The organism is Mesorhizobium sp. B2-8-1 (assembly GCF_006440955.1).
Classification (GTDB): Bacteria; Pseudomonadota; Alphaproteobacteria; order Rhizobiales; family Rhizobiaceae; genus Mesorhizobium.
On the sequence record NZ_VFTX01000013.1, the window covers coordinates 57,672 to 219,542 of the forward strand.

Annotated in this window: 133 protein-coding genes, 5 tRNA genes and 3 pseudogenes (1 of these 141 cut by a window edge); 56 read left to right on the plus strand and 85 right to left on the minus strand. The window is 61.2% G+C overall.

The features are described from left to right. Nucleotides 1–75, plus strand: partial view of an FUSC family protein gene (locus FJ428_RS27205; RefSeq protein ID WP_140880525.1) — the end only. The gene continues 1,992 nt to the left of window position 1, outside the view; only the last 75 of its 2,067 coding nucleotides appear in the window; its start codon lies beyond the left edge, outside the window; its stop codon occupies nucleotides 73–75. Nucleotide 76: 1 nt separating this feature from the next. On the opposite strand, the gene FJ428_RS27210 is transcribed toward FJ428_RS27205, so the two are convergent. Then, entirely contained in the window at nucleotides 77–1,201 is a 1,125-nt protein-coding gene (locus FJ428_RS27210; RefSeq protein WP_140880526.1) for a DUF2336 domain-containing protein, read from the minus strand. Between the two features lie 152 nt (nucleotides 1,202–1,353). Between FJ428_RS27210 and FJ428_RS27215 the strand changes: the two genes are divergently transcribed. Continuing rightward, nucleotides 1,354–1,806 carry a MaoC family dehydratase gene (locus FJ428_RS27215; protein WP_140517043.1) on the plus strand — a complete coding sequence of 151 codons (453 nt, stop codon included), beginning with the start codon at nucleotides 1,354–1,356 and terminating at the stop codon, nucleotides 1,804–1,806. Further along, nucleotides 1,806–2,687 (plus strand): CoA ester lyase, encoded by an 882-nt coding sequence (locus FJ428_RS27220; protein ID WP_140880527.1) that lies wholly within the window; start codon nucleotides 1,806–1,808, stop codon nucleotides 2,685–2,687. The genes FJ428_RS27215 and FJ428_RS27220 overlap by 1 nt, the downstream gene beginning before the upstream one ends. 3 nt (nucleotides 2,688–2,690) lie before the next feature. Here FJ428_RS27220 and FJ428_RS27225 read toward each other — a convergent pair whose 3' ends face one another. The 3 genes from FJ428_RS27225 to FJ428_RS27235 form a co-directional block, all read right to left on the minus strand. Further along, nucleotides 2,691–3,365 carry an isoprenylcysteine carboxylmethyltransferase family protein gene (locus FJ428_RS27225; RefSeq protein ID WP_140880528.1) on the minus strand — a complete coding sequence of 225 codons (675 nt, stop codon included), beginning with the start codon at nucleotides 3,363–3,365 and terminating at the stop codon, nucleotides 2,691–2,693. A 202-nt stretch (nucleotides 3,366–3,567) separates the two neighbouring features. Beyond that, nucleotides 3,568–4,176 carry a flavin reductase family protein gene (locus FJ428_RS27230; RefSeq protein ID WP_140880529.1) on the minus strand — a complete coding sequence of 203 codons (609 nt, stop codon included), beginning with the start codon at nucleotides 4,174–4,176 and terminating at the stop codon, nucleotides 3,568–3,570. Next, nucleotides 4,177–4,761 carry a nitroreductase gene (locus FJ428_RS27235; protein ID WP_140880530.1) on the minus strand — a complete coding sequence of 195 codons (585 nt, stop codon included), beginning with the start codon at nucleotides 4,759–4,761 and terminating at the stop codon, nucleotides 4,177–4,179. Between the two features lie 154 nt (nucleotides 4,762–4,915). On the opposite strand from FJ428_RS27235, the gene FJ428_RS27240 reads away from it, so the two are divergent. Further along, entirely contained in the window at nucleotides 4,916–5,878 is a 963-nt protein-coding gene (locus tag FJ428_RS27240) for a hypothetical protein (RefSeq protein ID WP_140880531.1), read from the plus strand. A 52-nt stretch (nucleotides 5,879–5,930) separates the two neighbouring features. On the opposite strand, the gene FJ428_RS27245 is transcribed toward FJ428_RS27240, so the two are convergent. From FJ428_RS27245 to FJ428_RS30435, 5 genes are all read right to left on the minus strand, one after another. Next, on the minus strand, nucleotides 5,931–6,869 hold the full coding sequence (locus tag FJ428_RS27245) for a GNAT family N-acetyltransferase (RefSeq protein ID WP_140880532.1): 939 nt from the start codon (nucleotides 6,867–6,869) through the stop codon (nucleotides 5,931–5,933). Nucleotides 6,870–6,987: 118 nt separating this feature from the next. Next, entirely contained in the window at nucleotides 6,988–8,964 is a 1,977-nt protein-coding gene (gene thrS, locus FJ428_RS27250; RefSeq protein ID WP_140520999.1) for a threonine--tRNA ligase, read from the minus strand. A 147-nt stretch (nucleotides 8,965–9,111) separates the two neighbouring features. Further along, nucleotides 9,112–9,930 carry a class D beta-lactamase gene (blaOXA, locus tag FJ428_RS27255; RefSeq protein ID WP_140495830.1) on the minus strand — a complete coding sequence of 273 codons (819 nt, stop codon included), beginning with the start codon at nucleotides 9,928–9,930 and terminating at the stop codon, nucleotides 9,112–9,114. A gap of 143 nt (nucleotides 9,931–10,073) precedes the next feature. Next, the gene (yidD, locus tag FJ428_RS27260; RefSeq protein WP_140555348.1) at nucleotides 10,074–10,448 is read right to left on the minus strand and encodes a membrane protein insertion efficiency factor YidD; all 375 of its coding nucleotides are present in this window, start codon (nucleotides 10,446–10,448) and stop codon (nucleotides 10,074–10,076) included. Between the two features lie 76 nt (nucleotides 10,449–10,524). Then, nucleotides 10,525–10,683, minus strand: a complete 159-nt coding sequence (locus tag FJ428_RS30435) for a hypothetical protein (protein WP_181167410.1) — start codon at nucleotides 10,681–10,683, stop codon at nucleotides 10,525–10,527. A 91-nt stretch (nucleotides 10,684–10,774) separates the two neighbouring features. Between FJ428_RS30435 and FJ428_RS27265 the strand changes: the two genes are divergently transcribed. Then, complete coding sequence (locus FJ428_RS27265) at nucleotides 10,775–11,680, plus strand: LysR substrate-binding domain-containing protein (RefSeq protein WP_140761890.1); 906 nt, start codon at nucleotides 10,775–10,777, stop codon at nucleotides 11,678–11,680. Between the two features lie 16 nt (nucleotides 11,681–11,696). Here FJ428_RS27265 and FJ428_RS27270 read toward each other — a convergent pair whose 3' ends face one another. Then, nucleotides 11,697–12,143 carry an iron-sulfur cluster assembly scaffold protein gene (locus FJ428_RS27270; protein WP_140880533.1) on the minus strand — a complete coding sequence of 149 codons (447 nt, stop codon included), beginning with the start codon at nucleotides 12,141–12,143 and terminating at the stop codon, nucleotides 11,697–11,699. Between the two features lie 242 nt (nucleotides 12,144–12,385). On the opposite strand from FJ428_RS27270, the gene folE reads away from it, so the two are divergent. The 3 genes from folE (at nucleotide 12,386) to FJ428_RS27285 (ending at nucleotide 14,638) form a co-directional block, all read left to right on the plus strand. Beyond that, the gene (folE, locus tag FJ428_RS27275; protein ID WP_140517057.1) at nucleotides 12,386–13,021 is read left to right on the plus strand and encodes a GTP cyclohydrolase I FolE; all 636 of its coding nucleotides are present in this window, start codon (nucleotides 12,386–12,388) and stop codon (nucleotides 13,019–13,021) included. A gap of 89 nt (nucleotides 13,022–13,110) precedes the next feature. Beyond that, nucleotides 13,111–13,569 (plus strand): phosphoribosyl-AMP cyclohydrolase, encoded by a 459-nt coding sequence (gene hisI, locus FJ428_RS27280; RefSeq protein WP_140633616.1) that lies wholly within the window; start codon nucleotides 13,111–13,113, stop codon nucleotides 13,567–13,569. Between the two features lie 97 nt (nucleotides 13,570–13,666). Beyond that, on the plus strand, nucleotides 13,667–14,638 hold the full coding sequence (locus FJ428_RS27285) for a patatin family protein (protein WP_140517059.1): 972 nt from the start codon (nucleotides 13,667–13,669) through the stop codon (nucleotides 14,636–14,638). Between the two features lie 11 nt (nucleotides 14,639–14,649). Here FJ428_RS27285 and recJ read toward each other — a convergent pair whose 3' ends face one another. From recJ to FJ428_RS27320, 7 genes are all read right to left on the minus strand, one after another. Further along, the gene (gene recJ / locus FJ428_RS27290; RefSeq protein ID WP_140633545.1) at nucleotides 14,650–16,434 is read right to left on the minus strand and encodes a single-stranded-DNA-specific exonuclease RecJ; all 1,785 of its coding nucleotides are present in this window, start codon (nucleotides 16,432–16,434) and stop codon (nucleotides 14,650–14,652) included. A 60-nt stretch (nucleotides 16,435–16,494) separates the two neighbouring features. Then, a complete protein-coding gene (gene glpX, locus FJ428_RS27295; protein ID WP_140495884.1) occupies nucleotides 16,495–17,478 on the minus strand; it encodes a class II fructose-bisphosphatase in 984 nt (327 codons plus the stop codon). A 179-nt stretch (nucleotides 17,479–17,657) separates the two neighbouring features. Then, complete coding sequence (locus FJ428_RS27300; protein ID WP_140495823.1) at nucleotides 17,658–17,825, minus strand: Thivi_2564 family membrane protein; 168 nt, start codon at nucleotides 17,823–17,825, stop codon at nucleotides 17,658–17,660. A gap of 65 nt (nucleotides 17,826–17,890) precedes the next feature. Further along, a complete protein-coding gene (locus FJ428_RS27305) occupies nucleotides 17,891–18,247 on the minus strand; it encodes a hypothetical protein (RefSeq protein WP_140880534.1) in 357 nt (118 codons plus the stop codon). A gap of 128 nt (nucleotides 18,248–18,375) precedes the next feature. Further along, on the minus strand, nucleotides 18,376–19,689 hold the full coding sequence (locus tag FJ428_RS27310; protein WP_140738570.1) for a homoserine dehydrogenase: 1,314 nt from the start codon (nucleotides 19,687–19,689) through the stop codon (nucleotides 18,376–18,378). Between the two features lie 48 nt (nucleotides 19,690–19,737). Next, nucleotides 19,738–20,955: an LL-diaminopimelate aminotransferase gene (locus tag FJ428_RS27315; RefSeq protein ID WP_140495820.1), complete on the minus strand. Its 1,218-nt coding sequence runs from the start codon at nucleotides 20,953–20,955 to the stop codon at nucleotides 19,738–19,740. 74 nt (nucleotides 20,956–21,029) lie between these two features. Continuing rightward, nucleotides 21,030–21,422 carry a hypothetical protein gene (locus tag FJ428_RS27320; RefSeq protein ID WP_140495819.1) on the minus strand — a complete coding sequence of 131 codons (393 nt, stop codon included), beginning with the start codon at nucleotides 21,420–21,422 and terminating at the stop codon, nucleotides 21,030–21,032. A gap of 98 nt (nucleotides 21,423–21,520) precedes the next feature. Between FJ428_RS27320 and phaC the strand changes: the two genes are divergently transcribed. The 5 genes from phaC (at nucleotide 21,521) to FJ428_RS27345 (ending at nucleotide 29,459) form a co-directional block, all read left to right on the plus strand. Next, nucleotides 21,521–23,356: a class I poly(R)-hydroxyalkanoic acid synthase gene (gene phaC, locus FJ428_RS27325; RefSeq protein WP_140880535.1), complete on the plus strand. Its 1,836-nt coding sequence runs from the start codon at nucleotides 21,521–21,523 to the stop codon at nucleotides 23,354–23,356. A gap of 216 nt (nucleotides 23,357–23,572) precedes the next feature. Beyond that, nucleotides 23,573–24,820: a YcbK family protein gene (locus FJ428_RS27330; RefSeq protein WP_140495817.1), complete on the plus strand. Its 1,248-nt coding sequence runs from the start codon at nucleotides 23,573–23,575 to the stop codon at nucleotides 24,818–24,820. Between the two features lie 293 nt (nucleotides 24,821–25,113). Then, on the plus strand, nucleotides 25,114–27,846 hold the full coding sequence (locus FJ428_RS27335) for an SUMF1/EgtB/PvdO family nonheme iron enzyme (RefSeq protein ID WP_140880536.1): 2,733 nt from the start codon (nucleotides 25,114–25,116) through the stop codon (nucleotides 27,844–27,846). A gap of 228 nt (nucleotides 27,847–28,074) precedes the next feature. Beyond that, nucleotides 28,075–28,149: transfer RNA gene (locus tag FJ428_RS27340), tRNA-Glu, on the plus strand. A 167-nt stretch (nucleotides 28,150–28,316) separates the two neighbouring features. Next, the gene (locus FJ428_RS27345; protein ID WP_140555339.1) at nucleotides 28,317–29,459 is read left to right on the plus strand and encodes a hypothetical protein; all 1,143 of its coding nucleotides are present in this window, start codon (nucleotides 28,317–28,319) and stop codon (nucleotides 29,457–29,459) included. A gap of 42 nt (nucleotides 29,460–29,501) precedes the next feature. On the opposite strand, the gene FJ428_RS27350 is transcribed toward FJ428_RS27345, so the two are convergent. The 4 genes from FJ428_RS27350 to FJ428_RS27365 form a co-directional block, all read right to left on the minus strand. Then, nucleotides 29,502–29,765, minus strand: a complete 264-nt coding sequence (locus FJ428_RS27350) for a DUF6074 family protein (RefSeq protein ID WP_140880537.1) — start codon at nucleotides 29,763–29,765, stop codon at nucleotides 29,502–29,504. A 139-nt stretch (nucleotides 29,766–29,904) separates the two neighbouring features. Next, entirely contained in the window at nucleotides 29,905–30,201 is a 297-nt protein-coding gene (locus FJ428_RS27355; RefSeq protein ID WP_140517077.1) for a DUF982 domain-containing protein, read from the minus strand. 178 nt (nucleotides 30,202–30,379) lie between these two features. Then, the gene (locus FJ428_RS27360) at nucleotides 30,380–30,616 is read right to left on the minus strand and encodes a hypothetical protein (RefSeq protein ID WP_140547213.1); all 237 of its coding nucleotides are present in this window, start codon (nucleotides 30,614–30,616) and stop codon (nucleotides 30,380–30,382) included. 108 nt (nucleotides 30,617–30,724) lie between these two features. Next, nucleotides 30,725–31,123 carry a hypothetical protein gene (locus FJ428_RS27365; protein WP_140880538.1) on the minus strand — a complete coding sequence of 133 codons (399 nt, stop codon included), beginning with the start codon at nucleotides 31,121–31,123 and terminating at the stop codon, nucleotides 30,725–30,727. A 209-nt stretch (nucleotides 31,124–31,332) separates the two neighbouring features. On the opposite strand from FJ428_RS27365, the gene map reads away from it, so the two are divergent. The 3 genes from map to FJ428_RS27380 all read left to right on the plus strand — a co-directional run bounded on the left by map (nucleotide 31,333) and on the right by FJ428_RS27380 (nucleotide 34,313). Further along, nucleotides 31,333–32,160 carry a type I methionyl aminopeptidase gene (gene map / locus FJ428_RS27370; RefSeq protein WP_140517079.1) on the plus strand — a complete coding sequence of 276 codons (828 nt, stop codon included), beginning with the start codon at nucleotides 31,333–31,335 and terminating at the stop codon, nucleotides 32,158–32,160. Nucleotides 32,161–32,272: 112 nt separating this feature from the next. Next, nucleotides 32,273–32,896 carry a DNA repair protein RadC gene (radC, locus tag FJ428_RS27375; protein WP_318012469.1) on the plus strand — a complete coding sequence of 208 codons (624 nt, stop codon included), beginning with the start codon at nucleotides 32,273–32,275 and terminating at the stop codon, nucleotides 32,894–32,896. A gap of 175 nt (nucleotides 32,897–33,071) precedes the next feature. Then, nucleotides 33,072–34,313 carry a site-specific integrase gene (locus tag FJ428_RS27380; RefSeq protein ID WP_140880540.1) on the plus strand — a complete coding sequence of 414 codons (1,242 nt, stop codon included), beginning with the start codon at nucleotides 33,072–33,074 and terminating at the stop codon, nucleotides 34,311–34,313. On the opposite strand, the gene FJ428_RS27385 is transcribed toward FJ428_RS27380, so the two are convergent. Beyond that, a complete protein-coding gene (locus tag FJ428_RS27385) occupies nucleotides 34,310–35,896 on the minus strand; it encodes a hypothetical protein (protein ID WP_140880541.1) in 1,587 nt (528 codons plus the stop codon). The two genes, FJ428_RS27380 and FJ428_RS27385, sit on opposite strands and share 4 nt — an antisense overlap. A gap of 398 nt (nucleotides 35,897–36,294) precedes the next feature. On the opposite strand from FJ428_RS27385, the pseudogene FJ428_RS27390 reads away from it, so the two are divergent. From FJ428_RS27390 to FJ428_RS27405, 4 genes and pseudogenes are all read left to right on the plus strand, one after another. After that, nucleotides 36,295–36,546 (plus strand): annotated as a pseudogene (locus tag FJ428_RS27390) (ABC transporter permease subunit); the annotation flags it as partial. A 7-nt stretch (nucleotides 36,547–36,553) separates the two neighbouring features. Next, entirely contained in the window at nucleotides 36,554–37,381 is an 828-nt protein-coding gene (locus tag FJ428_RS27395; protein WP_140880542.1) for an ABC transporter permease, read from the plus strand. After that, entirely contained in the window at nucleotides 37,381–39,036 is a 1,656-nt protein-coding gene (locus FJ428_RS27400) for an ABC transporter ATP-binding protein (protein WP_140880543.1), read from the plus strand. Before FJ428_RS27395 ends, FJ428_RS27400 begins: the two co-directional genes overlap by 1 nt. A gap of 137 nt (nucleotides 39,037–39,173) precedes the next feature. Further along, a pseudogene (locus FJ428_RS27405) lies at nucleotides 39,174–40,514 on the plus strand (ISNCY family transposase). Nucleotides 40,515–40,765: 251 nt separating this feature from the next. Here FJ428_RS27405 and FJ428_RS27410 read toward each other — a convergent pair. Together FJ428_RS27410 and FJ428_RS27415 are read right to left on the minus strand one after the other, a co-directional pair. After that, nucleotides 40,766–42,175: an amidase gene (locus FJ428_RS27410; protein ID WP_263486675.1), complete on the minus strand. Its 1,410-nt coding sequence runs from the start codon at nucleotides 42,173–42,175 to the stop codon at nucleotides 40,766–40,768. Nucleotides 42,176–42,469: 294 nt separating this feature from the next. Further along, a complete protein-coding gene (locus tag FJ428_RS27415; protein ID WP_140880545.1) occupies nucleotides 42,470–44,029 on the minus strand; it encodes an ABC transporter substrate-binding protein in 1,560 nt (519 codons plus the stop codon). A gap of 298 nt (nucleotides 44,030–44,327) precedes the next feature. Between FJ428_RS27415 and FJ428_RS27420 the strand changes: the two genes are divergently transcribed. The 3 genes from FJ428_RS27420 to FJ428_RS27430 all read left to right on the plus strand — a co-directional run bounded on the left by FJ428_RS27420 (nucleotide 44,328) and on the right by FJ428_RS27430 (nucleotide 48,671). Further along, nucleotides 44,328–45,314, plus strand: a complete 987-nt coding sequence (locus FJ428_RS27420; RefSeq protein ID WP_140880546.1) for a GlxA family transcriptional regulator — start codon at nucleotides 44,328–44,330, stop codon at nucleotides 45,312–45,314. A 919-nt stretch (nucleotides 45,315–46,233) separates the two neighbouring features. Beyond that, nucleotides 46,234–47,703 (plus strand): hypothetical protein, encoded by a 1,470-nt coding sequence (locus FJ428_RS27425; protein WP_140880547.1) that lies wholly within the window; start codon nucleotides 46,234–46,236, stop codon nucleotides 47,701–47,703. Continuing rightward, entirely contained in the window at nucleotides 47,700–48,671 is a 972-nt protein-coding gene (locus tag FJ428_RS27430; RefSeq protein WP_140880548.1) for a hypothetical protein, read from the plus strand. The genes FJ428_RS27425 and FJ428_RS27430 overlap by 4 nt, the downstream gene beginning before the upstream one ends. Nucleotides 48,672–49,913: 1,242 nt before the next feature. On the opposite strand, the gene FJ428_RS27440 is transcribed toward FJ428_RS27430, so the two are convergent. The 6 genes from FJ428_RS27440 to FJ428_RS27465 form a co-directional block, all read right to left on the minus strand. Further along, the gene (locus tag FJ428_RS27440; protein ID WP_140880549.1) at nucleotides 49,914–50,681 is read right to left on the minus strand and encodes an SDR family oxidoreductase; all 768 of its coding nucleotides are present in this window, start codon (nucleotides 50,679–50,681) and stop codon (nucleotides 49,914–49,916) included. Next, nucleotides 50,681–51,874 (minus strand): carboxymuconolactone decarboxylase family protein, encoded by a 1,194-nt coding sequence (locus tag FJ428_RS27445; RefSeq protein WP_140880550.1) that lies wholly within the window; start codon nucleotides 51,872–51,874, stop codon nucleotides 50,681–50,683. The genes FJ428_RS27440 and FJ428_RS27445 overlap by 1 nt, the downstream gene beginning before the upstream one ends. A 77-nt stretch (nucleotides 51,875–51,951) precedes the next feature. Further along, nucleotides 51,952–52,944, minus strand: coding sequence for an aldo/keto reductase (locus FJ428_RS27450; protein ID WP_140880551.1), 993 nt, complete (start codon nucleotides 52,942–52,944; stop codon nucleotides 51,952–51,954). A 31-nt stretch (nucleotides 52,945–52,975) separates the two neighbouring features. Further along, nucleotides 52,976–53,533: a flavodoxin gene (locus FJ428_RS27455; protein WP_140880552.1), complete on the minus strand. Its 558-nt coding sequence runs from the start codon at nucleotides 53,531–53,533 to the stop codon at nucleotides 52,976–52,978. 59 nt (nucleotides 53,534–53,592) lie between these two features. Further along, the gene (locus FJ428_RS27460) at nucleotides 53,593–54,582 is read right to left on the minus strand and encodes an aldo/keto reductase (protein ID WP_140880553.1); all 990 of its coding nucleotides are present in this window, start codon (nucleotides 54,580–54,582) and stop codon (nucleotides 53,593–53,595) included. 77 nt (nucleotides 54,583–54,659) lie between these two features. Next, a complete protein-coding gene (locus tag FJ428_RS27465) occupies nucleotides 54,660–55,835 on the minus strand; it encodes an aldo/keto reductase (protein ID WP_140880554.1) in 1,176 nt (391 codons plus the stop codon). Between the two features lie 100 nt (nucleotides 55,836–55,935). Between FJ428_RS27465 and FJ428_RS27470 the strand changes: the two genes are divergently transcribed. Then, a complete protein-coding gene (locus tag FJ428_RS27470; RefSeq protein ID WP_140880555.1) occupies nucleotides 55,936–56,829 on the plus strand; it encodes a LysR family transcriptional regulator in 894 nt (297 codons plus the stop codon). A 541-nt stretch (nucleotides 56,830–57,370) separates the two neighbouring features. Here the strand turns inward: FJ428_RS27470 and FJ428_RS27475 are convergent. Continuing rightward, nucleotides 57,371–60,763: a TM0106 family RecB-like putative nuclease gene (locus FJ428_RS27475; RefSeq protein WP_140880556.1), complete on the minus strand. Its 3,393-nt coding sequence runs from the start codon at nucleotides 60,761–60,763 to the stop codon at nucleotides 57,371–57,373. Between the two features lie 105 nt (nucleotides 60,764–60,868). Here FJ428_RS27475 and FJ428_RS27480 point away from each other — a divergent pair, with 105 nt between their 5' ends. Continuing rightward, nucleotides 60,869–63,223, plus strand: a complete 2,355-nt coding sequence (locus FJ428_RS27480; RefSeq protein WP_140880557.1) for a UvrD-helicase domain-containing protein — start codon at nucleotides 60,869–60,871, stop codon at nucleotides 63,221–63,223. Nucleotides 63,224–63,493: 270 nt separating this feature from the next. After that, nucleotides 63,494–63,949: a MucR family transcriptional regulator gene (locus FJ428_RS27485; RefSeq protein ID WP_140880591.1), complete on the plus strand. Its 456-nt coding sequence runs from the start codon at nucleotides 63,494–63,496 to the stop codon at nucleotides 63,947–63,949. Between the two features lie 442 nt (nucleotides 63,950–64,391). Here FJ428_RS27485 and FJ428_RS27490 read toward each other — a convergent pair whose 3' ends face one another. From FJ428_RS27490 to FJ428_RS27525, 8 genes are all read right to left on the minus strand, one after another. Then, on the minus strand, nucleotides 64,392–70,121 hold the full coding sequence (locus FJ428_RS27490) for a caspase family protein (protein ID WP_181167411.1): 5,730 nt from the start codon (nucleotides 70,119–70,121) through the stop codon (nucleotides 64,392–64,394). Nucleotides 70,122–70,177: 56 nt separating this feature from the next. After that, nucleotides 70,178–72,214: a caspase family protein gene (locus tag FJ428_RS27495; RefSeq protein ID WP_224518950.1), complete on the minus strand. Its 2,037-nt coding sequence runs from the start codon at nucleotides 72,212–72,214 to the stop codon at nucleotides 70,178–70,180. Between the two features lie 909 nt (nucleotides 72,215–73,123). Then, a complete protein-coding gene (locus tag FJ428_RS27500; RefSeq protein ID WP_140880560.1) occupies nucleotides 73,124–76,801 on the minus strand; it encodes a caspase family protein in 3,678 nt (1,225 codons plus the stop codon). Between the two features lie 272 nt (nucleotides 76,802–77,073). Next, nucleotides 77,074–80,664, minus strand: coding sequence for a caspase family protein (locus FJ428_RS27505; RefSeq protein ID WP_181167412.1), 3,591 nt, complete (start codon nucleotides 80,662–80,664; stop codon nucleotides 77,074–77,076). Between the two features lie 200 nt (nucleotides 80,665–80,864). Then, a complete protein-coding gene (locus tag FJ428_RS27510) occupies nucleotides 80,865–81,638 on the minus strand; it encodes a lysozyme (RefSeq protein WP_140880562.1) in 774 nt (257 codons plus the stop codon). Nucleotides 81,639–81,663: 25 nt separating this feature from the next. Further along, nucleotides 81,664–83,721 (minus strand): caspase family protein, encoded by a 2,058-nt coding sequence (locus tag FJ428_RS27515; RefSeq protein WP_140880563.1) that lies wholly within the window; start codon nucleotides 83,719–83,721, stop codon nucleotides 81,664–81,666. A 38-nt stretch (nucleotides 83,722–83,759) separates the two neighbouring features. Then, nucleotides 83,760–84,902, minus strand: coding sequence for a hypothetical protein (locus tag FJ428_RS27520; RefSeq protein WP_140880564.1), 1,143 nt, complete (start codon nucleotides 84,900–84,902; stop codon nucleotides 83,760–83,762). A gap of 571 nt (nucleotides 84,903–85,473) precedes the next feature. After that, a tRNA-OTHER gene (locus FJ428_RS27525) sits at nucleotides 85,474–85,550 on the minus strand. An 847-nt stretch (nucleotides 85,551–86,397) separates the two neighbouring features. Here FJ428_RS27525 and FJ428_RS27530 point away from each other — a divergent pair. From FJ428_RS27530 to FJ428_RS27570, 9 genes and pseudogenes are all read left to right on the plus strand, one after another. Continuing rightward, complete coding sequence (locus FJ428_RS27530; RefSeq protein ID WP_140880565.1) at nucleotides 86,398–86,628, plus strand: helix-turn-helix domain-containing protein; 231 nt, start codon at nucleotides 86,398–86,400, stop codon at nucleotides 86,626–86,628. A 106-nt stretch (nucleotides 86,629–86,734) separates the two neighbouring features. Continuing rightward, nucleotides 86,735–86,896, plus strand: a pseudogene (locus FJ428_RS27535) (JAB domain-containing protein); the annotation flags it as partial. A 232-nt stretch (nucleotides 86,897–87,128) separates the two neighbouring features. Continuing rightward, the gene (locus tag FJ428_RS27540) at nucleotides 87,129–88,310 is read left to right on the plus strand and encodes a PfkB family carbohydrate kinase (protein WP_140880567.1); all 1,182 of its coding nucleotides are present in this window, start codon (nucleotides 87,129–87,131) and stop codon (nucleotides 88,308–88,310) included. 36 nt (nucleotides 88,311–88,346) lie between these two features. Continuing rightward, on the plus strand, nucleotides 88,347–89,123 hold the full coding sequence (locus FJ428_RS27545; protein ID WP_140495807.1) for a glutamine amidotransferase: 777 nt from the start codon (nucleotides 88,347–88,349) through the stop codon (nucleotides 89,121–89,123). Nucleotides 89,124–89,150: 27 nt separating this feature from the next. Then, entirely contained in the window at nucleotides 89,151–89,921 is a 771-nt protein-coding gene (locus FJ428_RS27550; RefSeq protein WP_140495806.1) for an ATP-binding cassette domain-containing protein, read from the plus strand. A 31-nt stretch (nucleotides 89,922–89,952) separates the two neighbouring features. Beyond that, nucleotides 89,953–90,939, plus strand: a complete 987-nt coding sequence (locus tag FJ428_RS27555) for an autoinducer 2 ABC transporter substrate-binding protein (RefSeq protein WP_140817540.1) — start codon at nucleotides 89,953–89,955, stop codon at nucleotides 90,937–90,939. Nucleotides 90,940–91,007: 68 nt separating this feature from the next. Further along, a complete protein-coding gene (locus FJ428_RS27560; RefSeq protein ID WP_224518945.1) occupies nucleotides 91,008–91,934 on the plus strand; it encodes an ABC transporter permease in 927 nt (308 codons plus the stop codon). Beyond that, nucleotides 91,931–92,887 carry an ABC transporter permease gene (locus tag FJ428_RS27565; RefSeq protein WP_140880568.1) on the plus strand — a complete coding sequence of 319 codons (957 nt, stop codon included), beginning with the start codon at nucleotides 91,931–91,933 and terminating at the stop codon, nucleotides 92,885–92,887. The genes FJ428_RS27560 and FJ428_RS27565 overlap by 4 nt, the downstream gene beginning before the upstream one ends. Before the next feature lie 2 nt (nucleotides 92,888–92,889). Then, nucleotides 92,890–94,206 (plus strand): ArgE/DapE family deacylase, encoded by a 1,317-nt coding sequence (locus tag FJ428_RS27570; RefSeq protein WP_140521014.1) that lies wholly within the window; start codon nucleotides 92,890–92,892, stop codon nucleotides 94,204–94,206. 195 nt (nucleotides 94,207–94,401) lie between these two features. Here the strand turns inward: FJ428_RS27570 and FJ428_RS27575 are convergent, their stop codons facing one another. The 7 genes from FJ428_RS27575 to FJ428_RS27605 form a co-directional block, all read right to left on the minus strand. Beyond that, a complete protein-coding gene (locus tag FJ428_RS27575; RefSeq protein WP_140517088.1) occupies nucleotides 94,402–95,280 on the minus strand; it encodes an SMP-30/gluconolactonase/LRE family protein in 879 nt (292 codons plus the stop codon). Nucleotides 95,281–95,321: 41 nt separating this feature from the next. Beyond that, nucleotides 95,322–96,284, minus strand: a complete 963-nt coding sequence (locus tag FJ428_RS27580; RefSeq protein ID WP_140495801.1) for a 3-keto-5-aminohexanoate cleavage protein — start codon at nucleotides 96,282–96,284, stop codon at nucleotides 95,322–95,324. Beyond that, nucleotides 96,281–97,228, minus strand: a complete 948-nt coding sequence (locus FJ428_RS27585) for a 3-hydroxyacyl-CoA dehydrogenase (RefSeq protein ID WP_140880569.1) — start codon at nucleotides 97,226–97,228, stop codon at nucleotides 96,281–96,283. The genes FJ428_RS27580 and FJ428_RS27585 overlap by 4 nt, the downstream gene beginning before the upstream one ends. A gap of 10 nt (nucleotides 97,229–97,238) precedes the next feature. Then, complete coding sequence (locus tag FJ428_RS27590; protein ID WP_140880570.1) at nucleotides 97,239–98,045, minus strand: SDR family oxidoreductase; 807 nt, start codon at nucleotides 98,043–98,045, stop codon at nucleotides 97,239–97,241. Between the two features lie 13 nt (nucleotides 98,046–98,058). After that, on the minus strand, nucleotides 98,059–100,125 hold the full coding sequence (locus tag FJ428_RS27595) for an ABC transporter permease (RefSeq protein ID WP_140880571.1): 2,067 nt from the start codon (nucleotides 100,123–100,125) through the stop codon (nucleotides 98,059–98,061). Continuing rightward, the gene (locus FJ428_RS27600; protein ID WP_140880592.1) at nucleotides 100,122–101,663 is read right to left on the minus strand and encodes a sugar ABC transporter ATP-binding protein; all 1,542 of its coding nucleotides are present in this window, start codon (nucleotides 101,661–101,663) and stop codon (nucleotides 100,122–100,124) included. Before FJ428_RS27600 ends, FJ428_RS27595 begins: the two co-directional genes overlap by 4 nt. A gap of 75 nt (nucleotides 101,664–101,738) precedes the next feature. Beyond that, nucleotides 101,739–102,866 (minus strand): sugar ABC transporter substrate-binding protein, encoded by a 1,128-nt coding sequence (locus tag FJ428_RS27605; protein ID WP_140495797.1) that lies wholly within the window; start codon nucleotides 102,864–102,866, stop codon nucleotides 101,739–101,741. Nucleotides 102,867–103,082: 216 nt separating this feature from the next. Between FJ428_RS27605 and FJ428_RS27610 the strand changes: the two genes are divergently transcribed. From FJ428_RS27610 to FJ428_RS27640, 7 genes are all read left to right on the plus strand, one after another. After that, nucleotides 103,083–103,763, plus strand: a complete 681-nt coding sequence (locus FJ428_RS27610) for a GntR family transcriptional regulator (RefSeq protein WP_140495796.1) — start codon at nucleotides 103,083–103,085, stop codon at nucleotides 103,761–103,763. A gap of 284 nt (nucleotides 103,764–104,047) precedes the next feature. Next, nucleotides 104,048–104,932, plus strand: coding sequence for a cytochrome c oxidase subunit II (gene coxB / locus FJ428_RS27615; protein ID WP_140495795.1), 885 nt, complete (start codon nucleotides 104,048–104,050; stop codon nucleotides 104,930–104,932). Between the two features lie 21 nt (nucleotides 104,933–104,953). Beyond that, entirely contained in the window at nucleotides 104,954–106,723 is a 1,770-nt protein-coding gene (gene ctaD, locus FJ428_RS27620; RefSeq protein ID WP_140564087.1) for a cytochrome c oxidase subunit I, read from the plus strand. Next, entirely contained in the window at nucleotides 106,720–107,424 is a 705-nt protein-coding gene (locus tag FJ428_RS27625; protein WP_140495793.1) for a cytochrome c oxidase subunit 3, read from the plus strand. The genes ctaD and FJ428_RS27625 overlap by 4 nt, the downstream gene beginning before the upstream one ends. 13 nt (nucleotides 107,425–107,437) lie before the next feature. Next, nucleotides 107,438–108,157, plus strand: coding sequence for a heme-copper oxidase subunit III family protein (locus FJ428_RS27630; protein WP_140880572.1), 720 nt, complete (start codon nucleotides 107,438–107,440; stop codon nucleotides 108,155–108,157). Between the two features lie 9 nt (nucleotides 108,158–108,166). After that, complete coding sequence (locus FJ428_RS27635; protein ID WP_140880573.1) at nucleotides 108,167–108,565, plus strand: cytochrome C oxidase subunit IV family protein; 399 nt, start codon at nucleotides 108,167–108,169, stop codon at nucleotides 108,563–108,565. 189 nt (nucleotides 108,566–108,754) lie between these two features. Continuing rightward, the gene (locus FJ428_RS27640) at nucleotides 108,755–109,228 is read left to right on the plus strand and encodes an aminoacyl-tRNA deacylase (RefSeq protein WP_140880574.1); all 474 of its coding nucleotides are present in this window, start codon (nucleotides 108,755–108,757) and stop codon (nucleotides 109,226–109,228) included. 61 nt (nucleotides 109,229–109,289) lie between these two features. Here the strand turns inward: FJ428_RS27640 and FJ428_RS27645 are convergent, their stop codons facing one another. From FJ428_RS27645 to tig, 5 genes are all read right to left on the minus strand, one after another. Then, complete coding sequence (locus tag FJ428_RS27645) at nucleotides 109,290–110,111, minus strand: DUF2189 domain-containing protein (RefSeq protein WP_140517100.1); 822 nt, start codon at nucleotides 110,109–110,111, stop codon at nucleotides 109,290–109,292. 312 nt (nucleotides 110,112–110,423) lie between these two features. Continuing rightward, nucleotides 110,424–111,359 (minus strand): heme o synthase, encoded by a 936-nt coding sequence (cyoE, locus tag FJ428_RS27650; RefSeq protein WP_140880575.1) that lies wholly within the window; start codon nucleotides 111,357–111,359, stop codon nucleotides 110,424–110,426. Nucleotides 111,360–111,511: 152 nt separating this feature from the next. Then, the gene (locus FJ428_RS27655) at nucleotides 111,512–111,892 is read right to left on the minus strand and encodes a cytochrome c family protein (protein WP_140880593.1); all 381 of its coding nucleotides are present in this window, start codon (nucleotides 111,890–111,892) and stop codon (nucleotides 111,512–111,514) included. Between the two features lie 192 nt (nucleotides 111,893–112,084). Next, a complete protein-coding gene (locus FJ428_RS27660) occupies nucleotides 112,085–112,603 on the minus strand; it encodes a hypothetical protein (RefSeq protein WP_140880576.1) in 519 nt (172 codons plus the stop codon). Nucleotides 112,604–112,766: 163 nt separating this feature from the next. Beyond that, entirely contained in the window at nucleotides 112,767–114,242 is a 1,476-nt protein-coding gene (gene tig, locus FJ428_RS27665; protein WP_140633592.1) for a trigger factor, read from the minus strand. 475 nt (nucleotides 114,243–114,717) lie between these two features. Here tig and FJ428_RS27670 point away from each other — a divergent pair. Then, a tRNA-Leu gene (locus tag FJ428_RS27670) sits at nucleotides 114,718–114,802 on the plus strand. 63 nt (nucleotides 114,803–114,865) lie between these two features. Here FJ428_RS27670 and FJ428_RS27675 read toward each other — a convergent pair. The 3 genes from FJ428_RS27675 to FJ428_RS27685 all read right to left on the minus strand — a co-directional run bounded on the left by FJ428_RS27675 (nucleotide 114,866) and on the right by FJ428_RS27685 (nucleotide 116,979). After that, nucleotides 114,866–115,084: a hypothetical protein gene (locus tag FJ428_RS27675; protein WP_140495784.1), complete on the minus strand. Its 219-nt coding sequence runs from the start codon at nucleotides 115,082–115,084 to the stop codon at nucleotides 114,866–114,868. Between the two features lie 195 nt (nucleotides 115,085–115,279). Then, the gene (locus tag FJ428_RS27680; RefSeq protein ID WP_140880577.1) at nucleotides 115,280–115,864 is read right to left on the minus strand and encodes a GDYXXLXY domain-containing protein; all 585 of its coding nucleotides are present in this window, start codon (nucleotides 115,862–115,864) and stop codon (nucleotides 115,280–115,282) included. Then, entirely contained in the window at nucleotides 115,861–116,979 is a 1,119-nt protein-coding gene (locus FJ428_RS27685; protein ID WP_140880578.1) for a DUF2157 domain-containing protein, read from the minus strand. The genes FJ428_RS27680 and FJ428_RS27685 overlap by 4 nt, the downstream gene beginning before the upstream one ends. Before the next feature lie 235 nt (nucleotides 116,980–117,214). Between FJ428_RS27685 and FJ428_RS27690 the strand changes: the two genes are divergently transcribed. The 5 genes from FJ428_RS27690 to FJ428_RS27710 all read left to right on the plus strand — a co-directional run bounded on the left by FJ428_RS27690 (nucleotide 117,215) and on the right by FJ428_RS27710 (nucleotide 120,179). Continuing rightward, nucleotides 117,215–117,355: a DUF1127 domain-containing protein gene (locus FJ428_RS27690; RefSeq protein ID WP_013531315.1), complete on the plus strand. Its 141-nt coding sequence runs from the start codon at nucleotides 117,215–117,217 to the stop codon at nucleotides 117,353–117,355. Between the two features lie 48 nt (nucleotides 117,356–117,403). Beyond that, complete coding sequence (locus tag FJ428_RS27695; RefSeq protein WP_013531314.1) at nucleotides 117,404–117,544, plus strand: DUF1127 domain-containing protein; 141 nt, start codon at nucleotides 117,404–117,406, stop codon at nucleotides 117,542–117,544. Between the two features lie 570 nt (nucleotides 117,545–118,114). Then, nucleotides 118,115–119,524, plus strand: coding sequence for a methylenetetrahydrofolate--tRNA-(uracil(54)-C(5))-methyltransferase (FADH(2)-oxidizing) TrmFO (gene trmFO, locus FJ428_RS27700; RefSeq protein WP_140495780.1), 1,410 nt, complete (start codon nucleotides 118,115–118,117; stop codon nucleotides 119,522–119,524). Nucleotides 119,525–119,575: 51 nt separating this feature from the next. Continuing rightward, nucleotides 119,576–119,755: a type II toxin-antitoxin system ParD family antitoxin gene (locus tag FJ428_RS30985; protein ID WP_318012468.1), complete on the plus strand. Its 180-nt coding sequence runs from the start codon at nucleotides 119,576–119,578 to the stop codon at nucleotides 119,753–119,755. Nucleotides 119,756–119,978: 223 nt separating this feature from the next. Continuing rightward, nucleotides 119,979–120,179, plus strand: a complete 201-nt coding sequence (locus FJ428_RS27710; protein ID WP_140825245.1) for a type II toxin-antitoxin system RelE/ParE family toxin — start codon at nucleotides 119,979–119,981, stop codon at nucleotides 120,177–120,179. A gap of 17 nt (nucleotides 120,180–120,196) precedes the next feature. Here FJ428_RS27710 and FJ428_RS27715 read toward each other — a convergent pair whose 3' ends face one another. From FJ428_RS27715 to yajC, 7 genes are all read right to left on the minus strand, one after another. Beyond that, nucleotides 120,197–121,147 (minus strand): sterol desaturase family protein, encoded by a 951-nt coding sequence (locus FJ428_RS27715; RefSeq protein WP_181167414.1) that lies wholly within the window; start codon nucleotides 121,145–121,147, stop codon nucleotides 120,197–120,199. After that, nucleotides 121,147–121,581 carry a type II secretion system protein gene (locus FJ428_RS27720; protein ID WP_140880579.1) on the minus strand — a complete coding sequence of 145 codons (435 nt, stop codon included), beginning with the start codon at nucleotides 121,579–121,581 and terminating at the stop codon, nucleotides 121,147–121,149. The genes FJ428_RS27715 and FJ428_RS27720 overlap by 1 nt, the downstream gene beginning before the upstream one ends. A gap of 81 nt (nucleotides 121,582–121,662) precedes the next feature. Then, a complete protein-coding gene (locus tag FJ428_RS27725) occupies nucleotides 121,663–122,502 on the minus strand; it encodes a phytoene/squalene synthase family protein (RefSeq protein WP_181167415.1) in 840 nt (279 codons plus the stop codon). Nucleotide 122,503: 1 nt separating this feature from the next. Beyond that, nucleotides 122,504–122,893, minus strand: a complete 390-nt coding sequence (locus tag FJ428_RS27730) for an Mth938-like domain-containing protein (RefSeq protein WP_140495776.1) — start codon at nucleotides 122,891–122,893, stop codon at nucleotides 122,504–122,506. Between the two features lie 29 nt (nucleotides 122,894–122,922). Then, a complete protein-coding gene (secDF, locus tag FJ428_RS27735) occupies nucleotides 122,923–125,475 on the minus strand; it encodes a protein translocase subunit SecDF (RefSeq protein ID WP_140495775.1) in 2,553 nt (850 codons plus the stop codon). Nucleotides 125,476–125,564: 89 nt separating this feature from the next. Continuing rightward, the gene (locus FJ428_RS27740) at nucleotides 125,565–126,635 is read right to left on the minus strand and encodes a hypothetical protein (RefSeq protein ID WP_140670382.1); all 1,071 of its coding nucleotides are present in this window, start codon (nucleotides 126,633–126,635) and stop codon (nucleotides 125,565–125,567) included. Between the two features lie 52 nt (nucleotides 126,636–126,687). Next, nucleotides 126,688–127,026 (minus strand): preprotein translocase subunit YajC, encoded by a 339-nt coding sequence (gene yajC / locus FJ428_RS27745; protein WP_140880580.1) that lies wholly within the window; start codon nucleotides 127,024–127,026, stop codon nucleotides 126,688–126,690. Nucleotides 127,027–127,313: 287 nt separating this feature from the next. Here yajC and FJ428_RS27750 point away from each other — a divergent pair, with 287 nt between their 5' ends. Continuing rightward, entirely contained in the window at nucleotides 127,314–128,189 is an 876-nt protein-coding gene (locus FJ428_RS27750) for an ATP-binding protein (RefSeq protein WP_140880581.1), read from the plus strand. A gap of 83 nt (nucleotides 128,190–128,272) precedes the next feature. Here FJ428_RS27750 and FJ428_RS27755 read toward each other — a convergent pair whose 3' ends face one another. From FJ428_RS27755 to FJ428_RS27820, 14 genes are all read right to left on the minus strand, one after another. Continuing rightward, nucleotides 128,273–128,578, minus strand: coding sequence for a hypothetical protein (locus FJ428_RS27755; protein ID WP_140880582.1), 306 nt, complete (start codon nucleotides 128,576–128,578; stop codon nucleotides 128,273–128,275). Nucleotides 128,579–129,014: 436 nt separating this feature from the next. Continuing rightward, complete coding sequence (locus tag FJ428_RS27760; protein WP_140880583.1) at nucleotides 129,015–130,544, minus strand: LysM peptidoglycan-binding domain-containing M23 family metallopeptidase; 1,530 nt, start codon at nucleotides 130,542–130,544, stop codon at nucleotides 129,015–129,017. A gap of 177 nt (nucleotides 130,545–130,721) precedes the next feature. Continuing rightward, nucleotides 130,722–131,375: a protein-L-isoaspartate(D-aspartate) O-methyltransferase gene (locus FJ428_RS27765; RefSeq protein ID WP_140495769.1), complete on the minus strand. Its 654-nt coding sequence runs from the start codon at nucleotides 131,373–131,375 to the stop codon at nucleotides 130,722–130,724. Next, a complete protein-coding gene (gene surE / locus FJ428_RS27770; RefSeq protein ID WP_140495768.1) occupies nucleotides 131,372–132,130 on the minus strand; it encodes a 5'/3'-nucleotidase SurE in 759 nt (252 codons plus the stop codon). The genes FJ428_RS27765 and surE overlap by 4 nt, the downstream gene beginning before the upstream one ends. After that, nucleotides 132,130–133,671: a serine--tRNA ligase gene (serS, locus tag FJ428_RS27775; protein WP_140880584.1), complete on the minus strand. Its 1,542-nt coding sequence runs from the start codon at nucleotides 133,669–133,671 to the stop codon at nucleotides 132,130–132,132. The genes surE and serS overlap by 1 nt, the downstream gene beginning before the upstream one ends. Before the next feature lie 374 nt (nucleotides 133,672–134,045). Next, entirely contained in the window at nucleotides 134,046–134,909 is an 864-nt protein-coding gene (tatC, locus tag FJ428_RS27780; protein WP_140495766.1) for a twin-arginine translocase subunit TatC, read from the minus strand. Then, nucleotides 134,906–135,640 carry a Sec-independent protein translocase protein TatB gene (tatB, locus tag FJ428_RS27785; protein WP_140495765.1) on the minus strand — a complete coding sequence of 245 codons (735 nt, stop codon included), beginning with the start codon at nucleotides 135,638–135,640 and terminating at the stop codon, nucleotides 134,906–134,908. Before tatB ends, tatC begins: the two co-directional genes overlap by 4 nt. Before the next feature lie 85 nt (nucleotides 135,641–135,725). Next, nucleotides 135,726–135,947, minus strand: a complete 222-nt coding sequence (locus FJ428_RS27790) for a twin-arginine translocase TatA/TatE family subunit (protein ID WP_015317533.1) — start codon at nucleotides 135,945–135,947, stop codon at nucleotides 135,726–135,728. Between the two features lie 179 nt (nucleotides 135,948–136,126). Further along, entirely contained in the window at nucleotides 136,127–136,906 is a 780-nt protein-coding gene (gene scpB / locus FJ428_RS27795; RefSeq protein ID WP_140623381.1) for an SMC-Scp complex subunit ScpB, read from the minus strand. Then, on the minus strand, nucleotides 136,903–137,706 hold the full coding sequence (locus tag FJ428_RS27800; protein WP_140623496.1) for a ScpA family protein: 804 nt from the start codon (nucleotides 137,704–137,706) through the stop codon (nucleotides 136,903–136,905). Before FJ428_RS27800 ends, scpB begins: the two co-directional genes overlap by 4 nt. Nucleotides 137,707–137,766: 60 nt before the next feature. Further along, complete coding sequence (nagZ, locus tag FJ428_RS27805) at nucleotides 137,767–138,786, minus strand: beta-N-acetylhexosaminidase (protein WP_140517130.1); 1,020 nt, start codon at nucleotides 138,784–138,786, stop codon at nucleotides 137,767–137,769. Between the two features lie 126 nt (nucleotides 138,787–138,912). Then, on the minus strand, nucleotides 138,913–142,260 hold the full coding sequence (locus tag FJ428_RS27810; protein WP_140880585.1) for an SPOR domain-containing protein: 3,348 nt from the start codon (nucleotides 142,258–142,260) through the stop codon (nucleotides 138,913–138,915). A gap of 103 nt (nucleotides 142,261–142,363) precedes the next feature. Beyond that, nucleotides 142,364–144,121 (minus strand): arginine--tRNA ligase, encoded by a 1,758-nt coding sequence (argS, locus tag FJ428_RS27815; protein ID WP_140880586.1) that lies wholly within the window; start codon nucleotides 144,119–144,121, stop codon nucleotides 142,364–142,366. Between the two features lie 62 nt (nucleotides 144,122–144,183). Further along, entirely contained in the window at nucleotides 144,184–145,398 is a 1,215-nt protein-coding gene (locus FJ428_RS27820; protein ID WP_140517136.1) for a deoxyguanosinetriphosphate triphosphohydrolase, read from the minus strand. A 113-nt stretch (nucleotides 145,399–145,511) separates the two neighbouring features. On the opposite strand from FJ428_RS27820, the gene erpA reads away from it, so the two are divergent. The 4 genes from erpA (at nucleotide 145,512) to FJ428_RS27840 (ending at nucleotide 147,443) form a co-directional block, all read left to right on the plus strand. Then, nucleotides 145,512–145,859 carry an iron-sulfur cluster insertion protein ErpA gene (gene erpA / locus FJ428_RS27825; RefSeq protein ID WP_140495759.1) on the plus strand — a complete coding sequence of 116 codons (348 nt, stop codon included), beginning with the start codon at nucleotides 145,512–145,514 and terminating at the stop codon, nucleotides 145,857–145,859. Between the two features lie 7 nt (nucleotides 145,860–145,866). Further along, nucleotides 145,867–146,259 carry a VOC family protein gene (locus tag FJ428_RS27830; protein WP_140495758.1) on the plus strand — a complete coding sequence of 131 codons (393 nt, stop codon included), beginning with the start codon at nucleotides 145,867–145,869 and terminating at the stop codon, nucleotides 146,257–146,259. Nucleotides 146,260–146,266: 7 nt separating this feature from the next. After that, nucleotides 146,267–147,061, plus strand: coding sequence for an exodeoxyribonuclease III (gene xth / locus FJ428_RS27835; protein WP_140495757.1), 795 nt, complete (start codon nucleotides 146,267–146,269; stop codon nucleotides 147,059–147,061). 64 nt (nucleotides 147,062–147,125) lie between these two features. Beyond that, complete coding sequence (locus FJ428_RS27840; RefSeq protein ID WP_140579767.1) at nucleotides 147,126–147,443, plus strand: hypothetical protein; 318 nt, start codon at nucleotides 147,126–147,128, stop codon at nucleotides 147,441–147,443. Between the two features lie 36 nt (nucleotides 147,444–147,479). On the opposite strand, the gene FJ428_RS27845 is transcribed toward FJ428_RS27840, so the two are convergent. The 5 genes from FJ428_RS27845 to FJ428_RS27865 all read right to left on the minus strand — a co-directional run bounded on the left by FJ428_RS27845 (nucleotide 147,480) and on the right by FJ428_RS27865 (nucleotide 155,448). Then, nucleotides 147,480–148,307: a tetratricopeptide repeat protein gene (locus FJ428_RS27845; protein ID WP_140517142.1), complete on the minus strand. Its 828-nt coding sequence runs from the start codon at nucleotides 148,305–148,307 to the stop codon at nucleotides 147,480–147,482. After that, nucleotides 148,294–150,018 carry a dihydroxy-acid dehydratase gene (ilvD, locus tag FJ428_RS27850; RefSeq protein WP_140495754.1) on the minus strand — a complete coding sequence of 575 codons (1,725 nt, stop codon included), beginning with the start codon at nucleotides 150,016–150,018 and terminating at the stop codon, nucleotides 148,294–148,296. Before ilvD ends, FJ428_RS27845 begins: the two co-directional genes overlap by 14 nt. 307 nt (nucleotides 150,019–150,325) lie before the next feature. Then, the gene (locus tag FJ428_RS27855; RefSeq protein WP_140880587.1) at nucleotides 150,326–151,555 is read right to left on the minus strand and encodes an OmpP1/FadL family transporter; all 1,230 of its coding nucleotides are present in this window, start codon (nucleotides 151,553–151,555) and stop codon (nucleotides 150,326–150,328) included. A 358-nt stretch (nucleotides 151,556–151,913) separates the two neighbouring features. After that, nucleotides 151,914–154,697, minus strand: a complete 2,784-nt coding sequence (locus tag FJ428_RS27860; protein ID WP_140880588.1) for a valine--tRNA ligase — start codon at nucleotides 154,695–154,697, stop codon at nucleotides 151,914–151,916. 253 nt (nucleotides 154,698–154,950) lie between these two features. Then, a complete protein-coding gene (locus FJ428_RS27865; protein ID WP_140495751.1) occupies nucleotides 154,951–155,448 on the minus strand; it encodes a MarR family winged helix-turn-helix transcriptional regulator in 498 nt (165 codons plus the stop codon). Nucleotides 155,449–155,491: 43 nt separating this feature from the next. Here FJ428_RS27865 and FJ428_RS27870 point away from each other — a divergent pair, with 43 nt between their 5' ends. Then, nucleotides 155,492–157,012: an FAD-dependent oxidoreductase gene (locus tag FJ428_RS27870; protein ID WP_140880589.1), complete on the plus strand. Its 1,521-nt coding sequence runs from the start codon at nucleotides 155,492–155,494 to the stop codon at nucleotides 157,010–157,012. Between the two features lie 218 nt (nucleotides 157,013–157,230). Here FJ428_RS27870 and FJ428_RS27875 read toward each other — a convergent pair whose 3' ends face one another. The 4 genes from FJ428_RS27875 to FJ428_RS27890 form a co-directional block, all read right to left on the minus strand. Then, nucleotides 157,231–158,052, minus strand: coding sequence for a PopZ family protein (locus tag FJ428_RS27875; RefSeq protein WP_140631312.1), 822 nt, complete (start codon nucleotides 158,050–158,052; stop codon nucleotides 157,231–157,233). A gap of 258 nt (nucleotides 158,053–158,310) precedes the next feature. Beyond that, nucleotides 158,311–159,690: a TolC family outer membrane protein gene (locus FJ428_RS27880; RefSeq protein ID WP_140495878.1), complete on the minus strand. Its 1,380-nt coding sequence runs from the start codon at nucleotides 159,688–159,690 to the stop codon at nucleotides 158,311–158,313. A 178-nt stretch (nucleotides 159,691–159,868) separates the two neighbouring features. After that, nucleotides 159,869–160,537, minus strand: coding sequence for a protein-L-isoaspartate O-methyltransferase (locus FJ428_RS27885; protein WP_140495747.1), 669 nt, complete (start codon nucleotides 160,535–160,537; stop codon nucleotides 159,869–159,871). A 90-nt stretch (nucleotides 160,538–160,627) separates the two neighbouring features. Next, nucleotides 160,628–160,701 (minus strand) — tRNA-Cys (locus tag FJ428_RS27890). A 221-nt stretch (nucleotides 160,702–160,922) separates the two neighbouring features. Here FJ428_RS27890 and FJ428_RS27895 point away from each other — a divergent pair. Beyond that, nucleotides 160,923–161,174, plus strand: a complete 252-nt coding sequence (locus FJ428_RS27895) for a hypothetical protein (protein ID WP_140495746.1) — start codon at nucleotides 160,923–160,925, stop codon at nucleotides 161,172–161,174. A 55-nt stretch (nucleotides 161,175–161,229) separates the two neighbouring features. On the opposite strand, the gene FJ428_RS27900 is transcribed toward FJ428_RS27895, so the two are convergent. After that, complete coding sequence (locus FJ428_RS27900) at nucleotides 161,230–161,490, minus strand: hypothetical protein (protein ID WP_140495745.1); 261 nt, start codon at nucleotides 161,488–161,490, stop codon at nucleotides 161,230–161,232. A gap of 220 nt (nucleotides 161,491–161,710) precedes the next feature. On the opposite strand from FJ428_RS27900, the gene FJ428_RS27905 reads away from it, so the two are divergent. Then, nucleotides 161,711–161,785, plus strand: a tRNA-Asn gene (locus FJ428_RS27905). The last annotated feature ends 86 nt before the right edge of the window (nucleotides 161,786–161,871 follow it).

The window sequence follows — 161,871 nt, forward strand, 5'->3', positions numbered from 1 at the left end:
ATTGCGGCGTCACTACGGATTATCGCGGCGGCGATGGAGGATTTCCCGGATTTTTTTGCCAGGGATAAAGGCTAAGTTAAGCGGCGGCAATCGCCAGCGCATGGCCGCGCGCATTTTCACGCAACGCAGCGAGATGGATCGACTTGATCAGCGCGGCGAGATCGCCTTCCGCGGACTGTCCGCCCAATTCCTTCAGCATCAGCCAGCTGACTTCCTGCACGCCGGCGACGCGCTTGCCGTTGGCGACCTCTCGCCAGATTTTCAGCGCGCGCAAGATGACCGCGTGCGTGGCGGCAGCCAGGCCGGCACTGCGGAACAGCGCCTGCAAGGCCACGTCGTGTCCGCCGGCCAGCAGCGCCCTCACTCTTTGGGCGGACTGCTGGCTGAGCGCGACCAGCGCCGAGCCGAAGAAGTCGACCTTGCCATGCGCGATGGTGCGGATGAGGAAGCTCGCGGTGAGATCGCCGCGTAGCCTGAGATGCTCGATCAGTGCTGCATGCTCTTCCTGGCGCGTGCTCTCGATCAGCGTCACGCAGGCCTTAACGCAGGCGTCGCGCATGACGCGGTCGGCCCGGGCGGCTCCCATCAAGGCCATGACCAGCGGCGAGGTCTTGAGCATCTCACCGAGCTTGACGAGCAGCATGTGCCGGCAGTCGGCGGGCAGGCGTGAATCCGATATAAGCGCCTCGCGCACCAGCGGCAGATGGCCGTGGCGCTCGGCCATGCGGCGAAAACTCAACGAAGCGACATCGGCCCCGCTGTTGGCCAAAAGCACGGCGCAGGCCTCCGCCTCGCCGATCTCTGCGATAGCCGCCGACAGCGCCATCGAGACCAATGGCCGATCGGCGATCAGTTTTTGCGTCGCCTTCGGACCTGAAGCCACGCGATCGATCAGGTCTGCGTCGGTAAGCAGTGGCGATCGCGTCAGCACGACGCCAGCGACTTCCGGCTGGTCGCAGGCAAGCGCGCTGATGATCTGTGGCGGTGCGTGATGGCTCATGGACAACGCCTCGGCCATCGCCAGCCGCACCTTCGACGATGCATCGTCGAGCAGCAAGGTCAGCGCCGCTTCGGCGGCGCAGCGGTCCTCGAAAGGCAATTCGGCATCGACATAGGCGCGGGCCAGCGCGCTTGCCGCCGCGGCGCGCTCCGACACCCTGGCCGTGTAGATCCATTTCAGGAAATGCGAGACAACAACCATACCGCCTGCTTACGCCCCTTGCCGGAAGGTTTCCGACCCCGTGCCGGACGTTAGGACGAATTGGTTTATGAAGCGTTCACCATGTTCGTTAACTGGCTTGCGAGCGCTGGACACAGCGCCTATCAACCGTCCAGCAGCGGAGGAGACCGAAAATGGCTGGGCTTTATCTCGAGGAGTTCGTCGTCGGCCATGTCTTCCAGCACACGCTGCGCAAGACCGTCACCGAGAGCGACAACATGATGTTCTCGGTGATGACGCTGAACCCGCAGCCGCTGCATATCGACTTCGATTTCGCCGCCAGGAGCGAATGGGGCAAGCCGCTGGTCAACTCGCTGTTCACGCTCGGCCTGATGATCGGCATTTCGGTCAACGACATCACCGTCGGTACGACTGTCGCCAATCTCGGCATGAAGGAAACGGTGTTTCCGCATCCGGTCTTCCATGGCGACACCATCCGCGTCGAGACCACTGTCGTCTCGGTGCGCGAATCCAGGTCGAAGCCCGATCGCGGCATCGTCGAGTTCGAACATCGGGCCTATAACCAGAACGGCGACCTCGTCGCCAAATGCACGAGACACGCCATGATGCTGAAGAAGATAGCCTGATGCGTTCGCTGCTGTTCGTTCCCGGCGATTCCGAGAGAAAGCTGGAGAAGGGCTTTGGCGCCGGCGCCGACGTGCTCATTGTCGATCTCGAGGATTCGGTGGCGCCCCACAACAAGGCATCGGCGCGAAAGATCGCGGCGCGATTCATCGTCAACCACCGGGCGCAAACACGATCGGCGATCTACGTCAGGGTCAACGACCTGTCGACCGGACTGACGGACGACGACCTTGCGGCGCTCATTCCGGCAACGCCCGACGGCGTCATACTGCCCAAATCGGCTGGCGGCCAGGATGTCCAGCACCTCTCGGCAAAGCTCAGGCTGCGCGAAGCGGAGAACGGCCTGGCCGACGGCGCGACAAAAATCCTGCCGATCATTACCGAAACACCGGCGGCCGTGCTGGCGGCGGCGAGCTACGCCGGGGCAAGCGCGCGGCTTGCCGGGCTGACCTGGGGCGCGGAAGACCTGTCGGCGGCGATCGGCGCGCGAACCACCCGCGACCAGCATGGCCGTTACACCGAAATATTCCGCTTCGCTCGCGCCATGACCATTCTCGCCGCCGGCGCGGCGGAAGTCGCGGCGATCGACACCGTCTTCCCGAATTTCCGCGATATGGCGGCCTTCGAGGCCGAATGCAGGGAGGCCGAACGCGACGGCTTCACCGGCAAGATGGCGATCCACCCTGATCAGGTGCCGGTCATAAACGCCGCCTTCACGCCCTCGGTGGAAGCGGTGCAACAGTCGGCGGCAATTGTCGCGGCATTCCAGGCGGCGGGAAATCCCGGCGTCGTCGGCATCGACGGCAAGATGTATGACCGGCCGCATCTGCGGCTGGCCGAGCGGCTTCTGGCACGCGCCCGGGCAGCCGGAATCTCCGCCTGACCGCTACCAGACCAACGGGATCAGGCGGTAGCGGACATGGGCCGCATAGTCGTCATAGCCGCGCAGGCCGGTGCGAAGCGTTTTTTCCTCGATGAATGTGCGGATGGCCAAGAGAACGATGAACACGACGACCAGTGCCAGCCCCCACCAGGAGCCGAGCAGGAGAGCCGTGCCGGCAAAGAAGAGGATGGCGCCGGCATACATGGGGTGGCGCACATAGCTATAGGGCCCCGTTGTGATCACTTGCTGGCCGCGCTCGGCCTGGATCTTCACGACGGGCGCCGCGAAGCTGTTCTCCAGCATCGTCAGATAGCTGATCCATAGTCCGACCAGCAGAACGAGCGCACCGATCACCTGTACCCAGACCGGAACGGCGGACCAGCCAAAGCGGTAATCGAACCCCATGAAGGCCAGCCAGGCAAAGATGCCGAGCAGGAGTATGCTCAACAGAACCTTGTCGGCCACGGTCTGGTCCTTCTGGATGGGAGAGCTCAGCCGTTCGTTCATCAGCCCGGGATCGCGCCGGGCCAGCGTCACGCCAAGGGTCAGGCTCAGCCCGGTCATCACCGCCAGATATACCCAGGCTCCCGGCCAGGTCAGCGTACCCGCTGTCAGGAAAAGCAGCGCGCCCATGGCGCCGAACCACACGAACGTCTGGAGGATCAATCTCGAGACCATGATCAACCTTCCATGATATTTGCCGTCGGCATTTACCAGCAACAGACTACCGCCGACCCTCAGCGGACTATCGCCCATCCCGCGCCTGGACGAAACGGTCCTGGTGTGCAGAAGGTTTCGTCATGCCGCGTCATCAAGCTCAGGGCGCGTCGTGATGACGGCTCGCCGTCAGGAAAGCACAGTGACTGGGCCCCCTTGCGGGCTAATCCTTGCCCCAACGCGGCCGGCGCATCGAAAACACTTCGTTGACGCTGGCATAATCCATGTAGCCGAGGCGAGCGACATTGCCGGCCTTGCTGATATCGAACAGGCCGTCTTTCAGGTAGGCATCGTCGATATGCACGCCGATCACTTCGCCGGCCACGACGACGGCGCTGGTCGGCGTTCCGTCCAGGGCCTTTGGCCGGAACACTTCGGTCACCTTGCATTCGAGTGCGGCGGGTGCGGCCGCCACGCGCGGCGGCGCGACAAGACGCGACGGTGCCATGGCGAGATCGGCATAAACGAACTCGTTGACGCCGCGCGGCGCGTCGACCGACGTCCGGTTCATCTTCTCGGCGAGATCGCGGCCGACCAGATTGGCGACGAACTCGCCAGTCTCCTGGGCGAAGGAGGCGCTGTCCTTCTCGCCCTCGGAGGAAAACCAGACGATGAAGGGCCTTGTCGAAACGGCATTGAAGAAGGAATAGGGCGCGAGGTTGATCTCGCCGGCCCCGTTCAGGGTCGAGATCCAGCCGATCGGGCGCGGCGCCACGATCGCCTTCGACGGATCGTGCGGCAGTCCGTGTCCCTTTGAGGGCTCGTAGAACACTTAGTCCGTCCAGGGCCCGACATAGTCCGCATATAGCTTTGCCGGATCGGGGCGCGGCCGCTCCGGCGCCGGGCCGCCATAAGAGCCGATATGGACGAAGCCGATGACGCGCTCTTGCGGCGCCAGCCCCAGGATCGCCCTGCCCTCCGGCACGTCCGAATACCAGTTGCTGATCATGTTGGTGCCATAGCCCAGTGCGTTGGCGGCAATCATCAGGTTCATCGCCGCCATGCCGCCGGACAGGAACATCTCCCATTGCGGGATTTTTGGATTTTCCTTCGGCACCGACACCACGCCGATGACCAGCGGCGCGCGCGAAAAGCGCGCCAGCTCCTGGTTGCGGCGGCCATCCGGTAAAGGTCCCTCCCGCTGTTCGGCCAGGGCCGCCAGCTTCCTGCCGATCTCGATGCGGGCATCACCGCGATAAAGAATGAAGCGCCAGGGCTCGAGCCGGCCATGATCGGGCACGCGCGTGGCGGCGGCGATCATCGTGTCGATCTCGGCGTCGCCGGGCGCAGGCTCCTTCAAGCCCGGTATCGGCGCTGAATTGCGGGTCAGCAGGAAGTCGATGATCGGGGACGCCATGGGCGCAAGTCTCCTAAGTTCGATTTTGAGCTGAAGCGCGCCATGGGAATGCGAGGCGGCTCGGGCATCGACGCGGGCGCGCCAGGCTGGAGAGTCGTATCCGTCGGACTCTTAAGCCTTGAAATTGCCACCGCCATGGGCTTCAACGCAAGGCATGTTTGAGGGGGCTTTGCGTCTTTTCCTGATCTGGGTCTGCACCCTGCTGCTCATGGCGCCGGTTTCCTTTGCCGTGGCGCAGAATGTGGATGGCGTCAGCGACCTGAAGCTTCCCGGAATTTCGAGCTATGCGACGCCGAAAGGCGAGACATCGCTGGCGCTGGGCGGCGCCGGCGCCATCACCTTGTCCGCGCAGTTGACCGACAAGGGAGGCGACATCACCCGCGGCATCGTCTGGCGCGTTTTCAAGCCAGAGGCCGTCAACGGCAAATTGCCGATGGTGGCTTCCGCCCATGGCGGCACGGCGGTCTTCCAGCTCGAACCCGGCAGCTATCTGGTTCACGCTTCCTACGGCCGGGCCGGTGCCACCAAGCGCATCACCGTCGGCAAGGACGCCAAGCGCGAGAGCCTCGTGCTCGATGCCGGCGGCCTGAAGCTCGATGCCGTCCTTTCGGGAGGGGCGCGCATCCCGCCAAAGAAGCTGCGCTTCTCGATCTATGAGGGCAATGCCGAACCCAATGGCGATCGCGCGCTGATCATTCCCGACGTCGAGCCCAACAGTGTCGTGCGCCTCAACGCCGGCATCTACCACGTGGTCTCGACCTATGGCGCGGTCAATGCCGTCATCCGCTCCGACATTCGCGTCGAGGCCGGCAAGCTGACCGAAGCCACCGTCGAGCATCACGCCGCGGAGATTACCTTAAAGCTCGTGCGTGAAGCGGGCGGCGAAGCGATCGCCGACACGTCGTGGTCGCTGCTCAACGAATCCGGCGATCCGATCAAGGAAACCGTCGGCGCCTTCGCCTCCATGGTGCTGGCCGAAGGCGACTACACGATCATCGCCAAGAACCGCGACCGGATCTACCAGAAGGATTTCACTGTCGTGGCCGGACAGAACCAGGAAATCGAGGTTCTCGCGACGGAAGCAGCCGCGATGGATCCGGAAGAAGGCGCGGATTAGTCAATTCCGCAAAGCCTCGAGCCGCTTCCCTTCGGATCTCCACGAAATGGACCTACGCCGCCAGCTTGGCTCGTGCCGGCAGGAATGGAATCCGGCGGCGAGGAACCGGCGGCGCCAGATCGAAGACGCCTCTATAGAGGCGCTCGAGCAGCGCCTTGCGGTCGCGCACGGGCTCCAGTTCATTCCAACTCAGCACATCGCCGACACGCACGTCGATCGACTTGCCGGAAAGCCGGGCGAACTCGTGGATAAGCAGCGAAATGCGCAGCGTCAGCGATGCCTTGCCGACGAACTTCGCCACGCGTCCATCACGCTCGGCCATGTTCATGGGACCGCTGACCAGATGGAACAGCCTGCCGTTCTGGCCGGAGAAATGCATCGGCACTACGGAAGCCTTGGCATCCTGTACCAAGCGGGCCGGAAACATCTTCCATGGCAGGTCCCGTGCCCGGCCAAAGCCTTTCGGCGCGGTGGCGACGCCGCCGGCCGGAAACACCACGATAGTGACACCTTCCTTCAAGAGCCGCACCGCCTCGTGACGCACCGCCATATTGTTCTTCAACGCGTCCTTGGTTTCGGAAAAGTCGATCGGCAGCGAATAGGGCTCCATCTCGCTGATCTTGAGCAGATCCTTGTGGATCATGACCCGGAACGGCCGCCCAAGCTGCTCGGTCAGCGACAGCACGGCAATCCCGTCGCCGATGCCAAAGGGATGATTGGCGACGATCACCAGCGGCGTGTCAGGCAGGGTCTGCGGGGGCCATTGGTCGGGGGTTCGCACCCGCACATCGATCAATTCGAGCATGCGGCTGAACACGCGCTCGCCGGACGGGACCACCTGGCGGCGCCAAAAATCATAAAGCGCTGCAAAACGGTCGCGTCCGGACAGGCCTTCGATGGAATGGATGACCCACCGCGTCAGCGCTGGCTGTCGGGGATTAGCATAGGAAAGCTCGGGAAACGGTTTTTCACGCAATTTCAGCTTGAGCATGAGGGCTTGTTACAAGACTGCCGTGACAGGGATGTGAAAATGGAGGGATGTGAAGACGGTGCGATATGGAAATGGCGGTGGACTGCTCCACCGCCATTCCGCTTGAAATGCTACCGGGTCAGGCCGCAGGTTTGCGTCGGCGATCGGGCGTGATCGCTTCTTCGGTCAGCTGCGCGACCGCTTGGGCGAGACCCAGCGACTCCTGATCGCGCGATCCGAGGCGGCGCATGTTGACCGTCTGCTCTTCCGCCTCGCGCTTGCCGCAGACGAGGATGACCGGAACCTTGGCTAGGCTGTGCTCACGGACCTTATAGTTGATCTTCTCGTTGCGCAGATCCGCCTCGGCGGACAAGCCCGCGGCTTTCAGCTTCGCCACCACTTCGTTCGCATAGCCGTCGGCGTCCGAAGTGATCGTCGCCACCACTACCTGCAGCGGCGCGAACCACAGCGGGAAATGGCCGGAATAGTTCTCGATCAGGATGCCGAGGAAGCGCTCCATCGAGCCGCAGATGGCACGGTGCACCATGACAGGCTGTTTCTTCTCGGAATCCGAGCCGATGTAGAAGGCACCGAAACGCTCCGGCAGGTTGAAGTCGACCTGCGTGGTGCCGCATTGCCATTCGCGGCCGATGGCATCCTTCAGCACATATTCGAACTTCGGCCCGTAGAAGGCGCCCTCGCCAGGATTGATCGAGGTCTTGATGCGGTTGCCCGATCGCGTCCTGATCGTCTCCAGCACGCCGCTCATGATCGCTTCGGCGTGATCCCAGGCTTCGTCGGTGCCGACGCGCTTGTCCGGCCGGGTCGACAGCTTCACGCTGATTTCGTCGAAGCCGAAATCGGCATAGGTCGACAGAATCAGATCGTTGATACGCAGGCACTCCGACGCCAGTTGCTCCTCGGTGCAGAAAATATGCGCGTCATCCTGCGTGAAACCGCGCACGCGCATCAGCCCGTGTAGCGCGCCCGACGGCTCATAGCGATGCACATTGCCGAATTCCGCAAGCTTTACCGGCAGGTCGCGATAGGATTTCAACCCGTGCTTGAATATCTGCACATGGCCAGGACAGTTCATCGGCTTCAGCGCGAACACGCGGTCGTCATCGGTGTCGTCGCCGGCAACCGTGACCTTGAACATGGCGTCGCGGTACCAGCCCCAATGGCCCGACGTCTCCCACAGGCTCTTGTCGAGCACCTGCGGTGCGTTGACCTCCTGGTAGCCCTGCTCGTCGAGGCGGCGGCGCATGTAGTTGACCAGGTTCTGGAACATCTTCCAGCCCTTGGCATGCCAGAAGACGACACCGGGCCCCTCTTCCTGGAAATGGAACAAATCCATCTCGCGGCCGAGCTTCCTGTGGTCGCGCTTTTCGGCTTCCTCCAGCATTGTCTGGTAGGCGTCGAGCTGCGCCTGATCAGCCCACGCCGTGCCGTAGATGCGCGTCAGCATCGGGTTGTTCGAATCTCCGCGCCAATAGGCGCCCGCCACCTTCATCAGCTTGAAGGCATTGCCGATCTGCCCGGTCGAGGCCATATGCGGACCGCGGCAAAGGTCGAACCAGTCGCCTTGCGCGTAGATCTTGAGATCCTGATCGTCAGGAATGGCGTCGATCAGTTCCAGCTTGTAGCGCTCGCCCTTGTCGGCAAAGACCTTTTTGGCCTTGTCGCGCGACCAGACTTCCTTCGTGAACGGCTTGTTGCGCGCAATGATCTCGCGCATCTTCTTCTCGATCACCGGGAAGTCGTCCGGAGTGAACGGCTCGTTGCGGGCGAAGTCGTAGTAGAATCCGTTCTCGATCACCGGCCCGATGGTCACCTGCGTTCCCGGCCATATCTCCTGCACGGCCTCCGCCAGCACATGTGCCGCGTCATGGCGGATGAGTTCCAGCGCGCGCGGATCGTCGCGGGTGATGATCTCGATCTTGCCGGACTTGCCGAGCGGATCGGAGAGATCGCGCACGGTACCGTCGATGGCATAGGCCACGGCCTTCTTGGCCAGCGACTTGGAGATCGATTCGGCAAGGCCTGCACCGGTCATCGCCGCATCGTAGTCGCGCACGGAGCCATCGGGAAATGTCAGGGAAACGGCATTCAGCATCAGGTATTCTCCTATCCAGTCCCGCAAACGAGCGCGGGTGGTGAAATGCAGGTCGTCAGCCGTTCGAGGCTGCGGCCTGCCAGATAGCCGGAGGCGTCCGGCGGCGGCAGTCTTTTATGGGCAGATGCCGCCGCCGTAAAGCCTCGGCTATTTAATCAGCAGCGGCAGGTCCTTCAGGAAGGCCGCGCGCGTCGCGAGCCCCTTCGGCATATCGCTCCGCTTCGTATCGACGACGAGCCGGGCAAACACGATCTGGCGGCCGTTTTTCTGCGCCCAGCCGACGAACCAGCCGAGTGAACGCCTGTCCTTGCCGCCCTCGCCGACCCTGGTGCTGCCCGTCTTGCCCTGGACGGTCCAGTCGCCGGCCTTGAAGCTGGGTAGGATGGCTTTCGTCATGTCGTGAGCCTTGGCCGAGACCGGCATCTTGCCGGCGAGGAGCTTACGCAGGAAATCGACCTGCTCGACCGGCGTGATCTTGAGCGAGGAGTTCACCCAGGAATGAGTCAGGCCGTCATTCTTGCCGGGATCGCCGGAAACGTCCGCATTGCCATAGCCGAACTTCGAGACGTAGCCGGCAAAGCTCTCCGGTCCAAGCCGGCGGGTGATCTCGCGTGAATACCACAGCACCGAGTCCCGCTCCCAGATCATCGGATCGACGGTCTTGTGGTCCCGCTTGACCGCCTTGAATTCAGGTTTGTAGTCCCAGCTCGGCGTGTGCTCGTCGCTTAGTATGCCGGCATCGTAACCGATCAGCGACAGCGGCACCTTGAACGTCGAGGCCGGGCTGAACCGCTGATCGCAGACGCCGTTTTGGTAAAGCGTCTTGCCGCTCTGCGCATCGGCGATCAGCGTGCATTGCACATCCCCGAGCGGCGCCGACTGCGCGCGCATCGGAAATCCCAGAAGCCAGGCAAGCAGGAACAGGACTCCGGCAAGGATGAAGGGAAGACGGTCGACATTGCGCATTGGATGCTCGCTCCAGAGGGGGGTTCGGCGAGCGGCTTAGCGAGGTCTCTTGTCTCGATTTTGTCTCAAATTCGCAGTTGTTGTGCAGGCTGCCGTTAACCCTACCAGATCGTAAACGGTTGCCTTGAAGAACTGACCGGCAGTCAGCTTCGCGCCTCGTCGTGGTTGCCGCCGATCCGCCAATATCGCCACGGCGTAAACCAGACATACCGATCCGCCAGAACCTCCGGAACAAGGTCGACGCCATGGGTGCCGAATGGTCCGCAGCGCAGAACCCTGAAAAATCCCATCCAGCCGCCGGCCCAAAGGCCATGGCGGGCGATCGCCTCATGCGCGTATTCCGAGCAGGTCGGCAGGTGACGGCAGGAATTGCCGATGAAGCTGGACAGCGTCAGTTGATAGAGGCGCACCAGCGACGTGCCCAACACCCGGCCGGGGGTCTTGCGCCACGGGCCGGACCAGTTGCGGCCTTGCCGCGGCGGCCCGGCTGTATGTGCATGCCCATGCTGGTCGCCCACTGCGATCTCCGTCTTTCCACACGATAGATGTGGGCTACATCGGGAGAACGCAATCCCGCCCCTGCTTGCTGAGCTTTCACGGGCGGAAGCGGCGAAGTGGCTGCCGATCAGCCGGCAGTGCCCATCGGCGGGGGCTAGACTGCTCTTCGTGGTGCTTCCGACGGGTTCTTTCGTCACGCCACTGATAGGTTGCAATCCGCATCACATCGCCAAAAATCTCCAGCAACTGGATCATGGCCGTATCTCCTTGACGACGAGTAGACCGCCGCTGGCCTTCGCCTTCAAACGAGTATAATTTCCACTTCGGATAATCCTGGGTTATGCGAATGAAGCGTGGGCGACTGCCGCTGACGGCCTTGAGGAGCTTTGAAGCAGCCGGGCGGCACCTGAGCTTCAGCAGGGCGGCCGAGGAGCTCTTCGTCTCGCAGGCGGCGATCAGCCGACAGATCCGCGAGCTCGAGATCTTTCTGCGCCGGCCCCTGTTCGAACGTCACCATCGCCGCGTCGAACTGACCGATGCGGGCCGCCGCCTGCTCAGTCAGCTGGTCAGGAGTTTCGACGCCATCGACGCGCTGCTTTCCGAGTTGGTGGCGGCGCCCGCCCAGAGAGTGGTTCGTGTCAGCGTCGAGCCGTCTCTGGCATCGGTATGGCTGGTGCCGCGGCTCAACCGTTTTCGCCAATTGCGGCCCGACATCGACGTCGCGCTCGAAGTCGATCCAAGGCTGATTGAGTTTCGCGGCGACCAGCCTGAACTTGCGTTACGCTTCAGTGCGCATGCTGTGTCGTGGCCGCGCAGCGAGGCCGAGCAGCTTGCCTCGACGGTTGATTCACCGGTTCTGTCGCCGGCGCTGCTTGCCGCGGGGCCTCCCCTCGACAAGCCGGCCGACCTTGGCCGCTATACGCTGTTGCATGAGGAAAACCGACAGGGTTGGGCGCGCTGGTTCGAGGCGGCCGGTGTGCCTGCCGACGCGGTGCCCGCGCGCGGTCCCATGCTGGCGGATGCATCGCTTTCGAAGCAGGCCGCTCTGCTCGGACACGGGGTGGCGCTGGGCGATCTCCTGCAGATCGGTGAAGAGCTCGCCTCCGGCACGTTGGTCAAGCCGTTCGACATCGACGTCGCGTCCGGCGCCTATTGGCTGGTGGCCAGAAGCCTGCGCGATCTCCCCGAGCCAGCCGCCGCCTTCGCCGACTGGGTGAGAAGCGAATTCGCCGAAAGCAGACGGCCCCGATAGGCCGCCAAAGGGGCTATCAGGCGGCTTCTTCGGCGCGCTTCTTCTCGATCTGACCGATCGCGTCGACCACCGCGTCGAAGGTCAACATGGTCGAGGCATGGCGCGCCTTGTAGTCGCGCACCGGTTCCAGATATTTGAGATCGGCGAAGCGGCCTTCCGGCGGCGCTCCGTTCTCTTTCAGCATTTTCAGCATGGTCTCGCGCACCGCGCGCAATTCGTCGGCCGTAGCGCCAACCACATGCTGCGCCATGATGGAGGACGAGGCCTGGCCGAGCGCGCAGGCCTTCACGTCATGTGCGAAATCGGTAACCACGCTGTCCGCCATATTGAGATCGACGGTAACGGTAGAGCCGCACAATTTGGAATGTGCCCTCGCGCTGGCGTCGGGATGATCGAGCCGGCCGATCCGTGTGATATTTCCGGCAAAACCGAGAATTTTCGCATTGTAGACGTCGTTGATCATTATTTTCCAGTCCGTCGCCGCCAAGCGAACAGCGTTTGCCGCTGACGCGTCTTTCTTTCGCTCGTCATGACCATATATAATGGTGGCAGTCCGGTATCGACAAGGCGACGAAAAGCCCACGTCTTTGCCGCAGTTTGCTCACGCCGCTTACGGGGCTGGAAACCGGGCGAGTTTCCGACGCCGAAAGGTCGTGGTCCGTTCAACTCGTTCCTCCTGAGAGAGGGACTACGGGAGACGCCTTTATGGATGCCGTTATCAAGAAGTTCATGCCCCAGTCGGCCTACATGGAAAAGCCCGTCACCGACCGGCCGAGCGAGGCCGAGGTCGAGGCTGCGGTACGCACGCTTTTGCGCTGGACCGGCGACAACCCCGATCGCGAAGGGCTGGTCGACACGCCCAAGCGGGTGGCCAAGGCCTATCGGGAAATGTTCGGCGGCTATGACATGTGCCCGGCCGAAGAGCTTGGCCGCACCTTCGAGGAAGTGGCAGGTTACGACGACCTTGTCATCGTCAAGGACATCCAGTTCCATTCGCATTGCGAACATCACATGGTGCCGATCATCGGCAAGGCCCATGTCGGCTATCTGCCGGACGGCAAGGTCGTCGGCCTGTCCAAGATCGCGCGCGTGGTCGATATCTTCGCCCATCGCCTGCAGACCCAGGAAGCCATGACCGCGCAGATCGCCGGCGTCATTCAGGATGTGCTCAATCCGCGCGGCGTTGCAGTGATGATCGAGGCCGAGCACATGTGCATGGCCATGCGCGGCATCCGCAAGCAGGGCTCCACCACGCTGACCTCGACCTTCACCGGCGTGTTCAAGGATACTCCCGAAGAACAGGTTCGTTTCGTCACCATGGTGCGTGGCGGTGGGGTGTAAGCCGCCTCGCCCAGCATCGCCGGACCATGATTCCGAAAGTGGATACCGGTTTTCGGATAATCATGGTCAAACAGGAAGATAGCCCGGCGATGTCGGCACTGGAATTTCCGAAGGCTCCCTCAGACAAGAAAGCGCTGGAAGAAGGCGGGGTGTTTTCACCGCGCTTCGATGCCGCCGGCCTGGTCACCGTCGTCGTCACCGATGCGGCGGACGGCATGCTTTTGATGGTCGCGCACATGAATGCGCAGGCTCTGGCGTTGACGCTTGAAACAGGTATCGCCCACTACTGGTCGCGTTCACGGAATGCGCTGTGGAAGAAGGGCGAAACGTCAGGCAATCTCCAGCATGTCATCGAGGTGCTCACGGATTGTGACCAGGACGCCATATGGTTGCGCGTCAAAGTGCTAGGCCACGACGCAACTTGTCACACAGGCCGGCGTTCCTGCTTCTATCGGACGGTGGGGCTGATCGACGGCAAGGCGATGCTTGCCGACGATGGCAGCGAGCCCTTGTTCGATGCGGAAAAAACGTATCGGAAGCTCCCGTGAATGACCAGCTTGAACCTTTTGCCCGCAGCCAACCACATAGATTCACCATTTCGATACGGCCCGCCTATATATTAGCTGTGGGACAAGGGAGATCATGATGCTCGAGTGGGCGTCATTGCGTAACAGAGCGGACGTACGAGAGGCGAATGGTCCCGCTTCGTCCGGAGGCGCGTCCGAAACAACATCACCAAAGAAAACTGGCATCTCGCTTGCACTGGGCGGCGGTTGCGCAAGAGGCTGGGCGCATATCGGCGTGCTGCGCGCGCTCGATGAAGCCGGCATCGAGGTTTCGATGATTGCCGGCACCTCGATCGGCGCGCTGGTCGGCGGCTGTTACCTCGCCGGAAAACTGGACGAGTTGGAAGAGTTCGCCCGCAGCCTGACCAGGCGGCGCATCTTCGGCCTGCTCGATCTAAACCTGCGCGGCAGCGGTCTGTTCGGCGGCATGAAGCTGGATGCTCGCCTGCGTGAGCATGTGGCCGGCATTCGCTTTGAGGATTTGTCCAAGCCGTTCGTCGCGGTCGCTTCCGAAATCCGCACCGGCCATGAGATCTGGCTGTCGAACGGCTCGCTGATAACAGCCATGCGCGCTTCCTATGCCTTGCCTGGCGTGTTCGAGCCGGTGACTTGCAATGGCCGCGTGTTGGTCGACGGAGCTTTGGTCAATCCGGTGCCGGTGTCGGTCTGCCGTGCCTATGAGCAGCCGCTGGTTGTCGCGGTCAACCTTCATTACGACCTGTTCGGCCGTGCCGCCGTCATCAAGCATAGCGCCGGCGAACTGGTCGTCGAGAACGATGCACCGCGCAGTGGCCAATTCGACCCGGAGCACCGGGCGCATCAGACGCGGCTTGGCATCACCGGCGTCATGGTCGAGGCCTTCAACATCATCCAAGACCGAATCTCGCGCGCCAGGCTTGCCGGCGATCCGCCGGACATGTCGCTGCAGCCCAAGCTCAGCCACATCGGTCTGACCGAATTCCACCGCGCCGATGAGGCGATCCAGATCGGCTATAGGGCAACGATGGCACAGATCGGCGAACTGACCCGGCTTCAGACGGTTCTCGCCTGATCAAAGACGCATCAGGCGCGTGCCGCGTCGACGATGCGGAACTGCACGCTGCGATTGCCGTTCCAGTAATTGCCCGACAATGAGCCGGCGACGTGGATCGTCTTACCGCGGTTCTTGAACAGGAAGTCGCCGAGCACCGTGTCGACGGCACGAAAGGCGATCGCCTGGATGCGACCGCCACTGCCCGACTGGAGGTCGGCGCGGATGTGGTTGGTGCCAACCAGCCGGGCGTCGGCCAGCCGATGGCGAGGCAGCGCGAAAACAGGCGCGACATGCCCTGCACCGAACGGGCCGGCCTTTTCCAGCGCATCCAGCAAGGCCAGCGTCGCACCCTCGGCGGCAAGCGCGCCGTCGATCGCCAGGCTTTCCTCGTCTTGCAATCGGAACACGTCGGCTGCTGCGCGCTCCTCGAAAAATGCCCTGAGCTCGCCGAGCCGCGTGCGCTCGACGGTAATGCCGGCTGCCATGCCATGGCCGCCGCCCTTGACGATCAGCCCGGCATCTGCGGCTTCGCGCACCAGCCGGCCGAGATCGAAGCCCGACACCGAGCGACCTGAACCGGTGCCGGTGCCGGTGGCGTTGAAGGCGATGGCGAAGGCCGGCCGTCGGGCATGGTCCTTGAGCCTGGAGGCAAGCAGGCCGACGATGCCGGGATGCCAGTTGGTGCTAGCGGTAACGACGATGGCCGGCCCGCTGCCGCCGGCAAGCTCGGCATCGGCCTCGGCACGCGCCGCGGCCAGCATCTCGTGTTCCATCAGCTGCCGCTCCTGGTTGAGCCGATCGAGCGTCTCGGCGATGGTGCGGGCCTCGACCGGATCGTCGGTCGCAAGCAGCCGGCTGCCGAGGGCGGCGTCGCCGATGCGCCCGCCGGCGTTTATGCGCGGTCCGATCAGGTAGGCCAGATGGAAGGTGCTGAGCGGCTCGCCGACGCGCGAGACCCGCGCCAGCGCAGACATTCCCTCGTTCTTCTGCTGGCGCGCCACTTGCAAGCCCTTGACGACGAAGGCACGGTTGACGCCGGTGAGCGGCACTACATCGCAGACCGTGGCCAGCGCCACGAGATCGAGCAGCGAGAGCAGGTCCGGCGGCGTGGCGTCGGCCAGCCGGCCGCGCAGGACCTTGGCCGTCTGCACCAGCGCGAGAAAAACCACTCCGGCGGCGCAGAGATGGCCCTGCCCGGAAAGGTCGTCGTCGCGGTTGGGGTTGACCACCGCGTGTGCCGCCGGCAAGGCGCCGCCGACCTGGTGATGGTCGAGCACCACGACATCGGCACCGGCGGCATTGGCCGCGTCGATGGAAGCCGCGCTGTTGGTGCCGCAATCGACGGTGACGATCAGCGTCGCGCCGCGCGAGACGAGCTCGCGCATGCCTTCGGGATTGGGACCGTAACCCTCGAAGATACGATCGGGAATGTAGATTTCCGACGATATCGAGAAATGCGCGAGGAAGCGTTTGAGCAAGGCCGACGAGGCGGCGCCATCGACATCGTAGTCGCCGAAGATCGCCACCTTCTCCCGGGCCATCACCGCGGCGGCTATTCGAATGGCCGCCTTGTCCATGTCAGTCAGCGAAGCCGGGTCCGGCAGCAGGTCGCGGATCGTCGGGTCGAGAAAGCGCTCCGCCTGTTCCGCCGTCACGCCACGTCCGGCAAGCACGCGCGCGACGATATCGGGCACGCCGTGCCCCTGTGCGATGGCAAGCGCGACCATGTCCTGCCGCTCGGTCAGCCGATGTTCCCAGGAAACACCGGTGGCCGACTGTCGGACATCGAGAAAAAGGCGTCTCTCGCCCGTCATGCGAGGCGACGTTTGCGGATGATCATTGCCCACAATATGCGACGGCCAGTCAGGAATGCATCAAAACTTTTCCAGGTCCTGATGCCGGGCCTTGATCTCGCGCACGGTGCGCGACGACGAGCGCAGCACGATCGTGTGCGTTGTGATGTAGTTGCGGCCGAACTTGACCCCTGCCAGCATGTTGCCGTCGGTGACGCCGGTGGCCGCGAACAACACATCGCCGCGCGCCATGTCCTCGGCCCGGTAGACCCGCTTCGGGTCGGCAATACCCATCTTGCCGGCGCGGGCGACCTTTTCGGGCGTATCGAGGATCAAGCGGCCCTGCATCTGGCCACCCGTGCAGCGCAGCGCCGCCGCGGCCAGCACGCCCTCCGGCGCGCCGCCAATGCCGAGATAGATGTCGATGCCGGTTTCCTCGGGATCGGTGGTGTGGATGACACCGGCGACGTCGCCATCGCCGATCAGCCGGATTGCCGCCCCGGTGGCGCGCACGGCGTCGATCAGCTTGCCATGGCGCGGACGGTCGAGGATGCAAGCGGTAACGTCGGACACCGCGACGCCCTTGGCCTTTGCCAGGCTGGCTATGTTTTCGGCCGGCGAGGCATCGATGTCGATGACGCCCTCGGCATAGCCCGGGCCGATGGCGATCTTGTCCATGTAGACGTCGGGCGCGAACAGCAGGCTGCCCTTCTCGGCGATGGCGATCACGGCCAGCGCGTTGGGCAGGTTCTTCGCGCAGATCGTGGTGCCTTCCAGCGGGTCGAGCGCAATGTCGACCGCCGGGCCTTTGCCGGTGCCGACCTCCTCTCCGATATAGAGCATCGGCGCCTCGTCCCGCTCGCCTTCGCCGATCACCACCGTGCCCTTGATGGCGAGGCGATTGAGCTCCTGGCGCATGGCGTCCACCGCGACCTGGTCGGCGGCCTTTTCGTCACCGCGTCCGCGCAGCCTGGCGGCCGCGACGGCGGCGCGCTCGGTGACGCGCACCAGTTCCATGGTGAGTATCCGGTCAAGTCCGGCGATAATGTTGTGGGCCACGTTCATCAGGTCGATCCTCGTTCGCATGCCACCTCCCGCCGGAGGCGCGCCTCTTGTGTCAAACGAGCATGACAACGGCAAGACCTCTCGAAGGTTTTCTCGAAAAGCCTGCAATATCAATCGATTAAACTATGGATAGCACGATTCCGGCGAACTTGGGCCGCTTTCAAAGTAGGTATCGAGATCTAAAACACGGCCAGATATTTCAATAGCGAAACGATGCCGATGATGATGACGATGATCTGCGCGATCTGCCGCATCCTGGCATCCAGCGGCAATCGCTGAATGAGATAAAGCACCAGAATGATCACGAGGAACGTGATCAGAATACCGATCAGGACGGAAGAAGCCATGGTGCTCCCCTGGAAATTGCTCGATGGACAGGTAAGCCGGCAAACCCGGTTCGGTCGTTACCGGATCAATACCAGCGGCGCTGGGTGTCATTCATCGATTGGCCAACGGCGAGGCCGGCCAGAAAACCCAGCAGCCCGATGACGCCGACCACAGCCGTCGTCGTGCCCGGATTTTCCCGCGCGATCTCCGAGACCGCCTGCGCCTGGCTGCGCAACTGCTGAGCCGTTCGCGACGCACGGCTCGCCGCGCTGTCGTAGACATCGGATGCCTGAGCCGAGGCCTCGTCAACCAGTTCCGCACCTCGCTCCGAAAGGCTCTTGTTGATCCTGGTGATCTCCTTGCGCAGATCGGCGATCTGCTTTTCGAGCGTCTTTTGGATGTCGTCGATCTGGGGGGTGTCGGATTTCGATGTTTCGGCCATTGGCATTCCCTCGGTTTGCACCTCGGGAGAACGGCGCTGGCCGGGATTGGTTCCGGCGAGCCAAGCAGCGGCATCGGCCGCAACAGTATCGTCGCAGCAATCCCGTGGTAGGCGACGGAAGGAAATATCTATCCTGCCCGTTCGATCCGGATGACCTGCGGCTTGTCGGTCAGGTGACCATCCTTGGTGATACCGTCCACGGCCTTGCGCACCGCAGCTTCGGTGGTCTCGTGGGTGACGAGGATCACCGTCTTTTGCGCCGCCGCTTCGCCGCTGATCGCGTGCTGGACGATCGATTCCAGCGAGATATCGTTGTCGGCCATGCGCTTGGCGATGGCCGCGAACACGCCGATGCGGTCATGCACGGTCAGCCGGATGAAGTAGCCGCCGGCATGGCTGCGCATCTGCGCCTTCTTGTAAGGCTTCAATTCCCTCGCCGGCCTGCCGAATACCGGGCCGTGCTGGAAGCCGGGACGGCTCTTTGCGATATCGGCGATGTCGCCGATGACGGCCGAGGCGGTGGCATTGCCGCCGGCGCCGGGGCCGGAGAGCAGCAGTTCGCCGAGGATGTCGGTCTCGATCGCCACCGCATTGATGACGCCGTGGACCTGCGCGATCACCGAGGCCGTCGGCACCATGGTCGGATGCACGCGCTGCTCGATGCCGCTCTCGGTGCGCTGGGCAACGCCAAGCAGCTTGATCCGGTAGCCGAGATCGCCGGCCGCACGGATATCGGCCTGGGTGATGTTCGAGATGCCTTCCATGTAGATGTCGTTGGCGGCGATCTTGGTGCCGAAGGCCAGGCTGGTCAGGATCGACAGTTTGTGCGCGGTGTCATGGCCTTCGATGTCGAAGGTCGGGTCGGCCTCGGCATAGCCCAGCCGCTGCGCGTCCTTGAGGCAGGCGTCGAACGAGATGCCTTCGGCCTCCATCCGGGTCAGGACATAGTTGCAGGTACCGTTGAGAATACCGAAGACGCGGGTGACCGAGTTGCCGGCCATCGCCTCGCGCATCGTCTTGATAACCGGAATGCCGCCCGCCACCGCGGCCTCGTAGTTGAGCAGCACGCCCTTCTTCTCGGCGATCTCGGCCAGTACGACACCATGTTTGGCCAGCAGCGCCTTGTTCGCGGTAACGACATGGCGGCCGGCTTCGAGCGCCGCCCTGACCGCCGCGAACGCCGGCCCCTCGTCGCCGCCGATCAGCTCGACGAAAACGTCGATCTCGGCGGCCTGCGCCATCTTGACCGGATCGTCGAACCATTTCGCGGCATTGAGATCGACGCCGCGGTCGCGCTTGGGATCACGCGCCGAAACCGCCGACACGACGATGTCGCGCCCACACTGCCGTGTCAGCTCCGCCGCCTTGTCGCGCAGCACGCGCGCCACCGAGGCGCCGACCGTGCCGAGGCCGGCAATTCCAACACGCAGAGCTTCAGCCATGGCCGGCGATGTCCCCCGAAAGATCAAACGAAATTGTGTGCGGAAAGCTTACCGATGGGCGGAAAGCGGCACGACATTGTTGGGTTGCTTGGCACTGGTCGCCAGGAAGCGCTTGATGTTGCGCGCCGCCTGCCGGATCCGGTGCTCGTTCTCGACCAGCGCGACACGCACGAAATCATCGCCGTGTTCGCCGAAGCCGACGCCTGGCGCCACCGCAACGTCGGCATGTTCGATGAGCAGCTTGGAGAATTCGAGCGAGCCGAGATGGCGGAACGGCTCGGGAATCGGCGCCCAGGCGAACATGGACGCAGCCGGAGCCGGAATGGTCCAGCCCGCGCGGCCGAAGGCATCCACCATCACGTCGCGCCGCTTGTGGTAGATGTCGCGCACTTCGGCGATGTCGGCGCCATCGCCGTTGAGGGCGTGTGCGGCCGCCACCTGGATCGGGGTGAACGCACCGTAATCGAGATAGGATTTCACCCGGGTCAGCGCCGAGATAAGCCGCTCGTTGCCAACCGCAAAGCCCATGCGCCAGCCGGGCATGGAGAAGGTCTTCGACATGGAGGTGAACTCGACGCAAACGTCGATCGCGCCCGGCACCTGCAGCACCGAAGGCGGCGGATTGCCGTCGAAATAGATCTCCGAATAGGCAAGGTCCGACAGGATGATGATGTCGTTCTTCTTCGCGAACGCCACCACGTCCTTGTAAAAATCGAGCGAGGCGACCAGCGCCGTCGGGTTCGACGGGTAGTTGAGGATCAGCGCCAGCGGCTTCGGAATCGAATGGCGGATGCCGCGCTCGACCGCCGGGATGAAACCGTCATCGGGTTCCACCTGCAGCGACCGGATGACGCCGCCCGACATGATGAAGCCGAAAGCATGGATCGGGTAGGTTGGATTCGGGCACAGGATCACGTCGCCAGGGGCGGTGATCGCCTGCGCCATGTTGGCGAAGCCTTCTTTCGAACCCAGCGTTGCCACCACTTGCGTATCGGGATCAAGCTTCACGCCGAAGCGGCGCTGATAGTAAGCGGCCTGGGCGCGGCGCAGGCCCGGAATGCCGCGCGAGGAGGAATAGCGATGGGTGCGCGGATCGCGCACCACTTCGCACAACTTGTCGACGATTGCCTTGGGCGTCGGCAGGTCCGGATTGCCCATGCCGAGGTCGATGATGTCGGCGCCGCGCGAGCGGGCGCTGGCCTTGAGCCGGTTGACCTGCTCGAAGACATAGGGCGGAAGCCGGCGGACCTTGTGAAACTCTTCCATGGCAGTTCCAGACATCACTTGGCGTTTGGCAAGGCGCGCCGTGTCGGCAAGTGCCTTGGGCGCGCGCTATATACTTATTTGCAGGTAGGGTCGAGGGTGGGGTCGCATTTGCCTTCGATCTGCTTCAGCGTCTGCGCGCCATGCTTGCTGGCCAGGTCCGTCAGCGCCGCCTGATTGGTGACGTTGGGGGCGCCGCCATTGGCTGCCTGCGCGCTTTCGTCCCCCTTCAATTCCGCGAGCCTGGCATTCCTCTCGGCATCGGTGAACTGTTTGGCCGCTACTTTCGGCGGGATGTTCAGGTTCGGAAAGGTGCCGGTATCCTTCGGTCCCGCTGATGTGGCGATGGGCACCGGGCCGCTGGTATTGGTGCTCGAGCAGGCCCCAAGGCACAGCAGGGCAATTGCCGCACCGATGCGGCAAAAACGACCGGCGCCGAAAAAAACAGTCTCGCCAATGTTAATCGTCATATTGTTTCCTTGGCAGCCGGGGTAGAGCGAGGTTGGACCCAGTCGGATGTCCCATGGTAATATGTCAAGAAAACGCTTCGGGAGGAACCCCGCGCACCATGTCCAAAACACCCGATTCGGGCAAAGCGGAAGATGGCGGACCTTCGACGGTCGAGCAATATCTGGTGAAGGACCCGGAACGCTTCGCCCTGAACATGGCGCGCATGATCGAGCAGGCCGGCAAGGCGGCTTCCGCCTGGGCCGAGCCGCGCGAGAAGGGCGAAGTGCGCGACCATGTCGCCGAACCGGTCGTCGACATGGTGAAGACCTTCTCCAAGCTCAGCGAATACTGGCTTGCCGACCCACAACGCGCGCTCGAAGCGCAGACGCGGCTGTTCGCCGGCTATATGACGGTTTGGGCGAACGCCATCCAGCGCGTCAGCGCCGATGCCGAGCGAACCGAGGACGCGGTCAAGCCGGAGCGCGGCGACAAGCGTTTCCAGGATCCGGAATGGGGCCGCAACGCCTTCTTCGATTTCTTGAAACAGGCCTATCTCGTCACCTCGCGCTGGGCGGCTGATCTTGTCGAGCACGCCGAAGGCCTGGATGACCACACCCGCCACAAGGCGAGCTTCTACGTCAAGCAGGTGTCCAACGCCATCTCGCCGTCGAATTTCATCCTGACCAATCCGGAACTGTTTCGCGAAACCATCGCCTCGAACGGCGAAAATCTTGTGCGCGGCATGAAGATGCTGGCCGAGGACATCGCGGCCGGCAAGGGCGACCTGAAGCTGCGTCAGGCCGACTACTCGCCCTTCGAGATCGGCCGCAACATCGCCACCACCCCCGGCAAGGTGGTCGGCCGCAGCGACGTCGCCGAGATCATTCAATACGATCCCGCCACCGAGACGGTGCTGAAACGGCCGCTGCTGATCTGCCCGCCCTGGATCAACAAGTTCTACATACTCGACCTCAACCCGCAGAAATCCTTCATCCGCTGGGCGATCGAACAGGGCCACACCGTGTTCGTCATCTCCTGGATCAACCCTGATGAACGCCACGGCATGAAGAACTGGGAGGCTTATACAAGAGAGGGGCTGCAATACGGCCTCGACACTATCGAGAAGGCCACAGGCGAGAAAGAGGTCAACGCTATCGGCTACTGCGTCGGCGGCACGTTGCTGGCGGCGGCACTTGCCCTGCTGGCGCAGGAGGGTGACGATCGCATCAAATCGGCGACCTTCTTCACCACCCAGGTCGATTTCACCTATGCCGGCGACCTCAAGGTGTTCGTCGACGAGGAACAGGTCGCGGCGGTGGAAAAGGCGATGAACGAAAATGGCTATCTCGACGGCACCAAGATGGCGACCGCCTTCAACATGCTGCGCTCGGGCGACCTGATCTGGCCCTATGTCGTCAACAACTACATGCGCGGCAAGGATCCCCTGCCCTTCGACCTGCTTTACTGGAATGCCGATTCGACACGCATGGCGGCGGCCAACCACTCCTTCTATTTGCGCAACTGCTATCTCGAGAACAACCTCTCGCGCGGCAGGATGGAACTTGCCGGACGCACCGTTTCGCTCGCCGATATCAAGATCCCCGTCTACAACCTCGCCTCCAGGGAAGACCACATCGCTCCCGCGCTGTCCGTCTTCCTCGGCTCGAAATATTTCGGTGGCGAGGTCGAATACGTGATGGCGGGCTCCGGTCATATCGCCGGCGTCGTCAACCCGCCCGCATCGGGCAAGTACCAGTACTGGACCGGCGGCAAGCCGGAGGGCGACTTCGGCGAGTGGATCGCAAGGGCCACCGACCATCCTGGCTCCTGGTGGCCGCACTGGCAGAGCTGGATAGAGGCTAAGGACAATAATCGCGTGCCTGCCCGCAAAGCAGGCAAGCATATGAAAACTTTTGGTGATGCCCCCGGCACCTATGTCAAGGTGCGTGTGTAACCGACTGTAATGTCTGGTGAGTTGACGGACCCGTAAAAGCGGGCGAAATGGTGTCGTCAACCATCTTGCCGCCTAAATTCGGCAATTGCCGCAAAAATACTTCCAGGCTTGCTGATTTGACACAGGTCTCGTTTCCGGATCGGAGACAAGGGGCACCTCGACGCAGCCGTTCGGACGCCGCGCCAAGGATATACCGATCGGATATCGAGGGGGAATTTGACTTTGAAATCAGCAGGGTGGAGCCTCGCGAAGGGAGAACGCCGCACCATTGCGGCGGCGCTCTGCTCCGTGCTCCTGGCCTCCTGCACCTCGGCCGGCGACCCCACAATGTCGGTTGGCATGCCCGGCTACAATGCCTCCGCGTCGGACATCAACGCAGCCTCGACAAACAAGCCGATCGTGGCCGGCGATTCGTCGTCGCAGACGGCGACCACGCAGACCACAGTGATGGCGGAAGGCGACACAGCGCTGCCCGAGACGGTCGCCTACGTGCCGATTACCAAGCCGCAGGCGGCCTTCCCGCTCACCGCGCCGGCTGAAGCTGAAACGATTGCCGGAAACACGCCGCAATCGCTGGAGCAGCAGCCGCAGACGGCGCAGCAGACCGATGCGGCGGCGCAGAAGATCGCCGCCGCCGACGCGGCCGTGACGGCGCCGAAGCAGGCCGCCACACCGGCGATGAACAATCCGGTCTATGTGACCGCTGGCGAGGCGCAGCAAGCGGAGGCGCCGAAGAAAAGGGGTTTCCTGGCCTCGATGTTTGGCGCCACGCCGGCTTCGGCGAAGCCCGCTCCACTGGTCAACACGCGCGCAGGCGAACAGCCGGCTGTGCAGGCCAAGCCCGCCCCGGCGGCGGCAAAGCCGATCATTACACTGGCCTCGGCCGATTCCACGGCGAAACCGGTGCAGCTGGCTTCGCTCGGCGACGACTCAGGTCACATCACCGGCAGCGATGCCCTGCCGGGCGTCCGCCAGACGGCGCTGTTCGAGATCAAGCGCAAATCCGGCCTCGACGACGAAAGCGACGTCGACCTCAACGAGGATGAAGGTTCGGGCGGCCTCTACCAGGTAGCCTCCGCCGCCGGCATGGCGCGCCTCGCGCCTAACGGCCTCTTGAAGCAGAACGAGAGCGTCGACGTGGCGTGCCTCAAGCCCTCGCTGGTGCGCGTGCTCAAGACGATCGAAGGCCACTACGGCCGCAAGATGGTCGTCACCTCCGGCTATCGCGACCCCGCCCGCAACCGCCGTGCCAACGGCGCCAAGAATTCGCTGCACATGTATTGCGCCGCCGCCGACATCCAGGTGCCGGGCGTCTCGAAATGGGAGCTGGCGAGCTACGTCAGGACGATGCCCGGCCGCGGCGGCGTCGGCACCTACTGCCACACCGAATCGGTCCATGTCGACGTCGGCCCCGAGCGCGACTGGAACTGGCGCTGCCGCCGGCGCAGCGGTGGCGAAGGCTGACCAGGGCCGGTTCGGCTGGACGCGCTAATACCGTGGTCCAAACCTCCGCGATTGCTCTCCTTCGCAAGAGCGAGGTGAGTTCTGGGTTTGGCACGGGCACATGCAATCTGTTCTTAAGGCTTAGTCATCTCCTTCTTGAGACTTAGCTTAATTATGGCGCGGTAGTTTTTGATCCCAGCAGCAAGAAGCCGGGTTTCCCACGTTCCCGCTTACCTCTTTTCTTCAGGTTGACAGTGATATCCTTGAGGGGGAGCTTTCCACTCAGGATTTGTTAATCATGCTCGGGGATTGGAATGCACAAGGTCGTCGCGGCGATAGCTGTGCTTGTGCTTGCGTTGGTGGCGGACATGGGTTCGATATCGCCATCCTTCGCTCAGCAACGCTGCACGGAAATCGGATTTCCAAACAAGGACACGGCCGTTCAGAGCGGCCTCGCGCCTGTCGATAACTGCTATGAGCTCGACGCCGAGGCTGCTGCCGCTTCATCGGACGCCCGGGCCGGAACGCCATTTCGCGATTGCGAACATTGCCCTGAAATGGTCCCGCTGCCTCCGGGCAGCTTCATGATGGGCGCAAGCCAGAAGGAGATGAAGCGGCTCAGATATGTGCAATGGGCGACGCCTCAACATGAGGTAACGATCGGCTATCCGTTCGCCATCGGTCGCTTCGAGATCACCGTTGATGAGTTTGACGCCTATGTGAAGGAAACCGGTGCTGGGGTCGGCGGCAAGTGCGGTATACGTACGATCGAAAGCGGCCCGAACAAATTCAAATATAGCGGCACTCCCGTCCCCGGCGGCGACAAGACTGAATCCGCGCCATACGCCATCTATATCAGCGACGGCTCCTACGCGCAGCCGGGATTACCTGTGACAGGACGGCAACCGGCCGTATGCGTTTCCCGCAACGACATGAAAGACTATCTCGACTGGCTCTCCATGAAGGCGAACAAACACTACCGGCTGCCGACAGAAGCGGAGTGGGAATACGCTTATCGGGCGGGAACGGATTCGTTCAATTATTGGGGCGATGACTTCAAGCAGACATGCGATTACGCGAACTTCGCAGACCGCAAGTCCGGCTATCAGGCAGGCATGGCTGCCTCCTGTTCGGAGAAAATACATCCTGACTGGACCGCCGAGGTCGGTTCCTACAAGCCCAACTCATGGGGTCTTTACGACATGGGTGGTAACGCCCAGGAAGCCGTCGAGGACTGCTTTCACAAGAGCTACCAAGGGGCGCCCGCTGACGGTTCGCCTTGGACGGAGCCGGACTGCGTTCTCTTCGCGGCGCGCAGCGGCGACTATGAGTTGACGCAGTTCTCCATGCGTGGCTCAGAGCGGTTGCTGTTCGGATACACCGACGATACCGATGACGGCATGTGGAACCGGGATGAAGGATCCGATGAACGCTTCAACGTCATGGGTTTCCGCGTGGCCTTGTCGCTCGACGATAAGAGCTGGGACAAGACGGCGCGAGCTGCTGCGTCCGAAAAACCAGCAGAAGTGAAGGTTGCGGCCGCTGCATCACCGACCACAACAGACAGTGGTCCGCAATATGACCACCTGCCCGCCGCGGTCAAAACCTACGTCGAGGATATCCGCAACAGCTGCAAGGACTATGACGCGAGCGGCATCCCTGCCAACAAGATGTCGGGCGTCCGACCGATTTCGCTTGTCGACGGCACGCCAGCCCTTCTCATCGAGAATGAAACCTTATGCTCCGGCCATTACCCGGGCGCGAATTGCAGCAATCGCGGGTGCGATGTGGTGGTCATGGTCGAAGGGAACGGCGGTTGGAAGGAAATCTTCCACGAGCATCTGTACGACGACACCTTCGACATCGGCGAGGACAAAAAGCTGAGTTCGATTTCAGCGACAATCTATGCGGGCGACCCGCATTGTGGTCCCCCTCCGAACGCCAAATTCATGTCCAGCGACAGCTGCGATGTCGTGATCCACTATGAAAACCAGGGCTGGATTTGGCGAAAGGCCCAACATGCGGCGACGTCGCGCGTCACCGGCGGCCAGATAGGGACGGACACCGCACCTTCGACCACAGAGAATTGCGGCGGCTCATATGTCTTCGTGCAATTGGTCACGTTCCTGTACGATCCTCTGCTCGGCCCGAAGGTGGATCGACAAATGCTCGAGGCAAAGGGTGACGCTGCCTCCTGGTACGACGTGGAATGCGATGCGGCTGGGAGGCCCTCGATCTTTACCCGCTACGAGTTCGGCAAGAAGACCGGTCTGACGGCCGTGGAATACGACGGTCAGTCGAACCATGTGGCGCGGCAAGTCGCCAAAGGTCCGGACGGAAATGTGCTCGATACCAGCGTGATTGCGCGCAATGCAAAGATGCAGCCCGCTAGAATCGAGGTCCTGAATGCAGATGGTGTAGCCGAAAAGGTCGGCCTCTTCAGCTATCGCGATGACTTCGTCGATCTGAACATTACGGAGGTGAAAAGCGGCGCATCACTATGGCATGCACGTGAATGGTTCGATGACAGCGGAGCCCTTGCCCGAGCATATTGGTACTATCCGAGGTTTTGGTATGACTATCACTACGATCCGAAAACGGGCCTTTATCCGGTGCACGACAAGTATGACGGTGACCTGAAATTCGAGACAACGAAGTACGAATATGACGAGTTCGGGAATACCCTGTCCCGCAGGTCTACATGCATTGTCGACACGTGCGACACGGTGACAAATTTCGGAAAATACGACCACGGCAATCTGGCACACGAAGAGGCGAAACTCAAAAGCGGAGACCAGCTTGTCTGGGAGAACGCGTACGATGCCGAGGGCCGACTGGCGGTGTCGCACCTGAATGCGAACGGGCGTTTCGTTATCAAGTTCGTTGTTGAACGAGATGGACCTTTGGTCAAACAGACGGTTGCCTATTCCCCGAAGGGCAAGAAGCTCTTCGTCTATGATCGCGCGGAGACGGTATACATAACCAGAAACGGATCCCCGGTGAATGGCGGCAAATACAAGCGCTTTACGAAACACGGTGTCTGGTGAACAAACCGATGTCACTGTTGAGCGACATGCATTTGCATCGGGCCGCTTCCGCAATCGTCTGAAAAGTGCCCGGAAATCCACGCAGCGGCTGGTGACGGCCGCCAGAAAAATTGCCGCTGGCGCTGCGTGAATCACTCGCTTCGGCAGGCAGGAAAAAAGTTGTCCAAGCCGGCACCTGACGGGTTGCCGGTTGCGCACAACGCCAGTATAAGCCGCTTTCATCTGAGCGCGCCCATCGTCTAGCGGTCAGGACACCGCCCTTTCACGGCGGTAACAGGGGTTCGATTCCCCTTGGGCGTACCAGCTTCACTCGATGTCCCCTCCGCTCCTTTCGGCGTCAAGAGCTATTGCGCCGGACAGGGTAACACCCCCTTCCGAAACGTCATTTTACGTGTTGACCATTCCGCCGCCTCGACCTTGTCGAGGGCAAGGCTCGATGGTTAAATCGGCTTTCCCAGGGGGATGCTAATATGGCAGTTCACCTTTCGGCGGATGCTCGAGCTCCTGCGGCGACGCCGCCACAAAGATATCTCTTTGGCCCGCTGGCCGACTTCCTCATGCTTGGCGGCAGCGCATTCCTGATTTTGCCGGCCCTGTACTTCGTGCCTACCAAATACGACAGCCTTGTTGCGGCGGCGATGTTTTTCCTGGCCTACTTGATAAACTATCCGCATTTCGCCCACTCTTACCAACTCTTCTATCGCAATTTTGGAAGCAAGGTGCGCGGCGAGGGATACGACAGGGGCCTCCAGATCCGCTACATTTTCGCCGGCATTGTCGTTCCCCTGCTCATGGTCGGGTTTTTTGCTTACGGCTCGATAACGGCGAACGCCCGGCTGCTCGGAAACGCAGCCAACGCGATGTTCTTTTTCGTGGGCTGGCACTACGTCAAGCAAGGCTACGGCATGTTGATGGTGGACGCCGTGTTGAAGCGCAGGTTCTTCACCAATCCGGACAAGAAAATCTTGCTGGTCAACAGCTATGCCGTATGGCTGTTCGCATGGCTTCAGACGAACACGGCGGTCAGCCAAGCAAAATATTACGGCTTGGAATATTATACGTTTGCCACGCCTGCGTGGCTCAACACGATTGCGCTGTCGGCCGCGGCCGCTTCCACGGCCGCCACCGTCGTGATGCTGATCAATCGCTGGAGTAAAAATGGCGGCAGCCTGCCGTATAACGGCGTCGTCGCTTATATCGCGTCCCTATATCTTTGGATCCTGGTCGTGAGAATAAACCCGCTGTGGCTGCTCGTGGTGCCGGCTCTCCATTCGCTACAGTACCTGGCCGTGGTCTGGCGCTATCAAAGCAATGTCGAGCGTGACGGTCCCGATGCACAAAAGGTTCCGGACTCCAGAATCCTGTCCGTTCTTGGTCCGATCTACAGGACGCGAGTCCTGGGGTTCGTCGTCGCCGGCGGGGTCCTCGGCGGTCTCGGTTTCTGGCTGATCCCGGCGGCACTGACTGCCTTGATCCCTTACGACAAGGAAGTCCTGGGTTCGTCGCTGTTCTTCTTCATAGTGCTGATCTTCATCAACGTGCACCACTACTTCCTTGACAACGTCATGTGGCGACGCGGCAACCCCGAAGTTTCAAAATATCTGTTCCGCTAGCGGTTGGCACGGACCGGATGCAGGGAGGCCTTGCGGAGCACTTCAGGCGGAAAGAATTGGCATCGGCTCAGCGGCCGCGCCGGCCGATATCTCTTGTTGCACGGCGAAGAAGAACCTGCGCACCTCGTCGCTGGCCGCCGCCCTGTCCCTGCCTGACCTGACGACGAGATCGAACAACTCCGTCGCCTTGGCCCTCCAGAACGAGGTGGCGCTGTCGCCATGCAAACTGTCGAGCCTGGCAGCCACCTCCCGAACCAGGAATGCCTGACGGTCGATCGGGAATGCACGGATTTTTTCTGGGGACATCTTCCGAACCACGAGACTGACGCAACGAATCAACCATTGCCGAACAAGCATGGCGTAGCCGCGAAAGTGGAAACGGAAGCTTAATGGCATCGGCATCGATGCGCCGTTCGGCCAGGAGAACGAAAGAGCGCAGCGCACCTCAGGCTTGCAGCCCTCTCGCCTGGCCACCGCGCTTGCGCGGCGCCATCATGTCCCGGGCCATCAGCCCGGTCACCCGGCAGAACGCCATGAACGCCCGGCAGGCATCCTCGGTCTTGACCACGTCCACGGTGGCGCCGAAGCAGGCGTTGAAGGCCTTCTGGTAAATCGGGCCTTGCCGGCGCAGCGGCCAGGCCTGGAGAAAATCAAGGGCCTGTTCGACGCTGTAGATCTCCTCGACAGGCAGGCCGGGTCCGGGCGCGATACGCACCGGCACCTCAAATTGCAGTCTGTCCATCCGCCATCTCCCGAACTGTCGTCACCAGCGGCAACGCCATCCGTCGTAAAAAGTTGCTCTGGCCGGTCGCTACCGCAGGAATGTGGCGTCTCCGCGGTCATGGACGTTTTGCCGCAGCCGCCGCAAGCAAGCGCCAAGGCGCCCGGCCTTGTCGAACGCGGGCGCCTTGGCGGTCCGGCTACTGGTTGGCGGGATCGGTCTCCGCATCGAAGGCCATGCGCACCGCCGTAAGCAGCACGAGAGCAGACGGCACAGCGAAAATCCCGCCAAGGACAAGTGCCCCTGTCGCCGAAAGGCCGAGCGTCTCCGTCAGCGCCCAGTAGACGGTTCCGATACAGATGAGCGCCTGGACGGAAAGGAAAATGGCGGCGCAGGCCGCGCGCGAAAGGCTCTTGAGTGTCTTGATACGTTGCATGGAAACAATCCGGAAATGACGCGCTACGCACCGCTGCGCGACCGAAGCCGCCGCGCGGATCGAGGCGCGAACAGGAAGTGGTTAGAGTGAGGGAGCGGTTGAAACCGCTCAGGCCGGAACCGATGGCGGCGCGCGCGGCTGATTGGCAGTCGCCCACGGTGTGCGGGCGTCCCCGTCGGCGGCGACGACCTCTGCCGGCGGAACCGAAACAAACCAGGAAAAGACGGTGTCCCGAGCCGGCAGGGCCGGATGGCCGCCGGCGAACTTAACCAGGGCCGGCCGGCCGGAACGAACTTCCAGCGCCTGCCCCTTGCCGGTGATGCGCAGCAGCGCCGCCGCTTCGCCGGACCGCTCCACGCCGGCGCTGGCGACACCGGAGGCTGCTCCGGCAAAGACGGGCACCTCCGCCCGGCCAAGCGACAGCATCGCCAGCAGCACAAGGCTCATCAGCAATGAGCAGGCCGCCTTCAACGGCGCTTCAGGCAATCTGGCGTGCTCGACGCTCATGAAATCTCCAAAAACCTCCCTCGCCCTACCGCACGGTCGACTGAAAGGGAAGGAACAAGGGCGTCAAGGACATCGGGGCGCGCCGAATATCCCTGCCGCTTGGTCGTGTCCGGGCAGTTCTTCCTTGAACCTTTTGCCCTCAAGTGCCAAATCTGGGGAGATTTTCACGCCGGCTCCCTTGCAGAGCCACACCGGCAAGACGGACACCAATGGTCACTTATCTCGACGCCGCCACGGCACCGCTCAGAAACACCGGCCAGATCCGCCTCTATGGCGAGGAAGGTTTTGCCGGCATGCGCAAGGCATGCGACCTCACGGCGCGCTGCCTCGACGAACTGGTGCCGATGGTTGCGCCCGGCGTCACCACCGACACTATAGATCGTTTCGTTTTCGAGTTCGGCATGGATCATGGCGCGCTGCCGGCGACGCTCAACTACCGCGGCTACACCAAGTCTTCCTGCACCTCGATCAATCATGTCGTCTGCCATGGCATCCCCGACAACAAGCCGCTGAAGGATGGCGACATCGTCAACATCGACGTCACCTACATCCTCGACGGCTGGCACGGCGATTCCTCGCGCATGTACCCCGTCGGCACCATAAAACGCGCGGCGGAACGCCTGCTCGAAGTCACCCACGAATGCCTGATGCGCGGCATTGCCGCGATCAGGCCTGGCGCCCGCACCGGCGCCATTGGCGCGGCCATCCAGAGCTATGCCGAGGGCGAGCGCTGCTCGGTGGTGCGCGACTTCTGCGGCCACGGCGTCGGCCAGTTGTTCCACGACGCGCCCAATATCCTGCATTATGGCAGCGCCAATGAGGGCGTCGAGATGCGGCCCGGCATGATCTTCACCGTCGAGCCGATGATCAACCTCGGCCGGCCGCATGTGAAAGTTCTGTCGGACGGCTGGACCGCGGTGACACGCGACCGCTCGCTGTCGGCGCAATACGAACACACGATCGGCGTGACTGACACCGGCTGCGAGATCTTCACGCTCTCCCCCAAAAAGCTCGACCGCCCCGGCCTGCCGGCCTAATGTTTCGTTCTCCCGGCGCTCGCGGTCGGGGAGCTGGGGGGCAGACGAGATGTCAGGTGACGACGACGAGCGCAGTTTCTTTGCAGAAAAGCCTGCGCAGCTTTCCGCGACCATGCACTCTCCTGGGACAGCCGGGCCTGCCGCGAAGACCAAGGGGATCGAGGAGAAGCCGCATTATCTCGGCCATCGCGACCGTTTGCGCGAACGCTTCGCCTCGGCAGGTCCCGACGCCCTGCCCGACTATGAGCTTCTGGAACTCCTGCTCTTCCGCCTGATCCCGCGCGCCGACACCAAGCCGGTCGCCAAGGCGCTGCTCTCCCGCTTCGGTACCCTGGCCGAGGTGCTTGGCGCGCCCGTCGGCCTCCTCCAGGAGGTCAAGGGCGTGGGCCCGGCGGTAGCGCTCGACCTGAAGGTCATTGCGGCGACGGCCCAGCGCATGGCGCGCAGCGAGGTCCATGGCCGCGAAATCCTCTCCTCTTGGCAGCAGCTTCTCGACTATTGCCGGTCAGCCATGGCCTTCGAGGCGCGCGAGCAGTTCCGCATCCTGTTCCTCGACAAGAAGAACACGCTGATTGCCGACGAGGTGCAGCAGACCGGCACCGTTGACCATACGCCCGTCTATCCGCGTGAGGTGGTCAAGCGCGCGCTCGAACTGTCGGCGACGGCGATCATCCTGGTGCACAACCATCCCAAAATGCCTATTTTGATCCCGCCGGTTCACGCTCTATCACGCTGATTCATCTGCATTTTTTGACTTGTAGTAATCCCGGTTACTGTGGCAGATTCGGGGTGGGTTTCGGGGGATCAACACCCCTACAGACCCCAGTTGCCGACCCTAGTTTTCCGGTGGGTGCAAACCCCACTTACCATCCGTCGGCAAAGCCCACTCTCAACCCAACGGGAGAACAAGCATGCCGATCATCTCCGATGGAGAAATACGCGCCGCAATCAGGCGGATCGAATATAGTGGCAAGCAAGAAACACTTGTCGATGGCGGAGGACACGGCACCGGCCGGCTCATCTTGATCCTGAAGCCGATGCCGACTCGCGTGACGGCCGATTGGATGGCGCAGCAGTGGCGCGATAAGAAGCGCGTCAAAAGGAAGATCGGTTCATACCCATCGATATCTCTCGCCAGTGCGCGCGAGATATTCGACCGCGATTTCGCCAAGATCATCCAGAAGGGCCGCAGCATCAAGATCGCGACAGATACCCGACCGGGCACCGTCGCGGATCTGTTCGCAGGCTACGTCGCCGCACTCAAGGCAGCGGGTAAGCCCTCCTGGAAGGAGACAGAAAAGGGTCTCAACAAGATCGCCAACACGCTCGGACGCCATCGGCTAGCACGCGAAATCGACCCAGAGGAAATTGTCGAGGTAATCCGGCCGATCTATGAGCGCGGCGCCCGCGCCATGGCAGACCACGTCAGAAGCTATGTCCACGCCGCCTACGGCTGGGGGATGAAATCCGAACACGACTATCGGAACACGTCGCCACGCCGGTTCTTCGTTCCGTTCAATCCCGCATCGGCGATTCCGACTGAGCCAAAGGTGCGGGGCACACGGTGGCTGGACGAGACCGAGTTCTCCCGCCTCTACTGGTGGCTCGACTGTCCCGACGTCCCGGTGCACCCCTCGTATCCCCGCGCGATCCAGCTCATCATGCTGACCGGTCAGCGAGTTGAGGAGATTGCTCGCTTCCATGTGGATCAATGGGATGCGTCCGAAAAGATAATCGACTGGTCGAAGACAAAGAACGAACAGCCGCACGCCGTGCCCGTGCCGTCACTGGCAGCGGAGCTCATCGAGTCCATCACCCCGAACTCACACGGCTGGTATTTCCCATCGGCGAAAGATCCATCAAGGCCGGTCAGCCACGGCTCGCTCTATAGTTTCGTCTGGCGGCAAAGGGACCGCGGGGTCATACCCTACGCAACCAATCGCGACCTGCGCAGGACATTCAAGACCCTCGGGGGCAAGGCCGGCATCTCCAAGGAAATCCGAGATCGCCTCCAGAACCATGCGCTACAGGATGTCAGTTCTAAGAGCTACGACCGCTGGAACTACATGCCTCAGAAGCGCACTGCGATGAAAAAGTGGGACGCCTATCTCAGAACGGTCCTTGCACGGAAGGCGTTCAAGGAGGCGGCCTAGTCGAGCGCCAGCTGTCGATAAAAGATCGGGATGGGGAAACTTTCGTTAAGCACGTCAATGTACGCCTGCGCGAGCTTATCGAGTGCGGGCTCGCCCACTACGATCAGGCGATGTGGGCGCGTGGCGCCAGGCCAAAGCGAATATTCGAGGAGCTGCCCAATCGCTTCACGCAGGCATCCGCGTACGGTGGGCGCAGTCTTTACCTCGTAAAACCAGAGTTCGTCGCCATGCTGCGCAACCCCGTCGATCGCTCGGTCGCCGATCGGCGCTTCGAGCACGAAACTTGCGGCGCCTTCGGCCGTGATTTGTTCCTTGAGGCGCCGTTGAATTTCCCGGTGGCGCAGGAATATGTCGAGTGTCCGGGCGCGACTTGTCGCCTGGATCCAGCGGCCGCCGTCGATCGTCCTGCCGCCATCGAGCCGAAGCGTGTCGAGCGCCCCTTCAGCCAGAGCGTCAGCATCGCCTTTGACGGCGCTACCTGCCTCCACCCAAGCATAGAGCGGGAGCAGGAGGTCGAACGTGCGCAGGCACTGGTGCGGATCGACCGCTTGGATGGGGAGCCTGTTGCCGAGGAAAACGAAGGTGCGATGGCGGATCAGGTTCTCCGAGATCGGCTGCGGCGCGTAATCGTCGCTGCGGATGTCATCCTGCCAGTGCCACATGCCAAGGTCGGCAAAAGCTTCTGGATTGTCGCGAAGATACGCATTGAAGCGGGCGACCTTCGGCACGAGCACATCGATATCGGGCAGAGAGCGGCTAGGCTCAAGCGAGAAGGCGACGCCGGCTCGAAAGGCGCGCGATCCGTCAGGGAAAGTGTCGAGCCCGACATTGAACTGCAGCTCGTCACGGCCGCCCCAGTGGAACGCCCAATCGTCCGACAGTTGGCGATTGCCAAAAATAGTCCGTCCAACCCGTTGCAGGCTGCGATTGCGCGCCCGCAGCGCCTGGAGACCATAGATCGCGTAGTCGGCGGCAGCCGCCTCGATGTCGGCTATGGCGTCTCGGAAAATCTCCCGATCTGTTCGGATGTCGGAAACGATGGCGGCGCGCGTCACCACCGACCGCAGCTCGGAGAAGGTTTCGACGAAGCTCGACGGCAGTTTGAAGGCATATCCTTGAAGTGGGCGGATCGGCCGATCGGACAGTTCGAACGGGAAGTAGCGCGCGCTATTGCCTTGCATAGCGTCATAAAGCTCGCCGATCTGCGCGCGCGCTTCTCGAATCGCTTCCAGGCTGAGCGGCTGAGCGAGCGGGCGATGATCAGCAAGTGGAATGCGATAGCCTGGTACTTCGGTCGGGACGGCGCCACGTTCGCGGGCATAGCTGCCGCGGGCGGCCCAAGTGATTGGCGCCTCGAACGCGTCGCCGGCGATGCGCGACACAGACGTAATTGCACGCGCGCGCTTATCGTAATGGAAAACGACGTCGTCGCGCCTGGCGAGCCGGAACAGGCTATAGCGCCAATTCTCCTTGTTATTAGTGCCTGTCAAGGGCGCGCGCAGGTCTGTGCCGATGTCCTCGCGATCTGTCGACTCGAGCCAAAACCGCTCGCTGCTTAGCTCATCCCACCAATTCGCAATCATACCCCCTCCTGGCCGGTACCTACGGTATCATCTCTGCTTGGCAGGCGCTCGCCACGGGAAGACAAGAATCGCCTAAACCGGCAGCGGTCACCGCTTCCAGTCAATGTCGACAGCGCGCTCCGCCGTCGGCAGCTTCCCTCCTTGGTCGATGTAGCGCGTGAATCGCAGTGCGAACCGGCTGGGGGCGCGATGCACAACACTATGCCGTCGCGGGTGCCTGGGATCCGACGTCTCAGGTTGTGCGCCGCGAAATGCGATCGCGCGCATCGGGAACGACGGTCGCCGAAATATAGCGCCGTCCATCAGACGTAAGGCTTCGCCCGCCGGGTCCTACCTTGATCAAGTCCAGGCGCGTTAGGTAATCTGAGATCGAAACGAAATCACCGCGGTTGGAAATACCCAATGCCATCGCGCCGATCATCAATGTCGTCATGCTCAACCTCGCCTATCTCATCGTCGGCGTCGTCGTCGTCGAGGTGATCTTCGTCTACCCCGGCATGGGGCAGTATCTGGTCGACAACGTCTCTAAGCGCGACGTGCCGGTGGTGCAGGCAGTCGGTCTCGTCTTCGCCGCTGTCTACATCAGCCTGAACATTGTCGCCGACGTGACAGCCATCATTGCCAACCCACGCGTTCGTCACCCAAAGTGAGGATAGCTTGACCGGTTTGAAACGTATCCCCATCTCCGCGCTGATCGGCATCGTTCTGACGACGCTGTTAGTCCTGGCAGCGGTCTTTGCACCGTGGATCGCACCGCATGGCAATGCCGAGATCGTCAGCGACGTCCCTTGGGAACCGATGTCGGCGGCGCATTGGCTGGGCACCGACAATCTCGGTCGCGATCTGTTGTCGCGCATGATCTATGGCGCCCGCATCACCCTGCTCATCTCGGTGCTGGCGACCGCGCTGTCCTTCTCGCTCGGCGCCATCCTCGGCTTTTCGGCAGCGGTTTTCGGCGGCTGGTTCGACACGTTTTTGTCGCGCCTGGTCGATCTGCTGATGTCGATCCCGACGCTGATCATGGCTCTTGTCGTGCTTTCGGTGCTGCCAACCAATCTGGTCACCCTGATCCTGGTGATGGGCATTCTCGATTCGACCCGCGTCTATCGCCTATCGCGAGCGATCGCCGTCGACATCAACGTCATGGATTACGTCGAGGCCGTTAAGCTGCGCGACGAAGGCAGTGGCTGGATCATCTTCCGTGAGATCCTGCCCAATGCGCTGTCGCCGCTGGTCTCGGAACTCGGCCTGCGCTTCATCTATGCCGTACTCTTCCTGTCGACGCTCTCCTTCCTTGGCCTTGGCGTACAGCCGCCGGATGCCGACTGGGGCGGCATGGTCAAGGAAAACAAGGACGGCATCGTCTTCGGCATCGCTGCCGCACTCATCCCGGCGGGGGCGATCGCCCTGCTTGCGATTTCCGTCAACCTGGTTGCCGACTGGGCGCTCAACCGGACGACAAGCCTCAAGGGAGGACGCGGGTGATGGCTGACGTCAAAGCGAAGTCCGGCCTGCTGCTCGACATCCGCAATCTGCGCATCGAGGCGACGGTGTTTCCGCCGGGCGAGCCGCCTAAGAACATCGTGCTCATCCATGACGTGTCGCTGACGCTGGAAAAGGGCAAGGTGCTCGGCCTGATCGGCGAGTCGGGCGCCGGCAAGTCGACCATCGGCCTCTCGTCAATGGGCTATGGCCGCGGCGGCGTCCGCATCACCGGCGGCGAAGTCATCCTCAACGGCCGCGACATCCTCAAGGGCGGCAAGGAAGGTTTCCGCAGGCTGCGCGGCCGCGAAGTCTGCTATGTCGCGCAGTCGGCGGCAGCGGCCTTTAACCCGGCGCACAGGCTGATGGACCAGGTGGTCGAAGCCACGCTTCTGCATGGCACCGCGACGCGAGCCGAAGCCGAGAAGCGCGCGGTTGCGCTGTTCAAGAAGCTCAGCCTGCCCAACCCCGAGACCATTGGCGAACGCTTTCCGCACCAGGTCTCCGGCGGCCAGTTGCAGCGCGTGATGACGGCGATGGCGCTCTGTTCCGAGCCGGACCTGATCGTCTTCGACGAACCGACAACGGCGCTCGATGTGACGACGCAGATCGACGTCCTGGCTGCGATTAAGGACGCCATCCGCGACACGCATGTGGCGGCGCTCTACATCACCCACGACCTCGCCGTCGTTGCCCAGGTCTCCGACGAGATCATGGTGCTGCGCCACGGAAGGCTGGTCGAATGGGGCGGCACCCGCCAAATCATCAAGGAACCGCGCCAGGAATATACCAACGCGCTGGTCTCGGTGCATGAGATCGAGCACCAGGAGCAGAGACCTGGGACGTCCCCATTCTTGTCGGTGAAGAACGTTACCGCAGCCTATGGCGGCGGCCACATCAAGGTGCTGAGGAACGTCTCGGTCGATATCTATCCGGGCCAGACGTTGGCTGTGGTGGGCGAGTCCGGTTCCGGCAAGTCGACGCTGGCGCGCGCCATCACCGGCCTGTTGCCGCCCGAACAGGGCACGGTTACGTTCGACGGACGTCCGCTTGCCAACCGGTTGGCCGACCGGCCGAAGGAGGATCTGCGCCAGTTGCAGATGATCTACCAGATGGCCGATGTGGCGATGAACCCGCGCCAGACCGTCGGCACCATCATCGGCCGGCCGCTGGAATTCTATTTCGGTATGCGCGGCCGCGAACGCGACAGGCGCGTCGCCGAACTGCTCGACAAGATCGAGATGGGCAAGGGCTTTTCGGACCGCTATCCGGCCGAGCTTTCCGGCGGCCAGAAGCAGCGCGTCTGCATTGCCCGTTCACTTGCCGCAAAGCCGAAGCTGATCATCTGCGACGAGGTGACCTCGGCCCTTGATCCGCTGGTAGCCCACGGCATCCTCGAACTGCTGCTCGAGCTGCAGAAGGAGGAAGGCGTCGCCTATCTGTTCATCACCCACGACCTCGCCACCGTGAAGTCGATCGCCGATTCGATCGCGGTGATGTATCGCGGCGAGGTGGTGCGCTATGGCCCCAAGAGCAAGGTGCTGACGCCGCCATTCGATGCCTATACCGATCTCTTGCTCTCCTCAGTCCCCGAAATGGAGATCGGCTGGCTGGAAAAGGCGATCAAGGGGCGGCGCATGGCCAGCGCGGGGAACTAGACTAGTTTCCATCCATAAACGGTCAAAGCGTTGATATTATTGAGTGAATTGTAGCTTTGCGCGGGCAAGGCCCGGCGGTTTCAGGTATCTTGGCTCATGCCACTGAGTCCAAATCCCTGCCACCGCCGGAGCCGACAATGCGCCAAGAACGCACCGTCCAAGCCAGCATATTCGATGTTTTCGCCACGCACGAGATCGGCCACGAGCTGAAGACGATGTCGCAATGGCTGGACGAACATCGCGATCTGTTGGGCTTGGTAACCCGTGACTTGGTTCGGGTCGGCGTCAAGGCCACCGGTCGGCGAGGCCTGCCGGCCGAAGCGGTGTTGCGCTGCGCGATCCTCAAGCAGTACCGGCAACTGAGCTACCAGGAACTGGCGTTCCATCTCGAGGACTCAGCCTCGTTTCGCGCCTTTGCCCGCCTGCCATGGTCATGAAGCCCGCAGAAGTCGATGCTGCAAAGGACGATCAGCGCGATCCGGCCCGAGACCTGGGAGGCGATCAATCGGACCCTGCTGTCGGGCGCGCGGCAGGCGAAGCTCGAGGACGGCGCGGTCGTGCGGTTGGACAGCACCGTGACCTCGGCACTCATGCACGAGCCGAGCGACAGCAGCCTGCTATGGGATGCAGTGCGGGTCATGGTGCGCCTTCTGAAGCGGGCCGATACCTTGGTCGTCGGCGCCGGCTCATCATGGCGCGATCATTGCCGCGCAGCCAAGAAACGCGCCCGCAAGATCCAATTCACGCGCGGTCGACCCAATCGGGTCCAACTCTACCGCCAACTGATCGCAATCGCCCGCGCGACCTTGGCCTATCTGAAGCAGGCGAGCGAGCGATTGGCCGTGGCGAGCACTCCGCTCATCGCACTGTGGCAGATCCAGGTCCGTCACTATCGGCCGTTGGTCGAACGCATCATCAGACAGAGCGAGCGGCGGGTGTTGGCCGGCGAGCCGGTGCCGGCCAAGGAGAAGTTGGTCAGCCTGTTCGAACCGCATGCCGATATCATCGTCAAAGGCAGCCGCGATACCCAGTACGGCCACAAGCTCAACCTGACCACCGGCAGGAGCGGCATGATCCTCGATCTGGTGATCGAAGCAGGCAACCCGGCCGACAGCGACCGCTTGCTGCCGATGCTGGAGCGCCACATCGACCTCTATGGCCAAGCGCCGCGGCAAGCGGCGGCCGATGGCGGCTTCGCCACTCGCGCCAACCTGGCTACAGCGAAGGCGTGGGGCGTCTGCGACATGGCCTTCCACAAGAAAGCCGGCCTCAGGATCGAAGACATGGTCAGAAGCAAGTGGGTCTATCGCAAGCTACGCAACTTCCGTGTCGGCATCGAAGCTGGCATCTCATGCCTCAAGCGTGCCTACGGCTTGGCACGCTGCACCTGGCGCGGCCTCGATCACTTCAAGACCTACGTCTGGTCCTCAGTCGTGGCCTACAACCTCGTCCTTTTCACTCGCCTCAAAGCGACCTGACGCCAACCGGCATCGCAGTTGCGTCGCACCGGCCAATGCCGGTCCTCGTGGCGTGCGCCTGATCGTGCCGACGACACCATTTTGTCGACAGTCCACGCTCTTGGCCCTGCCCACGCCCGGCAAGGCGCTTCCGGCCCCGCACAAGCCATTGTAAACGCTGCGAAATACACACGTTTATGGATGGAAACTAGACTAGACCGGCCGAACCCTGGCTGCTGCGGATCGCGAACATTAAACGTTGGATCCAAGGCTCACGGCTGCCGTCGTAGCGTCGACACAGTGACAGGCGCATGGGCCTCAAGAACTTCCGCTATTTTAAAGCAATTTCCTTCATGGAACTTCGTTGATACAATTTGAATCCCTAGCGGAGTTCCTTCGTAATCTCCCAACGGCACTGCCAAACTCGGAAGCCCCAAAGGAGGTATAGCTAGAAGCGGCCGCTGCGCATCGGCTATTTCCTTGAAAGCTTCAAAGCCGAGAAGATCAGCACCGTTGGCGAAAGGCATTTTATCGGAGACAGGCAAGATGATCGTCGGAAATTTCTCCATGAATTGCTGCAGGTTTCGCATCACAGCGATCCGGCGCTCGAAACATTGTAAAATCTCGTCTCCGTTCAAGCGCGGAGCATACCGCATATGATCGGAGATGGAGACCTTGCTCGCGTGGTCTCCAAACTGCTCGATAGAGGGGACCAGAAACCGACGCTCTTCGTTGATGACCAGAGAATGCCATAATTCACTTGCCTCGTAGAGACCGGGAGCATCAACCTCTTCCACGTCATACCCTGCGCGCTCGAGCCAATAGCCGGCTCGGCGTATAGCGCTGGATATGATGGGATCAGTCATCTCGAACGGATTTGGTGATATGGCGACACATCGAGATCGAGATCCTTCCGTCACGTGAATCGCGGCTTTGATCCAGTTGGGATCACGCGGGTCGCGTTGCTCCATTGCAGAGAGAGCGAGCCTAAGATCCGCCACGGACCTGGCTATGGGCCCTTCAACCGCCATCAACTGCGCCGTGATCGGTGCCTCAGCCTTCCGACTAGGATTAAAACGCGGAATACGCCCCGTCGTTGGGCGCAATCCCATCACGCCACAGGCATATGCTGGATATCTGATAGAACCGCCAAAGTCGTTACCTTGGGCTATAGCCCCCATGCCAGCAGCCACAGCAGCGGCGGCACCGCCGCTCGATCCGCCTGGGGTCAACGCCTTGTTTCGCGGATTTATGGTGGGCCCATGCAATTCGTTATCGGTGAACCAACGATGGGAAAAGGCTGGAGTATTGGTCCGTCCCACGATAATGGCCCCCGACTTCCGGAAGTTCGAAACCACGGTGCTATCTTCGTTCGATATCGCGTCACGGAATGCCACCACGCCGTTGGTAGATGCACAGCCTTTTTGGTCAGTGTTGACTTTAATCGTTATCGGTACGCCGTGTAGGCGCCCAAGTGCTTTTCCTTGCCGCAATTCGGCGTCGGCTTTATCGGCAGCCGCTAGCGCTTCCTCGGCTAGAATTTCCACAAGAGCATTTGTCTCGGGATTGACCTCCCAGATTCGTGCCAAGACCGCATCAACGATTTCGCGGGATGATAACTGTCCCTGCGCTATCTGCTTCGACTGTTCGTCGGCGCTCATGCACCAAATTTCACTGGACAAATTCTTGCTCCTCAGCTGGCCAGTTTGGTCTCACTGGGCACGGAACTACGGCGCGGCAGTTCCGGCTGCCGTCGCAGGATCAGCCGGCGCACCGATCAAGGCGATCAATGGCAGCGATTGGGCGCGGCCCAAGGGCCGGTGATACACCCGAAAGGCGATATGTCCGCCAACCAGTCGATCATGGGATTTCGACCTTGCCCCCGGGAGGACGGCTCCCGGGGGCGTCCGGGTCTGCTTGGGAGGGCAGCCGCCTGAAGCGCCATGGATCAACCCCACATGGCCCGCAGGTTTTTATTATTCCAGCCAAACCTTCTCAAAAAATCGGCCGTTCATCAGTTCGTTGTTGACGTCCGGAACATACCCTTTGACCTTGTGGCTGACGCCATCGAGATATTGATTGAACATTGGGATAATGGCGCCGCCATCGTCGCGTATCATCTCACTTGCCAGCTTGTACTTGGCAGTACGAATAGCCTCATCGTCGGTGCTTCTCGCTTCCGCCAACAACTTGTCGAATTCGGGCCGCATCCAAGCCGTATCATTCCACGGAGCGTCCGATTTGTACGCGAGAGCAAGAGCCAGATCCTGGGTGGGACGGCCATCCCAGAATGTGCCGCAGAACGGCTTTTTCAGCCATATGTCGGTCCAGTAGCCGTCGCCAGGTACACGAATCACGTTGATGTCAATGCCAGCCTTCGCTGCATGCTCTTTGTAGAGTGTCGCGGCATCAACAGCCCCGGGGAACGCGACATCCGAAATGTGCAGGTCGATCGGGCCTGAATGACCTGACTTTTTATAAAGGCGGCCAGCTTCTTCCGGGTCGTATTTTCTTTGCGGAAGGACTGTCGCAAGCGGGTAAGCATCGTTGATCGGCGTGTCGTTGCCAGCCGCTCCATAGCCATACAGGATACGACGGACGAGATCTTCCCGATCAATGGCGAGCTTCAGCGCCATTCTCAAGTCAGCATTGTCGAAGGGAGCGGCATCGCAACGCATCGCAAGGCTATAGTGGGCGCGACCCTGTGTTGGCACGATCGTCGCCACTTTCGAACCTTTGATCAACGGCACAATTTTTGGAGGAATGGTATCGATAAGGTGAACTCGACCGTTGAGGAGTGCCGATATGCGTGCAGTAGCGTCGTTGATGACAAGCGATTCGATGGAGTCCACGAAACCGACGTCTTCGCGCCAGTAATCCTTGTACTTTGTCGTGATGTAGCGTGTTCCTAGATTCACTTCTTTCAGGGCATATACCCCCGTGCCGATCCCAGAATCGACCGGTAGACCTTCCGGCTGAACGACGACATGATAGTCGGTCAGCACATAAGGGAAGTCGACGTTCGGTTCATTGAGTGTAATCGTTACCTCGTGGTCATTTTCTGCTTTAACATCGGAAACGATTCTCATTCCGGCAGCACCGCCCGATTTAGTTTCGGGCCCACGGTGACGATTCAAGCTGTAGATCACATCCTTCGCAGTCATCAGCTTACCATTGTGGAACGTTACGCCTTTTCTGATTTTGAAATTCCATTTCAACAGATCTTTCGAGTAGTCCCAGCTTTCAGCCAGCATCGCCTCCAAACCTTTGCCGTCGGAGGCCGGACAAATCAAGTTTTCCTGGAGTTGCTTGACCATGTTTCCAGCGGCTTGTGCAGCAGAAAGCGTGGGATCAAGGCTGTCGGTGCTTGCGCCACCGGCCAGCCCTACCACCAGATGACCGCCCTTTACCGGCTCGTCTGCTGCAAAGCTGAATCGATTGGTCGCTGCCAGCGCGCCTGCGGCGCCAACCGACTTCAGAAAGGTACGGCGATCGAAGGTCGGTCCTCTGCGCCTGCTCTCGTTTTTGTTGACCATGGAATTCCCCTTTATTGGTTATTGGACTCGTCATCATCGACAGCTATCCGCACGCCGCAGTGTTCGGACGGAGTAACTATCGAGAAAACGAGGGGGAGCGTTTGACGTTTTCGGCAGTTCAGTTTACATTTGAAGCCTGATCCGGACCGGCGACCGAGTTCCAACAGCCGCACTGTCCGCAGAGATCTTGGACAATGGCCGATCGCGCCGTCCAAAGATGGAGCCTCACCCTGAGGCATTCCGATCTATGTCGATTGTGGGATATGAACCCAAAAATGACTAAATATGAGCGCGCACCATGAAAACAGCTTTTTCCGCGCCCGGTGACGAGCCCCACAAAATAGCTATCCTGCTCCTAGAGCAATTCGCAATGATTGCCTTCTCCTCGACCGTTGAACCTCTCCGCGAGGCCAACTGGGTTGCTGGAAGGCGCATCTACGAATGGACTGTTGTTTCTCACGACGGAAACCCCGTGCGCGCGAGCAACGGTCTTATGCTGGAAGTCAACGCCCCGATCAAAGATGTTGACTTGAGTGCGATCGTAATCGTTTGCAGCAGCTTCAATCCCCACCTCTACACAACTCAACCCGTCCTAGCTTGGCTGAGGCGACAAGCACGTCGAGGTGCTATGATCGGAGGGGTGGAGACCGGAGCCTATGTTCTTGCCCTCGCCGGACTCCTCGATGGACATCGAGCAACCATCCACTGGGAGAATGCAACGAGCTTCGTTGAAGAATTCCCGCAAGTCGAACTGACCAATGGCATCTTCGAGATTGATCGCCGACGTTTCTCGGCGTCCGGCGCTTCCGCCGCTATGGACATGATGCTATGCATGATCTCCGAACAGGCAGGGCAGAAAATTGCTTCAGGGGTCGCTGATGAGTTTGTCTACAATCGGATCAGGCGTTCTGAAGCGCCCCAGAGGCTCCCAGTGGCCGACAGGCTCAGTACGCGAAATCCGCGGCTGCGCCGGCTTCTCAGTTTCCTTGAAAAGAGACTAACCGAGGCGATCGATGTAGGGGAAATGGCCGTCGTTGAAGAGATCTCGGAGCGTGAAGTCCAACGTCTGTTCAGAGTTCACTTGGGCACGTCGCCCAAGGCTTATCATCGCAGGCTCCGCTTACAGCGCGCCCAGGACCTGCTTCGTCAGACCGACCTGCCTGTTTCCGAAGTCGCCTCGAGTTGCGGCTTTGGTTCCGGGGCGGACTTTTCAAGAGCTTATCGGCGTGAATTCGCACGTCGACCGAGCGACGACTGCGGAGTCGTTTATCTCCTGGACCGATAGCCGGCTAGGGCGACACTAACGATGCCGATTGGTCCTGCGCCGGTGCGCGAGCGCCCGGCCAAGGCAGGGGTGAACCTGGCCGGCAATATCGCCTGGCAGCGGGGACCGAAAATTCGAAGCGGTTTGCACGTCACTGAACGTTAGGCTCCCCGTCGCGCGTATGCCAAGCTGCGACATGGTTCGAAGGAATGTCCGTTCTTCCAGAAACCGGCTGAGTTCTCAAAGTTAGGCCGAAACAGTTTGGAATGGCGCGCCCGACAGGATGAAACTGAGAACTCGTATGTGATTGTTTGTGCGATGTTTTCCTAAAGTCGACCCGGCAACATTCAACCATTCTGGATTGTCGCGGCGTCAAAGGAGGTCGTGGACGAGCAAGAATGACGTTGTTCGAACGCCCGTTCCGGAAATGGACCGACATGACCAATCGTAAACTTATGCCGAGCAACGTCGCTCTCGTAGTCATCGATATCGTCAAGACTCGTAATGGACATTAGCGACCGGCCGATCGGCCGTGACCAACCAAGGCGGCGCCATGCGCTCCCCGTGGCACCCACGTTCCGCCACACAAGCGTAGCGCCATCTTCCTAACGTGGTATAATACTGCCTGAGTTCATCGCAGACGGCCGCTCCCGTGGCGCCGCGCCGGTAGGGGGCTACAACGCACGCAGTGAGACCACTTAACGGTCGCCGCGATTAGCTCGACTTAAGGCCAAGGACAGGGAAGCCCCTGCTTGCAATCCGGGGCGTACGCATTGCGGAGGCGCCGCCGCTGAAATTCAACGTATCTCAAAATCCAACGCACGCAACCGGCACACCCTCCCTGTCGGAGGATTGCTGTCGGCAGCAACAAATGTGACTACGTGTATTCACATCGACGGAGGGAGTTAGCCCCTACGCAATTGAAAAAAGTGAGGAACCGATGCCCACAACCCAAGAGCTTACTCAAATCAAAACTGCGTTCGCGGACCAGTATGATCTCGACCTCTCTGGAATAAACAAAGATGCCGGAGTTCTAAGAGAATACATCACGAACTTAAGCAGTGCAAAGGCATCAAGCCTGCCGGAAGAATGCTACACGTACAATGGCCCGCAAGATTTCGCGCCCAATATTGAAACAATATCTGCAACGGCCATAAAGCCGGATCCGCGACTACAGATACGCCAAGTCGAGGTCAACCTGGATGAGGCAACAAAGCATATTCAAGCCTGCCAGGCAATCAGAGACCGTTATGGCGAAATAGCGCGGCAGAGGAGCGATACCCGTTTCAAAGGCGAGGAGTTCCTTCGGCTAGATGACGTCCACGGACAAGAAATAGAGGCCGGCCTGTATCAGCTCCCGTGGCAAGAAGCCGAGGACGAAGGCAAGGGTCTCCAGGCCGCGATCGAGCAGGTGAACAAACAGCAAAGTATTCCGCGAGAACTTCTTGGCGAACTTTCGAGCGACGAGAAGTACGCAAAACTTTTGGTCGACAGCCGGATTCAAAACAATATAAAGGACAATGCCTTTATAACCCAGAATACAGCAAACAATGTACAGGATCAGGTGGCCCTTAGGGCACTCTCCACTTTTGAGTTCCGCGGATACATTGAATTGGCGAATTGGATGGAGACGTTGGCTGGAGCAACGTCGACCCTGGCACAGCTCACTTCCAAGTTCACTACGGCTCAGCGGAAGGAGAAATATCTGCGTCTGGACGAAGGATTTAAGCTACAGCGTAGAACTATCAGCCGGCAGTTGGCCTGGCTACAAATTGCTGAACATTGCCGCATAGGCTCTGAGCTGAATTTTGACGAGAGACTTAGGCAACATAAGTTGCTTTTCGAGACAGCCATCGGGCCGTTAGTCGAGCGCGCGCTCGTTATCGAGATTGGTCTGAAAGATCTTTATGGCATTGCCATACCGCTGGGTACGCTGGAGACAGGCAGCATACTTGATCGCATTTCCGTATGGTTGGTTGAGGTGTCGGACGCGATTTCCAAATGGAAGCGCACTCAACGCCTGAGCGTTGTACAATTTCTTAACGTAGGAGACGTGGAGACAAATCCAGAGAATGGCACGTTTAAAGCGCGCCTTTCGGTTAGTGCATCCGATATGCCAGATACCGGCGCGCTTCTGAGGGGAGTGAATTTCGAATTCGTCGGCGACTGCAAAATCCCACTTAGTGTAAACTTGCTTCCTCCCGATGCGACGGCCTTGGGCCCGGCTGGCAGATCACTACGGTTCGGTCGTGTGTGTCCAGTTGCGCCTAACTTGGAGTTAAGGCCACAGCATTCAGAAATTTTTTGGAACGGCTCTGCTGCAGGGGATTGGAACGTTTCTGGCACATACACGCCGAGCGCCGGGTCAGTAGCTAGATTGGTTATGTACCTTTGGGTAGTGTCGATATGAAAGCGCCGAAGCGGGACGATGTTCGGACGCCCGCCGCGACAGACGCCCAGAAAGGGGGATTGAGTCGCCTCAGCGGAACCCGCCGTGACGTACTTGTCATCATTGGTGTGAGCGGAGTTGCATTCTTCACAGTTGATTGCGGCGAAGGGTTCGCTCAGGAGGCGGAAGCCGGTGGTGATACCCCGGTCAGCGGTGCCGGCGGGGACGAAAGGCGATTAACTTTCGACGATGATGTTCGTAGACCGTATAACGATAAAGAGAAGATCGACCAGCAGGAAGAGCCCACCAACATTGAAGCCATTCTGGGAAGCGCATATCGCGCGCCGATGTGTGGCTTTCAGAGCATGACGGCAAACCAACTTATTGCAACTCGAACCGCTGATAGGCCTCCGGGGAGAGTTGACGTTGGGCCCGGAGCTTTTTTTTCAGACGGGCACAATCAGAAAATGACTGCATCAGGTGAGACGGCGCTCGGGGACCTTGTGCGCCAAGCGGCGGCCAAGCTTCCGGAAGGCGTGATTGTGTCTGTTGGAGGCGAATTTGAGCCAAAGGATAATCCAGGAATGATGCGTCGGGATATTGCGCCTGGGCGTGCGCCAGTATTCGTCTTGTTCATGAAAGAATATTCGCGAGGGCATGAAGGAGGGTCAATAACAATAGGCATCGGTAAGAAAGCAGGAGGATATATATCAGTGTCGGGAAATGACGGGTCGCAAAGTTGGTCCGCTGGGGTATTCGCTTCAGTGCCTGGAACTAAAGAGCACGTGACTTTAATGGAAGGGGTCAATCTCACGGACCTCGTGAATGGCACCATAACATTTGAGGTGGGCGGGATAGTATCCGGGCATGGGGTGGTTGAAGTAATCTCTGAGGTACGTCCTGTCGAGATAGCTCATGATATTTTCGTAAATGTCTTGGGACCTCTCTCTGATCATAAGAACTTTCAAGACCCCATGATATCATTTTAAGTTTCTTGGTGCCGATGGACCAGCATGAATCTCTTGAACCATAACCACAAGGACTGCAAACAGGGAGGTACGAGAATGAAAAACTACAGTATAAGTTCCATTTCCTTCTGTCGTCGGACGCTTCTGTGGCAGTCTGCCGGTCTGGGAGCCGGGGTGGCGTTGAGTGGTCTTCTGCCATCAGCGTCGGCATGGGCGGCTCCAGTTACCCAGCTGGGTCCGGAAGTTGCGCTTGGACAGGTGAATGAGGGAGTGGGAAAGGCTTCCATTCCGCCAAACAGCCTACTAACCAGCCTTCAGCTCGGAAAGACCGCGAGGACCGGGCCTAGATGGTTGAATGTAGGGTACAGCCCTATTCAGGGTGCATTTCAGTTGGCCTTGGGCGACGAGAACGTTCTGCCCGTGGCCATCCCACCCCCAAGCAACGGCGGCGGACCCAATATACACGCTCCTGAGGGAACCATAGTCTCTGCGCTTTTACTTGGTCCCAGCGCGCTGACCGTTTTCTATCGCAAGGTCAATTCGCCAGCCAGCTTTAAGCTAGGCCCGGAGGCATTGGGTGTGGGGACAAAGGAGCCGCATGACAACGGCGGAGGAGGCACAGCGAGGCAGAACGGCGATACAATCACTGGTTTTCAGATGCAGAAGGACCCGGACGGGACGCTTTCCCTTAGAATTTGGTATAGGCCCGTCCTTTAGGGTCAGGTCACCGCTTGTGTAGCCGCCATGATGTGGATTCGAAACTGATTGGACTTCGAAACCCTAAAACGCGCCTGTTCCGCAGGTCGCCGTAAAATGGACACACGGCGCATGCGGCTGCCAACGGCCCTGCCGTCTTTCGCTTCGCTGCGACAAGGCCGTCACCGTCACCACATGCGGCCGCATCTGTTTCGACCGCAAGAAGATCAATCTCAGCCTCGTCTTCGCCGGCCAGACAGTCGGCATCAAACAGGTCGAGGACCATATCTGGCTGGCTAGCTTCATGGACTATGATTTGGGATTCTTCGATGATGAGACATACAGGCGCGAACCACTCCAAAACCCCTTCGGGCCAAAAGTGTTACCCATGTCTCCGGCATAAACCGTAACCCATGTGTCCGGAACGGACCGTTCGGAAGTGGCGCGCCCGACAGGATGAAACTGAGAACTCCTATGTCATTGTTTGTGCTATCTAAATCGTAAGAGGTGTTTTGAGAGGTTGCTGCGCTGCGGTGTGATACCGCGCGTCCCGCGTTCGCGGCGGAGTCAAACCTCAAGGTCTTTCAGGTCCCTGATTACAGATGGCGGTTCCTTCTCAACAGCCATATTCGCGGTATCGTGCGCGGCATCCAGCGAGCCAGCCGGATCGGCATCCAGCGCGGCAAAGAGCGGATCGAAATCCGCCTGCTCCAGCCCGGTCTCCGCGATCACTTCGAAGGTCTTGCGTAGTGCTGCTTCCGAAGTGAGGCTGCGCACGAGCACCCGCGCGATCTGGCGTCTCGCAATGACCCCGTCGCGGGGTGTCCCGGATTGCCGCTTGTCTCCTTGAAGAAATGTCAGCCGAAACTGATCGGCTACGTTGTAGTCGAACCAGCCGGGCCTCACGATCGTGTACGGGTTGCCGCTGATGCGGACAAGCCGCTCCCCGCGCCGCTTCCAGTCATGCGCGCCTTTGCGGTCCGTAACAGCAATGGCGGTCATCAGAGCGATGCGGACCTCCATTCCGCCCAGAGCGGCCAATACGTTACGCACGCCGCCATAGTCGACGAGTTCAGCATCGCGCGGGCCGCCATAGGTTCCGTGGGTAAACACAATCGCGTCGATGCCTTCGACAGCGGCGGCCAGAGAAGCTGGCTGCGTGAGATCGGCGACGGCAATTTCCAGGCCGGGCCGCAGATTCAGCTTGCCGGGACTGCGTACCAGCGCCCGAACCTGATGACCCGCAGATAACGCTTCATCGACGACATGGGTGCCGATGCTCCCCGTGGCGCCAACAGCCAGGACATTCAGCGGCTGCCGCTCGGGCTGTCGCATTAGCGTGCCGGTCCGGCGTTGTACTGGTCATCCTGAACCTTTTCCATCCAGGTGACGACGCTGCCATCAAGCGCTTCGGACACGGCGAAATGCACCATCGGTCCGGCCGGACTTGCGCCGTGCCAGTGCCGTATGTTCGGCGGTATCCAGACCACGTCGCCCTGTCCGGCTTCCTCGATCGGTCCGCCTTCCTTCTGCACCCAGGCCTTTCCGGAAACAATGTACAGCGTCTGGCCGAGCGGATGAGTGTGCCAAGCCGTATGCGCGCCCGCCTCGAACGACACGGTCGCGCCGCCGATTTTGGCAGGCTCATCGCCCTTGTATTGGGTGGCGATCCGTACTCTGCCGGTAAAATACTCAGCAGGCGCGTCAATGCCGCCACCGGGTGCAGCGCGGACGATCTGGATATTGCCGCCGCCTGTCGCGTTGGCCGATGTCTTCTGACGGCCTTCAAATACCTTCTTGAGGACGGGCACGGCGGACATAGCGCGCGGCCAGCCCGCGTAGAAGGCGGCCTGTGTGACGACCTCCGCCGCCTCCGCATGGGTCAAGCCATTGTCGAGCGCGCGGGTGAGATGGAAGGAGAGTTGATCAGGCTGTCCAGTCGCAATCAGAGCCGCCATTGTGACGAGGCTGCGATCCCGCGCAGAAAGTTCAGCTCGCCGCCAGAGGTCGCCGAACAACACGCGGTTGGTCAAGTCTGCCAGTGCCGCAGCGGTTGGCGCCACCGCCGCGTCGACTGCCCCACTCCGTAAGGCTTCAGCAGCCGCGTCCAACTCGATTCTCGGCGCATCGCTTTTCGCCACAGGGCCTATGCCGCGCTCGTCGAACACCTTCTTTGTTTCCGTGACCGCCGAAATCGCATTCGGCCAGCCGGAATAAAAGGCAAGGTGCGTGATCAGTTCGCCGATCTCCTCCTGTCTGACGCCGTTATCCAGCGCGCGGCGCAGGTGCCCCGCCAGCTGCGCCGACTTTCCGGTCGAGACAAGGACGGCAAGGGTGGTCAGGCTACGGTCGCGTGGCCCAAGGTCCTTACGTTCCCAAACCTCACCGAACAGGACATCGTCCGTAAAATGCCCAAGTCCTGGCGCGACATCGTAAACGGCGGGAGGCGCAACACGGGGATTTTCCTGCGCCTCGACGCCTGCGGCCGCGAGCGTTGAAAGCGCCACAGAAGCGGCAATTTCCTTCATGTATTTCATCCTTCATGCCCTGTGCGGAAAACGAATTCGCGAGGTATCCGCACAGGTTTTGTGAACCGGCACTTCAATTAGAGTCCCGTCATTTTCAGCGCGGCTTCGGGCAGGCGCGCCCCTTCGACCTTGATTTGCGAGAGCGCCTTGTCGATCTCGCGCAGATCGTCAGCGCTCAACGCGACATCGACAGCGCCGAGATTCTCCTGCAGCCGATGAAGCTTCGTCGTGCCGGGGATCGGGACAATCCAGGGCTTCTGCGCGAGCAGCCAGGCAAGCGCGATCTGCGCCGGTGTCGCACTCTTACGCTCAGCGACGGACTTCACGACATCGACCAGGGCGCTATTGGCCTTGCGTGCTTCCGGTGAAAAGCGCGGCACGTTGTTCCGGAAATCCGTCGGATCGAACTTGGTGTTCTCGTCGATCTTGCCGGTCAGGAAACCCGCACCGAGCGGGCTGAACGGGACGAAGCCGATGCCAAGCTCCTCGACGACCGGCAGGATTTCTTCTTCCGCCCCGCGATAGAAGAGCGAATATTCATTCTGCACGGCCGTAACCGGATGGACGGCATGCGCGCGGCGGATCGTCTGCGCGCCCGGCTCCGAAAGCCCGTAGTGCTTGACCTTGCCTTGCGCGACCAGCTCCTTGATCGCGCCTGCGACGTCCTCGATCGGCACAGCGGGATCGACGCGGTGCTGATAGACGATATCGATACGGTCCGTGCGCAGGCGCTTGAGGGAAGCATCGGCAACGGCTTTGATGTGCTCGGGACGGCTGTTCAAACCGCCTTTGCGCTCACCAGTGGCAAGATCGATGTCGAACCCGAACTTCGTCGCGATCACCACCTGATCGCGGATCGGCTCCAGCGCTTCTCCGACCAACTCCTCATTCGCGAAGGGGCCGTAGGATTCCGCCGTATCGAACAGCGTGACGCCGCGCTCGTGCGCCGCGCGGATCAGCTTGATCATCTCCTGCTTGTCGGCCGGCGGCCCGTACAGCGCGCTCATGCTCATACAGCCGAGGCCAAGCGCCGAGACTTCAAGATCGCTTCCGAGTTCGCGCGTTTTCATTTTTATCTCCTTGTCTTGTGGTTTGCGGCGATCAGTTCGCCGCCGTCTCTTCCAGCCAGCTGTCGACCTTGCTGATCGTTCTCTTTTCCTGATCTGCTTCCAGCACGAAGGCCTGCACGATCTTCGCGCCGGGCGCGTGCGAGGCGAGCACCGATAGCGAAGTGCCAGGGCCGTAACCGCCGTGGGTGATGAAGGGATGAATTGTCTTGCCCTTGAGATCGTGCGACCGCAGGAACGACCGGATCACTGGCGGCGCTGTCTCGCCCCAGATCGGAAAGCCAAGATAGATCGTGTCGTATTGATCGAGGTTCCCGACGCGCTGCGCGAGCGGCGGCTCGATGCCTTTGTCGCGTTCGATGCGCGCACGCTCGACCGTCGCCTCATAGTCCTCCGGATAAGGCGTGGCCGCCTTGATCTCGAAGATGTCGGTCCCACGTTCGCGCTGGATCGTGCCCGCGATCACGCGCGGATTGCCGGACCGGGAGAAATAAACGACGAGCGCTTTTGCCGACGACGACGGCTTCATCGCGCGCTCCTGTGCGAGGGCGGGAAGCGCAGCGCCAAGCAGCAGCAGTGCCGAAGCGCCCATCGCCGACCGCCTGGAAAGCCGTCCATCTTTGAAAAACCTGGCAAGTTGGTCATCGCGCATCAGCGTCCTACCCGTGTTTTGAGATGGGCCGGATAGCGGTCCCCCTGCACCTCGACCGACGCCAGCGCCTTTTCGATGCTGGCAAGATCGGCCGCCGTCAGCTCCACCTCGGCTGCGCCAAGATTCTCCTCAAGCCGGTGCAGCTTCGTGGTCCCGGGGATCGGCACAATCCACGGCTTGCGGGCGAGCAGCCACGCGAGGGCGATTTGCGCGGGCGTCACACCCTTCGTCTGAGCGATGCTCGTCAGCAGATCGACAAGCGACTGATTGGCTTTGAGCGCTTCGGGAGAAAAGCGCGGCACGATGCTTCGAAAGTCATCCTTCCCGAAGGTCGCGCTCTCCTTGATCGCGCCGGTAAGAAAGCCTTTGCCCAACGGGCTGAAGGGCACAAAGCCGATGCCGAGTTCCTCAAGGGTCGGCAGGATGTCTTTTTCAGGTTCACCCCACCACAGCGAATATTCGCTCTGCAGGGCCGTCACCGGCTGCACGGCGTGTGCACGGCGAATAGTCTCTACGCCCGCTTCCGACAATCCGAAATGCTTGACCTTGCCCTGGACGATCAGGTCCTTGACCGTGCCGGCGACGTCCTCGATCGGCACGTCCGGATCGACGCGGTGCTGATAGAACAGATCGATGCGGTCGGTGCGCAGGCGCTTGAGCGAGGCATCCGCGACCTCGCGGATATGCGCCGGCTTGCTGTTGAGGACTTGCTGCTTGTTGTCGTCGCCGAAGGTGAAGCCGAATTTCGTTGCGATCACGACCTGATCGCGGATCGGTTCAAGCGCTTCGCCAACCAGCTCTTCATTGGTGTAGGGGCCATACACTTCGGCCGTGTCGAAGAACGTGACACCCCGCTCTGCCGCAGCCCTGATGAGGGCGATGCCATCGCTCCTGGCGACCGGTGGACCGTAGCCATGGCTTAAACCCATGCAGCCGAGGCCAAGGGCGGACACTTCAAGACCGCTGTTGCCGAGTGTTCTTTTTTTCAAGTTGGCCTCCGTTATCGTTTGCCGCCGTTCGCGAAGGCGGACCTTCGCGAACGGCGCTATTGTCAATTCGAAGAGCGTCAGTCGGACGCCTGCGATTTCTCGGGCGCCTCCACCCCCGAATAGGCGAGAACAGCCGCCGGAAGCCGCTCGCCCTTGATCGGGATCGCCGCGATCTGCTTGTTCAGTGCGGCCACTTCATCGGCCGTAAATCGCACGTGGTCGGCGCCAATATTGTCCAACATGTGCGCCATCTGGGTGGTTCCAGGGATAGGAACGATCCACGGCTTTTGCGCCATCAGCCAGGCGAGCGCGATCCGCGCCGGTGTCGCTTGCTTGCGCTCGGCCCACTCGCGCGCCAGCGCGACGAGCGCGAGATTGTTCGGCAGGTTCTCCGGGGAGAAACGTCCTTCGATGCCGCGGATGTCGCCTTCCGCGAAGCGGGTTTTGGCGTCAATCGCACCCGTCAGGAAACCAACGCCGAGCGGGCTCCACGGCACGAAGCCAATGCCAAGTTCCTCGCACACGGGAAGCACTTCGGCTTCCGGCCCGCGCCAGAGCATTGAGTATTCGCTCTGAACGGCAGTGACTGGCAATTCGGCGTGCGCGCGGCGCAGCGTCTTGAGGCCCATCTCGCTCAGGCCCCAGTGCAACACCTTGCCTTCGGCCTTCAAATCCTTGATTGCGCCGGCTACGTCCTCGATCGGCACCTTCGGATCGACGCGGTGCTGGTAGAGAAGATCGATACGATCTGTCTTGAGCCGCTTCAGCATGCCTTCGACGGCCTGCTTGATCCGCTTCGGCTGGCTGATAAGGCCCGGACGGCGCTCGCCGGTTTCGAGGTCGATGTTCCAGCCGAATTTGGATGTGATCACGACCTTGTCGCGGAACGGCGCGATGCCTTCGCCGAGGATGCGCTCCACCTCGTGCGGCCCGTAGGCCTCTGCCGCGTCGAAAAAGGTCACGCCATTCTCATAAGCGGTCCGGATAATGCGATGCATTTCCGGCCGGCTCGGGATCGTCGTCTGATAGGTCCGGCTCATATTCTGGACGCCAAGCCCGACGCTCGATACCTCAAGCTGACCGAGCTTCCGTCTTCCTTTAATGGGGTCCGGAGCGGGGCTCGCGGCCGTTTGCGCCACCGCGGCTAAGGGCAAGCCGCCTGCCGTGGCAATAGCGGCAATAGCCGCACCGGCACTCAGGATGGTGCGGCGGCTGGGCCCTACGGGGTTCAAAAACTGTTCCTTCTTGTTCATCGCGCGCCTCCTTTGATTGCTTGGCTACTCTTCAGGTAGTTCTGGAAGGTCATCCGACTAGGTGCTATAATCCGGATACGCTTTTAAGCAGGGCTAACAAATGCTCGAAAACCTGGATGATCTGGCCGCTTTTGCCCTCGTGGCCAAGGAACGCAGTTTTACCCGCGCTGCTGCCAAGCTGCGCGTGTCGCCGTCGGCGCTAAGCCAGACGATCAAAGCGCTCGAAGAGCATCTTGGGATGCGGCTGCTGACCCGCACGACCCGAAGCGTCGCGCCAACCGAAGCGGGCGAGCGCCTTATGCGCACGATCGCGCCGAGATTCGAGGAAATTGAGCACGAGCTGGCAGCATTGACCGCACTGCGCGACAGACCGGGCGGCACCATCCGCATTACGGCTGGCGAGCATCCGGCCATTTCCCTGCTACAGCCCGCCCTCAAGAAATTCCTGCCGGAATATCCCGAGATCAACGTCGAGATTATTGTCGATTACGGCCTCACCGACATCGTCACTGAAGGCTATGACGCCGGCGTACGGCTCGGCGAGCAAGTGGCCAAAGACATGATCGCGGTGCGCATCGGCCCCGAAATGCGCATGGCGATCGTGGGATCGCCGGATTATTTTGCCCGGCATCCCGTACCGAAACACCCGCACGACCTGACAACGCACAACTGCATCAACATGCGCCTGCCGACCTACGGCGGACTGTTTCCTTGGGGGCTCGAAAAGGATGGCCGTGAAGTGAATGTGCGCGGCGAAGGCCAGCTCGTGTTCAACAATCTCGGCATGCGGATTAGTTCAGCCCTCGATGGGCTCGGCATCGCATACATCCCCGAAGACCAGGTACAGCGCTCTCTGGATGATGGCCGGTTAGTCCGCGTCTTAGCGGATTGGTGCCCTCCGTTTCCCGGCTACCACCTATATTACACCAGCCGCAGATATGCCTCTGCGGCCTTTGCAACGCTCATTGAAGCGCTGCGATTTCACGAAGCATGAGCCACTCCGGCTGGTAGAGTGTCGCGCCTTGAATGAGCGCATAGGCCTCCGTTCAGGAGCCGACACTGAGCGCACAAGGGACAACGGTTGGCGCTCCCGCTGCCGGCTCTACGGTTCTTAGTTTCGTTCTGAAGTGGTCGAATAATAGCGCGCCCGAAGAGATTCGAACTACTGACCCCCAGATTCGTAGTTTGGAGGTTTGCCGCACCCGCTAGCTTTCGCCGGGGAGTCCCCTCCACCCGCGGAGAGAGGAGCGGCAGCGGGCCCCTGCCCCGACTTCGAGCCTGAGAAGCGAGTCTCGTCGGTGATCGCGTCACCGTGGTCGTACGCTGGCGTGTGGCCGCGTATCCATTCGACCTGAAGCCGGTTGCCGGACAAGCCCCAGCAGATCATCGTGCATTCAGGGTGCCTTGGCGCATCCTCTCGTCGAAACAGAAGCAAACTAGAGGGTGAGACCTCGTGTGCACGGCGTGTGCACGGTGCAGTCTAAGTGGTTGTTTCTGCTTACCTCTCTGTCCAATCCATCATCCTTACAAGGAACTTATGGATCCACCAACTCGGCCATCTCCAGATAGCGGCAGAAGCCGTTGGCGAGCTGCATCTGCCTCGGGGTACGACATTCTGGCTCGAATACATCCGGATTGGCCACGAGAATGCACAGGGCCTTGGCGCGGGAGGTGGCGACATTGAGGCGGTTCGCGCTGTAAAGGAACTCCATGCCACGCGGGGCGTCGGCATGACTGGATGTCGTGATGGAATAGATCACGATGGGCGCCTCCTGTCCTTGGAACTTGTCAACCGTCCCTACCCTCGCGCCCGGGAGGCGCGCCTGGATTTCAAAGACCTGCGCGTTATAGGGTGCGATAACCAGAATGTCGTTCAGGGTGAGCGTCCCCTCGTTGCCCTCGCGGTCGCGCCAACCTGCACCTGAAGCAAGGATCCCCAGCACAATATCTCGGATGCGGCCGGCCTCCTCCGGGCTGGAATTCTGGTTCCCGCTGTGAGGCACCGAGACATAGCGCAGGCCGGCCCCGCCAAGCGGGCCGTCCATCAGGATGGCCTGGTTCTCGAGACCGGCACGGGGAAGGAGACGGCTTTCGTAAAACAGCTCGGAGGTGAACCGGCAGATGTCGGGGTGGAGGCGCCAAGTCTGATCGAGGAAGAGGCCCTCGTCCTCGGCGATGGTCTGCCGTCCGCCGAGTAGGTGATCGAGGGCCGAGACGTCCGTACCCTCCGGGTGCGAGCCCTGCATCGGCTGCTCAAGCTGCTGTGGATCGCCAAGGAGGACAAGGCCGGCTGCGGCCCGCGATATGGCAAGCACGTTGGCGAGTGACATCTGCGCGGCTTCGTCGACGAACAACACGTCAACGAGGCCAACCGCATCGGGCCGGGCCAACAGGAACCCCGTGCCGCCGAGGACGTGGTAGCCGGTTGCAAAGGCGCCAAGAGCTTCGGAGTTCTTCGTCGTGAAAGTGAGGTGCGGGACATTGTCTTCCGCATCCGTGACCTTATGCAGGCACTGCAGGTCGAAGTCTTCCTTCTCTGCTTCTTCGGCGGCCTTCGCGAGCAGGTTGCGAATGACCTTGTGGCTGTTGGCGGTCACCCCGACGCGAAGGCCAGCCCTGACCAGCGCAAGGATCGCATGGGCGCCGGCATGGGTCTTGCCCGCGCCCGGTGGTCCTTGGATGGCGAGCACGCCCCGCAAGGCCGGGACGAGGCGGCAGGCCGCATCGACCGCGCTCTCGCCCGGCTGGCGTAGCGCCTCGCCGCCGGCATCGGGCGGCCGCCGCAGCAGCAGATCGCGCGCCGCCTTGTAGGCACCGGGACCGCCGATGCCATGGTCGGCCACGTACTCGCCGATCTGCACCAGGGACTCGGCCAGAACACTCGTAGCGATGTAGGTATGGGTAAAGACAGCTTCTGGGTGAAAACCGGCAGTGTCGCCCCGCTTCTTGATGTCGATGAAGCGATGTTCCAGGTCGACGCCCTCGACCTTGCCGAACCGCTCCCCACCGACGCTGCGCAAATCCTCCCCGCCGCGAAACTCCGCGTCCTGCGGGGGAAAACGATAGCGGTGAATAGGAGCCTTGGCGGTTCCGCCCACGGTATCCACGAACTCGAGGCCGGCAATGCCTGCCCGCTCGTCCTCCAGCTCGTCCTCGGATAGCGCCGCCAGCCGGAAATATTCCCACCAGATCGCCTTCTCTTCCCGGCGATGCCAGTCGAGCACGTTCGCCAGCACGTAGAGCGCTTGTTGTTCGCCGCTGCGCTCCTCTGGGTCCACCGGAATGCCATCGGTCAGCACGGCCACCACTGCATCGATCCGCGCCTGCCAAGCTGTAATATCCGGCGAAGTATCCTCTCCAGGCAAAGTCGGCCGTGGAATCTCCACGCCTGAGGCGATCGCGTCCGTGCGTAGGCCTTCTAGCCAGTCACGAAGCCGCGCCGTCGAGACGCAGTCATCTTGGTTGTAGCCCGCAACGACGGCCCGATCGTCCGCATTGATGCCGCCTGCGTCCCCGAGCTCCAGGAGGGCCTGCACCCTACTCAAAGCATAGTTGGCATCGGCCAGCGACACCGCGCGCGTGAATTCGTAGAGCGGCTCCAGCTTCTTGATGGAATAGCTCTCGACGCTGGCGCGGACGGCGTGGCGGACCACCGCGTAGAGATCGACCAGGACCTGCCCGCGCAGCAGCGTGTCGATCTCTTCCTCGCGCGTGGCGTAGCGCCCCATCAGGCGTTTGAGCGCGCCCACCTCATAGGCCGCGTAGTGATAAATGTGCATGCCGGGATGGTGCGCTCGCCGCTCAATTGCAAAATCGACGAAGCGTTCAAAGGCGGCCTTTTCATCGGCCGGCGTGAAACACCAGTCGGCGACGTAGGTGAGCGCGCCCGCCGCATCCTTGAAGGCATAACCGAAGAGATATTCGAGGCCGCCATCACCGACGAAGGGGTCGCCTTCGAGATCAAAGAAGATGTCTCCGTCGTCGGGCTCCGGCAGGCGGCACAGACCAAAGCCCGGTTCTATCGGCAGCGCTTCATGGAGCACCTGCCCGGCCGCGCGCCCCGCGACCTGGATCCGGGCCTGCTCCCGAATGCGATTGTAGGACGAGGCGGCGCCGCGCTCTGGCTTCCATGGAAGCGGAAGGGTGAGCTCGGCCAGCGCGGTCATGGTGGCGACGTCGTGGCCGGCGAGCTCGCCGCGCTGCACGGCCGTGATCCCGGCCACAAGGGAGAGGTGATCGTCTTGGTGGCGCTGGTCGTCGCATCGGCCCCGCCAGCGGCAGATGTCGCAATGAGCGACCGGCTCGGGATAGGTGCCGCCGTTTGCGTTCAAGGACGCGGCGAAGCGTTCCCGGACATTGCGGTAGTAGGCGGCATAGTCGCTGATCCGAAAGACCTCCGGCTCGAAGCCCGTGAGGGGCGCGACAACGTAGGCGTATTCTGGCACGAGGCCCTGCACCTGCCCGACGAGGTCAGAATAGAGGCAGAGCTGCAGCACCGTCCCGCCCTTGGTTTCGCGGGCGAGCTTGGTGTCGACGACTTCATAGGACCAGGCGCCGAGATCGCTTGGCGTCTCGACGCGCCGGAGGATGTCGGCCCGGCCCGTGAAGGGCGGCGCGCGCAGCGCGGCTTGCACGATGATCTGCGCGCCGGCGCGCATCGCCTCGATCGTGGCGGACACTGAGCCGTCATCGATCCCCTTACCTGCAATGACCGCGACCGCAAGGCCGGACGCGCGCAGGTGATCGACATAGGCCGCCTCGTGCGCAGCGCCGCGCTGCTGCAATATCTCGAGCAGCGGGTCCCAGATCTTCGGCTTCGCAAGCGAGCCGTCCGCCACCTGAAGGTCAAGCGCAGTCAGGTGGCCGCAGTTCAAGTGGCCGACCAGATCGGAGGCGCTCAACTGCAATTCGGAGCCGATTTTTAGCATAAACAATGTCTACGCAGATTAGTGGCAGCCGGGCAATTGCGAGAGTGCCGAAGAGCAGTTTTCCCCTTTACGAAATCTTCCCGTAGCGTCTGTATATTGCGCTAAATGACGCTCGAAGAACCCAAAAAATATCCTGGTGAGCTAGCATCCCCACAGCAGGTTCAGGCCCTGGCGGAAGAATACCGCAGAGCAGCAAGCCTTCTCCTTCAGCTCAGCCGACCCGGCAGGCCGCTTATTCGCCACGCCTACAACGAAGCGTTCGTCAGGTCTGAACTGCAAAAGTTCCAGACATTCTTCGACGATCTCGACCGGCGCTCGTTTTCCGACCAACAGCGCGAGGCCTGCATCCGCCTGGAGGACAACAACCTGCTCGTTGCCTCCGCAGGGTCCGGCAAATCCGCGACGATGGTCGGCAAGGTCGCCTACGTTCTGGAGAAGAAGCTCTACCGGCCTGACGAGATCCTGCTTCTGGCCTACAACAAGAGCGCAGCCGATGAACTCAAGACGAGGATCGCCAGCCAGCTACAGGTCGCCGAAAACGCGGTGGAGTGCCGCGTCACGACGTTTCATGCGCTTGGGCGCGGAATCATCGAGGCAGTCGAAGGTCGGCCGCCCCAGCTTGCTAACTGGGTGGATCATCCTGGTGGTGAAACGAGGGTCATTGAGGCGATCATCCAGAGCCTTGTCGAGAATGAACCGGAATTTGCCCGACTGTGGAGCGACCTTCTCGTGGTTCATCCCAAGGCCGACATCCCAGTCGAGGTTTTCGACGACCAGGCCGACTACCGTCGCTATGTGTCGGATAGCCTCAGGAAGGGTAAGGCCACTATCGGCTCCCTGCCAGGCGTGATCGTAAAGTCGCTGCAGGAGCAGAAGATCGCCAACTGGCTTTGGCTGCATTCCGTCAGCTTCGAGTATGAACGGCAGATTGCGGTAGAGGACGATGACGGCACGGTCCGCCATCTGCATCCCGATTTCTATTATCCGCAGACCGAAACCGTACATGAGCATTTCGCGCTGAATACCGACGGAACGTCGCCCTTTGCGGACTATGCCCTGCACGCGGAGAAAAAGCGGCACGCATATCGCCGCAAGGAGATCGATTTCTTCGAGACGACTTCAGCCCAGGCCAGTAACGAGACGCTGCTTAGCACGCTTGAATCAGAACTGGCGCGGCGCTCCATGCCTTTCGAGCGCAAGACCTACACCGAAATCACCAAGGCGCTCGACCCTGTGGTGATCAAGCACTACCACCAGCTGATATCCACCTGCCTGAAGCATATACGCGCCAGCCATCTCACTCTCGAAATGCTGCTAGAGCGTGCCAAGACCCTGCACGACAAGGAGCGTGCGAAGCTATACGCCCACGTGGTTTGGATGATCACGGGGGAATATTCCCGAAAGCTTGAGGAAGCCAGACGGATCGACTTCGATTCGATGATCGCGGATGCGGTTCGGCTAGTCGAGACCGGCCGATATCGAAGCCCCTATGCCCTGATCCTCGTGGACGAGTTTCAGGACATTTCCGAGCCGCGCGCCAATCTCATCAAGGCCCTCAAACAACAGAAAGCGCTCAGCAAGGTGTTCGCGGTCGGAGACGACTGGCAGTCGATCTATCGTTTTGCTGGATCGGACATCTCCATCTTCACCCAGTTCGAAGTGAATTTCGGCACCAGCTGGCAGGGGCGCCTCGAGCAGATTTATCGCTGCAACCAGCTCATTGCTGAAACGGCGGCAAAGTTCGTCCAGCGCAATCCCGATCAGATCAAGAAGACGGTCCGCTCGACACGACCGGCTATCTCGCGGTCGATCCGTGTCGTTCCCATCGATGGTGATCGTGGCAAGCTGGACTTCGCGATGGCTTGTCAGCGCTTGCTCGAACGGCTTGACGCCGCTCTGGGCGGCATCGCCACGCTGTGGCGCAATGAAGCGCGCGACAAGCTCAAGGTCCTGGTGCTGTGGCGCTATAACACCCTGGATCCCTTCGAAGGGAAACCACCTTCCTTTGCCAATATCGAAGTATCTGGGCTGTCGTTTCACCGGGCCAAAGGGCTCGAGGCCGACTACACCTTGCTGCTCGATGTGAGCGAGGGCAACTATGGCGTACCAAGTCGCATCGAGGACGATGAGCTGCTCAATCTAGTCATCCCCCGCCCCGAGACCTTCGCCTACGCGGAAGAGCGACGCCTTTTCTACGTGGCGCTGACGCGTGCGAGCCGAGGCGTCTATATGATCACCAATCGCCGTCAACCATCCCGCTATATCCGTGAACTTTGCGAGATCGCCAGCGACGAAGTCCGCTTCGAGACGATCGATGGCGCCGCCTTAAGCCAGTGCCCAGCTTGCCTTGTCGGCCAATTGGTTCAACGGAGCAATAAAGACGGATCGATGTTTTGTGGATGCAATCAGTTCCCCGAGTGCAAACACACTGAGTCGGCGGCTGTAGTCCGACGGCGATAGCCGCTTGCACGGTAACCCTTGTGATGATGGTGAGCTTGGGCACCCCGACGGATCTCACACTCAAAGATGGCTCGCGCTCTAACCGAGCACGGAGGAGCTCCTCTTGGGTCTGACCGGAGACGGGCCTACCAAGGCAAGGCTTATCCATGCCTTCGGGGCGATCCTGCAGTTCCTGAGCGGGGAAATGAAGAGGCTGGCGGATTTATCTCGGCAATGCTCAAAATTGCGATATACGACAGATGTGTGAAGGCCCCAGCCAGGAGCGAATACTTGAGCGATCAAAACGAAGCCGCGACGGCCGATCTGGTCGGGCTGACGGCAGACATTGTCTCTGCCTATGTCAGCCAAAACCCCCTGCCCGTCGTTGGGTTGCCGGACCTCATCGCGTCGATCCATTCGTCGCTGTCAGGCCTTGGCCAGCCGAGCGGGACCGCGATTCCGAAACAGGAGCCGGCCGCCAATCCGAAAAGGTCGGTAACGCCGGACTACATCGTCTGCCTTGAAGACGGGAAGAAATTCAAATCGCTGAAAAGGCATCTCGCGGTACATTACGGGCTCACTCCAGACGAATACCGTGAGAAGTGGGGATTGAAGCCGGACTACCCGATGGTTGCGCCAAATTACGCGGCCCAAAGATCCGCGCTCGCAAAGGCGGCGGGGCTCGGACGCAAACCGCAGCCGACGTCGGCCAAAAAGGCTCCTACCAAACGCAAGCCTAGGGCTTAGTAAAGGCTGGCTGTCGGAGCGTCCAACCTCGGGCGCTTGGTCAGGTGCGGGTAGCCAATCGAGACCACCTTCGTGGGCGCAGGCCACCGTCATTCCGGGCGATCTTCGGCGACGTTTACGCTTTAGACTGAGCGTCGCCGATAGTAGAAGAGTGCTTCGTCGATAGTAGGTCTCACGATGTGGTGGTGGTCCGACTCGACCCCCCAGCTAAGGGCTTCGATCAAAGTCGCAACACTGCGGATCCAGACCCGCCAATTTCCTTCATAAGCGCGCGCAATTCGGCTGGAGGCACAAGGCAGAAAGTTCGAAAAGCTTCCAAGAAACCCAGACAACTGGACACCGCGGCGGACAATGAGGTTCACGGATATCCCGGCGAACATCTACATTGGAGCGGTCAATATCGTCGGCAGAAGAGTGTCGAAAAAGGCTGCCGGCGGTTCCGTCAGTGAACTGCAATCACGGGGTTTTGTGCCTGTCCTCGCACGAAATCGAACAGCGCTGGTGTCTGGGCGTGGCGGGTGGTGTCCTCGAGAAGGTTGGGATCGGGGCTGGAGTCCTTGGTCTTCTCGATTTTGCCGGCGAGCACGTCCTGGTAGAGCCCAGGCACCCGGGTCTCGGCATAGGTCAGCCACTCCTTCATGGTGATCGCGCCGTCGCTGTCTGTGTCTGCAAGCATGTGCGCGCCGGTACCGGCCGTCAGCCCCTCCTTGAGCGCGTAGGTCAGCAGCCCCTGGCCGAGTGAACCGCTCTCCAGCGCGACGTCGTCGGCCTGGGTGGCCGCAAGGATGCGCATGCCCTTGTCATAGGCCAGTTGACCAAGCCCGCGGTCGCCCATCGGGCCTGGCTTGAAGCCTGCCGGCACCCCCGCTGCGGAGTGACAGGCATCGACGATCATCACCATCTCTCCGGCATCGACATCGCGAAGCCACGCCGTAAGTTCTTCGCTCGAGATCAGCTTGCCGGGCTTCGTCAGGTCGTTGCCCGAATCCGACGGCAGGATGTAGAAGCGGCCCTGCTGGTTGTGGCCATGGCCGGAGAAGGCAAGGACCACGAGATCGTCCGGCGTCACCTTCGCCAGCCGGTCTATGACAGGGCCGATCTCCTGCCGCAGCCGAGGCCGTTCGGTCTCCCCCTTGCCCGCCAGAAGATCCAGCACCGCCCGGATGTCGGCCTTGGTGGCATGGTCGACCGCCGGGATCTGTTTATCCCCTTCCTTGCGTGCATAGTCGGAGGTCAGCAACACCGGAACCACGTCATAGCCCCGGATCCCCTGCAGCGCCGTCTCGATCGCCCCGGCATCCGCCGCCGCGAAGTTCAGCCGCAGCGCCTTGCTCTCGTACTCGTTCACACCAACCGTCACCACATAGGCATGCGGCTTGGCCGGAACAGCTATATCCTGTGGCACCGCGTAGCCGTCGTCGGTCGCAGTCGCGCTCTTCACCCGGTCCTCGTTGAACCCATAGGCAGTAAACGTCACCTTCTTGCCCCGGTCAGCGCCAGCAAGCCGGACAGGAAAGACATGCCTTGCCGCGATCTTTCCCGCCGCCATCTCCACCCGCGAGGTGCTGCGCCACGCATCGAGATCGTCACCGGTCGCCGCATTGTCCCTCGGCTCCGGCCACTGCCCCACAATCTGCCCATCACGGAACAGCCGCACGTCATACACCCCGGTGCTCGTCTTGCCGTTCGGCTGCGTAGCATCAACCTTCCCCGAAGCCTCAACCTCGACCAGGGCAACATCAGGTGTCGGCCCTGACTTCACGCTCACAATACGCACATCAGGCTGAATCCGGTTCAGCGAGGCCAACGGCCGCACTGGCTTGAACGCCTCCTTGCACACATCGGCGTTCCCACTCGCCTCCGCCTCATGGCACGCAAGCAAACGGCCAAGCAGATTCGGCTCGTAGTAATCCCGCATGAATATCTCGGGCGATAGCGGACGAAGCCTATCATCAGGCATTGCCCAAGCCAGGGCCCGGATCTGTTCTAGATTGCTTGAATCAAAACGCCCGTCTGCGCCTATAGTAGTGGAGTTCGCTTGATCGATCCCAATTGTCTGTGACAATTCTTCTCCGGTAGCCACCTCCCAGATGCGAACTGTCCCGTCGCCACTCCCGGATATTAAGAGCCTGCCATCCGGAGAAAATGCAACAGAGTTGACATACCATGCGTGGCCTACAAGCATCCTCAACAGTCGACCACTCTGAAGTTCGAAGAGTTTCAAAGTGCCATCGGAACCACCACCAGTGACAACAAATTGTTCGTCCGGGGACACCGCGACTTGTCCATCGCCATCAAATTCGCGAACCACACCCCACGTCGCCGTATCCCACAGCTTTGCACTTCCACTACTGCTAGCTCCTGTCACAAGCCATCGACCACTTCGCGAAAACGCCAAAGATTTCGTGGATAGCGGTTCGTATGCGTTCTTCAATTCCCTAACGATTTGGCCGTCCGAGGGACTCAACAGGATCACACCGGTCTCGCCGGCCGCTGCAACAACATCTCCTTTCGGAGCAAACACCACCGATTTCGCCCACCAAGGAAGTTGACCCGAGGTGCCAGCGAGCTTCCCAGTAGTTAGGTCCCAAAGGTCGACTTTCTTACTCGCACTTCCTACAATCAGACTTTTGCCGCTGGGGGAAAATGCTATCGAAAAGACACCCTTGCTTCCCAGCAACGAGCGCACTAGCAAACCCGTGTCCACATCCCAGATACGGATGCTGCCATCATCAGCCCCCGATGCAATACGACGCCCGTCTGGAGAGAACGCTACTGACGAAGCTCCGGTTTCATGCCCGCCAAACGTCCTCACCAAGGCCCCCGAGTTCTCGGCCCATTGTCTAACAACCCCGTCCTCGCTTGCCGAACCAAACCACCTACTATCGGGTGAAAAGGCGACGCCATTTACTGCCTTGGCTGTCCCCTGAATGGTTCGGACGAGGCTGCCTGACTCAGCGTCCCAAATTCTCGCGGTTTGGTCGTTACCGCCTGACATCAAAGCCTTGCCATCACTTGAGAACTGAAGAGAGGTAACGCCTCCGGAGTGGCCTATCAACGTGTGCACCAAAATGCCGGTCTCGGCATCCCAGACTTTGATCGTATCGTCTACTCCGCTACATCCCGAGGCGATCCTCTTTCCGTCGGGGGAAAAGGAGATCGCATCAATATTCCAACCGCTCCCGCTAAGTACGCGAAGAAGCTTCCCCGAAGTGGTCCAGACCCTCACCTCGCGGTCGTCGCCTCCGGATGCTATCAGCTTCCCATCTCGAGAGATTGCAACCGCACCCGGTGATCCGTGCCCATCCCATTTCCGAACCAGCGCGCCGGTCTGCGATGTGCGAATCTCTATCGTATTAAATCCGGTTCCTACGACGACGCTTTTGCTGTCGGGAAATGCAGCAATCGAGGTTGTCATACCGAACGGCTCAATTGACTTCTGCAGGGTCTTTCCCGTCTTCCAGTCCAGGAACGAGATCCCGCCGTCACTTACTGCCAAAAAGCTTCCGTCCGGCGCAAATGCCAAGGCTCCGACAGGCCATGCATCCGTCCTCCAAAGGAACCTATTCTCGAGACCGGGAAACGTCCAAAGATTAACGCGTCCGTTTTTATCGCGAGTGGCAAACGACTTTCCGTCAGGTGTAAATGCTACGGATGTGATAATCCCTGGTATGTCCAAGGATCGGACCAAGCGCCCAGAGTTAGCCTCCCAGAGCCTCAGCTGATCAGCCGAGGTCAAGATGTATCGCCCATCTGGCGATAAAGCGGCTGCCGTTACTGACGAGGTATTTCCAAGTTGAGGAACAACAAATGGAGATGGAACTGATCTTGATTGCGACCCCACCAGATCCTGCGGGCCTTGACTAGTTTCAAGCAGCGTCTGGATCAAATCGGGCCGATGCAACGCCTCATAACGATCTCGGCCGCCGTAGACTTTCAACCCGTCTACAAAACTGAGAAGTTTCGCCCCGTCCCCGCCGTCTGCAAAAAACCCTTCCGGCGTGACCGCAAGCCAGTCCTCTGCCCTTATTCCGAAAACGAACGAGAGCGCCAACTTCAACGATACCGCATCGTAAAGCCTTATCGCCCCATCACTCCCGCCGACCGCTAGAAAACGATCACTATTAACCTCCGCCAGGGACGATATCTCAGACCCCGTGCTCGTTCCGGAAAAGTCTGTAGGCATTCCGTTTGCAGTGTCCAATCTAAAGATACGACCGTCAGCTAGGCCGACGTACAGAAACTTTCCGTTCTTTGTTGCCAGGGCTGCCGTGACTTTGCCCGGGGGCCTCCATGCGAACTTTTGCGGCTCCTCGATATCGCCGATCCGCCATTTCCAAAGCCGATATGATCCGAGATACGCGATGCCACTGCCCTGATCGATAGCGACAGGCCAAGCTCCATTTTCTTGAAATCTATGGATCTCGTCGTCCATTTTACTTGTTTGCGCCCACCACGACCTGTGGCCGGCCACAATCGTCCAGCCTTTGTATAAGGCAATATTCTTAGCGTAGTCGTCGAATTGGTTCACGGACGGATCCTGGATGAACGGCACCGTAGAATCCTCATGCCATGCTCCCGAGGCTAACGTGAACGACGCCACAGCGCCTTTCATGGTCCCGGCGACGACCTTTGTTCCGTTCTCATTTAGCGCAATACTGGAAATTGCGGCAGACAAGCCCTGGCTAAATTTTGAACGACTAAGATCGTCATCCAAACCCCACGCAGTGAGCTGGCCCTTGTGGTTTCCCGCGGCTAGCGTGAGACCGTCGCCACTAATGGCAACTGCTGTGGGCTGGCCACCGGGGATACCGACGTATTTTCCTAGGCCGCCACTGATCAAGCTCCACGTTCGGACACCACCTGAGTGGGCGACCGACAATATAGATCTGTTCTGAGGCAAAGTAGACAACGCTATTACGGAGTCTGCCAATGTATCCATTTCAGCCAGGATGCGTCCTGTCCTGCAGTCCCACGTTCTCACTTTTCCCTTCTTATCAAGCATCAAGCCCGTCGTCTCGTCGGCGGACAATTTTACAAATATAACTTCTGGCTCGTCATCGAATGGTGGCGTAATGCACTTATTAGCTTGAAAAAACTCTACGGCGCCGCTACTAAAACCAAACAAAATAGACGATTTTGCCGCAAAAAATACAGAAGATACGTCAGCTGGTCGAGAATCTTCGTCAGCCCAATTGGCCACTTGTTTTCGCTTTCGGACGTCCCACAAATAGACACTACCGTACCAGCCTTCGACAGTTGCCGCCAATGTCCCATCTGGCGACACCGCAAGAGTGTTAAACGTATAGCCGTCAATCACTTCGCGGGTAACCTTGTCAGTTGTCAAATCCCAAAACTCCACACTGCTGTCGTTTCCGGTCGACATGACACTCTCACCCGATTTGGTCCGAATGATCGCAGCTTTTAGAACAGGTCCGCCAGAATGACCCGGCCGACTTCGGATTTTGGCGCCTGTCGACACGTTATAGATCAGCAGGGTTCCCTCCCCGGTGCCAGCTACCAGCTCTCGTCCGTCCTGAGACAGTGCCATTGACCAAATGCTGTAGTGGTCGTCCTTGCTGCCGTATTCGCGGATCAGCTGGCCGGTGGCCAATTGCCACAGTCGTAGCGTTCCATCGCGGGATGCCGAAGCCAATTCAGTGGTATTTGGCAGCACCACCAGCCCGGCCAGCTCTTCGGCATGGGCATTAATGGTCCGGAGTAAACCGCCGCTGGGCAAATCCCAAACCTTGATAATACCTCTGTCGTCTCCAGTGACGATTACACTGTCATTGAGCGCTGTGGCAATAAACAAGACAGAGCCACCGTGCCCGAGACGCGGTGTAGGCAAGTAAGAAGCGCTCACCGCTCCAGAAAATGCCAATAGGAGCATAAAGAACGTTGCGATCACTCGATGTAATACATAGCCAGCTGCCTCATTGCAGGTCCGCTGCGCTGTGCCGAATCCGTTCATCGCTAAGAAAGAGAGTTCGGTGCCGTTGTCTAAGACTTGCCATTCAAGAGCCCTAGACCACGCGATATCCGTGAGTTGCGGCCAACAGCCTCTGGGGGCAATGGCGTCTCCCTGATTGCGCTGCTGTTGGGTTGGGAAACCGCGAGAGGCCAACCAAACTGATTCAAGAGCACACCGGTGCCGCGTGGTTTCACGCATAGACAGCCTCAGCATAACAGCCTCCCTCGACGAGCTATCCGGTTGTTAAACCGGTTCTACGGCCCTTCAATCACGGGGTTTTGTGCCTGTCCTCGCACGAAATCGAACAGCGCTGGTGTCTGGGCGTGGCGGGTGGTGTCCTCGAGAAGGTTGGGATCGGGGCTGGAGTCCTTGGTCTTCTCGATTTTGCCGGCGAGCACGTCCTGGTAGAGCCCAGGCACCCGGGTCTCGGCATAGGTCAGCCACTCCTTCATGGTGATCGCGCCGTCGCTGTCTGTGTCTGCAAGCATGTGCGCGCCGGTACCGGCCGTCAGCCCCTCCTTGAGCGCGTAGGTCAGCAGCCCCTGGCCGAGTGAACCGCTCTCCAGCGCGACGTCGTCGGCCTGGGTGGCCGCAAGGATGCGCATGCCCTTGTCATAGGCCAGTTGACCAAGCCCGCGGTCGCCCATCGGGCCTGGCTTGAAGCCTGCCGGCACCCCCGCTGCGGAGTGACAGGCATCGACGATCATCACCATCTCTCCGGCATCGACATCGCGAAGCCACGCCGTAAGTTCTTCGCTCGAGATCAGCTTGCCGGGCTTCGTCAGGTCGTTGCCCGAATCCGACGGCAGGATGTAGAAGCGGCCCTGCTGGTTGTGGCCATGGCCGGAGAAGGCAAGGACCACGAGATCGTCCGGCGTCACCTTCGCCAGCCGGTCTATGACAGGGCCGATCTCCTGCCGCAGCCGAGGCCGTTCGGTCTCCCCCTTGCCCGCCAGAAGATCCAGCACCGCCCGGATGTCGGCCTTGGTGGCATGGTCGACCGCCGGGATCTGTTTATCCCCTTCCTTGCGTGCATAGTCGGAGGTCAGCAACACCGGAACCACGTCATAGCCCCGGATCCCCTGCAGCGCCGTCTCGATCGCCCCGGCATCCGCCGCCGCGAAGTTCAGCCGCAGCGCCTTGCTCTCGTACTCGTTCACACCAACCGTCACCACATAGGCATGCGGCTTGGCCGGAACAGCTATATCCTGTGGCACCGCGTAGCCGTCGTCGGTCGCAGTCGCGCTCTTCACCCGGTCCTCGTTGAACCCATAGGCAGTAAACGTCACCTTCTTGCCCCGGTCAGCGCCAGCAAGCCGGACAGGAAAGACATGCCTTGCCGCGATCTTTCCCGCCGCCATCTCCACCCGCGAGGTGCTGCGCCACGCATCGAGATCGTCACCGGTCGCCGCATTGTCCCTCGGCTCCGGCCACTGCCCCACAATCTGCCCATCACGGAACAGCCGCACGTCATACACCCCGGTGCTCGTCTTGCCGTTCGGCTGCGTAGCATCAACCTTCCCCGAAGCCTCAACCTCGACCAGGGCAACATCAGGTGTCGGCCCTGACTTCACGCTCACAATACGCACATCAGGCTGAATCCGGTTCAATGATGCGATTCCAGATAACTGCGGCGGCTCGGCGCCCATCAATAGCCTGGTCAACAATCCCGGCGCGTAATAATCCCGCATGAGAATCTCGAGCGGCAAAGGATCCAGGGCTTTCCTGGACACAATCCAATGCACGCCCTTGATGTCAGTGAGATCCATGTTCGTGTCGAATCTGCCATCGGGGGCCGCAATCACGAACCCACCAATTTTATCAAGCAAGACCACTGTGCAGATCAGGTGCCCGTCGCTCGATTCGATCTGAAAGTAATCCTGTCGGTTATGGACGATGAATTTTCGACCGAAAAATTCGCCCTCAGACTGGAAAAGGTCAGCATTGTCATACGAGAGAGACTGCGCTTCATGCTGGGCCAAACTGCCCGTCTTAAGATCAATCGCGATGTGTGAGTCGTACCAGACCTGAACGCTCAGCACTGACGATTGGCTGGCCAAGCCAACGTTCTCAATTCGGTTCGAATAACTTTGCAGCCTCTTGATCTCCTTGTTCTCTGTAGAGTCCAGGATGACGATATCGCCGCTCTCCGCTGCATAAGCGATCTGTCGCTCGTCAGGGCCGAAGGCAATTGCATGTACTCCTGGGGCCGACACGCGGACTTCCTGCGGGGCGATCTCACCTCCTGAAGCGCGCCACGACCACATTCCAATGGAGTCATATTCGTCCACGGCTGCCACCTTCGCGCTCCGCGGGGCGAACGCAATGGAACCGTCAGAACCCAAATTGTGAGTCGAGAATTTCCGAACGACCTCAAACGTCTTTATATTCATAAGACGCACAAGTCCGCCCTGGTCCTCCTCGGCAAGAAGATCTCCACCCTCCAATAACTTCCATGCTCCGGGGACTATTTCGGTTGGCACCGGGATGTCGGTTAGTGTCCGGAACGTTCTCAAGTCCCAGCGGTGAATCACGTTGTCAGACACATCAGCACATACCAGCGTCGACTCCTTGTCATTTATGGCAAGACTCGGGGACGGCCTTTTCGAACACGGCAGCGATGCTAACAGCCGCGTCTCGGGAATATTCCAAATAGTTATTGTGCCGTCCTCATTCGCGGCCGCTACGACCGGTTGAAAGGGAAGGAAGGCAAGAGAAGACGCCATACTGTTATTCGGCAGTGTCACGAGTTCGCGCCCAGATTCCACGTCCCAGACCTTGACCGTTCGATCCAGGCTGCTTGCCGCAAGTAGTTGTCCATCTGTGGAGAATGCTACAGAACGCGCGCTATGGTGAATCCCACTCTCAACATAGAGTTCAATGCTTGGTTGATCGACAGGTGCGCTGGCAGCCGACTTTACAAGCAGGGACAGCACGACTAGCAGCCCCCCCACCGTTCTGGCAACTCCCAAGCACGATGCTTTCGGCCGCAGAGCCCGACAACTCCCAGCGATCGCATTAGTAAAGTTTCGAGATTTCACTGTGTCCACCCCGCGATGCCAAACCGGAGGATCCCGTGAATTTTTCGCGAAATATTGCGACTTAAACAGAAGTAATCTTAAGCTTGGTCACGTGACGCATATGGAAAGACCCAACTCAATTGTGCGCTCAAAACTAACGACCTGCAAGTCTCCTAGAGCCTACTGATTTCTCAATAATACTTCATGCTGATTTCTCACAAAATCAAACAGTGCTGGCGTTTGGGCGTGGCGGGTGGTGTCTTCGAGCAGGTTGAGATCGGGGCTTGAGTCCCTGGTCTTCGGGATTTTGCCGGCGAGCACGTCCTGATAGAGCCCGGGGACACGAGTCTCGGCATAGGTTAGCCATTCCTTCATGGTGACCGCGCCGTCGCGGTCGGCGTCGGCTGCATCCTTGCCATCTTGACCGGCCTTCAACCCTTCTCTCACCAACGCGTAGGTCAGCAGTCCCTGGCCGAGTGAACCGCTCTCCAGAGCAACGTCGTCGGCCTGCGTGGCCGCAAGGATGCGCATGCCCTTGTCATAGGCCAGTTGACCAAGCCCGCGGTCGCCCATCGGGCCAGGCTTGAAGCCTTCCGGCACCCCCGCCGCTGAGTGACAGGCATCCACGATCATCACCATCTCGCCGGCATCGACATCGCGCAGCCACGCCGTCAGTTCCTCACTCGAGATCATTCTGTAAAGCTTCGTCAGGTCGTTGCCCGAATCCGACGGCAGGATGTAGAAGCGGCCCTGCTCGGCATGGCCATGGCCGGAGAAGGCAAGGACCACGAGATCGTCCGGCGTCACTTTCACAAGCCGGTCTATGACAGGGCCGAGTTCCCGCCGCAGCCGCTCCCGCTCCGTCTCCCCCTTGCCTGCCAGAAGATCCAGCACTGCCCGGATGTCGGCCTTGGTGGCGTGATCGACCGCCGGCTTATCCCCATCTTTGCGCGCATAGTCGGAAGTCAGCAAGACTGGTACCACATCGTAGCCCTTGATGCTCTGCAGCGCCGTCTCGATCGCCCTGGCATCCGCCACCGCGAAGTTCAGCCGCAGGCTTTGCTTCTCGTACTCATTCACCCCGACCGTCACCACATAGGCATGCGGCTTGGCCGGAACAGCTATGCCTTGCGGCACCGCGTAGCTGTCGTCGGTCCACGTCGCGCTCTTCACCCGGTCCTCGTTGAACCCATAGGCGGTGAACGTCACCTTCTTGCCCTTGTCCCCGCCGGCAAGCCGGACCGTGAAGACGTGCCTGGCCGCGGTCTTTCCGGTCGCCATCTCCACCTGCGAGGTGCTGCGCCATGCAGCGAGATCGTCGCCGACCATCGCCGCCGCATTGTCCTTCGGCTCCGGCCACTGCCCTACAATCTGCCCATCTCGAAACAGCCGCACGTCGTAAACCCCGGTGCTCGTCTTGCCGTTCGGCTGCGTGGCATCAACCTTCCCCGAAGCCTCAACCTCGACCAGGGCTACATCGGGCGTTGGCCCCGCCTTCACACTCACAATCCGCACATCCGGCTGGATCCGGTTCAATGATGCCAACGGCCGCACCGGCTTGAATGCCTCCGCGCACGCGTTCGCGTTCTTTCCGCTCGCCTCCGCCTCATGGCACGCCAGCAAACGCCCAAGCAGGTTTGGCTCGAAATAATCCCGCATGAATACGTCCGGCGAAAGCGGTCGCAACGGGTCATCCGGCATCAGCCAATTTACGCCTTCCAGTTGGCTTAGATCGCCGGCGTCAAACTGCCCAACAGAATCCGTCATCGCCCATTCATGGGGACCATACCTGAAGATTTTCGCCAGTTGAGTTCCACCATCTGTCTCAAATATGGTGACACTTGGCTCTGACTCGCTCGACGTCATAAAGTACCTGCCTCGATCCGACACGACAGGACAATAGGCTCTTTTCTCAGATAATCTGCCTGAAGCGTACTCTTTCTTACTATTTGTTTCCCAGACCTTCTCACGATTCCCGACTACCGCAAAAATATATTCCCCATACCGCGAAAAGGCCTCGCACAACGTGCGCTGACTGGAGAGAAGCTCTATTTTCCCCCGGGGTATTGATCCAAGGAAAGTCTTCCCCCCATTCATAAGCAAAAAATGAGATCCATCACGGGAGAATTTGAGGTTGGGAAAATCGACACCGGCTCTTCCAATGGCCGTTGGCAGTTTGAAATCCTGCAAGCGTTTTCCTGTCGCGGTGCTCCATAGCACAGCACGGCTTTCGTATACCTCCAACACGTGAGACGCTTCCGCCGAATAGGCAAGTAACCGCGGTCGTCTGGACTTCTTCCCAAAAGTGTTCTTTATCTCTCCCGTCATCGTATCTATCAAATGAAGAACCCCACTCTGATCAGAGGCGACCAAACTTAGATCGTCAATAGAAAGAGAAAATATAGTATATTTACCCATTAAGTGACGAGTAACACCGCTATTTACGTCTCGAACCGTAAGATGACCGTCCTGGTCGTCATCATCGACCTCTACTAAATCTCTGTCGGGTCGGATCTCGCTTTTGTCGACAGTGGCGGACTTGCCGTTGCCGAAAAGCTCTAGGGAACCGCCTTCCAGAAACAGAACGATGCCCTCATCGGGCGTGAATGCGACGTCCGGACTAATAATCGGTACGCCAAGCGATTGTATCGGCTGACGCCTCCTGACATCCCACAACCTAAGCCTATTGTTGTCCGCAGCAGCTACGATAGCGCCATCGGGCGAGATCGCTACAGCGTATGGCTCTTGTTTCTCTTCTAGCGCTTCATCGTTTTTCTCAAAAAATGCCTTCAGGGAAGGCAACATCAGTTGTTGAAACAGGAGTACAACGCTTCCAATTCCGGGAAAGAGGTCGAAAGTCAAATATGGTGATCGTGAAGAGTCAGAATGGGCGAGTGTGCCTATGACATTTCCTGTTACGCCGTCGAACAGTTTTAGCTCCGTTGTAACCACTACATTACTATTCGGAATGAAACGCGCAGAGTTGCTTGGTCCATTGACAAGCTCCTTGATCAAGGTTCCGGTTCTGGAATCATACAGACGAACCGATGTATAGGCAGACACCACGATGCGACTGCTATCTGATGAAATGTCGAGCCCTACGGAGAGGCGCTGATTGACAGGAAAACTGGTGATCAAAGATCCACTTTTTGCATCCCACTGACTAACTTTTTCGTCCGCCTGCGAAAGTGCGACCTCCCCTAAATTCTCAAGCCCCGAAACTATTTGTTTTTTTTCTGGCACCTGCGGGGTCCGATCGATCGCAAATATGCTGCGACCATCGATCGAAAAGCGCCCCGATCTAAATGACCCCGTTGAAAATACGCGTTTGATAGCCTTCGATCTGGCATCTCTCAGGAGTAGTCCGTCATCTCCTGACGATAGCACCTGCTTTCCATCAGAAGAGAACACTATCGATTTGACGCCATTGCCTTTTATCTCCTCGGTGCGCTGTCCTGTGGCAACATTCCACACCGATATGAGTCCGTCGTCTCCTGACGACCAAAGCTCATGCTCGTTTGCAGGAGAAAATGCGAGACTGAACGTCTGTCCACTATGGCCTTTCCATCTGCGGATCAGATTGCCCGAAACGACGTCGTACAAATTAATGTATTGGTCATTGGCTGACGCCAGTAATTTGCCGTTGGGAGAAAACGCAACAGCAAGCAGCAAGCCTTCATGTCGAAGGTTCGGCATAACTCGTACACCCTCTTCTGACTTCGCACAGAGGGCCCCTCCCGTCCAAATCGGGAAGGACAAAATCAAGGCGGCAAATAAGGCCATTAGACGAAACAATGCCTCTACGCGGTCCCGCGTAGTTGGCATAGCAAACGCATCAGTCGCGACGGCAAAGCACATAATCAGGCTCCGTCTCTAGGGCTCGATCACCCCCGATATAGCTTTCTTAATACGCAGCAGAGGCATCAGTTTCTTCTGCTTGATCGGGTACCTAAAATAGCAGAAAGCTGCCTTTGAGAAAATCCGGCTAAGACAGGCGGGGCTGGTGGCTCGATGCCCTGCATCTTGCTGTCAGTGCTCTCCCGGACAGAGTTCGGCGTAGATCACGGGGGATGGGCGCGATGTTGAACAGCGGCTGGCGATTTGCCTTTCCTGAGGCCAGCCTGCGCCCCTCATCGGGATGAAATTGCAGTTTCCGGATTACGTGCAAAATCAAACAGTGCTGGCGTTTGGGCGTGGCGGGTGGTGTCTTCGAGCAGGTTGAGATCGGGGCTTGAGTCCCTGGTCTTCGGGATTTTGCCGGCGAGCACGTCCTGATAGAGCCCGGGGACACGAGTCTCGGCATAGGTTAGCCATTCCTTCATGGTGACCGCGCCGTCGCGGTCGGCGTCGGCTGCATCCTTGCCATCTTGACCGGCCTTCAACCCTTCTCTCACCAACGCGTAGGTCAGCAGTCCCTGGCCGAGTGAACCGCTCTCCAGAGCAACGTCGTCGGCCTGCGTGGCCGCAAGGATGCGCATGCCCTTGTCATAGGCCAGTTGACCAAGCCCGCGGTCGCCCATCGGGCCAGGCTTGAAGCCTTCCGGCACCCCCGCCGCTGAGTGACAGGCATCCACGATCATCACCATCTCGCCGGCATCGACATCGCGCAGCCACGCCGTCAGTTCCTCACTCGAGATCATTCTGTAAAGCTTCGTCAGGTCGTTGCCCGAATCCGACGGCAGGATGTAGAAGCGGCCCTGCTCGGCATGGCCATGGCCGGAGAAGGCAAGGACCACGAGATCGTCCGGCGTCACTTTCACAAGCCGGTCTATGACAGGGCCGAGTTCCCGCCGCAGCCGCTCCCGCTCCGTCTCCCCCTTGCCTGCCAGAAGATCCAGCACTGCCCGGATGTCGGCCTTGGTGGCGTGATCGACCGCCGGCTTATCCCCATCTTTGCGCGCATAGTCGGAAGTCAGCAAGACTGGTACCACATCGTAGCCCTTGATGCTCTGCAGCGCCGTCTCGATCGCCCTGGCATCCGCCACCGCGAAGTTCAGCCGCAGGCTTTGCTTCTCGTACTCATTCACCCCGACCGTCACCACATAGGCATGCGGCTTGGCCGGAACAGCTATGCCTTGCGGCACCGCGTAGCTGTCGTCGGTCCACGTCGCGCTCTTCACCCGGTCCTCGTTGAACCCATAGGCGGTGAACGTCACCTTCTTGCCCTTGTCCCCGCCGGCAAGCCGGACCGTGAAGACGTGCCTGGCCGCGGTCTTTCCGGTCGCCATCTCCACCTGCGAGGTGCTGCGCCATGCAGCGAGATCGTCGCCGACCATCGCCGCCGCATTGTCCTTCGGCTCCGGCCACTGCCCTACAATCTGCCCATCTCGAAACAGCCGCACGTCGTAAACCCCGGTGCTCGTCTTGCCGTTCGGCTGCGTGGCATCAACCTTCCCCGAAGCCTCAACCTCGACCAGGGCTACATCGGGCGTTGGCCCCGCCTTCACACTCACAATCCGCACATCCGGCTGGATCCGGTTCAATGATGCCAACGGCCGCACCGGCTTGAATGCCTCCGCGCACGCGTTCGCGTTCTTTCCGCTCGCCTCCGCCTCATGGCACGCCAGCAAACGCCCAAGCAGGTTTGGCTCGAAATAATCCCGCATGAAAATCTCGGGGAGAAGGGCCTTGAAAGGATCGTCGCCGACGACCCAGCTGACCAGCGGCATGGACTCTAGCGTCGAAGAATCAAATCGGCCGTCGACGTCGAAGCTCATCCAGCAAGATGTCGGAGCCGAATGATCCGCGTCATCATGGCCACCGCCAGCTTGCTTGCCTTCAGCACCGGTCGCGCAGGTACCCTCGCGCCCCAAGACGATCGTCTGGATCAGCTTTCCGCTTTGAACGTCCCATACCTTTGCCGAGCCATCGGCACTCGCAGAAACCAGCAACTTCCCGTCGTCGGACACGTTCAGTGAAAAGATTCTCGCCACATGGCCAAAGAACGATCTCTCGATCTTATCGGCGGCATAGTCGAAAATTGCGATTTCGCCATCATCCCTGCCGAACGCAAGCCGCCTGCCATCCGGGAAAAACGTCAATCCAAGCAAGGGGATTTCCATGGTCTTGAGGTTCTCACCCGTACTTACATCCAACAGGCTGAAACCTTCAGCGGGCTTGATGACGGCAATCTTCGAACCGTCGGCCGAAAACCCCAACCCTCCAATGTTGGACGAAACGCCAACGAGATTTTTTATTCGCCGACGACTTTTGGCATCCCAGAGCGAGATCGTCGCCCTGGCTTCGTCCGACACGGCTATCATGCCTCCGTCGACGGAGACCGCGATGCAGCGACGCCTGTCCGCAACGCTGTTGTCCAGTCCGAAGCGGGCACGAGAGTCCAGATCCGAAATCAACACGCGACCCGCGCCGTCGGTCGTCACCAGCTGATGGGTTTTGGGAAGGAACGCTTGAACCGCGCCATAGCATTCATTGTGATGATCCAAATTGCCCTCTTGAAGGCGCGAACCAACCTTCGAGTCGATGACCCAAAGATGCGTTTCGACCTTCGAATCGGCAACCAGGAGGTAACCGTCCGTGGACAGCGCGATGGACCTCGGATAGATCGGCCCTCTTCCCAGACTCTCGAACACGCCTCGGCCATCGTTGTCGCGCCATAGAGCGACCGGCCCCGCCTCGGGTGCTAGCATCAAGTGGTTTCCGGAAGGCAGAAATGCCGCAGACCCTACCGGATCAATCGATGCGCCGACGGTCTTGTCGCCCCTGTCGGAATTGGCGTTCAGGAGAACGATAGGAGAACTGTTCGATCGGAGTCCGACGGCCAGAAGCGTTGGTTCTGCGGGCGAGAAACCGACGGAGTCGAGGTCGCCGTCCACGGGAACCGTGCGCAAAAGCTTCAGACTTTCCGCATCCAGAAACTCAACAATCCCCAAGCGATATCCAAGGGCTATGTAGCGGCCATCGGAAGACATGACGGATTGCGTTGGCATGTTTTTCCGAACCGGAATTCTGGCCAGCACGCGGTTGCCCAAGTCCCTGATCGATATTTCTTTATCGGTGGTGACCAGTATCTTCCTGGCATGGTCCGAAAAGGAAACGCTGGTGACGTCGTCACCGAAATCAAACTCGGTGTCCTTGCCGCCCCTGGGGTCAAAAAACAGGACCCTGCCGGGGCTCGATGAAGTGGCCGCCCACCCGGTGCCGTGGCTTTGGATCCCGTCGTAACTCATGTCGAGCGTCTGACGGGAATATATCGGGGCTGCCGCGGCAATGTCGAATACCTCGATACCGCCTGCCTCGGCGACGCCGATTTCTTTTCCATCGTTCGAAAATGCGACGGAATAGATCGCCTTCTGATGCGTCGAATACTCCTGTATGATACGGCCGGTCCCCAAATCCCATAGGAGCAGCCGTCCGTCAGCGCCTCCCGTTACGGCGGTCAGCCCATCCTTGGAGAACGCCAGCGAACTGGTTGGCAGACCAGACGAAGCGCTGGAATTGATGACGCGCAAGAGACGCCCGGTATCCGCGTCCCAAAGCCTTGCTGCCGGATCACCATATGCGCCACCTGTGGCCAGCAGCTTGCCATTGGGAGAAAACACCACGAACGACGCCTCCTGCACCGGCCGCAGGTTGGGCACCAGGGCAGCAAAATTGTCGGGATCGCGACCATCAATGTCCTGTGTAAAAGCGGCGCCGCACAACACCGAATAAACCATGACGAAGTACAGCACCTCGAAAGTTGTACGGCGTGGTCGCATGCGCACCCTCATTGAAAGCTGCCGCGGCTTGCCCTGGACTGTCTTTGCAACAGTGTCAGGCACAGTCATCGCTGCCGAAGATCGACGCGCCACTGCAATGAGCGACGGATCGCAGCGAAGCAGCGCGCAACGATGCATTCGCTTATGACTCCTCGCGCGCTACTGGATCGAGAGCCCGCATATCCCCAGTGTGGTACTTTCTAGTTCGGTGCTTTCTCTGCAACAACATCGATATTGAGAGGCGACAGATCCTCGCCCGGAATGGGCGCTGGCTTTGGTACCGGCTTGCCGTCGAAGAACATCTTGATCTCGTCTTGGCGGCGCTTCTTCAATCCCTTTAGTTCTACGCCTGCCGCGCGTGTCCACCTGAGGAACTGTTCGGGCACGCGATCAAACTGTTTTTTCTTTACGACCGCGAGCAGAGTCGAGTTCTTGAAGTTGTTACCACCAACATTGAAGGCGAAGTCGACGAGCGCGGCATAGGCACCCTCGTCGATATCTTTCGGCACGGCCAGCTGCACCGTAATCTGGGCCTTCGCCATGTCCTCGATAAGCAGTTCTTCGCCGCGCTTTTTCGAGATGCCTTTCAGAAACTCCACTTCGTTGCCTGTACCATCACAGTTCTTTTTAGGAGGTTTTTTTGGCAAGAGGTGGCCGTACCCGACAGTGCAGTAGCCAACGGCATCGTTGTAGCGCTTGGGAACCCATCCTTCCCATTTCTTGGTCAATTCAATGCCTGGCTGGAATACCTTGCGCAGGTCCACCCCCTGCGGCAATACATCCTTGGCGACGCCCAGAAGTTCTTCCAGGAGTATACCTGGCGCATTCTTGCCCTTGAGGGTTTTGACCACCTGACCGGCTTGGACATGTGCGATGGAGACCGTAGTCAGGCATAACGCCAACAGAACAGACCGGGACCATTGCGCTTTTTTGGACCATTGCCCGTCCGATTGCGCATTCTTGAAATCTGTCATTTTCTGTCCTTCTCCTACTACCCAATTAAGGTTGAAGTTCAATATCCAGCCGCGTGGTTGCCCAGGAATCAAGGTCAAAATCCGGAACCTCCGCGGAATCCTTGAAAGCAGGATTCGAGAGTCCGTCGAGAAGCCAGCCAAGCGGGCCGGCGTCTTTAGGATCTAAACCTTGCTGCTCCAGGAAATGGACGTTGACTGGCGAAGTCGTCGCAAGCACTAGGTACGATTCCAGGCCGGCGGGCTTACCTGCCTTCAGGGGCGGCTTTGTCCTGAGTGTGACACCGGCCTGCAATTTTTCCCCCGAACCACCGTCTCCTAAGACATCGACAGAGCCACCGCTTCCCAGTTCAATAATCGAAAAAAAGAGATCCGTTGATCCGGTATTTGCAACGCTGAAGCGAAAATATTCTCCTCGGTTCATCGGCTCTATGCCCGATGACACTACAGGAACTTCGCTCACCACACTTGTCTTCCCGCTCTCCGTCTTAACTGCCACGCGGACAAGAGAAATCTTGACCGCGCCAGCCAGCGGGGAAACGCTGTTCGTTAGCGCGCGCAGGTTTTCCTGCCGAGCTATCTTCTCAAGGGCACCTGTAATGCCATCGACAGCGGCACCGTCATCCTTTGCCGAGACTGTGTAGCCGTGCATGGCTCCAACCTGGTCTCGTGGGGTAATATAGTAGACCCTGTCGCAGGCGGAACTGAGCGACTTGTGATCCTCCATCGGAACAAGCTTGCCACCGTTCAGGCAACCCATCGCGATCATCATCGATGCCTGGCCTGGATCCTGCGCCGTCCTCACCAGCGCGTTGTCGCGCAGCCGGTCAGTGAGTGCAGCCTTAATCGGCAGAACAGCCGCCGCAATGCCGAGCTCTGGCGGCGGATCGGCAATAGCCACCGCAAGCTTTTGCTCAACTGAATAAGGCGAGACGATCCGAACTTTCGACGCTGTGGTCACGGGCTCGCTCGGGGCCTTAACTAGCTTGGCAACCGACGACGCGACGTCTGACGAAATCACGACTGCGCTCGCGATCTTGCCGTCCTCGCCAACCAGTTTGGTTGCCTTGCTGGAATACACGGCCAGAAGCGCGCCTGGTTGAATACCCTGCGCCTCGCCAACCGCGACGAAAATCTCGTCCTGAGCCACATTCGTTACCGGGATGAAAGGGGTCTGGCGCGTTCCAAATCCCCCAAAAACCACTCGGTCGAAGTCTCCTTCCGCTTGGGGATGCTGAGATGGAGCACGTTTCTGAACGGACCTCTCGGTTTGCACAACTGCTTCGCGATAAGTCAGTTGTGGAGATCGCTTGAGTGTCTGGACCAGATAGTAAGTTAGCAGTCCGTCATAATTCCCATCAATATGATCCTCATTGGACACCTCATCAGCCTGGGACCCCTCGATAATAGAGTATGACCTGCCTGAATCCGCGATCGACGCATTCCTGACTTGATGCTCCGCAGGCACCGCGTCTTTCAACAGCCTACCGTCCAGGGGCGCCATTCGACCAACAAGCGTCGGCTCTTTCGAAATCGTGCCTGAGTGGCAGCTGTCAAAGATCAGCACGATGTTGTGGGTGTATTGCTTGAGTTCGGTCAGCCAGGCCTCGATTTCATCGTCGCGTATGTCGGTGCCACCCGGTCCACGGCTGTCCTGTGCCACGATGGTCTCATCATAACCATCGCCCTCGTCGCCATTGTCATCGACCGCCAGGGAGCCGTGACCGCTGAAGTAAAACAGGAACGTCGCATCTGGATGCGCCTTTGCCTTCTCGATCAATTGATCCGCAAATGCCTGTCGAATGCCTGCGTGGGTCGCCTGGGCGTCCAGCAGAATACGGAAATGATCGCTGTCGTCGGGAACGCTGTAGGTGCCGGTCAGCAGTTCCTTCACGAGGCCAACGTCGTTCGCGGTGCCACGAAGATCCGAAGCGTTGTAGGCGGAGCTGGGCGTCTTTGCGTAGCTGTTTATGCCAACAAGAAGCGCGAACACGCCCGGCTCTTCTGCAAAAACGGTGCGAGGACATGCTATTAGAAGCAAAGCCACCAAAAGCGCCCGGTAATGCCGCTTGTCTACTGTGAACATCGTTTCGCTCCCGGGAAATCCGCAAAGATATTCGAATCCTATTGTGCAGGCCAGTCGTTTGCGCTGAGCGGCAAATTCAGTGCGCTCAGATCTTCAACCAAATCGCCCCTGCCGCAGCTGGCGCCATCCTTGTATTGCACTAGCGCCGCATGGAAGCTTCGAAGGAAGGACCAGTAGACCAATGCCGCATCCCTAGAGGTGACGAATTTGTTGAGTTTGTTCTTGAGAGCGACGCAACTGTCGTGGATTTCCGTTTCGGATACTGGCTTGGGGGATGCAAGCGGCATGCCGTCCGTGATCGCCTTAGCAAATCCGGCATCCTTGTCGGTTCCCGCAGATATCAGATCGATAACCGGTGCCCGTGCTGCTCCAACACCGCTCTTCACCTCGGTCAGCGGGAGGGCGAAATTAGAAATTTTGAACCCTTCAGGCGAAAAATTCGTCGGCAGCTGCGAGTTCAGTGTCTTCAGGTATATGTTTACCTTGAAGTTGGTTCCGTTATATCGCAATTGATTGGGAAATCCGTCATCCAGCAATGTGAACGCGCCGGTGGTGTTGTCGACGATCGACACGTCGGTATATTTGCTGAGGAGTTTGGTGAGGATGGTCGCGAAAGGAGCATAGGCGTCTGAAACCGCCTGAACACCCGGTGACAAGCCGGACAGAGAGGCGGTTTTTGATAGTTGCGACAACTCGGTCAGCAACGACATGTCCACCGAAGTATTGGAGCTATATCTGACCTTCATCGAGAACGAGATTGTATTTGTCTCCGAATCCACAACAATGTCGTCGACGAGGATACCGTTCCTGTTGATGACGATGTTTGACTTCTCGGATGTCGTGACAAAGAGGAATTTGCTCTCTTCCCACGTTGCCGACATGATCGGCTCGGTGGCAATGATCTTGTCGCCAATCGCCACATCGAGACTTACGATATAGTTTCCTGACTTGTTTTGGAATCTCGATTTTATCAACGATTGCAGGAACGCCGAAGCCGATTGGCTTCTTGCAACGCCATCTTTTCCAGTAAACGCGAAATCGTATGTGATGAGCCCATAAACCAGCCGAGGCTCAACGTCCGCGAAGCTGGGGCGCGTTACGGAGGTAAACTCATCGGCCAGTGCGCCAAAGGATTGGGAAAGTACTAGAACAAGAGCTGCAATCAGTTGCTTGAAGCGCATTTCACCCCCCGATTGGCTTCTTAAATCGTACTCTCCATTTCTATAATTAGAAAGGGGAACGCATACTCAATGAAGAGATTTCTGTTCCGTAGCACCACAGGTTAGCCGGCTGCAGTCGATAATCTGCGTCCCAAAAGATGAACAACGAAGTCGACGCGCCGTCCATGCCAAGCTAAAAGAAATTGAGTCCCTACCTGACACACGCTGACGGACCGACAGGCGCACCCCGCGAGGCTACAGCATTGGTGCTGAGGAAATCTGCTGCGTCGCTTGATCAGAGGCATCAGCAAGATCTCGGTAGACCGACCTACGCGAGGTCAACCATCTAACTGGCGGCGGATCAGGGATATACCCGCGACGATCCTCGCAAGACAGGTCAGCGCCGCTGTACAATAGGCGCCTCAAGCGGCTGGTTGGCCAGCCCATCGCAGGAACGAAAATGGAAGAGAAGCAGAACTGTTGTGTGCAATTTTTGCACACAACTTCTCATAACTATTTGATTTTATTTATCTATCTGCCCTATCCATCAACGGAGTATCCGGAGGGGTTGGGCAGCAGACACGACACAATGTGCGGGTGGTCGGGCTCGAACCGACACTCCTTTCGGAACTGGAGTTTGCATCCGCTGCCTCTACCATTCGGCCCCGCCGCACCTTGCCGCCTATCCTAGCCTACCGTTGCTAGCAGGCACGCTGCTCTTCCGTGGGGCGGATTCGCAGTTTGTCCACAACCCCATTTCTCGCAGGAGCGCGATTTCGGCGTCGGACGCCGCCAACCGTCCAAAACCGGCTGAAAAGCGGGCTTAATTTCCCAAAATCGAGCCGGTGCGACCCAACTCTGAACGCCAGAACAATCAGCGATTTCAGCCGGTCAGAATGGCGCGCCCGGTGAGATTAGAACTCCTGCCCCCAGATTCGTAGTCTGAGGGAACGAGGCCCCGGCGGACCGGAAAAGCCGCCCCGTGGATAGATGCGTGCCGCCCGCAGGCAGCATTCGGACCACCGCGGACGGGGACAGTCGGTCCCGCGTCCCGTCCTCCCGCCGGCGCTATGCTGACGCTCCTACGGCTGTCCCGTTCACCGCCCGCGGCGGGGGCGAATTTCCTCCGTCCTACGCGCGCGACAATCGTCCGCTGTTGCGGACGCCCGAAGGACTGCGGCTTATACGCCGTTCTTCCTTAGAGCGCCGACGCTCGCCGGCGCGGAGCGGTAGGTTAAGGATGTCACTGTCTCCGGAACGTTGGCGATCACGAGAGTCAGATTGGTGGTCGCACCTTCCCACCGGCCTTTTTCTAGCCGGAAGCCCGAGACGGTCCTACCGTAGTCAGAATCCGCTTTCAGTCTTGCGCGAAGTCGCCGTAGAGGTCCGTGACGCACCGGTATCGACAGATGTTCTCAATGAAGATCGCTTTGTAGAGCCCGAGCGCGGGAGGTCGTGTCCGTCTTCACCATTCGCGGACCGATCATCCCAACCGAGACTTAGTTTGAGGTACAAGATGACCGAACCACTGTATCTGACGCCCGAGGAAGTGACCGAACGTTTTCGCGGCGCTATCTCGACCGGGACATTGGCCAACTGGCGAGCAATGCGCATCGGGCCAGCTTTCGTGAAGATTGGAAAGTCCATCGTCTATCCCGTGGCCGACCTAAACGAATGGGCAAGTCAGCAAACCGTTTCGTGCCGTGCGACAAATCGACTCAACGGGAAGCAGCATGAGCAATCGTGAACCTAGTCGAATAGAGTTCGCATACGCACCCAGAAACCGCCTCCACTAACCTCACTATCGCAATTTTATCATGAAATATCAATTAGATATGAAGCAGAGACGGGTGATGCACAACCACCCGTCGGGCGATCCGACGCCATCACGTGCCGATATCGACATGACCAAAGAGATCATCGACGCTGCCAAGCGGCTGGGCATTTCCGTGCACGACCACATCATCATCGGTCGCAAGGGCTATTCCAGCATGAAGGGCTTGCTGCTGATCTAGATCATCGGCTCGGCGAAGCTATCCGAATGAAAGCAGGCAATTCGCCGACGCAGTCTTTCGGCTTAAGAATTGAAAAACGTTCAATTCTGGAACGAATGACCCGCAATTGGGGGCCACATCGCCATAGTTTTCCAAGTTTCTCTGCAAATTCCAGACCTTTTTAGAAGATAATTCCGTTGAGGGGCGGCATTTCCGTTGATACCGTTTGAAACGCTTCAATCGGAGCCAACCATTGCAACGCAAGCGCCCAACCATAGCGGATGTCGCACGCGCGGCCGGTGTCTCCATCGGAACGGTGTCGAACTTCATCAACGGGACTGCCGGCCTGAAGGAGGCCACGCGCGAACGCATTGAAAAGGCGATCGCCACGCTGATGTACCGGCCGAGTTCGTTTGCGCGTTCGCTGCCGGGCCGCGCGCCCCACAGGCCGAAGAATCTCGATCATCTGCCGAGGCTCCTGGTCGCGGGCCGGGTCAGTGTCGACTTTCTCTGCCGCGTGGACGTCCTGCCGCATCGCGACGACCGCATCACAGCCAGTCATATCGAGAAGGCGCTGGGCGGGCCCGCGGCCAATCTCGCGGTTGCCGCCGCCGGTGTTGGGGCGCCCTACGCTCTCGACGTGGAACTGGCGACGGCGGTCGGTGAAGACCCGGAGAGTGACTGGGCGCTCGGCGCGCTTTCCAAACTGGGCGTCCACGCATTGCCGATCCGCAACACGCCCAACAACCGCCTTTCGCAGGCCATCGTGATCATCGAGCGCAATGGCAGCCGCACGATCATCAGTGAACCGTTCGAACTCGGCGAGATCGATCTGACCGCCAATCTGGACATCCAGCCCGAACCGCGCCCGGCCTGTCTTCACATCGAAGGCTTCCACTACGAAACGATGACCGCTTCCATCGCGCGCTTTCATCAGGCCGGCTGGAGGGTGAGCCTGCATTCGGCCGGCCTGCCCAAGAGCGCACGCACGCCTGAAACCTTCACGCAGATGGTCCGGCACATCGACCTGACCTTCATCAACGATGTGATGATGCGGGAGATTTTCGACTTTCGCTCCAGGATGGCGACGATGATCGAAGAGGTGCGGCTGATGCTGGCACGCATCAAGCCGCGCGGAACGGTCGTGCTCACTCTCGGCGAGTTTGGCGCGGTCGTCTTTACGGCGAATGGCGGACCGCAGATCGAGGTGCCGGCACTGCCTGTCGACCGCGTCGATGCGACGGGCGCCGGCGACAGCTTCGCCGGCATATTCCTAAGCCTCTGGCTGCATGGTGCGTCGCTGGACGACGCCGCCCGCCATGCGGCGATCGGCGCGAGCCTGACGACCACGGTCGAAGGCGCACAGGGCTACATCGCGGATTTCGTGACTTTGAAGGCCGCCGCCTTGGCGAACAACGCCATGTTGGCAAGCTGAACCAACAACTTACGGGAACCCAGGAGAGTATTGGTCATGGCGAAAACAAGAGTGCTTCTGGTCGGCGAGAGCTGGATGAGTTCGGCGACCCACTACAAGGGGTTCGATCAGTTCGGCAGCGTCACCTTTCACCTGGGCGCGACGCCGCTGGTCGATGCCTTGAAGAGCAGCGAATTCGACCTCGACTACATGCCGGCCCATGAAGCCGTCGAAAAGCTGCCTTTCACCACGGAGGGCCTGTCGCAATACAAGGCCATCATCCTCTCCGACATCGGCGCGAACTCGCTGCTGCTTCACCCCGATGTCTGGCTGCACGGCAAGACAGTGCCCAACCGGCTCAAGCTTCTGCGCGACTGGACGCAGGCCGGTGGTGGCATGGTCATGATCGGCGGCTATTTCTCTTTCCAGGGCATCGACGGCAAGGCGCGCTGGCACCGCACGGCCGTCGAGGAGGCGCTGCCGGTAACCTGCCTCCCCTATGACGACCGGCTCGAGATTCCCGAAGGGTTCCGGCCTGAAATCACCGGTCCCAAGGATCACCCGATCTTTGCCGGCATCGAAGGCGAATGGCCGCTGCTGCTCGGCGCCAACGAGGTCGTCGCTCGCGATCGCGATGACGTCGAAATCCTCGCACGGTTGCCGCAGGATCACGGCGGTCATCCGCTGCTGGTCACCGGCCGCCATGGCCAGGGCCGCACGCTGGCCTGGACGTCGGATATCGGCCCGCATTGGCTGCCCAACAGCTTCGTGGAATGGCCGGGCTATGCGCGTCTTTGGACCAACGTGCTGCGCTGGGTCAGCAAGGCCGTCTAGCCGACCAGCAACCGCCGGGGAACCGCCATGACAGAACCGTTTCTTGTCGCCAGAAATATCGCAAAGCGCTTCGGCGCTCTGACCGCGCTTGCCGATGTCGACCTGGAAATCCGCTCCGGCGAGGTGCTGGCGCTTCTCGGCGACAACGGCGCCGGCAAATCCACCTTCATCAAGATCCTGGCGGGCGCCCATCCGCCCAGCGATGGAAAGCTTCTCATCGAGGGCAATCCGGTGGCTTTCTCCTCGCCCAAGGATGCGGCGTCGTCGGGGATCGCGACGATCTTTCAGGAACTGGCGCTCTCGGAAAACCTGTCGATTGCCGAAAACGTCTTTCTCGGCCGCGAATTGAAACGCTCCATTTTGGGTATTCCCTTCCTGAAGCGCAAGGAAATGCGCCAGCGCGTCGACGGCCTGCTGAAAGAGCTCGACGCGCATATTTCCGATCCGGAAGCACCCGTCGGCAGCCTGTCCGGCGGTCAGCGCCAGGCCGTGGCCATCTGCCGGGCCCTCAATCTGAATGCCAGGCTGGTCATCATGGACGAGCCGACGGCGGCCCTTGCCGTCGCCGAAACCCGCAAGGTCCTGGCACTGACGCGGCGGCTTGCCGCGCGCGGTTGTGCCGTCGTCCTCATCAGCCACAACATTTCCGAAGTGTTCGAGGTTGCCGACCGCATCGTGGTGTTCCGGCGCGGCCGCAAGGTGGCCGAACGGCTGGCGGCCGAGACCAATCACGAGGAAGTCGTTTCGCTCATAACAGGCGCTCATCCCGACGTGCGGGCGCTTGAAAAATCAAACTGAAATGCACGTCCATTCCAGAGAGGATAAACCAATGCTTTCTCAACTCAAAAAAGCGCTCGCCGTTTCCGTGCTGTCACTCGTGGTCGCCACGGCGGCGGATGCCGCCGACAAGCCCAAGGTCGCCTTCGTCCCGCAATTGATCGGCATACCCTATTTCAATGCCATGGAAGCCGGCGGGAATCGCGCCGCGAAGGACCTGGGCGTCGATTTCATCTATTCCGGCCCCGTCGACACCAACCCGGTCGATCAGTTGCAGATCGTGCAGAACCTGATCGACCAGGGTGTCCAGGCGATCTCGGTCAGCGTGCTGGATGCGTCCAGCATCGCGCCCGTCGTCGAGAGCGCCAAGGCCAAGGGCATCAAGCTTTTCACCAGCGACAGCGATGCACCCGACAGCGGCCGTGCCGTCTATGTGGCGCAGGCGACCGACGAAGGGCTCGGCACGACGATCATCGATGAGTTGGTGAAGCGCGTCGGCGAGGACGCCACGATCGGCATCGTCTCCGGCGAGGCGACGGCGTCCAATCTCAACGCCTGGATCGGCTTCATGCAGAAAGAGGCCACCGCCAAATATCCGAAGCTGAAACTGCTCGCTCCGCAATTCGCTGGCGGCACGGCCGAGCGCGCCGCGCAGATATCAGGCGATCTCATGGCCGCCAATCCCGACATCAAGGCCATCATCGCCGTCGCATCCTCGACCTGTCCGGGCGTCGCCCAAGCCATCGAAACCGCCGGTAAGATCGGCTCCGTCATAGGCACGGGCTATTGCAGCCCGAACACGGCGCGATCCTACCTGAAGAGCGGCGCCTTCGGCTTCACCGTGCTGTGGGATCCCGAACAACTGGGCTATCTCACGGTCTGGGCCGGCAAGCAGTTGATCGACGGCAAGAGCTTCGAAGCGGAAAACAAGATCGCCGGCCTCGAAAAGCCCGCCACCTATGATGCCGCCAAGGGCATCCTGCTGCTCGGGCCGCCGGCGGTCTTCACCAAGGACAATGTCGACAAGTTCAACTTCTGAGCCTTGGGATGAACAGGGTGCGACAGTTTGGAAACGGCGTTTTGGCCATGAACGGGCGGGAGTGGTCCTTGCTTGCCGCCTGTCTCCTGGCGATCGTCATCTTTTCTGTCGCATCGCCCCACTACGCGACGCCAGGCAATGCGGCGACCGTCCTGCGCAACAGCGTCGAACTGCTGCTGATCGGCCTTGGCATGACCTTGCTGCTGGCCATGGGCGGCATCGACGTCTCGATCGGCATCGTCATGGGTCTGGCGGCAATAGCGATCGGCCGTGTGCTCGGCGCCGAGGGCAATCCGCTGCTGGCGCTCATCGCTGGCCCTGCGGTCGGTGCGCTGCTCGGCTGCGTGACGGCCACCGTCGTCGTCCTCGGTCGCGTTCCGGCAATCGTGGGAACGCTCGGCCTGCTTGGCGTCTACCGCACCGCCGTCTTTGTCCTTCTCGGCGGGCAGTGGCTCTCGGGCCTGCCCTCGAGCCTCACCAATCTTCTGGCAACCACCGTACTCGGCATTCCAGTCCCAGCCATCGTCATTGCCATCGCCTATCTGGTCGTCTGGCTGGCGTTGCGGCGAACCCCCTACGGGCCGCACCTGCTGGCGATCGGCAATTCCGAGGAAAAGGCCCGGCTGTCCGGAATCCCCGTGGTCAAGGTACGCTTCATGACCTTCGTCATCAGTGGCGTCCTGACTGGCATTGCCGCCACGTTTTACGTCGCCACCTACCGCAACGTGGAGATGACGATCGGCAGCACGCTGGCGCTCGATGCGATCGCCGCGGTCATTCTCGGCGGCACGAGCATATTGGGCGGCAGATGCAGCTTGATCGGCACGGTCTTCGGTGTACTGCTTCTGAGAATTCTCCAGAATGGATTGCTCTTGATCGGCGTTCCCTCGCTTTGGCAGCCTGTGGTTACCGGTGTTCTCATCATCGGCGTGCTCGGCTTCGAAGCCGTCTCCAACCGGCTGCCGCTTGCCCAATTCCTGCGAGCCCGCGCATGAACAGGATCCGAAACCTGCGGGGCCCCGCCCTCACTTTGGCTCTGCTGTGCGGTCTCTGGCTGCTCGTTATTGTCGGCCTGCTGGCGCTCAAGCCTTCGGTCTTCAATCTCGGCACCGTCACCACAATTTTGCAATTTTCGACGATCCTGGCCCTGGTCGGCCTTGGACAGGCGCTGGTCGTCCTGGCCGGGGGTGCGGGCATCGACCTGTCCGTTGGCGGCGCCGTTTCGCTCTCGGCGATCGTTGCCATGCTTTCCCTGAAGCTGGGGTTGCCACCCCTTCTGTTGCCGGTCGTCTGCATCCTGGCTGGCGCTATGCTCGGCGCCTTGAACGGATGGCTGGTGAACGGGCTCGCCCTTCTCCCCTTCATCGCGACGCTGGGAACATTTTTCGTGTATTCCGGCCTGGCGCTTGCGGTCACCGGCGGCGCGGCCCAGTCCGGCGTGCCTGCCTGGCTGCTAGTTTGGGGGCGCGGTGCGATCATGGGCATCCCCGTGCCTTTCCTTACGCTCGCCGTCCCCTGCTTCGCGCTTGCCGGTCTCGTGCTGCTCTCGACGGCCTGGGGGCGCTGGATCTACGCCATGGGCTTCAATGAACGTTCGGCCAAACTGGTCGGCATCCCGGTCGATCGCGTGCGCTTCATCCTTTATGTGCTGAGCGGCGCGCTTGCCGGTGCGGCCGGCCTCGTCTCTCTCGCCTGGCTCGGCAGCGGCAGGCCCAATATCGGCCAGAACCTCGAACTGGAATCGCTGACCGCGGCCATGCTGGGAGGCATCGTCATCACTGGCGGGCGCGGTGGCGTCGGCGGCGTGTTCGCGGCCGTCCTGCTGCTGGTCACGCTGAAGACCGGCCTTCTGCAATTGAACATCAACACGGTCTGGCAGGTGGGGATTGTCGGCGCCCTTCTGGTTTTCGTCCTTCTCGCCGACCGACTTTCCCAACGTTGGAGATAACAATGCCTTCCATGGAAGAGACCATCGCCGCGCGCGTCGAGGCAGCCGCCGAGCGCATCGTTAAGACGCTGAGCGATCTCGTCGCCTTCCCTTCGATCGTGAAATCGAATCCGAAGGAGGCCGGCCCCGGCGAGCGGGATTGCCAGCTCTACCTGCAAAAGCGCCTTGAGGCACTCGGCTTCTCGACCGATCTCTGGGATCCAGACGGCCCGGCACTCTACGAAAAATACAAGGGACGTGCCGGCGCCAACAAGGGCAGGACGTTCGAGGGCCGGCCCAATCTCGGCGGCGTTTTGAAAGGCACCGGCGGCGGGCGGTCCATCATGCTGACCGGCCATATCGACGTCGTGCCGCCGGGTGCCGCCGGGCACTGGACCACCGATCCCTTCCAGCCTGTCCTGAAAGATGGATTCCTGCACGGTCGCGGCACGGTCGACATGAAGGGCGGCGTCGCTTGCATGCTGATGGCGGTCGAAATCCTGAAGGAACTCGACGTTTCCCTCTCCGGCGACGTCGTCTTCACCACCGTCGTCGACGAGGAAATCGGCGGCATGGGGTCGCTCGCCATGGTTGATCGCGGCTTTCGCGCCGACGCCGGCATCATGACGGAACCGACGGCGAACAGGATCGCACCGCTTTGTCACGGCATTCTGTGGGGCAAGATCATCATCGACGGCATAGGCGGCCATGCCGAACTGACGCCGAACGCCTGGTATTCGAGCGGCCCGGTCGACGCCGTCCAGCTTTGCCGGCAGATCCTCGACGGCATCGACATCCTCAACCGGCGATGGATGTTCGATCCCAGGAAGAACCACCCGCTGATGGACCTGCCCAACCAGATCATCGTCACCCAGATCAATGCCGGCGAACATCCATCCTCCATGGCAGGACGCGGCGAGATCATCATCGACGCACAGTATCTGCCGAGCGAGCATGACGAGTTCAGGCTGGGCGGCAATGTCAAACGCGAAATCGAAGAGCACATCGCCAATGTCTGCCAGGCGGATCCTTATCTGCGAAAGCACCCTGCCCGTGTCGAATGGATCCTCGATGCCGATTGCGCCGAGATCCCGTCGGACAACCCCTTTGTCGGCCTGTTCCAGGAGGCCGTCAAAGCAGCCGACCTGTCGCCGGCCCTGAGCGGCTTCGGCGCACACAGCGACATCGGCCTGCCGACCGGCCTGGGCAACACCCCGACCGTCAACTTCGGTCCTGGCGATCCGGCGCAGGCGCATCAGCCGAACGAGCGCGTTTCGGTGCGCGATCTCGTCGACTGCACGAAGGCCATCGCCTTAGCGGTGGAGAAATGGTGCCGATAGTTTTTAGCTGACTGCGAGCGGCAGGAAGTTTGCGGAAGACGTCCGGGAGGAGCGGCGAGAGCAATTCCAGGAAAAGTGTGTACGGTTTTCCCGGGAAAAGCGCGTAGCGCTTTCCCTATGGAATTGCGCAAAAACAAAGAGATAGAGCGGTTCGCCGTTTCCATGAAACGGTGAACTGCTCTAAGAGGCCGCCCGTCAGCCACCAAACCTCGGCTCGGGAACTCCGGTCACGCCAAGGCCGGTGATGGCGAACAGGCTGCCGCGCAGCACGCCATCGCCGGGAAAACGCGGCAGCGGCGGCTTGGCCATCGAGGTGACGTAGAGCGTGTCGAGCTTCGGTCCGCCGAACATGGCGCTGGTGATCTTCTTCACCGGCATGTCGATGATACGGTCTATGCTGCCGTCCGGCGCGTAGCGTACCAGGCGGCCGTCATAGACCAGCGCATTCCACAGACAGCCTTCGGCATCGACGGTCGAGCCGTCGGCGGCACCACCGCGGCTGGTATCGACGCGAACGAAGGTGCGGCGGTTGCTGGCCGTACCGGTCTCGATGTCGTAATCATAGGCCCAGATCTCGCCGGTCCAGGTGTCGGCGAAATAGAAGGTGCGGTCGTCGGGGCTCCAGCATGGACCGTTGGAGCAGATGATGCCGGAATCGATCCTGGTGACGGAGAAATCCGGATCGAGCCTGTAAAGGCCGCCGGACGGCCCCTCTTCCATCGTGTCCATCGAGCCGGCGAAGAAGCGGCCGCGCCGGTCGACCTTGCCGTCGTTGAGACGGTTCATTGGCTTGTCCGGCTCCGGATCATGGATCGGCGTCACCTCGCCGGTGGCGAAATCGAGCAGATGGAAACCGCGCTGCAACGAGACGACAGCGCCGCCGCCATCCTTGCGCAGCGCCATCGAGCCTATCTTCATCGGCACGTCCCAGGAGCGGATCTCGCGCCCGTCGGCGGTCGCGCGGAAGACGCGCCCGTCGAAACTGTCGATCCAGTAGAGGCGCTCCTGCTCGACGTCCCAGAGCGGTCCCTCGCCAAGCGTGGTCTTTACGTCCACCACGACTTCGATCTTCATGCCGTCCTCCTCTTTGTTGGCTCGCGCAGCGATTGGCCGCGTCAAAAAGCGACCTTGTCGCCGCCTTTCAGTGACAGGATCTCGCGCGCCTCGTCCGGCGTCGCCACCTCCATGCCGATCCCTTCGATGATCTTGCGTGCCAGCACGACCTGTTCGGCATTCGACTTGGCAAGCTTGCCCCTGCCGGCCCACAGGCTGTCCTCCAGCCCGACCCGGATATTGCCGCCGAGGGCCGCCGACTGCGCGGCGATGCGCAACTGGCTGGCGCCGGCGCCGAGCACCGACCAGCGGAACTGGTCCCCGAACAGCCGGTCCGCTGTGCGCTTCATATGCGCGACATCCTCCGGATGCGTGCCGATGCCGCCCAGCAGGCCGAACACCGACTGCACGAAGAAGGGCGGTTTCACCAGCCCACGGTCTGCGAAGTGGGAGAGATTGTAGAGATGCGCGATGTCATAGCACTCGAACTCGAACCGCGTGCCGTTGTCGTAGCAAGTCGCGAGAATGTACTCAATGTCCTTGAACGAGTTGCGGAAGACGAGGTCGCGCGTCGCTTCCAGATGCGGCTTTTCCCAGTCGAACTTGAAGGTCTCGTATTTGTCGGCGAGGTGATAGAGCCCGAAATTGATCGAGCCCATATTGAGCGAGGCTACCTCCGGCTTGAACTGGGCGGCCGGGCGCACCCGCTCCTCGACCTTCATGTAGGGGCTGCCGCCGGTGGTGATGTTGATGGCGGCGTTGGTGCCTTGCTTGACGCGCGGCAGGAAACGGGCAAAGGCCTCCGGCGTCTGGTCGGGCTTGCCGGTCTCCGGATCGCGGGCATGCAGATGCAGGATCGCGGCGCCAGCTTCCGCGGCGGCGATCGCCTCCGAGGCGATCTGGTCCGGCGTGATCGGCAAATAGGGCGACATGGTCGGCGTGTGGATCGCCCCCGTCACCGCGCAGGTTATGATGACCTTGCCCCTGGCCGCCGTGGCGCCGGGCTTGCGGCTGGTTTCTTTCATTGTCCGAACTCCTGATCCGATTTCTTCTTGTGCGCCGCCAGTGCCATCAGTCGGCGATCCCGCCATACCTGCCGATCGCCCAGTTTCTCCCTGGGCAAGCGCCTGCTACGCTCGGCCTCGACGGTTTCCATCACCTCGCCCGCCCAGTCGACGCGGCGCAGCATCTGCGGAAAAATATTGGAATAGATGCCCTGGTAGCGCTCGGCATAGTCGCGCACGCCGCCCGGCGCGTTGAGATCGATGGTCTCGAAGGGCCCCATGAACGACCAGCGCAGCGCCAGCCCGTCGCGGATGCCGATATCGACGTCCTCAACGCTGGCATAGCCGTCGGCGACAAGCCGGAACGCTTCCTCGAGCAGCGCCCCTTGCAGCCGGTTCATGATGAAGCCGTCGAGCTCGCGCTTCATCACCAGCGGTGCGTGGCCGGCATCGATGAGGAAGGCGCGGGTCCTTTCGAGCGTCTCGGAGGACGTCCACGGCGCCGGCACCACCTCCGCCGCCGGAATGAGATAGGGCGGGTTGATCGGATGCACGACCAGGCAGCGGTGCCGCCCCGGCAGATGATCGGTGAATTTCGAGGGCAACAGCGCCGAGGTGGAGCTGGCGATCACCGCTTGCGGGCCGGCCAGCGCGTCGATGTGCGAGAACACCTCGCGCTTCACCTCGAGATTTTCCGGCGTGTTCTCCTGGATATGCACGGCACCGGCCAGCGCCGCGTCCATGTCTCCCACGACCGAGATACGCTCGAGCACCGCGTGCGCGGTCTGCTCACGCAGCAGGTCGTTCGAAGCGAGATCGCCGAGCACGCCTTCTATGTAGTCGCGCGCGCCGCCTGCCGCGACCGGCGACTGGTCCCACATGCGCACGTCATGGCCGGCGCGCGCGAAGCTGATCGCCCATGCCCGTCCGATGAACCCGCTTCCGACAATTGCAACCCTGGCCATGGCTTGCTCCTCAAAGCGTTTCGACGTTGCCGTCGACGCCGAGCGACTGGCCTGAAATGTTGATGCCCGCGTCGGACAGCAGGAATGCGACCATCGAAGCCACGTCGTACGGGCTGGTCATGCGGCGCAACGAGATGTTCTGCAAATAGCGTTCGGTCATCTCCTGATGGCTGATGCCGACCTGTTTGGCGCGTGCCGAGATGACGCTCTCGATGCGCGGCCCCTCTATGATGCCCGGCAGGATGGCGTTGACCCTGATGCCGTGCGGCCCGAGCTCCTTGGCAAGGCTCTGCGTGAAGCCGATGACGCCGAATTTGGCCGCCGAATAGGGCGTGCGGAACGCATAGCCGTGGCGGCCGGCCGCCGACGACATCGAGACGATCGAACCGCCGCCGGCCCCCTTGATGAGCGGCACGGCGCGCCGTGCGCACAGGAACTGGCCGGTCAGGCCGATGTCGAGACAGCGCCGCCAGTCGGCCGGATCGATTTCGTCGACGCCGCCGGTCGGCCCGGCGATGCCGGCATTGTTGATCAGTGCGTCGAGGCCGCCAAGTCTCTCCTTCACCGCGTCGAACAGCCGGTCGACGTCGTCGTCGCGCGAGACGTCGGCCTTGACCGCAGCGACGAGCGCCATCTTCTTGGGGGCGGCCGCCAGGGCTTCGTCGGACACATCGCAGACGACGATGCGCGCACCGAGCCGCGACAGCGTTTCGGCAATGGCGAAGCCAATGCCGCCGGCGCCTGCCGTCACCAGGACACGTTGCCCTTTGAGCCCTGCCAGGAATTCGTCCGGCGATTTGGGTGCGCTCGTGCTCATCATTCCATTCCCTTCATTGAATGCGTCTTTCGCGCAGCGCCATGACGGCACTGAGCACCACCAGTCCGAACAGGATCGCCCGTGTGGCGTAGGGCAGCGTCGTGCCGGCCAGCAGCATCTGCAGCGCCGTCAACAGCAGCACACCGCCGAGCATGCCGAGATAGTGCCCGCGCCCGCCGGTGATCAGCGCGCCGCCGACCACGACAACGGCGATGGACGGCAGGAGATAGTCGTCACCCATGCCAAGGCTGGCCTGGCCGGAAAAACCGGTCAGCATGACGCCGACGATCGCCGCGCACAGCGCCGACAGCATGTAGACGAAGATCAACGTCCGTCCGACGGCGATGCCCGAAAGCTGGGCCGCGCGCGGGCTGTTGCCGATGCCGTAGACCTTGCGGCCGAAGGCAGTGCGGCCGAGCAGCAGCACCGCAAGGGCCACGACGATGACCATGAATGGCACGACCGGCGTCACCACCCATAGCTTGCCGGTCATGAACCAGCGCAGCATGGGCGAGGAGAAGCCGGCCGGCGTGCCTTGCGAATAGAGAAGCGCGAAACCTTGCAGGATGCCGTTGGTGGCGAGCGTCATGACGATCGGTGAGATGCCGAGGAAAACGATGCCGATGCCGTTCGCCAGTCCGATAAGACAGGCGATGGCGAGCACCACCGGCAGCGCATAGGCGAGTGCCGCGTCCGATCCGTTGACCATGCCGGCAAGGAGGATGCCCGACAGGCCAATCGTCCATGGCACCGATAGGTCGAGTCCACCGGTGAGTATGACGCTGCCCTGCCCGAGCGCAAGCACGGCAAGGAAACTCGACAGCACGAACAGCGAGTTCCAGTAGGTGGGATTGAAGATGGCCCGGCCGAGCCAGATCTGGGTGACGATCATGACGACGGCCAGGCAGACGTAAGCCGGCAGCGCGTAGCGCAGCGCCTCGGCATTGCGAACGCGAAAGCCGGGTGCCTGTCCCGGAACGGCGGGCTTGTGGGCGATGCGCAGCCTGCGGTCGGTGGGGTCGAGTTGCGACGGCAGCATGCCGGCGCGCCATGCGGCGAACCGCGCGCGCAAGGCGCGGACCTGGTAGGCAAGCACGGAGCCATGCGACAGCGAGCCCGCGAGAACGGCAAGGATGAGGATGGTGCCCTCGGCGATGGTCGAATAATAGGCCGAAACGTTGAGGACGAGCAGGACGTTGACGACCATCATCAGGATATAGGCGCCGAAGACGGTGCCGAACGGACCACCCTGCCCGCCGCCGAGCCGCGTGCCGCCGACCACGACGGCAGCGAACATCGACAACAGCAGCGGATTGCCGACCAGCGGATCGCCGCTGCCGGTCTGGGCGCTGATGAACACACCGGCAAGCCCGTAGCAGCCACCGGCGATGACATAGACGAGGAAGCGCACGAGAGCGACGCGCACGCCGACTGCGGACGCGGCGTCTGGATCGCTGCCGACCGCGTAAAGCGCCGTGCCGAACCGCGTGCCTTTCAGCCAGAACCATGCCAGCAGGACCATGCCGATGACGACCAGCGGCATGGGCAACCAGCCCGGGATCGCATCGCCGAGATAGAAGGCGCCGAGATCGGGCGAGACGAAGCCGCCGGGCTTGTCCATGACCAGCAGTGTGATGCCTTGCAAGATGAACATGGTCGACAGCGTGACGACGATGGGCTGCATGCGCAGCACCGCGATGAAGAAGCCGTTGAACGCCCCGACGAGCATGCCGACGCCAATGCCGGCCATCGTCCACAGCCAGACGCTCGTTCCGGTCGCCATCGGATCCATCGACGTGGCCAGCACCACATTGACCAGCGAAACCACGGCGCCCGCCGACAGGTCGAAGCCGCCGGACAGGATGACGATGGTCTGGCCCATCGCCGCCAGCGCCGAGGTGGCGCCGCCGCTCGACAGGAACGAGATGTCGAAATAGCTGAGCCGCCCGGCGCTGATCAGGTCGACGACGACGAGCAGCACTGCAAAGACGATCGCCGCGATGATGGCGCCGCGATGCCGCGCCAGGAGGCGCACCAAGGGTCCGGCCTGTCCGGTTGTTAACGAACCGACCGCGCTCACTGTGCTGCCTCCAGCATATTGCCGCCATGTCCCAGCGCCGGACGCATGATCGCGCTCTCGGTGATCTCGTCGCCGGCGAGCTCGGCCACCAGCCGTCCGTCATAGAGAACGAGCACGCGGTCGCATTGATGGACGAGTTCGGGAATTTCGGTCGAATGCAGCAGGATCGAGCCGCCCGCCGCCACATAGTTGCGCATCATCACGTAGAGCTCATGCTTGGTGCCCACATCGATGCCACGGGTCGGGTCGAAGAGCAGCAGGATGCGGCTTTCGGCGACCAGCCACTTGGCGATGGCGATCTTCTGCTGGTTGCCGCCGGAAAAGGCGCCGGCCCTTGTCCACAGCGCACGCTTGTCCACCTCGACCGTCGAGAAGGCCGCCTGCACGGCGCGTGCTTCCTCCTCCTCGCGGATCAAGCCGAGCCGGGTGAAGCGGCCGACCACCGGCAGCGATGCATTCTGCCGGCCCGACAATTTCAGGAACAGGCCTTCGGTCTTGCGATCCTCCGGCACCAGCCCGATCGCCATGTTGGGCCTCAGCGCATCGGCCGGCGAGCCGAGCCACACTTTGCGGCCGTCGACCATGACGTGGCCGCGTTCGATCTCGGCCATGCCGAAGCAGGCGAGGAACAGGTCTAGCTGGCCCATACCCTGAAGTCCGGCGATGCCGAGGATTTCGCCCCTGCGCAAATCGAAACTGGCGCCGTCGAGTTTTCTGCCCGCCTTGAGGTCGCGCACGCCGAGCACCGGCGGACCGAAGACGGCCGCGCCCTCAGGCTTTGGCGGAAAGGTCTGCGCGAGGGCGCGGCCGATGATCTTCTCGATCACATCCTCATCCGAGATGTCGGCCACCGGTGCGGTGATGATGTGGCGGCCATTCCGAAGGATGGTCAAGGTATCGCAGAAGGCCCGCACCTCACGCATGCGGTGGGTGATGAACACGACCGTCGTTCCGGCGGCCTTGAGCCGCGCGATGATTGTTCCCAGCCATTCGACGTCGCCGCCCGAAAGCGTCGAGGTCGGCTCGTCCAGCAACAGGATGCGCGGCTTGCGGTAGACGGCGCGCGCGATCTCGACCTTCTGGCGGACCGCGAGATCGAGCGTCGCCACCTCGGCGTCGAGATCGACCGAAAAACCGAGATCGGCAATGTGCCGGCCGACTGCCTTGCGCGCGGCCGACCGCCTGATCAATCCGGTCGGGCCGGATGGCGCATAGGGCAGCAGCATATTGTCGAGAACGCTGAGGTCGCGGACCAGCGTCATCTCCTGGAACGCCGTCTGCACCCCGCGTTCATGCGCGGCGCGCGGCGAACCGAGCGCGGCCGGCGCGCCAAGGATGCTGATCTGGCCCTGATCGGGCCGCACCAGTCCCGATAGGAGCTTGACCAGCGTCGACTTGCCGGCGCCGTTCTCACCCAGCAAAGCGTGCACGCTGCCAGGCGAGATCGCGAAGGAGACGTCGTCAAGCGCGACCGTCGCGCCAAACGCCTTGCGTATGCCGTTGACGGCAATAGCCGGCACATGCGTTGTTGAAGTCATCATTCCCGGTTCCGGCATGCCATGCTTGCGGGCGCGTGGAGCCCACAGTGCCCCACGCGCACGGATTGCTGAAGCCTACTCCTCGGGCTGGCCGACGAGCGCCGCGTTGAGGCCGATCTCGGGCGTCTGGTCGGAGAAGATCGACGCGAACCAGCCGGGGTTGGAAACCAGCGACGGTTTGAAGGTGTTGCATCCGGCCTTCATTTCGGCCCAGGTGCCCTCGTTGCAAAGCTTGCTCGTCTCGTTGGTGACGATCGGCAGCGGCAGGATTGTCGCTTTCGGCACATCCTTGCCCTCGATCGCCTCGATGGCGAGCTTCAAGGCGAGCGCGCCGGAATAAGGCGGCGAGGCATACGAAATGCGCGGCGCGCCGAGCGGTGCATAGGGAGAAGCAGCACCCTCGACCTCCGTCCCTTCCGGCAGCATCTGGATGCGGCCGCCATTGGAGCCTTCACCGGCGCAAGGCAGAAGCTGGCTGGCCTTCCTGCCCGCCTCGAGCTGCATCGAATTGGCGGTGAAGCAGCCTACCTGCATCCACAGCCCATTAATGTCGTCCCAGCTGCGCGTGGCCAGAATCTTGGAGAGTTCGGTGCGTGCCACCGCCTGGCTCCACATGCCGACCGCTTCGCCGACAATCTTGATGTCGGGATATTTGGCGAACACCGCCTTGGCGGCTTTCGTGCGCAGCTCGTCGACCGAGGTGCCGGGAACGCCGGTCACGGCGATGATGTTGCCCTTGCCGTTGAGCTTCTTGGCCAGCCATTCGGCTGTCACCCTGCCAGCCTCCTCCTGGTCGATATGGACATTGTAAGCGCAGGGCTCGGTGATCTCGGCGTCGTAGGCGAAGACCTTGACCCCCTTCTCGCAAGCGTTCTTGACGACCTGGTTAAGCGCCGTCGGCGAGATCGGATAGATCACGATCGCCTCCGCTCCCGCCTGCACCATGGCGTTGATCTGCTGGATCTGGCGCTGCGCATTCGGCCCGGCCACCTGGACCTGCAGGTCGACCTTGTCGACCAGGCTCTTGTGCGAGGCCATCGCCTTGACCATGTTCGCCGCCTCGGCCTGCCAGTCATTGCCGATGAAGCTCATGCTGAGAAAAATCTTGTGTTTTTCAGCGGCCTCGGCCGCGGAGATGCCAAAAGCACAGGCAGCCATGCCGGCCAGCAGCGCAAGCCGCCGGGCTTTCAATCCGATACCCATTATGAAACTCCTCCCGATCCGAACGATCGGATGCCTCCCAAGGGCACGAGACGTGACCTTGCCATCCGATATCGCAACCGTATCACCATTTGATCAAAGATCAATGATGAAATATGCTCATGACAAGGCGACGGCCGGGGTGCTTGACGCCGCAGCCGGAAGCCTGCATTCCGGATACGGGTTATGGCGCAGCTTGCGCGGGAAGGTTGAGGGGAGATGGCTGGAGCGGCGTTCAGAAAGCCGGGTGTCGAGATCGCGCCCCTGTCCAAGGAGACCTTGCAGGACAGGGTCTATCGCCATGTCACCGAATTGATCCTCGACGGCAGCATCGTGCCGGGCGAGATGGTAACGGTGCAAAGCCTTGCCGATGCTTTCGGCGTCAGTCCGATGCCGGTCAGGGAGGCCCTGCGGCGGCTGACCGCCGCCAACGCGCTGATGGTGGTTTCAGGCCGCTCGATCGGCATTCCCGCACTCAGCCGCACACGCCTCGTCGATCTGAGAAACGTCCGCTTCGAGATCGAAGCGATCGCCGCCGCATGGGCGGCCGAGCGTATGGACGACCAAGCTATCGCCCGGCTGCGCCAGCATCTGGACGCGCTCGAACAGGCCAATGCGGCGGGAGACGTCAAGTCCTATCTGCGCGCCAACTACGCCTTTCATTTCTCCATCTACCGGGCGGCCGGCTCCGAGAACATTCTCAACATCATCGAGAACCTGTGGCTGCAGATCAGTCCTTATTTCAACATGCTGCACGATTCCGGAAACTATTCGACCGCCAATGCGCACCATCAGGAGATGTTCGCTGCGTTGCGCGACCGGGACGCGGAAGCGGTCAAGGCCGCGGTCCGCGCCGACATCGACGCCGCCTTCGACGTTCTGGTCGGCCTGCTGAAATAGCACAAACGAAACTTCGTCGGCGCGAAGATCGAATTCGGCCTGCCGACGTGGCTTGGCACACCCCACCGTCGACTTCGCCCAAACGATCCGGCGCAGGCGCATCAGCCGGACGAACGCGTCCCCGTGTGTGATGGACGGCTCCTCTCGAAGGGTTGGCGCAGGCAAGGCGGGATTTTTCCCGTCAAGACAGTCGGCTCTAGAATTGCGACCCCAAATCAAGCTATGATGCACTTGGCATTTCCGGAGACGGCTTCGCGCCCCTGGAATGCCGGGAGGAACGGGACATGGCCTTCGCGCTTGTACTCGTTTTGATAGTTGTGGGCTCGGTGCTGTTCCACCTCCTGAGCCCATGGTGGTGGACGCCGATTGCCTCGAACTGGGACTATATCGACAACACCATCATCATAACTTTCTGGATCACCGGCGTCGTCTTTGCCGCCGTGGTTTTGTTCATGGCCTATTGCGTCTTCCGCTTCCGTCATCGGGAAGGCAATCAGGCGGCGTATGAACCGGAGAACAGGCGGCTCGAATCCTGGCTGACGGTTGTCACCGCGGTCGGCGTAACGGCTTTGCTGGTTCCCGGCCTGTTCGTCTGGAACCGGTTCGTCAACGTTCCGAGCGACGCAACCGTGGTCGAAGTTGTCGGCCAGCAATGGCAATGGAGTTTCCGCCTGCCCGGCAAGGACGGCAAGCTCGGCACGTCCGACACCCGCGGCGTCACCGCTGACAATCCGTTGGGCGTGATCACCAGCGATTCCAATGGCCAGGACGATGTCGTGGTCGAAGCGGCCGATCTGCATCTGCCGGTTGGCAAGCCGGTCAAGATGTTGCTTCGCTCGATCGACGTGCTGCATGATTTCTATGTGCCGGAATTCCGCGCCAAAATGGACATGATCCCGGGCTCGGTCACCTACTTCTGGTTCACCCCAACGAAAACCGGAACCTTCCAGGTCCTGTGCGCTGAACTCTGCGGCCAAGGACATCCGATGATGCACGGTGTGGTGATGGTCGATACGCAGGAGGATTACCTGGCGTGGCTTGGCCAGCAACAGACGTTTGCGCAATTGTCGGCGCCCCAGCAGACGGGCTCGGCAAGCCAGGCGTCGGGTCCAACGACGGTGTCAAGTTCGAGGATTGCAGCAAAGCTCGAAACCGTCGGGTCCCGCTAAAAAGGACACGGAGGTGTTCCTATGGTCGATATTACCCCTGCTGATGCCATCCCGCCGGCCGAAGTCGCGGAAGTCGAACTGTATCATCCGCACAGTTGGTGGACGAAATACGTCTTCTCGCAGGACGCCAAGGTCATTGCCATCCAGTATTCGGCGACGGCAACGGGAATTGGCCTGGTCGCCCTGGTGCTGTCCTGGCTGATGCGGCTGCAACTCGGCTTTCCCGGCACCTTCGACTTCATCACGCCTGAAGCCTACTACCAGTTCATCACCATGCACGGCATGATCATGGTGATCTATCTGCTCACGGCGCTCTTCCTCGGCGGTTTCGGCAACTACCTGATCCCATTGATGGTGGGGGCTCGCGACATGGTCTTTCCCTATGTCAACATGCTGAGCTACTGGATCTACCTGCTTGCCGTGCTGGTTTTGGTGTCGAGCTTCTTTGCGCCTGGCGGACCGACGGGGGCCGGCTGGACGCTGTACCCGCCGCAGGCCATCATGACCGGCACACCGGGGGGCCAGGACTGGGGCATCATCCTGATGCTCGTCTCACTGATCCTGTTCATCATCGGCTTCACCATGGGCGGGCTGAACTATGTCGTGACGGTGTTGCAGGGCCGCACGCGCGGCATGACGCTGATGCGTCTGCCGCTGACTGTCTGGGGCATCTTTACCGCGACCGTCATGGCTCTGCTCGCCTTCCCGGCGCTATTCGTCGCCTGTGTGATGATGCTGCTTGATCGGACGCTCGGCACCAGCTTCTTCATGCCGGCGATCGTCGAAATGGGCGAGCAATTACAGCATAATGGCGGCAGCCCGATCCTGTTTCAGCATCTGTTCTGGTTCTTCGGCCATCCCGAGGTCTACATCGTGGCCCTTCCGGCCTTCGGCATCGTGTCGGACCTGATCAGCACCCATGCGCGCAAGAACATCTTTGGCTATCGCATGATGGTCTGGGCCATCGTCGGCATCGGTGCGCTGAGCTTCGTCGTCTGGGCGCACCACATGTATGTCAGCGGCATGCATCCCTATTTCGGTTTCTTCTTCGCCACCACGACGTTGATCATCGCGGTTCCGACCGCCATCAAGGTCTACAATTGGGTGCTGACGTTGTGGCGCGGCGACATCCACCTCACCATACCGATGCTATTTGCCCTGGCGTTCATCGTCACCTTCGTCAATGGCGGGTTGACCGGGCTGTTCCTTGGCAATGTCGTGGTCGACGTCCCGCTGTCGGACACGATGTTCGTCGTTGCCCATTTCCATATGGTCATGGGGGTCGCGCCGATCATCGTGATCTTCGGTGCGATCTACCACTGGTATCCGAAGATCACCGGCCGGATGCTGAACGAGGCGCTGGGCCGGTTCCATTTCTGGGTCACTTTCCTCGGCGCCTACCTGATTTTCTTTCCCATGCACTACCTCGGACTGATGGGCGTGCCCAGGCGTTACAATGAACTGACCGATATGACGGTGATGACAGAATCGGCCCACCATCTGAACTCGTTCATCAGCATCATGGCGTTCATCGTCGGCTTTGCCCAGATTGTGTTCCTGTTCAATCTGATCTGGAGCATCCGTCATGGCCGCGAGGCCGGCGGCAACCCGTGGCGGGCCACGACCCTCGAATGGCAGACGCCGCAAACACCACCGGCCCATGGCAATTTCGGCAAAGACCTACCGATCGTCTATCGCTGGGCCTATGACTACAGCGTACCGGGCGCCAAGGAGGACTTTATCCCGCAAAACGTACCGGGCTCCTTCGGTCCCTCCAAGGAGCCGGCATGAGCGTCATTCTGGTCTTCATGCTCGTGATCGCCGGTTTTGCCGGATGGTGGCTTTCCCACCAGCGGCTGATGACCAAGCCATGGCTCGAGCAAGGTATGGCCGGGGATTTTGTTGGTATGGAAGGATCGGCGCTACCGACCGCCAAGATCGGCCTCGGCGTCTTCCTGGCGGTCGTCGGCTGTCTGTTCGCGCTGATCACCAGCGCCTACTTCATGCGGATGGCGCTGTCGGACTGGCAGGCGCTGCCGCTGCCGCGGCTGCTCTGGTTCAACACCGGCATGCTGGTCCTCAGCAGCATTGCGCTGCAATGCGCCTCGCTCGCGGCGCGTAAGGGTCAAATGGACATGGTTAAGCTCGGCCTTGCCACCGCCGGGTTTACGGCGCTCTCCTTCCTGATTGGACAGTTTATGGCCTGGCGCGAGCTGTCTGCCGATGGCTACTTTCTGGCTTCCAATCCGGCCAACAGTTTCTTCTACCTGCTTACCGGAATGCATGGCCTGCACATACTGGGCGGACTGGTGGGCCTGGGCAGAACAACCGTCGGCGCTTGGAACGGGGCAAGGCCGGCGCGGCTTCGCCTCAGCGTCGAGCTGTGCGCCATGTATTGGCATTTCCTGCTTTTCGTCTGGCTTGCCATCTTCGCGCTTCTGGCCGGCTGGGCCGCGACTTTCATCGATATTTGCCGGGGGTTACTGACGTAGGAGGAACGGGCGGATGGCAGAGACACTCACGCATATCGCTCAGGCAGAGCCGCGGCCCGCAGGCTGGCAAGGCATCGCCGCCGACTGGTCCTCGGATCAGCGGGCGTTCAAGAACGTGTCATGGGGCAAGGCCATGATGTGGATCTTCCTGCTCAGCGACACCTTCATCTTCGGCTGCTTTCTGCTCTCCTATATGACCGCGCGCATTTCGACACGCGTGCCGTGGCCCAATCCCAGCGAGGTCTTTGCGCTTCGTATCGGCGGCTCGGATATTCCGCTGATCCTTATTGCCATCATGACTTTCGTGCTGATCTCAAGCAGCGGAACCATGGCCATGGCGGTCAATTTCGGCTATCGCCGCGACCGCCGCAAAACGGCAATCCTGATGCTTCTGACCGCAGCACTCGGTGCGACCTTTGTCGGTATGCAAGCCTTCGAATGGACCAAGCTGATCACCGAAGGCGTGCGGCCCTGGGGCAATCCCTGGGGCGCTGCCCAGTTCGGGTCAACCTTTTTCATGATCACCGGCTTCCACGGCACGCATGTGACAATCGGGGTGATCTTCCTGATCATCGTGGCGCGAAAGGTGTGGCGTGGAGATTTTGACTTTGGGCGGCCCGGCTTCTTTACCAGCCGCAGGGGCCGCTACGAGAACGTCGAGATCATGGGACTCTACTGGCATTTCGTCGACCTGGTCTGGGTCTTCATTTTCGCGTTCTTCTATCTTTGGTGAGAGGCAGATATGGCTGAAGCAACCGCAAACGGCCTCGGGCAACACACGCTGTACGCTACTCATGACGCGGCGACGACCGGCGCCCCCCCGGCAGAAGTTCATCAGGAGCACCCGATCAAGCTTTATCTGGTGGTCTGGGCATGGCTGTTCATTCTCAGCACCTGCTCCTATCTGATCGATTATTTCGGTCTGCACGGCTATCTCAGATGGTCGCTGATCCTGATCTTCATGATCCTCAAGGCAGGGCTCATCGTCGCCATTTTCATGCACATGGCCTGGGAACGGCTGGCGCTGACATACGCAATCATCCTGCCGCCCGTGCTGGTGTTGGTATTCGTGGCGATGATGGTCTTTGAAGCGGATTACACGCTTCTCACCCGGATGGCGTTTTTCGGGGCTGGGCCCTGACGCCAAATCGGAGTTCAGACCTTGTCGATGGCCGATCAGGATTCCGACGATGCTGCGGGCGGTCCGATGCCGCCACCCTCGCCTTGAAACAATCGACGGTTGGGCCATCTTTATTCATACCGAAACGACGGAAGCGAAATGATTGCCGCGTTTTGACCTGCGTCGCGAACTCAGCAAGGGACGCCCAAAATGACAATCGCAAACAAACTGAAGGACTATATCGACCGGAAAGGGATTTCCTACGACACTGTCGCGCATCATCGCACGGCCACAAGCAGGCAGGCCGCTATAGCCGCGCACGTGCCCGGCAGCATAATGGCCAAATCGGTGCTCGTTCACCACGATCTGGGTTATGCGCTGGCCGTGGTCCCCAGCACACATAGGATCGAGCTCGGCGCGTTGCAGAAGGTCATGGACAAGAGTCTTGGACTCGCCACCGAAGATGAAGCGGTTTCGCTCTTTGACGATTGCGATACCGGCGCCATTCCGCCGATCGGCGCGGCCTACGATGTGCCGGTAGTCCTTGACGAAAGCCTTGGCAGTGCCGCCGATATCTATTTCGAGGGCGGCGATCACAGGACGCTGGTGCGTGTCAGCGGCAAGGATTTCTGTGACCTGACTATGGGCGCCCACCAGGCCCGCTTCAGCCATCCGGCTTACTGAAGCGGGAAAGGGCTCTGATCAACCTGCACGCACCGGTCCTCTTGCCGGCGCGGCAGGGAGTTCATCGAGGCGCCGGTCCGGCCGTCGGCGGCGGTTCCACGACCTTGCGGTAGACATGCCAGGTAGCGTGACCGAGGATCGGCAGCACGACCGCCAACCCCGCGAATACTGGCAGCGTGCCGATGATCAGGGCGACGGCGACAATCAGGCCCCATACCGCCATCACGATCGGGTTCGCCAGCACCACGCGCACCGAGGTGTGGATGGCTTCATAGGCGCCGACATCTCGCTCGAGCAACAACGGGAAGGCGACGACCGTCGTGCACAGCACGATCGCAGCGAAGACGAAGCCGATGGCGTGCCCCAGGATGATGAGCGTCCAGCCGCGTCCTGTGGCGAATATGTCATTGATGAAGCTGGAGAAGGATTGCGGTGGGGCGGGGCCGAACAGGTGTTGGTAAAACGCCTGCGCAGTCAAAAGCCAGGCGATGAAGATTGCAAGCAGCATGATCGCAACCGCGGCGATGGCTGGCAGCGCCGGAGAATTCCTGACCTCGAAGGCGGCCCTCCATGAGGCGTCTAGCCCGGCTTCCCGTCGCCGGCTGATCTCATAGAGGCCGATTGCGGCGAATGGACCAATTAGCGCAAATCCGGACACGAGCGGAAACAACAATGGGAGCGTGTTATTGCCTGATGTCCAGACTGCAAGCACGACCCCCGCAAGCGGGTAGATCAGGCAGAGAAAAATGATGTGCGACGGTTTGACCATGAAATCGTCGACGCCGCGCCTGAGCGCATCGAAAAGGTCGGTGACACCGATCTTGCGAATTCTGGTGTGCTCCAGCGTCTCGCTGGCGCCTGCTATGACGTGAAAGCTTGCCATGACCATTCCTCCAGACAGGTCTGGTAAGGCCGCGGTTTCACGGTGCTGCCGTTCTGCATGACTGGCCACGCAAACCGCGACCTGCACCAGGATCAATATACTCTCATGCGAGCGACTTGTCGCGCTTTGTAAGAAGGTTGGGTAAGAAGGCCCGGTCGCCTGGCTAGCTCTGGACGCCTTTCTTCGATATTCTCCTCAAGTCGAAGGTGAAGGGTCATGGACGGAAGGACAGTTCTCATACTCGGCCTTGGCGTCGTTGTTCTGCTGCTGCTGGGTTTTTGCGCACTGCCGACGTAATGTTTTGCGCCGGCGTCAACGGCCGGCTGATGCGATCGTACGCATTACAGTAGTGTCGGCAAGTAACGTTGCAAAGATCGCGAACAGGTAGAAAATCGAATAAGAAAACAACGCCTTTGCTTGCTTCATCTCCTTGTCGGGGATGGTGAGCACCTTGCAGGCGCGCCAGACGAATCCCGCACCCAAGACGGTCGAGACAATCCCGTAATATCCGCTCGCGAATCCAAAGGCCCAGGGAAGCACGCCGATTGGCGCCAGAACCAGCGAATAGGCCAAGATTTGCTTTCTGGTCGAGGGTTGGCCAGCCACGTTCGGCATCATGGGGATGCCCGCCGCGGCGTACTCTCCGACCTTGAACAGGGCTAGCGCCCAGAAATGCGGTGGTGTCCAGAGGAAAATGATCAGGAACAGAATGATGCTTTCAATGCCGATGGCGCCGGTGGCAGCAGCCCACCCGATCACCGGAGGAAGAGCGCCTGCCGCGCCACCTATGACGATGTTCTGCGGTGTCGAGCGTTTCAGCCAGATCGTATAGATGACGACGTAGAAGAAGATGGTGAATGCCAGCAGCGATGCGGCAAGCCACCCCACCAGCACGCCGAGCACCGTCACCGAAAGTGCGGAAAGCACCAGACCGAAGCCGAGGGCTTCGCCTGGCGCGACGCGGCCCGACGGGACTGGCCGCTTGGACGTGCGAGACATCAACGCATCTATGTCCGCGTCGTACCACATGTTGAGCGCCCCGGCCGCGCCTGCTCCCATCGCAATCGCACTGATGGCGATCACCGCGATGACCGGATTCGTCGGGCCAGGCGCCGTCATTAGGCCCACGAAAGCAGTGAATACGGCAAGCGCCATGACCCGCGGTTTTAAAAGCGCGAAGAAATCACCCGCCGTCGCTTCCGGAAGGCGGATGACGATATCCTTGAGGCGGCTTTCCCTAGTCGACATCTCAGACCGATGGAAGCAAGAAACCTAGGCCATGATCCCGAACCGAAGGCACGCGTGAGCGAAATTGAAACCCGGTTTTTGCTTACGCGGCCCCTTCGGGTTCGGACGAGATCACGGCGAACGAGAGGATAGACGCATGGCGGAGGAGAAAGTCACTTGGAGAACGTTTTCAAATAGGCGATGACGTTGGTCACGTCTGCATCGTTCTTGAGGCCGGGAAACGCCATCTTGGTGCCTTTGACCATGGCCTTGGGATCGTGAAGATAGGTCGTCAGTGTTGGTTCGTCCCATTTGACGCCGGATTTGCCGGCCGCAATCATGGCGTCGGAATATTTGAAACCGGGATGCGTACCGGCAGTGCGGCCGATGACGCCGTGCAGCGATGGACCGATCTTATTCTTGTCCTCGTCCGCAATGTGGCAGGCCTTGCATTTGGCGAAGACCTTCTCGCCAGCCGCAGTATCCTGAGCCTGCGATGGATTAGCGACGAAGGTTGCAACAAACACGACGGCGAAAAATGCGGCTAAGCGCATGACTTTTTCCTCCCTGATCGTCAAATGCGCCTGAGACGATCTGGTATAAGCCAGCATCGTCAGCGATGCGCCTTGTACGGCAGAACAGATTGTCCGCTTCTCCCATATGAAATTGCGGCCTCTGTATACCACGGAATCTGGCCGGCAGGTAGAAGAGGTCGACCTACAAAGGTTTAGGTTGTCCGCAGCGGATCAAGGCATAGCAGTGTTGCAGCTGCCGGCGAGCTGGCTGACCGCTTCATCAAATCCGGTCAGATCGAAATCGGCGTGGCCCCGCCCCGACAGCAGCCCGAAGCGCCACGAAAGCTGGAGCCGGTTCGCGGCGGTAAGGCGCTTTATCCCGTCGGCGCCATCGCGCACCAGCATGCGGCCGCGCGGGCCGACCAACCAGCTCTCGTCGAACTTGTTGTCGCCGTCGACGGTGACCGACATGGTGATCTTGCGATTGGCCGAGACGGTGTCGTTCAATTGCAGCCATTCGGTCCAGCGCGGTTGGCTTTCCGGGCGGCAGGCGATGGTCAGGATCGGGCTATAGCTCAGGGCGCCACCGCCGGTGATCAGCTTGTTGGTGGCATGAACCGAAGCCGTGACGAGGCCGTCATCGTCCGTGCCGATGCGCCAGGTGCCGGCATCGGCCTGGGCGAAATCGCAGGCAAAGGCCAGGACGATCGCCAAGGCCACGACGCGTCGCGTTTCGAAGAATAGGCTCAACCGCCCCTCCAACAACCCTGTGGTTTGCAGCAAGAGCGCAGATAGTGATCAATGCTTGGTATCGACAATGGTCACCGTCCGCGAAACGGATTGGCTGTTGCAGTTTCGCAACGAAAAAGGCCGCCTCGAGGGGCGGCCTTCGTCAGTTCCATCAACTCGGGATTTACTCGGCGTCCTTGGCGGCCTTTTTCTTCGGCGCTGCCTTCTTCTTCGGCTCTTCCGCGTCATCGCTCTTCTTGTCTTCAGTCTTCTTCGACGCGGCCTTCTTCGCCGGCTTCGCCTTGGTCGCGATCTCGGCTTCCTCGTCGTCGGCCATCAGCTCTTCCTTGCTGACCTTGACGTCGGTGACCGAGATCTGCCCGAGCAGGTGATCGACCACCTTCTCCTCGAACATCGGCGCGCGCAGCGCATTCAGCGCCTCGGGATTGTTGCGGTAGAACTCGAAGGCTTCCTGCTGCTGGTTGGCCGGGAAGCGACGAACCTGCTCGAACAGGCCGCGCTGCAATTCCTCGTCCGACACGGTGACCCCGGCCTTCTCGCCGATCTCGGCCAGCACGAGGCCAAGGCGCACGCGGCGCTCGGCGAGCCGCATATATTCGGCGCGCGCTTCTTCCTCGGTCGTCTCTTCATCGGCGAAGGTGCGGCCGGCCGCTTCCAGATCGCGGTTGACCTGCGCCCAGATGTTGTTGAACTCGGCCTCGACAAGCCTCGAAGGCGCCTCGAACGAATAGGCCGCGTCAAGCTGGTCGAGCAGTTGGCGCTTGACCTTCTGGCGCGTCATCGAGCCGAACTGGCTCTCGATCTGGCCACGCACCACATCGCGCAGGCGCTCCAGCGATTCCAGGCCGAGGTTCTTGGCGGTCTCATCGTTGATTTCGAGTTCGCCCGGCTTGGACACTTCTTTGACCGTGACGTCGAAGGTCGCTTCCTTGCCGGCCAGATGCGCCGCCTGGTAGTTTTCCGGGAAGGTCACGGTGACCTGCTTTTCATCGCCGGCCTTGGCGCCGATGAGCTGATCCTCGAAGCCCGGAATGAATTCCTTGGAGCCAAGCACCAGCGGCTGATCCGTGCCGGCGCCGCCGGCAAAGGCCTCGCCGTCGATCTTGCCGACATAGTCGATCGTGACGCGGTCGCCTTCGGCCGCCTTGCCGGTCTTCGGCTCGTAGCTGCGCGCCGATTCGGCGACGCGCTTGACCTGCTCGTCAATCTCCGCGTCAGGGACGTCGAACACCTGGCGCGTCACCTTGATGTCGGAAAAATCCTTGATCTCGATGGGCGGGATGATCTCGTAGTTAAGGCGGAATTCGAAGTCGGCGCCGCCGGCCAGGATCTTCTCGGCTTCCTTCTCGTCCTCGGTCATGATGACTTCGGGCTGCATGGCGGCTTTTTCGCCGCGGCCCGAAATGATCGACCGGGTCGAATCGTTGAGGATCTCGTTGACCACTTCGGCCATGAACGACTTGCCATAGACCTTGCGCAGGTGCTGCACCGGCACCTTGCCGGGACGGAAGCCGTTGATGCGAACCTTGTTCCTGGCGTCCGTCAGCCGCGCCATCAGCTTGGCTTCCATGTCACCAGCCGGCACGGTGATCTTGATCTCGCGCTTGAGACCGGAATTGAGTGTTTCGGTGACCTGCATCGTAAAACCTTTGTTTTCACCAATGAGGCTGCCAAACGGCTCTCTGCCGTTCACAGCCTGCCGGTATAATCTTGCCGGGAATGGCTTTTGGTACGGAACCTGGCGATTTGACCTGAAATACGGCTCAAACTCTTCCAAACTGCGTTCCAAAATGTGAATAAGTCTTTGTTTTTCCTACTTCTTATCACATTTTGCAGAAGCGGATCGTCGCGTCCCGTCACATTCGACACGCCTTTTGTCACAGGCGAGGCCAATTTTCAACCATCTTCGCGTTTAGGCGAATAACCATCATTTCGGCCCTGACATTGACAGAATGATGGCTAATGGGATCGCCAGACCGTGCGGGCGTGACGGAATTGCCAGACCCTCAGGTCGCGGCTGGCGGCTGCCGCGATATTCAAAGGACGATGCGGTATTCCACCTCACTCCCAAGACCTCGACAAGGCCGCCGAGGCTCTGCTACAGCCCGCCCGAGGCGCGTGTGGTGGAACTGGTAGACACAGCAGGTTTAGGTCCTGCCGCCGCAAGGCTTGGGGGTTCGAGTCCCTTCACGCGCACCACTGCCGGCATGGCATCGGATAGTCCACTAGCGCACAGGCGCTGGCAGGAAATCAGGACACTGCCTAGGCGAGCTTCTTGATACGTCCCTTGTCGAGGCGGAAGATGCCATCGTTACCGCCTTGGCGCTGGAAATCATCCTGCAATTCGTCCCATGTGCCAAGATACTGACCGCAGTCGTCGCACCGGATGCCCGTCGAAGGTTCGGCATCGGCAGGAATCCGCAGCCTTATCGTGCCGCAAAAAGGACACTCCAACTGGTGATCCAAGTACCCGGTCGCCATGGGCTTTCCATCTTTCTGAACGCCACCGCCAGCGTCGAGAATATACCTACCACGCAACACAATCCAGTGGCGAGACGCTAGCGCCGTAAAGGACGCCCCTGAGGTCGATTAGACGTAAGCTTCCAAGGCTTGAGCCTTCGAGGCCGCACCGCCCTCCCCGTTCAAGCTATGGATGGCAGCCCACCCCTGCACACCTTAATATAGAGGCTCCTGAAACAGCGTCTTGTCGCCGTCCACCAGCGCCTTGATCTGGGCGGTGCCGTCGCTGGCCAGTGCAAGACGGATCCCGAACGGGCGTACCCGCATGTCGTTCTGAATTGCCATCCCCTCGCCTTCCGGCAGGTAGAACCGTTCGATGCCGTAATCCGGCGCGATCGTCAGTCCCTCGCCGCGAAGATCCCAGCCTCCGGCGACATGACCGCGAATATCGGCCTCGTCGGCACCGGTCGGTGTCGGCGCCGCGCCGAACCACGCGGCGCTCGGCGTCCAGTAGCCGTCGGCGTTCTTCTTCAGACGGACGACGATCGAGGTGTCGTCGCTGGAAAGGTTTCCGGCCGGGATGTTGGCGATCATCTTCACCGGTATGCGCGAGATGTCGTAGCCGAGGATGATATAGTCGCCGCGCAGCAGGTCGCGCGGATCGACAGGCTCGATCTTCAGCAGCACTTCCTTGCCGCTGCGCAGGATCGCCGCCCGGCCGGCGATGATCCAACCCAGGAAGCCGATCTGGACGAGCGCCAGCACCAGCGCCGAGATGACAAGCCTCTTCCCGGACATCATGCCGTGGCTCCTCCGGTGGCCGGATCCTTCATGCGTTTCTCCACGCGGATGATGACGATCGCCAGGATGCCAAGCAGCACCGCCGCGGCAAGGAAGAAGCCGGCGGTGTCGAGCATCGACTGCAAGGTCACGACATAGATCATGGCGAGTTCGAAGGCGAAGCCGAGATAGGCAAGCCAGCGCAGGCCACGGCTCTCGCGCCCCGCGAGCACAATGGCGGCAACAATGCCGGCCAGCGCGACGACCGAAGCAATGGCGAAGCCTCTGTCGTAGCTGCTTTCGCCGGCCAGTTCGAACTGGATGATGGCCAGTCCAGTGAGGAAGCCAAGCAGAGCATGCAGCGGCAAGCGGCCGCCAAGCTGCACGATCCGGTCGACCGGTTCCGGCGCGAAGACGGAAGCCACGAACAACAATACCGATACGATGACCAGCGGGATCGCCACCGGCAGCGTCTCGTGATCCACGGCGACCAGCACAAGATAGAAGAGCAGCGACAGGATGATCAGGTGCCGCGCCGCCTGGCTGCGGGTCCAGAACGAGACGGCAAACAGCACAGCCGCCATGACGAGGAAGAGATGCGGAAATTCGCTGCGATTGAAATAGTCGAACCCTTTCAGGAGCAGCCAGGCGTCGGCGATGCCGACCGCGGCGACGGTCAGCGGGTTGGACCGCAGCGCCACCGCCGCCAATGCGGTGCCGGCGCCCCAGGCGATCAAGGCCGAGGCCTCGTCGCCCGACAGATGGTACATCTGGCCGATCAGCGCGATCGAACCGCCGAAAGCCGCCGCCGCCACGATCCACAACGCCTCGCCGATCGCCGCGTGGTCGCGGGTTTTCAGCACCGCACCGCCGACATAGCCGCCAAGGATGACGGCAAAGAGCGCGGCAACGCGCGCCAGCCGCGGGATGGCTTCCCAGTTGGCGGCAACGAAGATCAGGATGGCCGCGCCGAACAGCAGCGCCGCCATCATCGCCAGGATCGAACCGAAGCTCAACGACTGGCGCGCGTTGATCTCGACGTCGCGCCGCAATGCATCGGCCGTCGGGGCGTCGATCAGCCCGGCCTCAAGCCATCGCGCAATGTCCGACCTGACCCGTGTCGCGTAGCCCGCCATGCTTCCCCCTGCTGCTTGGTCGGTTTTTCAGCTGGAGCTGCCAAACCGTTGACGTCACGGCACTTTCTGATTCTGGCTTCTTTGTGTCAGGTCCGCGAAGGCTTGTTAATGTTGCATTGCACAATTTGCATTGCTGCCATGCAGCCATAGCGCTTTTAAATCGATATGGGCCCGCCTATTTATGGTTTGTACACAAACGGAATGATCCGCAAGAAAAGACGAAACGAGAAATACCATGAACCTGATCCGCAACTACCGCAACTGGCGCCGCTACCGGGACACCGTTTCCGAGCTGAGCCGCCTGAGCAACCGTGAACTGACCGACCTCGGCATCAGCCGCAGCGACATTCCTTACGTCGCTCGCAAGGCGGTCTAACGCTTCGGACCGCGAATGGTCCGAACCAGTTTCGAGAAGAGCATGACAATGAACCTGATCCGCAACTATCGTAACTGGCGCGTTTATCGCGAGACGGTTACCGAGCTGGGTCGCCTTTCCAACCGCCAGCTGCATGATCTCGGCATCGTCCGCGACGAAATCAAGATCATCGCCCGCCAGGCGATCTAACAACGGAATTTCGCCAGGGTCGACCTCCTCCCCGATCCTGACGAATACGGTCACCCCTTACCTCCTCCCAAGGGTTGACCACCAAAACGGCGCCCGCCGCACCTCCTCCCGCGGCGGGCGTTGTTTCCCGGAGCAAAACGAGTTTTGCTTCAGAGGCTTCGCCCCTCTTCAAAATGGCGAAAAGAATTTCGTCAAAGCCGACCTCCTCCCCGGCGATGACGGATAGGCCCGACCTTCACCTCCTCCCGAAGGTTGGCCACCCAAACGGCGCCCGCCGCACCTCCTCCCGCGGCGGGCGTTGTTTCCCCGGAGCAAAACGAATTTTGCTCCAGAGGCTTCGCCCCTTTTCAAACGGCGAAAGGAATTTCGTCAAAGCCGACCTCCTCCCCGGCGATGACGAATACGGTCGGCCTTCACCTCCTCCCGAGGGTCGACCCCCAAAACGACACCCGCCGGACCTCCTCCCCCGGCGGGTGTTGTTGTTTTCAGGGCAGCCTTCGCCTTCGCCGCCGCGGCATGTTCCAGGTGCGGCAATTGCAATCGTCCCGCCAAGCGATTATTCCGGCGCTCATGAGCAAAAAACCTATTCACATCATCGGCGGTGGCCTCGCCGGATCCGAAGCAGCATGGCAGGCAGCCCAAGCCGGCGTACCCGTTGTGCTGCACGAAATGCGGCCCGTTCGCGGCACAGAGGCGCACAAGACCGACGGCTTGGCCGAACTCGTTTGCTCCAATTCTTTCCGCTCCGACGACGCCGAGAACAACGCCGTCGGTCTTTTGCATGCCGAAATGCGGCTGGCCGGCTCGCTGATCATGAGCGCCGGCGACGCCAACCAGGTGCCGGCCGGCGGGGCGCTGGCCGTGGACCGCGACGGATTTTCCGACGCGGTGACGGCCAGGATCGAGGCACATCCGCTGATCTCCATCCAGCGCGAGGAAGTACCCGGCTTGCCGCCGGTCGAATGGGACCAGGCCATCATCGCCACCGGCCCGCTGACCGCACCCTCGCTCGCACAGTCGATTGCCGAAGCGACGGGCGCCGATGCGCTCGCCTTCTTCGATGCGATCGCGCCGATCATCCATTTCGACACGATCGACATGGACACCTGCTGGTTCCAGTCGCGCTACGACAAGGTCGGGCCCGGCGGCACCGGCAAGGACTACATCAACTGTCCCTTGGACAAGGACCAGTATCTTGCCTTCGTGCAGGCACTGGTGGAGGGCCAGAAAACAGAATTCAAGCAATGGGAAGGCACGCCCTATTTCGACGGCTGCCTGCCGATCGAGATCATGGCCGAGCGTGGCGTCGAGACGCTGCGCTACGGGCCGATGAAGCCGATGGGCCTCACCAATGCGCACAATCCGACTGTCAAGGCCTACGCCGTCGTGCAACTGCGGCAGGACAATGCGCTGGGCACGCTCTACAACATGGTCGGCTTTCAGACCAAATTGAAGCATGCCGAGCAGGTGCGCATTTTCCGCACGATTCCTGGTCTGGAGAACGCCGAATTCGCCCGCCTCGGCGGCCTCCATCGCAACACCTACATCAACTCGCCGACCTTGCTCGACGCCTCGCTGCAGCTGAAGTCGCGCCCGGGCCTGCGTTTCGCCGGCCAGATCACCGGTTGCGAAGGCTATGTCGAAAGCGCCGCCATCGGCCTGCTCGCCGGCCGCTTCGCCGCCGCCGAGCGGCTCGGTCACGCGCCGTCGCTGCCGCCACTCACCACGGCGTTCGGAGCGCTGCTCAACCACATCACCGGCGGTCACATTGTTTCAGACGACGAGCCGGGAAAGCGCTCTTTCCAGCCGATGAACGTCAATTTCGGCCTGTTCCCGCCTGTCGAGGCGGTGAAGATCGAAGGCAAACGCCTGCGCGGCAAGGACAAGACGGTCGCCAAGCGGCATGCGATCACGTCGCGTGCGCTGGGTGATTGCCGGCGATGGCTGGGACTGCCGGCGCAAGCTCAAGCGGCGGAATAGCCTTGCCGCGGAAGTAGGATACTATCCCACTCGCCTAGTGGGAGTCATTGCATGGAAACAGCCGAGAAACTGTCCGTCACCGTCACGCCCGCCATGGCGCGCATGATCCGCGAAAAAGTCGAGGACGGTTCCTTCGGCTCGGCAAGCGAAGTCATTCGCGCCGCGCTCCGCGCTTTCCAGCGCGAAGAGGAAGAGCATGCCGAGCGCATGGCGTCGATCAGGCGCGGGTAAAATCTTCGATTGAGGACACAAGGCCGAACCTTTCCGGAAAAGAGGTTCGCGAGCAGCTTAAGAAATTCGCTGAACAACATTCGAGCCGCATTGATGATTCGGCGGCTTGAGGTCGAGTATCGCGAAAGTGCCAAAGACGATCTTACCAACATTTCAGATACGTAGTTGAGTCGGGCGGAAGCCCCAACGCGGCGCTGAGATTCGTGCTCCGAATTGAAGACCGTTGCCAAACATCGGCAACGCACCTCGTAGCGGTCGCCTGCGCGACGACATCGTGCCGGGACTGCGAACCGTTCCGTTCGAGCACTCCGCCGTCATAGCCTATCTAATCGAGAGCGACATCATTCGCATCGTCAACATCTTCTACAGTGGCCGCGACTACGAGACATTGATGCGAGATGGCGGATCGAGCGGCCTTTCCTAGAAAGGGCTACGAAATAGCTACTCGGCCGGCTCGGCACGCGCCGGTCGCAGCCCGGGCTTCCCGGCCTCACCCGGATTTCGCCTGACATAGGCTGCTTTCAGGCTCTCGGAAGTTTCGCGCGAGCCGTCATGGCTCCAGCCGGGCGGCTTGATCAGGTAGTTCAGGCGGTCGCTCAGGGTCAGATCAGGTGCGAAGGCATCCCTGAACATGCCGATCCATTCGTGGAAAGCCACTTTCAGCGGATTGAAGGTGCCAAGATTTTTCACGATGCCGTAGCGCGGGCGGTCCTCTTCCAACTCCTCGACGAAGGTGCCGAACATGCGGTCCCAGATGATCAACGTGCCGGCGTAGTTGGCGTCAAGGTAGCGCGGATTGGTGGCGTGGTGGACGCGGTGGTGCGAGGGCGTGTTGAAGACGAATTCGAACCAGCCCCACATCTTGCCGATCGTCTCGGTGTGGATCCAGAACTGCCAGATAAGGTTGAAGCCGAAGGTGAAGGCAATCACCGCCGGATGGAAGCCGAGCAGCACCAGCGGCGCCTGCAGCACGAACATGAAGGTGAACAGGCCCGTCCAGCTCTGCCTGAGTGCCGTCGACAGATTGTAGTGCTGGCTGGAATGGTGGTTGACGTGCTCGGCCCACACCCAGCGCACCCGATGCGCGATGCGGTGGTAGATGTAGTAGCGCAAATCATCGAGCAGGAAGGCCGCCAGGAATACCCAGATCGACAGGCCGAGGTTGAAGAAACGGAACTGCCAGAGCCACAGCAGCGCCCAGTAGGAGACGACGCCCAGCAGCAGCCCGGCGACGACATTGCCGGTGCCCATCATCAGGCTGGTCAGCGTGTCGTGCGTCTCGAACGAGCCCTTGGCCCGGCCGGTGCGCACCAGCCACAGCTCGATCAGGATGGCGGCAACGAAGAACGGGATGGCGAGCTGGGTAACCTGCGGGAAATTGTAATCGCCCATCACGCGGCCTCCTTGGTCGAACTAGGATGCTGCGGCTGAAGAACTCTTAGCACAGCGTGCGCGTCGGCAGCGTTAGCGAAGGTGAAGTGACCGCCTTTCCAGGTGAAATCGGCAAGGCGCAGCACAATCGTGCCGACATCATCTTCGCTGCGTGCCAATACATCGCGCGGCGTGACGATACGCGTCAGGAAATGATCTCCGATGGCATGGACGATGCCAAGGCGCCCTCGCCCGAGTTCCAGGAACGCGGTTCGGCCATCGGATGTGAGGTGGATGGCGGCCGCCGGTTCATCCGGAAAATCCTCGGCAAAACGCTCTCGCGCCTGCTCTGCATCGGCCAGCCTGGCCTTGCGGCTGCCGCCGGTGAAATGAACGGCGGCGACCGACAACGCGATGCCGAATACGACGATCACGACCAGCACGGGCAGGCTCATGGACAGGCATCTCCTCCAGCCGGCCTGTTGTCTTGGCGACAGTTCCGGTTGAGCGATCCCTTAACACAATTGACGTTTACGTCAAACTGCTGGCCAGCCCACCATGGCGCGACGCAGCATGAGCCAGTGGCGGCGCATGGTCGAGAGTCGCACCGTGCCGTTGAGCGGCGGACCGCGTTCCATTTTCGTCAGGTAGGCTCGTGACAGGACCAGTGGCAGAAAGGCCGGGCGCAGCGAAGCCGGCAAATCCGATGCGCCTTTCTCGAAGGCCGAGAGATGCTCCCGCGCCAGCGCGATCATGGCGGCGACGGCGCGCTGCGCACCTGGTCCACCATCGTCGGTGACGAATTCCTCCGGAGACGAACCCGCCGCGGCCAGGATATCGGCCGGAACAAAACACTGTCCGCGACTGCGGTGCAGCGGCAGCAGGAGCAACAGTCCCGTAATCGCCTGCGCGCAACCGGCCCTACCGGCCAGTTCGGCGAAACGTGGCGCCACTCCTGGATCCAGCACCATTGCCGCCAGTTGAATAAGCGCGGCTGCCGTTTCGCCGCAATAGCCTTCGAGATCGGTTCGCGACGGCATCGGGTCGTCATAGAGGTCGAAGATGCGGGCCTCGAGCATATTCTCGAATGCCTGTTTCGGCAGGCCGTACCTGGAAATCGTGGCCTTCAGCACATCCGCGATCGGATGGCCCGTCTCGGACCCTTCGGCTGCGATGACATCGCGCCACCATTGCAACCGCACCTCGCCCGGCAAGGCCTCGCGGATGCGATCCCGAATGCCCGCGATTTCGGCATTGAAGGCGTAGAGTGAAAACAGCGCTTCGCGCTTGTCCGTCGGCGCGTAGAGCGCGCTGAGATAGCGGTCATGGTCGGCGGCGCGCACGGCGCCAATGACGATTTCGCCCTTTTGGTCCACGTCAGTCGACGGCGATCAGCGCGGCGGCTACCGCGCGATCCTCTGCGAGCAGGACATTATATGTCCGCACCGCTGCACCGGTCGCCATCGGGTCGGCGGCTATGCCCGCGGTCTTCAAGGCGGCGCGAAGCCCCGCCGGCAAGGGTCGTAAATCCTTGCCCGTGCCGACCAGCAGGATTTCGATCTTCTCGGCCTGGGCCAGCAGCCGTTCGAAATCCGCCACCGTCAGCGCAGATGGGTCCGCCGGCTCCCAGCCATGGATACCCGACGGCAGGCACAGAAGCGAACCGCGATGCGACATGTCGGCGAAGCGGAAGCCGCCATTGCCATACGCCTCGATGGGGGCGCGGCCGGGGAAATGCGCCTCGCGGATGACGATGCCTTTGGCCATCCCTGCCGATCCGCCCTTCGGGTCGCGCGTCAGGTCGCGACCGCCTTGCCGCCGCCGACCGGCTTTTCCTCGTCCGAGCTCGTGGCCTGCGGCCGCAGCTTGAACAGGATCAGCAGCGGCGCGGCGATGAAGATCGACGAATAGGTGCCGAAGATGACGCCGAACAGCATTGCCATCGTGAACGAGCGGATCACCTCGCCGCCGAACAGCACCAGTGCCAGGAGCGCCAGGATCGTCGTCACCGAGGTCAGCGTCGTTCGCGACAGCGTCTCGTTGATGGCGTTGTTGAGGAGCTGCGGCAGCGGCATCTTCTTGTATTTCCTGAGATCCTCGCGAACGCGGTCATAGACCACGATCGTGTCGTTCAGCGAGTAGCCGATGATGGTCAGGATCGCCGCCAGCGACGATTGGTTGAACTCCAGCCCGGTTATAACGAAGAAGCCTATGGTCATGACCACGTCATGGACCGTCGCCACGATGGCGCCGACCGCGAACTGCCATTCGAAGCGGAACCAGACATAGATCAGGATACCCACCAGCGCGACCAGCATGGCGATCGTGCCTTGCTTGGCCAGTTCTCCTGACACGGTCGGTCCCACCACCTCGACGCGGCGGAAATCGTAATTGTCCTGCAACTCGCCACGAACCTTGTCGATGACGGTCTGCTCGGCATTCTCGCCGCCGTCCTGCGTGCCGACACGGATCAGCACGTCATTCGGCTCGCCGAACTGCTGCACCTGCACTTCGCCGATATTCAGTTCCGAGAGCCTGGCTCTGATGTCGGCAAGATCGGCATTGCCGCTCTTGGACTTCACCTCGATCAGCGATCCGCCCTTGAAATCGATGCCGTAATTGATGTCGACGGTCATGAACAGCACCACCGACAGGACCGACAGCAGGCTCGACAGCGCGAAGGTCCAGCGGCGGATGCCCATGAACGGGATCTTCGTGCCGGGCGGAATGAAGGTTACCGGCGCCCGCGGCAATTCCTTCGGGCGCGCGCGGCGCAGCCAGATGGACACCAGCAGCCGGGTAAAGGTGAAGGCGGTGAACACCGTGGTCAGGATGCCGATGGCGTAGGTGATGGCAAAGCCCTTCACCGGCCCCGTTCCGAGATAGAACAGCACCACGGTCGCGATCAGCGAGGTGACGTTGGAATCGACGATCGTCGCCAGCGCCTTCGAGAAGCCGGTGTCGATCGCCTGGATCACCGAGCGTCCGGCGCGCCGCTCCTCGCGGATGCGCTCATAAATCAGCACGTTGGAATCGACGGCCATGCCGATGGTCAGCACGATACCGGCAATACCTGGCAAGGTCAGTGTCGCGCCAAGCAGCGACAGCAGTCCGACGATCATCGCCACGTGCACCGCCAGCGCGATGTTGGCGAGGAAGCCGAGGAAGCCGTAGGCGACGAACATGAAGGCGACGACAAGGATAGAGCCGATGATGCCGGCGACCTTGCCGGCATGGATCGAATCCTGGCCGAGGCCCGGACCCACCGTGCGCTCCTCGATCACGGTCAGCTTTGCCGGCAGCGCGCCTGCGCGCAGCAGGACCGCGAGGTCATTGGCGCTCTCGGCCGTGAAATTGCCTGAGATCTGGCCGCTGCCGCCCAGGATCGGCTCGCGGATCTGCGGCGCCGAAATCACCTGGTTGTCGAGGATGATGGCGAACAGCTTGCCGACATTCTGCGATGTCGCCTGCCCGAACCGTGTCGCGCCGCGCGAGTTGAAGGTGAAGGAAACCACCGGCTCGTTGGTCTGCGAGTTGTAGGTTGCGGTCGCTTTGGAGAGGTCTTCGCCGGAAACGATGACGCGGTTTTCGATCAGGTAGGGAACCGGCGGATCGTCCTGCGAATAGAGGATCGATGAACCGGCCGGCGGACGGCCCTTCAGCGCATCCTGCACCGGCATAGACTGGTCCACCATCTGGAAGGTCAGCTTGGCGGTCTGGCCGATGATTTCCTTCAGCCTTTGCGGGTCCTGCAAACCGGGCACCTGCACCAGGATGCGGTCATCGCCCTGCCGCTGCACGATCGGTTCGGTGGTGCCGAGTTCGTTGACGCGGCGTTCGACGACTTCGATCGACTGTGCCAACGCAGCCGACGTGCGATATTTTATGCCGGCGTCGGTGACGGTGAATTTGAGCAGGCCGGGCTCGGAATCATCCAGCGCCATCTCCTGGACGGAGCCGCCGGTGAACAGGCTGGCGGCGACCGGATCGGTCAGCGGCTTCAGTGCCGTCTTGGCCGCATCGAGCTGGTTCGGGTCCTGTATGCGGACCTGTACGGTCCTGCCCGTGCCCGCCAGGCCGGTATAGCCTATCTTGGCCTCGCGCAGCAGTGTCCGGATCTCGTCACGCGTCGTCTCCAGCTGCGCCTTCACCAGATCGTTCTGATCCATCTGGAGCAGGATGTGCGAGCCGCCCTGCAGGTCGAGGCCGAGCGTCATCTGCCGCTTGGGCACCCAGCTCGGAAGCTGCGCCAGCGTGCTTGCGGGAATGAGATTGGGCGCGGCGAGGACCACTGTGGCGGCCACGGCCAGCCAGATCAGGATCATCTTGAAGCGCGAGAAATAAAGCATCAGTTCTTATCCGTTCAGGCGTACAAGCGGCAGCATTCCGCCATCGGTTCGGTTCGCGGGCCCGTTTCTCATTCTGAGCACGGCCGGCCCTATCGTGCTTCTTCAGCGATTGTCAATCTTGCCGGCAATGGGCCGGTTCGCAACAGCATGGCGATGGTGTTGGCTTCCCGGACAGTGAAATTGCCCGAGACTTGACCGTAACCACCATCGATGGGCTCGCGAATGACAGGTGCTGAAATCACGTGGTCATCCAGGATCACAGCCAATGGCTTGCCCACATTTTGCGTTGTAACCTGTTTGAACCGTGCCGCGCCTTTGGCGCCAAACCGGAACACGACAACCGGTTCGTCATTTTGCTGCCCACTGTAAGTTGGGCGGGCGTCGAGCACGTCCTTATCCGAGAGGATGACCCGATTCTCGACCAGGTAAGGAACCGGCGGATCGTCCTGCGTATACACCACCAGCGAGCCAACAGGCGGGGAACCGCTGATCGCATCGTTCACCGGCATCGAAAGGTCAACCAAATGGAAGCTCAGGCGACCAGGCCGGGTGAGAATTTTTTCCAGCGTTTGCCGATCGGCGATGTCTGACGTCTGAACAAGTATGCCGTCTTGGTCCGCTGGTTGGGCCACCGTGCCGGCGACACGCAGATCTTGGAGACGATTTTTGATGACCTTAATCGACTGAGAAATCGCGTTAGAGGTCTGATACTTCAAACCCGCATCCGTCAGCGTGAATTTGAGCAAGCCGGCTTTGCCGGAATCCAGCGTCATTTCCTGAACGCGGCTGTCCGGGGCAACATCCGTTACCGTCTTGAGCGCTGTCTTTGCCGCCTCAAGCTGAGCCGGATTCGTGATGCGCACCTGCAAGGTCCTGCCCGACACAGCAAGCCCCGTGTAGCCGATCCTGGCCTCCATCAGAAGCGCCCGGACATCGCCACGCGCAATCTTCAGCCGGCCGTCGATCACATCCGCCACCACCAGATGGAGCAGGAGATGCGAACCGTCTTGGCCTGCTCGAACGACTGCCGGACTGTCGGCAGGCCGCTCGGGCCGCATGGCATGCGGACTGGCGGCGAAAAGGTTGGACGCGTCGAAGACGGTCATCGTGGCTAAGGCAAGCCACGTCAGCATCATCTTCAGGCGCCAAAAATGAGACATATGCCGTCGCTTGTCAGGGCCCCGTCCGCGGATCGCTCCGCCTGGAATTTGGTTATTTCTTGGCGTTCTGGTTCGCTACCGGCTCGCCCTTGACGCGCACGTCGGCGATCGTCGAGCGCAACGCCGTCACCTTCGTGCCGCCACCGAGGTCGATCTCGAGCTCATGGTCGTCGATCACCTTGGTCACCTTGCCGACGAAGCCGCCGCCGGTGACGACCGTGTCGCCGCGGCGCACGGCCGCCAGCATCTCGCCGCGCTTCTTCAGCTGCGCGCGCTGCGGCCGGATGATGAGAAAATACATGATCACGAAGATCAGGACGAACGGCAAAATGCTGATGAACATGTCGGGAGAAGCCCCAATGCCTTGGGCATATGCCGGTGTCACGAACATCGAGGTACTCCTGAATTTTGAAAACAGCCGCCAAACGGTTCAGTGGATTTGGCAGCCCCGCGAAATTTGGCCGGAATATAGTCGGTAAAGTTGCCAATGCAACTGCGTGGCCGGGCAAATCGGCTGCTTTTCCGGCCTGTTCGCCCGTGTTAGAGCATGACCGCGAAAAACGCGAGCGGGTTTTCGCAAAAGATCGCGCTGTAACAAACGGTTGCAGCGAGTTTCGAAACCGTCGGGATCGAACCCGGCCACACCTTCCCTCGCGGAACCAGAGCAAAAGACCTGAGATGACCGATACCAGCATCGACGCATTGAACCAGAAACTCGACCGCCTGATCGAGGCGGTCAGCCGCCTCGCCCCGCCGCCTGTGCCCGAAACCGACCTTGGCGGAGCCGATTGCTTCGTCTGGCAGGCGGATCCGGGTTACCTGGAGCCGGTGCGCAAGGTGAACCGCGTCGACATCGGCCTGATCCGCGGCGTCGACCGTGTGCGCGACATCCTCGTCGACAACACAGAACGCTTCGCCTCCGGCTATGCCGCCAACAACGTGCTTTTGTGGGGCGCGCGCGGCATGGGCAAATCGTCGCTGGTCAAGGCGGTGCATGCCGCAATCAACGCCTCGCCGAAACTCGACCGCCCGCTCAAGCTGATAGAGATCCATCGGGAGGACATCGATACGCTGCCGAAGCTGATGACGCTGCTGAAGGCCGCGCCTTACCGCTTCATCCTGTTTTGCGACGACCTCTCCTTCGACCATGACGATACCTCCTACAAATCGTTGAAGGCAGCACTCGAAGGCGGCGTCGAAGGCCGCCCGGCCAATGTCATTTTCTACGCCACGTCGAACCGCCGCCATCTTCTGCCGCGCGACATGATCGACAATGAGCGCTCCACCGCCATCAATCCGTCCGAGGCGGTCGAGGAGAAGGTTTCGCTCTCCGATCGCTTCGGCTTATGGCTCGGCTTCCACAAATGTTCGCAGGACGAATATCTCGAAATGGTCAACGGCTACGCCAGCCATCATGGGCTCGACATCGACCCCGGGCAGTTGCGCGCCGAGGCGCTGGAATGGGCGACGACACGCGGCAGCCGCTCGGGCCGCGTCGCCTGGCAGTTCACGCAGGACCTGGCTGGCCGGCTCGGCAAGCCGTTGAGAGACTAGGCGGGGTACAACGGGTGGGCAGGAGCCGGTCACAAACTTCGTGGCCGACCCCGTCCGTGGACGCCGGGTTGTCTATATCGTGTTCATTCCCGCACAGGCTTTATGCTTCCCAGGACCATCGGAATATCGGTTTGTATCCCTAGTGCGTCAGTCGCCCAGGCCTGCATTTCTGGTGAAGCATCACCTGATTTCAGGATGGAAATGGCCAGCTTGGACATGTCTGTGGGCGGTTTGGTATTGATTACCGCATAGGAGAAATAGCCGGCCAAAGCGGCACTTGCGATCGAAATGACCGGCGCAACGATTAAAGCAGTTGCTCGTACGTGCGATTGCCAGCGATGCGTTGGGCTGGCGGACGGAAGTTCATCCTCTTCGACAGATTCAATCATTCCACTCTCCTTGCAGAGCGTCGAGAATGACTTTCCTCTACATTAGTTAAAATGCAGATAAACCATTTTCGATAACGCGAGTCGCAATACGGCTCTTGCGCCGATTCCCGCCAAGGGAGCGACTGCGGCACCGGAGACGTGGTGCGCACGACGGTTCCGGGCGCTGCTCAGGCGCCCGCCAATGGCAAACGTCTAGACTCCCAAAAGCTATTTGGCGTGATGTGTCCCCGCGCCATTAGCGCGGTTGAGGGCTGCTCTTTGGTTCAGCATGTCACTCAAAATTTGATCCTGGTTAGACATGCATGAAAACAACGACGTGCATCCAGCAACCAACTGAAAAAGCCCGCTCCTTGCGGGGCGGGCTGAGCCGGCGGGCCGGACTGGAGGTCAGGCGGCCCGCAAATCGCTTTTTTTATTCTATTCGAAATAGCCCCGACTATTCGAGATAGCCGGAGGGATCGACCGGGGCCGAGTTCTTGCGCACTTCGAAATGCAGCTTCGGCGAGTCCGTCGTCCCGCTCATGCCCGACAGCGCGATCTCCTGGCCGCGCTTGACCTTCTGGCCGCGCTGGACCTCGATCGAGCTGGCGTGACCGTAGACGGTGACCAGGCCATTCTCGTGCCGCACCAGCACCGTATTGCCGAATTCCTTGAGGCCGTCGCCGGCATAGATGACGACGCCATTCTCGGCCGCCTTGACCGGCGTGCCTGCCGGCACGGCGATGTCGACGCCGTCCTTGCCGGAACCGAAGCCGGAAATGACGCGGCCGCGCACCGGCCAGCGCATCTTGCCTATGCCGGTGGCGTCCGGCGCCACAGCGTCGTCATCCTCGGCCTGCTGGATGACCTTGGCGTCTTTCTTCGGCGGCGTGTAGGAAGCCAGCGTTTGCGACGGCGTCGTCTTGGCCGTCGGCTGCGTCGTGGCTGTCGTCACCGGGTCTACCGCCGCAGGCTTTGCGGCGGCCACCGTGGCCGTTCCGCCGGCCGGCACCTTCAGCGTCTGGCCGATCTTCAGCAAGCCCTCCTGCATGCCGTTCGCCTGCTTGATGGCGACAACCCCGACGCCAGTCTTCCTGGCGATCGAGGAAAGCGTATCGCCCGACTGCACCGTATAGGTACCGGCGCCGGCCTTGGGCGCGGCGGCGGCCGTTTGCGGCGCGGGCTTGCTGTCTTTGGGCTTGTTCGCCGCGGCCGAAGCATCGACCTGCGCGGCTGACTTGCCCTCCTTGAGCTTCGGCTGCTGCGGCAGCACGGCGACCTTTTCCGGCGCGGTGGCCGGCAAGTCGCGCTTGCCGTTGGCTGGCTTGGCGTCGGCAACCCTGGGCTCGGCCTTGCTGGAATAGGCGTAGGCCGGAATGATGATCTTCTGGCCGGTCTTCAGCCCCTTGGTCGCGCTCAGCCCGTTGACCTTCATGATCACGTCGGCCGGCACCTTGTAGTGCTGCGCCAGCCCGGAGATCGTTTCACCGTCCCTGACGACGATTTCGGTGGCATGCGCCGTGCCGGCTGCCTTGGCGTCGGGCTGGGCATCCTTGAAGGGCTTGGCCGCGGGAGCAACCGTGCCGGTCGCCGTCCGGTCGACATGCGGTGCCGGGCGCACCAGAGCGGGCGCCGATGCAACACGCACCGGATTGGCGGCGGGTGCCAGCGCGGGAGCGGGCTGCGCCTGGGCGACCGGTGGCGGCAGCGGCCGCGTCGACACCGGTTCGAGGCTGGAGCGGCTGACCGACTGCGTGTGGCTGCCATCGACCGGCGCGGCCGCGACATCCCCCGGATAGGGCTGCTGCACGGCATCCTGCTTGTTGATGATGGCGCGCTGATTGTTTGTCGAGGAGGTGAAGACGTCGTCGACGCCGTTGAACCGCGACACTTGCGAGCTGCACCCAGCCGCGGCACCCGCGATCATGAGAACAGCGCAGCCCCGCGCCAAATTGCGACTGTTTGCCTTCAAAACACTGAGTTGCATCGCACTAACCCGCACAAACTCTGCACCAACTGGACAGGATTAAAGCGCGTTAATGTTACTGGTCGGTTAACCCCTTAGAATCAGACGCAAAATTTCTTAAAATATTTGAGGCCGCCCAGACTGCCCATATAGAGGCATGCGCAGCCGCCGTTGCAGGCCGGCTGACATGGACAATCCCTAGATAACGGCCGCCAGGCTGCGCAACACCGGCTGCAGGCGCACGAGGCCGATATCCTCGCGCTCGAAACGGCTGCCGACCTTGGTGAGCTTGGCCAGCACCTGCTCGCCCTCCTCCGGTCCGATCGGCGCGATCACGATGCCGCCGCTCGACAACTGGTCGAGCAGGAAACGCGGCAGGCTGTCGAAGGCGGCCCAGGCGACGATCCGGTCGAACGGGCCTTCTGCGGCCAAACCGGAGGAACCATCCACCTGGCGCGCGATGACGTTGCCGATGCCGAGCGCCTCGAAGCGCTGCCGCGCCTGTTCGACCAGCGTCTTGTAGCGGTCGATGGTGACAACCCGGCCTGACAGGCGCGACATCACCGCTGCCGTATAACCGGAGCCGGTACCGATCTCGAGCACGCGATTCCCGACTTCGATGGCGAGTGCGGCGATCACCGCCGCCTGCATGTCCGCGCCCTCGATCGCTTCGCCGCATTCGATCGGCAGCATGCGGTCCGACCAGGCGATGGAATGGAATTGGGCGGCCAGGAAGCCGCGCCGCGGTGTCGCCTCGAAGGCCGCGATCAGCGCCTTCGGCACGGTCCCCCTGCCGCGCAGGCGCAGCAGGAAGGCGGCAAATCCTTCTCGGTCATCGATCGGCAGGTTCATGCAAGGGCCTTGCTCAGCTGGTCACGAATCTCATGCGCTGTGAGGTCGAGCTGCAACGGCGTCACCGACACCAGGCGATTGCGCAGCGCAAAAAGGTCGGTGCCCTGCTTGCCCTCGACGGGTTCGCGGCCGAAGCGCAGCCAGTAGTACGGCAGCCCGCGCCCGTCGCGGCGTTCCTCGACCCACAGGCTGTGTACGAGCTTGCCCTGCGAGGTGACCACCGTGCCGGCGACCTCTTCAGGCAGGCAGTTCGGAAAATTGACGTTGAGCAGCACGCCGTCCGGCAGCGGCGTCGCGACGAGTTTCTTGAGCAGCGCCGGCGCCAGCGCCTCGGTGGTCTCGTAGGGAACGACGCGGTCCTCGCCGATAGTGCTGTAGCCCTGGCTGAGCGCGATCGAGCGTATGCCGAGCAACGCGCCCTCCATCGCGCCGGCGACGGTTCCCGAATAGGTGACGTCGTCAGCGATGTTGGCGCCGGAATTGATGCCCGACAGGATCAGGTCGGGCGCGCCGGGCAGGATCTTCTTCACGCCCATGATGACGCAGTCGGTCGGCGTGCCGCGCACGGCAAAGTGCTTCTCGCCGATTTTCCTCAGCCGCAGCGGCTCCGAGATCGACAGCGAGTGCGCATAGCCGGACTGGTCCTGCTCCGGCGCCACCACCCAGACATCGTCGGACAATGTGCGCGCGACGCGCTCGAGCGACGCCAGGCCCTCGGCATGAATGCCGTCGTCATTGGTCAGGAGAATACGCATTATTTCGATTCGATCTTTTCCAGCCCGCCCATGTAAGGCCGCAGCACTTCAGGAATGGTTACGCTGCCATCCTCGTTCTGGTAGTTTTCGATGACGGCGATAAGTGCGCGCCCGACAGCCGTGCCTGAGCCGTTCAGCGTATGGACGAAGCGGTTGCCCTTGCCGTCCTTGTCCTTGTAGCGGGCTTCCATGCGCCTGGCCTGGAAATCGCCGCAGACAGAGCAGGACGAGATTTCGCGATAGGCGTTCTGGCCGGGCAGCCACACCTCGATGTCATAGGTTTTTCGCGCGCCAAAACCCATGTCCCCGGTGCACAGCACCATGGTGCGGAACGGCAATTCGAGCCGCTTCAGCACTTCCTCGGCACACTCGGTCATCCGCTCATGCTCCGCGAGCGAGGACTCCTGATCGGTGATCGACACCAGCTCGACCTTGTAGAACTGGTGCTGGCGCAGCATGCCGCGCGTGTCGCGCCCTGCCGAGCCGGCCTCCGAGCGGAAGCACGGCGTCAGCGCGGTGTAGCGCAGCGGCAGTTTCTCATGGGCGGTGATTTCCTCGCGCACGAGGTTGGTGAGCGGCACTTCGGCGGTGGGGATCAGGAATTGTTCAGAAACCCCGGATGAAGATATCCGGCTAAGCACCTCGTCGTATGAGCCGCCTCGCTGTTGGATCATATCCAAAATATCTCGAGTACGTTCGAGATTGGATGTGATATCGGATCTAAATTTATCCCTTTCTGCATCGGCTATGTACGGAATAGCAGCAACAGAAATCCCCTGAAGAAGAGAAATATTACTAGCTAAATCTCTATATATCTTTGTGGAACTCAGTTCCAATCTGAGGTTTTGGAAATCGTTTGCTATCTGATATAAGTCTTCTTTGAATTTAGGTAACTGCCCAGTACCAAACATGACATCTGAGTTCACCATCAGCGGCGGGATGACTTCCTCATAGCCATGCTCGGTCGTGTGCAGGTCGAGCATGAACTGGCCGATGGCGCGTTCCATCCGCGCCAGCCCGCTCTTCAGCACGGTGAAGCGCGAGCCGGAAAGTTTCGCGGCGCGCTCGAAATCCATCATGCCGAGCGCTTCGCCGATCTCGAAATGCTCCTTCACCCAGTTCGGGCGGGTAGGCACCTTGCCGACGATATGCTTGACCACATTGTCGTGCTCGTCCTTGCCGACCGGCACATCGTCGAGCGGCACGTTGGGCAACACCGCCAGCGCGTCGTTCAGCGCCTTGTCGAGCTCGCGTTCGCGCGCCTCGCCGTTCTGGATGAAGGTTTTTATCTCGCCCACTTCGGCTTTCAGTTTTTCGGCAAGGGCCGCATCGCCCGAGCGCATGGCGTTGCCGATCTCTTTCGAGGCGGCATTGCGGCGTTCCTGCTTGGTCTGCAGCTCGGTGACATGTTCGCGCCGCGCCTCGTCCCTGGCGATCAGGTCGTCGACGGTGGACTGCGCTTCCTCGACCGACCACGAGCGCTTGACCAGCGCCTCGACAAGGGCCTTCGGGTTGTCGCGAATCCATTTGATGTCAAGCATGGTCTGAAAGCTCCTGCGGTAGCTTGCCGCCAAAGGCGCGGCGGTTTGCGCTACGATATGCTCAAGAATATAGCCTGAAACGCATCGTCGGTTTCGCGATGCGTTTCAGGCCAGAGGGGGTAAACCGCATCTCTGATCGATGCAAGATCGGGCTTGCTGACGGCAGGGGCCGCGAGCCCGCTTTCGAGTGGTGAGGGATAGCGCGACAGTCCAGAAATAAAAAACCCGCCTCGGCGGCGGGTCGTTGGCGCAAATCAGCACCATAACCGAATATGTACCATAGCGGCGGGCACCAAGTCAAGAAAAAATTCCTATCGGCACCGGGCCGCGCACCGATTCCGAGGCCGGCAGCCCGCAGGGGCGACGCGCCTGCCCTATGTGGAGGATGCGTCTGCCGGCTTTTCCGCCACCTCTTCCTCGGATTGCTGCTTCTCCCGCGCCAGGCGCTCGCGCTCCTGGCTGCGTTCGATCATCCGCGCCGACCAGATGGCGACCTCGTAGAGCAGGATGGTCGGGATGGCGAGGCCGATCTGGCTCATCGGGTCGGGCGGCGTCAGCACCGCCGCGACGACGAAGGCGATGACGATCGCCCATTTGCGCTTCTCGGCCAGCGCCTTGGATGACAGCATGCCGACGCGCGTCATCAGGCTGGTCACCACCGGCAGTTGGAATACCAGGCCGAAGGAGAAGATCAGCGTCATGATCAGGCTGAGATATTCCGACACCTTCGGCAGCAGCGAAATCTGCACCTGGTCGTTGGTGCCCGATTGCTGCATGGCGAGGAAAAACCACATCACCATCGGCGTGAAGAAGAAATAGACCAGCGAGGCGCCCATCAGGAACAGGATTGGCGACGCGATCAGGAACGGCAGGAAGGCGTTGCGTTCGTTCTTGTAGAGGCCGGGCGCGATGAACTTGTAGATCTGCGTGGCGATCAGCGGAAAGGCGATCACCATGCCGCCGAACATGGCGAGCTTGACCTGCGTGAAGAAGAATTCCTGCGGCGCGGTATAGATCAGCTCGACCTTGTGCGGGTCGAGCCCCGCCCATTGCGTCGCCCATTTGAATGGCACGACAAGTAGGTTGAACAGCTTCTTGGCGAAGAAGAAGCAGACCAGGAACGCGGCGAAGAAGCCGCCGAGCGACCAGATCAGCCGGCGGCGCAACTCGATGAGATGCTCCATCAGCGGCGCCGAGGATTTCTCGATCTCGTCCTTTTCCTTGTCCGAAACGCTCACTTGGCGGCTCCCGCCGTCTTTTTGGCCACTGGCTTCTTCGCTGGAGCCGGTTTCGCCTCGGCCTTGGTCGTCGCCGCCTTGGCTGCTGCCGGTTTGGCAGCCTTTGACGCCGCCACGGGCTTCGCCGGCGCTTTGGGTGCTGGCGCGGGTTTGGCGGTCGCCGCTTTCGCGGGCGTGGAAGCTTTCGCGCCGTTCGCCGAAGCCTTGGCGGGCTTGGCCGCTTTCCCTGCCGCAGGTGTCTTTGGCGCCAGCTCTGTCGGCGCTGAGGACGCCACCACCGATTCATCGGTCATGACTGGGAAGATCGGCGCGGCCGGCGCGGTATCGGGTTCAGTGGGCCCCGGCATGGTGGTCGCGCCGTTCTTCAACGGTTCGGCCGCCTGCGGCACCGAGCCGGCGGGCGCTGCCGTATCGACGGCCGGCTTCGGCTTCATCGCCGCGTCGACGCCGGAACGTACATCGGCGGCCGCCTGCTCGAACGGATTGAGCTGTTTCCTGATCTCGGCAACCGGGCTGAGCCCCCTTAGCTCGTCGACCGATTTCTTGACATCGTCGAGCTCCGCTTCCTTCAGCGCCTCGTTGAACTGCTTCTGGAAATCGGCCGCCATGGCACGCAGCTTCGCCGTCGTGCGGCCGAAGGTGCGCAGCATGTTGGGCAAATCCTTCGGCCCGACGACCACGATCATAACGATCGCGATCACCAGCATTTCGGTCCAGCCGACTTCAAACATGGCTATCCGTTCCGACTAATGCATGCCGCCCAAAAGTGCGAAGCGGTTCTGGGACAACGACACGCACAAAGCAACAACCCTTGGCTCAGCTCTTGCTGGCCTTTTCCTTCGCTGCCGAAACGGTTTCGTCGGCGCGATGTTCGACGGTACGCTTGTCGTCGGCAACGTCGTCGTCCGCCATGCCCTTCTTGAAGCTCTTGATGCCCTTGGCCATGTCGCCCATCAGCTCGGGTATCTTGCCGCGGCCGAACACCAGAAGCACGATGACCAGCACGATCATCCAGTGCCAAATCGAAAATGAACCCATAGCAACTCTCTCTCGAATGGTTTCCCTGGCGATGATCTATGCGTTTTCGCGTTGGGATTCAAACACAACCGCGACAGAGTTTATGAAAGGGTGTCGGATGTCACGCATTTTCGGCAATGCGGTCCGCTACCAATCGGCGCATCTGGCCCGGGAAAGCCTCCAGGAACAGAGGCTTGCGGTCAATCTTCCGTGACGCGCGGCGTCAGCAGGCCGAGTTCCTCGAGATCGATATCGGTCAGCGGATCCTCGTCCTCGGTCAGTACATCCGGGTCCGCCGGCGGCTGCGGAATGGAGAAATTCGAAGGCATGCGGCCCGAAAGCAGGCCGGCACCCTTCAACTCCTCCATGCCGGGGAGATCGCGGATTTCCTCGAGCGCGAAATGGTCGAGGAAGGTTTCGGTGGTGCCATAGGTGACGGGACGGCCGGGCGTTTTGCGCCGGCCGCGCATGCGCACCCATTCCGTTTCCAAGAGCGTATCCAGCGTGCCTTTCGAGGTTTCGACGCCTCTGATGTCCTCGATCTCGGCGCGCGTTACCGGCTGGTGATAGGCAATGATCGCCAGAACTTCGAGCGCCGCGCGCGACAGCTTGCGCTGCTGGACGGTGTCGCGGCTCATCAGGAAGGCGAGATCGCCGGCGGTGCGAAACGCCCAGGCATCACCGACCCGCACCAGGTTGACGCCGCGCCGCGCATAGATCTGCTGCAGCTCGGCCATCGCGAGGGCGATGTTGATGCCATCGGGAAGGCGCGCGGCCAACTGCTTTTCGCTGACCGGCTCGGCACTGGCGAAAACGATCGCCTCGGCCATGCGCACCGCCTCCGCCATATGCAGCCGCTCGGCGGGATTCTGCGCCGGATTCTGGGTCGGATTCTGAACCGAAGCCTGGTCGACCTCGCCCTCCTCCGGTTCGTTGTCCATCTTGAACGGGACAACCGAAGCGTTGGCGCGTTCGCTCATGATGCCACCTCGACTGCCTTGATTGCCTGTGCGCGGTGGTCGCGCAGATAGATCGGCGCGAACACCTCGTCCTGCCGCACATCCATCTTGCCCTCGCGCACGAGTTCCAGTGTCGCCGCGAACGAGCTGGCGATCGCGGTGCGCCGCTCTTCCGGGCTGGACAGATATCGGACGAGAAAACTGTCGAGCGCCGTCCAGTCCTGCAGCGAGCCGATCAGCCTTGTCAGGATATCGCGGGCGTCCTTGAGCGACCAGACGCCGCGCCTGGCGATCGTGACATTGGTGATTGCCTGCTTCTGGCGCTGCTGGGCATAGGCGGTGAGCAGATCGTAGAGCGACGCCGAATAGGCATTGCGCTTCTCGATGATGACCATTTCCGGCATGCCGCGCGCGAACACGTCGCGGCCGAGGCGGTTCCGGTTGACCAGCCGCGCCGATGCATCGCGCATGGCTTCCAGCCGCTTGAGCCGGAATTGCAGCACCGCCGCCAGTTCCTCGCCGCTTTCGCCTTCCTCGCCCGGCTGCTTCGGAATCAAAAGCTTCGATTTGAGGAAGGCGAGCCACGCCGCCATCACCAGATAGTCCGCGGCGAGCTCAAGTCTTAGCGCCCTCGCCGTCTCGACGAAGGCCAAATACTGCTCGGCGAGCGCCAGGATGGAGATGCGCGCGAGATCGACCTTCTGGTTGCGGGCAAGATGCAGAAGAAGATCGAGCGGGCCTTCGAATCCTGCGACGTCGACGACCAGCGACGGATCGCCGGTCAGCCGGGTATCATCGCTTTCGGCCCACAGGCGGTCCATCGGTGCGGCCTTCCCGGCCTTGCTTTCCAATGCTTCCGCCACGTCCCGTTCTTCCCTCTGTCAGGCCACCGCATCGAAATAGGTGGCGAATTCGGCGCGTATCTCGGTTTCTTCAGCCGCGTCGCGTTTTTCTATATAGGTCATTGCCCGGTTTGCGCGCTCAAGCGACTTGCCCTCAAGCCCTTTGGTTCGCGATGCGATGCCCGCCATCTCCTCGAAAACGCCGTTGCAGTGAAGGACCAGATCGCAGCCGGCCGCAAGGATCGAGGCCGCCTTTGTCGGGAAATCCCCAGAAAGTGCCTTCATCGAGGTGTCGTCGCTCATCAGCAGCCCATCGAAGCCGATCTCGCGGCGAATGATCTCGTCGATGACCTTGCCGGAGGTGGTTGCCGGGTTTTTCGGGTCGATCGCGCTGTAGACGACATGCGCGGTCATGGCCATCGGCAGGTGGTTGAGTTCCCTGAACGGCGCAAAATCGTGCCGCTGCAGCTCGCTCATCGAAGCGTCGACGACAGGCAGTTCGAAATGCGTGTCCGCGAAAGCCCGGCCATGGCCGGGAATATGCTTCATGACCGGCAGCACGCCGCCAGACATCAGGCCTTCCGCCGCGGCGCGGCCGAGCTCGATGACCGGGCGCGGCTCCTTGCCATAGGCGCGCGCGCCGATGACGTCGCTCGCCCCTTCGATCGGCACGTCGAGCACCGGCAGGCAATCCGCCGTGATGCCGTAGCGCAGAAGGTCGAAAGCGTGCAGCCGCGCCATCAGCCAGGCGGCGCGGGCTCCGGCGTCATGGTCGTCGCGCCACAGCGCACCGAGCGCGCCGCCGGCTGGATAGTTCGGCGCCAGCGGCGGCCGCAGCCGCTGCACCCTGCCGCCTTCCTGGTCGATGAACACCAGCGCGTCCGGGCGTCCGATGCAGTCGCGCATCTCGGCGACCAGGTCGCGGATCTGCTCGGTCTCGCTGATGTTGCGGGCAAACAGGATGAAGGCCCACGGGCATTCATTGCGATAGAAACTGATTTCTTCGCGGGTGAGCGATTTCCCGGCACAGCCGAGGATCATGGATTTTGATTCGGTCATGCCGACGAGTCTAGAATCTTCCGCGGCCAAAGGGAATCACGTCGAAAAGTGCAAAATGAAAACCGGCGCGGCGTTGAGGCCGCGCCGGTTTTCAAACTGCTCTCCTCCGACACGGGAGGTGAATGACTACCTCGACACGAAGCAGTTGCCGCCGGCAGCCTTGTAGCTGGTGCACAGATTGATGGCATCGTTGCGCGACTGCGCGGGCACGCGGACGCGGTAGAAAGTCCCCTTGCCGGCGATCTCCGCCTTGACGATGTTGGCGGTGCGGCCGGAAAGCACGCCACCATAGCGACGCTGCAGATCCTGATAGGTCGACTGCGCGCTTTCGACCGTCGGCTGCGAGGCGATCTGCATCGACCACGAACCGCCGCCGGTCGAGGGCGCCGCGGGACTGATGGAGGCAACCTGATCGGGCTTGACCTCGCCGACCACGTCGACCGGCTGGTCGGACGGGCGCTGCGGCGCGACCGGAACCTTGGCCGGCGTGTTGGCCGACTGGGCCTTGGCTTCCGCCTTGGGCTCGGCCACCGGTTTCAGGGCTGGCTCGTCGTCCGCCTGCGCGGCGTCCGGCGCCACCGTGCCGGTCTGGTCGGCATCGGCCTGAGCCGACGGCGCGACATGTTGCGGCGCCGGATCGACCGGCTCCACGGCAGCCACTTTCGGTGCGGCAGGCGCCGGATCCTCACGCGGCACCAGCGACCCGTCCGATTTGACCACCATGGTCCTGACCTTGCGCGGCGCCACGGCGACGACGTCGGGATTCGTTCCCTTGTCGGCATCCTGGAGAACCTGCGCGATACGATCCTCGGACTTGGCTGCGGGCGCGGCGTTGTCGGCTGGCGCCGCTACGGCGGTTGAAGCATCGCCGCTGTCGCCGTCCGCGCCGGCTGCGGTCTGGTCGGGCGAGAGATCGACGGCGCGAGCCGGATCTTTCGCCGCCACATCGACCGGTTCCTCGACATTGGTGACGAGCTTCTGCTGGACCGGCTCGGCGGGCTTGGCGCCCTTGGCCACCGCGTCATAGACCTTGTTGTCCTGGTTCGGCACCACGGCGCCGCCCGGGTTTTCCGGCTTGACCTTGATCGGTGCGTTGTCCGCCTTGACCAGGACCGGGGCGTCACCGCTGCCCTGGCCGCCCGGAGACAGCGCGAAGGCGCCGAGGCCTCCGGTGACAACGACTGCACCGACAATGGCGGCGATGAGCAGGCCGCGCCTGCGCGGCGACCCGCCGGCCTCGCGTTCGGCGAGACCAGGAACCGACATCGCCTCGTCCAGCTCGGGATCGTAGTCGAGCTCGTCGACGGCAAAATCGTCGGCCTGTGAAACCGGCTGGCTGCCGGGCAAGTCGTCGACGTCGAAGCCATTGGTGGCGTCGGCATAACCCGCCGGCGCTGTCGCGCGGGCAGACATTTCCGCTGGCCGTGCCGCGTAGGTGCGCGCCTCGGGCTGATAGCCCGGCTTGAGCCCCTCATAGCCCGGCTTGAGAGCCTCATAGCCCTGTTCAAAGGCATCGTATCCCGACTTGAAGCCGGGATTGTAGGAGTCGTCGGCATAGGGCGCGCTGGTGTTTGCGGGAGCCGCAGCGACATCCACTGTATTCATCTCGGTCAGCAGATTGGAGAATTCGGCGTCGAGATCGTCGTAGCCGGGCGCGGCCGGCTCATCCTCTTCGAAGTGCAATTCCGGAATGTCGAGATCATCCTGAAGCGCCACGACGCGCTCCGGCACATCGACGGTCTCGACATCAGGCATCTCGTCATCGAACGCGGACTGCTCGCGCTGTGCGGCGGCCGGCGCCGCATAAGCGGCAGGCTCGGCCGCACGATAGGTCGGGACCGCGGCAGACGGCGCCGCGGCCATGGGGGCCGCCGAAGCCATCGGCTGGGCGGTAAAACTCGCCTGTTGCGGCTGTGGGACCGGCGTAACCCGGCTCCACGAGCGGGCCGGCTCGGGCGGCGTGGACTGCATCGTCAGCCAATCGAGGGGATCGTCGCGGAAAGTTTCCGGCGCGGCGGGATCCGCGGCGACGTCTTCATCCCGGTCGATGCCTTCGGCCAGGTCGATGCTTGCGGCGAGTTCCGCTTCGAAATCATCGCCTTCAGAGGCAGCGGCATGCGCGCCGAGGTCCTGGTCCTGAAGCTCATCGAGCATGAGATCGTCAAGATCGACGTCAGCGGCCGAGACCGCCTGATGCTGCTGCGCCGCCGCAGGTTCGTCCAGGTTCCAGTCGAGGTCACCGGCCGCCGGTTCTTCGTCGGGTTTCGCGGTCGCGGCGACAGGCTGCTGAACCGCTACCTCCTCCTCGGCCACCGGCGCCGAGCGTGCGCTCATGGCGCCCAACAGCGCGTTCAACTCGTCTTCAAGGCTACGCTCGTCGGCGGCGGCATGCACCGGTTCGGCCATAGCCGGGGCGGCCGGATGAACGGGGGCAGCCACAGGCTCAGCGGCCGGCTCGTCCGTCGCTTCGGCAAGCGCGTCGTTGAAATCCTGCTCGAAAGCATCGTCCAGCGGCTCATCGGCGGCCAGGTCTGCCGCCTCGCCTTCCGCATCCGTCGCCTCGGCGAACACGTCCTCCATTTCGTGCGCATCTGCCGTCTCGGCGGTCACGTCATGCGCGTCAAGCGCATCCGTCTCCGCAGCCACGGGCGCATCGGTCGCGACCGAGTGATCGGCAGCCAGATCGAAATCGATATCCGCCAACGTGTCGTCGAAAGCCGTGGCGTCATCAAAGCGATCGCCAAAATCCTCTTCGGAAACCGCCTGGTTCGCGTTCAGCGCCGCCTCGACGGGAAGCTCGACCGGAGCCGCGGCCGCTTCAGGCTGCTGCTCCGCCACGTGACCATCGAGCATCAGTTCGTCTTCGAGCGAAAGGGCAAAGCCATCGTCGAATTCATGGTCGACGGTAGGCTCCGCGACAGGCTCCGCCACTTCGGCGGCCAAGGCGGGCTCGGCCGCATCGGTCGCGTCATCAAGCCGGAAGTCCTGATCGAGCGATGCCGCAAGCTCGTCCGCCATGGGCAGATCGTCATCGAGCGGCGAAACGCCATCGAGAGAGCTGGCTACCGCATCGTCGAAATCCGTATCGAAAGCGGCATCGACGGTTGGCGCGGCCTCGGCAACAGCGTCGTCGGCACCATGCTCATCGTCGAGCTGCATGTCGTCGAACGCCATGGCGAGTTCGTCATCCATGCCGTCGGTAGCGGCGGCGTCGAACGCCGGCTCATCAACATCGGCGACCGTCGCGGCGTTGCCTTCGGCAAAGTCGAAGTCGCCCATCAACTCCTTTTCGAGATCGATGTCGAAATCGACCTCCTGCGCCTGCTGATCAGCGGCGGCTTTCGGTTGGGCGGGCGCCTGTGGCTTGACCGGCTGGCGCGGGTCGAACCCCATGATCCTGGTCAGTTCCGCGAACGGATCATCGTTGGCGATGTCGTTGTTGTCGGCTATTCTCAGCTGGGTTCTGTCTGCCATTATTGTTCCCGAACTCGCACTCATTCGGACGCCATGGACGTCGCGCAGGGTTGGCCCTTACCAGCGCAATGTGGGCAAAAGGTGACAGGTTTTTTAGTCAAACCTAACGCATTTCGGTGGGCGCCGCGGCGCCGATCAGCGTCAGGCCGGACGTCAAGACATCCGAAACAGCCTGCACCAGCCCTAGTCTGGCATGCGTCAATTGTCGGTCGTTAACCTTAACAAAACGTAAGTCCGGATTATCGGTGCCGCGGTTCCAGTGCCCGTGGAAGCTTGAGGCCAGATCGTAGAGGTAGAATGCCAGCCGATGCGGCTCGAGCGCAAGTGCCGCCGACTCGATCAACCGTGGATATTCAGCGAGTTTCCTGATCAGGCCGATCTCGCCTTCGTCGGTCAGCAACGCCACGGCAGCCGCCAGACTGTTGCGATCGAAATTGGCCTCTCCCAACTGCTCGCTCGCCTGCCGGAATACCGAATGGCAGCGCGCCGAAGCGTACTGCACATAGAATACCGGATTGTCCTTGGACTGCTCGGTCACTTTGGCGAAGTCGAAATCGAGCGGCGCATCGTTCTTGCGATAGAGCATCATGAAGCGGATGGGGTCGCGGCCGACTTCCTCCACCACTTCGCGCAGCGTCACGAAATCGCCGGACCGCTTGGACATGCGCACCGGCTCGCCATCGCGAAACAGCTTTACCAGGTTGCACAGAAGAACCGTGAGCTTCACCTCGTCGCCGGCGATCGCCCGCGCCAGCGCTTCCAGCCGCTTGACATAGCCGCCATGATCGGCGCCGAGCACGTAGATCAGTTCGACGAAGCCGCGATCGACCTTGTCCTTGAGATAGGCGACGTCGGCGGCGAAATAGGTGAACGAACCATCCGACTTGACCAGCGCCCGGTCCATGTCGTCGCCGACCGCCGTCGAACGGAACAGGGTCTGTTCGCGATCTTCCCAGTCGTCCGGCCTCTCGCCCTTGGGCGGCGGCAATTTGCCTTTGTAGATATGGCCCTTCAGCGTCAGGTCGTTGATCGCCGAGCGGATCTTCCTGGCATTGTCGGCGTGCAGCGTGCGCTCGGAGAAGAACACGTCATGATGCACGTTGAGCAGCGCCAGATCCTCGCGGATCATCGCCATCATCGCGTCGATGGTGCGGTCCTTGACGATGGCGAGCGCCTCTTCGTCCGGCATCTGCAGTAAGGACCGGCCGAATTCCTTGGCCAGCGCCTGCCCGACCGGGACCAGATAGTCGCCTGGATAGAGCCCGGCCGGGATCTCGCCGACCTCGTCGCCAAGCGCTTCGCGATAACGCAGCATCACCGAGCGCCCGAGAACGTCGATCTGCGAGCCGGCGTCGTTGATGACATATTCCTTGGTAACGTCGTAACCGGCAAAGGCCATCAGATTGGCAAGCGCATCGCCAACCACGGCGCCACGGCAATGGCCGACATGCATTGGTCCCGTCGGGTTGGCCGATACATATTCGACATTGGCCTTCCTGCCGCCGCCGATGCTGGAGCGGCCGTAGTTGCGGCCCTCGCCCAGAAGCGTCGTGAGATGTGCCTGCCAAAAACCGTCCCTGAGCCGCAAATTGACGAAGCCCGGGCCCGCGACCTCCGCGGCCGCGACATCCTTGTCGTCCCGCAGCGCGAGCGCCAGGCGCTCAGCCAGCGCCCGCGGGTTCTGGCCGGTGGGCTTGGCCAGCACCATCGCCGCATTGGTCGCGAGATCGCCATGGCTGGCATCGCGCGGCGGCTCGACGGCGATGCGCGACAGATCGGGCGAAACACTGTCACTGTCTTTCAGATCAAGCGCTTCGACGGCTTTTATGATTCGCGCGGTGAAGTCGGCGAAGATGTTCATGGGTATGACTCTGGCGGCTTTGCAGGGAATCCGGCTTGTTGGCCGGCAAAATCGAGCCCGCCCTAGCTCAAATCCGGCGTACGGTCAAACAAACGGCGGTGTTCCTTCAGCGCGTAGGTGTCGGTCATCCCCGCCAGGAAGTCGGCCACGCTGCGCGCCTTGATGCGATCCTCGGCCCGGTCGAGCCCCTCGCGCCAGCCGTCCGGCATGGCGCGCGGATCGGCGAAATAGACGTCGAACAGGTCCCTGACGATCCGCTCCGCATCGGCGCGCACGCGCATGACTTCCTTGTGCCGGTAGAGGTGTTTGTAGAGAAAGGCCTTCAGCTCTTTCTCGGCGATGGCCATTTCGGCGGAAAAGGTCACCATCGTCTCGCCCGCCGCCCTCACCGCATCGGCGCTCCGCGGCCCGGTGCGTTCCAGGTTGGCGGTGGTCGACCTGATCACGTCCTCGACCATGGCGGTGATCTGGCGCCGCATCAGCTCGTGGCCGGTGCGCACCTCGTCGAGATTGGGATAGCGCGCGCGCACCCCCTCCAGGATGGTCCCCGGCAGCGAGACGGCCTTCAGCATGTCCAGCGTCAGCAGCCCCGCCCTCAGGCCGTCGTCGATGTCGTGCGTGTTGTAGGCGATGTCGTCGGCGATCGCAGCACACTGCGCCTCGATGCCGGCGAACCGGTCGAGTTCGAGGTCGTGCAGTTCCGAATAGTCGCGGATCGCCTGCGGCACCGGACCCTTCAGGCCCTTGCCGTTGGCATCGGTCAGCGGACCATTGTGCTTGACCAGGCCTTCCAACGTTTCCCAGGTCAGGTTCAGTCCGTCAAACTCGGCATAGCGCGCTTCCAGCCTTGTCACGATGCGCAGCGATTGCGCGTTGTGGTCGAAGCCGCCCCAATCAGCCATCTTCTCGTTGAGGGCGTCCTCGCCGGTGTGGCCGAAGGGCGTGTGGCCGAAATCATGCACCAGCGCCACCGCTTCAGCCAGATCCTCGTCGCCGCGCAGCGCCCGCGCCAGAGCGCGTGCGATCTGCGCCACCTCGATCGAATGGGTCAGCCGGGTGCGATAATGATCGCCTTCATGGGCGATGAAGACCTGCGTCTTGTGTTTCAGCCGGCGGAACGCGGTGGAATGGATGATGCGGTCGCGGTCGCGCTGGAACGGCGTACGGGTCGGGCTTTCGACCTCTTCGAACAGGCGCCCGCGCGAGCGCGCCGGATCGCTGGCATAGGCCGCGCGGGGCCTATAGCCAAATCCGATGTCGCCCAACTCGTTGGTCATGGTCGATGCCGCCTGACTTTGGCCGCCTGACTTTGGCCGCCAGACTATGGCCGGTTGACTTGGCCCTTCGCGCTTCATACCTATCATGTGAAACCGAAAGCAAGGTGACGCCCATGGGCGCGGATGCCAAGACCGCCATGAAAGTCGAGATGACCGATGCCGCCGCAAGGCGGATCGCCAAGATTGTGTCGGACGAGGCCGGCAAGACGGCGTTGCGCGTTTCCGTCGAAGGCGGCGGCTGCTCCGGCTTTTCCTACAAGTTCGATCTGGTCGACGCGCGCAACGACGACGATGTCGCCATCGAGAAGGACGGCGCCACGGTTCTGATCGATGATCTGTCGCTGGTCTATATGGGCGGGTCGGTGATTGATTTCGTCGACGACCTGATGGGCCAGTCGTTCCAGATCCGCAACCCGAATGCGGTCGCCTCCTGCGGCTGCGGCACAAGCTTCTCCATTTAGGAACAACATGCCTGCCATTGGCGCGGTTCGTCAGGTCGCGCTCTCGGCCGGGCGAGACCTCGACGCGACTCTGGCCTTCTGGTGCGACGTGCTCGGGATGAGCGTGCATGTGCGTTACGATCCGCCGGGCATCGCCTTCATCATGGCCGGCAGCGTGCGGCTGCTGTTCACCGACGGCATTCCGGCCGGAACCGTCTATCTCGACATATCAGGTCTCGAGGATTTCCACGCCGGCGCGAAAGCTGCGGGCGTTCCCTTCACCGCGCCTCCAACGCTTGTTCATCGCGACACCGAGGGCCAGTTCGGTCCGGCGGGGGAAAGCGAGTGGATGGCCTTTCTAAAGGATCCCGCAGGCAATACGATCGGCCTGGTCGAACGTCTTGCCCCGGAAGAACATTGAGGCCGCCATGAAGATCGTCACCTGGAACATCAACGGCATTCGCGCCCGCATCGGCAATCTCACCCATTGGCTGACCGAAAGCGCCCCCGACATCGTCTGCCTGCAGGAGATCAAGACGGTCGACGAGCAGTTCCCGCGCGCCGAGATCGAGGCGCTTGGCTACAATGTGGAAACCCACGGCCAGAAGGGTTTCAACGGCGTCGCCCTGCTGTCGAAATTGCGCTTCGACGAGGTCATCAGAGGTCTGCCCGGCGACGACGCCGACGAGCATGCGCGCTTCATCGAAGGCGTGTTCTCGACCGACAAGGGCGCATTGCGCGTCGCCTCGCTCTATCTGCCGAACGGCAATCCGATCGATGACGAGAGGAAATTCTCCTACAAGCTGTCCTGGATGGCACGGCTGGAGCGCTGGGCCGAGGAGCGGCTGAGGCTGGAGGAAGCCCTGGTGCTGGCCGGTGACTACAACGTCATTCCCGAACCTGTCGACGCGAAGTTCCCGGAGAACTGGCTGAATGATGCGCTCTTCCAGCCGCAGACGCGGCAGGCGTTCCGCAGGTTGAAAAATCTCGGCTTCACCGAAGCGGTGCGTTCGGTCACCGATGCGGGCGACACCTTCACCTTCTGGGACTACCAGGCCGGCGCCTGGCAGAAGAACAACGGCATCCGCATCGACCACCTGCTGCTGTCGCCCGAGGCCGCCAACCGGTTTTCATCGGCCTCGATCGAAAAGCATGTGCGCGCCTGGGAAAAACCGTCCGACCACGTGCCGGTGGCCATCGATCTCGATTTGCTGCCGGCCTGAGGGAGACCCCGGGCCCGCGCTGGACCTCGTATCGCCACAATCAGGCGCATGATGGGAGATCATCATGGCGGCTGGGGTTCCCATGACCATACGACTTGTCCTTTGTCCGATCGGCCTGGCATTCGCTGTCGCCGTCCCTGCGGCGGCTTTCGCCGCCGAGGAATGCCTTGCCAATGGAAAATCCTACCCGGTCGGCCAGGTCGCCTGTCTGACGATCGCCGACAAGAACCACCTCGCCCGCTGCGAGATGGTGCTCAACAACACCTCATGGACGAAAGTCGGGGACAGCTGCCCGCAAGACAGGCTGGCGCCGCACCGGCGGATGACGCCGATCTCGGCGCCGGCTCCCAGCATGGTGCCGGCGGAGCCGACCGAGAATTAATGTCTGATTAGCGATCTCCTCGTGGGGAGATCATCCTTACTGATCGGCGCTGTTGCCCTTGGTCAGGATGTCGTCAGCGAGCGAGATCGCTGTGCGGCGGTCGGCTTCGCCGGCGGCGGCAAAGGCCTCCTCCTGCATGCCGCGGATCCAGGGCTGGTCGGCGGGCGCCGCACGTTCGAGTGCTGCCGTCATCATCGCCAGGCCGCGCACGATCTTGCCGCTCTGGAACAACAGATGGCCAAGCGTCGCCTGCGCGCCGGCATGGCCTTTTTCGGCGGCGAGCTGGAACCAGCGCCCGGCCTGCTTGACGCTGGCCTTCACGCCGCCCTCGCCCTTCAGGAACATCTGCCCCATCTCGAACTGGGCATTCGGGTTGCGGTAGTTGGCGGCGGCGCGCATGTAATATTCCTGGGCCGCCACTTCGTTCTCGGTCACCGGGCTGCCGGGAATGCCCTTGCGCAGGTAGTCGCCCAGCGCCACCAGCGCGTCGGAAACGTAGCTTTCTTCCGGTGAGCCGGGCTCGACGTCCTGATCGACGATCTCCGAAAAGAACTTGAACGCCTCGTAATCGTCGCGCGCCACGCCGTCACCCTCGGCATACATGCGGGCAAGCTTCCAGGTAGCGCCGATCTGGCCGTTCTCGGCGGCGTATTTATAGGCCTCCGCGGCCTGTTCCTTGTGGCCGTTCTTGTAGGCGGAGAAACCGAACTGGAACACCGCCCAGGGGCTCGACTGCGGCTTCACGCCGGTCTTGTCGTCGAACACCTTGTCGTCGAAGGCCATGGCCTGGCCGACGGCGCCAAAGATCGCTAACGCGACCAGTGCCGGAAGGACAGACGACCTCAACAACTCAGATGTCCGCATAGCAGTGTGTTTCTTTCGCACCGCCCGGATGGGTGACCGCGCCGTCGCGGGCGGAACCTACCGTCTGTGCGTATTTCCATATCGCGCCGGACTGATAGTCGGTTGTGCGCGCCTTCCAACTCTTTGCCCTCGCAGCCAGTTCCCTATCGGACAACGCCACATCGATCGTGCCGTTCACGGCATCGATGGAGATCACATCGCCGTCCCGGATGAGGCCAATCGGACCGCCAACGGCGGCCTCGGGCCCGACATGGCCGATGCAGAAGCCGCGCGTCGCGCCCGAGAAACGGCCGTCTGTGATCAGCGCCACCTTGCCACCCATGCCCTGGCCGTAGAGTGCCGCCGTCGTCGACAGCATCTCGCGCATGCCAGGTCCGCCGCGCGGCCCTTCGTAGCGGATGACGAGAACTTCGCCTTCCCGGTAGTTGCGATGCGTCACCGCTTCGAAACATTCCTCTTCCGAATCGAAGCAGCGCGCCGGGCCGGAGAACTTCAACTCCGTCATGCCCGCGACCTTCACGATCGCGCCTTCGGGGGCAAGGTTTCCCTTCAAGCCCACGACACCGCCGGTTTGGGTAATAGGTCTGTCGGCCGGGCGGACCACATCCTGGTGTTCATTCCAGGCAATATGCTCCATATTTTCGGCCAAAGTGCGGCCAGTGACCGTCAGGCAATCGCCATGCAGGTAGCCGTGGTCGAGCAGCGTCTTCATCAACAGCGGAATGCCGCCGGCCTCGAACATGTCCTTGGCGACATATTTGCCGCCGGGCTTGAGGTCGGCGATGTATGGCGTCTTCTCGAAAATCCGGGCGACATCGAACAGGTCGAACTTGATGCCGGCCTCATGCGCTATGGCCGGCAAATGCAGCGCCGCATTGGTCGAGCCGCCGGTGGCCGAAACCACCGTCGCCGCGTTCTCCAGTGCTTTCAGCGTGACGATGTCGCGCGGCCGGATGTTCCTGGCGATCAGTTCCATGATCTTTTCGCCGGAGGCGAAGTTGAAACGATCGCGCATTTCATAAGGCGCCGGCGCGCCGCAGGAATAGGGCAGTGCCAGACCGATCGCCTCGGCCACGGTCGCCATCGTGTTGGCGGTGAACTGGGCGCCGCAGGAGCCGGCCGAGGGACAGGCGGCCTGCTCGATTTCAAGCAGTTCGGCATCGCCGATCGTGCCGACCGAGTGCTGGCCGACCGCTTCGAACACATCCTGCACGGTGATCTGGCGGCCGCGGTAGCTGCCGGGCAGGATTGAGCCGCCATAGATGAAGATCGACGGCACGTTGAGCCGCACCATGGCCATCATCATGCCGGGCAGCGACTTGTCGCAGCCGGCGAGCCCGACCAGCGCGTCGTAGCAATGCCCGCGCATGGTGAGCTCCACCGAATCGGCGATGACCTCGCGCGACACCAGCGACGACTTCATGCCCTGGTGGCCCATGGCGATGCCGTCGGTGACGGTGATGGTGCAGAATTCGCGCGGCGTGCCGTTGGCGGCCGCGACGCCCTTCTTGACCACTTGCGCCTGGCGCATCAGCGAAATGTTGCAGGGCGCCGCTTCGTTCCAGCAGGAGGCGACGCCGACCAGCGGCTGTGCGATCTCGGCCGCCGACAGGCCCATGGCATAGAGATAGGAGCGATGCGGCGCACGCGCCGGACCGACGGTCACATAGCGGCTGGGGAGCTTAGCCTTGGAGATGACTTTGGCGTCCATACTCTTCCTTGCCCCACATCTTCCTCGCAAGAGGGCGGTGCGGCCTGCTCCCATCGCCGAGCCTTTTGGCGCGTGTCCCGAGACAAGATCGAGGTGCGCCGGGTTTATGGCGGGAAATGGGCAATTTCGTCGGCCTGACTTCTAGCGCAGGGGTTGTTCAGAAAGTGTTGCCAAAACATCACAACGACACGAGGCGGAGCTGGTGCGGTTTATCTGCAACGCAGCCCTGGGGCCGACAGGCTCGGCCACAGCCCCGGAACGAAAAAGGCCGGGCATTGCCCGGCCTTTCATTTGATTTTACAGAGACTTAGAACTTGATCTTCACACCACCAGAGATCGCCGTGATCAGATCATTCCCGAAATCATAGCTGGCATCCTCGCCTGCAACATAGCCGTTCTCACCAGCCAATGTCCCCGAGTGGCCGCTGGTCAAAACGCCGACCGCTCCAGCGAGCCGCACTTCGATGTTGGGCTGCGGCGTATAGGCGACGCCGCCGCCCAGGGTCCACGTATCGGTCTGCGCACCATAGCCATGCGAGGTGCCACGATCCCAGGTCAATTGACCGGCGGCACTCCATTGATCATTGAACTTGTGGCCGATACCACCTGAAACGGTCCAGCCGTCACGATACATCAGGTCGAGCGACGTCACCTGACCCGGGCCGTTCGTGAAGCAAGCCGCCCCAGGCGCAATTGTTGGACAGATCGGAACGCTCTGCAGCACGCTCCAGTTGACCCACTTGATTGAGCCGAAGGCCAGCCAGTCAGGCGCAATACCGGACTGCAGTTTCAGTTCCAGCGAATCCGGCATCGACTCCTCTGCGCCATAGATCGGCCGAGAACCTCCAAGAATAGCTGGTAAGGTGAGTGTGCCCGAAATGTTGTCTAGCTTGACCTTCGAATTGTAGACCAAGCTGGCGCGGAGCGCGATATCAGGGATTTCGTAGGCAACGCCGGCGCGCCAGCCCCAACCGTTAGCCTCCAGATCGACACGACCAAGCAGCGGTTGTCCGAGGGGAGTAAAACCGACCAAGCTTTCCTTGAAGCCTGAAATGTCCTGATAGAACAACCCGCCGATAAAGCGGAGCTGGCCCTTGCCAGCATCAAACTTGTAGGAACAGGTGCCGGCGTAATTGTTGCTCTTGATATCAGTCTCGACGTTAGAAAGCGCTCCGTTCCACATACCTGGTGCGGTATGCGCGCCCCAAGGCTGCGAATAATCGACCATGCAGTCGACGCCCTGCACAACCTGGGCCTTCATTCCTATGCGCGGTACCCAATAGCCCTCGGCTCCGTCGGCCGAGGTACCAAGGCCGAGATTGGCTCCGCCGGGACCACGCGCATTCTCGTACTTACGGTCCGGCATCACATAGGTCGCTTCCGCGTCCGTCGCGAACGGCGCCGGATCAAACAGCAGGTCGATATCGTAGCCGCCACGTTCCAGGCCGCCGGCATGTGCCGAGCTCAATGCCGTCCCCAGCAAAGCCAGCGAAAAGCACCCTGCCCCCAGCAGTGCTTTCAAACGCAGATTGTTCATGGATGTCCTCCCCGATAGTCAGTGCATCCAGCTAGAACCAATTCGGGTTAACGGTGCAACAACGAATTCTTGGGGCGTACATGTACATGTCCACCGGACGCATTCCGGACAAAATGCAGACCAGCGCAGCGAGGCAGAAAAACGGTTCGCCGGGCGTGTCTCACTCAGAAAAACGGGAGAAAATCGGCCAAAAAGGCCAAAAATAATCAGTTTTGAGCAGTCGAATGCCCCATTGTTACATTATGGCAACAATGGGGCGAAAACTTCCGTTTACGTCAACATTAACGCTACGGAATGCCGGTTTCGAGGCAAAAAACCACCCCATTTTAGAGGGCCCTAAAGTCTCCCGAATCTGCCCTCAACCCGCTTCGCGAACCCTGGCCAGCGCCACCGAAAGCTTGCCCTGCGCCTCGCGGTATTCGGCCAGCTTTTCACGCTCGGCTTCCACGATCTCGGCCGGCGCGCTGGCGACGAATCTTTCGTTCGACAGCTTCTTGTGCAGGCGTGCGATCTCCTCGGTCACCTTGGCCAGTTCTTTCTGCAAGCGCGCGGCCTCGGCGGCGAGATCGATCAGGCTGCCGAGCGGCAGGCAGACCGTTGCCTCGTTGAGCACGATCTGCGCCGAGCCCTTGGGTGCGGCGTCAACCTGCGAGATGTCGCCGACGCGCGCCAGCCGCTTGATCGCGGCGGCGTGGCGCCCCAGCCGTTCGCGGGTAAGCGTGTTGGCTCCGATCACCATCAGCGGCGCGATGGCTGCCGGCGGCACGTTCATTTCCGAACGCACGGAACGAATGCCGGAGACGAGATCAACCAGCCAGTTGATGTCGGCGGCCGCTTCAGCGTCCTCGAAATCCGGCGACGGCCACGCGGCATGGCAAAGCAGCGAAGCGCGCTCCTTGCCCTCGCCCGCGGTCTGCGCCCAAAGTTCCTCGGTCATGAACGGCATCATCGGATGCAGGAGCTTGTAGATTTCGTCGAGCACGAAGGCGACGCAGGCGCGGCTTTCGGCCTTGGCCGCCTCGTCCGTGCCCATGAACACCGGCTTCAGCAGCTCCAGATACCAGTCGCAGAACAGGTTCCAGACGAAGCGGTAGGCCGCCCCCGCCGCCTCGTTGAAGTGATATGAGGTGATGCCGTCCGTGACCTCTCGCGCGGCGCGCGTCAGCTCGGTCAGGATCCAGCGGTTGACCGCCAGCTTGGCGTCGTTCAGCCAGAAATCGTCGTTGCGCGCGACTTCGTTCATCTCGGCGAAGCGCGTCGCGTTCCAAAGCTTGGTGCCGAAATTGCGGTAGCCGGCAATGCGCGCCGGGTCGAGCTTCACGTCACGCCCCTGCGCCGCCATCACCGTCAGCGTGAAGCGCAGCGCGTCGGCGCCATATTCGTCGATGAGGTCGAGCGGGTCGACGACGTTGCCTTTCGACTTCGACATCTTCTGCCCGTTCTTGTCGCGCACCAGCGCGTGCATGTACACGGTGTGGAACGGCTCCTCGTCCATGAAGTGCAGGCCCATCATCATCATGCGCGCGACCCAGAAGAAGATCAGGTCGAAGCCGGTCACCAGCACGTCGGTCTGGTAGTAGGTTTTCAGCTCCGGCGTCTCATCCGGCCAGCCCAGCGTCGAGAACGGCCACAGCGCCGAGGAAAACCAGGTATCGAGCACGTCCTCGTCACGGGTCAGGATTTCGCCCGGCTGGAAATTCTCGAGCTTGTCCTCGACCCAGGCCTTCCAGGGTCCTTCGAGCGCCAGATAATATTCGATCGCGGCACTCAGCGCCTCTTCCTCCGTCTTCTCGACGAAGACGCGCCCGTCCGGCCCATACCATGCCGGAATCTGGTGGCCCCACCAAAGCTGGCGCGAGATGCACCAGGGTTCAATGTTCTCCATCCACTGGAAGTACGTCTTTTCCCAATTCGCGGGTATGATCTTGGTACGCCCCTCGCGCACCGAGGCGATCGCCGGCTTGGCCAGTTCGGCGGCGTTTGCATACCACTGCTCGGTCAGGAACGGCTCGATCGGCACGCCGCCGCGATCGCCATGCGGCACGGCGTGGCGATGCGGCTCGACCTTGTCGAGGAAGCCGCCTTCTTCCATCAATTCGACGATCCTCTTGCGCGCGACAAAGCGGTCAAGGCCGTTGAGTTCATCCCAGACGGCTTGGCGCTCCGGCGTCACCTCGAGCCCGGCGAGGAAATCCTCGTTGTCGCTGAGGTTTACCGCCGCCTCGACGGTGAGGATATTGATCGCCGGCAGCTTGTGGCGCTTGCCGACCTCGAAGTCGTTGAAGTCATGCGCCGGCGTTATCTTGACCGCGCCAGAGCCCTTCTCGGGGTCGGAATACTCATCCGCCACCACGGGAATCTTGCGGCCGACGATCGGCAGGACGACATTCTTGCCGACCAGGTGCCGGAAGCGCTCGTCGTCCGGATGCACGGCGACGGCCGTATCGCCCAGCATCGTCTCGGGGCGCGTCGTCGCCACGATGATGAAGGTCTTCGGGTTTTCCGGATCGAAGGCCACGCCTTCGACGGGATAGCGGAAGTGCCAGAGATTGCCGTTGACCTCCTGCTGCTCGACCTCGAGATCGGAGATCGCGGTGAGCAGCTTGGGATCCCAGTTCACAAGGCGCTTGTCCTTGTAGATCAGGCCTTCCTTGTAGAGCGTGACGAACACTTCGAGCACGGCCTTGGACAGGCCTTCGTCCATGGTGAAGCGTTCGCGCGACCAGTCGGCCGAGGCGCCGAGCCGCTTCAGCTGGTTGAGGATCGCGCCCCCGGATTCGGCTTTCCACTCCCACACTTTCTCGATGAACTGTTCACGGGTGAGGTCGCGGCGATGGATCTGCTTTTCCATCAACTGCCGCTCGACCACCATCTGCGTGGCGATGCCGGCATGGTCCATGCCCGGCTGCCACAGCACGTTCTTGCCGCGCATGCGCTCGAAGCGAACAAGAATATCCTGCAACGTGTTGTTGAGCGCGTGGCCCATATGCAGCGAGCCGGTGACGTTGGGCGGCGGGATGACGATGGTGAAGGCCTCGGCCCCCTCCTCGGCGCCGGCGCCGGCGCGAAACGCGTCGGCCTCTTCCCACACTTTGGCAATCTTCGGTTCGACGGTTTTGGCGTCGTAGGTCTTTTCAAGCATGGGAAAATGGTCCGCGCTGTCGGATTTTTGCTGGTCCGGTGTAAATCGGAAGGCTCTGACCGAGTCAACCGTAGGGGCCGCCTCGGCAACCGGCACAACAGAAAGAGGATCACCGTTCAGATAGTGTCTGTCCCGTATGCGACAATCCCTGGTGGCGTCGGCACTGTCACCGGCTCCAGCCGGAGAGGCATTGCACGCCTACGCCGCCCAAATGCCAGCTCGGGTCGTACGAAACGAGGAATAGTGCGACGTCTCAGGACGCGCTGGAGTCCTCTGGTTTTTCTTTCAAAGCTTCGGCGAACTTGCGCATAAGCCGCACGAGTTCGTCGATGTCGTGTGCGTCCCAGCTTTCGAAAACGGCGCGAGCGTTTCTCTCTCGTGCTGCGTCGATCTTGTCGGTCATCGCCTTGCCCTTTGGCGTGACGACAGCCTCATTCACGCGGCGGTCTGTCTCGCTCTGCCGGCGCACGGCCAGGCCAAGGCTTTCGAGCTTCGCCACCTGACGGCTGACAGTGGTGTAATCGCGGCCAGCCCGGTCGGCGAGGTCCACTATCCCGATCGGCCCAAGCCGCTCTATCCCGACCAGCAGAGGAAACAGTGCGCGGTCGAGTGCAATTCCGGCCTCCTTTACCATCTGCTCATCGCGCTGAGGCCGGTTCATAAGGCTGGCAATCTCGATCAGCGCTCCGTGGAGTTCACGAATCTGATGACTCCCAATATGTGTATTTTTCACGTTTTTCATTGACGCCACTCCGACTCTCCATTATGTGCATTTTACACACAAGGAGATCGACATGACAAACGGTTTTGCGGCAGATGTGCTCATCTGCGGCGCGGGAGCGGCTGGCCTGACGCTTGGGATCGAGCTTGCACGGCGCGGTATATCCTTCCAGCTCATTGAGAAGATGAGCGAACCCTTCCGTGGCTCGCGCGGCAAGGGCATCCAGCCGAGGACACAGGAGATTTTCGAAGATCTTGGCATTCTCGACAGGGTCGTTGCCGCAGGCGGCGTCTATCCGCCGATGCGCGTGTATGGCGATGACGGCAGCTATATCGAAAAGGACACCGGCGAGCGCCCCGATCCGACGCCGGCAGAGCCTTACGCCATCGCGCTAATGATTCCGCAATTCCTCACCGAGCGGATCATGCGAGAGCGGCTGGCAGAACTAGGCCATAGGGTCGAGTACGGATGTGAGTTGGTTGGGTTCGAGCAAGGTGAGAACGGTGTCATGGCACGTCTTGCGGGGCCGAATGGCGAGCAAACCGTTCGCGCACGCTATCTTGTCGGGGCGGACGGCGGGCACAGCTTCGTGCGCGGCGCGCTCGGCTTGAATTTCCCCGGCAAGACGCTGGGCGTGCGTGCGGTCGTGGCGGATGTGCTGTTGACCGGGCTGGACCGCGATGCGTGGCACCAGTTCAACGACGGTGACATGGAGCGAATGGTCGCGATTTGCCCGCTCGCCGGAACCGATCTCTTCCAGATTCAGGCACCCATTCCGCTGGACGGCGAAGTGGACCTCTCAGCAGAACAGCTGGGGCGCTTGATTAATGAGCGGACCGGCCGCGGCGACGTGCGGGTGGATTCGGTCGCCTGGGCGTCGGCCTACCTGATGAACGCCCGGCTTGCCGATCGCTACCGGGTCGATCGGGTATTCCTCGTTGGCGATGCAGCTCATATCCATCCGCCAACCGGCGGCCAGGGCCTGAACACCAGCGTGCAGGATGCCTATAATCTGAGCTGGAAACTTGCCGCCGTCCTCGACGGCGCGGATGATTGCCTGCTCGACACCTATGAGCAGGAACGACGTCCGGTCGCAGAATCGGTTCTCGGCCTTTCGACCCGGCTGCTCGACGCCCAGAAACAGGGTGGAATGCACCGCGGCCGCGAGGTGCGCCAGCTCGATATCGCCTATCCGGAATCGCCGCTCTCCAGGGAAATGGCCGAACGCAGCAGCGGCCCGCGAGCGGGGGACCGCGCGCCGGATGCCCAAATCAGGGGCGCGGCGGGGCAACCATGGCGACTGTTCCAATTGCTGCAAGGGCCGCATTGGACACTGCTTGTTCATCAAGCCGGGAGAGAGACGGTTGGGCCACTCAAGGGGCTGCATGTCCACCACATCGGCCCGCAAGGCGATGTCGTCGATGCCTGGGGACACCTTCGCGATGCTTATGCACTGGCACCGGGCGAATGTGTGCTGATCCGGCCGGACGGATATATCGGTGTGATGGCGATTCTTGGTGCAGACCGAACCGCGAAACTCGAAACCTATTTGGCCCGCATGGGCCTAGTCCAACCCGGAGAAGACCCGAAATGACTGCCGAGATATGTTCGAACAATGAGGCTGGCGGGCTCTATGCTTGGGTCGGGCCTATATGAAGCGTGGAGCGGCGTGGTCGTGGCAATCGCCATCATCGGAGCTATTATTGCGGCCACCGCCTCCTTCGACGTGCCGATCCTGAGATTACCGTGCCTGCGCCAGGGTGAAGGCGCAGCGGTGTCCAACTAGCCACCTAAGGCGACCCGGGAAAATCATTACGCGCCGCGCGCCACGCGCTCGATCTCCTCGCGCACCAGGCGCTCGACCAGCGTTGGCAGGTTGTTGTCCAGCCAGTCCTGCAGCATCGGCCGCAGCATCTCCTCGGCCATCTCGTCGAATGTCTTCTTGCTGCGGCTGGCAAAGGCGTCGGAGAGTTCGCCAAAGGCCGCGGCGACCTGCCGGCCCGTATGCTCGGAAAGGATTGCCGGACGGGCCGCAGGCGTTTCATCCGCCGCCTTGCGCGCCTCGTCGGTGCTCGCCGGGGCGGCGATCGAAGGGGTCCGCTCGAACGCCGGCTCCGGCATCGGCTCGTCCACCGGCGCTTCGGGCTGGACAACCGGCTTGCGAATGCCTGGTATCGCCTTCGCCTGCTCGCCGACCGCTGCGATCTCGCGGCGCCAATCGGCGACGATGGCATCGCTTGCCGCGCCGGCCTCGGGCGTCGCGGGCCTGTCGGCGGGCAGCGGCTCGGCGGCGATCCGGGCGCTCACCTCGGCAAGCGTCATCGACGCCCTTGGTGCCACGGGATCGGTTCGCTCCGGCGCTTCCATGCGCGCGACCGTTGGTTCGGCCGCCGATGTCTGTGCCTGCACCTCCGCCAGCGTGACCGGCTTCCTGACCTCGGGAGCGGCATGCAATTCGGCGCGGAACGCATCGACGTCGGGAGCAGCGCCCGCCGCCGGCTTCAGATCCTGCCGCAAGTCATCGGCATCGTCCGGCTGCTTGCGGCCGCTGTCGCTGTCCTCGATGATCCTCCTGATGGAAGCCAGTATCTCTTCCATGGAAGGTTCGCGCTGTGCGCTGCTTGCCGTTGCCATCGTCACATCCGCCGCCCTTGTGACCTGTTACAGACTTCCGCTCCGGTAAACGCCGGATTCGAATCATGGCGACAGCGTAACCGACGGAGCGCCGTACGAGAATCCCCATTCTGGGGACATGTGGGATTTCAACAGATTAGCGCAATTCGTCGGAAAGCATGTGACGGGTTGCCGGCGCAGTTGCGCAAACAATGAAGCGGCCCGGCGTTTCGATCGAACGCCGGGTCGCTTCGAGAGAACTACTCGAATCTGTGGAGTTTAGCGGCCATCCGGCGTGCGCAGGCCGATCCACTTGTCCTTGACGGCATTGTAGTGCTCTTCAGGCCTGTACTTCGTCGCCTGCAGCGCAAGGCGCTCGGCCGAGAGGCGGCCGATCGCCGACAGGATGGCATAACTCGCCACCACAACGTCGTGCTCGGAATTTGCCTGGTTGATCTTGGCGGTGATGACGGTGGCCTGCGCGTTGAGCACATCCAGCGTGGTGCGCTGGCCGACATTGCGTTCCTCGATGACACCGTTCAGCGCCAGTTGAGCGGCGTCGATCACCTGCCTGTTGGCGGCGACGCTCTGCTGCGCGGCGGTGTATTGCGACCACGCCGAGGCGACGGCCTGGCGCACCTGGTCGCGGCTGACGTCGACCTGGATGCGGGCCTCGCCAAGCGATTCCTTGTTCTGTCGCACGACCGCCGAGGTGCGGCCGCCCGAATAGATCGGGATCGTCAGTGTCGCACCGATGTTGGCCGAGGTCGAACCGCCGTTGCTCCCCTGGAGGTCGGGATTGCGATGCAGATAATCCTCCGAAATGCCGGCCGATGCGGAAAGCTGCGGCAGCAATGCGCCCTCGGACGACTTCACCGAAAACGCGGCCGCATCGACCAGATGCTGGGTGGCGAGGATCGCCGGATGCTCGGCCGAGGCGATGGCTATCGCCGAATCGAGGCTCGGCGGCAGCAGCCTGGCCAATGGCGAGGCAGGCCTGAGCTTGCCCGGCTCGTCACCGACGATCTGGTGATAGCTCGCCGCACTTGCCAGCGCCTGCGCGCGGGCGGCGCTGAGCGACGCCACGGCGGAAGCGCGCGACGCATCGGCCTGCGCAACGTCGGTGCGCGTGCCTTCGCCGACCTCGAACCGCGAGCGCGCGGCGCGCGCCTGCTCGGTCAGGAACTGCAGATTCTGCTCCGTCAGCACCGCGATCTGCCGGTCGCGAATCACGTCCATATAGGCCGTGGCCGCGCTCAACAACGTGTTCTCCTCGGTGTTGCGCAGGCTTTCGACGGATGCCTTGACCCGCGATTCGGCTGCCGCCACATTGTTTCTCGTCTGGAAGCCGTCGAACAGGCTCTGGTTTATGACGATGGCCACACTGGCCGACCCCGTCTTGACGTTGGCGCCGCTGGCACGGGTATTCACATAATTCGTGTCGGCAGTGCCGGTGATGGTCGGGCGCCAGCCGGACTTGGCGATGGCCACGCTCTCATCGGTGACCCGTACGCCGGCTCGGGAGGCATTCAGCGAGGAATTGTATTGATAGGCCTTTGCAAGCGCGCCGGAGATGGTTTCGGCCGAGGCGGCCAGTGGGGAAAGCGCGGTCGCCGAAACGAGGACGGCGGTGAAAAGTGACTTGCGTAGAGACGGCACCATTAAACCCTCATTCGTTTTCCATGGGAACCACGCCGCACCGGCTTCTCCTTAGAGAACCGGAGCGGCGTGTCAGAATGTTCCCTGTCGCTCGGCCCAAAGTGCCCCCATTGGGATCAGCAACGATTGTTCAAATGCAAGCGACCATGACAAAGCCTCTGCTGCAAGGCCAAATCATTCAGAATTCGAAAGCATGCTCACGTTCGAACCCGGGTAGTGGCTTAATTGCCGCATTAAATGCCCGTCTACCGGTTACAACCCCCCCTGCTTTGAAAAAAAGCCGCGCCACGCCAGAATTGCCCTGCCCTTCGACCGCGACGAGGCGGCCGCCTTCGGCGAGCTGGTCGAGCAGCGCCGCCGGCACTTTGCCGACGCTGCCGCCGACGAAGACGACATCGTAGGGCGCCTTGGCCGCATATCCCTGCGGCAGCGGGCCCTGGACCACGGTCACATTGCCGCAGCCCAGCGATGAGAGCACCGACTTTGCGGTTTCGGCCAGCGCCGAATCACTTTCAAGCGCCACCACGGAGCCCGCCAGTCGCGACAGGATGGCCGAGGCATAGCCGGTGCCGCAGCCGACATCGAGGACCGAATCAGCCTGACTGATCTCGGCCAGTTGCATCAGCTTGGCCAGCGGCGAAGGCTCCATCAGATATCGCGCGCCGCCGGGGCCGTCCGCGATGCGGATGTCTTCGTCGATGTAGGCGAGATTGCGCTGGCGTTCGTCGACGAAAAGCTCGCGGGGCACGGAAAGCATGGCGTCGAGCAGCGGCGTGCTGGTCACGTCGGTGGTGCGGATCTGGCCATCGACCATCTTGACGCGAAGCTCGGAGAAATCAGCGCTCATGTCCCAACCAATCCGCTTGCCGCGCCACATCGCGGTTCATTTAGACGGGAACGGCGAGCTCCCTGCGCTGACGCGCGGGAGCCCGGAGATTGGAGGCCTCGCCCGGAATCGAACCGGGGTGCAAGGATTTGCAGTCCTCTGCGTAACCACTCCGCCACGAGGCCTCGTTACTCCCGGCGTTCCACCCGGTTCCAATAGGTTGCGGCGAAAAAGCCGTCAAGCGGCGACAATGCATTCGCGACGGTTTCGCCTGCGCCAGTCCCCGCACCCCGCCCTAAATGCGAGACGGGGCGGTTCGAGCTGCGTTAGCAAGCCGTTAAGCATGGCGGAGGATCGGGAGAAACTCCGCGCACCGGGCTGCGTTGAGGCCGAGGAGGACTGCGCCATGCAGCTGGCCAAACCGGACGAGTCGACCAACAACGCGGACAGCTCGCCGCTGCTGGGGTGCGAGGAGCTGGTGCGCTACGCCATGGATTGCCTCAAGATAGAAGGCACCGGCCGGCTTTCACCGCGCGACCGCGCGCGCCTTGCCTCGGCTTCCGCCGTCCTGAAGGAAATCAGCGAGGATCTGAGAGCAGGCCAGCAGGACGCCCCGGAGGAGGCGAGCACTGGAACGCAGGATAGCGCTGCGATTTGATTCGGGCCCCAAAGGCCGCCGCGACGAAGCCGGGCAAGGTCCCCGGCGTGGCCGATCAATCCGGCCGGCGCCGCCGTTCCCACCAGACGACGAACCGGCGCCGATGGCGGCGCACCATGGCGAATTCGTAGGAGAGCACCAAAAGTCCGAGCGGCACCATCCAGAAACCGAGAATCGGCAAGAACCCCAGAATGCCGCCAATCGTCAAAAGCACGCCGATTGCAATCCTGAGGCCGCGCGAACGCGGCATGGTGAACTTGCGCCCGAAGACCGATATCTTTCGCGCCGGTGCCTGGTTTTCTTCTGCTGCCGTCATCTCGAATGGCTGGTCCGTCTGGTGGTTTGAGGATGTCACTTGACGAAAGCCGCGACCGCGCATTCGGTTCCGCGCCCTCGCAAGACGGCTAATATGAGGACGAACGCCGCCGATTGCGAGAAACGCCTGAGCGAAAAAGTCTCGGAAAAATGCGAAATGGTTCTTTGCAAAGCCGAAAAGGGTTTGCTATAGGCTGCGCCACTCGCATGAGAGCCTCTGTTCCCCGGTAGCTCAGTGGTAGAGCAACCGGCTGTTAACCGGTTGGTCGCTGGTTCGAATCCGGCCCGGGGAGCCACTTAATCCAGGTCCGTTCCGGACACATAGGTTACGGTTTATACCGGAGACATGGGTAACACTTTTGGCCCGAAGGGGTTTTGGAGT

What these genes read in the sequence shown, in the direction of transcription:
- yajC (WP_140880580.1), bottom strand. Translation starts at nt 127,026, where the DNA reads ATGTTCGTGACACCGGCATATGCCCAAGGCATTGGGGCTTCTCCCGAC.
- FJ428_RS27500 (WP_140880560.1), bottom strand. Translation starts at nt 76,801, where the DNA reads ATGTGCTTTGCCGTCGCGACTGATGCGTTTGCTATGCCAACTACGCGG.
- FJ428_RS27470 (WP_140880555.1), top strand. Translation starts at nt 55,936, where the DNA reads ATGCTCGAAAACCTGGATGATCTGGCCGCTTTTGCCCTCGTGGCCAAG.
- FJ428_RS27640 (WP_140880574.1), top strand. Translation starts at nt 108,755, where the DNA reads ATGACAATCGCAAACAAACTGAAGGACTATATCGACCGGAAAGGGATT.
- FJ428_RS27550 (WP_140495806.1), top strand. Translation starts at nt 89,151, where the DNA reads ATGACAGAACCGTTTCTTGTCGCCAGAAATATCGCAAAGCGCTTCGGC.
- FJ428_RS27605 (WP_140495797.1), bottom strand. Translation starts at nt 102,866, where the DNA reads ATGGGTATCGGATTGAAAGCCCGGCGGCTTGCGCTGCTGGCCGGCATG.
- FJ428_RS27475 (WP_140880556.1), bottom strand. Translation starts at nt 60,763, where the DNA reads ATGCTAAAAATCGGCTCCGAATTGCAGTTGAGCGCCTCCGATCTGGTC.
- FJ428_RS27845 (WP_140517142.1), bottom strand. Translation starts at nt 148,307, where the DNA reads ATGCGGACATCTGAGTTGTTGAGGTCGTCTGTCCTTCCGGCACTGGTC.
- FJ428_RS27870 (WP_140880589.1), top strand. Translation starts at nt 155,492, where the DNA reads ATGACAAACGGTTTTGCGGCAGATGTGCTCATCTGCGGCGCGGGAGCG.
- cyoE (WP_140880575.1), bottom strand. Translation starts at nt 111,359, where the DNA reads ATGTCGACTAGGGAAAGCCGCCTCAAGGATATCGTCATCCGCCTTCCG.
- FJ428_RS27675 (WP_140495784.1), bottom strand. Translation starts at nt 115,084, where the DNA reads ATGGCGACCGGGTACTTGGATCACCAGTTGGAGTGTCCTTTTTGCGGC.
- tig (WP_140633592.1), bottom strand. Translation starts at nt 114,242, where the DNA reads ATGCAGGTCACCGAAACACTCAATTCCGGTCTCAAGCGCGAGATCAAG.
- FJ428_RS27570 (WP_140521014.1), top strand. Translation starts at nt 92,890, where the DNA reads ATGCCTTCCATGGAAGAGACCATCGCCGCGCGCGTCGAGGCAGCCGCC.
- ctaD (WP_140564087.1), top strand. Translation starts at nt 104,954, where the DNA reads ATGGTCGATATTACCCCTGCTGATGCCATCCCGCCGGCCGAAGTCGCG.
- FJ428_RS27400 (WP_140880543.1), top strand. Translation starts at nt 37,381, where the DNA reads ATGGCTGACGTCAAAGCGAAGTCCGGCCTGCTGCTCGACATCCGCAAT.
- FJ428_RS27655 (WP_140880593.1), bottom strand. Translation starts at nt 111,892, where the DNA reads ATGCGCTTAGCCGCATTTTTCGCCGTCGTGTTTGTTGCAACCTTCGTC.
- recJ (WP_140633545.1), bottom strand. Translation starts at nt 16,434, where the DNA reads ATGACGGGCGAGAGACGCCTTTTTCTCGATGTCCGACAGTCGGCCACC.
- FJ428_RS27575 (WP_140517088.1), bottom strand. Translation starts at nt 95,280, where the DNA reads ATGAAGATCGAAGTCGTGGTGGACGTAAAGACCACGCTTGGCGAGGGA.
- FJ428_RS27580 (WP_140495801.1), bottom strand. Translation starts at nt 96,284, where the DNA reads ATGAAAGAAACCAGCCGCAAGCCCGGCGCCACGGCGGCCAGGGGCAAG.
- FJ428_RS27810 (WP_140880585.1), bottom strand. Translation starts at nt 142,260, where the DNA reads ATGGCAGACAGAACCCAGCTGAGAATAGCCGACAACAACGACATCGCC.
- secDF (WP_140495775.1), bottom strand. Translation starts at nt 125,475, where the DNA reads ATGCTTTATTTCTCGCGCTTCAAGATGATCCTGATCTGGCTGGCCGTG.
- FJ428_RS27245 (WP_140880532.1), bottom strand. Translation starts at nt 6,869, where the DNA reads ATGCTCAAGCTGAAATTGCGTGAAAAACCGTTTCCCGAGCTTTCCTAT.
- FJ428_RS27300 (WP_140495823.1), bottom strand. Translation starts at nt 17,825, where the DNA reads ATGGCTTCTTCCGTCCTGATCGGTATTCTGATCACGTTCCTCGTGATC.
- FJ428_RS27440 (WP_140880549.1), bottom strand. Translation starts at nt 50,681, where the DNA reads ATGCGACAGCCCGAGCGGCAGCCGCTGAATGTCCTGGCTGTTGGCGCC.
- FJ428_RS27715 (WP_181167414.1), bottom strand. Translation starts at nt 121,147, where the DNA reads ATGGGCGATTACAATTTCCCGCAGGTTACCCAGCTCGCCATCCCGTTC.
- FJ428_RS27345 (WP_140555339.1), top strand. Translation starts at nt 28,317, where the DNA reads ATGGCAGTTCACCTTTCGGCGGATGCTCGAGCTCCTGCGGCGACGCCG.
- tatB (WP_140495765.1), bottom strand. Translation starts at nt 135,640, where the DNA reads ATGTTTGAAGTCGGCTGGACCGAAATGCTGGTGATCGCGATCGTTATG.
- FJ428_RS27585 (WP_140880569.1), bottom strand. Translation starts at nt 97,228, where the DNA reads ATGGCCAGGGTTGCAATTGTCGGAAGCGGGTTCATCGGACGGGCATGG.
- FJ428_RS27425 (WP_140880547.1), top strand. Translation starts at nt 46,234, where the DNA reads ATGCCCACAACCCAAGAGCTTACTCAAATCAAAACTGCGTTCGCGGAC.
- surE (WP_140495768.1), bottom strand. Translation starts at nt 132,130, where the DNA reads ATGCGTATTCTCCTGACCAATGACGACGGCATTCATGCCGAGGGCCTG.
- phaC (WP_140880535.1), top strand. Translation starts at nt 21,521, where the DNA reads ATGTCCAAAACACCCGATTCGGGCAAAGCGGAAGATGGCGGACCTTCG.
- FJ428_RS27335 (WP_140880536.1), top strand. Translation starts at nt 25,114, where the DNA reads ATGCACAAGGTCGTCGCGGCGATAGCTGTGCTTGTGCTTGCGTTGGTG.
- FJ428_RS27740 (WP_140670382.1), bottom strand. Translation starts at nt 126,635, where the DNA reads ATGTCTCATTTTTGGCGCCTGAAGATGATGCTGACGTGGCTTGCCTTA.
- FJ428_RS27265 (WP_140761890.1), top strand. Translation starts at nt 10,775, where the DNA reads ATGAAGCGTGGGCGACTGCCGCTGACGGCCTTGAGGAGCTTTGAAGCA.
- FJ428_RS27755 (WP_140880582.1), bottom strand. Translation starts at nt 128,578, where the DNA reads ATGATTGAATCTGTCGAAGAGGATGAACTTCCGTCCGCCAGCCCAACG.
- FJ428_RS30435 (WP_181167410.1), bottom strand. Translation starts at nt 10,683, where the DNA reads ATGATCCAGTTGCTGGAGATTTTTGGCGATGTGATGCGGATTGCAACC.
- FJ428_RS27830 (WP_140495758.1), top strand. Translation starts at nt 145,867, where the DNA reads ATGCCTGCCATTGGCGCGGTTCGTCAGGTCGCGCTCTCGGCCGGGCGA.
- FJ428_RS27490 (WP_181167411.1), bottom strand. Translation starts at nt 70,121, where the DNA reads ATGCGTGAAACCACGCGGCACCGGTGTGCTCTTGAATCAGTTTGGTTG.
- FJ428_RS27235 (WP_140880530.1), bottom strand. Translation starts at nt 4,761, where the DNA reads ATGGCGTCCCCGATCATCGACTTCCTGCTGACCCGCAATTCAGCGCCG.
- argS (WP_140880586.1), bottom strand. Translation starts at nt 144,121, where the DNA reads ATGAACATCTTCGCCGACTTCACCGCGCGAATCATAAAAGCCGTCGAA.
- FJ428_RS27610 (WP_140495796.1), top strand. Translation starts at nt 103,083, where the DNA reads ATGGCTGGAGCGGCGTTCAGAAAGCCGGGTGTCGAGATCGCGCCCCTG.
- erpA (WP_140495759.1), top strand. Translation starts at nt 145,512, where the DNA reads ATGGGCGCGGATGCCAAGACCGCCATGAAAGTCGAGATGACCGATGCC.
- coxB (WP_140495795.1), top strand. Translation starts at nt 104,048, where the DNA reads ATGGCCTTCGCGCTTGTACTCGTTTTGATAGTTGTGGGCTCGGTGCTG.
- FJ428_RS27565 (WP_140880568.1), top strand. Translation starts at nt 91,931, where the DNA reads ATGAACAGGATCCGAAACCTGCGGGGCCCCGCCCTCACTTTGGCTCTG.
- FJ428_RS27270 (WP_140880533.1), bottom strand. Translation starts at nt 12,143, where the DNA reads ATGATCAACGACGTCTACAATGCGAAAATTCTCGGTTTTGCCGGAAAT.
- FJ428_RS27895 (WP_140495746.1), top strand. Translation starts at nt 160,923, where the DNA reads ATGCAGCTGGCCAAACCGGACGAGTCGACCAACAACGCGGACAGCTCG.
- nagZ (WP_140517130.1), bottom strand. Translation starts at nt 138,786, where the DNA reads ATGACCGAATCAAAATCCATGATCCTCGGCTGTGCCGGGAAATCGCTC.
- FJ428_RS27320 (WP_140495819.1), bottom strand. Translation starts at nt 21,422, where the DNA reads ATGACGATTAACATTGGCGAGACTGTTTTTTTCGGCGCCGGTCGTTTT.
- FJ428_RS27900 (WP_140495745.1), bottom strand. Translation starts at nt 161,490, where the DNA reads ATGACGGCAGCAGAAGAAAACCAGGCACCGGCGCGAAAGATATCGGTC.
- thrS (WP_140520999.1), bottom strand. Translation starts at nt 8,964, where the DNA reads ATGCTGAATGCCGTTTCCCTGACATTTCCCGATGGCTCCGTGCGCGAC.
- FJ428_RS27530 (WP_140880565.1), top strand. Translation starts at nt 86,398, where the DNA reads ATGACCGAACCACTGTATCTGACGCCCGAGGAAGTGACCGAACGTTTT.
- glpX (WP_140495884.1), bottom strand. Translation starts at nt 17,478, where the DNA reads ATGAACGTGGCCCACAACATTATCGCCGGACTTGACCGGATACTCACC.
- FJ428_RS27590 (WP_140880570.1), bottom strand. Translation starts at nt 98,045, where the DNA reads ATGAGCACGAGCGCACCCAAATCGCCGGACGAATTCCTGGCAGGGCTC.
- FJ428_RS27240 (WP_140880531.1), top strand. Translation starts at nt 4,916, where the DNA reads ATGTTTGAGGGGGCTTTGCGTCTTTTCCTGATCTGGGTCTGCACCCTG.
- FJ428_RS27820 (WP_140517136.1), bottom strand. Translation starts at nt 145,398, where the DNA reads ATGACCAACGAGTTGGGCGACATCGGATTTGGCTATAGGCCCCGCGCG.
- FJ428_RS27690 (WP_013531315.1), top strand. Translation starts at nt 117,215, where the DNA reads ATGAACCTGATCCGCAACTACCGCAACTGGCGCCGCTACCGGGACACC.
- FJ428_RS27885 (WP_140495747.1), bottom strand. Translation starts at nt 160,537, where the DNA reads ATGAGCGCTGATTTCTCCGAGCTTCGCGTCAAGATGGTCGATGGCCAG.
- FJ428_RS27875 (WP_140631312.1), bottom strand. Translation starts at nt 158,052, where the DNA reads ATGGCAACGGCAAGCAGCGCACAGCGCGAACCTTCCATGGAAGAGATA.
- FJ428_RS27790 (WP_015317533.1), bottom strand. Translation starts at nt 135,947, where the DNA reads ATGGGTTCATTTTCGATTTGGCACTGGATGATCGTGCTGGTCATCGTG.
- FJ428_RS27420 (WP_140880546.1), top strand. Translation starts at nt 44,328, where the DNA reads ATGAAAACAGCTTTTTCCGCGCCCGGTGACGAGCCCCACAAAATAGCT.
- FJ428_RS27305 (WP_140880534.1), bottom strand. Translation starts at nt 18,247, where the DNA reads ATGGCCGAAACATCGAAATCCGACACCCCCCAGATCGACGACATCCAA.
- FJ428_RS27600 (WP_140880592.1), bottom strand. Translation starts at nt 101,663, where the DNA reads ATGACTTCAACAACGCATGTGCCGGCTATTGCCGTCAACGGCATACGC.
- FJ428_RS27450 (WP_140880551.1), bottom strand. Translation starts at nt 52,944, where the DNA reads ATGAAAACGCGCGAACTCGGAAGCGATCTTGAAGTCTCGGCGCTTGGC.
- FJ428_RS27415 (WP_140880545.1), bottom strand. Translation starts at nt 44,029, where the DNA reads ATGGTCAACAAAAACGAGAGCAGGCGCAGAGGACCGACCTTCGATCGC.
- FJ428_RS27520 (WP_140880564.1), bottom strand. Translation starts at nt 84,902, where the DNA reads ATGCGCTTCAAGCAACTGATTGCAGCTCTTGTTCTAGTACTTTCCCAA.
- FJ428_RS27210 (WP_140880526.1), bottom strand. Translation starts at nt 1,201, where the DNA reads ATGGTTGTTGTCTCGCATTTCCTGAAATGGATCTACACGGCCAGGGTG.
- FJ428_RS27215 (WP_140517043.1), top strand. Translation starts at nt 1,354, where the DNA reads ATGGCTGGGCTTTATCTCGAGGAGTTCGTCGTCGGCCATGTCTTCCAG.
- FJ428_RS27685 (WP_140880578.1), bottom strand. Translation starts at nt 116,979, where the DNA reads ATGGCGGGCTACGCGACACGGGTCAGGTCGGACATTGCGCGATGGCTT.
- FJ428_RS27545 (WP_140495807.1), top strand. Translation starts at nt 88,347, where the DNA reads ATGGCGAAAACAAGAGTGCTTCTGGTCGGCGAGAGCTGGATGAGTTCG.
- serS (WP_140880584.1), bottom strand. Translation starts at nt 133,671, where the DNA reads ATGCTTGACATCAAATGGATTCGCGACAACCCGAAGGCCCTTGTCGAG.
- FJ428_RS27445 (WP_140880550.1), bottom strand. Translation starts at nt 51,874, where the DNA reads ATGAAGGAAATTGCCGCTTCTGTGGCGCTTTCAACGCTCGCGGCCGCA.
- FJ428_RS27465 (WP_140880554.1), bottom strand. Translation starts at nt 55,835, where the DNA reads ATGAACAAGAAGGAACAGTTTTTGAACCCCGTAGGGCCCAGCCGCCGC.
- FJ428_RS27555 (WP_140817540.1), top strand. Translation starts at nt 89,953, where the DNA reads ATGCTTTCTCAACTCAAAAAAGCGCTCGCCGTTTCCGTGCTGTCACTC.
- folE (WP_140517057.1), top strand. Translation starts at nt 12,386, where the DNA reads ATGGATGCCGTTATCAAGAAGTTCATGCCCCAGTCGGCCTACATGGAA.
- FJ428_RS27310 (WP_140738570.1), bottom strand. Translation starts at nt 19,689, where the DNA reads ATGGCTGAAGCTCTGCGTGTTGGAATTGCCGGCCTCGGCACGGTCGGC.
- FJ428_RS27365 (WP_140880538.1), bottom strand. Translation starts at nt 31,123, where the DNA reads ATGAGCGTCGAGCACGCCAGATTGCCTGAAGCGCCGTTGAAGGCGGCC.
- FJ428_RS27760 (WP_140880583.1), bottom strand. Translation starts at nt 130,544, where the DNA reads ATGCAACTCAGTGTTTTGAAGGCAAACAGTCGCAATTTGGCGCGGGGC.
- FJ428_RS27315 (WP_140495820.1), bottom strand. Translation starts at nt 20,955, where the DNA reads ATGGAAGAGTTTCACAAGGTCCGCCGGCTTCCGCCCTATGTCTTCGAG.
- FJ428_RS27840 (WP_140579767.1), top strand. Translation starts at nt 147,126, where the DNA reads ATGGCGGCTGGGGTTCCCATGACCATACGACTTGTCCTTTGTCCGATC.
- FJ428_RS27730 (WP_140495776.1), bottom strand. Translation starts at nt 122,893, where the DNA reads ATGGCCAAAGGCATCGTCATCCGCGAGGCGCATTTCCCCGGCCGCGCC.
- FJ428_RS27380 (WP_140880540.1), top strand. Translation starts at nt 33,072, where the DNA reads ATGCCGATCATCTCCGATGGAGAAATACGCGCCGCAATCAGGCGGATC.
- ilvD (WP_140495754.1), bottom strand. Translation starts at nt 150,018, where the DNA reads ATGGACGCCAAAGTCATCTCCAAGGCTAAGCTCCCCAGCCGCTATGTG.
- FJ428_RS27855 (WP_140880587.1), bottom strand. Translation starts at nt 151,555, where the DNA reads ATGAACAATCTGCGTTTGAAAGCACTGCTGGGGGCAGGGTGCTTTTCG.
- map (WP_140517079.1), top strand. Translation starts at nt 31,333, where the DNA reads ATGGTCACTTATCTCGACGCCGCCACGGCACCGCTCAGAAACACCGGC.
- scpB (WP_140623381.1), bottom strand. Translation starts at nt 136,906, where the DNA reads ATGAGCGAACGCGCCAACGCTTCGGTTGTCCCGTTCAAGATGGACAAC.
- FJ428_RS27225 (WP_140880528.1), bottom strand. Translation starts at nt 3,365, where the DNA reads ATGGTCTCGAGATTGATCCTCCAGACGTTCGTGTGGTTCGGCGCCATG.
- FJ428_RS27360 (WP_140547213.1), bottom strand. Translation starts at nt 30,616, where the DNA reads ATGCAACGTATCAAGACACTCAAGAGCCTTTCGCGCGCGGCCTGCGCC.
- FJ428_RS27765 (WP_140495769.1), bottom strand. Translation starts at nt 131,375, where the DNA reads ATGAACCTGCCGATCGATGACCGAGAAGGATTTGCCGCCTTCCTGCTG.
- FJ428_RS27355 (WP_140517077.1), bottom strand. Translation starts at nt 30,201, where the DNA reads ATGGACAGACTGCAATTTGAGGTGCCGGTGCGTATCGCGCCCGGACCC.
- FJ428_RS27695 (WP_013531314.1), top strand. Translation starts at nt 117,404, where the DNA reads ATGAACCTGATCCGCAACTATCGTAACTGGCGCGTTTATCGCGAGACG.
- FJ428_RS27860 (WP_140880588.1), bottom strand. Translation starts at nt 154,697, where the DNA reads ATGCTTGAAAAGACCTACGACGCCAAAACCGTCGAACCGAAGATTGCC.
- FJ428_RS27510 (WP_140880562.1), bottom strand. Translation starts at nt 81,638, where the DNA reads ATGACAGATTTCAAGAATGCGCAATCGGACGGGCAATGGTCCAAAAAA.
- FJ428_RS27505 (WP_181167412.1), bottom strand. Translation starts at nt 80,664, where the DNA reads ATGCGACCACGCCGTACAACTTTCGAGGTGCTGTACTTCGTCATGGTT.
- FJ428_RS27455 (WP_140880552.1), bottom strand. Translation starts at nt 53,533, where the DNA reads ATGGGCGCTTCGGCACTGCTGCTGCTTGGCGCTGCGCTTCCCGCCCTC.
- FJ428_RS27385 (WP_140880541.1), bottom strand. Translation starts at nt 35,896, where the DNA reads ATGATTGCGAATTGGTGGGATGAGCTAAGCAGCGAGCGGTTTTGGCTC.
- FJ428_RS30985 (WP_318012468.1), top strand. Translation starts at nt 119,576, where the DNA reads ATGGAAACAGCCGAGAAACTGTCCGTCACCGTCACGCCCGCCATGGCG.
- FJ428_RS27350 (WP_140880537.1), bottom strand. Translation starts at nt 29,765, where the DNA reads ATGTCCCCAGAAAAAATCCGTGCATTCCCGATCGACCGTCAGGCATTC.
- FJ428_RS27625 (WP_140495793.1), top strand. Translation starts at nt 106,720, where the DNA reads ATGAGCGTCATTCTGGTCTTCATGCTCGTGATCGCCGGTTTTGCCGGA.
- blaOXA (WP_140495830.1), bottom strand. Translation starts at nt 9,930, where the DNA reads ATGCGCAATGTCGACCGTCTTCCCTTCATCCTTGCCGGAGTCCTGTTC.
- FJ428_RS27515 (WP_140880563.1), bottom strand. Translation starts at nt 83,721, where the DNA reads ATGTTCACAGTAGACAAGCGGCATTACCGGGCGCTTTTGGTGGCTTTG.
- hisI (WP_140633616.1), top strand. Translation starts at nt 13,111, where the DNA reads ATGTCGGCACTGGAATTTCCGAAGGCTCCCTCAGACAAGAAAGCGCTG.
- FJ428_RS27285 (WP_140517059.1), top strand. Translation starts at nt 13,667, where the DNA reads ATGCTCGAGTGGGCGTCATTGCGTAACAGAGCGGACGTACGAGAGGCG.
- FJ428_RS27220 (WP_140880527.1), top strand. Translation starts at nt 1,806, where the DNA reads ATGCGTTCGCTGCTGTTCGTTCCCGGCGATTCCGAGAGAAAGCTGGAG.
- FJ428_RS27720 (WP_140880579.1), bottom strand. Translation starts at nt 121,581, where the DNA reads ATGAGCCTGCCCGTGCTGGTCGTGATCGTCGTATTCGGCATCGCGTTG.
- FJ428_RS27630 (WP_140880572.1), top strand. Translation starts at nt 107,438, where the DNA reads ATGGCAGAGACACTCACGCATATCGCTCAGGCAGAGCCGCGGCCCGCA.
- FJ428_RS27800 (WP_140623496.1), bottom strand. Translation starts at nt 137,706, where the DNA reads ATGGACCGCCTGTGGGCCGAAAGCGATGATACCCGGCTGACCGGCGAT.
- radC (WP_318012469.1), top strand. Translation starts at nt 32,273, where the DNA reads ATGCACTCTCCTGGGACAGCCGGGCCTGCCGCGAAGACCAAGGGGATC.
- xth (WP_140495757.1), top strand. Translation starts at nt 146,267, where the DNA reads ATGAAGATCGTCACCTGGAACATCAACGGCATTCGCGCCCGCATCGGC.
- FJ428_RS27430 (WP_140880548.1), top strand. Translation starts at nt 47,700, where the DNA reads ATGAAAGCGCCGAAGCGGGACGATGTTCGGACGCCCGCCGCGACAGAC.
- FJ428_RS27480 (WP_140880557.1), top strand. Translation starts at nt 60,869, where the DNA reads ATGACGCTCGAAGAACCCAAAAAATATCCTGGTGAGCTAGCATCCCCA.
- FJ428_RS27635 (WP_140880573.1), top strand. Translation starts at nt 108,167, where the DNA reads ATGGCTGAAGCAACCGCAAACGGCCTCGGGCAACACACGCTGTACGCT.
- FJ428_RS27750 (WP_140880581.1), top strand. Translation starts at nt 127,314, where the DNA reads ATGACCGATACCAGCATCGACGCATTGAACCAGAAACTCGACCGCCTG.
- FJ428_RS27645 (WP_140517100.1), bottom strand. Translation starts at nt 110,111, where the DNA reads ATGGCAAGCTTTCACGTCATAGCAGGCGCCAGCGAGACGCTGGAGCAC.
- trmFO (WP_140495780.1), top strand. Translation starts at nt 118,115, where the DNA reads ATGAGCAAAAAACCTATTCACATCATCGGCGGTGGCCTCGCCGGATCC.
- FJ428_RS27680 (WP_140880577.1), bottom strand. Translation starts at nt 115,864, where the DNA reads ATGATGTCCGGGAAGAGGCTTGTCATCTCGGCGCTGGTGCTGGCGCTC.